221 protein-coding genes (1 of these 221 running past the window's edge) are annotated in these 221,633 nt (G+C 61.6%); 92 read left to right on the top strand and 129 right to left on the bottom strand.

What is annotated here, in order from left to right:
- The 3 genes in view from pstA to phoU are tightly spaced (at most 27 nt apart) and all read left to right on the top strand, a layout consistent with a single transcriptional unit that may run on beyond the window.
- On the top strand, positions 1 to 76 hold the 3' portion of the coding sequence (gene pstA, locus C1949_RS01100; RefSeq protein ID WP_104736829.1) for a phosphate ABC transporter permease PstA. Its footprint begins 1,541 nt before the window's first position; the window shows 76 of its 1,617 coding nt (coding positions 1,542-1,617); its start codon lies off the left edge, out of view; the stop codon is at positions 74 to 76.
- A gap of 27 nt (positions 77 to 103) precedes the next feature.
- Positions 104 to 937 (top strand): phosphate ABC transporter ATP-binding protein PstB, encoded by an 834-nt coding sequence (gene pstB / locus C1949_RS01095; protein WP_104736622.1) that lies wholly within the window; start codon positions 104 to 106, stop codon positions 935 to 937.
- An 18-nt stretch (positions 938 to 955) separates the two neighbouring features.
- The gene (gene phoU, locus C1949_RS01090; protein ID WP_104736621.1) at positions 956 to 1,690 is read left to right on the top strand and encodes a phosphate signaling complex protein PhoU; all 735 of its coding nucleotides are present in this window, start codon (positions 956 to 958) and stop codon (positions 1,688 to 1,690) included.
- Positions 1,691 to 1,751: 61 nt separating this feature from the next.
- Here the strand turns inward: phoU and C1949_RS01085 are convergent, their stop codons facing one another.
- Positions 1,752 to 2,051: a c-type cytochrome gene (locus tag C1949_RS01085; protein ID WP_373289784.1), complete on the bottom strand. Its 300-nt coding sequence runs from the start codon at positions 2,049 to 2,051 to the stop codon at positions 1,752 to 1,754.
- Between the two features lie 284 nt (positions 2,052 to 2,335).
- Here C1949_RS01085 and C1949_RS01080 point away from each other — a divergent pair, with 284 nt between their 5' ends.
- Entirely contained in the window at positions 2,336 to 3,490 is a 1,155-nt protein-coding gene (locus C1949_RS01080; protein WP_104736619.1) for an iron-containing alcohol dehydrogenase, read from the top strand.
- A gap of 190 nt (positions 3,491 to 3,680) precedes the next feature.
- Positions 3,681 to 4,601, top strand: a complete 921-nt coding sequence (locus C1949_RS01075; RefSeq protein ID WP_104736618.1) for a response regulator — start codon at positions 3,681 to 3,683, stop codon at positions 4,599 to 4,601.
- Between the two features lie 5 nt (positions 4,602 to 4,606).
- On the opposite strand, the gene phoR is transcribed toward C1949_RS01075, so the two are convergent.
- The 4 genes from phoR to C1949_RS01055 all read right to left on the bottom strand — a co-directional run bounded on the left by phoR (position 4,607) and on the right by C1949_RS01055 (position 8,196).
- Positions 4,607 to 5,899, bottom strand: a complete 1,293-nt coding sequence (gene phoR, locus C1949_RS01070) for a phosphate regulon sensor histidine kinase PhoR (RefSeq protein ID WP_104736617.1) — start codon at positions 5,897 to 5,899, stop codon at positions 4,607 to 4,609.
- 58 nt (positions 5,900 to 5,957) lie between these two features.
- Positions 5,958 to 6,647: a phosphate regulon transcriptional regulator PhoB gene (gene phoB / locus C1949_RS01065; RefSeq protein WP_104736616.1), complete on the bottom strand. Its 690-nt coding sequence runs from the start codon at positions 6,645 to 6,647 to the stop codon at positions 5,958 to 5,960.
- A 108-nt stretch (positions 6,648 to 6,755) separates the two neighbouring features.
- Entirely contained in the window at positions 6,756 to 7,646 is an 891-nt protein-coding gene (gene ubiA / locus C1949_RS01060; protein ID WP_104736615.1) for a 4-hydroxybenzoate octaprenyltransferase, read from the bottom strand.
- A gap of 28 nt (positions 7,647 to 7,674) precedes the next feature.
- Positions 7,675 to 8,196, bottom strand: coding sequence for a chorismate--pyruvate lyase family protein (locus C1949_RS01055; protein WP_104736614.1), 522 nt, complete (start codon positions 8,194 to 8,196; stop codon positions 7,675 to 7,677).
- Between the two features lie 205 nt (positions 8,197 to 8,401).
- Between C1949_RS01055 and C1949_RS01050 the strand changes: the two genes are divergently transcribed.
- The 3 genes from C1949_RS01050 to C1949_RS01040 all read left to right on the top strand — a co-directional run bounded on the left by C1949_RS01050 (position 8,402) and on the right by C1949_RS01040 (position 10,250).
- Positions 8,402 to 8,569: a rubredoxin gene (locus tag C1949_RS01050; protein ID WP_104736613.1), complete on the top strand. Its 168-nt coding sequence runs from the start codon at positions 8,402 to 8,404 to the stop codon at positions 8,567 to 8,569.
- 41 nt (positions 8,570 to 8,610) lie between these two features.
- Positions 8,611 to 9,765, top strand: a complete 1,155-nt coding sequence (locus C1949_RS01045; protein WP_229744318.1) for an NAD(P)/FAD-dependent oxidoreductase — start codon at positions 8,611 to 8,613, stop codon at positions 9,763 to 9,765.
- Between the two features lie 212 nt (positions 9,766 to 9,977).
- Positions 9,978 to 10,250, top strand: a complete 273-nt coding sequence (locus C1949_RS01040; protein WP_088275784.1) for an HU family DNA-binding protein — start codon at positions 9,978 to 9,980, stop codon at positions 10,248 to 10,250.
- A 49-nt stretch (positions 10,251 to 10,299) separates the two neighbouring features.
- Here the strand turns inward: C1949_RS01040 and C1949_RS01035 are convergent, their stop codons facing one another.
- The 3 genes from C1949_RS01035 to C1949_RS01025 form a co-directional block, all read right to left on the bottom strand.
- Complete coding sequence (locus tag C1949_RS01035; RefSeq protein WP_104736611.1) at positions 10,300 to 11,715, bottom strand: aminoacyl-tRNA deacylase and HDOD domain-containing protein; 1,416 nt, start codon at positions 11,713 to 11,715, stop codon at positions 10,300 to 10,302.
- A 95-nt stretch (positions 11,716 to 11,810) separates the two neighbouring features.
- Positions 11,811 to 13,886 carry an ATP-dependent DNA helicase RecG gene (gene recG / locus C1949_RS01030; RefSeq protein ID WP_104736610.1) on the bottom strand — a complete coding sequence of 692 codons (2,076 nt, stop codon included), beginning with the start codon at positions 13,884 to 13,886 and terminating at the stop codon, positions 11,811 to 11,813.
- An 18-nt stretch (positions 13,887 to 13,904) separates the two neighbouring features.
- Positions 13,905 to 14,819: a hydrogen peroxide-inducible genes activator gene (locus C1949_RS01025; RefSeq protein WP_104736609.1), complete on the bottom strand. Its 915-nt coding sequence runs from the start codon at positions 14,817 to 14,819 to the stop codon at positions 13,905 to 13,907.
- A 164-nt stretch (positions 14,820 to 14,983) separates the two neighbouring features.
- On the opposite strand from C1949_RS01025, the gene C1949_RS01020 reads away from it, so the two are divergent.
- Together C1949_RS01020 and C1949_RS01015 are read left to right on the top strand one after the other, a co-directional pair.
- A complete protein-coding gene (locus tag C1949_RS01020; RefSeq protein WP_104736608.1) occupies positions 14,984 to 15,826 on the top strand; it encodes an NAD(P)H-binding protein in 843 nt (280 codons plus the stop codon).
- Positions 15,827 to 15,912: 86 nt separating this feature from the next.
- On the top strand, positions 15,913 to 16,335 hold the full coding sequence (locus C1949_RS01015) for an OsmC family protein (RefSeq protein WP_104736607.1): 423 nt from the start codon (positions 15,913 to 15,915) through the stop codon (positions 16,333 to 16,335).
- 165 nt (positions 16,336 to 16,500) lie between these two features.
- Here C1949_RS01015 and C1949_RS01010 read toward each other — a convergent pair whose 3' ends face one another.
- The 4 genes from C1949_RS01010 to gmk all read right to left on the bottom strand — a co-directional run bounded on the left by C1949_RS01010 (position 16,501) and on the right by gmk (position 20,079).
- Complete coding sequence (locus tag C1949_RS01010; RefSeq protein WP_104736606.1) at positions 16,501 to 16,881, bottom strand: RidA family protein; 381 nt, start codon at positions 16,879 to 16,881, stop codon at positions 16,501 to 16,503.
- Positions 16,882 to 16,898: 17 nt separating this feature from the next.
- Positions 16,899 to 19,040 carry a bifunctional GTP diphosphokinase/guanosine-3',5'-bis pyrophosphate 3'-pyrophosphohydrolase gene (spoT, locus tag C1949_RS01005; RefSeq protein WP_104736605.1) on the bottom strand — a complete coding sequence of 714 codons (2,142 nt, stop codon included), beginning with the start codon at positions 19,038 to 19,040 and terminating at the stop codon, positions 16,899 to 16,901.
- 64 nt (positions 19,041 to 19,104) lie between these two features.
- Entirely contained in the window at positions 19,105 to 19,365 is a 261-nt protein-coding gene (gene rpoZ, locus C1949_RS01000; protein WP_104736604.1) for a DNA-directed RNA polymerase subunit omega, read from the bottom strand.
- Positions 19,366 to 19,455: 90 nt separating this feature from the next.
- Positions 19,456 to 20,079, bottom strand: a complete 624-nt coding sequence (gene gmk, locus C1949_RS00995) for a guanylate kinase (protein ID WP_104736603.1) — start codon at positions 20,077 to 20,079, stop codon at positions 19,456 to 19,458.
- Between the two features lie 129 nt (positions 20,080 to 20,208).
- Between gmk and C1949_RS00990 the strand changes: the two genes are divergently transcribed.
- The 3 genes from C1949_RS00990 (at position 20,209) to C1949_RS00980 (ending at position 22,811) form a co-directional block, all read left to right on the top strand.
- Positions 20,209 to 21,462: a DUF2254 domain-containing protein gene (locus tag C1949_RS00990; RefSeq protein ID WP_104736602.1), complete on the top strand. Its 1,254-nt coding sequence runs from the start codon at positions 20,209 to 20,211 to the stop codon at positions 21,460 to 21,462.
- 168 nt (positions 21,463 to 21,630) lie between these two features.
- The gene (locus C1949_RS00985) at positions 21,631 to 21,942 is read left to right on the top strand and encodes an EthD family reductase (RefSeq protein WP_170062971.1); all 312 of its coding nucleotides are present in this window, start codon (positions 21,631 to 21,633) and stop codon (positions 21,940 to 21,942) included.
- 113 nt (positions 21,943 to 22,055) lie between these two features.
- Positions 22,056 to 22,811, top strand: coding sequence for a GntR family transcriptional regulator (locus C1949_RS00980; protein ID WP_104736600.1), 756 nt, complete (start codon positions 22,056 to 22,058; stop codon positions 22,809 to 22,811).
- Between the two features lie 39 nt (positions 22,812 to 22,850).
- Here the strand turns inward: C1949_RS00980 and C1949_RS00975 are convergent, their stop codons facing one another.
- Together C1949_RS00975 and C1949_RS00970 are read right to left on the bottom strand one after the other, a co-directional pair.
- Entirely contained in the window at positions 22,851 to 24,209 is a 1,359-nt protein-coding gene (locus tag C1949_RS00975; protein WP_104736599.1) for an NCS1 family transporter, read from the bottom strand.
- Between the two features lie 99 nt (positions 24,210 to 24,308).
- Positions 24,309 to 25,052, bottom strand: a complete 744-nt coding sequence (locus tag C1949_RS00970) for an aspartate/glutamate racemase family protein (RefSeq protein ID WP_104736598.1) — start codon at positions 25,050 to 25,052, stop codon at positions 24,309 to 24,311.
- Between the two features lie 150 nt (positions 25,053 to 25,202).
- On the opposite strand from C1949_RS00970, the gene puuE reads away from it, so the two are divergent.
- From puuE to C1949_RS00955, 3 genes are read left to right on the top strand one after another with little or no spacing between them, the layout of a single operon-like run.
- A complete protein-coding gene (gene puuE, locus C1949_RS00965) occupies positions 25,203 to 26,144 on the top strand; it encodes an allantoinase PuuE (protein WP_104736597.1) in 942 nt (313 codons plus the stop codon).
- A complete protein-coding gene (locus C1949_RS00960) occupies positions 26,141 to 26,986 on the top strand; it encodes a bifunctional allantoicase/(S)-ureidoglycine aminohydrolase (protein WP_104736596.1) in 846 nt (281 codons plus the stop codon). Before puuE ends, C1949_RS00960 begins: the two co-directional genes overlap by 4 nt.
- A gap of 10 nt (positions 26,987 to 26,996) precedes the next feature.
- On the top strand, positions 26,997 to 27,497 hold the full coding sequence (locus tag C1949_RS00955) for an ureidoglycolate lyase (protein ID WP_373289776.1): 501 nt from the start codon (positions 26,997 to 26,999) through the stop codon (positions 27,495 to 27,497).
- Between the two features lie 45 nt (positions 27,498 to 27,542).
- Here C1949_RS00955 and C1949_RS00950 read toward each other — a convergent pair whose 3' ends face one another.
- Positions 27,543 to 28,409: a YicC/YloC family endoribonuclease gene (locus C1949_RS00950; RefSeq protein WP_104736595.1), complete on the bottom strand. Its 867-nt coding sequence runs from the start codon at positions 28,407 to 28,409 to the stop codon at positions 27,543 to 27,545.
- 120 nt (positions 28,410 to 28,529) lie between these two features.
- Between C1949_RS00950 and rph the strand changes: the two genes are divergently transcribed.
- Together rph and C1949_RS00940 are read left to right on the top strand one after the other, a co-directional pair.
- Positions 28,530 to 29,249: a ribonuclease PH gene (gene rph / locus C1949_RS00945; protein ID WP_104736827.1), complete on the top strand. Its 720-nt coding sequence runs from the start codon at positions 28,530 to 28,532 to the stop codon at positions 29,247 to 29,249.
- Between the two features lie 143 nt (positions 29,250 to 29,392).
- Positions 29,393 to 29,779, top strand: a complete 387-nt coding sequence (locus C1949_RS00940; protein WP_104736594.1) for a DUF4870 domain-containing protein — start codon at positions 29,393 to 29,395, stop codon at positions 29,777 to 29,779.
- Between the two features lie 111 nt (positions 29,780 to 29,890).
- Here the strand turns inward: C1949_RS00940 and C1949_RS00935 are convergent, their stop codons facing one another.
- Complete coding sequence (locus C1949_RS00935) at positions 29,891 to 30,670, bottom strand: exodeoxyribonuclease III (RefSeq protein ID WP_104736593.1); 780 nt, start codon at positions 30,668 to 30,670, stop codon at positions 29,891 to 29,893.
- A gap of 202 nt (positions 30,671 to 30,872) precedes the next feature.
- Here C1949_RS00935 and pyrE point away from each other — a divergent pair, with 202 nt between their 5' ends.
- The gene (gene pyrE, locus C1949_RS00930; protein ID WP_104736592.1) at positions 30,873 to 31,517 is read left to right on the top strand and encodes an orotate phosphoribosyltransferase; all 645 of its coding nucleotides are present in this window, start codon (positions 30,873 to 30,875) and stop codon (positions 31,515 to 31,517) included.
- A gap of 133 nt (positions 31,518 to 31,650) precedes the next feature.
- Positions 31,651 to 32,256 (top strand): DUF4124 domain-containing protein, encoded by a 606-nt coding sequence (locus C1949_RS00925; RefSeq protein ID WP_104736591.1) that lies wholly within the window; start codon positions 31,651 to 31,653, stop codon positions 32,254 to 32,256.
- 19 nt (positions 32,257 to 32,275) lie between these two features.
- On the opposite strand, the gene C1949_RS00920 is transcribed toward C1949_RS00925, so the two are convergent.
- The 5 genes from C1949_RS00920 to coaBC are packed head-to-tail and all read right to left on the bottom strand — an operon-like array spanning position 32,276 to position 37,887.
- Entirely contained in the window at positions 32,276 to 32,737 is a 462-nt protein-coding gene (locus C1949_RS00920; protein ID WP_104736590.1) for an acyl-CoA thioesterase, read from the bottom strand.
- Complete coding sequence (gene argB / locus C1949_RS00915) at positions 32,737 to 33,642, bottom strand: acetylglutamate kinase (RefSeq protein WP_104736589.1); 906 nt, start codon at positions 33,640 to 33,642, stop codon at positions 32,737 to 32,739. Before argB ends, C1949_RS00920 begins: the two co-directional genes overlap by 1 nt.
- A gap of 26 nt (positions 33,643 to 33,668) precedes the next feature.
- Entirely contained in the window at positions 33,669 to 36,158 is a 2,490-nt protein-coding gene (locus C1949_RS19720) for a phosphomannomutase/phosphoglucomutase (protein WP_104736588.1), read from the bottom strand.
- 43 nt (positions 36,159 to 36,201) lie between these two features.
- Positions 36,202 to 36,657, bottom strand: a complete 456-nt coding sequence (dut, locus tag C1949_RS00905) for a dUTP diphosphatase (RefSeq protein ID WP_104736587.1) — start codon at positions 36,655 to 36,657, stop codon at positions 36,202 to 36,204.
- A gap of 9 nt (positions 36,658 to 36,666) precedes the next feature.
- Positions 36,667 to 37,887 (bottom strand): bifunctional phosphopantothenoylcysteine decarboxylase/phosphopantothenate--cysteine ligase CoaBC, encoded by a 1,221-nt coding sequence (gene coaBC / locus C1949_RS00900; protein WP_104736586.1) that lies wholly within the window; start codon positions 37,885 to 37,887, stop codon positions 36,667 to 36,669.
- A 144-nt stretch (positions 37,888 to 38,031) separates the two neighbouring features.
- Between coaBC and radC the strand changes: the two genes are divergently transcribed.
- From radC to rpmG, 3 genes are all read left to right on the top strand, one after another.
- On the top strand, positions 38,032 to 38,706 hold the full coding sequence (gene radC / locus C1949_RS00895) for a RadC family protein (protein WP_104736585.1): 675 nt from the start codon (positions 38,032 to 38,034) through the stop codon (positions 38,704 to 38,706).
- Between the two features lie 199 nt (positions 38,707 to 38,905).
- The gene (gene rpmB / locus C1949_RS00890) at positions 38,906 to 39,142 is read left to right on the top strand and encodes a 50S ribosomal protein L28 (RefSeq protein ID WP_088275752.1); all 237 of its coding nucleotides are present in this window, start codon (positions 38,906 to 38,908) and stop codon (positions 39,140 to 39,142) included.
- 11 nt (positions 39,143 to 39,153) lie between these two features.
- Positions 39,154 to 39,309 carry a 50S ribosomal protein L33 gene (gene rpmG, locus C1949_RS00885; RefSeq protein WP_083723973.1) on the top strand — a complete coding sequence of 52 codons (156 nt, stop codon included), beginning with the start codon at positions 39,154 to 39,156 and terminating at the stop codon, positions 39,307 to 39,309.
- Positions 39,310 to 39,388: 79 nt separating this feature from the next.
- On the opposite strand, the gene C1949_RS00880 is transcribed toward rpmG, so the two are convergent.
- Positions 39,389 to 40,279, bottom strand: coding sequence for a peptidoglycan DD-metalloendopeptidase family protein (locus C1949_RS00880; RefSeq protein WP_104736584.1), 891 nt, complete (start codon positions 40,277 to 40,279; stop codon positions 39,389 to 39,391).
- Between the two features lie 88 nt (positions 40,280 to 40,367).
- Positions 40,368 to 41,552, bottom strand: coding sequence for a delta-9 fatty acid desaturase DesA (desA, locus tag C1949_RS00875; protein ID WP_104736583.1), 1,185 nt, complete (start codon positions 41,550 to 41,552; stop codon positions 40,368 to 40,370).
- Positions 41,553 to 41,702: 150 nt separating this feature from the next.
- Between desA and C1949_RS00870 the strand changes: the two genes are divergently transcribed.
- Together C1949_RS00870 and C1949_RS00865 are read left to right on the top strand one after the other, a co-directional pair.
- Complete coding sequence (locus C1949_RS00870) at positions 41,703 to 43,967, top strand: putative bifunctional diguanylate cyclase/phosphodiesterase (protein WP_170062970.1); 2,265 nt, start codon at positions 41,703 to 41,705, stop codon at positions 43,965 to 43,967.
- The gene (locus C1949_RS00865) at positions 43,964 to 44,647 is read left to right on the top strand and encodes a cupin domain-containing protein (RefSeq protein ID WP_229744320.1); all 684 of its coding nucleotides are present in this window, start codon (positions 43,964 to 43,966) and stop codon (positions 44,645 to 44,647) included. Before C1949_RS00870 ends, C1949_RS00865 begins: the two co-directional genes overlap by 4 nt.
- On the opposite strand, the gene C1949_RS00860 is transcribed toward C1949_RS00865, so the two are convergent.
- Positions 44,624 to 45,421, bottom strand: coding sequence for an undecaprenyl-diphosphate phosphatase (locus C1949_RS00860; protein WP_104736581.1), 798 nt, complete (start codon positions 45,419 to 45,421; stop codon positions 44,624 to 44,626). The two genes, C1949_RS00865 and C1949_RS00860, sit on opposite strands and share 24 nt — an antisense overlap.
- Positions 45,422 to 45,667: 246 nt before the next feature.
- Here C1949_RS00860 and C1949_RS00855 point away from each other — a divergent pair, with 246 nt between their 5' ends.
- Positions 45,668 to 46,687 carry a cyclase family protein gene (locus tag C1949_RS00855; protein ID WP_104736580.1) on the top strand — a complete coding sequence of 340 codons (1,020 nt, stop codon included), beginning with the start codon at positions 45,668 to 45,670 and terminating at the stop codon, positions 46,685 to 46,687.
- A gap of 238 nt (positions 46,688 to 46,925) precedes the next feature.
- Positions 46,926 to 49,070, top strand: a complete 2,145-nt coding sequence (locus C1949_RS00850) for a methyl-accepting chemotaxis protein (protein WP_229744321.1) — start codon at positions 46,926 to 46,928, stop codon at positions 49,068 to 49,070.
- A gap of 219 nt (positions 49,071 to 49,289) precedes the next feature.
- Here C1949_RS00850 and C1949_RS00845 read toward each other — a convergent pair whose 3' ends face one another.
- The 6 genes from C1949_RS00845 to C1949_RS00820 form a co-directional block, all read right to left on the bottom strand.
- Entirely contained in the window at positions 49,290 to 50,219 is a 930-nt protein-coding gene (locus tag C1949_RS00845; protein ID WP_104736578.1) for an electron transfer flavoprotein subunit alpha/FixB family protein, read from the bottom strand.
- A gap of 2 nt (positions 50,220 to 50,221) precedes the next feature.
- Entirely contained in the window at positions 50,222 to 50,971 is a 750-nt protein-coding gene (locus C1949_RS00840) for an electron transfer flavoprotein subunit beta/FixA family protein (RefSeq protein WP_104736577.1), read from the bottom strand.
- A 168-nt stretch (positions 50,972 to 51,139) separates the two neighbouring features.
- Positions 51,140 to 52,273, bottom strand: coding sequence for an acyl-CoA dehydrogenase family protein (locus C1949_RS00835; RefSeq protein WP_104736576.1), 1,134 nt, complete (start codon positions 52,271 to 52,273; stop codon positions 51,140 to 51,142).
- Positions 52,274 to 52,284: 11 nt separating this feature from the next.
- Complete coding sequence (locus tag C1949_RS00830; RefSeq protein ID WP_104736575.1) at positions 52,285 to 53,481, bottom strand: acyl-CoA dehydrogenase family protein; 1,197 nt, start codon at positions 53,479 to 53,481, stop codon at positions 52,285 to 52,287.
- A gap of 63 nt (positions 53,482 to 53,544) precedes the next feature.
- Positions 53,545 to 55,638 (bottom strand): 3-hydroxyacyl-CoA dehydrogenase NAD-binding domain-containing protein, encoded by a 2,094-nt coding sequence (locus C1949_RS00825; RefSeq protein WP_104736574.1) that lies wholly within the window; start codon positions 55,636 to 55,638, stop codon positions 53,545 to 53,547.
- Positions 55,639 to 55,958: 320 nt separating this feature from the next.
- Entirely contained in the window at positions 55,959 to 56,753 is a 795-nt protein-coding gene (locus C1949_RS00820) for an IclR family transcriptional regulator (protein WP_104736825.1), read from the bottom strand.
- A gap of 259 nt (positions 56,754 to 57,012) precedes the next feature.
- Here C1949_RS00820 and C1949_RS00815 point away from each other — a divergent pair, with 259 nt between their 5' ends.
- Complete coding sequence (locus C1949_RS00815; protein WP_104736573.1) at positions 57,013 to 58,638, top strand: AMP-binding protein; 1,626 nt, start codon at positions 57,013 to 57,015, stop codon at positions 58,636 to 58,638.
- On the top strand, positions 58,635 to 59,303 hold the full coding sequence (locus C1949_RS00810) for a crotonase/enoyl-CoA hydratase family protein (protein ID WP_104736572.1): 669 nt from the start codon (positions 58,635 to 58,637) through the stop codon (positions 59,301 to 59,303). Before C1949_RS00815 ends, C1949_RS00810 begins: the two co-directional genes overlap by 4 nt.
- 42 nt (positions 59,304 to 59,345) lie before the next feature.
- Here the strand turns inward: C1949_RS00810 and C1949_RS00805 are convergent, their stop codons facing one another.
- The 5 genes from C1949_RS00805 to C1949_RS00785 all read right to left on the bottom strand — a co-directional run bounded on the left by C1949_RS00805 (position 59,346) and on the right by C1949_RS00785 (position 64,087).
- The gene (locus C1949_RS00805) at positions 59,346 to 60,173 is read right to left on the bottom strand and encodes an acyl-CoA thioesterase (protein WP_104736571.1); all 828 of its coding nucleotides are present in this window, start codon (positions 60,171 to 60,173) and stop codon (positions 59,346 to 59,348) included.
- A gap of 192 nt (positions 60,174 to 60,365) precedes the next feature.
- On the bottom strand, positions 60,366 to 60,848 hold the full coding sequence (locus tag C1949_RS00800) for a YbhB/YbcL family Raf kinase inhibitor-like protein (RefSeq protein ID WP_104736570.1): 483 nt from the start codon (positions 60,846 to 60,848) through the stop codon (positions 60,366 to 60,368).
- A gap of 72 nt (positions 60,849 to 60,920) precedes the next feature.
- Positions 60,921 to 61,220: a hypothetical protein gene (locus tag C1949_RS00795; RefSeq protein ID WP_104736569.1), complete on the bottom strand. Its 300-nt coding sequence runs from the start codon at positions 61,218 to 61,220 to the stop codon at positions 60,921 to 60,923.
- A 148-nt stretch (positions 61,221 to 61,368) separates the two neighbouring features.
- On the bottom strand, positions 61,369 to 62,568 hold the full coding sequence (locus C1949_RS00790; RefSeq protein ID WP_104736568.1) for a 3-oxoadipyl-CoA thiolase: 1,200 nt from the start codon (positions 62,566 to 62,568) through the stop codon (positions 61,369 to 61,371).
- A 4-nt stretch (positions 62,569 to 62,572) separates the two neighbouring features.
- Positions 62,573 to 64,087, bottom strand: a complete 1,515-nt coding sequence (locus C1949_RS00785) for a 3-hydroxyacyl-CoA dehydrogenase (protein WP_104736567.1) — start codon at positions 64,085 to 64,087, stop codon at positions 62,573 to 62,575.
- Between the two features lie 237 nt (positions 64,088 to 64,324).
- Here C1949_RS00785 and C1949_RS00780 point away from each other — a divergent pair, with 237 nt between their 5' ends.
- From C1949_RS00780 to C1949_RS00760, 5 genes are all read left to right on the top strand, one after another.
- Positions 64,325 to 64,753, top strand: a complete 429-nt coding sequence (locus C1949_RS00780; RefSeq protein ID WP_104736566.1) for a PaaI family thioesterase — start codon at positions 64,325 to 64,327, stop codon at positions 64,751 to 64,753.
- A complete protein-coding gene (locus C1949_RS00775) occupies positions 64,750 to 66,093 on the top strand; it encodes a hypothetical protein (RefSeq protein WP_104736565.1) in 1,344 nt (447 codons plus the stop codon). Before C1949_RS00780 ends, C1949_RS00775 begins: the two co-directional genes overlap by 4 nt.
- Before the next feature lies 1 nt (position 66,094).
- Positions 66,095 to 66,907, top strand: a complete 813-nt coding sequence (mutM, locus tag C1949_RS00770) for a bifunctional DNA-formamidopyrimidine glycosylase/DNA-(apurinic or apyrimidinic site) lyase (RefSeq protein ID WP_104736564.1) — start codon at positions 66,095 to 66,097, stop codon at positions 66,905 to 66,907.
- 187 nt (positions 66,908 to 67,094) lie between these two features.
- Complete coding sequence (locus C1949_RS00765; protein WP_104736563.1) at positions 67,095 to 67,427, top strand: multidrug transporter; 333 nt, start codon at positions 67,095 to 67,097, stop codon at positions 67,425 to 67,427.
- Positions 67,428 to 67,489: 62 nt separating this feature from the next.
- Positions 67,490 to 69,319, top strand: coding sequence for a Na/Pi cotransporter family protein (locus C1949_RS00760; RefSeq protein ID WP_104736562.1), 1,830 nt, complete (start codon positions 67,490 to 67,492; stop codon positions 69,317 to 69,319).
- Between the two features lie 102 nt (positions 69,320 to 69,421).
- Here C1949_RS00760 and fusA read toward each other — a convergent pair whose 3' ends face one another.
- Positions 69,422 to 71,506 (bottom strand): elongation factor G, encoded by a 2,085-nt coding sequence (gene fusA, locus C1949_RS00755; protein WP_104736561.1) that lies wholly within the window; start codon positions 71,504 to 71,506, stop codon positions 69,422 to 69,424.
- 281 nt (positions 71,507 to 71,787) lie between these two features.
- On the opposite strand from fusA, the gene C1949_RS00750 reads away from it, so the two are divergent.
- Positions 71,788 to 73,233 (top strand): YfcC family protein, encoded by a 1,446-nt coding sequence (locus C1949_RS00750; protein WP_211287028.1) that lies wholly within the window; start codon positions 71,788 to 71,790, stop codon positions 73,231 to 73,233.
- 136 nt (positions 73,234 to 73,369) lie between these two features.
- Here the strand turns inward: C1949_RS00750 and C1949_RS00745 are convergent, their stop codons facing one another.
- From C1949_RS00745 to C1949_RS00715, 7 genes are all read right to left on the bottom strand, one after another.
- Positions 73,370 to 74,155, bottom strand: coding sequence for a DUF817 domain-containing protein (locus C1949_RS00745; protein WP_268236178.1), 786 nt, complete (start codon positions 74,153 to 74,155; stop codon positions 73,370 to 73,372).
- Positions 74,156 to 74,209: 54 nt separating this feature from the next.
- The gene (ggt, locus tag C1949_RS00740) at positions 74,210 to 75,931 is read right to left on the bottom strand and encodes a gamma-glutamyltransferase (protein ID WP_104736559.1); all 1,722 of its coding nucleotides are present in this window, start codon (positions 75,929 to 75,931) and stop codon (positions 74,210 to 74,212) included.
- 2 nt (positions 75,932 to 75,933) lie between these two features.
- Entirely contained in the window at positions 75,934 to 76,185 is a 252-nt protein-coding gene (locus tag C1949_RS00735; protein ID WP_104736558.1) for a YfhL family 4Fe-4S dicluster ferredoxin, read from the bottom strand.
- A gap of 19 nt (positions 76,186 to 76,204) precedes the next feature.
- Positions 76,205 to 76,684, bottom strand: a complete 480-nt coding sequence (gene coaD / locus C1949_RS00730; protein WP_104736557.1) for a pantetheine-phosphate adenylyltransferase — start codon at positions 76,682 to 76,684, stop codon at positions 76,205 to 76,207.
- 110 nt (positions 76,685 to 76,794) lie between these two features.
- Entirely contained in the window at positions 76,795 to 78,384 is a 1,590-nt protein-coding gene (locus C1949_RS00725; RefSeq protein ID WP_104736556.1) for a GMC family oxidoreductase, read from the bottom strand.
- Positions 78,385 to 78,405: 21 nt separating this feature from the next.
- The gene (locus C1949_RS00720; RefSeq protein ID WP_229744322.1) at positions 78,406 to 78,945 is read right to left on the bottom strand and encodes a twin-arginine translocation pathway signal protein; all 540 of its coding nucleotides are present in this window, start codon (positions 78,943 to 78,945) and stop codon (positions 78,406 to 78,408) included.
- A gap of 58 nt (positions 78,946 to 79,003) precedes the next feature.
- Entirely contained in the window at positions 79,004 to 80,446 is a 1,443-nt protein-coding gene (locus C1949_RS00715; protein ID WP_104736555.1) for a coniferyl aldehyde dehydrogenase, read from the bottom strand.
- A 157-nt stretch (positions 80,447 to 80,603) separates the two neighbouring features.
- Between C1949_RS00715 and C1949_RS00710 the strand changes: the two genes are divergently transcribed.
- Complete coding sequence (locus C1949_RS00710) at positions 80,604 to 81,254, top strand: TetR/AcrR family transcriptional regulator (protein ID WP_104736554.1); 651 nt, start codon at positions 80,604 to 80,606, stop codon at positions 81,252 to 81,254.
- On the opposite strand, the gene C1949_RS00705 is transcribed toward C1949_RS00710, so the two are convergent.
- The 4 genes from C1949_RS00705 to C1949_RS00690 are packed head-to-tail and all read right to left on the bottom strand — an operon-like array spanning position 81,230 to position 85,696.
- A complete protein-coding gene (locus tag C1949_RS00705; RefSeq protein ID WP_229744323.1) occupies positions 81,230 to 82,246 on the bottom strand; it encodes a hydrolase in 1,017 nt (338 codons plus the stop codon). The genes C1949_RS00710 and C1949_RS00705 overlap by 25 nt on opposite strands.
- Complete coding sequence (rsmD, locus tag C1949_RS00700; protein ID WP_104736552.1) at positions 82,228 to 82,809, bottom strand: 16S rRNA (guanine(966)-N(2))-methyltransferase RsmD; 582 nt, start codon at positions 82,807 to 82,809, stop codon at positions 82,228 to 82,230. The genes C1949_RS00705 and rsmD overlap by 19 nt, the downstream gene beginning before the upstream one ends.
- Entirely contained in the window at positions 82,806 to 84,350 is a 1,545-nt protein-coding gene (locus C1949_RS00695) for a M16 family metallopeptidase (protein ID WP_104736551.1), read from the bottom strand. Before C1949_RS00695 ends, rsmD begins: the two co-directional genes overlap by 4 nt.
- A complete protein-coding gene (locus C1949_RS00690) occupies positions 84,347 to 85,696 on the bottom strand; it encodes a M16 family metallopeptidase (RefSeq protein WP_104736550.1) in 1,350 nt (449 codons plus the stop codon). The genes C1949_RS00695 and C1949_RS00690 overlap by 4 nt, the downstream gene beginning before the upstream one ends.
- A 160-nt stretch (positions 85,697 to 85,856) precedes the next feature.
- On the opposite strand from C1949_RS00690, the gene ftsY reads away from it, so the two are divergent.
- From ftsY to C1949_RS00665, 5 genes are all read left to right on the top strand, one after another.
- A complete protein-coding gene (gene ftsY, locus C1949_RS00685) occupies positions 85,857 to 87,050 on the top strand; it encodes a signal recognition particle-docking protein FtsY (protein ID WP_104736549.1) in 1,194 nt (397 codons plus the stop codon).
- A complete protein-coding gene (ftsE, locus tag C1949_RS00680; protein WP_104736548.1) occupies positions 87,051 to 87,716 on the top strand; it encodes a cell division ATP-binding protein FtsE in 666 nt (221 codons plus the stop codon). It abuts the gene before it with no gap.
- Positions 87,716 to 88,714, top strand: a complete 999-nt coding sequence (gene ftsX, locus C1949_RS00675) for a permease-like cell division protein FtsX (RefSeq protein WP_104736547.1) — start codon at positions 87,716 to 87,718, stop codon at positions 88,712 to 88,714. The genes ftsE and ftsX overlap by 1 nt, the downstream gene beginning before the upstream one ends.
- 220 nt (positions 88,715 to 88,934) lie before the next feature.
- Positions 88,935 to 89,798 (top strand): RNA polymerase sigma factor RpoH, encoded by an 864-nt coding sequence (rpoH, locus tag C1949_RS00670; protein WP_104736546.1) that lies wholly within the window; start codon positions 88,935 to 88,937, stop codon positions 89,796 to 89,798.
- Between the two features lie 81 nt (positions 89,799 to 89,879).
- Positions 89,880 to 90,485, top strand: coding sequence for a hypothetical protein (locus tag C1949_RS00665; RefSeq protein WP_104736545.1), 606 nt, complete (start codon positions 89,880 to 89,882; stop codon positions 90,483 to 90,485).
- A gap of 101 nt (positions 90,486 to 90,586) precedes the next feature.
- Here C1949_RS00665 and mtgA read toward each other — a convergent pair whose 3' ends face one another.
- A complete protein-coding gene (gene mtgA, locus C1949_RS00660; RefSeq protein WP_104736544.1) occupies positions 90,587 to 91,339 on the bottom strand; it encodes a monofunctional biosynthetic peptidoglycan transglycosylase in 753 nt (250 codons plus the stop codon).
- Positions 91,340 to 91,389: 50 nt separating this feature from the next.
- On the opposite strand from mtgA, the gene C1949_RS00655 reads away from it, so the two are divergent.
- The 4 genes from C1949_RS00655 (at position 91,390) to trmB (ending at position 93,691) form a co-directional block, all read left to right on the top strand.
- Complete coding sequence (locus C1949_RS00655) at positions 91,390 to 91,764, top strand: DUF423 domain-containing protein (protein WP_088276021.1); 375 nt, start codon at positions 91,390 to 91,392, stop codon at positions 91,762 to 91,764.
- Between the two features lie 112 nt (positions 91,765 to 91,876).
- The gene (gene thiS, locus C1949_RS00650) at positions 91,877 to 92,077 is read left to right on the top strand and encodes a sulfur carrier protein ThiS (RefSeq protein ID WP_104736543.1); all 201 of its coding nucleotides are present in this window, start codon (positions 91,877 to 91,879) and stop codon (positions 92,075 to 92,077) included.
- Positions 92,078 to 92,101: 24 nt separating this feature from the next.
- Positions 92,102 to 92,893, top strand: coding sequence for a thiazole synthase (locus C1949_RS00645; RefSeq protein WP_188656492.1), 792 nt, complete (start codon positions 92,102 to 92,104; stop codon positions 92,891 to 92,893).
- A gap of 66 nt (positions 92,894 to 92,959) precedes the next feature.
- Complete coding sequence (gene trmB / locus C1949_RS00640) at positions 92,960 to 93,691, top strand: tRNA (guanosine(46)-N7)-methyltransferase TrmB (RefSeq protein ID WP_104736542.1); 732 nt, start codon at positions 92,960 to 92,962, stop codon at positions 93,689 to 93,691.
- A gap of 258 nt (positions 93,692 to 93,949) precedes the next feature.
- On the opposite strand, the gene C1949_RS00635 is transcribed toward trmB, so the two are convergent.
- Positions 93,950 to 95,269 (bottom strand): substrate-binding domain-containing protein, encoded by a 1,320-nt coding sequence (locus C1949_RS00635; protein ID WP_211287026.1) that lies wholly within the window; start codon positions 95,267 to 95,269, stop codon positions 93,950 to 93,952.
- Positions 95,270 to 95,402: 133 nt separating this feature from the next.
- Positions 95,403 to 97,274, bottom strand: a complete 1,872-nt coding sequence (locus C1949_RS00630; protein ID WP_146040277.1) for a sensor domain-containing diguanylate cyclase — start codon at positions 97,272 to 97,274, stop codon at positions 95,403 to 95,405.
- Between the two features lie 220 nt (positions 97,275 to 97,494).
- Here C1949_RS00630 and C1949_RS00625 point away from each other — a divergent pair, with 220 nt between their 5' ends.
- The gene (locus C1949_RS00625) at positions 97,495 to 98,664 is read left to right on the top strand and encodes a GGDEF domain-containing protein (protein ID WP_104736539.1); all 1,170 of its coding nucleotides are present in this window, start codon (positions 97,495 to 97,497) and stop codon (positions 98,662 to 98,664) included.
- Here C1949_RS00625 and C1949_RS00620 read toward each other — a convergent pair.
- Positions 98,661 to 99,683: a PNPOx family protein gene (locus C1949_RS00620; RefSeq protein ID WP_104736538.1), complete on the bottom strand. Its 1,023-nt coding sequence runs from the start codon at positions 99,681 to 99,683 to the stop codon at positions 98,661 to 98,663. The genes C1949_RS00625 and C1949_RS00620 overlap by 4 nt on opposite strands.
- Before the next feature lie 166 nt (positions 99,684 to 99,849).
- Between C1949_RS00620 and C1949_RS00615 the strand changes: the two genes are divergently transcribed.
- From C1949_RS00615 to gloA, 3 genes are all read left to right on the top strand, one after another.
- Positions 99,850 to 100,893 (top strand): AraC family transcriptional regulator, encoded by a 1,044-nt coding sequence (locus C1949_RS00615; RefSeq protein WP_104736537.1) that lies wholly within the window; start codon positions 99,850 to 99,852, stop codon positions 100,891 to 100,893.
- A 165-nt stretch (positions 100,894 to 101,058) separates the two neighbouring features.
- The gene (locus C1949_RS00610; protein WP_104736536.1) at positions 101,059 to 101,919 is read left to right on the top strand and encodes a crotonase/enoyl-CoA hydratase family protein; all 861 of its coding nucleotides are present in this window, start codon (positions 101,059 to 101,061) and stop codon (positions 101,917 to 101,919) included.
- A 250-nt stretch (positions 101,920 to 102,169) separates the two neighbouring features.
- Positions 102,170 to 102,700: a lactoylglutathione lyase gene (gloA, locus tag C1949_RS00605; RefSeq protein ID WP_104736535.1), complete on the top strand. Its 531-nt coding sequence runs from the start codon at positions 102,170 to 102,172 to the stop codon at positions 102,698 to 102,700.
- Between the two features lie 87 nt (positions 102,701 to 102,787).
- Here the strand turns inward: gloA and C1949_RS00600 are convergent, their stop codons facing one another.
- From C1949_RS00600 to C1949_RS00545, 12 genes are all read right to left on the bottom strand, one after another.
- The gene (locus C1949_RS00600) at positions 102,788 to 103,336 is read right to left on the bottom strand and encodes a DUF922 domain-containing protein (protein ID WP_104736534.1); all 549 of its coding nucleotides are present in this window, start codon (positions 103,334 to 103,336) and stop codon (positions 102,788 to 102,790) included.
- The gene (locus C1949_RS00595; protein WP_104736533.1) at positions 103,336 to 103,773 is read right to left on the bottom strand and encodes an acyl-CoA thioesterase; all 438 of its coding nucleotides are present in this window, start codon (positions 103,771 to 103,773) and stop codon (positions 103,336 to 103,338) included. Before C1949_RS00595 ends, C1949_RS00600 begins: the two co-directional genes overlap by 1 nt.
- Before the next feature lie 18 nt (positions 103,774 to 103,791).
- On the bottom strand, positions 103,792 to 104,955 hold the full coding sequence (locus tag C1949_RS00590) for an iron-containing alcohol dehydrogenase (protein WP_104736532.1): 1,164 nt from the start codon (positions 104,953 to 104,955) through the stop codon (positions 103,792 to 103,794).
- A gap of 229 nt (positions 104,956 to 105,184) precedes the next feature.
- A complete protein-coding gene (hemW, locus tag C1949_RS00585; protein WP_104736531.1) occupies positions 105,185 to 106,387 on the bottom strand; it encodes a radical SAM family heme chaperone HemW in 1,203 nt (400 codons plus the stop codon).
- A 126-nt stretch (positions 106,388 to 106,513) separates the two neighbouring features.
- Complete coding sequence (gene rdgB, locus C1949_RS00580; RefSeq protein WP_170062969.1) at positions 106,514 to 107,131, bottom strand: RdgB/HAM1 family non-canonical purine NTP pyrophosphatase; 618 nt, start codon at positions 107,129 to 107,131, stop codon at positions 106,514 to 106,516.
- Positions 107,121 to 107,552 (bottom strand): DUF4426 domain-containing protein, encoded by a 432-nt coding sequence (locus C1949_RS00575; RefSeq protein WP_104736530.1) that lies wholly within the window; start codon positions 107,550 to 107,552, stop codon positions 107,121 to 107,123. Before C1949_RS00575 ends, rdgB begins: the two co-directional genes overlap by 11 nt.
- Before the next feature lie 22 nt (positions 107,553 to 107,574).
- Positions 107,575 to 108,165, bottom strand: a complete 591-nt coding sequence (metW, locus tag C1949_RS00570; RefSeq protein WP_104736820.1) for a methionine biosynthesis protein MetW — start codon at positions 108,163 to 108,165, stop codon at positions 107,575 to 107,577.
- Positions 108,166 to 108,167: 2 nt separating this feature from the next.
- Positions 108,168 to 109,310, bottom strand: a complete 1,143-nt coding sequence (gene metX, locus C1949_RS00565; RefSeq protein WP_104736529.1) for a homoserine O-succinyltransferase MetX — start codon at positions 109,308 to 109,310, stop codon at positions 108,168 to 108,170.
- A 124-nt stretch (positions 109,311 to 109,434) separates the two neighbouring features.
- The gene (locus C1949_RS00560; protein ID WP_104736528.1) at positions 109,435 to 109,725 is read right to left on the bottom strand and encodes a DUF167 family protein; all 291 of its coding nucleotides are present in this window, start codon (positions 109,723 to 109,725) and stop codon (positions 109,435 to 109,437) included.
- A gap of 8 nt (positions 109,726 to 109,733) precedes the next feature.
- Positions 109,734 to 110,324, bottom strand: coding sequence for a YggT family protein (locus C1949_RS00555; protein WP_104736527.1), 591 nt, complete (start codon positions 110,322 to 110,324; stop codon positions 109,734 to 109,736).
- A 13-nt stretch (positions 110,325 to 110,337) separates the two neighbouring features.
- On the bottom strand, positions 110,338 to 111,156 hold the full coding sequence (gene proC / locus C1949_RS00550; RefSeq protein ID WP_104736526.1) for a pyrroline-5-carboxylate reductase: 819 nt from the start codon (positions 111,154 to 111,156) through the stop codon (positions 110,338 to 110,340).
- 24 nt (positions 111,157 to 111,180) lie between these two features.
- Positions 111,181 to 111,867 carry a YggS family pyridoxal phosphate-dependent enzyme gene (locus tag C1949_RS00545; RefSeq protein ID WP_104736525.1) on the bottom strand — a complete coding sequence of 229 codons (687 nt, stop codon included), beginning with the start codon at positions 111,865 to 111,867 and terminating at the stop codon, positions 111,181 to 111,183.
- A gap of 77 nt (positions 111,868 to 111,944) precedes the next feature.
- Between C1949_RS00545 and C1949_RS00540 the strand changes: the two genes are divergently transcribed.
- Both C1949_RS00540 and C1949_RS00535 read left to right on the top strand, forming a co-directional pair.
- Positions 111,945 to 112,979 (top strand): type IV pilus twitching motility protein PilT, encoded by a 1,035-nt coding sequence (locus C1949_RS00540; RefSeq protein WP_104736524.1) that lies wholly within the window; start codon positions 111,945 to 111,947, stop codon positions 112,977 to 112,979.
- Positions 112,980 to 113,040: 61 nt separating this feature from the next.
- On the top strand, positions 113,041 to 114,195 hold the full coding sequence (locus tag C1949_RS00535) for a PilT/PilU family type 4a pilus ATPase (protein ID WP_104736523.1): 1,155 nt from the start codon (positions 113,041 to 113,043) through the stop codon (positions 114,193 to 114,195).
- 20 nt (positions 114,196 to 114,215) lie between these two features.
- Here the strand turns inward: C1949_RS00535 and siaD are convergent, their stop codons facing one another.
- The 11 genes from siaD to gshB form a co-directional block, all read right to left on the bottom strand.
- Complete coding sequence (gene siaD / locus C1949_RS00530) at positions 114,216 to 115,028, bottom strand: biofilm regulation diguanylate cyclase SiaD (RefSeq protein WP_104736522.1); 813 nt, start codon at positions 115,026 to 115,028, stop codon at positions 114,216 to 114,218.
- A gap of 7 nt (positions 115,029 to 115,035) precedes the next feature.
- Entirely contained in the window at positions 115,036 to 115,413 is a 378-nt protein-coding gene (siaC, locus tag C1949_RS00525) for a biofilm regulation phosphoprotein SiaC (RefSeq protein WP_104736521.1), read from the bottom strand.
- Positions 115,414 to 115,435: 22 nt separating this feature from the next.
- On the bottom strand, positions 115,436 to 115,978 hold the full coding sequence (gene siaB, locus C1949_RS00520; protein ID WP_104736520.1) for a biofilm regulation protein kinase SiaB: 543 nt from the start codon (positions 115,976 to 115,978) through the stop codon (positions 115,436 to 115,438).
- 28 nt (positions 115,979 to 116,006) lie between these two features.
- Positions 116,007 to 117,998, bottom strand: a complete 1,992-nt coding sequence (siaA, locus tag C1949_RS00515; RefSeq protein ID WP_104736519.1) for a biofilm regulation protein phosphatase SiaA — start codon at positions 117,996 to 117,998, stop codon at positions 116,007 to 116,009.
- 59 nt (positions 117,999 to 118,057) lie between these two features.
- Entirely contained in the window at positions 118,058 to 119,332 is a 1,275-nt protein-coding gene (locus C1949_RS00510; RefSeq protein ID WP_104736518.1) for a dihydroorotase, read from the bottom strand.
- A gap of 3 nt (positions 119,333 to 119,335) precedes the next feature.
- The gene (locus tag C1949_RS00505) at positions 119,336 to 120,331 is read right to left on the bottom strand and encodes an aspartate carbamoyltransferase catalytic subunit (protein WP_104736517.1); all 996 of its coding nucleotides are present in this window, start codon (positions 120,329 to 120,331) and stop codon (positions 119,336 to 119,338) included.
- Between the two features lie 7 nt (positions 120,332 to 120,338).
- A complete protein-coding gene (pyrR, locus tag C1949_RS00500) occupies positions 120,339 to 120,851 on the bottom strand; it encodes a bifunctional pyr operon transcriptional regulator/uracil phosphoribosyltransferase PyrR (RefSeq protein ID WP_104736516.1) in 513 nt (170 codons plus the stop codon).
- Positions 120,848 to 121,288: a Holliday junction resolvase RuvX gene (gene ruvX / locus C1949_RS00495; RefSeq protein ID WP_229744326.1), complete on the bottom strand. Its 441-nt coding sequence runs from the start codon at positions 121,286 to 121,288 to the stop codon at positions 120,848 to 120,850. Before ruvX ends, pyrR begins: the two co-directional genes overlap by 4 nt.
- A complete protein-coding gene (locus C1949_RS00490) occupies positions 121,288 to 121,848 on the bottom strand; it encodes a YqgE/AlgH family protein (protein ID WP_104736818.1) in 561 nt (186 codons plus the stop codon). Before C1949_RS00490 ends, ruvX begins: the two co-directional genes overlap by 1 nt.
- A gap of 70 nt (positions 121,849 to 121,918) precedes the next feature.
- Complete coding sequence (locus C1949_RS00485; protein ID WP_104736817.1) at positions 121,919 to 122,815, bottom strand: energy transducer TonB; 897 nt, start codon at positions 122,813 to 122,815, stop codon at positions 121,919 to 121,921.
- A 115-nt stretch (positions 122,816 to 122,930) separates the two neighbouring features.
- The gene (gshB, locus tag C1949_RS00480; protein ID WP_104736515.1) at positions 122,931 to 123,884 is read right to left on the bottom strand and encodes a glutathione synthase; all 954 of its coding nucleotides are present in this window, start codon (positions 123,882 to 123,884) and stop codon (positions 122,931 to 122,933) included.
- A 227-nt stretch (positions 123,885 to 124,111) separates the two neighbouring features.
- On the opposite strand from gshB, the gene C1949_RS00475 reads away from it, so the two are divergent.
- The 8 genes from C1949_RS00475 to C1949_RS00440 all read left to right on the top strand — a co-directional run bounded on the left by C1949_RS00475 (position 124,112) and on the right by C1949_RS00440 (position 136,527).
- A complete protein-coding gene (locus tag C1949_RS00475) occupies positions 124,112 to 124,525 on the top strand; it encodes a response regulator (RefSeq protein WP_104736514.1) in 414 nt (137 codons plus the stop codon).
- 37 nt (positions 124,526 to 124,562) lie between these two features.
- Positions 124,563 to 124,928, top strand: a complete 366-nt coding sequence (gene pilH, locus C1949_RS00470; protein WP_104736513.1) for a twitching motility response regulator PilH — start codon at positions 124,563 to 124,565, stop codon at positions 124,926 to 124,928.
- 45 nt (positions 124,929 to 124,973) lie between these two features.
- Positions 124,974 to 125,510 (top strand): chemotaxis protein CheW, encoded by a 537-nt coding sequence (locus tag C1949_RS00465; protein ID WP_104736512.1) that lies wholly within the window; start codon positions 124,974 to 124,976, stop codon positions 125,508 to 125,510.
- 92 nt (positions 125,511 to 125,602) lie between these two features.
- Positions 125,603 to 127,639, top strand: a complete 2,037-nt coding sequence (locus tag C1949_RS00460; protein ID WP_104736511.1) for a methyl-accepting chemotaxis protein — start codon at positions 125,603 to 125,605, stop codon at positions 127,637 to 127,639.
- A 55-nt stretch (positions 127,640 to 127,694) separates the two neighbouring features.
- Positions 127,695 to 128,579 (top strand): CheR family methyltransferase, encoded by an 885-nt coding sequence (locus C1949_RS00455; protein WP_104736510.1) that lies wholly within the window; start codon positions 127,695 to 127,697, stop codon positions 128,577 to 128,579.
- A 2-nt stretch (positions 128,580 to 128,581) separates the two neighbouring features.
- Positions 128,582 to 135,058, top strand: coding sequence for a hybrid sensor histidine kinase/response regulator (locus C1949_RS00450; protein WP_104736509.1), 6,477 nt, complete (start codon positions 128,582 to 128,584; stop codon positions 135,056 to 135,058).
- The gene (locus C1949_RS00445; protein ID WP_104736816.1) at positions 135,051 to 136,016 is read left to right on the top strand and encodes a chemotaxis protein CheB; all 966 of its coding nucleotides are present in this window, start codon (positions 135,051 to 135,053) and stop codon (positions 136,014 to 136,016) included. Before C1949_RS00450 ends, C1949_RS00445 begins: the two co-directional genes overlap by 8 nt.
- A gap of 34 nt (positions 136,017 to 136,050) precedes the next feature.
- Entirely contained in the window at positions 136,051 to 136,527 is a 477-nt protein-coding gene (locus C1949_RS00440) for a chemotaxis protein CheW (RefSeq protein ID WP_104736508.1), read from the top strand.
- A gap of 13 nt (positions 136,528 to 136,540) precedes the next feature.
- Here C1949_RS00440 and C1949_RS00435 read toward each other — a convergent pair whose 3' ends face one another.
- Together C1949_RS00435 and ompR are read right to left on the bottom strand one after the other, a co-directional pair.
- The gene (locus tag C1949_RS00435) at positions 136,541 to 137,848 is read right to left on the bottom strand and encodes an ATP-binding protein (protein ID WP_229744327.1); all 1,308 of its coding nucleotides are present in this window, start codon (positions 137,846 to 137,848) and stop codon (positions 136,541 to 136,543) included.
- Positions 137,845 to 138,567, bottom strand: coding sequence for an osmolarity response regulator transcription factor OmpR (gene ompR / locus C1949_RS00430; RefSeq protein ID WP_104736507.1), 723 nt, complete (start codon positions 138,565 to 138,567; stop codon positions 137,845 to 137,847). Before ompR ends, C1949_RS00435 begins: the two co-directional genes overlap by 4 nt.
- 194 nt (positions 138,568 to 138,761) lie before the next feature.
- Here ompR and C1949_RS00425 point away from each other — a divergent pair, with 194 nt between their 5' ends.
- The 3 genes from C1949_RS00425 to gshA all read left to right on the top strand — a co-directional run bounded on the left by C1949_RS00425 (position 138,762) and on the right by gshA (position 143,144).
- Complete coding sequence (locus C1949_RS00425) at positions 138,762 to 141,080, top strand: Tex family protein (RefSeq protein ID WP_104736506.1); 2,319 nt, start codon at positions 138,762 to 138,764, stop codon at positions 141,078 to 141,080.
- 4 nt (positions 141,081 to 141,084) lie between these two features.
- The gene (locus C1949_RS00420) at positions 141,085 to 141,489 is read left to right on the top strand and encodes a PaaI family thioesterase (protein ID WP_088276073.1); all 405 of its coding nucleotides are present in this window, start codon (positions 141,085 to 141,087) and stop codon (positions 141,487 to 141,489) included.
- A 77-nt stretch (positions 141,490 to 141,566) separates the two neighbouring features.
- Positions 141,567 to 143,144: a glutamate--cysteine ligase gene (gene gshA / locus C1949_RS00415; protein WP_104736505.1), complete on the top strand. Its 1,578-nt coding sequence runs from the start codon at positions 141,567 to 141,569 to the stop codon at positions 143,142 to 143,144.
- Between the two features lie 29 nt (positions 143,145 to 143,173).
- Here the strand turns inward: gshA and C1949_RS00410 are convergent, their stop codons facing one another.
- The gene (locus C1949_RS00410; protein WP_104736504.1) at positions 143,174 to 143,578 is read right to left on the bottom strand and encodes a flagellar basal body-associated FliL family protein; all 405 of its coding nucleotides are present in this window, start codon (positions 143,576 to 143,578) and stop codon (positions 143,174 to 143,176) included.
- A gap of 173 nt (positions 143,579 to 143,751) precedes the next feature.
- Between C1949_RS00410 and C1949_RS00405 the strand changes: the two genes are divergently transcribed.
- A complete protein-coding gene (locus tag C1949_RS00405) occupies positions 143,752 to 144,729 on the top strand; it encodes an NADPH:quinone oxidoreductase family protein (RefSeq protein WP_104736503.1) in 978 nt (325 codons plus the stop codon).
- Between the two features lie 173 nt (positions 144,730 to 144,902).
- Here the strand turns inward: C1949_RS00405 and trmL are convergent, their stop codons facing one another.
- From trmL to glnA, 5 genes are all read right to left on the bottom strand, one after another.
- Complete coding sequence (gene trmL / locus C1949_RS00400; RefSeq protein ID WP_104736502.1) at positions 144,903 to 145,367, bottom strand: tRNA (uridine(34)/cytosine(34)/5-carboxymethylaminomethyluridine(34)-2'-O)-methyltransferase TrmL; 465 nt, start codon at positions 145,365 to 145,367, stop codon at positions 144,903 to 144,905.
- 247 nt (positions 145,368 to 145,614) lie between these two features.
- Positions 145,615 to 147,057: a nitrogen regulation protein NR(I) gene (gene ntrC, locus C1949_RS00395; protein WP_104736501.1), complete on the bottom strand. Its 1,443-nt coding sequence runs from the start codon at positions 147,055 to 147,057 to the stop codon at positions 145,615 to 145,617.
- A 123-nt stretch (positions 147,058 to 147,180) separates the two neighbouring features.
- Positions 147,181 to 148,260 (bottom strand): nitrogen regulation protein NR(II), encoded by a 1,080-nt coding sequence (gene glnL, locus C1949_RS00390; protein ID WP_104736500.1) that lies wholly within the window; start codon positions 148,258 to 148,260, stop codon positions 147,181 to 147,183.
- Positions 148,261 to 148,564: 304 nt separating this feature from the next.
- On the bottom strand, positions 148,565 to 149,200 hold the full coding sequence (locus C1949_RS00385; RefSeq protein WP_170062968.1) for a DUF4124 domain-containing protein: 636 nt from the start codon (positions 149,198 to 149,200) through the stop codon (positions 148,565 to 148,567).
- A 145-nt stretch (positions 149,201 to 149,345) separates the two neighbouring features.
- A complete protein-coding gene (gene glnA, locus C1949_RS00380; RefSeq protein ID WP_104736498.1) occupies positions 149,346 to 150,749 on the bottom strand; it encodes a glutamate--ammonia ligase in 1,404 nt (467 codons plus the stop codon).
- A 312-nt stretch (positions 150,750 to 151,061) separates the two neighbouring features.
- On the opposite strand from glnA, the gene thiI reads away from it, so the two are divergent.
- The 5 genes from thiI to C1949_RS00355 all read left to right on the top strand — a co-directional run bounded on the left by thiI (position 151,062) and on the right by C1949_RS00355 (position 159,779).
- Positions 151,062 to 152,528, top strand: a complete 1,467-nt coding sequence (gene thiI, locus C1949_RS00375; RefSeq protein WP_104736814.1) for a tRNA uracil 4-sulfurtransferase ThiI — start codon at positions 151,062 to 151,064, stop codon at positions 152,526 to 152,528.
- Positions 152,529 to 152,682: 154 nt separating this feature from the next.
- Positions 152,683 to 154,494, top strand: coding sequence for a translational GTPase TypA (gene typA / locus C1949_RS00370; protein WP_104736497.1), 1,812 nt, complete (start codon positions 152,683 to 152,685; stop codon positions 154,492 to 154,494).
- A 181-nt stretch (positions 154,495 to 154,675) separates the two neighbouring features.
- Positions 154,676 to 157,540, top strand: coding sequence for a hybrid sensor histidine kinase/response regulator (locus tag C1949_RS00365; protein WP_104736496.1), 2,865 nt, complete (start codon positions 154,676 to 154,678; stop codon positions 157,538 to 157,540).
- Positions 157,530 to 158,588 carry an HD domain-containing phosphohydrolase gene (locus tag C1949_RS00360; RefSeq protein WP_104736495.1) on the top strand — a complete coding sequence of 353 codons (1,059 nt, stop codon included), beginning with the start codon at positions 157,530 to 157,532 and terminating at the stop codon, positions 158,586 to 158,588. The genes C1949_RS00365 and C1949_RS00360 overlap by 11 nt, the downstream gene beginning before the upstream one ends.
- Before the next feature lie 279 nt (positions 158,589 to 158,867).
- Positions 158,868 to 159,779, top strand: a complete 912-nt coding sequence (locus C1949_RS00355; protein WP_170062967.1) for an alpha/beta hydrolase family protein — start codon at positions 158,868 to 158,870, stop codon at positions 159,777 to 159,779.
- Between the two features lie 64 nt (positions 159,780 to 159,843).
- Here the strand turns inward: C1949_RS00355 and C1949_RS00350 are convergent, their stop codons facing one another.
- Together C1949_RS00350 and C1949_RS00345 are read right to left on the bottom strand one after the other, a co-directional pair.
- Complete coding sequence (locus C1949_RS00350) at positions 159,844 to 160,239, bottom strand: YkgJ family cysteine cluster protein (protein ID WP_104736493.1); 396 nt, start codon at positions 160,237 to 160,239, stop codon at positions 159,844 to 159,846.
- A 73-nt stretch (positions 160,240 to 160,312) separates the two neighbouring features.
- Positions 160,313 to 161,665, bottom strand: a complete 1,353-nt coding sequence (locus C1949_RS00345) for a KamA family radical SAM protein (RefSeq protein WP_229744328.1) — start codon at positions 161,663 to 161,665, stop codon at positions 160,313 to 160,315.
- Between the two features lie 272 nt (positions 161,666 to 161,937).
- Between C1949_RS00345 and C1949_RS00340 the strand changes: the two genes are divergently transcribed.
- From C1949_RS00340 to C1949_RS00320, 5 genes are all read left to right on the top strand, one after another.
- On the top strand, positions 161,938 to 162,360 hold the full coding sequence (locus tag C1949_RS00340) for a VOC family protein (protein WP_104736812.1): 423 nt from the start codon (positions 161,938 to 161,940) through the stop codon (positions 162,358 to 162,360).
- A gap of 75 nt (positions 162,361 to 162,435) precedes the next feature.
- Positions 162,436 to 163,506: a DUF924 family protein gene (locus C1949_RS19510; protein ID WP_104736492.1), complete on the top strand. Its 1,071-nt coding sequence runs from the start codon at positions 162,436 to 162,438 to the stop codon at positions 163,504 to 163,506.
- 89 nt (positions 163,507 to 163,595) lie between these two features.
- A complete protein-coding gene (locus C1949_RS00330; protein ID WP_229744329.1) occupies positions 163,596 to 164,393 on the top strand; it encodes a PhzF family phenazine biosynthesis protein in 798 nt (265 codons plus the stop codon).
- Positions 164,394 to 164,464: 71 nt separating this feature from the next.
- Entirely contained in the window at positions 164,465 to 165,151 is a 687-nt protein-coding gene (locus tag C1949_RS00325) for an META domain-containing protein (protein ID WP_104736491.1), read from the top strand.
- 62 nt (positions 165,152 to 165,213) lie between these two features.
- A complete protein-coding gene (locus C1949_RS00320; RefSeq protein WP_104736490.1) occupies positions 165,214 to 165,795 on the top strand; it encodes an NnrU family protein in 582 nt (193 codons plus the stop codon).
- Between the two features lie 530 nt (positions 165,796 to 166,325).
- Here C1949_RS00320 and C1949_RS00315 read toward each other — a convergent pair.
- The 3 genes from C1949_RS00315 to C1949_RS00305 form a co-directional block, all read right to left on the bottom strand.
- Positions 166,326 to 167,417, bottom strand: coding sequence for a polyamine ABC transporter substrate-binding protein (locus C1949_RS00315; RefSeq protein ID WP_104736489.1), 1,092 nt, complete (start codon positions 167,415 to 167,417; stop codon positions 166,326 to 166,328).
- On the bottom strand, positions 167,414 to 168,466 hold the full coding sequence (locus C1949_RS00310) for a histone deacetylase family protein (RefSeq protein WP_104736488.1): 1,053 nt from the start codon (positions 168,464 to 168,466) through the stop codon (positions 167,414 to 167,416). The genes C1949_RS00315 and C1949_RS00310 overlap by 4 nt, the downstream gene beginning before the upstream one ends.
- Positions 168,467 to 168,598: 132 nt before the next feature.
- Positions 168,599 to 169,660, bottom strand: a complete 1,062-nt coding sequence (locus tag C1949_RS00305; RefSeq protein WP_104736487.1) for an AraC family transcriptional regulator — start codon at positions 169,658 to 169,660, stop codon at positions 168,599 to 168,601.
- 157 nt (positions 169,661 to 169,817) lie between these two features.
- Here C1949_RS00305 and C1949_RS00300 point away from each other — a divergent pair, with 157 nt between their 5' ends.
- Entirely contained in the window at positions 169,818 to 170,972 is a 1,155-nt protein-coding gene (locus C1949_RS00300) for an SLAC1 family transporter (RefSeq protein WP_104736486.1), read from the top strand.
- A 68-nt stretch (positions 170,973 to 171,040) separates the two neighbouring features.
- Positions 171,041 to 172,687: an FMN-binding glutamate synthase family protein gene (locus tag C1949_RS00295; RefSeq protein ID WP_104736485.1), complete on the top strand. Its 1,647-nt coding sequence runs from the start codon at positions 171,041 to 171,043 to the stop codon at positions 172,685 to 172,687.
- Between the two features lie 9 nt (positions 172,688 to 172,696).
- Here C1949_RS00295 and C1949_RS00290 read toward each other — a convergent pair whose 3' ends face one another.
- Together C1949_RS00290 and C1949_RS00285 are read right to left on the bottom strand one after the other, a co-directional pair.
- Entirely contained in the window at positions 172,697 to 173,689 is a 993-nt protein-coding gene (locus C1949_RS00290) for a DUF2891 domain-containing protein (RefSeq protein ID WP_104736484.1), read from the bottom strand.
- Between the two features lies 1 nt (position 173,690).
- Positions 173,691 to 174,119, bottom strand: a complete 429-nt coding sequence (locus C1949_RS00285) for a hypothetical protein (protein ID WP_104736483.1) — start codon at positions 174,117 to 174,119, stop codon at positions 173,691 to 173,693.
- 85 nt (positions 174,120 to 174,204) lie between these two features.
- Here C1949_RS00285 and pip point away from each other — a divergent pair, with 85 nt between their 5' ends.
- Together pip and dtd are read left to right on the top strand one after the other, a co-directional pair.
- Positions 174,205 to 175,176: a prolyl aminopeptidase gene (gene pip, locus C1949_RS00280; protein ID WP_104736482.1), complete on the top strand. Its 972-nt coding sequence runs from the start codon at positions 174,205 to 174,207 to the stop codon at positions 175,174 to 175,176.
- A gap of 1 nt (position 175,177) precedes the next feature.
- On the top strand, positions 175,178 to 175,615 hold the full coding sequence (gene dtd, locus C1949_RS00275; protein WP_104736481.1) for a D-aminoacyl-tRNA deacylase: 438 nt from the start codon (positions 175,178 to 175,180) through the stop codon (positions 175,613 to 175,615).
- 10 nt (positions 175,616 to 175,625) lie between these two features.
- On the opposite strand, the gene C1949_RS00270 is transcribed toward dtd, so the two are convergent.
- The 3 genes from C1949_RS00270 to C1949_RS00260 all read right to left on the bottom strand — a co-directional run bounded on the left by C1949_RS00270 (position 175,626) and on the right by C1949_RS00260 (position 177,486).
- Entirely contained in the window at positions 175,626 to 175,970 is a 345-nt protein-coding gene (locus tag C1949_RS00270) for a GlpM family protein (RefSeq protein ID WP_211287046.1), read from the bottom strand.
- A 177-nt stretch (positions 175,971 to 176,147) separates the two neighbouring features.
- A complete protein-coding gene (locus tag C1949_RS00265; RefSeq protein ID WP_104736479.1) occupies positions 176,148 to 176,735 on the bottom strand; it encodes a 2-hydroxychromene-2-carboxylate isomerase in 588 nt (195 codons plus the stop codon).
- A gap of 19 nt (positions 176,736 to 176,754) precedes the next feature.
- Positions 176,755 to 177,486, bottom strand: coding sequence for an SDR family oxidoreductase (locus C1949_RS00260; protein ID WP_104736478.1), 732 nt, complete (start codon positions 177,484 to 177,486; stop codon positions 176,755 to 176,757).
- 107 nt (positions 177,487 to 177,593) lie between these two features.
- On the opposite strand from C1949_RS00260, the gene C1949_RS00255 reads away from it, so the two are divergent.
- A complete protein-coding gene (locus tag C1949_RS00255) occupies positions 177,594 to 178,073 on the top strand; it encodes a winged helix-turn-helix transcriptional regulator (RefSeq protein ID WP_104736477.1) in 480 nt (159 codons plus the stop codon).
- 10 nt (positions 178,074 to 178,083) lie between these two features.
- Here C1949_RS00255 and C1949_RS00250 read toward each other — a convergent pair whose 3' ends face one another.
- From C1949_RS00250 to C1949_RS00205, 10 genes are all read right to left on the bottom strand, one after another.
- The gene (locus C1949_RS00250; RefSeq protein WP_104736476.1) at positions 178,084 to 178,416 is read right to left on the bottom strand and encodes a DMT family transporter; all 333 of its coding nucleotides are present in this window, start codon (positions 178,414 to 178,416) and stop codon (positions 178,084 to 178,086) included.
- Between the two features lie 131 nt (positions 178,417 to 178,547).
- Complete coding sequence (locus tag C1949_RS00245) at positions 178,548 to 178,928, bottom strand: VOC family protein (protein WP_104736475.1); 381 nt, start codon at positions 178,926 to 178,928, stop codon at positions 178,548 to 178,550.
- 122 nt (positions 178,929 to 179,050) lie between these two features.
- Positions 179,051 to 179,473: a GFA family protein gene (locus tag C1949_RS00240; protein WP_104736474.1), complete on the bottom strand. Its 423-nt coding sequence runs from the start codon at positions 179,471 to 179,473 to the stop codon at positions 179,051 to 179,053.
- Positions 179,474 to 179,506: 33 nt separating this feature from the next.
- A complete protein-coding gene (locus C1949_RS00235) occupies positions 179,507 to 179,890 on the bottom strand; it encodes a DoxX-like family protein (protein WP_104736473.1) in 384 nt (127 codons plus the stop codon).
- Between the two features lie 4 nt (positions 179,891 to 179,894).
- Positions 179,895 to 180,368 (bottom strand): DUF2269 family protein, encoded by a 474-nt coding sequence (locus C1949_RS00230; RefSeq protein ID WP_104736472.1) that lies wholly within the window; start codon positions 180,366 to 180,368, stop codon positions 179,895 to 179,897.
- Entirely contained in the window at positions 180,361 to 181,491 is a 1,131-nt protein-coding gene (locus tag C1949_RS00225; protein WP_104736471.1) for a saccharopine dehydrogenase family protein, read from the bottom strand. The genes C1949_RS00230 and C1949_RS00225 overlap by 8 nt, the downstream gene beginning before the upstream one ends.
- Positions 181,488 to 181,850 carry a hypothetical protein gene (locus C1949_RS00220; RefSeq protein WP_104736470.1) on the bottom strand — a complete coding sequence of 121 codons (363 nt, stop codon included), beginning with the start codon at positions 181,848 to 181,850 and terminating at the stop codon, positions 181,488 to 181,490. Before C1949_RS00220 ends, C1949_RS00225 begins: the two co-directional genes overlap by 4 nt.
- Positions 181,851 to 182,025: 175 nt before the next feature.
- A complete protein-coding gene (locus C1949_RS00215; RefSeq protein WP_104736469.1) occupies positions 182,026 to 182,655 on the bottom strand; it encodes an SDR family oxidoreductase in 630 nt (209 codons plus the stop codon).
- Between the two features lie 76 nt (positions 182,656 to 182,731).
- On the bottom strand, positions 182,732 to 183,034 hold the full coding sequence (locus C1949_RS00210; RefSeq protein WP_104736468.1) for a DUF2845 domain-containing protein: 303 nt from the start codon (positions 183,032 to 183,034) through the stop codon (positions 182,732 to 182,734).
- A gap of 105 nt (positions 183,035 to 183,139) precedes the next feature.
- Complete coding sequence (locus C1949_RS00205) at positions 183,140 to 184,063, bottom strand: hypothetical protein (protein ID WP_104736467.1); 924 nt, start codon at positions 184,061 to 184,063, stop codon at positions 183,140 to 183,142.
- Positions 184,064 to 184,292: 229 nt separating this feature from the next.
- Between C1949_RS00205 and C1949_RS00200 the strand changes: the two genes are divergently transcribed.
- Genes C1949_RS00200 through C1949_RS00195 form a run of 3 tightly spaced genes read left to right on the top strand, consistent with a single transcriptional unit; the run spans position 184,293 to position 185,472 of the window.
- Complete coding sequence (locus C1949_RS00200; RefSeq protein ID WP_104736810.1) at positions 184,293 to 184,640, top strand: hypothetical protein; 348 nt, start codon at positions 184,293 to 184,295, stop codon at positions 184,638 to 184,640.
- A 38-nt stretch (positions 184,641 to 184,678) separates the two neighbouring features.
- Positions 184,679 to 184,915, top strand: coding sequence for a hypothetical protein (locus C1949_RS19505; RefSeq protein WP_211287024.1), 237 nt, complete (start codon positions 184,679 to 184,681; stop codon positions 184,913 to 184,915).
- Between the two features lie 35 nt (positions 184,916 to 184,950).
- Positions 184,951 to 185,472, top strand: a complete 522-nt coding sequence (locus C1949_RS00195; RefSeq protein WP_211287022.1) for a helix-turn-helix transcriptional regulator — start codon at positions 184,951 to 184,953, stop codon at positions 185,470 to 185,472.
- On the opposite strand, the gene C1949_RS00190 is transcribed toward C1949_RS00195, so the two are convergent.
- The 12 genes from C1949_RS00190 to ubiE form a co-directional block, all read right to left on the bottom strand.
- On the bottom strand, positions 185,469 to 185,924 hold the full coding sequence (locus tag C1949_RS00190) for a hypothetical protein (RefSeq protein ID WP_104736466.1): 456 nt from the start codon (positions 185,922 to 185,924) through the stop codon (positions 185,469 to 185,471). The two genes, C1949_RS00195 and C1949_RS00190, sit on opposite strands and share 4 nt — an antisense overlap.
- A gap of 63 nt (positions 185,925 to 185,987) precedes the next feature.
- Entirely contained in the window at positions 185,988 to 186,548 is a 561-nt protein-coding gene (locus C1949_RS00185) for a hypothetical protein (protein ID WP_104736465.1), read from the bottom strand.
- Positions 186,549 to 186,793: 245 nt separating this feature from the next.
- On the bottom strand, positions 186,794 to 187,138 hold the full coding sequence (locus C1949_RS00180) for a hypothetical protein (protein ID WP_104736464.1): 345 nt from the start codon (positions 187,136 to 187,138) through the stop codon (positions 186,794 to 186,796).
- 212 nt (positions 187,139 to 187,350) lie between these two features.
- Positions 187,351 to 188,058 (bottom strand): 16S rRNA (uracil(1498)-N(3))-methyltransferase, encoded by a 708-nt coding sequence (locus C1949_RS00175; RefSeq protein WP_104736463.1) that lies wholly within the window; start codon positions 188,056 to 188,058, stop codon positions 187,351 to 187,353.
- The gene (gene tatC / locus C1949_RS00170; RefSeq protein WP_195826126.1) at positions 188,055 to 188,831 is read right to left on the bottom strand and encodes a twin-arginine translocase subunit TatC; all 777 of its coding nucleotides are present in this window, start codon (positions 188,829 to 188,831) and stop codon (positions 188,055 to 188,057) included. The genes C1949_RS00175 and tatC overlap by 4 nt, the downstream gene beginning before the upstream one ends.
- The gene (gene tatB, locus C1949_RS00165) at positions 188,818 to 189,192 is read right to left on the bottom strand and encodes a Sec-independent protein translocase protein TatB (protein WP_104736462.1); all 375 of its coding nucleotides are present in this window, start codon (positions 189,190 to 189,192) and stop codon (positions 188,818 to 188,820) included. The genes tatC and tatB overlap by 14 nt, the downstream gene beginning before the upstream one ends.
- A gap of 21 nt (positions 189,193 to 189,213) precedes the next feature.
- Positions 189,214 to 189,444, bottom strand: coding sequence for a Sec-independent protein translocase subunit TatA (tatA, locus tag C1949_RS00160; protein WP_104736461.1), 231 nt, complete (start codon positions 189,442 to 189,444; stop codon positions 189,214 to 189,216).
- Positions 189,445 to 189,471: 27 nt separating this feature from the next.
- Positions 189,472 to 189,801: a phosphoribosyl-ATP diphosphatase gene (locus tag C1949_RS00155; RefSeq protein ID WP_104736460.1), complete on the bottom strand. Its 330-nt coding sequence runs from the start codon at positions 189,799 to 189,801 to the stop codon at positions 189,472 to 189,474.
- Positions 189,794 to 190,210, bottom strand: a complete 417-nt coding sequence (gene hisI / locus C1949_RS00150; RefSeq protein WP_104736459.1) for a phosphoribosyl-AMP cyclohydrolase — start codon at positions 190,208 to 190,210, stop codon at positions 189,794 to 189,796. Before hisI ends, C1949_RS00155 begins: the two co-directional genes overlap by 8 nt.
- 54 nt (positions 190,211 to 190,264) lie before the next feature.
- Complete coding sequence (gene ubiB / locus C1949_RS00145; protein WP_104736458.1) at positions 190,265 to 191,863, bottom strand: ubiquinone biosynthesis regulatory protein kinase UbiB; 1,599 nt, start codon at positions 191,861 to 191,863, stop codon at positions 190,265 to 190,267.
- Complete coding sequence (locus C1949_RS00140) at positions 191,860 to 192,483, bottom strand: ubiquinone biosynthesis accessory factor UbiJ (RefSeq protein WP_104736457.1); 624 nt, start codon at positions 192,481 to 192,483, stop codon at positions 191,860 to 191,862. Before C1949_RS00140 ends, ubiB begins: the two co-directional genes overlap by 4 nt.
- A complete protein-coding gene (gene ubiE / locus C1949_RS00135) occupies positions 192,483 to 193,244 on the bottom strand; it encodes a bifunctional demethylmenaquinone methyltransferase/2-methoxy-6-polyprenyl-1,4-benzoquinol methylase UbiE (RefSeq protein WP_104736456.1) in 762 nt (253 codons plus the stop codon). The genes C1949_RS00140 and ubiE overlap by 1 nt, the downstream gene beginning before the upstream one ends.
- 185 nt (positions 193,245 to 193,429) lie before the next feature.
- Here ubiE and C1949_RS00130 point away from each other — a divergent pair, with 185 nt between their 5' ends.
- From C1949_RS00130 to C1949_RS00120, 3 genes are all read left to right on the top strand, one after another.
- Complete coding sequence (locus C1949_RS00130) at positions 193,430 to 193,705, top strand: polyhydroxyalkanoic acid system family protein (protein ID WP_104736455.1); 276 nt, start codon at positions 193,430 to 193,432, stop codon at positions 193,703 to 193,705.
- Positions 193,706 to 193,900: 195 nt separating this feature from the next.
- Complete coding sequence (locus C1949_RS00125) at positions 193,901 to 194,311, top strand: phasin family protein (protein WP_104736454.1); 411 nt, start codon at positions 193,901 to 193,903, stop codon at positions 194,309 to 194,311.
- Between the two features lie 20 nt (positions 194,312 to 194,331).
- Entirely contained in the window at positions 194,332 to 195,087 is a 756-nt protein-coding gene (locus C1949_RS00120; RefSeq protein ID WP_104736453.1) for a phasin family protein, read from the top strand.
- 341 nt (positions 195,088 to 195,428) lie between these two features.
- On the opposite strand, the gene C1949_RS00115 is transcribed toward C1949_RS00120, so the two are convergent.
- From C1949_RS00115 to C1949_RS00070, 10 genes are all read right to left on the bottom strand, one after another.
- A complete protein-coding gene (locus C1949_RS00115; protein WP_104736452.1) occupies positions 195,429 to 196,043 on the bottom strand; it encodes a TetR/AcrR family transcriptional regulator in 615 nt (204 codons plus the stop codon).
- A 7-nt stretch (positions 196,044 to 196,050) separates the two neighbouring features.
- A complete protein-coding gene (locus C1949_RS00110; protein WP_104736451.1) occupies positions 196,051 to 197,676 on the bottom strand; it encodes a PHA/PHB synthase family protein in 1,626 nt (541 codons plus the stop codon).
- A 70-nt stretch (positions 197,677 to 197,746) separates the two neighbouring features.
- Positions 197,747 to 198,613 carry a poly(3-hydroxyalkanoate) depolymerase gene (phaZ, locus tag C1949_RS00105; RefSeq protein ID WP_104736808.1) on the bottom strand — a complete coding sequence of 289 codons (867 nt, stop codon included), beginning with the start codon at positions 198,611 to 198,613 and terminating at the stop codon, positions 197,747 to 197,749.
- A gap of 24 nt (positions 198,614 to 198,637) precedes the next feature.
- Positions 198,638 to 200,320, bottom strand: a complete 1,683-nt coding sequence (gene phaC / locus C1949_RS00100; RefSeq protein ID WP_104736450.1) for a class II poly(R)-hydroxyalkanoic acid synthase — start codon at positions 200,318 to 200,320, stop codon at positions 198,638 to 198,640.
- 185 nt (positions 200,321 to 200,505) lie between these two features.
- Positions 200,506 to 200,886 carry a gamma-butyrobetaine hydroxylase family protein gene (locus tag C1949_RS00095; protein WP_104736449.1) on the bottom strand — a complete coding sequence of 127 codons (381 nt, stop codon included), beginning with the start codon at positions 200,884 to 200,886 and terminating at the stop codon, positions 200,506 to 200,508.
- A 101-nt stretch (positions 200,887 to 200,987) separates the two neighbouring features.
- Positions 200,988 to 202,328, bottom strand: coding sequence for an ATP-dependent protease ATPase subunit HslU (hslU, locus tag C1949_RS00090; protein ID WP_104736448.1), 1,341 nt, complete (start codon positions 202,326 to 202,328; stop codon positions 200,988 to 200,990).
- A gap of 19 nt (positions 202,329 to 202,347) precedes the next feature.
- Positions 202,348 to 202,878, bottom strand: a complete 531-nt coding sequence (hslV, locus tag C1949_RS00085) for an ATP-dependent protease subunit HslV (RefSeq protein WP_088276135.1) — start codon at positions 202,876 to 202,878, stop codon at positions 202,348 to 202,350.
- 125 nt (positions 202,879 to 203,003) lie between these two features.
- Positions 203,004 to 203,582, bottom strand: coding sequence for an SPOR domain-containing protein (locus tag C1949_RS00080; RefSeq protein ID WP_104736447.1), 579 nt, complete (start codon positions 203,580 to 203,582; stop codon positions 203,004 to 203,006).
- Positions 203,583 to 203,586: 4 nt separating this feature from the next.
- Complete coding sequence (argS, locus tag C1949_RS00075) at positions 203,587 to 205,332, bottom strand: arginine--tRNA ligase (RefSeq protein WP_104736446.1); 1,746 nt, start codon at positions 205,330 to 205,332, stop codon at positions 203,587 to 203,589.
- A 461-nt stretch (positions 205,333 to 205,793) separates the two neighbouring features.
- A complete protein-coding gene (locus tag C1949_RS00070) occupies positions 205,794 to 208,010 on the bottom strand; it encodes a primosomal protein N' (RefSeq protein WP_104736445.1) in 2,217 nt (738 codons plus the stop codon).
- 221 nt (positions 208,011 to 208,231) lie between these two features.
- Between C1949_RS00070 and rpmE the strand changes: the two genes are divergently transcribed.
- From rpmE to C1949_RS00055, 3 genes are all read left to right on the top strand, one after another.
- Positions 208,232 to 208,444 (top strand): 50S ribosomal protein L31, encoded by a 213-nt coding sequence (rpmE, locus tag C1949_RS00065; RefSeq protein ID WP_088276158.1) that lies wholly within the window; start codon positions 208,232 to 208,234, stop codon positions 208,442 to 208,444.
- Between the two features lie 148 nt (positions 208,445 to 208,592).
- Positions 208,593 to 209,270: a thermonuclease family protein gene (locus tag C1949_RS00060; RefSeq protein ID WP_229744330.1), complete on the top strand. Its 678-nt coding sequence runs from the start codon at positions 208,593 to 208,595 to the stop codon at positions 209,268 to 209,270.
- A 130-nt stretch (positions 209,271 to 209,400) separates the two neighbouring features.
- Positions 209,401 to 210,663, top strand: a complete 1,263-nt coding sequence (locus C1949_RS00055; RefSeq protein WP_104736443.1) for a malic enzyme-like NAD(P)-binding protein — start codon at positions 209,401 to 209,403, stop codon at positions 210,661 to 210,663.
- Positions 210,664 to 210,725: 62 nt separating this feature from the next.
- Here the strand turns inward: C1949_RS00055 and C1949_RS00050 are convergent, their stop codons facing one another.
- From C1949_RS00050 to fmdA, 5 genes are all read right to left on the bottom strand, one after another.
- Positions 210,726 to 211,772 (bottom strand): AAA family ATPase, encoded by a 1,047-nt coding sequence (locus C1949_RS00050; protein WP_104736442.1) that lies wholly within the window; start codon positions 211,770 to 211,772, stop codon positions 210,726 to 210,728.
- A 53-nt stretch (positions 211,773 to 211,825) separates the two neighbouring features.
- Positions 211,826 to 212,872: an aliphatic amidase gene (locus tag C1949_RS00045; protein WP_104736441.1), complete on the bottom strand. Its 1,047-nt coding sequence runs from the start codon at positions 212,870 to 212,872 to the stop codon at positions 211,826 to 211,828.
- Between the two features lie 31 nt (positions 212,873 to 212,903).
- Positions 212,904 to 214,499 (bottom strand): sigma-54-dependent Fis family transcriptional regulator, encoded by a 1,596-nt coding sequence (locus C1949_RS00040; RefSeq protein ID WP_104736440.1) that lies wholly within the window; start codon positions 214,497 to 214,499, stop codon positions 212,904 to 212,906.
- 122 nt (positions 214,500 to 214,621) lie between these two features.
- A complete protein-coding gene (locus C1949_RS00035) occupies positions 214,622 to 214,945 on the bottom strand; it encodes an FmdB family zinc ribbon protein (protein ID WP_104736439.1) in 324 nt (107 codons plus the stop codon).
- A 70-nt stretch (positions 214,946 to 215,015) separates the two neighbouring features.
- Entirely contained in the window at positions 215,016 to 216,245 is a 1,230-nt protein-coding gene (gene fmdA / locus C1949_RS00030) for a formamidase (RefSeq protein WP_104736438.1), read from the bottom strand.
- A 533-nt stretch (positions 216,246 to 216,778) separates the two neighbouring features.
- Between fmdA and urtA the strand changes: the two genes are divergently transcribed.
- From urtA to urtE, 5 genes are all read left to right on the top strand, one after another.
- Positions 216,779 to 217,939 (top strand): urea ABC transporter substrate-binding protein, encoded by a 1,161-nt coding sequence (urtA, locus tag C1949_RS00025; RefSeq protein WP_211287044.1) that lies wholly within the window; start codon positions 216,779 to 216,781, stop codon positions 217,937 to 217,939.
- A gap of 66 nt (positions 217,940 to 218,005) precedes the next feature.
- Positions 218,006 to 218,929, top strand: coding sequence for an urea ABC transporter permease subunit UrtB (gene urtB, locus C1949_RS00020; protein WP_104736436.1), 924 nt, complete (start codon positions 218,006 to 218,008; stop codon positions 218,927 to 218,929).
- Between the two features lie 27 nt (positions 218,930 to 218,956).
- On the top strand, positions 218,957 to 220,099 hold the full coding sequence (urtC, locus tag C1949_RS00015; RefSeq protein ID WP_104736435.1) for an urea ABC transporter permease subunit UrtC: 1,143 nt from the start codon (positions 218,957 to 218,959) through the stop codon (positions 220,097 to 220,099).
- Positions 220,096 to 220,836 carry an urea ABC transporter ATP-binding protein UrtD gene (urtD, locus tag C1949_RS00010; protein ID WP_104736434.1) on the top strand — a complete coding sequence of 247 codons (741 nt, stop codon included), beginning with the start codon at positions 220,096 to 220,098 and terminating at the stop codon, positions 220,834 to 220,836. The genes urtC and urtD overlap by 4 nt, the downstream gene beginning before the upstream one ends.
- An 18-nt stretch (positions 220,837 to 220,854) precedes the next feature.
- Complete coding sequence (urtE, locus tag C1949_RS00005; RefSeq protein ID WP_104736433.1) at positions 220,855 to 221,544, top strand: urea ABC transporter ATP-binding subunit UrtE; 690 nt, start codon at positions 220,855 to 220,857, stop codon at positions 221,542 to 221,544.
- The last annotated feature ends 89 nt before the right edge of the window (positions 221,545 to 221,633 follow it).

Raw genomic sequence — 221,633 nt, 5'->3', positions numbered from 1 at the left:
CATTGCCGCGCTCAACTTTGCTGCGGTATCCATTCGCAACCACCTGCGCGAAAAGTACAAGGCGCTGGAAAACTGATCACTCTTTCTAGGCGGACGCAAGATTATGTCTAACACTACCAAGACCCATGCTATGGATATGAGCGCGCTGGGCCGCTCTCAGCAGGAGCTGAACATGGACAATGAGTCCATTGCCCTGGAAGTGCCGGGCCTCTCCCTGTTCTATGACACCAAGCAGGCCCTGCATAACGTCAGCATGCGGATTCCGCGTAACCGGGTAACCGCGTTCATTGGTCCGAGCGGCTGCGGCAAGTCGACTCTGCTGCGTTGCTTCAACCGGATGAATGATCTGGTCGATAGCTGCCGCGTTGACGGTGAGATCCTGCTTGATGGCAAGGATATCTACGGCAAGGACGTCAACGTGACCGAGCTGCGTCGTCGCGTTGGCATGGTGTTTCAGAAGCCGAACCCGTTCCCCAAATCGATCTACGAAAACGTCGCCTACGGCCTGCGCATTCAGGGTGTAAACAACAAGCGCACGTTGGACGAAGTGGTTGAGTGGGCACTCAAGGGGGCGGCCCTGTGGGATGAGGTCAAGGACCGTCTGAACGAGTCGGCTCTGGGCATGTCCGGGGGGCAGCAGCAGCGCTTGTGCATTGCCCGCACGATCGCCGTGGAGCCTGAAGTGCTGCTGCTCGACGAGCCGGCCTCGGCACTCGACCCGATCTCCACCCTGAAGATCGAAGAGCTGATCAACGAGCTGAAGTCCAAGTTCACCATCGTTATCGTTACCCACAACATGCAGCAGGCAGCGCGGGTTTCTGACTACACTGCCTTCATGTACATGGGCGAATTGATCGAGTTCGGTGACACCAACACGTTGTTCACCAATCCGTCGAAGAAACAGACGGAAGACTACATTACCGGTCGGTACGGCTAACCCAGGGAGACATGCACCATGCCGTCAGATAAAGAAGCGTTTAATCAGCATATTTCCCAGCAGTTCAACGATGAACTCGAGGAGATCCGTACCCATTTGCTGGAAATGGGTGGCCTGGTCGAGAAACAGATCAACGACGCCATCGTTGCGCTGGTGGAGGGGGATGCCAAGCTGGCCCAGCAGGTCCGCGAGAAGGACGACACCATCAACCAGATGGAGCTGGATATCGACCAGGATTGCCTGCGCATTCTGGCCCGGCGCCAGCCGGCAGCCAGCGACCTACGCCTGGTGGTCAGCATCAGCAAGATCATCGTCGATCTTGAGCGCATCGGTGACGAATCGTCGAAGATTGCCCGTCGTGCGCTGGATCTGGTGGATGAAGGCCAGGCTCCGCGTGGCTATGTTGAGTGTCGCCATATCGGCCACCACGTACGTCGCATGGTGCAGGAGTCGCTGGATGCCTTTGCCCGAATGGACACCGAGCAGGCGTTTGCCGTTGCCCGCGAGGACAAGGCGGTTGACCAGGAATACAAGACCGCGATGCGTGAGATGGTGACCTTTATGATGGAAGATCCGCGTTCCATCGGCCGGGTTCTGAACATCCTCTGGGTCCTGCGCTCGCTGGAGCGGGTCGGCGACCACGCGCGCAACATCGCCGAGCACGTCATCTATCTGGTCAAGGGCACCGATGTCCGTCATATCGGCCTGAAGCGGATGGAAGCCGAGGTGAAAAAGGACGTGGCTGACGAGTGAGCTGGTGCCTGAGGCAACAAAAAACCCGCCTGATGGCGGGTTTTTTGTTGGAATTTTGTTATTACTGGCTGAGCACCCATTCGGCCAGAATACGGGCTTCCTCGTCGGTCACCTGGTTGGCAGGCATCGGAATCGGCCCCCAGAGGCCAGAGATACCGTTCTTGATATGGCCGGCGACAGTTTCCACTGCGCCCTCCTGCCCGGCATACTTGGCGGCGACATCCTTGTAGGCAGGTCCGACCACCTTGGTATCGATCTGGTGGCAGGCGACGCAGGCCTTGGTCTTGTACAGGGTTTCGCCATCGGTGGCGAACAGGGAGCCGGAGCTGAGCAGCGCGGCTGCACCCAGGGCAGTGATCATCAGACGTTTCATCAGGTGTTCCTCACGGGCTGTAAGTTGCAGGTGACCCTGCTTGTCTCTTGTTAGAGCGTATCGCTACTTTGCTAAAAATGGACGTTGATGCCGGCTTTGACAAGTGCTCATTTGTCGCAGAGTACGTGGACTAAAGTCGCTATTTTGAGTATGTTGCGGGACATTATCGCATTTTGTATCTTGCGCAGCCCGCTTCCGAAGATTGATAAAAGAAGGCGGGCCCCAGAGGCTAACGCCTGCACCCACAAAAACCTGAGAAATTCGGAGATACCATGGAGATCAAGTCTTACAGCATGAACTGGCATTACCCCACCGCCGTGCGCGTGGGTGCAGGGCGTATCAGCGAATTGCCGAAAGCCTGCCGCCAGTTGGGCATGACTTCTCCGCTGTTGGTGACTGACCCGGGCCTGGCAGCATTGCCGATGGTTGAGGCGGCGCTGCAGCTGTGTCGCGATGCGGGCCTGCAAGCAGGTCTGTTCAGCGCCATCAAGGGCAACCCCACTGGTGGCAACGTAGCCGATGGCGTAACTGCCCTCAAGGCCGGCAACCACGACGGGGTCATCGCCTTTGGCGGCGGTTCCGCAATTGACGCAGCCAAAGCGATTGCGCTGATTGCCCATCAGGACTGCAGCCTGTGGGAAGCGGGCCCCGGTTCGATCGATGCGAGCAAGATGCTGCCGGTGGTCGCGGTACCAACCACGGCTGGTACCGGCTCGGAAGTGGGTCAGGCGGTGGTCATCACCGACGACGAAAGCCACGTCAAGCGGGTTATCTTCCATCAGAAAATGGTCCCCGCCATCGTGCTGCTGGACCCCGAGCTGACCGTCGGTCTGCCCGCCAAGCTGACCGCTGCTACCGGTATGGACGCGTTGGCGCACAACCTGGAGGCCTTCTGCGCTCCGGTTTATCACCCGATGGCTGAAGGTATCGCGCTGGAAGGCATGCGCCTGGTCAAGGACTTCCTGCCACGTGCGACCAAACAGGGTGACGACATCCAGGCTCGTTTGCAGATGCAGGTTGCTTCCAGCATGGGTGCGGTAGCTTTCCAGCGCGGTCTGGGTGGTATTCACGCTGTCTCACACAGCCTGGGCGCGGTCTATGACGCTCACCACGGCCTGCTGAACGCGATTGTCATGCCTTACATGCTGCAGGCCAACCGTCCGGTTATCGAAGAGGAAATGGCGCGGGCTGCCCGCTATCTGGGTCTGCAGAAGCAGAACTACGATGGCATGCTGGACTGGGTGTTGGAGCTGCGTGCCGAGCTGGGTATCCCGCATACCCTGGCCGAGATCAACATTGACGATGCCAAGGCTGAAACCATTGGTGCCATGTCCGCCAAGGATGTTGCCGGCAGCACCAACCCTCAGCGCTACAACGCCGAGCAATACCAGGCGATCTTCCTCAAGGCCGTGCGCGGCGAGTTGTGATCGTGCTGTGCTGAGCAAAGCCGGGCTTGTGCCCGGCTTTTTTCTCTGCGGGGCCCGGGGGCAGCCAGCGGTGGTGGTGAGTGGCGCAGGGGCGTCCTGCGAACGCCGCACCGGCACTTTGCGCAATACGAAGTGCAGCTTTTTCCTCAGTCTGCGTTAAGCTAGACGCAGAGCTTCAGGAAAATTCACTATGTCGAAAGTATCGGTCCTGGTCGTTGATGATGCGCCTTTCATCCGCGACTTGGTCAAGAAAGCACTGCGTAGCTACTTTCCCGGACTGCAGATTGAGGAGGCGACCAACGGTCGTAAGGCCCAGCAGATGCTCGGGCGTACGCGTTTCGATCTCATTCTGTGTGATTGGGAAATGCCGGAGATGAGCGGCCTTGAGCTACTGCAGTGGTTCCGTGCGCAGCCCGAGGGAGCTGGTGTGCCATTCGTCATGGTGACCAGCCGTGGTGACAAGGCCAACGTTGTGGAGGCCATCCAGGCCGGCGTCAGTGACTACGTCGGCAAGCCGTTCAGCAACGAGCAGTTGATCACCAAGGTCAAGAAAGCGCTGCACCGAGCCGGCAAGTTGGCGCAGTTGCAGGTCGGCGGTGCGCCGCGCCCGAGCGCCGGTACTGCTGTCGGTTCGGTCGCCAATCTGACAGCCGGGCGCCCTGCGGAAGCCTCTGCCCGCCCGGCGCCCGCGCCGGTCAGTTCGCCATTGCTCAATTCTGCCCGCCCGGCTGAACCGCCGGCTCCGCCAGCAGCCTCGACCGGCAGCGCACAATCGGTACGTGGTCAGGGTCAGCTGCGGCTGGCGGGCGAGCAGTTTGCCTGTGTAATCAAGACGCTTAGTCTGCGCGATGCGCTGATCGTGGTGCGTCGTGGCGAGCGGCTGCCGCAGGTATTCGAAAGCGGCGTGCTGGATCTGGAGCAGGACGCCGATCGCTCGGTCGCGCGTATCAACGGCTACGTCCATGCCGTAGCGGCACTGGAAGCGAAAGTGGACTGCGAGTGGATCAAGGTAACGATCAAGTTTGTCGATCAGGACCCGGAGAAGCTTGATTACCTGTCCCGTCTGATTGCTTCCGGTACCGCCCAATCACACTATTCGCCAAGCGCCTGAGCGCTTCAGGCTGCGCGGTTGGGCGGAAAGTGGCAGCTGAAGGTACTGCCGCGTTCGGGCACGCTGGTAATCTGCAGACGGCCCTGGTGGCGCAGCAGCACATGCTTGACGATCGCCAGGCCCAGGCCGGTGCCGCCGGTAGTGCTGGCGCGGCTGGTGTCGACCCGGTAGAAGCGCTCGGTAAGTCGGTTGATGTGCTGCGGTGCGATACCGACGCCGTTGTCGATCACGCTCAAGTGCTGACCCTTGTCATCGCTCCACCAGTGCAGGGTTACCTCGCCCTGATCCGGGGTGTACTTCACGGCATTGAAGGCCAGATTGGAGAAGGCACTGCGTAGTTCGCCTTCGATCCCGTGCAACCGGGTGTTGCCTTCAATTTTCAGCGTGATGTGATGACCGCGCTCGCCGGAGAGCGCTTCGGCGTCCTTGCGGATATGCTCCAGCAGCGGACGCACATCGACCAGCTCCTCTTCACTGGGGTTGTCCGACGTTTCCAGCCGTGCCAGCAACAACAGGTCCTGCAGCAGGGCCTGCATTCGGCTGGCCTGCTGCTGCATCTGCTGCAGCGGACGTTTCCAGCGCGGGTTGAGCTCGTCGTCCATATCGAGCAGCGTCTCCAGGTAGCCAACCACCACCGTCAGCGGTGTTCGCAGCTCATGGGAGACATTGGCGACGAAGTCCTTGCGCATCTGCTCCAGGTTGTGCACCCGGGTAACGTCGCGCACGACCATCAGCCGGTCACCGGGTCCGTAGCGGGTAATGGCGTATTGCAGCTGGACGTTGAGGTCGATCGGCGCCGGGATTTCCAGCGGGTCGCGGAAGTCACCGCGCTCGAAGTACTCGATGAAGCGCGGATCGCGGATCAGGTTGGCAACATGCTGGCCGCTGTCGTCCGGGGTGCGCAGACCAAGCAGGCGCTCGGCAGCGTGGTTCCACCACTCCAGGTGGCCTTCGCTGTCGATCATCACCACGGCGTCGCGCAGGGCGGAGGTGGAGCTTTGAATGCGGTCGATCACTGCCTGCAGGCGAGAGCGCATTTTGCTGTCGCGGCGCTGCAGGTGATAAATGCTGTCGAAAATCTCGCCCCAGACGCCACGGGCTTCCGGCGGCGGTTCGTTGGGGTGGGTACTGAGCCAGTCGTAGAAGCGCGACATGTGGCGCAGGGTCCAGGCCAGATAACAGCCGAGGCCGATCACCAGCACCCAGGCAGTCTGCTCCAGAACCCAGCCCAGCAGCAGGCAGAAAAGCACCAGCAGCAGGACATGGCCGAGTACTCGGCTGAAGCTATTCTTGGCCACTGAAGGTCCTCTTCAAAACGACGGCGTCCTGTTTCAGAGTATCGCGGTGCGCAGCTTGTCAGGCTTTGGTAGAGAATCGGTAGCCGGTGCCGCGTACGGTCTGGACCAGATGTTCGTACTTCTCGCCAAGTGCCTTGCGCAGCCGGCGGATGTGCACGTCCACAGTACGCTCTTCAACGTAAACATTGCCACCCCAGACCTGGTCCAGCAACTGGCCACGGGTATACGCGCGTTCCTGATGCGTCATGAAGAACTGCAGCAAGCGGTACTCGGTCGGTCCCATTTCGGCAGCCTCGTCGTCGATGGTTACGCGATGGCTGATCGGGTCGAGTACCAGGCCTGCGACCTCAATGGGCGCTTCGCTGTCGACCGGGCCGGCACGGCGCAGCACGGCTTTCAGGCGGGCAACCAGCTCGCGGGGGGAAAACGGCTTGGTGATGTAGTCATCGGCGCCGACTTCCAGCCCCTGGATCTTGTTGTCTTCTTCACCCTTGGCGGTGAGCATGATGATTGGCACGTCAGCGGTCAGCTCGTCGCGTTTGAGGCGCCGGGCCAGCTCGATCCCGGTGGTGCCAGGTAGCATCCAGTCGAGCAGAATCAGGTCAGGCTTGCTGTCGACGATGCAGGCGTGCGCCTGCTGTGTGTTTTCTGCTTCCAGGCAGTTGTAGCCCGCCATTTCCAGTGCGACCGCGATCATTTCGCGGATCGGGGCTTCGTCATCGACGATCAGAATACTTTTGCCAGACATGGTTTACCGTCTCGTTGCAGCTATAAGTCATGCGCCGATTAGATAACATTTTTATTTCATTTGTGTGACGTCGCGACGGCGACGTGACATCTATGCGGCCGCTCTGGATCAGGCCAGCCAGTAGTTCAGTGCAATCCCGATGAAGACCAGCATGCCAGCCCAGTGATTGGCCAGAAAGGCGTTCAGGCAGGCGTTGCGGTCACGGTCGCGGATCAGCCATTGCTGCCAGGCAAATCCCAGCGTCATGCCCAGTAGCCCGAGGTAGTAGTACAGACCCAGCTCAAAGCGTAGACCGACCAACAGCAGACATACCAGGGTAAGCCCCTGCAGCAGGCCGATAATCAACTTGTCTGCGTCGCCGAACAGGATTGCGGTCGACTTGATGCCGATGCGCAGGTCATCCTCTCGGTCGCACATGGCGTACTCGGTGTCGTAGGCCACCGTCCACAGCAGATTGGCGAGAAACACCAGCCACAAGGGTATCGGCAGGGCCTCGGCCTGGGCGGCAAAAGCCATTGGGATGGCCCAGGAGAAGGCCGCACCGAGAATGACCTGCGGGTAGAAGGTGAAGCGCTTGCAGAACGGGTAGATGGCGGCCAGAGCCACGCCGACGAAGGCCAGCTTGATGGTCAGTGCGTTGGTAAACAGCACCAGCAGGCCACTCAGGCCAACCAGAATGGCGAAGGTCAACAGGGCCTGGCGCTCAGTGATGCGGCCTGTGGCCAGCGGGCGCTCGCGGGTACGTTGGACGTGGCCATCAAAATCGCGGTCGGCATAGTCGTTGATCACGCAACCGGCTGCGCGCATCAGAATCACTCCCAGCACGAAGATCACCAGAGTGCTGATGTCCGGGACGCCCTCGGCGGCCAGCCATAGCGCCCACAGGGTTGGCCATAGCAACAGGTAGGTGCCGATTGGGCGGTCCAGTCGCATCAGCTGGATGTAGTCGTTGGCCCTGGGATTGAGCCGGGCGATGGGTTTGATCAGCAGACCGAGCAAGGTGATTCTCCAGTCAGAAGACAGATACTCAGGTGCCGGCGACCGGCCAGCCCTGCAAGAATACTTCACACACCAGCAGCTGCAACTCGCCATCCGAGAAGTGAGAACGGCGTGCCCACAGTCCGTCGCTACGCCAGTCGGCGGGCAGCCATTCGGCAGGGTAACGGCTGATCTCGATCGGACCGCGGCTGATCTGCGGGTTGCGGAACAGCAGGTGGCCAAGGCTGGTCGTGCCAAGCGCGTCGAGTTCGACCGCCGAGCTGCCAAGTGCGCTGGGCGGTGCGACCGAGCGTGCATAGACGCGAGGTGCACCAGCGGTGTGCAGCAGCACCTCTCTGGCCCATACGGTAGCGCCCTGCGGCACCCCCAGTGCGGCCGCCTCGTCGGCACGCGCGGCCTGCGGCTCCTGCCGCAGCAGTTCGACACGGAAGTCGTGGTTGCCGGCGTCGGTCAGACGCTGGGTCAGCGAGCCTTCATGGCAGAGCCAGCTGAACAGCGGGTTTGCCGGCGGTGCGGGATGGTGGTCGGTGGGATACCAGTGAGGCAGCATGTCAGGTATTTACGGGGTGCAGGCAGGTTGGATGTGGCCCCAAGGGTATCACGAAACCCCGTCTGCGGCGGGCGCTGTGAGCTGGTCTTGGACTTGCAGGGTAATTGCGGTAGTGTCGCGAGCAGGTGTTGAAAACCGGGCTGTTTCGGCAGCGCTTTTCAAGCACCTCCCAGATAGCAAATTCAGAACTCCGTGAGAAGCAAGCATGAAGAAGTGGCAGTGTATTGTCTGTGGTTTCATTTATGACGAAGCTGAGGGTTGGCCCGACGAAGGTATTGCCCCCGGTACCCGCTGGGAAGACGTCCCGGCGGACTGGATGTGCCCCGACTGTGGCGTGGGCAAGGAAGATTTCGAGATGATTGAAATCGGCTGATTCTGTCACTCCCTTAATACACGCCCCGCAGGAGAATCCAAGTGGCTGATAACGCACCTTTGGTCATCATTGGCACAGGCCTGGCTGGCTACAATCTGGCGAAGGAATTCCGCAAACTCGATAGCGAGCGCCCGTTGTTGATGATCAGCGCTGATGATGGCCGCTTCTACTCTAAGCCATTGCTCTCGACCGGTTTTGCCAAGGGCAAGGAAGCCGACGAACTGGGCATGCAGGACGCGGCAACCATGGCCGCGCAGCTCAATGCCGACGTGCTGACAGGCGCCAGGGTGACCGCCATTGATCCGGCCAGTCGAACGCTGACGGTGGACGGGCGCAGCCAGCCCTACAGTGATCTGGTGCTGGCTACCGGCGCTGAAGTGCGTTCACTGCCGTGGCGCGACGCGTTGGGCGAGCGGCTGCTGTCGATCAACGATCTGACCGACTACGGTCAATTCCGTGCGGCGCTGCAGGGGCGTCGCAAGGTGGTGATTGTTGGCGCCGGTCTGATCGGTTGCGAGTTTGCCAATGACCTGCGCCTCGGCGGTTTTGAGGTCACCGTGGTGGCGACGGACCCCTGGCTCATGCCGCAACTGCTGCCGGAGCAGGCCGCCGCTGCGGTGCAGGCCGGGCTGGAGGAGCTGGGCGTCAGCTTCCACCTTGGTTGCGGCATTGAGAGCATGCGGCTGGAGGGTGAGGGGCTGCGTGTGCGGCTGGATTCGGGTGTCGAACTGGTTGCCGATCAGGCGCTCTCGGCCATCGGCCTGGCGCCGCGGGCGGCACTGGCCGAGGCGGCCGAACTGGCGGTGGGGCGTGGCGTGCAGGTGGACCGCCAACTGCGCACCCGTGATCCACATATCTATGCCCTGGGTGACTGCGCCGAGGTCGCTGGTCTTAATCTGATGTACGTGATGCCGCTGATGACCTCTGCGCGGGCGCTGGCGAAAACCCTCAGTGGCACACCGACCGAGTTGAGTTATCCGGCGATGCCGATCATGGTGAAAACGCCAGCCTGCCCGCTGGTGGTCGCGCCACCGTTGACCGCGCAGTGCGGCAGTTGGCAATGCACGGGTGAGGGCAGTGACATGCGCGCACTCTATCTCGATGACAGTGGGCAGATGCATGGCTTTGCGCTGACCGGCACTGCGGTGGCAGAAAAACTGCAGTTGACCCGTGAACTCCCTGCCTGGCTAGGGTGATCCGGTCGACAATGTGGGACAGTTTGGCCTTTTGTCGGGAAAAACCGTGATTTTGCGCGCTCTGAGGGCTGAGACGACTGGCGAAACGGATTCAGTCGTGCCATGCTGATCGGGCCTTGCCAGAGCGCTTCGAGCGGGCTCGCAGGTGTCTGCCAGGGCCCGCCGCGAGGAATCGGCGGCAACAACAAAAACAACAGACAATGAGGCTTTATATGCGCAAACCAGATCTCGCAGCGGCGATTGCCGAAAAGGCAGACCTGAGCAAGGATCAGGCGAACCGAGTGCTCAACGCCGTACTGGACGAAATTACCCAGGCACTGAGTAACAAGGACTCCGTTACACTCGTCGGTTTCGGCACATTCCTGCAGCGTCATCGTGGCGCCCGCACCGGCAAAAACCCCCAGACCGGCGCTCCGGTCAAGATCAAGGCAAGCAACACCGTATCCTTCAAGCCGGGCAAAAGCCTGCGCGACGCGGTCAACTGAGCCTGACTCCCGCGACAGGGGCTCGCTCGGGCCCCTGCCTCTCTGTGCTCTACTCTGGACGTGTCGTCCCCTGATACTTGCTCACCAGCGAACGCAGTGCATCACGCGCATCCAGCACCTTGCCGACGACCTTGTCAGCGGACTCCCGCTCCAGACCAAGGCGCTCGAGCAGCGCGTCGGGAATGCTGAGTCGCGGCCCGCTGCCGATACCCTGCTCGCTGAGCAGCGCCAGTGACAGATAGATCAGGTTCGGATAGATGTGGTCGGTGCCCTGATAGTTCGCATTATGCTGCTGGCGCAGAGCGGTACAGACCTCGTCGGGCATGTCCCAGTAGCGCATCAGCCAGCTGCCGATCTGGTCACGGGTAACGCCGATCAGGTGTTGCTCGATCTGGTGTGGCTGCACATGCGGGTTGGCTTCAATGTGGCGGCAGATCAGTTTGAAGTAGGGCGGAAAGATATACGCCAACACCAGATAGCCGAAGTTGTGCAGCAGGCCGCCGAGGTAGTTCAGGCCCATTTCCGGGCGACGCTCGCGCGGCATGGCCTTGGCCAGACCTTCGATCACGGCGGCGGTGTAAATGGCCTGCTCCCAGTAGGGAGTGGCGCGATCCGGCGCGTCGTTGGGGAGCTTGAAGGTTTTACCCAAAGCAAGACCCACCGCCAGGTTGATCACCAGGTCAAAGCCCAGTACCCGCCCGATGGCGTCCTCGACCGAGCGAATCTTGCCGGGCGCAGCGTAGTAGGGGGAAGCGGCCCAACTGACGACCTGAGCCGCCAGGCTCGGATCGGTTTCGACTACATCAGCCAGATCGTCGACGTCCGCATCCGGGTTGACCCGCAGTTTCATCACCTTTTGTGCGGTTTCCGGCAGCGGTGGGATCTCAATCGTTTCTTCCAGCCGTTGCTTCATGCGCAGGGCGGTGAAATTCTGAACCGCGTCACTCAGGTCCTGATCGTCCTGGGCGGCGCTGACCGCCGACTTTTCCAGGCTACTCAGCGGGACTGAGAACTGGGCCAGGCTGACCTTGGCCATCAGGGTGCGGGCATCCGCCTGGTTCAGTACCAGCGACCAGCCATCCAGGCCGCTGTCGAGTACCAGCTCGGGCTGATCAAGCAGGCTGCGCTCGCAGACACAGGGCGAGTTGAACAGGATAGGCAAGCCCGGCAGCTGGTTTAGCTGGTGTTTGCTCAGGATGCGCTGCAGCTCGCGGTTGCGAACCGGTTCAAGTTCGCGGCCGAGCAGCGAGCCGAGGGTCTTCAGATCCAACAGGTGGTCCTTGGGGATCAGGATCAGGACGGTGCCGACATTGTCACAAAGCAGGCTGGCCTGAATCTGTTGAGACGCTGGCCACCCTCCACTGGCGGGGCGCAACTGGTAGGCAATCCCTTGTTGTTGCAGGAGCTTTTCAATCAGGTCGGGCAGGCTGGCGCCAAATTGCTCGGAAGCGGCCGGGTTGCTCATTGTCTGTTCCTTGCTCGGTCAGGCGGGCTGGTGCCCCGATATTGCGGGATTCTTGTTCGATTCTAGCGTTTGGTCTATCTGCAGCATAGCTGCAGTCAGACCTGTGCAAAATGCTGGCCCTCAGCTATCCAGCGATCAAGCAGCGGCTGAACATGGCTGGGGTGGCGGCTGGCGAGTTGCTGGGCGGCTTGCTGAACGGCCGGCAGCAGATCGGCGTCACGCACCAGGTCGGCTACCCGAAACTGTACCAGACCTGTCTGTCGGGTACCCAGTACCTCACCTGGGCCGCGCAGGGCCAGGTCCTTTTCGGCGATGACGAAGCCGTCGGTACTTTCACGCATGATGCCCAGCCGCTCGCGGCCGAGCGCTGACAGCGGTGCGTGGTAGAGCAGCACACAATGGCTGGCGGCACTGCCACGACCGACCCGGCCACGCAGCTGGTGCAGCTGAGCAAGACCCAGCCGCTCCGGGTTCTCGATGATCATCAGACTGGCGTTGGGCACATCCACGCCGACCTCGATCACCGTGGTTGCCACCAGCAGGTGCAAGTCACCTTCCTTGAAGGCGGCCATGATTTCGGCTTTTTCTGCCGGTTTCATACGCCCGTGAATCAGGCCGATGGAGAGTTCCGGCAGGGCTTCGCAGAGTGACTCCCAGGTCGCCTCTGCAGCTTGTGCCTGCAGTTGCTCGGATTCCTCGATCAGGGTACAGACCCAGTAGGCCTGACGGCCTTCGGCGCAGCCGGCACGGACCCGCTCGATGACCTCGACGCGGCGGCTGTCGGAAATCAGCACGGTATTGACTGGGGTACGTCCGGGCGGCAGCTCATCGAGGATTGATGTATCCAGGTCGGCGTAGGCGCTCATCGCCAGGGTGCGCGGGATCGGCGTGGCGGTCATGATCAGCTGGTGCGGCGATACGCCGCCGGCAGCACCTTTGTCACGCAGGGCGAGGCGCTGCTGGACGCCGAAGCGGTGCTGCTCGTCGATGATCGCCAGGCCCAGATTGCGGAACTGCACGTCGTCTTGGAACAGCGCGTGGGTGCCGACAATCATCACCGCTTCGCCGCTGGCGATCAGTTGCAGCTGGTTGCTGCGCGCCTTGCCCTTCAGTTTGCCGGCGACCCAGGCCACTGACAGGCCGAGTGCAGCAAACCAGCGCTGGAAGTTGTTGAAGTGCTGCTCGGCCAGAATCTCGGTGGGTGCCATCAGCGCCACCTGCCAGCCTGCTTCGATGGCCTGCAGCGCAGCCAGCGCCGCGACGACGGTCTTGCCGGCACCGACATCACCCTGCACCAGACGTAACATCGGTCTTGGTTGCGCCAGATCGAGCAGAATTTCATCAGCTACCCGGCGCTGGGCGCCGGTTAGCGGGAAGCCGAGCTGAGTGACAAAGCGGTCAGCCAGCTCACCGGCTGCGCGCATCGGCGGCGCCTTGTGCGCCCGCATCTGGGCGCGCAGCCGTAACATGGCCAGCTGATGCGCCATCAACTCCTCAAACGCGAGTCGGTGCTGTGCCCAGTGACGGCCATCCTGCAGGGCCTCGAGGTCGATGTCCGGCGGTGGCCGGTGCAGCAACTGGACGGCTTCGCGCAGTGGCGGCAGTTGGTATGCCTCGGCCAGCTCCGGCGGCAGCCACTCGGTCAGATGGTTGCCCTTGGCAAGCCAGGCCAGCGCCGCGTCACTGAGGCTGCGCAGGCGCTGTTGCGATAGCCCTTCGGTGGCGGGGTAGATGGGCGTCAGGGTGTCACTGACGGGCAGCGCCTCGGCGCCGTCAAGGTTGTGCAGCTCGGGATGGTAGATCTCCAGCCCGGAAGCGCCGGGCCGCACTTCGCCATAGCAGCGCCAGTGGCTGCCGCGGCTGAGATTGGCTTTGAGCGCGGCGGAAAAATAGTAGAAGCGCAGGCTCAGGGTGCCGCTGCCGTCCTGAATTCGGCACAGCAGGCTGCGGCGCCGGCCCATGACCACCTCGGCACCAAGCACCGTGCCCTCGATCACCGCATCCAGCCCGGGCCGCAGCGCGCCGATCGGGGTGACGCGGGTACGGTCCTGATAGCGCATCGGCAGGTGAAACAGCAGATCCTGTACCGACGACAGGCCGAGCCGGTCCAGCTTGTCCGCGAGGGCTGGGCCGATACCTTTGAGAACGGTCAGCGATGTCTGTTCACTCACCCTCTGTCCTGCCTTGAATCAGCGTGATGGCTGGCCGACCGAGCACAGGCGAATCGAGTCGCTGAGTAGCTCAATCGCCTTCGGACGCGGGAAGCTGGCGCGCCAGGCGACGGCGACAGTGCGGTAGGGAGCCGGTGCCTTGAACGGTTTGGTCACCAGCAGATCGGAGCTGTAATAACGGTCATCGGCGGCAGACATGGGCAAGACGGTCATGCCAATACCGGAGGCGACCATGTGGCGGATGGTCTCCAGCGAGCTGGATTCGACCGTGGTGTGCTTGTGCTGCTCCTCTCCTTTGCGCAGGGTGGGGCAGGCCTCGAGCACCTGATCGCGGAAGCAGTGGCCTTCACCCAGCAGCAGCAGCTTGTTGTCGTCCAGCTCGTCCAGCGTCACGGAGTCGCGCGCCGCCCAGGGGTGGCTGGCTGGCATCAGCAGACTGAACGGCTCGTCGTAGAGAGTCTTGGTCAGCACATCCGGCTCTTGGAATGGCAGCGCGATGATGATGGCGTCGAGTTCACCGTTGCGCAGCTTGTCGCGCAGCACATGGGTGAAGTTTTCTTCGATGTACAGCGGCATCTCCGGTGCCACCTTGTGCAGCTGCGGCACCAGATGCGGGAACAGGTAGGGGCCGATGGTGTAAATGGCGCCGACTTTGAGCGGTGCGGCCAGCTGGTTCTTGCCAGCGGTCGCCAGCTCACGGATGGACAGCGCCTCCTCCAGTACCTTCTGGGCCTGAGCGACAATGCGTTCGCCAATCGGCGTGACCCGAACGGCGCTTTTGCTGCGCTCGAAAATCATCACGCCCAGCTCTTCCTCCAGCTTCTTGACGCCTACGCTGAGGGTCGGCTGGGAGACATGGCAGCGCTCGGCGGCGTGGCCGAAGTGTTGCTCCTGGGCAAGGGTGACGATATAGCGGAGTTCGGTCAGGGTCATTGGCTGGCAATCTATCTGGCAACGGGAACGTAGGTTGAACGACTGGCTCTAGCATAGCCGTTTGGTTAATAGAGTAAAACAATCGAAGCGTGGCCGAGGATACTGCAGATCCCGTGTGGTGGCTGATACAGTGTCGGCCTTGAGTTGACGGACAGGAGAGACAAATGCCGCGGGTAGTGATCGCCGGATGTGGGGATGTGGGGTCGGCGCTGGCCAGTTGTCTGGTCGCGCGTGGGTGGCAGGTCTACGGTCTGCGCCGTGATGTTGCCAGACTGCCGGAGGGCGTGCTGCCCATTGCGGCAGATCTGTGTGCTGCCGAACGGCCTGCGGACTGGCCGGAGAAGGTCGATTACCTGGTGTTTTGCCCTGCGGCTGGTAAGCGTGACGCCGAGCTGTATCAGCGTCTGTATGTGCAGGGGCTGGAGAACGTGATCGGCTGGCTGGGTCAGGACAAAAAGAATCTCCGTCATCTGCTGCAGGTTTCCAGCACCGGCGTCTACGCCCAGCAGGATGGTGAGTGGGTCAGTGAGAACAGCCGCGCTGAGGCTGCCAGTGAAACCGGCAAGGCGTTGCTCGCCGCTGAGGATGTTGCACTGCGCAGTGGCGTGCCGGCGTCGGTGGTGAGGCTGGCGGGTATTTACGGGCCGGGTCGAAACCGGCTGATTGAACAGGCTCGGGCCGGGATGACGGTGCCAGCCGAGCCGCCGCAGTACACCAATCGGATTCATCGTGACGATGCGGTCGGCTTGCTAGAGCACCTGCTGCTGCAGGCCGAGGCACGGGAACTGCTGGCGCCCTGTTATCTGGGTGTTGACGACGAGCCGGCTGCACTGCATGAGGTTGTTCAGTGGTTGCGCGAGCAGGTCGGAGCAGAGGCTCGAGCTGATGGTCCGGGTAGCACCCGGGTCGGCAGCAAGCGCTGCAGCAATGCACTGGCACGCGAGACTGGCTGGGCACCGCAGTATCCGACCTATCGCGAGGGGTATGCGGCGCTGCTGGGGCAGTAGAGAAAAGATCGCAGGGAATTATCTGGCCACTTAGCGTGTCGCAAGGGGAGTAGGACAATCCGCTAACCGCTCAAGAGGAGGCGCAGATGAAAAAATCAGCATCGGCTCACTGGGAAGGCTCGCTGAAGGAAGGCAAAGGTACCATTTCGACTGAAAGTGGCGCCCTTCAAGCCAACCCCTACGGCTTTAACACCCGCTTTGAGGACCAGCCAGGCACCAATCCTGAGGAGTTGATCGGCGCAGCGCACGCGGGGTGCTTCTCGATGGCCTTTTCCAACCTGCTGGGAGAGGCCGGGTACACAGCCAGCAGCATCGACACTCAGGCCGAGGTGACCCTGAGCAAGCAGGATGATGGCTTTGCCATTACCGCCGTGGCACTGACCATGAATGCCGTGATTCCCGGTATCGACCAGCAGGCCTTCGATGAAATTGCCGGCAAGGCAAAAGAGGGTTGCCCGGTCTCCAAGCTGCTGAATGCCGAGATCAGCCTCAAAGCTTCGCTCGGCTAGCCGAGCGAAGCCAGCGGCAAGCCACAAGCTGCAAGAAAAAACCCGCGCGGTGTTTAATCGCGCGGGTTCTTTATGAGCTGCTGGCGGCCCGGAAACCGTAAAAACAGTTGACGGTGTCGCCGTCGAACAGACACTGACTAAGCTTGCAGCTCAGGGGGATGGGCGTTAGCCCACCACCATAATCCCGTCCATCTCGACCGGTACGCCCTTGGGCAGCGCGGCAACGCCAATGGCGGCGCGTGCCGGGTAGGGCTTTTCGAAGTAGCGCTCCATGATTTCGTTGACCTTGGCAAAGTTGCCCAGGTCAGTGAGGAAGATATTCAGTTTGACGATGTCCTGCAGCGTACCGCCAGCGGCTTCGGCAACGGCGCTCAAATTGTCGAATACACGGCAGACCTGTGCTTCGAAGCCTTCAACGACTTCCATGGTGGCCGGGTCCAGTGGAATCTGGCCGGACAGATAAACCGTGTTACCAACCTTGATAGCCTGGGAATACGGGCCGATGGCGGAAGGGGCCTGCTCGCTGGTGATGACTTGTTTGTTCATGTGTTCTCCGACGAAATTCAGTTTTTGAGACGGGTAATGCGCATCACGCCCTTGAGGTTGCGGATGCGCTTGATCAGTTGTGACAGGTGCAGGCGGTCACGTACCCGAACCACCAGTTGCACGACGCTGACGCGTCCGTCGCGTTCGTCGACGCTGATCTTGTCGATACTGGCGTCGGCGACGGTGATGCCGGTGGCGAGCTGGGCAATAATGCCGCGCTGGTGTTCCAGCTCGACGCGCAGCTCGACGGTAAATTCGCCGCTCACATCCTTGTCCCAGGCCAGGTTCAGGATCTTTTCGCTGTTGTGGCGGTTGTCTGCCAGATTTCGGCAGTTCTCCTGGTGAATGACCATGCCCTTGCCGGAGGACAGATAGCCAACAATCGGGTCACCCGGAATCGGGTTACAGCAGCGCGCGAAGCTGACGACCAGGCCTTCGGTGCCGCGAATCGCCAGCGGTTTTTCGTCGCTATCGCTGTCGTTGTCGGGGCTGACCTTCTGTGCCTCTTCTTCACTGCCGCCTTCGCTCGCCAGCAGGCGTCGGGCGACCACGTAGGCCATCCGGTTGCCGAGGCCGATGTCGGCCAGCAGGTCCTCCATTAGCTCCATGCCACAGTCGGTCAGCACGGCCTGGACGCGTGCCTCCGGGATCTCGCTGAGCTGGGTGCCGAAGCTGGCCAGTACCTTGTCCAGCAGTCGCTCGCCCAAGGCGATGGACTCGGAATGGCGCTGGTGCTTGAGGAAGTGGCGGATGTTGCTGCGGGCCTTGCCGGTAATCACGAAGCTGAGCCAGGCCGGATTCGGGCGGGCGCCCGGTGCGGTAATGATCTCGACGGTTTCGCCGCTTTCCAGCGGCTCGGACAGTGGCGCCAAGCGTCGGTTGACGCGACAGGCGATGCAACTGTTGCCGATGTCGGTGTGCACCGCGTAGGCAAAGTCGACCGGGGTCGAACCCTTGGGCAGCTCCATGATGCGGCCCTTGGGGGTGAAAATGTAGACCTCGTCCGGGAACAGGTCGATCTTGACGTTCTCGATGAACTCCAGCGAGTTGCCGGCGTTTTGCTGCAGCTCCAGCACGCTCTTGAGCCACTGCCGGGTGCGGGCGTGGTTGCCGTTGATCACCTCGTCCTTCGACTTGTAGACCCAGTGCGCGGCAATGCCGTTGTTGGCCAGCTCTTCCATCTCGTCGGTACGGATCTGAATCTCGATCGGTACCCCATGCATGCCGAACAGCGTGGTGTGCAGGGACTGATAGCCGTTGGCCTTGGGGATCGCGATGTAGTCCTTGAAGCGACCGGGAAACGGCTTGTAAAGACTGTGTACCGCACCGAGCACGCGGTAGCAGGTATCCGGCTTGTCGACGATGATGCGGAACGCGTAGACGTCCATGATTTCATTGAACGACTTCTTCTTGCCGCGCATCTTTTGGTAGATGCCGTACAGGTGCTTCTCGCGGCCCATCACCTTGCCCTGCAGGCCCTCGCGTTCCAGACAGGCCTGCAGCGACTCAAGAATGCGGTTCAGCAGCTCCTTGCGGTTGCCGCGGGCGTTGCGTACGGCGCGGTCAATCAGCATCGAGCGCATCGGATACATGGCCTTGAAGCCGAGGTCTTCGAACTCGGTGCTCAGGCTGTGCATACCCAGACGGTTGGCGATGGGCGCGTAAATCTCAAGGGTTTCCTTGGCGATGCGGCGGCGCTTTTCCGGCGCCAGTGCGCCCAGGGTGCGCATGTTGTGCAGGCGGTCGGCGAGCTTGACCAGTATCACCCGGATATCCCGGGCCATGGCCAACGCCATCTTCTGGAAGTTCTCGGCCTGGGCCTCGGCCTTGCTCTCGAAGGTCATCTGGGTCAGCTTGCTGACCCCGTCTACCAGCTCGGCAACGGTGTCGCCAAACTGTTCGACCAGTGCATCCTTGGGAATGCCGGTGTCTTCGATAACATCGTGCAGCATGGCTGCCATCAGGCTCTGATGGTCCATGTGCATGTCGGCGAGGATGTTGGCTACTGCCAGCGGATGAGTAACGTAGGGCTCGCCGCTGCGACGGGTCTGGCCGTCGTGGGCTTGCTCGGCGTAGAAATAGGCGCGCCGGACCAGATTGACCTGTTCCGGCTCAAGGTAATTGCCAAGATTGTCGGCAAAAACTTCTATCGCAGACATGCAGCTCTCCCGCACCCGTGCTGACGGGTGATGACCTCAGGGATGCCCGGCCTGCGCAATCCTTTTACTCGGCCAGTTCGGTAGTTTCCAGCGAGTACAGCGGCTCCTGCTGATCCTGCAGGGCTTCTTCGGCGAGGATTTCATTGGTAACTAGGCCTTCGGCGACTTCACGCAGCGCAACGACGGTGGGCTTGTCGTTCTCCCATGCTACCTTGGCGTCCTTGCCGCCGGTGGCCAGCTGACGGGCGCGCTTGGAGGCCAGCATGACCAGTTCGAAACGGTTATCTACATTTTCCAGGCAGTCTTCAACGGTGACGCGAGCCATGGGGGTACTCCGGAAAGGTAACTAATTGACAGATCGGCGCGCCCGGCATTTGTTCCGGACGCAGGACCTGACAGTGTACTGGCTGATGCTTCAGTCTGACAAGAGCGCTTGCAGCAAGGAGGTGTGGCGCGCCTGCTGGGCGACGGTCTGCAGACGGTAGCTGCGGACGATGGCCTTGAGATCATCGAGGGCGTGGTCGAAGGTGTCGTTAATCACCAGGCTATCGAACTCGACGTAGTGGCTCATTTCCGCTACGGCCTCGGCCATGCGGCGGTCGATCACCTCGTCGTGGTCCTGGCCGCGCGAGTTCAGACGGTGGCGCAGGGCTTCGCGTGACGGCGGCAGGATAAAGATCGAGTGCGCCTGTGGCAGCTTGCGGCGTACCTGCTCCGCCCCTTGCCAGTCGATTTCGAGGATAATGTCGTGGCCGCGTGCCAAGGCCTGCTCGACTGCAGTCTGCGAGGTGCCATAGAGATTGCCGAAGACCTCGGCGTGCTCCAGGAAGTCGCCAGCTTCAACCAGGCGAATAAAGGCGTCGCGATCAGTGAAGTGATAGTTCACGCCATCTGTTTCGCCGGGGCGCATCGGGCGAGTGGTGTGCGAGACCGATACGTGCAGGTTGGGCGTCTGTTCGATCAGTGCCTTGACCAGGCTGGTTTTGCCTGCGCCGGACGGGGCGGAGATGATGTACAGAGTGCCGGTGGCGTGGGTCATCGGACAGGGTTCCTGCGGTGCGTAGTGGATAAGCGCGCAATTATAGGGTTTCCGCGCGGTGGCGTCATGGTTACCTGTCGCTTCCGCTAAGCTGTCTGCTCAGACAGAATTCCGAGCACAGGAGCAGGGATGATTTCGAAATGGCAATGGCTTTTGACGCAGCTGACGCGGACGCTCTGGGTTCGCGCCTCCCTGTACGCGGTATTTGCGGTCGCCGCGGCGCTGCTTTCGGTGCTGGCACAGCAGTTGTTGCCCACCACGTTGCCGATCACCATTGGAGCAGATGCGGTTGACCGCATTCTCGATATCCTTGCCTCCAGTATGCTGGCGGTAACGACCTTCTCGCTGAGTGTCATGGTAGCGGCATACAGCGCTGCGACGGCCAATGTGACACCAAGGGCGACGCGCCTGCTGATGCAGGACACCACCACGCAGAATGTACTGGGTACCTTTATCGGTGCGTTTCTGTTCAGTCTGGTGGGGCTGGTGGCGCTCAGCACCAAGGCGTATGACGAGAATGGGCGGGTGTTGCTGTTTGCCGTGACCCTGGTGGTTATTGTGCTGATTGTGGTGACGATTCTGCGCTGGATTGATCATCTGTCGCGGTTTGGCCGGGTTGGTGAAACGACAGCGAGGGTCGAGGCCGTGACCAGCAGCGCTCTGGTGGACCGGATCGCCAATCCGTGTCTCGGTGCAAGGCAACTGGACCCGAACGGAATTCCACGGCAAGCGACGCCGCTGTATCCGCAGCACAGTCTGTATCTGCAGCACTTGGATGTGGGCGCTCTGGCTGACTGTGCCGAAGCACATTCGCTGCGCCTGTATGTGGTGGTGCTGCCCGGCAACTTTGTTCATCCGGCGTCACCGTTACTCTGGTTTGAAGGCGACGCCGACGAGGCCGCTCAGGCGCGCTTGCGCGAGTGCTTCACGCTGGGTGACCTGCGCTCGTTTGATCAGGACCCGCGTTTCGGCCTTGCGGTGCTGTCCGAGATCGCCTCGCGGGCGCTGTCCCCTGCGGTCAATGATCCGGGTACGGCGATCGACATTCTCAGCCGCGGCGTGCGGCTGCTGTCGGCTTGGGTGGACTATCACGAGCCTGAGCCGGATACGGTCTGTTACCCGCAAATCTGGGTTCCTGCACTTACGCTGGACGACCTGTTCGATGACCTGTTTGGGCCGATTGTGCGGGATGGGGCGGGCCGCGTTGACGTGCAGATGCGGCTGGCCAAGGCGCTGCAGGCGCTGGCCGCGCGCGACGAACGGTTTCTGCAGCCAGCACAGCGCCTGGGTGCCGCGGTGCGCGCGCTGGCCGAGCACGCGATGGTGCTCGAGGCAGACCGTCAGCGGGTGCTGGCGGCAGTGGATCGAATAGGTCAGCACTAGCGCGATCTGCTGAGCACCCTTGCTTGCGTTTATGGGGGCGTATTTGAAGCACGTGGTAGCCGCCAACAGGAGCAGTAGTGGTGATATGGTGTAGGGCTGAGCAGTGTCTGATGTGCTGCTCGCAGGCGCCCCCGCCGGCCCTTTCGAACAATAATGGAGTTCTGCAGCATGATTCGAATTACCGTTTCCTACCCCGCGCAGGACAATGCGCGCTTTGACCACAGCTATTACCAGCAACAGCACGCTCAACTGATCCATCAGCAGCTGGATGCGCACGGGTTGCTGAAGCTGGAAGTGGATCAGTGTCTGGCCGATGGTGCAGGGCAGGCGCCGCAGTTTGTGGCCTCTGCGCATCTGTTCTTTGCCGATATGGCGCAGTTTCAGGCGGCCTTCGCCGCTGGCGGCCAGGCGCTGAATGAGGACATGGCGAATTACACCGATATCACGCCGGTTGTCACCATCAGTCAGGTTGTTGCCTGATTATCCCGGCCCGCGCCTGATTATCGGGTGTGGGCCACTCGGCCGCACCCGTTGCGCCGAAACCGCTACAATAGCGCCGCTTTGTCCTTTCATCCCGTCGAGGAATTACCCTGATGACCGCACGTCGGATTTCATCAGCGTTGCGCGCTGCTGATCACAGAACTGCTGCCACGGCGCCGGCTTCCGGTGCCGGCGCATTGCGTCAGGATCGAATCTATCAGGCCATCAGCGACGCCATCATCGAGCACCGGCTGCAGCCGGGGGCGCGTTTGCGTGAGGATGCGCTGGCTGAGGTGTTCGGGGTCAGCAGAACCGGTATTCGCAAGGTGCTGCAGCGCCTCGCCATGGATCAGCTGGTCACCCTGACACCGGGCAAGGGCGCCAGTGTCACCCGGCCGTCCGCCGAGGAGGCACGGGAAGTCTTTGATGCGCGGCGGATGGTGGAATGTGGCCTGATGCGGCAACTGGCGCGGCAGATTGATGAGGCGGCGCTGGCGGCGTTGCGCGCGCTGGCCGAGCAGGAGCAGCAGGCATTGGCGGCGCGCGATCAGAGTGCAGCGATCAAGTGCTCGGCGGAGTTTCACAGTCGGCTGGCGGTGCTGGCCGGTAATCAGACGCTGGCGAGTTTTGTCGTCCAGCTGTGTTCGCGCTCATCGTTGATTCTGGCGGTGTACGGCAACGCCGGGAATCTGGGCTGCGATTGTACCGATCACAGCCGCCTGATCACGCTGCTGGAAGCTCGGGATGGTGAGGCGGCTGCCGCTTTCATGGCGCAGCATCTGGATGCCATTGAGGGCTCGCTGGCGATTGCCGACTCGCCGCAGACCACGCCGGATTTGCAGGATATCTTCGCCGCCTATCGCGGCTGATGACGCCGACGGTGCAGGCACCGTCGGCGGCCTCGGGGTTCAGCGGCGGAAGCGCTGGCAGGGACCCCAGTATTGCATCAGCAGGTAGTAGCTGACCCCGGCCGGGATCAGGCTGGCATACCAGGACACACTGGATACGTTCAGTGCGACCACGGCACCAATGGCGGTAGCGATCAGCGCGGCGTAGTTGACCCCCTGATACGGGCCGTTGGCGTCGTACAGGTGCTCCAGATTCAGCGTACGCTTGCGGATCAGATAGTAGTCCACCACCAGAATCGCGAAGATCGGGCCGAGGAAGGCCGAGTAGGTCTGCACGAACACCTGCAGGCCGGCGGCTGAATCTTCGCTGACCAGTTTCCACGGGAAGGTCGCGAAGGCCAGCAGGCCGACGATCACGGTAGCCGGTCGGAACTTCAGCTTGAATACATCCATTAGCACGTAGGTTGGTGGCACCACGTTGTTCAGTACGTTGGTGGTGACCTGAGCGAAGGCGATGAACAGCAGGGTGGTCATCAGCAGCGGGGTGTTGTCGACCGCGTTGGCAAACACCTGAATCGGGTCGGCGACGCCGGTGGCCTCGGAGACCATGTACCCGATCAGGCCCATGAACAAGGTGCAGGGCAGAATCGACATCGAGTAAATGGTGGTCAGCAGGCCGGGGCCGGTGCCGTGTTTGTGCTCACGGGCGTAGTCGCTGACGTTGAGGATCATGGTGCTGTAGATGCCGAGGAACAGCATGGTCGCACTCCAGAACGGCAGGCCCCATGAGCCCTGCATGGTCAGCAGACTGCCCGACAGTTCGTCACCGTAGCGCTGCACGGTGCTGTAGAACATGTAGACCAGTGAGGCGAGGATAAAGGCGCTGCCGACATTCTCCAGCCACTTGATGCCCTGAAAGCCCATGACCGAAAGACCAATCTGCAGGAACTGGAAGGCGACAAAGAAGAACACCAGATTGTCGAAGCCGAACAGGGTGGCGGACACCATGTTCAGGGCGCCGGCGCCAATCCAGCTCTGGAAGCCGTACCAGACGATCGCGGGAACCGCGCGCACCAGGCCGGGTAGTCGGGTGCCGGCGAAGCCGAAGGCGCTGCGCGCCTGCACCATGAACGGGATGCCGTATTTGTAACCGGCGGCGCCGTTCAAGACCAGGGCAACGCCAATGACGAAGCAGCCAATGGCAATCGCCAGGGTGGCCTGGATCAGGTTCAGGCTGCCGACCACGCTGGAGCCCATGGTAAAGGTGCCGATTGAAACGCAACCACCAAACCAGGCCAGCAGATAGGACAAGCGCCCCATAATGCGAACCTTCTGGGGCGCGAGGGACTCCTCGCCGGCGGCCTTGGTTTCGTTGCTCGGCTGGCTGCCGGCGGTGAGCGTGCTGGCGTCAGTGTTCATGAGACTCCCCCGTGGGCTGTGTTGTGCATTGTTGTCTCCCCGGATCATCCGATCCTGCGGTTTTTTTGTGTTTGCCCCGCGGGGCGCGCTGTCACCTGATCAGCCGTGGGCCAGATCAGAATACTCGGCAAAGCGTCCGGTGAAGCGCTTGCTGCCCGGAAACGCCAAATCGCCAAATTTGCTGGTACCCAGCCCCAGCCCAACCACGGCTTCGGCCAGCTTCACTGCGGCGGTTACGCCTTCCACCACGGGCAGACCGACCGCGTCGCTGATCTGCGGGGTCAGGTCGGCCATGCCACCGCAACCAAGCACGATGGCGCCGATGTTGTCTTCGCGCTTGGCCTTCAGACACTCGTCGATGATGCGCTCGAGTGCGATATCCGGGTTCTCTTCCAGATCCAGCACCGGAATGTCGGCGGCGCGCAGGCGTCGGCAGCTGTGGCGGAAGCCGTAATTGTCGAGCAGATGCTCGGCGATGATCAGGGTGCGCGGCAGGGTGGTAACCACCGAGAAGCGGGTGCTGATCAGACTGGCGACATGGAATGCGGCTTCGGCGATGCCGATCACCGGGGCGCGGGTCAGCTCGCGAGCGGCATACAAGCCGGGGTCGCCAAAGCAGGCAATGATGTAGGCATCGGTGCCTTCGCGCTCACCGGCGCGCACTTCCTCAACGACGCCCAGGGCACTTACCGCCTCGTCGAAATGGCTTTCGATCGACACCGGGCCGCTGTCTGGCTGGCTGGCAGTGATCCGCGTGCCGGGTGCGGCAACCGCTTTGGCCGCCTCGCCGATGGTCTCGGTCATGGCGTGGGTGGTGTTCGGGTTGATGACGCGAATATGCATGAATCTGGCCTGCCCATGTATGTACACAAAAGAGTAGATTAATTGTATACAATCGTCTGAGTCAAAAAATCAAAATGCCTTGCAGTTATCGCGCGTAATAAGCACTACGTACTCGAACTGCAGGCTTTCTTCAGCGAAAGAGGTGTCTTAATGATCGATAGCGCTGTGTATCCACGCGATCTGATCGGCTACGGCCGCACCCCGCCGGAAGCCCGTTGGCCCGGCCGTGCGCGGATCGCCGTTCAATTTGTGCTCAACTACGAAGAGGGCGGTGAGAACTGTGTGCTGCACGGCGACAGCCACTCCGAGCAGTTCCTGTCGGAAATCATTGGTGCGGCGGCGTTCGATGATCGCCATATGAGCATGGAGTCGATCTACGAGTACGGCTCGCGGGTGGGTGTCTGGCGCCTGCTCAACGAATTCGAGAGGCGCGGTTTGCCGTTGACCGTGTTTGGCGTGGCGATGGCACTTGAGCGGCATCCGGAAGTAGCCCAGGCGTTCCATGAGTTGGGCCACGAAATCGCCTGCCACGGCTGGCGCTGGATTCACTACCAGAACATCCCCGAAGCGGTTGAGCGCGAGCACCTGCAGCGTGCACTGGACATCTTCCAGCGCCTCTACGGCAGTCAACCGGAGGGCTGGTACACCGGGCGGGACAGCCCCAACACCCGGCGTCTGCTGCTGGATCAGGGCGGTTTCCTCTATGACAGCGACTACTACGGTGATGATCTGCCGTTCTGGACCCGTGAGGCGGACAGCGCCGGCGCGCTGCACAATCACCTGATCGTGCCTTACACTCTCGATACTAACGACATGCGCTTTGCCTCACCGCAGGGCTTCAACACCGGCGACCACTTCTTTCAGTATCTGAAAGACGCTTTCGACGTGCTCTACGCTGAGGGTGAAGACCTGCCGAAGATGCTGTCGATCGGTCTGCACTGCCGGTTGATCGGCCGCCCCGGCCGCTTCCGCGCGCTGCAGCGTTTTCTTGATTACATCGAATCCCATGATCGGGTCTGGGTGACACGCCGTGTCGATATCGCCCGCCATTGGGCCGAGCATCATCCCGCACAGAACCAGGAGTCAGCATGAGCAAGCAATCCGAACCCCGCAGCTACTACGCGCCAACCGGCGGGCACCCGCCGCAGACGCAGCTGACCACCGACCGTGCGGTCTTCACCGAGGCCTACGCGGTGATTCCCAAGGGCGTGATGCGCGATATCGTTACCAGCCACCTGCCGTTCTGGACCGGTACCCGTCTGTGGGTGCTGTCGCGCCCGCTCAGCGGCTTTGCCGAAACCTTTTCGCAGTACATCATGGAAGTGCAACCGGGTGGCGGCAGTGACAAGCCGGAAACCGACGCCTCCGCCGAAGGCGTGCTGTTCGTGGTGGAAGGCGAAATGACGCTGACCCTGAACGGTCAGCAGCATCTGATGAAAGAGGGCGGCTACGCCTTTATTCCGCCAAGCAGCGACTGGCAACTGCACAACAACAGCGGCGCTGTGGTGCGCTTCCACTGGGTTCGCAAGGCCTACCAGAAAGTCGAGGGTATCGACGCGCCGGAAGCTTTCGTCACCAACGAAAATGACATCGAGCCGCTGGTGATGCCCGGCACCGACGGGGCCTGGAGCACCACTCGCTTTGTCGACATGAGCGACATGCGCCACGACATGCACGTGAATATCGTCAACTTCCAGCCGGGCGGTGCGATTCCCTTTGCCGAGACCCACGTCATGGAGCACGGCCTCTATGTGCTGGAAGGCAAGGCGGTGTATCTGCTGAACAAGGACTGGGTTGAGGTCGAAGCCGGCGACTACATGTGGCTGCGCGCCTTCTGCCCGCAAGCATGCTATGCCGGCGGCCCCGGCCCGTTCCGCTACCTGCTGTACAAGGATGTCAACCGCCACATGAAACTGCCGGCGCTTGACCGTTGAGGAGCAGGAGATGAGTGCTGACGTGTTGCAGCTGACGGCCCAGCCCCTGACACCGGAGGCCTTCGCGGCATTCGGTGAGGTGATCGATGTGCGCAGCTCCGCGCATTTCATGATCAACGCGGGCCGTACCCGTCGCCATCATGATCTGGCTAAGGTTGAGGTGGCCGGTGAATCACCGCGGGTGCTGATCAGCATCTTTGTCAGCCAGCCGGTCACCGTGCCGCTGGAGCTGACCTTTCTGGAGCGCCATCCGCTCGGCAGTCAGGCGTTTATGCCGCTGCACGAGGAGCAGTTTCTGATCGTGGTGGCGCCGCCGGGCGATGCGATTGATCCGGCCGAGGTGCGCGCCTTCATCACCGACGGCCGCCAGGGCGTCAACTACCGCATCGGCACCTGGCATGCCATCCAGTCGGTGCTGGAGCGTGAAGGGGAGTTTCTGGTGGTTGATCGCGGTGGTGCCGGCCACAACTGCGACGAGCATCCGATCAACATCCGGGTCACGCTGGAGTGACCCTGCGCTGACATTGATACCGCTCCGCAACGGAGCGGTATGGGCTTACTCGATATTCTGGATCTGCTCGCGCATCTGCTCGATAAACACCTTCAGATCCACCGCCGCCTGGGTGCTGCGCGTATCGATGGCCTTGGAGCCGAGGGTGTTGGCTTCGCGGTTGAACTCCTGCATGAGGAAGTCCAGGCGGCGGCCGATGGCGTCTTTGCTGTCCAGCACGCGGCGGGTTTCGGCGACGTGGGTATCGAGGCGGTCGAGCTCTTCGGCGACGTCGATCTTCTGTGCCAGCAACACAATTTCCTGTTCGACGCGGGTGCTGTCCAGCTCCAGTTTGGCGTCGTTGAAGCGGTCGATCAGCTTCTGCCGGTGGGCGGTAAGCAGGGTCGGCATCATTTCGCGGATTACGGCGGTGCGCTCGCTGATGCTGCTCAGGCGGTCCTCGATCAGTTGCTTCAGCTCGGCACCTTCGCGCGCGCGGTGTTCCTTCAGTTCCTTGAGGGCCTGATCGAACAGCTGTCGGGCCTGCTTGACCAAGTCACCCTGATCAGTCTTCTCGCCAATCACCACGCCCGGCCAGGCTAGCAGCTCGAGTGGGTTGACCGGACCGGCGTTCTGCAGGCGGGCGCTGAGCTGCTCGGTGGTGCGGATCAGCTGATCGAGTAATGGCTGGTTCAGGCTGAGCTCGCTGGACTGCTGCTCGGCCGGATTGAAGCGCAGGGTGCACTCGACCTTGCCGCGGGCCAGCTGCTTGCGCAGCAGTTCGCGCAGCGGACCCTCCAGTTCGCGGAAGGCTTCGGGCAGGCGCAGGGTGACTTCCAGATAGCGGTGGTTCACCGACCGCAGTTCCCAGGCCAGGTTGCCCTGATCGGTGCTGAGTTCGCTGCGGGCGAAGGCGGTCATGCTGTAAACCATGCGGATCCTCTGTCTGGTCGGTGAGCGGATGGGCATTGTAGCGCCTTGCTGCGGTCCGGGGGTATCGTCGGGGTGCTATACTCCGCGGTCTTCCCACCTGCAGTACAAGGATTCCAGATGATGAAACGCCCCAGCGAACGCGCCGCCGACCAGATGCGCCAGGTTACCCTGACCCGTCATTACACCAAGCATGCCGAAGGTTCCGTGCTGGTCGAGTTTGGCGACACCAAAGTCATCTGTACCGTGAGTGTTGAGGCCGGGGTGCCGCGCTTCCTGCGTGGCAGCGGCCAGGGCTGGATCACCGCTGAATACGGCATGCTGCCGCGCTCGACTGGCTCGCGCATGCAGCGTGAGTCGAGCCGTGGCAAGCAGGGTGGTCGCACGCTGGAAATCCAGCGGCTGATTGGTCGCTCGCTGCGCGCCGCGGTTGACCTGAAGACGTTGGGCGAAAACACCCTGTACATCGACTGCGATGTGATCCAGGCCGATGGCGGTACCCGTACCGCGTCGATCACCGGCGCCTGCGTGGCGTTGGTCGATGCGCTGCGTGCCATGAAGCAGCGTGGCGCGATCAAGAAGGTGCCTGAGGTGCAGATGATTGCCGCGATCTCGGTCGGTATCTATCAAGGTGTGCCGGTGCTGGATCTGGATTATCCGGAAGACTCGGCTGCCGATACTGACCTGAATGTGGTGATGACCGACAAGGGCGGCTTTATCGAAGTGCAGGGCACCGCTGAGGCGGCGCCGTTCAGTGCCGAGGACCTGAATGCCATGCTGGCGCTGGCACGCAAGGGCACCGAGGAGCTGTTTGTGTTGCAGCGCGCTGCGCTGGAGGACTGACTCGCGTCTCTGCGCTGAAAAGCCCGCCTTTGGGCTGCCTTTTTTGTGCGGCGGTCGCGCTGGCGCGGGCACTGGCGTAGGCAGGGAGCGGAAACTCTGTTAAAACTCGCGTAAACCTGTTTTTACGCCAAGGAGTGCCTGCGATGACTGATCCAGTAACCCAGACTGACAATACGCCGCCGCCCGCGACGCCCGGCCCGGAAGCGCGCCAGTGGGCGCTGTTTGTGCACCTGTCCGCATTGCTGGGGTTCATTTTTCCGTTCGGCAACCTGGTCGGCCCGTTGATCATCTGGCAGCTGAAGAAAGACATGGACCCCTTTGTCGATGATCAAGGCAAGGAAGCGCTCAATTTCCAGATCACCGTTGCCTTGCTGATGCTGGTTTGCCTGTTGTTGGCACTGGTGCTGATTGGCCTGCTGCTGATGTGGGTGGTGGGGGTAGGCGCGCTGGTGCTGACCATCATTGCCGCGATCAAGGCCAACGAAGGTCAGGCCTACCGCTATCCGTTCTGCTGGCGCCTGATTAAATAGGCGAAGCAAAAAAACACCCCCGCAGCCATCGGCTCCGGGGGTGTTTTTCGTTTGTGAGGCTGATTCTGTTGCGACAAGGGTGGGTATCCCCAGATCATCGCTTGCAGTATCTCAGATGCTCAGGGTCCAGTCGTAGTCGATAATCACCGGTGCGTGCTGAGAGAAGCGCGCATTGCGCGGGATTTTGGCCTGTTTGACGAAGCGGCGCAGGCCAGGAGTCAGGAACTGGTAGTCGAAGCGCAGGCCGAGGTTGAGATTCTCCGCCTGTTCGCTGTTGGGCCACCAGCTGTAGAGCTCGGACTCGCGGGTGACTTCGCGTAGCGCATCGACGTAGCCCATGTTGCCGAAGATCTCGTCCATCCAGGCTCGCTCGGGCGCCATGAAGCCGGGTTCGTTCTGGCAGTCGCGCCAGTTTTTTACGTCCAGCTTGAGGTGGGCGACATACAGGGAGCCACAGTAGATGAATTCGCGGCGCTTGCGGCGCTGCTTGTTCAGGTAGTTGGCGAAGTCTTCCATGAACTTGAACTTCTGGTTCAGGTCGGCGTCGCCGTCACGGCCGGAGGGCAGCAGCAGTGAGCCGATGCTGAGCTTGTCGAAGTCGGCCTGCATGAAGCGGCCGTAACGGTCGGCGGACTCGAAGCCCAGACCCATGATGATCGCTTTGGGGGCGACCCGGGTGTAGATCGCGACACCGCCCTGGGACGGGGTTTCGGCTTCGAAGCAATATTGCCAGTAGCCGTCCAGCCAGTACGGGTCCTGCTCCAGTTCGGGGGCGGTGACGCGGATGTCCTGCAGACAGATGACATCAGCATCCTGAGTGCGCAGCCAGTCAAACAGGCCACGCTCGGCGGCGGCCTTCACTCCATTGACGTTAAGACTGATGATTCGCATGCATGGTCCCCCAAAAAACCAGCGTGTATGATACCCGAGCTTGAGGGTCTGTTGTAGTTTCGTTAACCCGGCGGTTGCAGCCGGTAAAGCTGTCGGGCAAGAAACGAGGCGCGTGGTTTGGTCATTCTGGATAAGCGACGAGCGTCGCCGGATGGCCTCGGCGTCAGCAGCCCCGGTCCTTTTGTTAATGATGAGGGTGTAGATGCACGAATATCAGCGGGAGTTCATTCGTTTTGCGCTGGATCGCAATGTCTTGCGATTTGGCGAGTTCACTCTCAAGTCAGGGCGCAAGAGTCCGTATTTCTTCAATGCGGGTCTGTTCAACGACGGCGCCTCACTCAGTCGGCTGGGTCGTTTCTACGCCCAGGCACTGGTGCACAGCGGTCTGCCGGGCGTCGACGTGATTTTTGGACCGGCCTATAAGGGGATCCCTCTGGCGGCTGTCACGGCAGTGGCACTGGCGGACAGCTTTGACCGCAACCTGCCCTACTGCTTCAATCGCAAGGAAGCCAAGGATCACGGCGAGGGTGGTTCGCTGGTGGGCGCACCGCTTGAAGGTCGCGTGCTGATCGTTGACGATGTGATCACTGCCGGTACCGCTGTGCGCGAGGTCATGCAGATCATTCAGCAGGCTGGCGCGACACCGGCTGCCGTGATGATTGCCCTGGATCGTCAGGAGCGCGGACAGAGCGAGCTGTCGGCAATCCAAGAGGTCGAGCGTGACTTCGCAATTCCGGTCATCAGCATTGTCAGCCTGAATCAGGTCATGGATTTCATCAAGGATGACCCGGAGCTGCAGCAACACTTGCCGGCAGTGCAGGCCTATCGCGCCGAATTCGGCGTCTGATCACGGTTCGGCCGGTGCCGCTTAACATGGGCTAACGGTTTGATTGCGGCGGCCGATATACTGCCAATTGGCCAGCAAGCCTGGCTTCGAAGTTACGCAAAGGAAGGCTGGAACGGACGAGGAACCGCCTGCGATGAATCGGATCTTGAGCTGTGCTGCACTGACCCTGATGATGGTTTCGTCGCTGAGCGTTGCTGGCGATCTGTACCGCTATGTCGATGACCACGGTGTTGTGGTGCTTGGTCGGCAGGTGCCACCGCAGTTTGTTGCTCGTGGTTATGAAGTGCTCGACAGCAATGGTCGGGTCAAGCAAGTCGTCCCGGCTGCACCGTCGGCCGAGGAGCGAGAGGCCCGTCGGCTGGCGCTGGAAGCCCAGAAAAAACAGGATGCCGAGGATGCCACCCTGCTGCGGCTATACAGCAGTCTTGCCGATCTGGACCGGGCCCAGGCCCGTCAGCTCCAGCAGTTGGATAACCAGATTGCGGTGGCGCGCGCCAACATTGCCGAGCTGCAGACTGAACGCGAGGAGTTGCGCGCGCAGGCGGCCGATCAGGAGCGGGCTGGGCGCAAGGTGGATAAAGCCATTCTTGATCAGTTGCAGGCCGTCGATTCCGAAACACGGCTTCAGCAGCAGCGAATCGAGCGCACTGAGGGCGAGATTGCTGCGGTGAAGGCAGATTACGCCGCCCAGCGCTCGCGGCTGTCGCTTCTGCTTGGCGACGAGCCGCCGCCGCAGTAGTTCGGATTCTTTCCCCAGGTCAGCCCTGTACAGCGGCGCCGGCCTCTTCGGGGGGCCGAGTTTCGAAGCGGCGAACAGCTGCCTTGAATGACTCCGGGATAGGTTCCGGTCGACGGGTCTGCTGATTGGCATGCACGTAGACGATCTCGCCGCTGACCAGCAGCGTGTCCCCGCGATAGATTCCCACCACAAAGCTCATGCTGGAGTTGCCGAAGCGGGCAATCCGCAGACGGATGTCCAGCAGATCATCAAACAGCGCTGACGCCTTGTAGTCGAGCAGGGTTCTGGCGGCGAAAAACTCGCTGCCATCGAGGCCCTCTCCGGGCTGCACGCCGGCGTCGGCGCGCAGCTCCCGGTAGTACTCGGTGACGCCGACATCCGCGTAGTTCAGATAGTGGCCGTTGAAGACGATGCCCTGGGGGTCCGCCTCGGACCAGCGCACGCGCAGCGGCGTGCTGAAGCGAAAGTCGGTCTTGTTCATTACTCGTCTCGTGCCTGATTGGTGATCAGGGTGCCGACGCCGGTGTCGGTGAACAGTTCCAGCAGCACGGCGTTGGGCACGCGGCCATCGACAATGATGGCGCTGCCGACACCGCCCTGTACCGCGTCCAGCGCGCAGCGAATCTTCGGCAGCATGCCGCCGTAGATGGTGCCATCGGCGATCAGTGCGTCAACCTGCGTGGTGCTCAGGCCGGTCAGCACCTTGCCTTCCTTGTCCATCAGGCCGGCGATGTTGGTCAGCAGCATCAGTTTCTCGGCGCTCAGCGCCTCGGCGACTTTACCGGCAACCAGGTCAGCGTTGATGTTGTAGGAGGCGCCGTCGCTGCCAACGCCGATCGGAGCGATGACCGGAATGTAGTCATCGGAGACCAAGCGATTGATCAGGTTGGCGTTGACGCTGGAGACCTCGCCCACATGGCCAATGTCGATGATCTCGGGTTTGTCCATGCCCGGAGTGTGACGGCTGACTCTGAGCTTGCGCGCCTTGATCAGGCCGGCGTCCTTGCCGGTCAGCCCGATGGCGCTGCCGCCATGCTGGTTGATCAGGTTGACAATGTCCTTGTTGACCTGGCCGCCGAGGACCATTTCCACCACATCCATGGTCTGGCTGTCGGTCACCCGCATGCCTTCGATGAACTGGCTTTCGATGTTCAGTCGCTTGAGTAGATCACCGATCTGCGGACCGCCGCCATGGACCACCACCGGATTGATGCCGACCGTTTTCATCAGCACGATGTCGCGGGCAAAGCTGTTTTTCAGCTCATCGTTTTCCATGGCGTTTCCGCCGTACTTGATGACGATGGTCTTGCCGGTGAAGCGCTGGATATAGGGCAGGGCTTCGGTAAGAACGCGTGAAACCTGGGCGGCGGCGTCGCGACTCAACATGGTGGTCTGGTGTCTCCTGTGGTGATTCAGAATGTGGGTTGCAGGTCGGGTGCGATGGCCTGCAGCTGCTGACGGAACAGGTCCTGCACGCGGGTCAGCTCCGCGTCGCTGTCAGCCTCGAAGCGCAGTACCAGCACCGGCGTGGTGTTGGAGGCGCGGATCAGGCCCCAGCTGTTGGCAAAGTCTACACGGATGCCGTCGATGCTGGTGACCTCGCCGTCGCCCCAGTTACCCTCTGCTGTCAGCGCCTCGATGATCTGGAACTTGCGCTCCTCGCCGACCGTGAGGTTGATTTCCGGGGTGCTGATACTGGCCGGATAGCGGGCCATCACCTGATCGGCGCTGTCGGGCTGCAGCGACAGCAGCTCGAGCAGGCGGCAGGCGCTGTAGAGGCCGTCGTCGAAGCCGAACCAGCGCTCCTTGAAGAACAGGTGCCCGCTCATCTCGCCACCGAGCAGGGCGCCGGTTTCCTTCATCTTGGCCTTGACCAGCGAGTGGCCGGACTTCCACATGATCGGCCGGCCGCCAGCTCGGCTGATGACCTGGGGCAGCTGGCGTGAGCATTTGACGTCAAAGACGATGTCGGCGCCGGGGTTGCGGGTGACGATGTCCTCGGCAAACAGCATCATCAGCCGGTCCGGATAGATCATCTCGCCGCTGTTGGTGACAAAGCCGAGGCGGTCGGCATCGCCGTCAAAGGCAACGCCGAGATCGGCACCTTCGCGCTGTACGGTCTCGATCAGCGTGATCAGGTTCTCCGGCTTGCCCGGATCCGGGTGATGGTTGGGGAACAGGCCGTCCACATCGCAGAACAGCGGAATCACCTCGCAGCCGATGCCCTCAAGCAGGCGTTCGGCAATCACGCCGCCAACCCCGTTACCGCAGTCGACCACGACCTTCAGTGGACGTGCGATGAGGACGTCTTCAACGATGTGGTTCAGATAGCTGTCGAGAATCTCGAGTCGATCACTGGCACCGTTGCCAGTACGCAGCTGGTTCTGTTGCAGGCGCTGGTGCAGGGCGGTGATCTGCTCACCGGACAGGGTTTGCCCGGCGATGACAATTTTCAGGCCGTTGTAGGCCGGCGGGTTGTGGCTACCGGTAATCATCACGCCGGAGCTGGCGTCAGTGGTGTTGGTGGCAAAGTACACCACCGGCGTTGGCACCATGCCCAGGTCGGCGACCTGACAGCCGCTGTCGACCAGGCCCTGGATCAGTTGCTCGCTCAGTGCCGGGCCGGACAGGCGGCCGTCGCGACCGACCACAACCTTGGGCTCACCGGCGTCGAGCGAGGCGCTGCCAATGGCGCGGCCGAGCCAGTAAACGCCTTCTTCGGTCAGACTTTTGCCTACCACGCCGCGGATATCGTAGGCGCGGAAGATTTCGGCGGGCAGCTCTGGAATGTCAGCGTGTTGGCTACTGCTGTCGGTGTCGGGTGTCTGCATGTTGAATGGGTCGTCGTCGAGGATGTCGATATCAAGTATGTCGTTGTCGTGCTGGTACGGACTGACAGGGGGCTTGGGCTTGGGCTCGGTACTCGGGCTGCTGTTGGCTGGTGCGCTGTCGGCTTCGGGCGCTCGCTTGAGCAGTTGCTGGATGTTCTGCGCCAGTGGCTCAAGTGGCCCCAGTTTGATGCCTTGCGCTTTGTGGCCAAGGGTCAGTTGGGTCAGGGTGTTGGCGTCGGCGCGCAAAGCGCGACTCCAACTGCGTTGCAGGAGCAGCATGCCGAGCAGGGTGCCAATCAGGGCCATCAGGCCGGCGATGGTCAGCAGCAGGATGCTGGGCTTGACGCTGGAGATCGCAGGGCCACGCTGGAACTCAATACGCCAGGCCGGATTACTGGTCTGCAGCGATACTGTCGCGCCGTTTCCTTCGCCGCGCTCGAACAGTACCTGCTCGGGCGCGTTGGGAAACTGCTGGATCAGCTTTATCTGACCAACCTGCGCGGGCAGGTCAGGTAAGGTCGCGGTGATGCGCGCCATCTGCATCACGGCGGTCAGGGTGCCGCCGATTGGTGCGTTTTCCGAGGCGCGCAGTGGCTTGACGCCATAAATCAGCCAGCGATTGCCAATCTTGTGGGCTTCAATCGGCACCGGGAGGTCGTGTTCTGCCCGGCGAATCATGTCCAGCGCGGCGAAATTCAGCGGCGCCTGGTCATCTTCGATCCGTTCGGCACCGCCCCTAGCGTGCGTGTAGACCGCCAGTGTGTCGGCACCGTGATAGCGCAGCAATCGCTCCAGCGGGGTGCTTTGCTGTTGATCTAGCGTCACCTGCAGTTGCGGGTTGGCGGCGATGCGAGTGAGGTCGCGGTCCAGCTGGGCCAGGGCTTGGTTGAGTGCGCTGACCTGCTGGTGAGCGTAGCTGGCTTCCAGTTCGCTGGTGCGCTTGGTCGCGTAGCTGCCAAGGGCAATCCAGAGCACGGCCGCTGCGGCCGCTATGCCTACCACGGACAGCGCTATTGGCAGAGCCGTTGCAGGCAAGCCCGTTGTACCGCTGGTTTTTCGGGTCAGTTTCATCGTTATTCTTGAGCCTCCCTGCACTGACGCCGCGCTCGTGCGGTCAGTGGGTTCCTGTGTGACCGAATCCGCCAGCACCGCGCTGGCTGTCGTCAAAACTGTCAACGATCTGCAGTTCTGCCTGCAAGACCGGGACCAGCACCAGCTGTGCGATACGCTCCCCCGGGTTGATGGTAAAGGCGCTGTTGCCGCGGTTCCAGCACGAGACCATCAGCTGGCCCTGATAATCTGAGTCGATCAGGCCGACCAGATTACCGAGCACGATACCGTGTTTGTGGCCCATGCCTGAGCGCGGCAGGATCATCGCCGCTAGCCCCGGGTCGGCGATGTGAATGGCCAGTCCGGTGGGCAGCAGCTCGGTCTGTCCCGGCTCCAGGACTAACGGGGCATCCAGCATGGCTCGCAGGTCGAGACCGGCCGAGCCACCGGTGGCATAGGCTGGCAGCGGCCACTCGGTGCCGAGGCGGGGGTCCATTACTTTGGCTTGCAGCGCGTGCATCGGGGCTCCTCAGTTACTGTCCTGCTGGTCCAGCAGGGCGGCCAGACGGCTGATGATGTCGCGGGCCAGCTTCTGCTTGCTGGCCTGCGGCAGGGTAGTCGTGGTCAGTTGTTGATCGATCAGGGTGACCGCGTTGTCGTCACTATTAAACCCGATCCCACTCTGGCTGACATCATTGGCGATGATCAGGTCGAGGTTCTTGCGTTGCAGCTTGTCGCGGGCGTAGCCCAGTACGTCCTGGGTTTCGGCGGCAAAGCCGACGCAGCAGCGCGGACGCTGCGCGCCGGTCGCTAGGGTCGCCAGAATGTCGGGGTTGCGGATCAGCCTCAGGGTCATGCCGTCGTCGCTGCCCGGGGTTTTTTTCAGCTTCTGTTCAGCGCAGGTATCGGGCCGGTAATCGGCAACCGCTGCCGAGGCAATAAAAAGATCAGCGGGCAGCGCCGCCTGACAGGCTTCGAGCATGTCCTGGGCGCTGACCACGTCCACCCGCTGCACCCGCGTCGGGGTCGGCAGGTTGACCGGGCCGGCAATCAGAGTGACCCGTGCGCCGGCTTCAGCGGCTGCCTCGGCCAGGGCAAAGCCCATCTTGCCGGAGCTGTGGTTGGAGATATAGCGCACTGGGTCGATTGCTTCGCGGGTTGGCCCGGCGTTGATCAGTACGTGACGGCCGCTGAGCAGGCCGCGCTGGAAGCAGTCGGCAGCGCGGGCGGCAATGTCGGTCGGCTCGAGCATGCGGCCGGGGCCAACGTCGCCACAGGCCTGGCCGCCGTCACCGGGGCCAAAAACGTGCACGCCGCGCTCGAGCAGCATGCTCAGGTTGTGCTGGGTGGCCGCGTCGCGCCACATCGCCTGGTTCATCGCCGGGGCAATGGCTATGGGCGCGTCTGTGGCCAACACCAGGGTGGTCAGCAGGTCGTCGCCACGGCCCTGTGCCAGTCGGGCCATCAGATCAGCCGTGGCCGGCGCGATCAGTACCAGATCGGCCCAGCGCGCCAGCTCGATATGACCCATGGCGGCTTCTGCGGCCGGGTCAAGCAGGTCACCGTGTACCGGGTGGCCGGACAACGCTTGCAGGGTCAGCGGGGTAATAAACTCGCGGGCGGCATGGGTCATTACCACGCGTACTTCAGCACCGGCGTCGCGCAGGCGGCGGATCAGTTCGGCGCTCTTGTAGGCAGCAATGCCGCCACTGACGCCGAGTACCACCTGCTTGTTGGATAACGACTGCATTGTGAACTTCCCCTCATGCTGCGAGCGGGCCTTTGGAGAGCCTGCGAAATGCCCGCTACGATAGCACAGCACTGGCCGCCGCGCGCCTGTGGGCGGGGCGGCCGGCGGGTGTTTGTGAGTGATCCGACAGCACAGGGAGCGTGCATGGCAATTACCGACTGGCCAGCGGCGGAACGGCCGCGGGAAAAATTATTGGCGCAGGGGGCTGAGGCGCTGTCTGACGCTGAGCTGCTGGCGATTTTTTTGCGCACCGGGCTGCCCGGCTGCAGTGCGGTGGATCTGGCGCGGCGGCTGTTGGTGGCGTTCGGCAGCTTGCGTGCCCTGTTGCAGGCCGATCTGACCGAGTTCTCGGCCCACGCCGGGCTCGGGCCTGCCAAATTTGCTCAGCTGCAGGCGGTGCTGGAAATGGGGCGCCGGCATCTGTTTGAGGACCTGAAGCGTGGTGACGCGCTAACCTCGCCCGGCGCGGTGCGGCAGTTCTTGCGCAGTCGCCTGGCCGCACTGCCGCACGAGGTATTTGCCTGCCTGTTTCTGGACAACCAGCATCGGGTGATCGCCTTCGAGGAACTGTTTCGCGGCACCATCGACAGCGCCAGTGTCTATCCCCGTGAAGTGCTCAAGCGTGCGTTGGCGCTCAATGCGGCAGCGTTGATCCTGACCCACAACCATCCGTCGGGTATTGCTGAGCCGAGTCAGGCGGACCTTCAGCTCACACGCCGCTTGCGCGATAGTCTTGCAATGCTCGATATACGGGTGCTGGACCACCTTGTCATAGGGGATGGAGATCCCGTCTCGATGGCGGAAAGGGGCTTGTTGTAAGTGCCTTGCCTGGAATGCCTGATGTAGAAAAAGCGTTGCTTGGTGTTGGGCTTTTTGGTATAAAGCTCCGCTCTTCTCGGGGCTGCGCCTGCAAATGTGTATTTCAGGCGGGTTAAATCCACTCGCCCCGGCTGGACAACAGATTCTTTTATGGCTTCCAACCAGTTCGGGTTGGGCAAGTGGTTGGAGAGGGTTAACCATGTCTCGAGTATGTCAAGTGACCGGCAAGGGTCCGGTTACTGGGAACAACGTTTCCCACGCTAACAACAAAACCAAGCGTCGTTTTCTGCCTAACCTGCAGTACCATCGTTTCTGGGTTGAGTCGGAAAAGCGTTTCGTCCGTCTGCGCACTACTGCCAAGGGCATGCGCATCATCGACAAGCGCGGTATCGATGCGGTTCTGGCTGAAATCCGCGCCCGCGGCGAAAAAGTCTAAGGAGTATCATCATGCGTGAATTGATTCGTTTGGTGTCCTCTGCCGGTACTGGTCACTTCTACACTACCGACAAGAACAAGCGCACCACTCCCGACAAGATCGAAATCAAGAAATTCGATCCGGTCGTACGTAAGCACGTGACTTACAAGGAAGCCAAGATCAAATAAGGTCTTTGCTTGCTGACAAAAAACCCGCTCTCGAGCGGGTTTTTTGTTGTCTGTGATATAGGGTCAACAGACCCTAAGCTCAGGGTTCGCCGCCGATAGCGAAATTCGGCAGGCTGTCGACCGGTTGGGCGAACTCGAAGGGGATGGAGACGGTCTGCAGGCCAACATTTTTCTGCACCACAAAGTGCAGGTGCGGGCCGGTGCTGTTGCCGGTATTGCCTGACAGAGCGAGCAGTTGACCTGGATTGACCCGCTGGCCTTCACTGACCTGGACCGAGCCGCGCTTGAGGTGCAGGTAGACGCCCATGGTGCCGTCGTCATGCAGCAGCCGAACGAAGTTGCCGGACGGGTTGCTGCCACGGCCAGTCTGGTTGTTCTCGATCTTCACGACCAGGCCGGCGCGGGCGGCGACGATGGGTGTGCCGACCGGCATGGCAATGTCGAAGGCGTACCGGCCCTTGGGGCTGGAGTGGCTGTAGCGTCCGCCCGGGCCCTGGGTCATGCGGAACGGGCCGCCCCGCCAAGGCAGTGGATAGTGGGTCAGGGTTTGCTGAGCCCGCGGGTCGCCAAGTGCGTGCTCAAGTCGATAGTCGTAGTGCGGTTCGCCGTTGCCGGTAGGCTGTAGCGTGACCAGTCGGATTTGTTGGCGCGGTGGCAACACCCAGTTGATCGGGCTGGCCGGCGCGCCGCTGATGTTGCGCGCGTTGTTGATGCTCAGGCGAATTTCGACTGGCGCATACAGGTCGTTGTGAACGATCAGGGTTTCGCCACCCGCGTGGCGTTGCTTGGTGACGTATACCTCACGGTCGACGTTCTCGACCATGGCGTCACGGAAGACGATGACCTGGGCACCCTCGACTCGCCTGTCGGTATAGGTGGTCACACCGTTTTCATCGGTGTACTTGTAGATGTTGCCGGCCAGCAACAGAGGGCTGGCCAGCAGCAGGGGCAATGACAGTAAGGCGCGCATCCGCTGCTACCTGTGTTATTCGTGCTGGCAGAAGCCGAGTCTAGCGCTGAATGCGGGCCGTTGCGACCCGCACCGAGAGCGTTGTGACTCAGGCCATGTTCGGCCGTAGCGAGTAGCTGCGCAGGTGGCTGGCGAAATCCTGCAGTGCCTTGATACCGCTTTCCTCGGCCTGATGGCACCAGTCCTTCAGGGCCTGCAGCATTTCGTGGCTGTTGGCGCTGGTGCGCCCCCAGATCTGCTGCAGCGCCAGGCGCTTCTCGTAGATCACCTTGAGCGCCTGGCTGTGGTCCAGCATGGTCTGGATGCGTGCCTGATGCTGGTCGTCCAGCAGGCTGGTTTCCCGGCTAAGCAGGCGCTTGGCACGGCGGAACAGGTGGTGCATTGAGGCGTCGAGGCGCGCGAGCTCGCTGCGCACCAGCGGTTTGATTACGTGCTTGCGGTACTGCGCCATGATCTGAAAGCGATTGTTGAGGATCGCCATGGCGGTATCCATGTCCAGTGTCTGCTTGCCGGCGATCTTGTGGGCAATTGGCGCAGTGCGGCGCACATCGGCCAGGCCGAACAGGCTGAACAGCCGAATCCACATCCAGCCCAGATCAAATTCCCACTTCTTGACTGACAGCTTGGCCGAGTTGGGATAGGTGTGATGGTTGTTGTGCAGCTCTTCACCACCGATCAGAATGCCCCACGGAACCAGGTTGGTAGCCGCATCGCGACACTCAAAGTTGCGATAGCCAAGCGCGTGACCAAGACCGTTGATGACGCCAGCTGCCAGCACTGGGATCCACAGCATTTGCACCGCCCAGACGGTCAAGCCGAGCACGCCGAACAGGGCAAGATCGATCAGTGCCATCAGGGTAACGCCGGCCAGCGGGAAGCGCTGGTAGAGGTTGCGTTCGATCCAGTCATCCGGGCAGTTTTTGCCGTAGATACGCAGGGTCTCTTCGTTTTTTGCCTCTTCCATGTATAGTTCGGCGCCTTTGCGCAGTACCGTCATCAAGCCTTTGTGAACCGGGCTGTGCGGGTCGTCCGGTGTTTCGCATTTGGCGTGGTGCTTGCGATGAATGGCGGTCCATTCACGGGTGTTCATGCTGGTTGTGAGCCACAACCAGAAGCGGAAGAAGTGTTTGAGCGCCGGGTGCAGCTCTAGGGAGCGGTGCGCGGAATAGCGGTGCAGGTAGACGGTGACGCTGACGATGGTGATATGGGTCAGAACCAGCGTTACCGCCAGCAGCTGCCAACCAGACCAATTGAGTATGCCGTTGTACCACATAAATCTGCTTTACCTCGTTAGAATACGCGGGCAAAAAGCCCGTATCAGGTTGATTATGGATCAACCGATGAGTGATGAACATGACCACAGGTCGCCGAGCCATGGCTGCTATAGTTTCCAAATGTTGATGAAATGCACCGGTGCCCCGGTATGAATTCGAACTCCAGCGCCTGGATGGTCACGTTATCTTACGTGGTCGTCGCCATCGGCTGGGTCCTGTTCAGCGACTCGCTGCTTATGATGGCTGACGCCGAGTCGCAGCAGCGCCTGCAGAGTATCAAGGGCGTTGCCTTTGTCCTGGCCACCGGCGGGCTACTGTTCTTCTCGGTCCGTTACCACCTGCGCCGACGCCGACAGCAGGAAGAGGCACTCAAGCGCAGTCAGGAGCGTTTCAATCTGGCGCTGATTGGTGGTAACGACGGACTCTGGGACTGGGATGTCAGCAGTGGTGAAATGTATCTGTCGCTGCGCGGTCGGCAAATCCTCGGGCTGAATCAGCAGGGGCCGCTGCCCAACGACTGGCTGGCATTGTTGCACCCGGAAGATCGCGAGCCAGCCAGACTTGCGTTGGTGCGGCACTTACGTGGTGACACCGAGCGACTGGACCTCAGCTATCGGGTACGTCAGCCGGATGGCCGCACGGCCTGGATTGAGGCGGCTGGCCGGGCGGTTCGCAACAATGACGGGCGTGCCACGCGGATGGTTGGCATGCTGCGCGACGTCAGCGAGCAGATTGAGCGTGAGCAACGTTTGCGCCAGGCCGGGGTGATGTTTGATTGCACCAGCGAAGGGATGCTGATCTGTGATGTGGACCAGACCATCCTCGACGTCAACAACGCCTTCTGCAAGATTACCGGCTATGAGCCCGGTGAGGTGATCGGCCGGCAGCCGCGCATACTGGCGTCAGGCCGTCACGATCGCACGTTTTATCGCCAGCTCTGGCAGCAGCTGCACGCCACCGGGCGCTGGTCCGGCGAAGTCTGGAATCGACGCAAGAACGGCGAAGTGTACCCCCAGTGGCAGAACATCATCAGCGTTAAGGATCACCGTGGAGAGCTGAGTCATTACGTTGCCGTGTTTGCCGATATGAGTGTGATCAAGCGCAACCAGCAGGAGATTGACTACCTTGCGCACCATGACCCACTAACCAAGCTGCCCAACCGGCTGCTGCTTAATGAACGCCTGAGTACGGCCATTGCTCGCGCTCGCCGCCAGCAGAGTGGATTGGGTCTGCTGTTCATTGATCTGGACCGTTTCAAGGGGGTCAACGACAGCCTTGGGCACAGTGCCGGAGATCACCTGCTGCAACTGGTGACCCAGCGGGTGCAGCAGCTGTGTGAGGACGGTGACACCCTCGCGCGCCTGAGCAGCGACGAGTTTGCATTGCTGGTCGAGCGGCGTGCAGCGGTTGCAGACATGGGCAAGCTCGCCGAGCGTATTTTGCACCTGCTACAGGCGCCGTTCGAACTGTCCGGGCAGTTGCTGCACATGAGCGCGAGCATCGGTCTGGCCCTGTTTCCGGATGATGGCGTAGATGGCGCCGAGTTGCTGAAAAACGCGGATTCGGCGATGTCGCTGGCCAAGCAGCGTGGGCGTAACGGTTATGCCTTCTATACCCAGGAGCTGACCGAGCAGGCGCGGCGGCGATTGAATCTGGAAACCGACCTGCACGAAGCCATCGCGCTCAATCAGCTGCGCGTCTATTACCAACTGCAGATGGATCTGGGCACCGGTCGACCGGTTGGTCTGGAGGCGCTGGTGCGCTGGCAGCATCCGACTCAGGGGATTATTGCACCTGACGAGTTCCTGCCGGTGGCACGCAACGCCGGCATGATGAGTGATATCGATGAGTTCGTGCTGGATGAGGCCTGCCTCCAACTGAGGCACTGGCTGGATGCGGGTTATCCACTGCAGTCGATGGCGGTGAACATGTCCGGTTACTGGATGGAGCGCGGCGACGTGTTTGGGAACGTTGCGGCCGCGCTGCGCCGTTACGGACTGGATCCCGGTTGTCTTGAGCTGGAAGTGACCGAAGACGAAGTCATGCACTTCAACGATGACGGAGTGTTGCTGCTGGACCGGCTGGCAATCCTTGGCGTGGGTCTGGCGATTGATGATTTCGGTACCGGGTATTCGTCGCTGTTGCGGCTCAAGCGTATGCCGGTCAACAAGTTGAAAATTGACCGAGGCTTTGTCACTGACCTGCCCGGCAGCGACAGTGACAGTGCCATGGCGCGGGCGATTATTGCGCTGGGCAAGAGCTTGCAGCTGAAGGTCATTGCTGAAGGTATCGAGAGCGAGGAGCAGCAACGGGTGCTGCATCAGTTCGGTTGCGACCTGGGGCAGGGCTATCTCTACAATCGCCCGCTGCCGGCCAGTGAGATCGAGAAGTTGCTCGGCGAGCCTGCCCCATGACTGAGTTCCAGCCGCTGCGCATGGATCGATGCCAGCCCTGTCGCGTGGGGCCGCAGGACCAGCACTGGCAGGCTGCACCACAAGCACCGATCAGGCGCTGGCAACTTGAGCGCGAGGCGCCGGAGAGTGGACAGGTGACCAGCCTGGTGGAATACCTGCCTGGGGCACGCTTCCCGGTCCATCGGCATCCTGCCGGAGAAGAGATTCTGGTGCTGGAAGGCGTTTTCAGCGATGACTCTGGTAACTATGCCGCCGGCAGCTATCTGCGCAGCCCGGCGGGTTCAGAGCACGCTCCGTTTTCCGAGCCGGGTTGCCTGATTTTCGTCAAGCTCAACCAGTTTGCCGGGGACGATCAGGCAACCGTACGGCTAGCCGCTGGCAGCGCGAACTCGGTGACGTTTTGTACCGGTGTCAGCGGCACGTTGCTGCATCGGCACGGCTGCGAGCAGACCTGGTTGCTGGATTGCGAGACCGGAGCCGAGCTGCGCTGGCAGGGGGCCTCCGCTGGTGAGCTGCTGTTGCTCAGCGGCCGTCTCACCGAGGCGGGGCAGACTCACTGTGCGCACAGCTGGCTGCGCGATACCCGGCTGGGTGAGCTGGGGCTGCGCGCCGCCGAACCAAGCCGACTGTTGCTCAAGTTCGGCGCGCTTCGTGGGTTACAGGAAGACCCAGAGCAGTAGTACGCCGAGCAAAATGCGGTAGATCACAAAGGGCTGCATGCCGATCCGCTTGATGAACGCCAGGAAGTAGTGAATGCACAAGTAGGCGCTAACACCAGACAGCACTACACCGGCCGCCATGTGCAGCCAGTCGACGGCCACCTTGCTTTCGATCAGTTCGATGGTTTCCAGCCCGCAGGCCAGTACGATGACCGGAATCGACAGCAGGAACGAAAAGCGTGCTGAGGCCTCGCGGCTGAGGCCCAGCATCAGCGCGGCGGTCATGGTGATGCCGGAGCGCGAGGTGCCGGGAAACAGTGCCAACGCTTGCGCACAGCCGATAAGCAACACATCTTTCCAGGTCATCTGGTGCTCGCTGCGGCTGCCGCGGTGGCGCCAATCAGCCCAGCCCAGTACTAGGCCGAAGGCGATTAGCCCGATTGATAAATAGACAGGTGAGCGCAGCACGGTCTCGACAGTGTCTTTCAGCAGCAGGCCGGCCAGCCCCACGGGAATGGTGCCGAGGATGACCGCCCAGGCCAGGCGGGCGTCGTCATCCAGCTGGCGGGTGGCCAGTGAACGGCCCCAACTGACGGTCATGCCGAGAATGTCACGACGGAAGTAGATCAGCACGGCAGACAGGCTGCCCAGATGCAGGGCAACGTCGAAGGCCAGCCCTTGATCGGGCCAGTCGGTCAGCACCGGTACCAGAATCAGGTGGGCCGAGCTGGATACCGGCAGAAACTCGGTAATGCCTTGAACAATCGCGAGAATGAAAACCTGCAGCCAATCCATGTTGACGCTGTGCTCCGTGAGTTGAAGGTGGCCGGGCGCGCTGGAGCCACGGCTGGAAAAAAGACGCGCAAGTAAAGCACGCGTTAGGTCCGGACGCGACCCCTATGGAATAGCGTTCGCTGTCTCTCTTGCTGATTATGCGTACATAACACGCTCATTGATCGACCGCCAACGCGATGGTTCCATGTTCCCATTGCGTGGCATTGTCGAACAATTAGAACAACAGACAAGAAACAGGAGAGACGCATGCGCTGGACACACCGGCCTGAGGGCTCGAACTGGGGTGACTTTGGTGTTGATGACGAACTGGGGCGGCTTAATCTGCTGACCGGCGAAAAGGTGCTGCAAGGTGTCGCAGAAGTGCGCGAGGGCCGCAGCTTCTGCCTCAGCCTGCCGCTGGACTATCCTGGAGGCAATGCGCTCAACCGCCTGCGTCATCCGCCCCGGCGCTTTACCGCCGGGCGCGCCGACAAGCTCAACTACAACTTTGAGCTGCACCGCCTGAATCCGAGCTTTACCGACGTGGTCAGTGACGACGCGGTGCTGCTGTTTACCCAGTACTCGACCCAATGGGATGCGCTCTCGCACGTTGGCGGACTGTTTGACGCCGACGGTGACGGAGTAGCCGAGCCGCTGTATTACAACGGCTGGAAGGCCGGTGAGGATATTCGCGGCCCAGAGGGGCACGAGGACGCGCTGGAAGGGGTCAACGCGACGCGCCTAGGCATTGAAAAGATGGCCGAGACGGCTGTCAGCGGCCGTTCGGTACTGGTCGACCTGGAGCGCCATTGCGGACGTGAGCGGGTGCTGGTCGACTACGCGCGGTTGCAGCAGATCATGCAGGCAGACGGTGTGGTCATCGAGCCGGGCGACATGGTCTGTCTCTATACCGGTTTCGCCGACGTGATTCTGGAGATGGGGCGTGAACCTGATGCGGCGCGATTGGAATCCAGCTGCGCGGTGCTGGACGGCCGTGATCCGGCGCTGCTGCGGTGGATTACCGACAGTGGTCTGAGCGTGCTGATTGCTGACAATTACGCGGTCGAAGCCTACCCGGCGCGGGAGGGGCAGGGCTGTTGTGCTGCCTTGCCGCTGCATGAGCATTGTCTGTTCAAGCTGGGTGTCCATCTGGGCGAACTCTGGTACCTGACCGAGCTGGCGCAGCATCTGCGCACCTGCGGTCGGAATCGCTTTCTGCTGACCGCGCCGCCGCTGCGGTTGCCGGGCGCAGTCGGTTCGCCGGTGTCGCCGGTTGCACTGGTCTAGTGCTGGTGGGCGACATCAATATTTGGAATTGCGACCTAAAACCTGACCGGACGGACAGGGTGCGCTGCTTTTTGGTGCTATCGCTCTGATTTTGTGCGTTTTAAGCACCTATATGGTGCTATGCGGCTGCCGCTCAGGACTGCGGATTTTCTGATCGTTCCATGATGGCGCTGCGCTATCTCTTGTGGTGCGAATATTGCTTTGGTCTCAACTCGTTCCAAATAGCGAGGTTGTCACCGTGAGCCTGAATAGCGATCAAATGAATCTGACCCAGTCCGAGCGCCGCTGGCTGCCGTGGTTCGGACCGACCGGCAAGCTCGCTATGGGCTGGGCCTGCCGGGTCAATCGCAACCGTTACGGGCAGCTTGAGTCCATCTTCGATAGCTTGGCGGCAACGCGGGTGCGGTTGTTGCAGCAGTGGTGTGAAAACCAGTGGGCGGGCCTGCAGGGCATTGGTCAGCAGTTGAGTGATGGCACCGCAGAAGCCGGCGAGGCGCTGCTGGCCAAGTTGCGCAGCAAACTGCCGGATGCCTCCGAGTTGTTTCTGCTCGGTGCCGACGGGACGGTACTGGCGAGCAGCGCGGGCCAGCTCAGCGGGTTGCAACTGGATGCCCAGGCGGTTCGGGCTGGTCTGCAGCATCGCTTTCTGCACGGTCCCTATGTCGATCAGCGTACTCGTGAGCTGGGACCGTCGACCTCTAGCTTCCATGATGCCGTTACCCTGATGTTCTACCAGCCATTGCACGGCCCGAACGGCGAAGCGCTTGGCTGCGTCTGTGCGCGGGTGCCGAATGACGTCGTTGGTGACCTGATTCAGCGTGAGGCCGGACACATCTATCAGGAGTCCGGTGACAACTACATCTTTATGGTTGAATCGCGCTTCAATCCGTCCATCGAGCCGGGTCGCGCGCTGTCGCGCTCACGCTTTGAAGACAGCACCTTCAGCCACGGCGATAACCTCAAAAGCGGGATCAAGACCGCCTGGGGTACGGTCAGTGTGCGCGAACACACCGAGTTTGAGGTGCGCTTTACCGATCCGGCCACCGGCGAGCTGCATCCGGGGGTGCGCGAGACCATGCGCAAGGGCGAGAACACCTACGTCAAATACCCCGGTTATTCCGACTACCGCCATATTCCGGTGATCGGCAAGGGTGTGACCTTCAGCCTGCCGGGCTCGCCCGACCGCTGGGGCATGATGTGCGAGGCGGACCTGGAAGAGGTCTACCGCTATCGTTCGCTCAGCTACAGCCTGATGAAGGACTTCTGGGTGCTGGCCGCATTGGTTTTTGTTGCTCAGCTGGGCTTTGATCAACTGGGGCTGACCGGTTGGCTGGAGCATGTTGCCCATGTCGGCGTGCTCGGTTTGGCGGGGCTGTGGTTCTGGCAGAGTGCGACGCGCAAGTTGGCGCGTCGGCTGGGTCGCATGACCGAAATTATCCGCAATATTGCCGAGGGTGAGGGCAATCTCAGTCAGCGGATGGATACCAGCCGCCTGGTGCCGGATGAGACGGGCGAGCTGGGTCGCTGGATCAACAGCTTTATCGACAACCTCGACACCATTGTCGGCCGGGTCAAGCAGGCCAGCCGGCACGCGCTGCAGAACAGCGAGCAGATGCTGGGGCGCAATCAGCAGGCCAGCGACACCGCGGAGGAAGTCACCAGCAATATTCAGCAGATGCTTGGCATGATCGAGGCGCAATTGCAGACAGTCAACGCGGCATCGGAAACCGCCGCGCAGATGAAGGCCAACATGGCTTCCGTGGTCGAAGCGGCGCGAGCCCGGCTCGACACGGTGACCAGCGGCACCCGCAAGATTCGCGATATCGTCGAGAGCTCGGCCGCCAGCGTGCAGGTGCTGGACAACCGCACCGGCGATATCGTCGGCATGGTCTCGCTGATCACCGACATTACCAGCCAGACCAATCTGCTCGCGCTCAACGCCGCCATCGAGGCCGCTCGTGCGGGTGAACATGGTCGCGGCTTTGCGGTGGTCGCCGACGAGGTCAGGGCGCTAGCTGCCCGAACCGCCAAGGCTGCTGACGAGATCAGCCAGGGGATTACCAGCATCCGTGATGCGACCCGGGAAACCGTGGTAGTGATGGAACGCGGTGTCGCTGATGTGGACCTGCAGCTGCAGCAGGCGGCCAGCGCGTCGGATGACAACGACTTGCTGTACCAGACCGTCGAAGAGTTGTTCGAGGTGATCTCGGTGATGGACACCAACAGCAAGGAGCACGGCCGGCAGGCTGGCCATGTAGCCGAGGCAACCCACTCGATGAGCCAGGTGATCACCGCGCTGCGGGCCAGCTCGGGGCAGGTCAAGGAAACCGCGTCGCGGCTGCACCAGCTGTCGGATACCTTTCAGGTCAGTGCCGACCGCTAGGGGCACGGCACGCCGTGCCCGGGGTCCAGATTGCGCGGAACGAGATACCGATACCCCCACGAAATACCCCTCGGGCCATCCCGGGCACAGCGTGCTGTACCCCTACGCCAAAATGCCCCACACACAACGAGCAGACAATAAAAAACCCCGGCTCTCGCGAGTCCGGGGTTTTCTTGCAGCTTGCGGCTTGAAGCTTGCCGCTGCCTCTAAGCCGTCGGCTTAGAGCTTACCTTCCAGCTCTGGTACCGCCTCGAACAGGTCGGCAACCAGGCCGTAGTCGGCCACCTGGAAGATCGGCGCTTCTTCGTCCTTGTTGATCGCAACGATCACCTTGGAGTCTTTCATACCAGCCAGGTGCTGGATCGCGCCGGAGATACCGACCGCAACGTACAGCTGCGGTGCAACGATCTTGCCGGTCTGACCAACCTGCATGTCGTTCGGTACGAAGCCAGCGTCAACCGCGGCGCGCGAGGCACCCACGGCGGCGCCCAGCTTGTCGGCAACCTTGTACAGCATTTCGAAGTTGTCGCCGTTCTGCATGCCGCGACCACCGGAAATGACGATCTTGGCGCCTGCCAGCTCCGGACGGTCGGACTTGGCCAGTTCTTCGCCGACAAAGCTGGAGATACCAGCGTCGTGGGCAGAAGCAACCGCTTCAACCGCAGCGCTGCCGCCTTCGGCTGCAACGGCGTCGAAACCGGTGGCACGAACGGTGATGACCTTGATCGCAGCGCTGGATTGTACGGTGGCAATCGCGTTACCCGCGTAGATCGGACGCTTGAAGGTGTCAGCGCTCTCAACGGCAATGATCTCGGAGATCTGATCAACGTCCAGCAGCGCAGCAACACGCGGCAGGTAGTTTTTACCGTTGGTGCTGGCCGGAGCCAGAATGTGGCTGTAACCCTTGCCCAGCTCAGCGATCAGCAGGGAAACGTTTTCCGGCAGCAAGTTGGCGTAGGCAGCGTTGTCAGCCAGCAGGACCTTGTTGACGCCAGCGACTTTGGCAGCAGCGTCGGCAACAGCAGCACAGCCTGCGCCGGCAACCAGAACGTCGATGTCGCCACCGATGGCCTGAGCGGCTGCAACGGTGTTCAGGGTAGCTGCGTTCAGCTCAGCGTTGTTGTGTTCAGCAATAACCAGAATGCTCATATTCAGATCACCTTGGCTTCGTTCTTCAGTTTGTCGACCAACTCGTCAACGCTCTTGACCTTGATGCCAGCGCTGCGGGCAGCCGGGGCTTCAACCTTCAGGGTGGTCACGGTCGATGCGGTGCTAACGCCCAGATCTTCCGGCTTGACGACTTCCAGCGGCTTCTTCTTGGCCTTCATGATGTTCGGCAGCGACGCGTAGCGCGGCTCGTTCAGACGCAGGTCAGTGGTAACGATGGCCGGCAGCTTCAGCGCAACGGTCTGCAGACCGCCGTCGATTTCGCGGGTGACCTTGACGCTGTCGCCGTCAACAGCCACTTCAGAGGCGAAAGTACCCTGAGCGTAGCCAGACAGTGCAGCCAGCATCTGGCCAGTCTGGTTGTTGTCGGAGTCGATGGCCTGCTTGCCGAGGATGACCAGCTGCGGCTGCTCTTTATCGACAACGGCTTTCAGCGCCTTGGCGATGGCCAGCGAGTTCAGCTCGTCGGCGGACTCGACCAGAACAGCGCGGTCAGCACCCAGTGCCAAGGCGGTACGCAGTTGTTCCTGGGCGGCGGTTGGGCCGACAGTGACAGCGACGATCTCGGTAGCAACGCCTTTTTCTTTCAGACGTACTGCTTCTTCCACGGCGATTTCGCAGAAGGGGTTCATCGACATCTTGACGTTGGCCAGGTCAACACCGGAGTTATCGGCCTTGACGCGAACCTTGACGTTGTAATCGACCACGCGCTTAACGGCAACGAGGATTTTCATGGACGTTAGTCCTCCACAAGTCTTGAGACGCCCGCGGGCGCATGACATTAAAAGGGCTGCATAGGATACCGGGCAGAGTGAGCGCCCGAAAGTACAAATTGTCGCTTTGTTGGACAAAAATGCCGGGTTGGCGACCGATTGTCGCCGACCCGGCTGTCCGGAAGGAACTTACGCTGCGCTCAGTTGAGCGGCGTAGGCTTCCAGGTGGTGGTCGTCATCACCGAACTGGTGGCTGATCATGACCAAGCGCTTGGCGTAGTGGGCACCGTTGTACTCCCAGGTCATGGCGATACCGCCATGCAGCTGGATGCACTGCTCGGCCACGTAGCGGCCAGCGCGGTTGATGACAAACTTGGCGGCGGCCAGCTTGGCGCTGCGCTCGGCGCTGTCTTCGTCATCAGCCAGGCAGGCTGCCAGGATCGCCATGGAGGTGGCGCGCTCCAGTTCGCTGATCATGTCGACCATGCGGTGCTGCAGAACCTGGAACTTACCGATCGGCACGCCGAACTGCTTGCGGGTCTTCAGGTATTCCAGGGTCAGGTCGCAGGCGGTGCGCATGGCACCGACAGCTTCGGCACACAGGGCGGCGATGGCGCGACCGCTCTGGTAGCGGATGGCGTCATAGGCCTTACCGGCTTCGCCCAGCAGCTCGCCCTTGGCGTTGTCGAGGAACAGTTCACAGGCCTTGCGACCGTCAACGGTGGCGTAGACCCGGCGGCTGACACCGGCGGCAGCCGGATCAATCAGGAACAGGCTGATGCCTTGCTCGTCACGGCTGTCACCAGCGGTGCGGGCAGAGACCAGAATCTTGCCGGCAGTCTGACCACCGATGACGACGCCCTTGCGACCATTCAGAACCCACTCGCCGCCCTGCTCGGTGGCAGTGGTGGTGACGTTGGCCAGGTCGTAGTGGCTGTTCAGCTCGTCCAGGGCAACGGCAGCTTGCAGTTCACCGGTAGCGATACCACCCAGCAGTTCTTCCTTCTGGGTATCGTTGCCCAGCTGGCCGATCAGGCCGCCAGCGAGAACAACTGACTCCATGTAGGGTTCCAGGCAGATGCCCTTGCCCAGTTGTTCCATGATCAGCATGGTCTCAACGCCGGTGCCACCGAAGCCACCCAGCTCTTCAGAGAAGGGGATGGCGGTCAGACCCAGCTCACCCAGCTGTGCCCAGAAGTCGGTGCTGAAACCGGCTTCGCTGGCGCTGAATTTGTTGCGGCTTTCGAAATCGTAAACGTCGCGAACCAGGCGTTCAGCGGTTTCTTTGAGCATTTGCTGCTCTTCAGTCAGTTTGAAATCCACGGTCAGCCTCCTCAGAGTTCAAGAATCATTTTCGAGACGATGTTCTTCTGGATCTCGTTGGATCCGCCGAAGATCGACAGTTTGCGCATGTTGAAGTACTGCGATGCCGGGGAGGCAGCGTAGTCGTCGACCAGCATTTCGCCGTCGAAGTCCAGCTCCAGCTCTTCCGGCAGGAAGGGCAGCGCGTACGGGCCCAGTGCCTTGCGCATCAGGTGGGTGATGGCCTGGCGGATTTCGGTGCCCTGTACTTTCAGGATGGAGCTTTCCGAGCCCGGTACGCCACCTTCGGAGGCGGCTGCGACGATGCGCAGGGTGCTCATTTCAGCCGCCATCAGCGACATTTCAACTTCGGCGATCTGGCTGCGGAACAGTGCATCTTCGATCAGCGGCTTGCCGTTCTTCTGCTGCTTGGAAGCAATACGCTTGAGGTTGGTCAGCGCGGCCTTGGACGCACCGATACCAGCCAGGCCGGTACGCTCGTGGGTCAGCAGGTACTTGGCGCAGGTCCAGCCCTTGTTCTCTTCACCGACCAGGTTGCCAACCGGCACCTTGACGTCGTCGAAGAAGACTTCGTTGACTTCGTGGTCGCCGTCCAGGGTGATGATCGGGCGCACGGTGATGCCGGGGGTGGCCATGTCGATCAGCAGGAAGGAGATACCGCGTTGTTGCTGGGCTTCCGGATCGGTACGCACCAGACAGAAGATCCAGTTGGCGTGTTGGCCGAGGGTGGTCCAGGTCTTCTGACCGTTGACGATGTAGTAGTCACCGTCGCGTACGGCACGGGTCTTCAGCGAGGCCAGGTCGGAACCGGCGCCCGGCTCGGAGTAGCCCTGACACCACCAGTCGGTGCCGTCGAGGATGCGCGGCAGGTAGGTGGCTTTCTGTTCTTCAGTACCGAACTTGATGATCACCGGGGCAACCATGTTGACGCCGAACGGCACCAGACGCGGTGCGCCGAAGGCGGCGGACTCTTCGTCAAAGATGTGCTTTTCGATCGGGCCCCAGGTGGTGCCGCCATGCTCTACCGGCCAGCCCGGCGCGTACCAGCCGCGCTTGGACAGGATTTTCTGCCAACGCTCGTGGTCGGCCTTGTGCAGGTGCTTGCCCAGTTTGACCTTGGCAGCGATGTCGGCAGGCAGTTCCTGCTTGAGGAATTCACGCACTTCGTCGCGGAAGGCGAGCTGCTCGGGGGAGTAATGGATTTCCATTGTATGTCCTCGTTGTAATACGGGTATCTGGCGGCCGGCGCTAGTGCCGGCCGCTTTGATTCATCACAGGTCGGCGAACTTGCGTCCTTCCTTGGCCAGTTTTTCCAGCAGGGCGGCTGGTTTCCACCAAGCGCCGTGTTGCTCGTGGAATTCGCAGATGCGGGCGTACACGCGATCCAGACCGACCGCGTCAGCATAGAACATCGGGCCACCCTGGTGGGCCGGGAAACCATAGCCGTTCAGATAGATGACGTCGATGTCGCTGGCACGCTGGGCGATCCCTTCTTCCAGGATCTTGGCACCTTCGTTGATCAGGGCGTAGATGCAGCGCTCGATGATGTACTCATCGCTCAGCTCGCGGCGTTCGACGCCTTGCTCCTTCGAAGCGGCTTCCATGATGGCCGGCAGTTCCGGGTTGGGCAACGGGGTGCGCGAGCCCTTCTCGTAAACGTAGAAGCCCTTGCCGGTCTTCTGTCCGAGCAGGCCGGCTTCGGCCATCTTGTCGAGTACCACTGGCAGTTTGAACTCGGCCGGCAGGGTTTGACGCTGACGGGTGCGGATAGCCAGGCCGATGTCCAGGCCGGACAGGTCGCGCATGGCGAACGGGCCCATGGCCAGACCAAACTTGCGCAGGGCGCCGTCGATCTGTTCCGGGGTGCCGCCTTCTTCCAGCAGGAACTCGGACTCGCGGCCGTACTGGAACACCATGCGGTTGCCGACGAAGCCGTCGCAGACGCCCACTGGTACAGAGACTTTCTTCAGTTTCTTGCCGATCGCCATGGCAGTGGCCAGCACGTCGTTGGCGGTCTTCTCGCCACGCACCACTTCCAGCAGGCGCATGACGTTGGCCGGGCTGAAGAAGTGCAGGCCAACCACGTCTTGCGGACGCTTGGTGAACTGGGCGATGGCGTTCAGGTCCAGCGAGCTGGTGTTGGAGGCCAGAATGGCGCCCGGCTTGCAGTTGGCGTCCAGTGCTTCGAAGACCTTCTGCTTGACGCCCATGTCTTCAAATACCGCTTCGACCACGACGTCGACGTCGGACAGGTCAGCATAGTCAGTCACGCCGCTGATCAGGCTCATGCGTTTTTCCAGCGCGTCCTGGGTCAGGCTACCGCGCTTGACGCTCATGCCATAGGTGTCGCGGGCGCGTTCGAGCGCCTTATCGCGGGCTTCCGAGCTGATCTCGAGGATCTTGACCGGGATGCCAGCGTTGGCAAAGCAGATGGCGATGCCGACACCCATGGTGCCGCCGCCAATCACCGCGGCGGACTTGATGTCGCGTACCGGGGTGTCTTTCGGCAGGTCGTTGATCTTGGAGGCCTGACGCTCGGAGAAAAAGGCGTGAACCAGGGCGGCGCGCTGCGGCGACACCAGGCACTCAGCAAACAGCTCGCGCTCGCGCTTCAGACCGTCGACCAGCGGCAGAGCGAAGGCTGCTTCAACGGCAGAGACGCAGCGCTGGGGCGAGAACAGGCCAGGCATCTTCTTCTCGATTTCGGCGCGCTTGGCAGCGACTGCTGCGGCGTTGTCGACACCTTCCAGTTTGTCGGTGCGCTCGCCGGTGCGGCGAGGGCCCTTGCCCTCGGCCAGCAGCTTCTCGGCGAAAGCGATACCGGCGGCGGTCAGGTCACCTTCAACCAGTTCGTCGATCACGCCCAGGTCGTGGGCTTCAACGGCACCGATTGGGTTGCCGCTGACGATCATGTCCAGTGCTTTGGCGACGCCAACCAGACGCGGCAGGCGCTGGGTGCCACCGGCGCCCGGCAGCAGGCCGAGTTTGACTTCCGGCAGACCGACCTTGGCGCTCTTGACGGCGATGCGATAGTGGCAGCTGACGGCAACTTCCAGACCGCCGCCCAAGGCGGTGCCGTGGATGACAGCAACGCTCGGCTTACTGCCGGCTTCGATGCCGTTGACGACTTCAGGCAGGCTCGGTTCCTTCGGCGGCTTGCCGAATTCCTTGATGTCCGCGCCAGCCATGAACGTCATGCCTTCACAGACCAGTACGATCGCCTTAACGTCAGGATCGGCTTCGGCAGCGTTGAAGCTTTGCTGCAGACCTTCACGCACGGCAATACCCAGCGCATTGACCGGTGGGTTGTTCACGGTGACGACCGCGATGGCGCCTTTGCGCTCCAGAGTGACCACGTCCGACATGCTTGACCTCCGTCAGGATTGGGGATGGCGTTTCACTATGCGAAATAGTGAAACCGCGTTTCGCTAGGCAAAATACAAAAAATAAAACCGCTTGTCGATGCCCCGAGTGGGGGAAATGGCGGTTTATTAGTTAAGGTGATGAATCCAGCGGTCGCTAGCGACCGCTGGATTCATCACAGCTGCAAGCCGCAAGCTTCAAGCTTCAAGCTTCAAGCGAACCCCGAACCCCGAACCGAAGGAGAGGCTGTTTCAGGTGGGCACAAAAAACCCGGCTAACACAGGGCCGGGTTTTTCTTGCAGCTTGCAGCTTGCCGCTGGGTCTACACCCCGAGCCGCTCGATATCCCGCGCCAGCATGGCGAGCTGGTGGGCGAGCTGGTTTTTGACCCGCTCTTCGGATACCAGGTACGACGGTGCACCACAGGTCAGGACCATCAGGCTGCCGTCCTGCAGATGCAGTGGCACGCCGGCGGCGTTGACGTTGCGGTCCCAGTCGCCGAGCGACAGGCAAAAGCCGTGTTGCTGATACTCATCGAAGCTGCGTTGCAGGGAGGCTTGCAGTTCGGGCCAGGTATCCGGGTTGCGCGCCTTGATGGCGTCGAGCAGATGGCTGCGCTCGTCTTCCTTCATGGCAGCGAGGTAGGCACGGCCGGCGGCGGTGGTGGCCAGCGGCAAACGCTCACCCACATCCATGCGCAGTGAGGTGGATTCAGACGGGCGGCAGTTTTCGACGTAGATCATCGACAGACGGTCGCGACAGGTCAGGCCAACCGAGGTATTGGTGTTGCGTGCGAACTCGTCGAGGTAGGGCTTGGCCAGCTGGCGTACGCGCAGGTTGGATACATAGGCGTAACCGAGGGCCAGCACACCGGAGTCGAGCTGATACTTTTCCAGTTGGGTGGAATAGCTCAGATAACCTAGCTTGGTCAGTGTGTAGGTCATGCGCGAGACAGTGGGCTTGGGCAGGCCGGTAATGCGGGCGATATCCTGGTTACCCATGACCACAGAACCCTGACTGAATGCGCGTAAAACGTCCAACCCACGAGAGAGTGCTTCGACGAACTTGCGGTCCTTGGCAGGGGATTCCTTTACTGCTGCTTCCAACTCATCTTTCATTGGGTTGTATACCTTGTGGCCCATCGGTGGGTGCGGCCGAACGTGATTTGATGCTGTCTTTTATTGTTATGGTCAGAGCGCGGAACGATAGCACGATCAGGAGTTCTGCACAGTGACACGCAGACACTCTGTTGCTGTTTTGTTACCGGGGCGCACGCTAACTGTCTCGATCATTGCACAGCTAACCTCGAATAGAATAGCATCTTTTTGGTATTCTGTTTCGCAGTGCAAAACAATAGTTCAAAAACAAGAGGATGAGATGTCTACTCCTGAGCACTACGCCGTCAGCGCACAGCTGGCCGAGCTGGGTCACACCACGCTTTTCGATATCCTGGACCAGTCCTGCAGTCGCTATGGCGACCAGCCGGCGTTCTCCTGCGGTGCCGACACTCTGTCCTTTAACCAGCTGCGCGGGCGTGCCGACGCCTTTGCCCGCTATCTGCGTCAGCACGCCGGGCTGCAGCCGGGTGACCGGCTGGCGATCCAGCTGCCGAACCTGCTGCAATACACCGTCGCCATTTTTGGCGCGCTGCGTGCCGGTCTGGTGATCGTCAACACCAACCCCCAATACACCCCCTATGAAACCCGCCACCAGTTTGCCGACTCCGGTGCCCGCGCCGTCGTCGTACTCGACAAGCTGGTTCCGCTGGTGCGCAAGATTCAGGACGAGACCGAGATCGAAACACTGATCGTCACCAGCATGGACGATTACAGCAACCCGCAATTCGATAGCAGCGAGTCGGACGAGGTGCGCTTTATGCAGGCGTTGCGGCTGGGTGATGAATTGCCCCCGGTTGCCATTGAGCGCGGGCTGGACGACCTGGCGTTGCTGCAATACACCGGCGGTACCACTGGCGTGTCGAAGGGCGCGATGCTGACCCACCGCAATATCCTCTGCAACGTGCTGCAGGCGGTGAGCGTCTTCAAGGAAGGGGACGTGACCTACGGCGGTGAAGTGCGGGTCTCGCCGCTGCCGCTGTACCATATCTTCGCCTTCACCGCGAACTGCATTGCCTCGGTGTTTACCGGTTTCCATACCATCCTGATCACCAATCCACGGGATCTTGATGGCTTGATCGCCGACCTCAAGCGTCACCCCATAACCCTGCTGACCGGGATCAACTCATTGTTTGTATCGCTGATGAACCACCCGGAGTTCGACAGCGTCGATTTCAGCCGCCTGAAATGGGTGAACTCTGGCGGTGCGCCGCTGAACACCGAGATCGCCCGCCGCTGGCAGGAGCGTACCGGCAGTGTGGTTCGCGAAGGCTACGGCCTGACCGAAACCTCACCGGTGGTGGTGGCCTCGACCTCGAAGACCCCCTACAAGGAAGGTTTCATCGGTCAGCCGGTGATCGACACCTGGGTCAAGACCGTGGATGACGAAGGCAACGAGACCCCGCGCGGTGAGCCGGGCGAAGTGCTGATCAAGGGGCCGCAGGTAATGCAGGGCTACTGGCATCGCCCGGATGAGACCGCAGCTACCTTTACCGACGATGGCTGGCTGAAGACCGGTGACGTTGGTCTGCTGGACGAAGAGGGCTTCCTCAAACTGGTCGACCGCAAGAAGGACATGATTCTGGTGTCTGGTTTCAACGTCTATCCGAACGATGTTGAAGACGCGGTCATGCGTCATGCCGGCGTGCGCGAGTGCGTCGCAGTGGGTGTGCCGGATGAGCGTACTGGCGAGGCGATCAAGATTTTCGTCAGCCTCAACGACGCAGGTCTGGACGACGCGGCCATCATTGCCCACTGCCGCGAAAACCTGACCGGTTATAAGATTCCCAAGCACGTCGAGATTCGCGACGAACTGCCCAAATCCACCGTTGGCAAGCTGCTGCGCCGGGTGCTGCGTGATGAAGCGAACGGCGAGGCGAAGGCGTGAACGCCTCTCTGCAGTTCAGTCTGCAGGATGGCATCGCTGAAATACGGCTGGACGATGGCAAGGTTAACGCGCTGTCGGAGAGCATGCTGGAGCAGTTGCTGGCCGCTATCGCTACGGCGGCAGAGGCGGACGCAGCGCTGCTGATCAGCGGCCGCCCTGGTATTTTCAGTGGTGGTTATGACCGCAAGCTGATTGATGCCGGCGGGCCGGCCTGTGACGCGATGCGCGCGGCCGGTGACCGGTTGACGCTGGCGTTGCTGGACTATCCGGCACCGCTGGTGGTTGCCGCTAACGGGCACGCGATGGCCAAGGCGGCGTTCATGCTACTGCTGGCCGACTACCGGCTGGGCACCGAGGGTGATTATCGGGTGTCGCTGAATGAAGTCGCTATCGGCATGACCATGCCAGAGGGCGCCATGCTCCAGGCCCGGGCGCGGCTGTCGCCGCAGTGGCTCAGCCGCTGTGTGTTGCAGGCCGAGGTGTTTGCCTCGGCTGGCGCGTTGGAAGCCGGTTTCTTTGATGAGTTGCAGCCGGCCGAGCAACTGCTTGAGCGTGCCCGTGCCAAAATCCGACAGCTGGCCGGGCTGGACCGTCGCGCCTACCGTGAGACCCGGGCGCTGTTGAATGCGCCGTTGCGTGAGGCGTTTGTTGCTCTGCAGGGCTGATCGCCGGGGCACAGCATGCTGTGCCCCGGCGATCTTCCGGTCTTACTCCTTGAAATACGCGACCTGAGTGGTGGTCAGCAGCAGCTGACCGTCATCGCTCCACAGATGGGCGACCTGATCCGAATAATTGTTGTGCATGCGCGTGGCGTGGGCCTGACCGAGCAGATGACGGTCGCCGGCGCGTGCCAGTTGTTCGGTGTCGGCGTGAAAATAGTGGGTCAGCGACACCGTGCCGGCGGGAGTAAAGCGCTGGCGGCGGTGGAAGATGCGTGGTGCAAACACGTCGCCCAACGCGGTCAGTGACGCGAAGTCCAGCGGCCTGGGTGGATTGTCGCGGGTCCACAGCAGGGTTTCGCTATGGGCATCCTCGGGGTTGCCGTCGCCACGGCTGGGGTCAAACAAGCCCGAAACGTAACGGAAATCGTAGTTGCGGAACCAATTGCGCTCGCCGCGTACCAGTCGCGGCAGGCTGTCGGCCGGCGGCGCTGTCGGCATGTCGTGTTGCTGCTCGGACCAGGTCTCGCGGCGGGTGGCGAAGAACGCGGTACCGCTGGTAACCACCTCGCCGTCCTGGCGCTGCAGCAGCAGCCAGTGTTGGGTTGAGCGGTTGGTGCGCAGCGGGATGGCTTCCAGCTCGAAGGCACCGAGCTGTACCGGGCCGGCGAAGTTGATGGTCAGCGAGATCGGTTCGCCAATCCGCTCCGGGTGCTGCAGGGCACCGTTGAGCAGGGTTGCAGCGGTTACGCCGCCAAATGGCCCGACCATGTTCTGAAAACTGTCGTCGACGTTGCCCTTGAACAGGTTGGCACCTGCCGCGGTTAATGCGATGGCACGGTCAAAGGCGTGGCTGGCGGGAGTAGATGCGGTCATCTGCGGGATTCCGTTACGGCGGGAATGAGTCAATATGATGGTCATAATAGGCAGCGCCTGAGTGGTTTGGCCATCAAGCTTGACGCTGTGAATCCGCTGCTATCGACCGGGGAGAAGTGGGCGTTGCGGTGGTTTTCAGGTTGGGCTTCCGAGAGGGCGCGGGCACCCGTTGCGGGTGCCGCGCAAGGACGCTCAACCGCGCTGATAGGTACCAATCAGCCGGTTCATTGCTTTGGCGTGCGGTTCGATCTTCTCCAGCAATTGCCACAGCGTCAGACCGGCTGGCAGATTGAGCTCGGTGTCCAGCGCGATGACCCAGAAATAGTATTTGTGCTGACCGTGGCCTTCCGGAGGCAGCGGACCGTTGTAGCCGCTGTTGCCGAAGTTGTTTACGCCTTGAGTGTAGTCGCCGCAGGCTTCCGGCAACTCGCTGACGTTGGCCGGAATGTTGTACAGCACCCAATGCACGAAGCCATAGGTGCCGTTGGCGGAAATCAGCGGAGCGTCTGGGTCGTGGCAGATGACGGCGTAGGACTGGGTGTCCGCCGGTGCGTTCTTCCAGCTCAGGGCAGGAGAGACGTCAGCGTCGTCGCCGGTGTGTTTGGCAGCGATGGCGCCGTTGTTGGCAAAGGCGCTGCTGGTCAGTTCCAGTTCGTTGGAAAATGCGAATCCCATGGTGTTCTCCTTAAATTTTTAGCCGAAAACTACCGAAATACTAGTATGCGTCTGTGATGACACAAGCGCGTTTCACCTGATCAGGGCGCTCAGCAGCCAGAGCCCGAGCAGCACCCAGATGATGCCTAGCACGATCTTGCGGCGAATAAAGGCCCGCACGCCGGTGTAGATCAGAAACAGCCCAAGAATGACTGCAGCGATGCTCAGCAGGTTGCTGTTGACGCCGAGGGCACTGGCAAAGCCGTTGATAAAGTCCGAGCTGGCATTGCTCAGCATGGTGAACAGCCAAATCAGGCTGTCGATGACAACGCGGACGACGCTACCGATGGCGGAACCGAGCCATTCAAAGGGGCTGCTGGAGTTGAGCTGCATGCAAGGGGTCGCTGACAGGGAATGAGGGGATAGAAGCTATCAGCTTCAAGCCGCAAGCTTCAAGCCGCAAGCTAAAACCCAAACCAGGGCGAGGCAGGGGTTCTCAGCTTGTAGCTTGTAGCTTGTAGCTTGTAGCTCCGCGAGCGCGTTAAACGCGCTCGATCACCGCCGCTACACCCTGGCCCAGGCCGATGCACAGGCTGACCAGCGCATAACGCTTGCCGGTGCGTTCCAGTTGGCGCAGGGCGGTCAGGGTCAGGCGAGCGCCGGAGGCACCCAGCGGGTGACCGACAGCGATGGCGCCGCCGTTCGGGTTCAGGCGCGGGTCGTCAAAGGCGATACCCAACTGCTTGGCGCAACCGAGGACCTGGGAGGCGAAGGCTTCGTTGATCTCGATAACATCCATCTGGTCCAGCGTCAGGCCAGCGCGGCTCAGTGCCTTTTTGCAGGCTTCGACCGGGCCCAGACCCATTACGCGGGGAGCGACACCGGAAACCGCGCCGGCGAGGATGCGGGCGCGGGGTTTGACGCCGTATTTCTGGCCGACGGCCTCGCTGCCGATGATCAGCGCAGCGGCGCCGTCGTTGACCCCGGAGGCGTTGCCGGCGGTGACGACGCCGCCTTCAAACAGTGCCCGCAGACCGGACAGGGCGGCCATGTCACTGCTCGGACGCGGATGTTCATCCTGATCGACGATCTTGGCCGGCTTCTTGCGACCCTGAGAGACCTCGATGGGGTGGATTTCTTCAGCGAAGAAGCCTTCAGCGCGGGCCTTCTCATACAGCGCCTGACTGCGGGCGGCATAAGTGTCGGCTTCTTCACGGCTGATGCCCAGATCGGCAGCGACGTTGTCGGCGGTCTGCGGCATGGTGTCGTCACCGTACTGCTTCTCGACCTTGGGATTCGGGAAGCGCGCGCCGATGGTGCTGTCGAAGGCGCGGAAATCACGGCTGTAGGCGCTCTCGCTCTTAGCGATAACAAAGGGCGCGCGGCTCATGCTTTCCACACCACCAGCGACGAACAGTTCGCCTTCACCGGTTTTTACCGCTCGGGCGGCGTCGAGAATGGCTGCCAGACCAGAGCCGCACAGGCGGTTGATGGTGACACCGGCCACTTCCTGCGGTAGACCCGCCAGCAGCCCGGCGTGACGGGCGACGTTGCGCGCATCTTCGCCCGCCTGGTTGGTATTGCCCATGACCACGTCTTCGTAGTCCTGACCTTCGAACGGGTTGCGGGTGACCACGGCACGAATCACTTCCGCTAGCAGGTCATCGGGACGCACGCTGGCCAGGGCGCCGGCGTGGCGGCCGAACGGGGTACGCAAACCATCATAGATATAGGCAGTCATGCTCTTACTCCTGGAAATCGGGTGTGGTCAAAGGCAGTTCCAGCTGTACGCGACGACGCAGCCAGGGGCTGGGACGGTAGCGTGGCTCGCCGTAAACGGCCTGAATGTTGTTGAGGACGGCAAGAATGTTGGCTTCGCCATAATGCTCACCGAAGGCCAGCGGGCCTTTGGGGTAGCCCAGCGCCAGTTGAATGGCGCGGTCCAGCGTTTGTGGCGCGGTGATGCCTTTCTGCACAATTTCGCAGCCCAGATTGACCACGCTGGCGATCAGGCGCTGGATGACAAAGCCAGCCGAATCGTTGATCACCTCGACGGGGACGCCATCGGCGCCGAGGGCCTGACGGGCCTGGGCAACGATCTCGGCTTTGGCGGCGGGCTGACGCATCAACGTGCGGCGCTTGTCCCAGCTGGCGAAGCTGTCGAGTGCCAGGGTGCGCTCAGCAGGCAGGCCCAGTTGGGTCAGCGCGGTGCTGCAGTCATCGCCCAGCGGGGTGATCAGGCAGATGGCATCGTCCGATGGCTTGGTGCCAGTTTCCAGTGTGGCGCCAGCCTTGTTCAATACCTCGCTGACCTGGTTACGCAGTGCGTCGTCGTCAGTTTCCAGCCAGAACGGGCGAGTGATCAGCACGGTCTCGGGCTGCTGCTCAGCCGGCTCGATCTTCTGGCCGTCTTCGTAGCGGTAGAAGCCTTGGCCGGTCTTGCGGCCCAGCAGGCCGGCGGCGACGCGCTGGGCGGCGATGAACGACGGGGTGTAGCGCGGGTCGTGGTAGAACTGCTCGTAGACCGACTCCATCACCGCGTGGGACACGTCCAGCCCGGTCAGATCAAACAGCTCAAAGGGCCCCATGCGAAAGCCGGGGCCATCACGCAGAATGCGGTCGATCTGCGAAGGCGTCGCGACCCCTTCGCTGAGCATGCGCAGCGCTTCGGTGCCGAAGGCGCGACCGGCGTGGTTGACCAGGAAGCCGGGGGTGTCCGGGGTGATTGCCGGGAAGTGACCGGCCTGATCGGCCAGGGCGACCAGTGCCTGAATGTGGCGCTCGTCGGTGCGTTCACCGCGGACGACCTCGACGATTTTCATCAGCGGCACCGGGTTGAAGAAGTGGAAACCGGCAACGCGCTCGGGGTGTTTGGCGGTGCTGGCGATGCGGGTGACCGACAGCGATGAGGTGTTGGTAGCCAGTACGCAGTCTGCGCTGACGATGGCTTCCAGATCGGCAAACAGCTTCTGTTTGACCTCCAGCAGCTCGACGATGGCCTCGATCACCAGGTCGCAGTCGGCCAGGTCGGTCAGGTTGGCGGCTGGTTGCATGCGCGCGACGGTTGCCTCCAGCTCCGCTTCGGTCATCTTGCCCTTGGCCTGTGCCCGCTGCAGCAGGTTACGGTTGAAGGCCAGTGCATCGTCGATGGCCTCTGCACGGGTATCGAACAGCAGAACCTGCTGACCACTGCTGGCGAACAGCTGGGCGATACCGCGCCCCATGGCTCCGGCGCCGATGACGCCAATCCGCTTGAACATGCTTTGCCTCCTGGAGTACGCTCGTTGTTCCGCATGGCGAAACGGTATTTCGTTTAAGTGGTGCGAGATTAAATCCTGCGTTGTAGGAGTGCAAGTTTGGCGACAGTCTGCGCATGCTTGTGCGTGGCATACTCGCCCCCTTCAAACTGGCCGTTACTGCGTGCCGGGCAGGCCTGCCCGCCGTGACTGTCGTGTGGCCAGCCAGATCGAGTGTAGTGAATAAAAGGTGTCGCACCCGTGAATCAAGATGAACGTCAGGCCATTGCCCGTACCGTTACCGGCTTCTTTCAGGAGCTTGGTGCCCAGTTGGAAGAGTACTCGGAGGGGCGAGCTGTTGTCGGCCTGACTCTGACCGAAAAGCACATGAACAACGCCAGCTCATTGCATGGTGGGGTCACCGCCAGTCTGCTAGACATTGCTATGGGGCTCTGTGGTACCTGGGCGGCATCGGCAGAAGATCGCCGGGTTGCCATTACCCTGTCACTCAACACCAACTTCACCGCGACCGCGCCGGTTGGTACGCACGTGCGTGCGGTCGCTACCTGCCGCAACGCCGGTCACAAGGTATTCATGGCCAGTTGTGACCTGCTTGATCAGAACGACAAGCTGATCGGTTTTGGTGAGGGTGTATTCAAGAAGGGCGCCTATCGCAAGGACCTGCCGTGAGTGCTGCGCTGCTGCCGCTCGGTGTTGCGCTAGAGCTGGCAGGGCTGCTCAGTCACCAGCACTGGTTGAGCTGGCTCGCGGCTGGCGCCTTTGCAGTTTATTTCCTGCGCTTCTTCACCCGCCTGAACCCCTATCCACGTTGGCTCGGAATCTGCACGCTGGCAGTGCTGGCGGCGGCCATCGTGATAGCGCGTCCAGGTGCCGAGCTTTGGCCAAAGTTGGCCAGTTCGGTGGCCTACTACACCAGCTTTCTGGGTGCGCTGGGGTTGATGCAGTTACTGGCGCAGCGCTTGCCGCAGCTGCGCGAGCTGCACAAGGCGCTGCTATCCGGGTCCAAGGTCGTGCTGTATCCGCGTTATGTGCTGGCCGCCGGCAGTATCGGCTCGATTCTCAACTTCGGCATGATGAACCTGCTCTGTGGGACCCTGAGCGAGCATCTCAAGCGCTATTCGCTGACCGATGAGCAGCGCCGGGCCGGTCTGCGCAGCGTCATGGTGACGACGCTGCGGGGGTTTGCTCTGGTGCCGCTGCTGGCGCCAACCAGCGTGACCATTGCCATCATATCGCGGGAAATGCCCGAGCAGTCCTGGAGCACCATGGTGCCCTACGGCGCGGTTGCTGCGGTGATGATGATTGTGGTCGGCTGGCGCCGGGAAACCCGCGGGCTGCTGGCGCTGCGCGACAATATTGGTGACAGCAGCAAGGCCGATGGCATGCCGCAGCTGTTGATTGGTAGTCTGCTGGGCCTTGGTGCCATCGGCCTGCTGGCGTCCCTGACAACATTGAGCGCGTCGCAGGCGGCGATGGTGTTGGTGCCTGCCGGGGTTATCAGCTACCTGCTGTGGCGCGAACGCAAACCTGCGCAGGTGCTGCAGGAAGTGACCGACAATATGGTCAGCATGCACAACGAAATGTTTATCTTTGGCTGCGCCGCGTTGCTGGGTGGTGTGTTGGGCGCGGTGGCGCCGCTGGAGCAGATCGCTGCCTGGCTGGCGCAGGAGCCCAAGTACAATGTGCTGCTGGCGATTGGCAGCCTGTTTAGCACCATTACCTTGGCAGTGCTGGGGCTGGCACCGATTGTGTCGCTATCACTGACCGCGGGACTGCTGGCCCAGCTGTCACTGCTCGGGGTGCCGATCATGACGCCGGCGGTAGGGCTGATGTGCGGGTTTTCGCTGGCGATGATCTTCTCGCCCTTCGGTCCTTCGACGCTTATCCTGTCGCGCTACAGCGGCGAGTCACCGTATCAGGTGGCCTTTGGCTGGAACGGGCGCTTTGTTGCCAGCGTCATGCCGTTGCTGTTGTTGCTGATCTTCATTACCTACTGGTTGCAGAGCTGACATGCCTGAATTGCCTGAAGTCGAAACAACCCGCCGCGGGATTGCGCCGCACCTTGAGGGGCGCCGGGTTACCCGCCTGATCGTCCGCGATCGTCGCCTGCGCTGGCCGATTCCGGAGGATCTGGCGATCCAGATCGAAGGGCAGCTGTTCGAGCGTATTGACCGCCGTGCCAAGTACCTGCTGATGCGGATCGGCGGCGGCACGTTGATTGGTCACCTGGGAATGTCGGGCAGTTTGCGGCTGGTGCCGGCAGGCTCGCCGGCGGCCAAGCACGATCACGTCGATATCGAATTGGATTCGGGCATGGCGCTGCGCTACACCGATCCCAGGCGCTTCGGCGCGCTGCTTTGGGCGCGGGCGGACGAGCCGCATGCACTGCTCGGCAAGCTTGGGCCGGAACCGCTGTCCGATGCTTTCGATGGCGAGCGACTCTACCAGTTGTCGCGCAGTAAGAGCACCGCGATTAAACCCTTCATCATGGATAACGCCGTGGTGGTCGGGGTCGGTAACATTTATGCGACTGAAGCCCTGTTTGCCGCGGGCATTGATCCGCGCCGGGAGGCGGGGCGGGTCAGCCGTCAGCGCTATCAACGGCTGGCCGAAGAGATCAAGCGCATCCTGGCCAGGGCAATCGAGCAAGGCGGGACCACGCTGCGTGACTTCGTTGGCGGCGATGGTCAACCTGGTTACTTCAAGCAGGAGCTGTTTGTTTACGGACGCGGCGGGGAGCTGTGCAAGCAGTGCGGTACCACGCTTTCAGAGTGCCGGCTGGGCCAGCGTAGCACCGTGTTCTGCCGACAGTGTCAACGCTAGACGGATGAATTACCGACTTGCCCTGCGCATGCTGACGCCCGCTCAAGCTGCGCTGTGTCGCAATTTTCATCAGGTGCGTTCCGTAACGCCGGGTTTGTGCCTACAATGAAGGCGATGCCGTGGGCCCACAGGAGTTTGGGACACGCAACCAGATCATTGCCTTTCGGGCCACAACCAGGGATTAACTATGCGCCTGTTACGTCATTCCACCGCACTTGTCGCCGGCCTGCTGATGAGCGCCAGCGTCATGGCTGCCGATTCCTACAACAACTACCAGCAAGACGAGCCGGGCTACTTTGCCATGATCGGTGATCTGGTTATCGCGCGTCCGTTGCTGCTGGGTGCCACCGTGCTGGGTACCGGCGCCTTTCTGGTCAGCCTGCCGTTCAGTGCGTTGGGCGGAAACGTGCCCGAGGCCGGGCGCGAGCTGGTCATTCGTCCTGCCGAGGAAACCTTCGTGCGCTGCCTGGGCTGTACCCGCGCGGGCTATGGTCGTCAGCAGCAGGACGAGCTTCGCTGAGATTGACGCAGCAGGGTTGTTGTTGGCGTCGGCGCTGATGTTGCCACCCTGGAGAGTGAGGGGTGGCTGATGCATTGAACACCAGTCGCCTGATTCGTTCGCGACTGGCGAAGCTACGCCCGATCGGCATGGCCTTCGGGCTGGCTCTGGTGCTGTTGTTGTTCCTCAAGCACCAGTCGCTGGCCCAGCTGTTTGCCGGTGTTGCTCTGTTTCTGCTTGGCATGCGCTATTTGGAGGACGGCTTCCGTGCCTTCTCCGGCGGTGCACTGGAGCGTTGGTTGGCGATCAGCACCGACCGGCTCTGGAAGAGTCTTACCTTTGGTACGGTCAGTACCGCGCTGGTGCAATCCAGCTCGCTTGTCACCCTTCTTAGTATCGCTTTTCTCAGCGCCGGCCTGATCAGTCTGACGGCGGGGATCGGTATTGTCTTTGGTGCCAATCTGGGCACCACTACCGGCGCCTGGCTGATTGCGCTGATTGGCCTCAAGGTTGATCTAGCGCAGGTGGGTATGCCCTTGCTGGTGCTCGGTGTGTTGTTCGAGCGTAACAGCGCGGCGCGCTGGCGAGGTACAGGTCAGGTGCTGCTGGGTATTGGTTTGCTGTTTCTTGGTATCGACCTGATGAAGCTTGGCTTCGATGGTATGCAGCAAATCTTCGACCTGTCCGCCTACAGCGTCGGCGGCTGGCAGGGCATGCTGCTCTACGCGCTGCTCGGTATTCTGGCGACGGTACTGATGCAGTCCAGCCATGCCACCCTGATGATCACCTTGGCGGCGCTTGCCAGCGGCCAGCTTGAATATACCAATGCACTGGCGATGGCGGTGGGTGCCAACCTGGGAACCACGGTGACTGCTGTGCTTGCTGCTCTGGGTGCCAATAATGCCGGTCGCCAGTTGGCCGTCGCGCATATTTTGTTCAACCTGGTGACCGGCGTTGTTGCGCTGTCGGTGCTGCCGGTGTTGGCACAGGTGGTCGATACCCTGGCCGGCTGGCTTGGTATTGCGGCCGAGTCCTACACCCTCAAGCTGGCTTTGTTCCATACGCTGTTCAATCTCCTCGGGCTGGCGCTGATGCTGCCGTTGATACCGGTGCTGGTGCGCCTGCTGACCCGGCTGCTGCCACCTCCGAGTGAGCCGGTTAACGAGGAGCTGGCGGATCGTCCGCGTTCCCATGCGCTCTACCTCGACGGTGCCGCACAACTGCACGCAGGGTCGGCGGTCAGGGTGTTGCAGCAGGAGCTAGCTCATCTCGCCGCAACCAGTCGACAGGTTATTGCGTCGGCGTTGTATCTGCCGAGCAGTTTCCGTCAGGACATGACTCGAGAACGGGATCCGGGTGAGGCATTGGCGGTGCCGCCGCTGGCCGAACGGGAGGACGCGGATGCGCTCTATCATCAGCACATCAAGGGTATTTACGCCGACATCGTCGACTTTATCGGGCATCTTGACTGCGAACTGCTGCCGGAACAGCAGCAGGCGCTGATGGATGTAAACCTGGCCGCACGGGACCTTGTGGAGTCGGTGAAGGCAGCCAAGCACCTGCAAACCAACCTGCGCAAGCATCTTGAGAGCCCGCGTCAGGCCATGCGTGACGGTTATCGCCAGCTGCGCGAGCAGGGCATGCTGCTGTTGAGTGATCAGGCCCGGCGGGAGGCCGAGTCATTGTCCGGCGCCGCCGATCGGCAGCAGTCGGCTGACTATCTGGATCAGGAGCAGCTGTTTCGTAGTCAGTTCGAGCAGCGTCTGCAACAGCAGCTGCGCGCTGGCGAGCTGGACGGCTGGCAGGCAACCAGTCTGATCAACGATCTGCATTACCTGCTGGAGATCAGCAGCAACCTGCGCGCCGCGCATGACATGATCTATACCCGTGCGGCGCTGACGGAGGCAGCCTGAACAGCTGCGGTGTGGCGCATTGTTCGCGGTAAATCACAGACATAAAAAAACGCCTGATGCAGCGCATCAGGCGTTTTTTGTTACTGCCGAGTAACGCGAGCCTTATTTGGCTGCGCGCTTCTCTTTTTCCTTCGCGATCACGGCTTCGGCAACGTTGGCCGGGCACGCGGAGTAGTGCGAGAACTCCATGGAGAACTGACCGCGACCGGAAGTCATGGTACGCAGGGTGCTGATGTAGCCGAACATTTCTGCCAGCGGTACATCGGCCTTGATGCGGACGCCAGTTACACCGGCTTCCTGGCCTGCGATCATGCCGCGACGACGGTTCAGGTCACCGATAACGTCACCAACGTGGTCTTCAGGAGTGAACACGTCAACCTTCATGATCGGCTCCAGCATCTGCGGGCCGGCCTTCGGCATGGACTGACGGAACGCACCCTTGGCCGCGATTTCGAACGCGATGGCCGAGGAGTCAACGGCGTGGTAGCCACCGTCAGTCAGTTCGAAGGAAACATCCAGAACCGGGAAGCCAGCCAGCGGGCCAGTGTCCATCAAAGAGGCGAAGCCCTTCTCGATGGCCGGGAAGTATTCCTTCGGAACGTTACCGCCAACAACGCTGGACTTGAAGGTGAAGCCGGAGTTCGGCTCGCCGGGACGGATGACGTAGTCGATCTTACCGTACTGGCCGGAACCACCAGACTGCTTCTTGTGGGTGTAGCTGTCGGCGATCTCGCGAGTAATGGTCTCGCGGTAGGCCACCTGCGGCTGACCAACAACCAGTTCAACGCCATAGGTACGCTTGAGGATGTCGACCTTGATGTCCAGGTGCAGCTCGCCCATGCCCTTGAGGATGGTTTCGCCGGAATCCGGATCAGTCTCAACGCGGAAGGTCGGATCTTCTGCAACCATCTTGCCGATCGCGATACCCATTTTCTCGGTGGAGCCTTTGTCCTTCGGCTCAACGGAGATGGAGATTACCGGCTCGGGGAAGACCATCGCTTCCAGGGTGCAGGGGTCCTTCGGATCACACAGGGTGTGACCGGTCTGAACGTTTTTCATGCCAACGATGGCGATGATGTCACCGGCCTGGGCGCTGGTCAGTTCATTCCGCTCGTCTGCCTGCATCTCCACCATACGGCCGACGCGCTCGGTCTTGCCGGTGAAGGAGTTCAGGATGGTGTCACCCTTGGCCAGCTTGCCGGAGTAGATGCGGCAGAAGGTCAGGGCGCCGAAACGGTCGTCCATGATCTTGAATGCCAGGGCGCGGAAGGGTTCGTCGGCAGACACGATGGCGAACTTGCCGGTCGGGTTGCCTTCTTCGTCGGTCAGCGGCTGCGGGTTAACCTCAGTCGGGGACGGCAGGTAGTCAACAACGGCGTCGAGCAGCAGTTGCATGCCCTTGTTCTTGAACGCAGAACCGCAGTAGGTCGGGAAGAATGCCAGTTCCAGAGTGCCCTTGCGGATGCAGCGCTTGATGTCGTCGATGGCCGGCTCTTCGCCGTCCATGTACGCCATCATCAGGTCGTCGTCCATTTCGACAGCCATTTCGATCAGCTGTTCGCGGTACATTTCGACGTCGTCGGCCATGTCGGCCGGTACGTCTTCAACCTTGTAGTTTTCCGGTTGTCCGGTTTCGTCCCAGATGTAGGCTTTGCGGGTCAGCAGGTCAACCACACCGGAGAAGGTGTCTTCGCGGCCAATCGGCAGGGTCATGATCAGCGGCTTGGCGCCCAGCACGTTCTTGACCTGCTCGGTCACGCGGATGAAGTCTGCGCCGATACGGTCCAGCTTGTTGACGAAGATCAGACGGGAAACTTTGGAGTCGTTCGCGTAGCGCCAGTTGGTTTCGGACTGGGGCTCAACGCCGCCGGAACCACAGAATACGCCGATACCGCCGTCGAGTACTTTCAGCGAACGATACACTTCTACGGTGAAGTCAACGTGGCCGGGGGTGTCGATGACGTTGAAACGGTGGCCTTTCCAGAAGCAGCTGACAGCAGCGGACTGAATGGTAATACCGCGCTCGGCTTCCTGTTCCATGAAGTCTGTGGTGGACTCACCCTCGTGTACTTCACCCAGCTTGTGGATCTTGCCGGTGAGTTTGAGGATACGTTCGGTAGTAGTTGTCTTACCGGCATCAACGTGGGCGAAGATACCAATATTACGGTAGAGGGATAGATCAGTCATGGCACTCTCTGATAGCCGGGTGAAAAAACAGGCGGTCAATATACAGGAATCGAAAAAGAAACTCTCGGCTTTTACGATGAAATAGTGTTAAGGCCCCTGCCGTCTGTCTGGCGATGGCACTATGCGGGCGTTGATTGTTTATAGCTGTGCGCAATCAAGCGGCATCAGCTCGGTTTATCTGAGCGCGTGCGCGCGGCACGGCTGTTAAGGTGTCGCCTTTTTTCCTGCAACTGCAGTGTTGTAAATCACCTTGACATCAAACTACCCAGCGGAGAACAGCCGTGGCCGATAACAACAGCAATATGAGCGACGAGGCGGTCGTAGAAGAGCGTGTCGGTTTTCAGATGCCGCACATCTACGTCATTCTTTTTGTATTTACCGCTATCGCAGCGGTGCTGACGCACTTTATCCCTGCGGGGCTTTACGATCGCGTGACCTTGGAGAATGGCCGGGTCGCAATCAACCCCGAGAGTTACCGCCAGGTCGAGGCAACCCCGGTCAGCCTCGAACAGTTCATGCTGGCGATTCCGCAGGGCCTGGTCGATGCTTCCATGGTGGTATTTTTCACCTTCATTATCGGCGGCATGTTCATGGTCATCCGCACCACTGGCGTGATCGACATCGCCGTGGATAAGCTGACCCGCCGCTTTGCCAACCGCTCCGTGCTTATTCTGCCGGTGCTGATGCTGACCTTTTCGGTGGTGGCAACACTGATTGGCACCCAGGAACTGGCGTTGGTCTATGTGCCGGTTATCCTGCCGCTGATGATCGCACTGCGTTTTGACAGTATTACTGCAGTGGGCGTCGCGCTGCTGGCGACGACCGCCGGGTTCTCCGCTGGGGTGCTCAACCCGATCAACACCGGCCTGGGTCAGATGATCGCCGAGGTGCCGATCTACTCTGGTGCCGGTTTGCGCTCGCTGCTGTTCCTGCTGCTGGTCGGGTCAGGTGTACTCTATATCACTCGCTATGCCTTGAAGGTGCGCGCCAACCCCGAATTGAGCCTGATGGCCGGTGACAGCAAGGAAGCCGAGAAGCGTCGCCATTATCAGAACGAGGAAATCGGTGAGCCGATGCACTTCAGTCCCCGTCAGTTCTGGGCAGGCATGGCGGCGCTGGGTTTCTTCGCGGTGATGGTCTGGGGCGTGCTGACGCGTGGCTGGTTCATGATGGAGATGGCGGGTCTGTTCGTCATCATGGGTGTGGCTGTGGGTATGATCGCTGGCCTGTCGTTGGGCAATATCTGCGAAGCGTTCAACCGTGGATTTCGCGAGGTCTTGGTTGGCGCCATGATTTGTGGCCTCGCCCGTGCCGTTGCGGTGATGCTCGAGCAGGGGCAGGTAATGGATACCTTGGTATTTGGCCTGGGCAATCTGGTTGGTTCTTTCCCCGAGACGCTGGCCGCAGTGGGCATGTTTATCTCCCAAGTGGCTTTCAACTTTGTCATTCCGTCCGGAAGCGGACAGGCACTGGTGACCATGCCGATCATGGCGCCGTTGTCTGATCTGATTGGTGTAACTCGGCAAACGGCGGTGTTGGCGTATCAGTTGGGTGACGGTCTGTCGAACATCCTGTATCCGACCTCGGGCTACTTTATGGCCACACTGGCGCTGGGCGGTGTCACCTGGGATCGCTGGGTACGTTTTTTCCTGCCGCTGTTCGGCATCTGGATCGGCATTTCCCTGTGCTTTGTTATCTATGCCCAAGTGGTAGGCTGGACGGGCTGAGTCTCCTTCGCGTTCAGATGCGTATGAAAAGCCGGACCAGCGATATCGTGGTCCGGCTTTTTTCTGCCTGGTGACAACAGCAGCCGTGCTGCGCTCGCTTGGGCGATTGGCCGATATAGGGTGGTGAACTCGAGTTCTATCGCCCTTGGACTGGGTTGCTTGGCACGCGCGTGACCGGGTTGTTGATCAGCGACACCAGGACAAAGCTCAGCAGCATCAATAGATACCAAGAGCTCAGTTTGGCCAGAGAGACCATGTGCCACTGTTCTTTCTGGTTGGGGTAGACCCAGATGTTGGCGTAGGTGGCGATGTTTTCGGCAATCCAGATGAACAGCGCCACCAGAAACCAGCCTAGCAGCAAGGGCATCCAGCGATGGGTCTTGCTGATCTTGAAATGAATTTGCGTCCGCCAGAAGAGGTAGGCCGTGGTCGCCAGTAATACCCAGCGCAAATCCCAGACAAAGTGATGGGTAAAGAAGTTGAGGTAGATCAGGATGACCAGTACCACGGTCTGCCAGTGCACCGGGTAGTGGGTGTATTGAAAGTCAAAAAGGCGCCAGACGCGGGCGATATAGCTACCCACCGCGCTGTACATGAAACCGGTAAACAAAGGCACGTTACCGATACCAAACAGGTACGCCTCCGGGTACTGCCAGGAGCCGATGGCATCCGAGGTCTTGAACAGCTCCATGATCGTGGCGGTGACATGAAACACCACAATCACCATGGACTCGCGCAGGGTTTCCAAACGCGCGGCCAGCATAAATAGCTGAAAGCCGATCGCGGCGAGGAAGATGAAGTCGTAACGGTGCAGCCCTTCAATCGGGTACCAGTAGCGGGTCACCACCATCACCAGCAACAAAAAACCGCCGAACAGGCAGGCATAGGCCTGTTTGAGACCGAAACGCCAGAACTCGTAGATAAAGGTTTTTATACGAATACCTTTGCGTCGTGATGCGGTTGGTTTGTTGCCGGGTTATTCGCTTGGTACCGGTGCCGCCTGCGCCTGCACGCTGGCGGCGCCGATACCGCGAGGATCACTGGCTGCGGAGACGCGGTTGGTTGCCTTGTCCCAGGACACCGCGTGCATGTTGCCGTAGTCACGGCCCACTGGTTCGATCCGATGCCCCATTGCTTCCAGCGCCTGACGCTGCTGCTCGGTGAAGGCGGCGTCTTCGACCTGAATGTAGTCCGGCAGGTACTGATGGTGAAAGCGCGGGCGGCTGACCCAGCGCTCGACCGGCTCACCGTGCATGGCTTCCAGTGCGCCCAACAGCACCATGGTGATGATGCGGCTGCCGCCAGGGGTGCCGAGCAGCGCGAGTTGGCGGTCGTTTTCCAGCATGGTCGGGGTCATGCTCGACAACGGACGCTTGCCGGGTGCAATCGCGTTGGCCTCACTGCCGGCCAGACCATACGCGTTGCTGCCGCTCGGGTCGGCAGCGAAATCGTCCATCTCGTTGTTGAGTAGTACGCCGGTGCCGGGCGGGGTGAAGGCCGCGCCGAACGGCAGGTTGATGCTCAGGGTGGCGGCGACGGCATTGCCATCGGCATCGATCAGCGAGAAGTGGGTGGTGTTGGTGCCTTCATGGAAGTCGCGCAGTGGGCCGAGTTCACTGCTGCGGGTGGCGCGCTCGGGGTCGATATCCCGGGCCATTGCCACGGCGTAGGCCTTGGAGGTCAGCTCGGCCACCGGCACGGGCACAAAGTCGTTGTCGCCTAGCAGCATGGCACGGTCGCGGTAGACACGGCGCATCAGCTCGACCAGTTGGTGAGTCTGCGCAATCGAGCGATTGGGGCTGGCAGGTAGTGCGGGCAGCGCCTGCAGAATACCGGCCAGGGCGATGCCGCCAGCGGACGGCAGTGGCGCGCTGATGACCTGATAGCCACCACTGACAAAGCGGATCGGACTGCGCTCAATGACCCGATAGTTATCCAGATCCTGCTGCTGCCAGACGCCGCCGGCGGCCTGAACGCCGCTCAGCAGCCGTTCAGCAACGGGGCCACGATAGAAGCCGTCGCGTCCTTCGCTGGCAATGGCGCGCAGGGTCTCAGCCAGCTCCGGCTGGGTGATCAGCGTGCCGACCTCGGGTGCCTGGTTATTGCGCAGAAACAGCCGAGTGGTCTCGGCGTCACGCTGCATGGCTTCCAGTCGGTAGCCGACCAGGGTGCGATAGTGCTCACTGCTGGTGAAGCCGTTTTCGGCGGCATCGATGGCTGGCGCCAGGGACTGAGCCAGCGGCAGGCGGCCATAATGGGTGGCGAGGTGGACCAGTGCGGCAGGTATGCCGGGGATGCCAGCGGCAAGCGGACCATTGATCGCCGGATCGCGCTGCACCTTGCCGCTGGCGTCGCGGTAAAGGTCGCGGCCTGCTCGGCCCGGCGCGGTCTCGCGGGCATCGATGAACCGGTAAGGTTGTTCGCTGTTGGCGGGCTGGCGCAGCAGGAAGAAGCCGCCGCCGCCAATGCCGGAACTGTATGGCTCGACGACCGCCAGCGTGGCGGCGACGGCGACAGCCGCATCAAAGGCGTTGCCGCCGTCGGCCATGATTTGCAGACCCGCTTTGGTCGCTACCGGGTGGGCGCTGGCTACGGCGTTGCGGCCGGGGCCGTCGGCTGCCTGCAGCGGCGCGGCGAGCGCCAGCAGGGCGGTGAGGCCGAGCAGGCGGGTGAGCGTGCGCACGCTGAGACTGATCATGGTCAGGCCTTACCGGTGAGGATCCGATACTTGTCCATCAACTCCTCCTGACTCTCGACGTTGTCCGGGTCGAGCGGGATGCAGTCGACCGGGCAGACCTGCTGGCACTGGGGCTCGTCGAAGTGACCGACGCACTCGGTGCACAGGTTGGGGTCAATGACGTAGATTTCCTCGCCCTGTGAGATGGCGCCGTTGGGGCACTCGGGCTCGCAGACATCGCAGTTGATGCAGTCATCGGTGATGATCAGAGACATGCGCGCGCTCTCCGCAGGATCAGGCGTGATAGCGCTGGATCAGCGCTTCATTCACGGCTGGATGAACAAACTTGGTAACGTCGCCACCCAGTGCGGCGATTTCGCGTACCAGGGTAGAGGAAATGTAGGAGTACTTCTCCGACGGCGTCAGGAACAGGCTTTCGACATCCGGGGCGAGTACGCGGTTCATGTTGGCCAGCTGGAATTCGTACTCAAAGTCGGATACCGCGCGCAGGCCGCGCAGCAGAACGTTGGCGTCCACTTCCTTGACGAAATGCGCGAGCAGCGAGGAGAAGCCGACCACCTCGACGTTGGGCAGGTGGCCCAGCACGGTGTTGGCTAGTTCGACGCGCTGCTCCAGGGTAAACGCTGGGTTTTTCTTCGGGCTGGCTGCCACGGCAACGACGACCCGATCAAACAGCCGTGATGCGCGTTCGACCAGATCGGTATGACCTTTGGTAATGGGGTCGAAGGTGCCGGGGTAGAGTACGGTATTCATGCGTGATCGAGTCCTGCGGCTGTGTTGTCGAGAGGCAGATGGTAGCTCAACACTCGGCGAAAACCCAGATGCAGAGCGGCGGCGACACCGCTAAGGTGTCGCCGCCGTAGTCAGCTGAGGTCGCTGGCCAGCTGACTGGCCAGCCGCGCGGCAAGGCCGTAGATCGACAGCTGCGGGTTGGCGCCGATACTGGTCGGGAACAGCGAACCGTCGATGATCGACAGGTTTTCCAGTTGGTGATGGCGCCCGGCGCTGTCCACCACCGCCCGAGTAGGGTCCTCGCCCATGGCACAGCCGCCCATGACGTGGGCGCTCGCCAGCCGGACGTCGTGCAGACGGTAGCTCAGGCTGGCGACCTGTTCCTGATAGTCGGCCCAGCTGGTACTCAGATGGCCGTGGGCGTGGCTCGGCATCACCGCTCTGGCACCGGCGGCGAACTGGATTTCACCCATGCTGAGGAAGGCGCGGCGCAGACCGTCCCAGAGATAGTCTGTGATCGGATAGTCGAGCACCGGGTCGCCGTTGTCGCGCAGTGCCACGGTGCCGCCCTGGCTCTGTTCGTGGAAACCGTCGCGCAGCAGCGCCAGCAGGATGTTGCTCTGTGGCAGCGACGCCATGCGGTGCAAATGCTGCATGCCAAAGCCGCCCATCAGGGTGGAGGTCAGGCTCGGCTGCATCGGCGGCACTTCCAGCTTGTAGCCGACCGGGCCGGTGGTGCCTTGATCCCACTGAAAGTGGTCTGAGTAAATTGACTGTGGCGCACCATAGTAGCCGTGGATGTCGCGGTCGTACTGGGCCAGGGTCAGGTTGACCGGATGCAGGAAGGTGCGTTTGCCGACCCGGTCGTGCGGATCCGGCGCCTTCGAGCGCAGCAGCAGCGCTGGATTGTTAATGCCGCCACCGGACAGCACGATGTGGCGGCCGCGCAGGCGCAGACGCTGACCTGCGGGCTTGCTCAGGGTGGCGTCCATTGCCCGGCATTCCACCTCGCTGATGCGGTCGCCATCAAACACCAGGCGCTCGGCGCGAGCGCTGTGTACCAGCACCGCACCTTTCTCCAGGGCCGCGGGCAGGGTGGTGACCAGCATCGACTGCTTGGCGTTGGTCGGACAGCCGGTGCCGCAGTAGCCGAGGTTCCAGCAGCCACGAACGTTGCGCGGAATCACTTTCCAGTGGTAGCCGAGCTTTTCGCAACCCAGGCGGATCACGTCGTTGTTTGCATTCGGCGGGACTGCCCAGGGTGCAACGCCGAGGCGTTCTTCCATGCGGGCAAACCAGGGCGCCATGCTGGCGCTGTCCAGCCCCTTGACGTCGTGCGCCTCGGCCCAGTGGGCCAGGGTCTGGTCCGGGGTGCGGAAGCTGCTGGTCCAGTTGACGGTGGTGGTGCCACCGACGGTGCGGCCCTGCAGGATGCCAATACCGGCATCGGCGGTCGCTCGGGCGGCACCTTCCTGATACAGCTCGGCGTAGGCCTTGCCTTCGTCATTTTTGAAGTCGCTGGAGGTTTTCAGCGAGCCTTCTTCCACCAGCAGCACACGCAGGCCGGCGTTGGCCAGAATTTCCGCGCTGGTGCCGCCACCGGCGCCGGTGCCGATGATCACGACGTCGGCTTCAAGGGTCGTTTCCTGGTCGAGGGCGCTGGCGTCTATGACCTGCCAGCCGCGCTCAATTCCCTGCAAAAATAGATCGGGTACGGGCATGGTAATTCCCTGCAATCGAAATCAGATGATGGGCGGACCGGGGTAGCCAACGGCGGCCCAGGACTGAGGCGTGGCGTACCAGGCCATGTGCAGCAGTTGCAGCAGGCTCTTGTGGCCTTTGCGCAGCATATCGAAGCGGCTGTCGCGCCAGCGCAGCAGGAAGGCCTCAAGCTGGGCCGGACTGGCCTTGGCCAGATCGCCCCAAATGCCGGTCAGCGGGCCGCGAGTCAGTGGCATCGAGAGCATGCCCAACAGGTTCAAGACCTCGCTCTGAACGAAGGGCGAGCTGTAATGCAGGGAATGGTCAAGCTGGGCGATGGCCAGTTCGATGGCGTTGCTGTTTTCGCTAAAGGCCGGGTGCGGGCCGACTGCGGCTGGAAACAACGCCGCGAGCAGGGGCAAGTCGGATTCGCGCAGTACGGCCAGGTTGCTGGCCGGTCCGGCAGAGCTGCAGCCGCTCAGGGTGGCGGTCAGGCCAGCGGTGCTGAGCATCACACTGGCACCGAGGCCGAGCTTGAGCAGGCTGCGCCGGTCGAGGTCGGGTGAATTGTTGTCTGACATGATCAGTCTTCTTCCTGTTGCCGGCAGGGTGGGCCTGCCGGGTGGCATCGGCGCACGTTTAGCGCAGGAACAGCTTGTACACCAGCTTCAGCAGCTTGCCGCCGTAGGGCGGGTAGATCGGCTTGGCGCCGTTGTAACGCTGCTTGATGTACACGCCCTTGGCTTTGCTCATGGTGAGAAAACCTTCGTGGCCGTGGTAGTGGCCCATGCCGGAATCTCCGACACCGCCAAACGGCAGGTCATCCTGGGCAACGTGGAACACGGCATCGTTGACGCACATGCCGCCAGCGTGGGTCTGCTCCATCAGGCGCTGCTGCTCGGCTTTGTCATAACCGAAATAGTACAGGGCGAGCGGGCGCGGGCGGTCGGCGATGTAGTCGAGCGCGGCGTCCAGTTGGTCGTAGGGCAGAATCGGCAGCAGCGGCCCGAAGATCTCCTCCTGCATCACCTTCATCTCGTCACTGACATCGAGCAGTACCGTGGGCGCAATGATGCGGGTGCCGGTCAGATCCTCGTTGGCCGGGTTGACCGGCAGAACGCGGGCGCCTTTTTCCTGCGCGTCGCTGAGGTAGCTCTGCAGGCGCTGGTACTGACGCGGATTGACCACCTGGGTGTAGTCGGCATTGTTGAGCAGGCTCGGATACATCGCGGTGAACTGATGATGCAGTGCCTCGGCCAAGGCCTCGACCCGGTCGCGTGGACAGAGAATGTAGTCGGGGGCGACGCAGGTCTGGCCAGCATTCATCGCCTTGCCGAAGGCAATGCGTTCGGCGGCGTCGGCGAGCGGTACATCCGCTGAGATGATCGCCGGTGATTTGCCACCCAGCTCCAGGGTGATCGGGGTCAGGTTGTCGGCGGCTGCACGCATCACGTGGCGCCCGATGCTGGTGGCACCAGTGAACAGCAGATGATCGAATGGCAGTTTCGAGAAGGCGACCCCAACATCGGCTTCGCCCGTGACGACGGCGACCTGCTCTTCGGGGAAGATCTCGCTCAGCATTTGCTCCAGCACCTCGGCCGTGCGCGGTGTGGATTCGCTCATCTTGATCATCGCCCGGTTACCGGCAGACAGCGCTGTGACCAGCGGGCCAATGGCGAGAAACAGTGGGTAGTTCCAGGGCACTATGATGCCGATGACGCCGAGCGGCTGATAGACCACTTGGGCCTTGGCTGGCTGGAAGGCCAGGCCAACCTTGCGCTTTGATGGTTTCATCCAGCGGCGTACGCGCTTGCTGGCGTAGTGAATGCCTTCCAGTGAGGGCATGATTTCCGCCAGGCGGGTTTCGTCTGCAGAGCGGCGGCCGAAGTCCTCGTTGATGGCGGTGATGAGGGCCTCCTGATGTTTCAGGATGGCCTGCTTGAGCGCTTTCAGGTGCTCAATGCGGTCGTCAGCCGAGGGTATGGGCGCCTTGCGAAAAGCGGCGCGTTGCGCCTCGAACAGCTTCTGCATGCTGCTGATGGACTGCTGTTGCTCTTGCAGATAAGCAATATCGGCTACCATGGGGCCTCCGTGGACTGACCGGTGGTTTTCACCACTGTTGTTGTTTTCTGACTGCCGGTGGAGTGGTGACTCCCGCCAGCAAGTGGTCTGGGATGTAATTTTTAGAGTAATTGCTCTAAAGTGTCAAATATTCAGCAAACGAAGCCGATCTATTGCCATGAAAACCCGCGACCGTATTCTTGAAGCCAGCCTGCAGCTGTTTAACGAGCAGGGCGAGCGCGCTGTTACTACCAATCACATCGCCGCTCATCTGGGGATGTCGCCGGGCAACCTCTATTACCACTTCCGCAACAAGCAGCAGATCATTGCCGAGCTGTTTGATCACTACGAGCGCGAGCTGGAAGACAGTCTGGCGCTGCCGGCCGACCGCGGGCTCGATCTGGATGACAAGGCGCGCTACGTCGAGAGTCTGAGTGAGTCGCTGTGGCGTTACCGCTTCCTGCAGCGCGACCTTGAGCATCTGCTGGCCAGCGACGCGCAGGTGGCCGAGCGTTACCGCCTGTTCTCGCGGCGGGCACTGCAGGCGGTTGAGGGGATATTTCAGGGCACCATCGACGCCGGCATTCTCGACGCCCGCTACGCCAACGCCGAGGTGCTGGCGCTGAATAGCTGGCTGCTGATGAACAGCTGGACCAATTTCCTCTGCACCACGGTGTTGACCGATCCGCAAGTTCAGCTGACTCCGCAGATGCAGCGTCGGGCGGTCTATCAGGTGCTGGCGCAGGAACTGGGTCTGTTGAGCGATGCGGCCCGCCCGCGGGTTGAGGCGATGCTGCGGGACTACTACACCGAGTTGCCGGACGCCTGAAGCTGTTGCTGCAGCCAGTCGGGAATGCGCCGCTCGAGGTAGTAGCGCGGTAGCCACGGCGAGCCTTCGATAAAGCCGACGTGACCACCGCCCTGATGCAGTTCAAATTCGGTGCGCGACCCCAGCTCGCTCAGCTGCGGCAAGCTGCGCGGATAGACGAAGGGGTCGTTGGCCGCCTGAATCAGCAGGCAAGGCACCTGAATGGCACCGAGGAAGTAGCGACTGCTGCAACGCCGGTAGTAGTCGTCGGCGCTGGCAAAGCCATGCAGCGGTGCGGTGACCCGGCCGTCGAAGTCCCAGAAGGTATCCATCCCGTCCAGTGAGCCCAGCGCATCCAGTCGGGCGTGTTCGCTGTGCCAGCCCTGATGGCTGAACAGCCGCTTCTTGTTGCTGACGTAGGCCAGCATGTCGCGCATGAAGCGGCTCTGGTAGACGCGGGAAAAGCCGACGCTGATGCGGTCGGCGCATTCATCCAGCCGAAACGGCACCGACACCGCGACCGCAGCCTGCAGCGGGCAGGCGTCCGCGCACTCGCCCAAATACTTCAGCAGCACGTTGCCACCGAGGGAGAAGCCGGCGGCAGCGAGCGTGCGGCCGGGGTAGCGCAACAACACATGATTGACCACCTCGGCCAGGTCGTCGCTGGCGCCTGAATGGTAGGCACGGGCGCTGTGGTTGGGCTCACCCGAGCAGCCGCGCCAGTTGACCGCGACGCTACGCCAGCCGAGTTTGGCCAGCTGTTGTTGCTGGCCGAGGATGTACAGCGAGCTGGAGCTGCCGGTCAGCCCGTGCAGCAGAATCACGCAGGGTTGCTCGTAATGGTCCGGGCCAAACCAGTCGAGATCGAGAAAGTCGCCGTCGGCCAGCGTCAGCCGTTCGCGCTCACGCTCGAGCTGCGGTGGGCGCCGCAGCAGCGGGCTGAACAGGGTCTGCAGATGACCGCCGGGCAGCCAGCGCGAGGGCCGGAAGCTGCTCAATCCTGCCGATGCCACAGGCTGTACCAGACCTGACCGGCGCGCTTCTCGCGGTGCAGCTGCCAGTTGTCGGGCAGTGCCAGCTGACTTGGCGGTTGTTCGCTTTCGATGTAGATCTGCGCTTCGTCGGCCAGCCACTGGTTGGCTTCCAGTGCCGCGCAGGCCGGTTCCAGCAAGCCCTGATGGAACGGCGGGTCGAGAAACACCAGATCAAAGCGCCGTGGCGGCGTGCTGGCCAGCAGTGACAGGCCGTCCTGCTGGACTACCTCGGCACGGTCGCAGTTCAGCGTTTGCAGATGGCCGCGCAGGGTATGCACGACGTCACGACTGAGGTCGCCGGCCAGTGCACTGGCGGCCCCGCGCGACAGCGCTTCCAGGGTCAGCGCGCCGCTGCCGGTGAAGGGGTCCAGGCAATGCGCGCCGGGCACGTCGCTGCTCAGCCAGTTGAACAGGGTTTCGCGCACTCGGTCCGGGGTCGGACGCAGGCCCGGCTGTTCGGTAAAGGTGAAGCGGCGGCTGCGCCACTCGCCAGCGATGATACGCAGCTGGCTGACTCTGGCCTTGGCCTGGTTGGACTTCATGCGCTGGGCTCCTGCTCTGCCGCCGCGCTCGGCTGGTCGGCATCGTCGTCTGATTCTGCGGGTGGTTGCGGTGGCCCTACGGTGATCACCACGCGCTCGCTGTCGGGCAGGTGGCGGGCAAAGGCGTCGCGGATGTCATCCACCGTCAATGCCTGCACGCGGTCGAGGAACAGCTGCATGTAATTAAGCGGCAGATGATAGAAGCCAATCGCTGCCAGTTGCGCAACGATGGCCGAATTGCTTGCGGTGCTGAGTGGGAACTCGCCGAGCAACTGCTGCTTGGCACGGCTCAGTTCGGCCTCGGTCGGGCCCTCGCTGATGAAGCGGTCGAGGGTCTGGTTGACCACCATCAGTGCCTGCTCGGCCTGATCGCTGCGGGTCTGCAGTGAGATCACGAACGGGCCGGGCGCCTGCATCGCGCTGAAGTGGCTGCTGACGCTGTAGGACAGGCCGCGCTTCTCGCGCACCTCTTCAACCAGGCGTGAGCCAAAGCCACTGCCACCGAGGATCTGGTTGCCGAGGTAGAGCGCGGCGTAGTCCGGGTCATCCTTGCTCATGCCCTGCTGGGCGACCAGTACGTGGGTCTGGCTGCTGGCAAAGTCGATATGCTGGCTGCTAGCGGTGATTTTTTCCGCTGGCGGCGTTGGCTCGGCAGCAGGTCCTTGCGGCATTGCATCGGCCAGATGCTGGGCCAACTGCTCGGCGCGGGCACGGTCGATGTCGCCGACCAATGCGATCACTGCGTTGCCGGCGCTGTAGTAGGTCTGCTGGAAGCGCTGCAGATCGTCACGGCTGATGGCCTTGAGGCTGTCTTCGGTACCATCCGGCGGGATGCCGTAGGGGTGGTCGGGATAGAGTGTACTCCACAGCGCCTCGCTGGCCTGCGCACCGGGACGCTGACGGGCGTAGCGCAGGCCAGCGAGCAGTTGCTCGCGGATGCGCTCCAATGAGTTGGCCGGGAAGCTCGGCTTGGCCAGAATCTGCGCAAACAGCGACAGTGCCGGCTCCAGCTTGTCGGCAGCGGTCAGGGTGCGCAGGCTGATCAGGCCCATATCACGGTGCGAGCTGTTGCTGAATTGGGCACCGAGACGCTCGAAGCCCGAGGCGATGTCTCCGGCATCCAGGCTGCCGGTGCCTTCGTTGAGCATGGCGTTGGTGAACATGGCCAGCCCGGGCAGCTCACCGTCGCGGCTGGCGCCAGCGGCGTAGAGCAGTTGAATGTCGAGCATCGGCAGCTCGCCGGCGTGCATGAAGTACACCGGTGTGCCTTGTCGGGTCTGCCAGTGCTGCAGATCCAGCCCGCGGCGCGCCGGCGGTGTATCCAGATCCAGTTCCTCCAGTGAGCTGAGTGCCGGCAAAGGTGAGCCGAAGACCTCACTGGCGGTGTCAGCCGCTGTTGCAGTCGTCGCTTGGGCAACGGCAGGCGCGTCAACGGCTTGCGGGTTGTCAGGGGTGCGCTCCACTAGCAGGAACAGCATCACGCCGAGGGCAGCCAGTGCGATCAGCCAGCGCAGGACGGAAAAGGGTTTGCTCTGGCTCATGGCTGCTGCTCCTCGCGGGCATTGGGCAGGTTGTAGCTACGGGTCATGCGCTCGCGTACCAGATAGCGACGGGCAACCTCGCTGATCTGTTCCGGGGTAACCGCTTGCAGCGCATCGATATCGTTGTCGACCAGCTCCCAGGGCAGGCCGACGGTCACCAGTTCGCCGATGCGGTTGGCCTGCTGCATGATGTTGTCCTGGGCATAGACCAGCCCGGCCACCACCTGTGCCTGCACGCGGGCCAGCTCTTCTGCGCTTGGCGGCGTCTGTTTGATCGCGTCAATCTCTTTCCAGATGGCGGCTTCCAGTTTCGGCAGGTCGGTATTGCGTGCCTCATTGGGGATGCCGCTGAAGACGAACAGGCTGTCGCCGCGGGTAAAGGCGTCGTAACTGGTGCCGACCGAGGTGGCGATGGCGTCGCCGCGCTCCAGGTGGCTTGGCAGGCGGGCGCTGTAGCCGCCGTCCAGCACGGCATCGAGCAGGCGCAGGGCGTGGGCTTCCCACGGCTCGCTGACGGTATTGAGTGACGGTACGTTGAAGCCGAGCAGCAGGCTCGGCAGCTGCAGGTCCAGATGCTGGGTCAGGCTGCGCTCCCCGGGTGCCGCCAGCTCCAGCGGCTTGCGTACCACCGGCAGGGTGCCGGCCGGGACGGCGCCGAAGTAGCGCTCGACCAGTGGCTTGACTGTTTCCGGGTAGACGTCGCCAACAATCACCAGGGTGGCGTTGCCCGGCACGTAGTGGGCCTTGTACCAGGCGCGCAGGTCTTCGATCTGCATGCGGTTGAGGTCGTGCATCCAGCCGATCACTGGCTGGGCGGAGGGGCTGGCGGTGTAGGCCTGGGCCAGAAAGCGTTCGTAGGCAAGCCCGTTCGGGTTGTCGTCTACCCGCATGCGGCGCTCTTCCTTGATGACCTCGATTTCCTTCAGGAATTCGTCCTTGGGCAGGGTCAGCAGGTGCATGCGCTCGGCTTCCATCTCCAGCGCTACCGGTAGCTGATCGCGGCTGAGCATCTGGTAATAGGCGGTGTAGTCGCGGTTGGTCATGGCGTTTTCGCTGGCGCCAAGACTGCTCAGCAGACGCGAGGCCTGGCCGGGTTCAAGGTGTTCGCTGCCCTTGAACATCATGTGTTCCAGTGCATGCGACAGGCCGGTCTGCCCCGGTGGCTCGTCGACTCCGCCGACCTTGTACCAGACCTGCGAGACCACCACCGGCGCGCGGTGATCCTCGCGGATAATGACGTTCAGCCCATTGTCGAGGGTGTAACTGTGGGTAGGTTGCCGACTTTCGGCCATGGCCGTCGGCGCGAGCAGTGGAAGCAACAGCAGGAGAGTACGCAAGCGCAACATGCAGGTGTCCTGTTATACAGCGCGGTAATCGTGTGACCCTGCATGCAGACTGGTGTACTGCCTGCCGCTGAGTCATACCGCCGTTGGCGGAAGTGGGGTAGGATAACCCAACCTTCAATACGGCGAAGCATTCGCCGTCGAACTCAGATAGTGACTCTTCATGTTTGGTTCCAAAGACAAACCGCAAAACCCCGATGCCCAGAATACTACCAAGCCGGAAAAGAAAGGCTTGTTCGGTTGGGCACGGCGCCGGGAAGAGCCGGCACCGAGTGAGCCGCAGGCCGATGCTCCAGCCCCGCTCAGTGGTGACCTGAATACCGTCGAGGGCCGTGAAGCAGCGGCCCGTGAGGCGGCTGCCTCGCTGTTTTCCGAACTGGGCCAGAAGGCGCCGGTCGAGGAAACCCCGGAACCGGTCGCCGAGCCGGAGGCCAAGGGCTTCTTCGCGCGCATGCGCCAGGGCCTGTCCAAGACCAGCGTCAACCTCGGCGAGGGTATGGCCAACCTGTTCCTCGGCGAAAAGGAAATCGACGACGAACTGCTCGAAGACATGGAAACCCGGCTGCTGATGGCCGACGTCGGCATTGAAGCCACCACCATGATCATGGAAACCCTGCAGCAACGGGTCACCCGCCGTCAGGTGTCCAGCCGCAAGGCGCTTTACCGTGCCCTGCAGGATGAGCTGGAAGCGCTGCTGGCGCATGTGGCCAAGCCGCTGGAAATCGACAGCAGCAAGAAGCCCTATGTGATTCTGGTGGTCGGCGTAAATGGCGTCGGCAAGACCACCACCATCGGCAAGCTGGCCAAGCGGCTGCAGAGCGAAGGCAAGCAGGTGATGCTGGCCGCCGGCGATACCTTCCGCGCTGCCGCGGTTGAGCAACTGCAGGTTTGGGGCGAGCGCAACCAGATCGGCGTGATTGCCCAGCACACCGGTGCTGACTCCGCCTCGGTGATCTTTGACGGCCTGCAGGCCGCCAAGGCCCGTGGCGCCGACGTGCTGATCGCCGACACCGCCGGCCGTCTGCACAACAAGGACCACCTGATGGACGAGCTGGCCAAGGTCAAGCGCGTCATGGCCAAGCTGGATGCCGATGCGCCCCATGAAGTGATGCTGGTGCTCGACGCCGGCACCGGCCAGAACGCCATTTCCCAGACCAAGCTGTTCGATCAGGCGGTTGGCCTGACCGGTCTGACCCTGACCAAGCTGGACGGCACCGCCAAGGGCGGGGTGATCTTTGCCCTGGCCAAGCAGTTTGGTCTGCCGATTCGCTTCATCGGTGTGGGCGAGCAGATCGACGACTTGCGCCCCTTCACCGCACCCGACTTCGTTGCCGCGTTGTTTGGACAGAAGCCATAAATGATTCGCTTCGAGCAGGTCAGCAAACGCTACCCTAACGGACATCAGGGGCTGGACAAGCTCAGCTTCCACATCCGGACCGGCGAGATGGTGTTTATTACCGGCCACTCTGGCGCCGGCAAGAGCACCCTGCTCAAGCTGATCATGTGCATGGAGCGCCCCAGCAGCGGCGCCGTGCACGTCGGTGGTCAGAACCTGCGTGATCTGGGCAGTGACGACATTCCCTACCTGCGCCGCCAGATCGGCGTGGTGTTTCAGAACCACCAGTTGCTGTTCGACCGTACGGTATTCGACAACGTCGCTCTGCCGTTGATCATCAACGGCACCCCGGCCGACGAAGTAGGGCGCCGGGTGCGCGCCGCGCTCGACAAGGTTGGCCTGCTGAGCAAGGAAAACAGCTACCCGATCGCGCTGTCCGGCGGTGAGCAGCAGCGGGTCGGTATCGCCCGTGCGGTGGTGCACAAGCCGGCGCTGCTGCTGGCGGACGAGCCGACCGGTAACCTTGACCCGGAACTGTCGGCGGAAATCATGGCGCTGTTTGAAGACTTCAATCGGGTCGGCGTGACCGTGATCATCGCCAGCCATGACCTGCCGCTGATTGCCCGCCTGCATCACCGCACCCTGACGCTGGATCAAGGCCATCTGCTGGCCGATGGAGAGTCCTGATGAGCAGCGCCAAGCAACCCCAGCCCGGCCGCCGCAAGACACCCAGTGGGGCGGCGCGCTCCCAGCGCGACTGGCGTCACCCGCTGCGCAGCTGGTTCGGCAGCCACCGTGACAGCGCCCGTCAGGCGCTGGTGCGGGTGCGTCACTATCCGTTCAGCAGCGCCATGACGGTGCTGGTAATGACCATCGCCCTGGCGTTGCCGATGGGCCTTTCGGTGCTGATTGGTCAGGTTAAGCAGCTGGGGGTGAACTGGCAGGAAGCAGCGCAGATCTCCGTGTATCTGGCGGATGACGTCAGCGCCGAGAAACAGCAGAGCCTGACCGAGCAGATCGGTCAGTTGGCGGGTGTGGCGCAGGCGCAACTGCTCGACAAGGATCTGGCGCTGGCCGAATTCCAGCAGCACGCGGGCATGGGCGATGCGCTGCTGCAGCTTGACTACAACCCGTTGCCCAGCGTGATTGTGGTCACTCCGTTGAGTATTGACGGCGGCGCCGCGGCGCTGGAGCCACTGCGTGACCGCCTTGCCGCCATTGACGGCGTTGAACAGGTGCAGATTGATCTGCTCTGGGTTGAGCGGCTGGCCGCGATTCTGGCGATGTTTGAGCGTTTTGCCGGTGGCCTTGGCGTCTTGCTGATCATCGCCCTGCTGCTGGTTATGGCCAACACCATCCGGCTGGCTATCGAAAGCCGCCGTGAAGAGATTCTGGTGATCAAGCTGGTGGGCGGCACCGATGCCTTCGTGCGTCGCCCGTTCCTCTATATTGGCGTGCTTTATGGCCTACTCGCCGGAGTGCTGGCCTGGGTGCTGCTGGCGCTTGGCCTAGCCTGGCTGAATGTTACCGTCGAACGCGTGGCATCGCTTTATCAGAGCGATTTCGCCCTGTTCGGCATGCCCTGGAGTGACGGCCTGGCGCTGGTGTTCGGCTCTATGGTGCTGGGGCTGGCCGGCGCCTGGCTGGCGGTTGGGCAGCATGTAAGGGCTATTGAGCCGCAATAAGGCGGCGACAAGCCGCAAGCCTCAAGCGAAAACCGCGAGGCGTTTAATGGCGAGTTTGTCCGTCGAGCGCGGTGTGGCAGTAAACGCCGGGATAACCCGTTTACAGGCCGCCCGCCGGAAGCATCCTGGTTACGCTTGCCGCCACGCTGAACTTTAGGTTACGTTCACAGTCTTATTTTGCGGTGATACACTCAGCCGTTCTTATTTGGGGAGTTCGAACATGAGCACTGCATTGCAGCCTGTTCATACCTTGGCTCCGGGAGCCAATCTCGAAGCCTACATTCAAAGCGTCAGCGCCATTCCGATTCTCAGTGTAGATGAGGAGCGGGTGCTGACCGATCGCCTGTACTATCACGAAGATCTGGAAGCTGCACGTCAGCTGGTCATGTCTCACCTGCGTTTTGTCGTGCACATCGCTCGCAGCTACTCCGGTTACGGTCTGGCTCAGTCTGATCTGGTGCAGGAAGGCAACGTTGGGTTGATGAAGGCGGTCAAACGTTTCAATCCGGAGATGGGCGTGCGCCTGGTCTCCTTTGCCGTGCACTGGATTCGCGCCGAGATCCACGAGTTCATCCTGCGCAACTGGCGTATCGTCAAGGTGGCGACCACCAAGGCCCAGCGCAAGTTGTTCTTCAACCTGCGCAGCGCCAAGAAGAAGCTGTCTTGGCTGTCACAGGATGAAGTGGAGGCAGTAGCGGCTGATCTGGGCGTTGCCGAGCGCGAAGTCCGTGAGATGGAGAGCCGTCTGTACGGCCAGGATCTGGGCTTTGATGGCGCGCAGGACGATGACGACGATGCGGCCTACGCCCCGGTGCATTATCTGGAAGACAAGCGCTACGACCCGGCTACCCAGCTGGAGTCGGCTGACTGGTCTGATAGTGCCAGCACCAGTTTGCTGACCGGTCTGGAGGCGCTGGACGAGCGCAGCCGCGATATTCTTTACCAGCGCTGGTTGGCCGAAGAGAAGGCCACGCTGCACGAGCTGGCAGCGAAGTATCAGGTGTCGGCCGAGCGTATCCGTCAGCTGGAAAAGAACGCCATGAACAAGCTGAAGAAGAACCTTGAAACCGAGGTTGAAGTCTGACGCTTGCTGCATTGAACAAGGGGCATCCGCAGGATGCCCTTTTTGTTTGTCCGGAATAAACATAAAACCAAGGAGTAACGCATGACGCGCCGTCAGGGTGTGCGATTGGCCACACTGTTCACCGTGGTGATTCTCGCCTTCTATGCATTTGGCTATTGGCAGTCTCGGCCCGAGGCTCCCGAACCGATGCAATGGCAGGAGCGTTATCAGGCCAATCTGCTGACGCCGCTGCACGAGCAGCAGCTGACCCTTGGTGATGCGGGAGCGGTGCTGGGGCATGGCACCCTCTGGATGATCAGCTCTGAAGGTGAGCCGTTGCTGGTCAGCCGCTATACGATGGAAAGCGATGACTTGAGCTGGCGCGTGCAGGCGGTGATCAGCCTGACACCCGAGCAGACCGAGAGTCTGGTCCAGGCCCAGGCCTGGCAACCGGAGCTGCCGGATCAGCCGATCAACTCGGCAGTCGGTGATGCCCTGAAAGACCGCAAGATCGTGCGCCTGAGCCTGATCCCCAACGAGCCGATGTCGCTGGCGCAGGTGCAGGGCACCTTCGGCAACCCGGATCTGCGTTTGCCAGTCAGCGAAGGGGAAGCCTGGGTTTATCCGAAGGTGGGCGCGGTGGTTGCTGTTGGTGAAGAGCAGGCGCATTCGATCATGTTTGGTCTGCGCGACGACCTTGAGCAGTAGTGTGGGTGCTTAAGCGTCCATCTGCGGCGTTGCGCTTCTGCTTGCCAGATCGTTCGCGGAAGGTGTGAGGCAGGCTCGGCGAGCGGTCTCAACGAGTCGTCTCAAATATCCAGTCGATTGCGCCAGTAGCGCACGGTCAGCCAGTTCGGCAACGGCTTGCCTGCTTCCAGCCGATCCAGATAGTGGCGCCCGCCCAACTGTCTGCTCTGGCGCTGAATCCAGTTGGCGCGGCGCAGGGCGTGGGGCGGCGGGCTGGCCGCGTCCCAGTTGAGCGGGCTGGGCAGCACCGCAGCCAGTTGCGCGGCCTGCTGGCTGGACAGATAGCTGGCGCCGATTCCAAAGTGGTGGCGTGACGCGGCTTCTACGCCGTAGACGCCCTTGTCCCACTCGGCGATATTCAGGTACATCTCCAGAATCCGCTGTTTGGGCCAGAGCAGTTCAATGCCGGCGGTAAACCAGACCTCCAGCCCCTTGCGCAGATAGCTGCGGCCTGACCAGAGGAACAGGTTCTTCGCTACCTGCTGGCTGATGGTGCTGGCGCCGCGCAGATTGCCGCCCTGCATGTTATGTTCGACGGCGGCGCGAATGGCCTTGAGGTCAAAGCCGTAGTGGTCGGCAAAGCGCTGGTCTTCTGCGGCGATCACCGCCATTTTCATGCTGTCGGGGATCTGCTCGTACGGTCGCCATTGATACTGGCGGCGGTAGTCGGCGTCGTCACGCTGGCTGATCCAGCGTTCGACCATCAGCATCGAGCCTGGCGCAGGCACCCAGCGTAACACCAGCACGGGCAGCAGGCTGAGCAGGGCGACAATCAGGAGCCACTTGGCGGTCTTGCGCAATATGAGTTTGAACATGGGAGTCCGGCCAGTGATTTGGTCCGGAGTATAAACCGAGGGGGCAAAGCATGGCCAAATGGCTGCTGTTACTGGCATCACTGAGTGGTTTCACCGGCGTAGCACTGGGCGCGTTTGCTGCCCACGGGCTGCGCGGCAAACTGTCCGAGAACATGCTGAATGTATTTCAGACCGGCGTGAGCTATCAGCTGTGGCACACCATGGCGCTGATTGGGGTGGCGCTGCTGCTGCTTCGCAGCCCGGACAGCACTTTGCTCAAAGCCACTGGTGTGCTCTTTGCGCTGGGTATCGTGCTGTTTTCCGGCAGTCTCTATCTGCTGACGCTCAGCGGCATCGGCAAGCTGGGCATGATTACTCCGCTCGGCGGCGTGCTCTGGCTGGTGGCCTGGCTGTGTCTGGGGCTAGCGGTCTGGCGCACGCTCTGATCCGCCGTGGTCAGCGGGTGGCAAAGGGCGTTATCATAGCGCCCTTGTCGCCGGTCAACATTGACCGCGCTGAGCTGCCCTATTATCTCCATCCGTCGTTGCCGAGCCGCCCATGCATATTCATTTGAACGGTGAGCCCTATCACCTCGACCAGCCGCTTACCCTGACTGAGCTGATCGCCCGTCTGGGGCTGACCGGCAAGCGTCTGGCGGTTGAGCTGAACCTCGATATCGTGCCGCGTAGTCAGCACGCCGAAACCCGTCTGGCCGAAGGGGATCGGGTGGAGATCGTGCATGCCATCGGTGGCGGCTAACCCAACCCTTCGCTGGAGAACCTGATGACTGATATGACCCAGGATGCGCTGGAAATCGCTGGCGTTCGCTACCGTTCACGTCTGCTGGTCGGCACTGGCAAGTACAAGGACCTGGACGAGACCGGCCGCGCGATCGAAGCCTCGGGCGCCGAGATCGTGACCGTTGCCATTCGCCGCACCAACATCGGCCAGAATCCGGACGAGCCCAACCTGCTGGATGTTGTACCGCCGGATCGCTACACCATCCTGCCGAACACCGCTGGTTGCTATACCGCTGAAGAGGCGGTGCGCACCTGCCGGCTGGCCCGTGAGCTGCTTGATGGCCACAAGCTGGTCAAGTTGGAAGTGCTGGCCGACCAGAAGACCCTGTTCCCGAACGTGGTGGAAACCCTCAAGGCGGCCGAGGTGCTGATCAAGGACGGCTTCGACGTCATGGTCTACACCAGCGATGACCCGATCATCGCCCGCGAGCTGGCGGCCATGGGCTGCGTTGCGGTCATGCCGCTGGCCGGCCTGATCGGCTCCGGCATGGGCATCTGCAACCCCTGGAACCTGCGCATCATTCTGGAAGAAGCCACCGTGCCGGTGCTGGTGGATGCTGGGGTTGGTACCGCCTCCGACGCGACCATCGCGATGGAGCTGGGCTGCGCCGGTGTGCTGATGAACAGTGCGATTGCCCACGCCGATCAGCCGGTGCTGATGGCTCAGGCCATGCACCACGCTGTGGTGGCCGGTCGCGCTGCCTATCTGGCTGGTCGCATGCCGCGCAAGCTGTACGCCTCGGCCTCATCGCCGCTGGACGGCACCCTGCGCTGAGCAGGCTATCCTTCTGTCAGGCGCCCCGCGGGGCGCCGTCTCATTCGAATCATTACCGAGCTGCCCATGTCTGATACTCCTGAACTGCCCGAAAGCGCAGACACCCCGAACCCCGATAGCCCTCCGCGTCGTGCCATTCGCAGTTTCGTCATGCGTGCCGGCCGCATGACCGAAGGTCAGCAGAAGGGGATTGATCAGGGCTGGCCGCGTTTCGGCCTGACACTGGACCAGGGCATGCTCGATCTGGATGCCCTGTTTGGTCGCAGTGCGCCGCGCACGCTGGAGATCGGCTTTGGCATGGGCCACTCGCTGCTGGAAATGGCAGCGGCCGCGCCCGAGCAGGATTTTATTGGTATTGAGGTGCACCGCCCTGGCGTCGGAGCGCTGCTCAACGGTCTGCTGACCAGCGGCCTGAGCAACGTGCGGGTATTTGATTGCGATGCGATCGAAGTGCTCAACCGCTGCATTCCGGACGGCAGCCTGGATCGTCTGTTGCTGTTCTTCCCGGACCCCTGGCACAAGAAGAAGCACAACAAGCGCCGCATTGTGCAGCCGGCCTTTGCCGAGCAGGTGCGTCGCAAGCTGAAAGTTGGGGGCGTGTTCCACATGGCCACCGACTGGGAGCACTACGCCGAGCACATGCTTGAAGTGATGAGTGCCGCCCCCGGTTATCGTAACCAGGCCGGTGATGCCGGTTACGTACCGCGCCCGGAAGAGCGCCCGGTGACCAAGTTCGAGCGGCGCGGAGAGCGTCTGGGCCACGGCGTCTGGGATCTCAAGTTCGAGCGGGTCGACTGAGCCCACGGTTGCCCGCGACCTTCGCCTGACTGGGTCCCCGCCTGCGCGGGGATGACGAGGAGTGGGCAGGCCTGGTGCTATAACGGCAGCCTTATGCGTTGCCCGGGATGGCCCGCTCGACCTTCCCGGTGGAGGCGATGTATACGCACGTTTGGCGACGCTTCCGCATCAAGCGGTTTCGTGGCACCTATGTCAGGCGCCCCAGCCGTCATTCCCGCGCCGGCGGGAATCCAGCTGCACCGGGCAGGGGGCAGCGTCTTACCGCCGCACCCACAGCTCAACCCGCCCATTGCGTCGCGCACCACTTTCCCCGCCTGCCGAGCCCACCGGCATGTAGTGCCCATACCCCACATAGCCTTGCACTTGCACATCCATTTCCCGCAGGGCCTTGGCCGCAGACAGGGCTCGCAACTCAGAGATCATTTGCGCGCGCAGCTCGTGGTTCTGCTGGTCAGCAAAACCGATCAGCATCAGGTCTCGGCCGGTTCTGCCGGTGTCGGCGAGGTATTGCTGGACGCGCTGCAGGTCGCGCAGGGCCTTGTTATCCAGCTGGGTGTGTCCCTCGGCAAAGCGCAGGTTCACCGACAGGCGCTGGTAGTGCTGGGTCAGCCGCTTGAAGGTATCGGGCACACTGGCATCCGGCGGCAGATCGACTGCAAAGGGCGTCTGCGAGAAGAATCCGGACTCGGCCACAATCGCCTGCCCGGCCTGGCTCTGAACATATTCGATGAACTGCTGGGCCAGCGGCTTGCCGGTGTCTGCGGCGGTATACAGGTATAGCCGACGGGCCAGCGGATAGTCTTCGGTGGCGACCGACAGCTTGCTTGGCTTGAGCGCCGGTGCAGTGCCGTCGGCAATCGCCACCAGCTTGCTGTTACCGGCCGAGGCAAAACCGGCAAAGCCGATGCCGGAGGGATCGCTGCTCACATCGCTCGACAAGGCATCGTTTGACTCGTAACGGCGTGCGCTCGAGGTCAGGCTGTAGCGGCCGGCCAGTACCAGCTCCTTGAAGGTATCCCAGGTGCCCGACTGTTCGTCGCGGGCATAGATATGAATCGGTCGATCCGGGCCACCAACGGCTGCCCAGTTGCTAATTTCGCCAGCAAAAATGCGCGCTAGGGTATCGATGTCCAGCCGCTCAACCGGGTTGGACGGGTGTACCAGAATCGCCAGTCCGTCAATCGCAATCACGTGTTCACTGGCGGGGCTAGTCATGTCGGCGCGCGCCGACATGGCGGCGCTTTCGCTGTCCTTGACCCGTCGTGAAGCGGCCCAGATGTCCGCCTGGTTGGCTGCCAGTGCGGTAAACCCGGTGCTGGAGCCGTGCGCTGCGACCAGCACCGTCAGTGGCTTGCCGTCATGGGTGGTGGACAGAATCGTCTCGTTGGCTACCCCGGTCGGCTGGGCGCTGACGGTATTGCCGGTCAACTGCTGCAGAAAACCGGTCATCAGCATCGGCGCCAGAGCCGCGCCGATGGTATTGGAGCCGTGAATCTCCAGTGCGTGGGCGCTGACCAGACCGGGCAGCAGGGCAAGCGAGAGCCACAGGTGGTGAAGACGGCGACGAACCGAGTGCATGATGGACCTCATTCATCTGACAGCGGGGTGCAGGGCTGCCAGAGTGCGACAGACAGATGACACTCAGGTTACGATCAACCAGTTGCCGGCTCGACCTGTCGAATACGTCACAGCGCACGGCTGGGTTGGTTGCTCAGTCCATGTCCAGCACGGACCGGTTACGGCCGTCATTTTTGGCGCGATAGAGCGCCTGGTCCGCGCGTTTGAGCAGGCTTTGCTCGGTATCAGTCGAGCTGAGCATGGCAACGCCAATGCTGACGGTGACCAAGATAGTGTGGCCTGCGTGCTGAATTGGAGTGGCAGCTACGCTGAGGCGTAGGCGCTCAGCGAGAACCATAGCGCCTTCTGCCTCACAGTCTGGTAGCAATACCACGAACTCCTCGCCGCCGTAGCGGCAGATACGGTCCGAACTGCGTACGCTATTTCGCGCCCGTTCCACAAACTCACGCAGGACTGCATCTCCGGCGTCGTGGCCGTAGTTGTCGTTGACGCGTTTGAAGTGGTCCAGGTCGATCAGCAGTACTGAGATGGCTGCCGCGCTACGCCGGGCTCTGGCGTATTCTGCGCTCAGTAGCTCAAACAGGTAGCGGCGGTTATAGGCGCCGGTAAGCGGGTCGGTGCTGGCCTGCGCGGTTAGCTGCTTGTTGGCGACCATCAGTTCCTGTGTGCGCTGGGCAACCTTGAGCTCCAGCTCAGCGTTGGCCTGCGCCAGGTCGTTGAACAGCCGCCGACGTTCGACAAAGGCTTGCACCATGCCTGCAACCCACGGGCGCCAGAGCGGCGGCACCTCGGGAGGATCGGGCGGAGTATTATCCGCGGTTTTGGCTACGTATTCGGCCACACTGATGGTTGGCGCTACAAACCTGCGCCAAAGGACGATGTTGGCCAGTGCGCCGCCAATCACCAGGATTAGCGCTAGCAGCAGCTGTGGCATGAACGACGCGACTACCCTTTCGGTGATCGCGTTGCGTGGCAGGAGAAAAAGCACAGTCCAGTGGGGGTTATTCAACTGGTCCACCAGCATCAGATTGTCATGCTGGACTGAGCCGCCGAGCTGCTTTACCCCGTCTGGCGTGTCCGACAACATGGGCAGCAGCGTGCTCAGTGACGTGATCTCGGAATGGCTTTGGATGGTTTGGTCGCGCCTCGCCAGCACCTGGTCGTAGGCGTTGGCGACCAGCAGCGTGCCATCCTGATCGGGGAAGTTGCGTAGTTCCTCATGTAGGAAGTTGAGCAGTACATCGACTGCGACGACCCCAACGAAATCATCACCCCAGTAGACCGGCTGCGCATGGGAGACCATCAGGCCAGCACCGACCTGATCCAGGTAGGCGGGAGTCCAGAACGCCTGGCGCTGTGGGTTGTTGGCAGGCAGGGCCATTCTGGTAAGGTCGTAATTCTGCCATGAGCTGTGCAGAAAGGTCGGGATATCGGGCGATTCGCCCAGCATCTCAGCACTGGATGCCCACGGAGTCAGCGCTAGTAAGTCCTCACTGGCGGAAAAGAAATAGGTCCAGCGCAGAAAGGGCGAGGTGGCCTGGCTACTGCCCATGCGGTCGAGCAACGATATCGCCAGGTCCAGATGCGACACACCGTGAGAGGCGTCTACCTGCTGCACTGAATTCAAGCCAATTAGCTGCCCCAAGCGCTCCTGCGCCGGCAGATTGCCACGCTGATCTAGGGTGAACGTGCCCTGCTCGGACTGCCGGATGGCCTGCTCCACCGAACGGCGCAATCCGGCACTGCCCGGATAGGGTGCGTGCTGGGGGAACGTGTTTGCCCAGCTCACAGCCTGCGAGACGGTGTCGTTGGCGGCCTTGATCATGGCCTGCAGGCGTATGGCCGTTTCGTCTACCCGCTGTTGGGCGATGGCTATTTCGACGGCTTCCTCCTGCTTCCAGCCGACCCAGACTGTCAGGCCAACGATGCTCAGAAATATGAACGACCCCAGCAGCATCAGGGTTCGGTAGTAACGAGAGAGGCGGTGTATCGGGGAGCGTGCCAAGCGTGTTCTTATCCTTTTCGGGGGGGCGCACCTTATGGATAGAGTAGTCCAGCCCGCTCGCTTCGGTGAACGTGAGGTCTCGTAGCCAGTGCTGCCCGATCTACTGACAGCATCTGCGGCGCACGCGATCTGGTCATCATTGGCAAAACTTGTGGCGCCAGCAGCCTGCCTATAACGTTCATAATGAAGAGATGCATTTGACGACGCAGAACCGATCGACGTGACACCCGCCTACGACCCCAAAACCCTGCTTATGCTGGCCTGCCTGCTGACCGGCGTGATAGGCATCATGCTTCTGTTGCTGGGTCGCGCGAGCACACCACGTATTCCAGGCGTTCGCTACTGGGCGACGGGGTCGCTGCTGATGGCACTGTCGGGCATGCTGATTGTCCTGCGTGGTGTGGGGCCGCAATGGCTCACATATACTGTCGAGAACACCGCAGCGATGCTGGCCTACACCCTCTACTGGATTGGCAGCGCCAGGTATTTCGGTCGGCAGCCGCAGCTCAAGGGCTGGGTCGTGCTGTTTTTAGTGGCCTGGATCGGGCAGGCCTACTTTACCCATGTCGAAGAAAGCGTGCGGGGACGTTACCTTAGCTTAACCGGCTACGTGTTCGCTGCCAGCCTTATGCATACCATCGTGTTTGCGCAAGAGCTACGCTGCGGCAGAGGCGCCTGGAGGCAACGCGGGCTGGGTTTGCCCTTCACCGGTTTCTGGGTCGCCTTCTCGACACTGGTGTTTGGTGCCCGCTGGCTGCACGCCATCTTCCAGCCGCAGGATGGGCAGGGCTTGCTCGATGTGTCCTGGTTGCAGGCGCTCTACCTTGGCACCTTCGCCTTCGGCCTGGTGATCGTTAACATCGGTTTCCTGTTGCTCATGTCCGAATGCATCCGAAGCCGCTTTGAAGACCTGGCCATGACCGATACGCTTACCGGCGTGCGCAGTCGTCGAGCGGTGGTGGGAGCCGCCAGCGACCTGCTCCAGCGCAGCAGACGGAGCGGCAAGCCCTATTCGGTGCTGTCGCTCGACTTGGATCATTTCAAAGCGATCAACGACCAGTTCGGTCATCAGTGCGGTGACCGCGTGTTGGAGGCATTCTGTCGGCACATGGAGGATGCCATGCGACAGGCTGATGTGCTCGGCAGGGTAGGTGGCGAGGAATTTATCGTATTGCTGCCGGCAACTACCGTGGCTCAGGCCGGTGAGCTGGCTGAGCGGTTGCTGCTGGCCGCGAGGACCAGCGAGCCGGGCTTGCCCGACATCACGGTCAGCATCGGCTTCACCGAGTGGCGGCCGGATGACCCGTCCATCGAAGCGTTGCTCAGCCGCGCAGACCGCGCGCTGTATGCCGCCAAGGCCGCTGGCCGCAATCGGGCCATGCCCGGTTAATACAGGTTGCGCAGGTCGTGCTTGACCACTGCATCCACCACCAGTGTGGTGGCCTTGCCGAGCAGGCCGCGGCCGTTCATGTGCTCGGACAGCATTTTCGAGAATGCCGGTATCGCCTTCTCGGGAAGGTGGGTCGCCGCATCCCATAGCCCGGCACTGACCAATTCGGGGCAGTGCTGAAAGCGATAGCGCTCTACCTCCAGCACGGTCGCTACCTTGGGCGCTTTGTTGTTCACCGCCAATGGCTTCAGTGTCTCTGGGTTGCTGGTGACCCAGGCCTGACCTGCGATCGACAGCACCGTGCTGTTGCCGGGCTGGATCAGCGACAGTCGCAGTGCACCGTCGGCAATGATATTGGTCAGAGTGCAGGCCACCTTGTTGCCGGGGCGTTCGGGGATCAGCAGGGTGCCGGGGCCAAGGGACTGCACAAAGCCCTCAGGGTCGCCGCGTGGGGACAGCTCGGTATGCTCGCCCTGCTGGGTCAGCATCAACAGATACGGCGCCTTTGCGACAAAGGCCAGGGCGCGCTCGCTCAGGGCGTCGCCTTCCTCCGCGACGAAGGGCTGGTCAGGGCCGCGCACCCGCCAGAAATCCGCCCGTACCTTGGCGCGCGAGCAATGCAGAAACAGCGCGTCAGCCTGAAACGTCAGCACGTCACCGGTCGTATTCGGCTGCAGCACGCAGCGGCCATTGGCGCGCAGACTGAAGCCCACGCCGGGCAGGAAGAAATACAGGCTGCAGGCCAGCCCCGCCGGTGGCAGGGTCGGCTGCGGTTTGCCCGCAGGCCAGGGCAAGACAATGGTGTGTCCTTCAGCCTGCAGCACCGGATGGTTGCGCAGGTTCAGATAGGTCACATCCAGCGCGTCCTCGATAAAGCCGACCGCACAGACCGAGGCGTGGCGGATGATGGTCAGGCAATAGTCGTCCAGTTCGCGTTGCAGGCGCTTGTGCATCATTGCCGGTGGCGAGGGGATCAGCTCCCGCAGCTTGCTCAGCGAATCAACCTGGTGTTCGTGCATCGCATGTTCCTCGTTAGATCGGGTCAGTCGATGCTAGGCAGCGGGCGCTGGGCAGACCATTGCAGCGGCGCTCAAATAGTCTGGCTTTTGGTTGCACGTTGGTGCTGGTACGGCAGCGGGTGGACCGGTAGAGTTGTGGCAGGAGAGTCCTCAGGAGCGAGGCAAGATGGGCAATCACACCAGCGTATCGGCCGTGGCGGTACTCGATCTGCACGACCTGCTGCTGGAGTTGAACGTGGTCAGCGCGCAGCAATTGCGCGCCGCCGGAATCTACCGTGAAAAGCTGCTCAATCAGCGCGCCAACGCCGCGCCGCTGCAGGAGCAGCGGGCCAGCGAGACCCTGCTGCTTATACTCTGGCAACTGGCCGAGCGTCACGGCACACGGCCCGAGCTTGGACTGATCATCGGACAGCACTACAACCCGGCTGCCCATGGCGTGCTCGCCAGCTGGTTGCGGCACTGCCGCCGTGCCGGCGATGCGCTTGCGGTATTCCAGCGCAACATCGCGCTGATGAACCCCACGGAACGCTGGACGCTGACCGAAGGCAAACGCGCGCTGACGCTGACCGTCGAATTCGCCCCCGACCGCGCCTACCCCCAGATCGCGGTAGAGCGTAGCCTCAGTGCCCTGCTGCGCTGGTCAGCCGAAATGACCGGCACCACCGTGACTCCGCTCAGCTGCGAACTGATGCGCCCGCGTCCGCAGCAGATTGAGCCCTTCGAGCAACTGTTCGGGCGCAACCTGCGTTTCAACGCCAGCTGCAACAGTCTGCAACTGCCGCGCAGTTTCCTGGATACGCCGATCACCGGCGCCAATGACTATCTGCGGCAGATGCTCCAGGCTCGCGCGCTGGATACCCTGCAGCAGGTCGAGCAAGGCAACAGCCTGAGTCGCACCGTCAGTCAGTTGATCCGTCAGAGCTTGCCCGACAACCTCAGCCTCGACCACATCTGCGCCCAACTGCACCTAAGCCGCCAGACCCTCTACCGGCACCTGAAACAGGAAGGCACCAGCTACACCGAACTGGTCAACCAGATACGTAGGGAGCTAGCCCAGGCTCTGATAGAGCAGGGCCTGACCATGGAGCGGGTGAGTGAGCAGTTGGGGTTCAAGGACCCGAGTACGTTTTATCGGGCGTGCAGGCGCTGGTATCGGGCAGAGCCGACAGCGCGCACAGCAAAGATTAATCTGCACGATCGTGCAGATTAATGTTGAGATTGATCGGCGGAGTGCTGAATCCTCACGCTCATGAGGTTTTCTGCTATCTGCCATCCACCCCACCAATACCCTCACATACGCCACGGTAACTCAACTGGTTACCGTGACTGGCCGGTTCTACACTGGGCGGCATTTGAACAAACAGGAAGAGCCCCAATGACGTACGAGACCCTCGACTATCAGGTGGAGGACGGTGTCCTCACGCTGACGCTGAACCGTCCTGACCGCATGAATGCCTTTAACGGCCTGATGCGGCGTGAGCTGATTGCGGCCTTTGATGCGGCCGATGCCGATGATGCGGTGCGTGTGGTGATCATGACCGGTGCGGGCCGTGCGTTCTGTGCCGGTGCGGATCTGGAGAAGGGCGGTGATACCTTCAACCGTCACAAGCGTCAGGATCAGCCCGAGGGTGATGACCTGCGTGATGGCGGCGGTACTGTCTCGCTGCGTATCTACGAGTGCCTCAAGCCGGTCATCGTTGCCTTTAACGGCGCGGCTGTCGGCGTGGGCGTGACCATGAGTCTGCCTGCTGACATTCGTATGGCCTCGACCAACGCCAAGTTCGGTTTCGTGTTTGCCCGTCGTGGCATCACCATGGAAGCCTGCTCCAGCTGGTTCCTGCCGCGCCTCGTCGGCCCTATGCAGGCGGCCGAATGGGTCTACACCGGCCGTGTCTTCAGCGCCGAAGAAGCGCTCAAGGGCGGTCTGCTGCGCAGCGTCCACGAGCCTGATGAACTGCTGCCCGCGGCGCGCGAGCTGGCCCGTGAGATTGCCGACAACACTTCTGCCATGTCCGCCGCGCTGAACCGTCAGCTGCTGTGGCGCATGATGGCGGCGGATCATCCGATGGAAGCGCATATCATCGATTCCCGCGCGATTGCCTTTATGGGTGAGTCCGAAGATGCGAAAGAGGGAGTCGGTTCGTTCCTGGAGAAGCGTGCGCCGCAGTTCAAGTTGCGTCCGAGCACGGACAAGCCTGCGTTTTTCCCATGGTGGGAAGAGCGCAAGTTCCGATAAAAGCTACCTGCGTTGGCATTGCTGCGTTGAAGCAAAGGCCAAAAATGCTCACTTACTCTTTGTAAGGTCGGGCGCGACTCCGATCGCTTTTTGGTCTTCACTTCGCCTTGCACTGCCTGCCTCTGTGACGCTTTTATTGTTTGCCGGCAGCACGGCGCACTGCTGACCGGATACGACGCCCGCGCACGTTCTGTGTGCGGGCGTTTCAGTGTTAGGCTTTGGCCTTTTCTACCCAATGGGAGCTGTTGCCATGAGTCGTCACTTTGAATCTGCCCCGGGCCTGTGCGAGAACCGTGATCCGGCTACCGAGGGGTTTGTCTTCAACCAGACTATGCTGCGCATCAAGGACCCTGAGCCGACGCTGGATTTCTATACCCGCGTGATGGGCATGACGCTGGTGAAGAAGCTGGATTTTCCGGCGGCCAAGTTCAGCCTGTATTTTCTGGCCGCGGTCGACAGTAACGCGCTCGACACCTGGTCTGACGATCCGGTCGAGCGCACCCACCAGACCTTCGGTCGTCCGGCCGTGCTGGAGCTGACCCACAATTGGGGCACCGAAGGCGATCCGGAATTCAGTTATCACAACGGCAACGAAGATCCACGCGGCTTTGGCCATATCGGCTTTGCTGTGCCGGATCTGGAGGCGGCCTGCGCGCGCTTTGAAGAGCTGGGTGTGTCCTTCGTTAAGCGCCCGCAGGACGGCAAGATGCACAACATCGCTTTTATCCGTGACCCGGATGGCTACTGGATCGAGATCTTTGCGCCGGGTGGGATGGCGTAATCGGTATCGTTGGGGGCACTGCATGCCGTGCCCAGTCTGCCGGGGGGCTTGGCGGGAAGAGGAATCGTGCAGACGTGAAGACGGTATCTACGGGAAGTGCGCACCCTCCAGCGCCCCCTGCTGGGTGCGTTTGTCGTATTCGCGGTCGTCGATAGCGAGCTGTTCCAGCAGGCGGCGGCCGGTGGCGTTGGCGGCTTGTTGCAGTTGCTCGCAGGAGGCCGCGGGCGGCAGGTTTTGAATTGCCTGTTCGATCTGTCTGGCGGCGTTCATTGCCAACTCTACATGACCATCATGATGCAGCTGCAGGGCAAGCAGGTAGCTGTCCCATTGCGCCTGTACGCTGGCGGTGCGCTGCGGGTCGGGCTGCAGTTGCGGTATGTAGGCGGTGATGCTGACGTCTGTGGTCGCTTCGGTGATGCGGCACTGACCGGGCGTGGACTCCCAGCGGAAGTTCCAGTTGACCCGGTTGGCGCTGTGCTGGCGGTTGCGGTTCAGGCTGGCGCGGATGGTGTCGACGGTGGCGCCACTGACATCAAAACTCTCCACCCGGCTCTGCAGACGGGGCTCGGCGCTGCTCGGGCCTGCCGCCAGCAGCAGCGGACCAAGCAGCAGCGGCAACAGCCACCGGCGGCGCATCAGATCGGGTCCATCAGCCGCTCAAGGGCGGCGCGGCAGCGGTTGGGGATCGGGAAGGCGGTGTTGCTGGCGCGGTCGACGAATACGTGGACGAAGCGGCCCGCCGCGCAGGCTTCTTCACGGCCCTGTTTGAACACGGCCAGTTCGTAATGCACCGAGCTGCTGCCCAGGCGCGCGACCTTGACGCCAATCTCGATGGCGTCAGGAAAGGCGATGGGCGCGAAGTAGTCGCAGTTGGAGCTGACCACAAAGGCGACCTGGTCGCCGGTATGGATGTCCAGCCCGCCTTCGGCGATCAGCCAGCTGTTTACCGCGCTGTCGAAGTAGCTGTAGTAGGTCACGTTGTTGACGTGACCGTAGATGTCGTTGTCGTGCCAGCGGGTGGTGATGGCGTGCAGGTAGGGGTAATCGCTGCGGGTGGGCTTGCTTGTACTCATGATTGCTCCGCTTGCGGCTCAGTAGGCCAGGTTGTAGATGGCGAGCGCGTCCGCTTCGGTGACCTCGCGCGGGTTGTTGACCAGCAGACGCTGCTGCAGCATGGCGTCCTTGGCCAGCATCTCCAGCTTGTCCTTAGGCACACCGGCATCGCGCAGACGGCTCGGCAGACCGCAGCGTGGGCTGAGCTCGCTCAGGGCGCGCACCAGTTGTTCGGTCAGGCTGTCGGCGTCACCGGGTACCAGGCCACGGCCGACGATCAGCGGGGCCAGCTCGGCGTACAGTGGCGCGGCGGCCGGCGCGTTGAATTCGATAACGGTTGGCAGCACCAGTGCGTTCGACAGGCCGTGCGGAATATGGAAGTGACCACCCAGCGGGTAGGCCAGTGCGTGGACCGCAGCGACCGGGGCATTGGCGAAGGCCTGGCCGGCGAGCAGCGCGCCGAGCAGCATGGCCTGGCGGGCTTCGCGGTTCTGACCGTCCTGCACCACCGCATCCAGGTTGCCGGCCAGCAGGCGCAGGGCCTCGCGGGCGAGCATGTCGGACAGCGGGTTCTTCTTCAGTTTGCTGGTGTAGGCCTCGATGGCGTGCACCATCGCGTCGATGCCGGTGGCGGCGGTGACGTGGGCGGGCAGCCCGAGGGTCAGGTCGGCATCCAGCAGGGCCAGATCCGGCAGCAGAATCGGTGACACCACGCCCATCTTGGTGGTGGCGCCGGTGGTGATGATCGCAATCTGGGTGACTTCCGAGCCGGTGCCGGCGGTGGTCGGCACCTGAATCAGCGGCAGGCGCTGGCCGCGGGCATTGCCGACGCCGTAGATGTCCTGCAGGGTTTGGCTGCAGCTCGGGTGTGCGAGCAGGGCGACCAGCTTGGCCACGTCCATCGAGCTGCCGCCGCCGAAGCCGATGATCAGCTCGGCCTGCATGGCCTTGGCCTGCTCAACGGCCGCCAGGACCACGGACTCCGGCGGATCGGCCTCGACCTGATCGAATACCTCAACGGCAATGCCAGCGCTGCTCAGGGTCGGCACTACGCCGCTGAGCAGGCCGATCTTGGTGATGCCGGGGTCGGTGACAATCAGCACGCGGTGGGCGTCGCGGACCTTGCACAGCTCGCCGAGCTGGCTGGCGGAACCGGATTCGCAGAGGATCTGCGCGGTGGTGGCAAAGCTGAAGGGATTCATCGGGCCTCCGGGTTGGGTGCGGGTTCGATCTGCTGCGTGCCCGTGGGCCGCGGTTGTTGTGTGGTCATCGCCGGGTAGTCACCGGCTGGCGAGATCGAAATCAGTTTCCAGACTGAGTCAATTCTGCTGACTGTACGTTCATGCGGCAAGGGCTATTGATGTTACCGATGGTAATTTACAGCGCGGCAGGGTGGGAGAGGCGAATTTCAACTCGGCCTTGCCAAGCGGCCTAGAGGAACATCTCCAGCAAGTCGTTGAGGAACAGTCGGCCGCGTTCGGTCGGGCGTAGCTGCTGGCGCCAGGGCTCGAGCAGGCCCTTGGCTTCGGCCTGGTTCAGGGTGTCGGCGATCTGCTCCAGCGACTGGCCGGTGCGCTCGGCGTACCAGGCGCTGGGCACACCATCGACCAGCCGCAGGGCGTTCATCAGAAAGTCGAACGGCAGCTCGTCGGTGTCCAGCGTCTTGCTGCCCGCCAGATAGGCCTTGTCCGGGTTCAGGTAGTCCTTGGGCAGGCGGGTTTTCCAGTAGCGCTGTACCTGGCCGCTGGCGTTGGTCAGCTTGCCGTGGGCGCCGGCGCCCAGGCCGAGAAAGTCGCCGTACTGCCAGTAGTTCAGGTTATGGCGGGCACGGCGGCCGTCACGAGCATAGGCAGAAATCTCGTACTGGGCGTAGCCGCCGGCGGCCAGGCGCTGCAACCCGGCTTCCTGAATCGACCAGAGAATGTCTTCCTCGGGCAGCGTGGGCGGGCGCGAGTAAAACACGGTGTTCGGCTCCAGCGTCAGCTGATACCAGGACAGGTGCTCAGGCGCGAGCGCCATAGCCTGATCCAGATCGGCCATCGCCTGGGCGTGCTCCTGATTCGGCAGGCCATGCATCAGGTCGAGATTGAGGTTGTCGAAGCCGGCGCGGCGCGCCATGTCGACGGCGCCGAGGGCTTCGCGGTCATCATGGATGCGGCCAAGGGCCTTGAGATGTTCGGCATTGAAGCTCTGGATGCCGATCGACAGGCGGTTGATGCCGGCCAGCCGGTAGTCGCGAAACTTGGCCTGCTCAAAGGTGCCGGGGTTGGCTTCGAGGGTGATTTCGATGTCGTCTGCGAACGGCACGCGCTGATTCAGCGCCTGCAGGAAGCGATCCAGCGCGGCGGCCGAGAACAGGCTCGGCGTGCCGCCACCGAAGAAGATCGAGGTCAGCGGCCGGATGGGCAAGTCGTCGAGTAAGCGCAGATCCTGCTCCAGATCCTCGATCAGGGCGTCGACGTACTCGGTTTCGGGCAGGGCATCGCGACTGGTGTGCGAATTGAAGTCGCAGTAGGGACACTTCTTTACGCACCAGGGGATGTGGATGTACGCCGCCAGGGGCGGCAGAGGGCTGAGCGTCGGTTGCGCCTGCTCGGGCTGGAGGCTGGAGGCTAGAGGCTGGAAGGTCGGCATAGTGTGCTGGTTCTGTTGTGTGGAAAGGGCAGGGTGTTGGCACCGCTTGATGTCGCGGCCTTCCTGCCTTCCTTGGATAAGGAGCAGCCCAGTTGATTCAAGGCTTCCAGCCTACAGCCTTCAGCTTCAAGCGGGCTGCAAGCCCAGCTTGGCGCGTAGCAGCGCCATTGCCCGCGCCCGGTGACTCAACTGATTTTTTTCCTGCGGGCTGAGTTCGGCGCTGGAGCAGTCGCGCTCCGGCACCCAGAACAGCGGGTCATAGCCAAAACCGTGCTCGCCGCTGGCGGCGTGCAGGATGCGCCCTTCCCAGGCACCTTCGCAGATCAGCGGGATCGGGTCTTCGGCGTGGCGCAGCAGTGCCAGTGCGCAGATAAATTGGGCGCCGCGCTCGGTGTCCGGTACGTCCTTCAGCGCTTCAAGCAGCTTGGCGTTGTTGGCGGCGTCGCCGCCACCGCCTGCGTAGCGGGCAGAGTAGATGCCGGGTGCGCCGCCAAGCGCATCGACTGCGAGACCGGAGTCGTCGGCCAGCGCCGGCAGGCCTGAGACGCGGGCGGCGTGACGGGCCTTTATCAGGGCGTTTTCGACGAAGGTCAGCCCGGTTTCCTCGGCTTCGATATCGGTGAAGTCGCTTTGCGGGCGGACAGTGATGCTGTCACCCAGCATGGCCTGGAGTTCCGCGAGCTTGCCCTTGTTGTTGCTGGCGAGCACTAACTCACTGAAGGGCAGGGCAGTTTTATTGGTCATCGGGGAAGAATTCCTGCTGGAAGTTCAGGCTGTGCACCATGGCCCCTTCTTCGGCTTGAATATCGACCTTGAATAGCAAGATGCCGCGCTGGGTGGCGGTGTAGTTGGCGACGAAGTAGATGGCGTCGCCTTCCTGAATGCGCTTGAAGTCGAGGGTTGTTGGCTGGCCGATCAGGCTGCGTACTTCGCCCCTGAGGATGGCGTCGACCGCGCTGCCGTCGGCGCGCTGCACGGCGATGTTGAGCACGCCGTGGGTCGGGCCACGCTTGAGGCCAGCGTTGGCGGCGATGTCGGGTTGCAGCAGGCTGCTGTTGAATACGTTGTGGTAGACCACCAGATCACCGAAGCGGGTGGGCTCGGGACCGGCGAAGACGTTGAGGCTGAGTAGCATCAGGCTCAGCAGGCAGAGACGACGAAACATGGCAGTTCTCCTCAAAAGTGGACTAGCGACTGACCCGGTAGATCGCGACTTCACCCAGCAGGTTGGGCCACAGACCACTAAACCAGCTGCTCTGGTGGGTCTGGTCGACCACCAGACGGTCCAGCACCTTGATGTTGCGCTCACGGCACAGCTGCTCGAAGTCCTTGAAGGTACAAAAATGGATGTTTGGAGTGTTGTACCAAGTGTAGGGCATGAACTCGGACACCGGCATGCGGCCCTTGGTGCCCAGATACCAGCGGCAGCGCCAGTGAGCAAAGTTGGGGAAGGTCAGGATGCCTTCGTGACCGATGCGCAGCATGTCTTCCAGCACCCGGTCGGGGTAATGCATGGCCTGCAGCGACTGGGTCATGACCACGGTGTCGAAGCTGTTGTCCTCGAAGTTGTCGAGGCTTTCGTCGAGGTTCTGCTCCATCACGTTGACGCCGTGGCGGATACAGCTGCTGATCTTGTCCGGGTCAATTTCCAGACCGTAGCCCTGCACCTGCTTATGGTCGCGCAGGTGGCGCAGCAACTGGCCCTCGCCGCAGCCCAGGTCGAGTACCCGGCTGCCCGGGCGAATCCATTGCTGGATGATCTCAAGGTCGGCGCGCAGGTTCATTGGCTCACCTCGATGCGGTTCATGTAGCCACTCAGGGCCTCGATGTAGCGGGGAATCGGTAGCAGGAAGGCGTCGTGGCCCTGGGCTGCTTCGATCTCCAGATAGGAGACGTCCTTGCGGGCGGCCAGCAGGCCGTCAACCAGCTCGCGCGAGCGCGCCGGCGAAAAGCGCCAGTCGGTGGTAAAGGACATCACCAGGCAGCGCGCCTTGAGGCCTGCCAGGGTGCGTGCCAGGTCACCGCCGTTGGCTGCCGCCGGGTCAAAGTAGTCCAGCGCCTTGGTCATCAGCAGATAGGTGTTGGCGTCAAAGCGGCCGGAGAATTCCTGACCCTGGTAACGCAGGTAGCTCTCCACCTCGAACTCGACGCTGGTGAGGTCGTAGTTGAGCTGATCGGAGCGCAGGTCGCGGCCGAATTTGGCGCCCATCGAGTCATCCGACAGGTAGGTAATGTGGCCGACCATGCGCGCCAGCATCAGGCCGCGCTTGGGGATCACGCCAAAGGCGGCGTAGTCGCCGTTGTGGAAGTCCGGGTCAGTGATGATCGCCTGCCGGGCCACTTCGTTGAAGGCGATGTTCTGCGCCGACAGCTTGGGCGCGGTGGCAATGGCCACGCAGTGGCGGACGCGCTCCGGGTAGCTGATTGCCCACTGCAGCGCCTGCATACCGCCAAGGCTGCCGCCGACTACCGCAGCCCACTGCTGAATGCCCAGCACGTCGGCCAGCCGAGCCTGACTGTGGACCCAGTCTTCAACGGTCAGTACCGGGAAGCTGGCGCCGTAGCTCTTGCCGGTTTCCGGGTTGATGCTGGAGGGGCCGGTGGAGCCATGGCAGCCGCCGAGGTTGTTCAGGCTGACGACGAAGAAGCGATTGGTGTCGATGGCCTTGCCGGGGCCAATGCAGTTGTCCCACCAGCCTGGCTTGCGGTCATCGACGCTGTGGTAGCCGGCGGCGTGGTGATGGCCGGACAGGGCGTGGCAGACCAGCACCGCGTTGCTGGCGCTGGCGTTGAGTTCACCGTAGGTCTCGTAGACCAGCTCGTAGCTGTTCAGCGGCTTGCCGCAGGCCAGGGGCAGAGGGTCGGTGAAGGTCTGGCGCTGGGGGGTGACCAGGCCGACGGAGTCAGCAGGTAGTCTGGACATCGGTAACCTGTTCCTGTGTCGCTTGGCCGGACTTCGCAGGAGGGTTGCTCCGGGGTGCTGCAGGCAGGCGAAGGGCCAATAATAGAGGCGCCAGTCTAAAGAGGGCGTTGGTCCGGTGCAACATTCAGCCGCGGCTGATAGCCAGATCCTCGGGCAGTTGCTGCGGTTGTTTGATCAACATACGTTTCTGCCGGCTGGTCTGACCGCTGAGCAGGCTGACCTGCTGGCGGCTGACCGCAAAGGCATCGGCGAGAAAACGGATCAGCGCGTCGTTGGCCTTGCCGTCGACGGGCGGTGCGCTGATGCGGATTTTCAACCGTTCGCCATGCTGGCCGGCAAACTCGGCGCGCTTGGCGCCGGGCTGCAGATGACAGTCGAGGACCAGGTCCTCGCCCTGCCAGTAGTAGAAGGCCACGATCCGGCTTACAACGCCAGCGTCAGGCCGCGTGGCATGCTGGCCACGGCCGCCAGATTGGCGATCACCAACATGTCGAACAGCCGAATGGCGATAAAGGCAAAGATCGGTGACAGGTCCAGCCCGCCAAGCGCCGGCAGAATTCTGCGGATCGGTGCCAGCAGCGGCTCGCACAGCTGGTTGATCAGTAACACTGCCGGGTTGTAGCTGCCCTGGGCAACCCATGACAGGATCACACTGATGATCAGCACAAAGAAGAAGATCTTGGCGAACAGCGCGAGGATGCCAATGGCCGACCAGGCGACCAGCAGGACAATGTTCGGCAGCGCGTAGCCCATCAGTACGATGATCAGCACCATCAGCACCAGTTGAATCACCAGCGCAAGGACCAGCGAAGCGAAGTCCAGCCCGCCGTAACCGGGAATGATCCGGCGCAGCGGCATCAACAGCGGCTTGGTGGCGCGGACGATGAACTGCGAGATCGGGTTATAGAAATCGGCGCGGACCAGCTGGAGCAGAAAGCGCAGCAGCACCACTAGTAGGTAGAGATTGCCGAGGGTTTGCAGCAGGTAGATGGCGGCCGTATTCAGGCTGTTCATGGGCAGTCAATCCTCAGGCGAGCTCGCGGGACATTTCGGCTGCGCGGTCGGCGCAGGCCTGCATGGCGTCTTCGACCATCTTCGGCAGCCCCTGGCTGCGGAAGGTCTCGATGGCGCGTTCGGTGGTGCCGTTCGGCGAGCAAACGCGGCGGCGCAGCTCGGCCACGTCGACGTCGCTGTGCACCGCCATATCGGCGGCACCCAGGCCGGTGAACAGGGCCAGGCGCTCGGCGGTGTCACGCGGCAGGCCGAGTTTTTCGCCCGCGTCGATCATCGCTTCCATCAGATAGAAGAAATAGGCCGGACCGCTACCGGACACCGCAGTGACGGCGTCGATCAGCTTTTCTTCCTCTAGCCAGACACTGATACCGACCGCGTTGAGGATGCTTTCGGCCTGCTCGCGCTGCTCGTCGCTGACCGCGGCGTTGGCATACAGGCCGCTGACGCCCTGGCCACGCAGTGACGGTGTATTGGGCATGCAGCGGACGATGGCGGTACCGGCGCCAAGCCAGTTTTCCAGGCTGCCGCAGGTGATGCCGGCGGCAATTGATATGATCAGTTGGCCCGGCTTGCGGCTGCGCGGCAGTGCGCGGCAGACGTCCTGCATGACCTGCGGCTTGACTGCCAGCAGGAGGATGTCGCACTCGGCGGCGAGCACTGCGTTGTCGGTCGCGGTGCGAATGTGGAACTGACGTTCCAGAGCGGCGCACTGCTCGGCCTTGGTGTCGCTGGCGATCAGGTTTGCCGGCTTGACGTTCTTCTGCAGCATGCCGCCGATCAGGCTGGTAGCCATGTTGCCAGCGCCGATAAAGCCGATTACGGGTGCAGTCATGTGGGAAACCTCGTTCTGCATGCGTTAGGAGTGGGGGTACTGGCGCTGCCCGAACAGGGCGGTGCCGATACGCACAATGGTGGCACCTTCCTGTACCGCTTCGGTCAGGTCATCGCTCATGCCCATCGACAGCGTGTCCAGTTCCAGCGGCAGGCTTTGTGCTGCCTGGCGCAGTGCCGCCAGCGGCGCGCGGCGCGCTTCGCTGGTCTCGGCCGGGGCCGGAATCGCCATCAGCCCGCGTAGCCGAATGCGTGGCAGCTCAGCGACCGCCGCAGCAAGCTCCGGCAGCTCGGCCAGCGAGACGCCGGATTTGCTGTCCTCGGCGCTGATGTTCACCTGCAGGCAGACATTCAACGGCGGCAGATGTTCCGGGCGCTGGTCAGAGAGGCGCTGGGCGATCTTCAGGCGATCGACGCTGTGCACCCAGTCGAAGTGTTCGGCGATGGGGCGGGTCTTGTTGGATTGAATGGGGCCGATGAAGTGCCAGCACAAGGGCAGATCACCCAGCTCGGCCATCTTGTCCAGGGCTTCCTGCAGGTAGTTCTCGCCGATATCCTTCAGCCCTGCGGCCCAGGCGTCGCGAATGGCGCTGGCTGGGCGAGTCTTGCTGACTGCCAGCAGGGTAACCGCCTCGGCTGGGCGCCCGGCTGCCTCGGCAGCCCGCCGGATGCGCTCACGAACGTTTGCAATATTCTCTGCTATCGTGGACATTACGGACGTTAATACCTTGCCAATGGAATAGACACTGCGGGCATTCTACATGCATGCAGGTTGTTATGGGGAACCCTATGGATATTACCGAGCTGTTAGCCTTCAGCGCTAAACAGGGCGCGTCGGACTTGCACCTGTCGGCAGGACTGCCGCCCATGATCCGTGTTGACGGCGACGTGCGCCGGATCAACGTACCGGCGATGGAGCACAAGCAGGTTCATGCGCTGATCTACGACATCATGAATGACAAGCAGCGCAAGGACTATGAGGAGTTTCTGGAAACCGACTTCTCGTTCGAGGTTCCCGGTGTGGCCCGCTTCCGGGTCAATGCGTTCAACCAGAATCGTGGCGCAGGCGCCGTATTCCGGACCATTCCTTCCAAGGTACTGACCATGGAAGATCTGGGCATGGGCGATGTGTTCAAGAAAATTTCCGATGTGCCGCGCGGTCTGGTGCTGGTCACCGGCCCGACCGGTTCGGGCAAGTCGACCAGTCTCGCGGCCATGCTCGACTATCTCAACTCCACCAAGTATCACCACATCCTGACCATCGAAGACCCGATCGAATTTGTTCACGAGTCGAAGAAGTGTCTGGTCAACCAGCGTGAAGTACACCGTGACACACTTGGCTTTGCCGAAGCGTTGCGCTCGGCACTGCGGGAAGACCCGGATATTATCCTGGTTGGTGAGATGCGTGACTTGGAAACCATCCGTTTGGCGCTGACTGCGGCAGAAACCGGTCACCTGGTGTTCGGCACCCTGCACACCACGTCGGCCGCGAAGACCATCGACCGTATCGTCGACGTGTTCCCCGGTGAAGAAAAAGCGATGGTGCGCTCGATGCTGTCCGAGTCACTACAGGCGGTTGTCTCTCAGACCCTGCTGAAGAAGATCGGCGGCGGTCGGGTGGCTGCCCACGAAATCATGATCGGTACCCCGGCGATCCGTAACCTGATCCGTGAAGACAAGATCGCGCAGATGTACTCGGCGATCCAGACCGGTGGCAACCTCGGCATGCAGACCCTCGACATGTGTCTGAAGTCGTTGGTCGCCAAGGGGCTGGTCAGCAAGGAAAGCGCGCGTGAAAAGGCCAAGGTCGCTGACGGGTTCTGAGTTCAACAATAGTGCCGGCGGCGGTGTGCCTGTCGCCATGAAGGAAAGGTAGAGGCAACGCATGGAGTTCGAGAAGCTGTTGCGGTTGATGGTCGAGAAGGGCGCGTCCGACCTTTTTATTACCGCCGGTGTACCGCCGAGCATGAAGGTCAACGGCAAGATTCTGCCGGTTACCAAAACCCCGCTTTCACCGGAACAGACCCGCGAAACCGTGCTGGGCGTGATGACCGAAGCACAGCGCCGCGAGTTTGCCGAGAAGCGTGAGTGCAACTTCGCCATCAGCGCACGTGGTATTGGTCGTTTCCGGGTCAGCTCGTTCTACCAGCGCAATCTGGTGGGTATGGTGCTGCGTCGGATCGAGATCAACATCCCGACCATGGAAGATCTACGCTTGCCCGAGGTGCTCAAGCAGCTGGCGATGACCAAGCGTGGTCTGGTCATCTTCGTTGGTGCCACCGGGACCGGTAAGTCGACCTCGCTGGCGTCGATGATTGGCTATCGCAACAAGAATTCCAGCGGCCATATTATTACCATCGAAGACCCGATCGAATTCATTCATCAGCACCAGAACTGCATCGTGACCCAGCGCGAGGTTGGTATCGATACCGACTCGTTTGAGGTCGCGCTGAAGAACACCCTGCGGCAGGCGCCGGACGTGATTCTGATTGGTGAGGTGCGGACCAAGGAGACCATGGACCACGCGGTTGCCTTCGCCGAAACCGGTCACCTGTGTCTGGCAACGCTGCACGCCAACAATGCCAACCAGGCGCTGGACCGGATCATTCACTTTTTCCCGAATGAGATGCACGATCAGGTCTGGATGGACCTGTCGCTAAACCTCAAGGCCATCGTTGCCCAGCAATTGATCCCGACACCAGACGGCAAGGGGCGTCGTGCGGCGATTGAGGTGATGCTCAATACCCCGCTGGCAGCCGACCTGATCCGCAAGGGCGAGGTGCACGAGCTCAAGCCACTGATGGCGCGCTCGAACGAGCTGGGCATGCAGACCTTCGATCAGGCGTTGTACAAGCTCTACAGCGCAGGGGAGATCACCTATGAAGATGCGCTGCTGCACGCTGACTCGGCAAACGACCTGCGTCTGATGATCAAGCTGGGGTCCGAGACCGACGGCCAGCACCTGATGGAAGATCAGCTCAGCAACGGGCTATCGCTGGAGGAAGAGGAAGAGGTCGCCTCACGCACGCGCCGCTTCTGAGGCATGGCCTGTTACCGCCGTCACTCGCTGACGGCGGGTGCGTTATTGGTTGCTGTGCTCAGACGGTTGCGGCCACCGCGTTTGGCTTCAAGCAGGGCGTGATCGGCCTGGCTAATGGTATCGGAATAGCTGCTGTTCTTACCGTGCTGGGCGATGCCGATACTGACGGTCATGCCGACCAGCTCGTCCTGTACTCGAATGCCCAAACGCTCCACCGCGGTGCGGACCCGCTCCATCACCAGCGTCGCTTCGTCGCTGCCGGTTTCCGGCAGCAGGATCAGAAACTCCTCACCACCCCAACGGCCGCACAGGTCGCTGTCGCGGATTTCCGCATCCAGAACGCGGGCCAGCTCGACCAGTGCCCCGTCACCGACTTCGTGACCGTAACGGTCATTGATGCTCTTGAAGTGGTCCACATCCAGCATGGCGAGACTGAACGGGCGCTGATAGCGGATATAGCGCTCTGCTTCCTTCTTCAGGCGGTCTACCAGCAGGCGACGGTTACCCAGGCCGGTCAGCGCGTCGTGGGTTGACGCTTCGCGCAGGGCCTCGTTCAGGTCGCGCATCATGTTCTGGTAGCGATCCGAGATGCGGGCGACCTTCTCCAGTTGACGCAGTTGCTTGTTGAGGCGCTCGGTCAGTGATTGCTCTCGCTGCCTGGCCATGCTCTGGTAGCCGTCAGAGATGTGGCTGATCCGGTCGATGCGCCGTGCCAGGTCCTGATGGGCTGTCCACAGTTCGCGCAGCGGCGCGTAGAGAGGACTGTCCTGGTAGGCAGTTTGCTCCAGCAACTGGCTGATCTGCGTTTCAAGGTCCCCTTTTGACTCTTTCATGGCGTGCTCAGGAGTGACTGATGATGTTGAAGGTGAACGTACAGTCTTCCTTGAACTCCTCAGCCAGTTCCGCGACGCGTTCATTTTGTGGGTCGTAGTACCAGTTGACCTGAACCGGCTTACCGTCCTGGTGAGCCGCTTCGAGCAAGTCAAAGACATCCATCATGGCTTTGACGCTACTGGTATTCAGGTATAGCAGACGCAACTCGAGGCTCAGCTCGGCGTTGGCCTGCTCAAGGTAGGATTCGATCCAGTCGAATACTTGCTGAAACATGTCGAACGAGTTTTCCGGGTAGGAATCGCCGGCCATGTGCAGTTGGCCTGCGGCCCAGTCGCTGCGGACTTCCGGGGTGGATTGCGAGCTTGGGATGCTGAAATCATTCATGGTTACTTGGCTCTTGGTTCGGTCAGATCACGGCGCGCAGGCTGAAGAAGCTGCGGCCGTTGGCGGCGGGCTGCAGGGAAGCCTGCAGCGGAGCGCTGGATTTGCGAGCAATATCGATCAGGCCCAGGCCGGCGCCGGAGGGGCGCTCGCCGTCACGCGGGCGTCGAAGCTGCTCCTTGTAGGCTGCCTTCAGGCCGGCCTTGTCGAGCTTTGCCAGGTCGTCGATGGCTTTGACCAGACTGTCGCCATCCGCGCTTTCGATCAGGTTGCCCGCCGATACCACATAGCGCCCTTCCTGGTTGCGTGAGACGACCACAGTGGCGCCAGCTTCCGGCTCGCTCCAGCCTTTGCCGCGGGTGTAGTGGCTGATGTTCTGGGTCATTTCGATATAGACCGCGAATACATCCATGGCCGCGGAGGTGGGTGCGCTGTCGGCCGCCAGGTAATTGCGCAACGCATTGCCGATCTCTTCAATCAGGCTGCGCGAAATCGGGCCGTTGAAACACAGCAAGATCTGCTGGCTGTTGAAGCTCTCGCGCATCGAGAATAGGTCGATATTGTCCATTACAACTCCTGTGCGGTCGGGCGGTTGCTCAGTCAAAACGGAAACACAGCATGGTGATGTCGTCGCGCTGCGGGTAATTGCCCTGGTATGCGGCCAGTGTATCGCTGAATGCGGCGCTTTGCTCGCTCAGTGGCAAGCTGGCGTGGCTGCGCAGCATTTCGGCAAAGCGGCTGTTGCCGAAGCCGAAGCCGCGGTCGCCACCGGCCTGATCGAGGAAACCATCGGTACACAGGTAGAAGGTGCGACCGGTCTGTAGTGCTATCTGCGCGTTCTGGTACTCGCCCTGGCGCTTGTCGCCCAGTGCCCGGCGCGCGCCCGGGAGATGCTCCACGACTTCGCCGTCGCTGTGATACAGGGAGATCTTGGCGCCGGCAAAGGTAACCTGCTGGGCCGTGAGGTCGACGTAAGCAAGGCCGACGTCCATGTTGGTCGCCACCGACTTGGTTTCCTCCGAATCACTGAGCATGTGCCGGACGATCTGGTCGGTGCGGCGCAGGACGGCAGCCGGATCGTGCATGCCGCAATCGCTGATGGCCTGGTCCAGCGCGGCGTGGGCCAGCATGGTCATCAGAGCGCCGGGAACGCCGTGGCCGGCGCAGTCGACGACGCCGAACAGGCAGTGATCCTGTTCGTTGCGGAAAATGTAGAAGTCGCCGCCGACCACGTCGCGCGGGCGCCAGAGCACGGCGTGATGCTCGCCGAGGGCATTAACCAGCTCCCGGTTGGGCAGGATCGAGCGCTGGATCAGACTGGCGTAGTCGATCGAGTCTTCAATCTTCTTGCGCGCTGCGTGCATCTGCTGGTTGACCTGTTCCAGATCCTGAGTGCGTTCCTGCACTCGTTGTTCCAGCTCCTGGGTATGGCTGCGCACTTTCTCGGCCATGATGCCGAAGGCGTCGCTGAGTTCGCCAATCTCATCGTCGCGGGCGGCGGGCATGGTCACGTCATAGTTGCCGGCGGCCATCGCCTGGGCGCCACTTTTGAGCTGGCGCAGCGGGCCAAGCAGCAGGCGCTCGATGGCAACCGCAAAAATCAGCACCATGAGCAGCAGCAGGGCGGCCAGGCCGATCAGCAACGGGGTCAGCCAGGTGCTGTCGATGACCTCGGCGGTGGTCAGGTCGATGGCGTTGACCACATACCAGTTCAGTTCCGGGATAAAGGTCAGGGCCAGTAGCTCGGAGGTGCCTTGCAGCTGCACCGGTAATGTACGCACAGCGCCCGGTTCGGCTGTGACTGCGGTAATGGCGGCGACTACCGCTGCGCGATCCTTGTCGCTGACCAGGTTGAGCAGGTTGGCGCCGGTGCCCTTGTTGGCGTCGGCACCGGAATTGAGCGCGATCAGGCTGCGGTCGCTGTGCGCCTGGATGGCTCCATCGGCGTCGATGATCATGGGAGTCACGCCCGGATCATCGCTGGTGATGAAGTCGCGAATGAAGTCGGACAGATCCAGCCCGGAACCCGCGAGGGCCAGTACGCTGCCGTCGTGATCCTTGACCACCATGTTGAGCCAGACCTTGGTGGTATCCAGCTCAGGGTTGGTGTCGACGTTGATGTTGTAGTTTTCGGTACTGCGCAGGGTACTGAAGAACCAACTGTCGGCGTCAGAGTCGGGATTGAGAATATAGCGCGGCTCGGTACTGGGGGGCTGGTCGCCGCCGTTAAAGTAGTAGCTGAGGTTGTCCAGGCGGCCGATGAAGTAGGCGTGATCACGGAAGTCGCCGCGGTACAGCTCTGCCTCCCGGAAGAACAGAGCGGCCTTGGCCGGATCGTTCGGGTCAAGCAGCCACTGGCGGGTTACTTCGGAATTGGCAAAACGTAAGGACAGCGCCAGCTCGCGGCTGATTGGCGCGCTGATTTTCTCGCGGCTAAGCAGCGTTGCGTTGCGGGCGTAAGCCTCGCCAAAGTGCTCGTGAATACCGCTTAGCACCGACCAGCCGATCAGGCCGGCGGGTACCAGTGCCAACAGACAGGCCAGCACCAGGGCCAGCAGTGATTTGCCACGCAAGCCGAATGCGGCCATGCCCGGACTCCTTCCAATCGGTCAGTGTGTGCCTCGCCGGGCGGTCCTCCGCTCCAGCGTCAGGGTGTCTGGTATACCAGCTTTCCGCCGTACAGTGTGTGGGTGACCGCCACTGGCGCGCCTTTGCCGATGAACGGGCAGTTCGCTCCCCTGGACAGCCAGTTGCGGCCGATTTCGCAGGCCTGGGCCGGGTCGAACAGGGTGATGTCGGCGACGCCGCCTTGGTTCAACTGCCCGGCTGACAGCCCTAGAGCCGCTGCCGGCCCGGTGGTGACCCGCGACAGCGCCGCAGGCATTTCCAGCAGGCCATCGGCGACCAGTGTCATGGTCAGCGGCAGCAGAATTTCGACGCTGCTGATGCCCGGTGCCGAGGCAGCGAAGGGCACTCGCTTGGCTTCGGCTTCGTGCGGCTGGTGATGCGAGGCGATAGCCTGCACCACGCCGCTCTGCACGGCCTGGCGCAGGGCACGCCGGTCGTCGGCGGAGCGCAGCGGGGGCATGACGTGCAGCTGGCTGGAGAAACCGGTCAGGTCCTCGTCGCACAGCAGCAGTTGGTAGGCGGCAACGTCGGCGGTCACCGGCAGGCCGCGGGCCTGCGCATCAGCCAGCATGTCCATCGCGCGGGCGCTGGTCAGGCCGCTGAAGTGGGCGCGTACGCCGGTCTGCTCGATCAGCAGCAGGTCGCGGGCCAAAGCGACGGTTTCGGCGCTTTCCGGGATGCCGACCAGGCCCAGGCGGGAGGCGGTTGGCCCTTCATGGGCCATGCCGCCTTCGGCCAGGTCAGCATCCTGCGGAGTGAAAATGATGGTCAGGCCGAAGGTCGCTGCGTATTCCAGCGAGCGACGCAGGATGCGATTGCTGCCCATCGGCGCCAGCCCTTGGGTAAAGGCAACGCAGCCGGCGTCGCGCAGGGCGACCAGTTCGCTCAGTTGCTCGCCTTCCAGCCCTTTGGTCAGGGCACCGATGGGCAGCACGCGGGCGTTGCCGGCAGCCTGGCTGCGATCCAGGATCAGCTCGGCCACCGCCGGGGTGTCCAGTACCGGGCGGCTGTCCGGCGGGCAGCACAGGGTGGTCACGCCGCCGGCGGCCGCGGCCCGGGTTTCGCTGGCGATGCTGCCCTTGCGGCTGTAGCCGGGCTCGCGCAGGGAAACGTTGAGGTCCACCAGGCCGGGGCAGGCAATCAGGCCGCGGGCGTCGATGCGCTGGTTGGGGCTGAAGCCCTCGGGTGCGGCGCCGATGGCCAGAATGTGGCCGGCGGCGATATGCAGATCGGTAATTTCATCAAACTGGCTGGCGGGGTCGATGACCCGGGCGCCTTCAATCGTCAGTCGCATGGTTCAGTTCGCTTCCTGGTTGAGCTGGCGCTGGGTGGTCTGTCCGGTCATGGCCATCGACATGACGGCCATGCGCACGGCGATGCCGTAGGTCACCTGCTTGAGGATCACCGATTGCGGGCCGTCGGCGACCTCCGATTCGATTTCGACGCCACGGTTGATCGGGCCGGGGTGCATGACCAGTGCATCGGGCTTGGCCAGCGCGAGGGTCTCGCGGGTCAGGCCGTAGAGCTTGTAGAACTCGCTCTCGCTTGGCAGCAGGCCGCTCTGCATGCGTTCTTTCTGCAAGCGCAGCATGATGACCACGTCGACGTCACGCAGGCCAACGCGCAGATCGTTGAAGACCCGTACGCCGTACTGGTCAATGCCTTCGGGCAGCAGGGTGCGCGGGGCGATCACGCGAATGTCCGGGCAGCCGAGGGTTTTCAGGGCGAGCATATTGGAGCGTGCAACCCGTGAATGCAGGATGTCGCCGACGATGGCGACCGAAAGGTTCTCGAAGTCGCCGCGGTGCCGACGGATGGTCAGCATGTCGAGCATGGCCTGGGTCGGGTGCGCGTGGTTGCCGTCGCCGGCGTTGATCACGGCCACGTCCGGGCAGACCCGCTCGGCGATGAAGTGCGCGGCGCCGGAATCGCCGTGGCGCACGACGAACATGTCGGCGGCCATCGCCTCGAGATTCTGCAGGGTGTCGTACAGGGTTTCGCCCTTGCTGGTCGACGAGGTCGAGATGTTCAGGTTGAGCACGTCGGCCGACAGCCGCTTGGCCGCCAGCTCGAAGGTGGTACGGGTCCGGGTCGAGTTCTCGAAGAACACGTTGCAGACCGTCTTGCCGCGCAGCAGCGGTACTTTTTTGACCGCGCGCTCACCGACTTCGAGGAAGGAGTCGGCGGTATCGAGCAGTTCGGTCAGCAGGTCGCGTGACAGCCCTTCGATGGTCAGGAAGTGGCGCAGCTGGCCCTGTTGGTTGAGTTGCAGGTGATGCGGCGTCAGGCTCATGGCGATCTCAGTTGGTAGCGGCGTCGGTCAGGGTCAGTTGCAGCGGGGCGGGTCCGGTCAATTTTACCCGTTGGCCTTCCTCCAGGGCCAGACTGGCGCCAAGAATGTCAGCGCGAATCGGCAACTGGCGGGCGTCGACGTCAATCAGGGTAACCAGGGTGACGGAGGCTGGGCGGCCGTAATCGAACAGCTCGTTCAGCGCGGCGCGGATGGTACGGCCGGTCATCAGTACGTCGTCGACCAGAATGATGTGACGATCGTCGACGCTGAACGGCAGTTCCGACGGACGAACCCGTTGCGGCAGGCCGTGCTGCTCGAAGTCATCACGGTAGAAGGCGATGTCCAGCGTGCCCATCGGCGCCTCAGGGGCGACGGCAGCGTGCAGAGCGTCGGCAACCCAGACACCACCGGTATGAATGCCGACAAAGGCCGGGTCGCTGATCTGTCGCGCGCTGAGGTGGGCGCGCAACTGGTCGGCCATGCTGCTCAGCAGGCTGTCGACCGCGGGAAGTGTGCTCATGGTGTCTCCTTGCTCTGGCTGCTCAGCCAGGTCTGCAGCAGCAGAGCCGCGGCGAGGCTGTCGACCGGGTCGTCCCGGTAGCTGCTCGGTGTGCGTCCCTGCGACTTGAGGTGTTGTTTGGCTTCAAAGGTACTCAGACGCTCGTCGACCGTCTCGACCGGCAGCTGAAAGCGGCCGTTCAGGCGGCGGGCAAAGCGGGCGGCGCGTTCGCTCATGTCACTGGCGCTGCCGTCCATGTTCAACGGCAGGCCAACCACCAACACGTTCGGCTCCCATTCGCGGATCAGTTTGCCGACTTGATCCCAGTCCGGCACGCCGTCACGGGCCCGCAGGTTAGTCAGCGGCTCGGCGCTACCGGTCAGGGTCTGGCCAACGGCGACGCCGATCTGCCGGGTGCCGTAGTCGAACGCCATGGCGCGGCGGTGGGTGGTTGGCATCAGGCGTGGCCTGCCTGGCTGGTCAGCAGACTCCAGTCCACGCCAAGTGAGCGCGCCGCGGCGGCCAGTCGCTCGTCACAGGGCAGCGTGAACAGAATGCCGTGATCGGCCGGGCAGCTCAGCCAAACGTTGTCGGCCAGCTCCTGTTCCAGTTGGCCGGCACCCCAGCCGGCATAGCCGAGGGTGATCAGGACGTTGTCCGGCCCTGCACCCTTGGCCATGTCGCAGAGGATGTCACGCGAGGTGGTCAGCGTCAGTGGGCCGAGATCGACGCTGGACTCCCATTTGCGCTCGCCGCCATGCAGCACGAAGCCGCGCTCTGGCTCGACCGGGCCACCGTTGAGTACGGCGACGTCGATGCCGGTAGTGATGTCGGGGGCCAACTGGTCGAGCAGATCGCTCAGGTTGAGATCGCTGGGCTGGTTGATAATCAAGCCCATCGCACCTTCAGTGCTGTGTTCACAGAGGTAGATCAGGCTGTGATCAAAATGCGGATCAGCCATATGCGGCATGGCGATCAGAAAGTGATGGGTGAGGTTGCTGGGGGTTGTTTGCATCATGGCCATAGTATTGAGCCGAAGGCCGGGCAGGGCAAGGCCCGAATTGCCGCGCAGGCCGCTCGCTTGTGGGTCAGAAGCTGGATACCCGGTCGCCCGGTTCGAAGCGCCAGGTGCGGATGATCTCCAGTACGTCGATGTCCATCAGGTCGCCGGTGAAAGGCATGAAAGGCGCTGCCAGGCGGACGATGCGCATGGCGGCCTGATCCAGCACCCGCTCGCCTGAGGACTCAAGGATCTGCACATCGCGCAGGGTGCCGTCGCGGTTGATCTGAACCAGCAGGCGCAGACTGCCGTAAATGCGGTTGGCGCGGGCTTCGGCTGGGTAGTTGAGGTTGCCGACCTGCTCGACCTTGCGGCGCCAGGCATCTTTGTAGAAGGCGCCTTTGTCCTGCATGGTCGAGGCGGCGTTCAGGCGCAGGATACGCGGACGGCGGGCATAGGCCTGGCGGTCTTCGGCCAGTTGGGCTTCCAGGCTGGCGATCTCGCGCGACAGGTCATTCATGTCGAAACGCAACTGGGCTGCAGGCGCGGGTACCGGTTTGGGCGTCGGCGGTGCGGTATCAACGCGTTGCGGGCTGGGTGCGGTGGTGGTTACGGTTTTCTGCTGCACGGGCTCGGGCGGCGGCGCGCTGACCTGGGGTGGCGGACTGATCTGATTGATCTCGCTGTCCTGGAAAGGCGCTTCTTCCGTGGTGCTGGGCGCAGCCTTTTCATCCAGTGTCCCGCTGCCCTGCTGATTCATCTGGGCAAGATAGTCGGCGTCTTCCGGTGGTGCTTCACTGTGCTGGGTGGCGAGGGTGATTTCTAGGCTCTTCGACAGCTCGTTCGGGGTCGGTATGTCGAAAGTGATGCCAAGAATGACCAGGGCATGCAGCACCGCGGCCAGAAACAGGGTAAAGCCGAGGCGATCACGTGGGGTGACGGTCGGTGGTGTGCTGGCGGCAATGGGGGGTGCTGCGTTGTTCATGCGATCCGTGTGCTGGGTGCTGTCACTATCTGCAGCAGTCTGCCCGCGGCGACTGGAAAAGTCCATGTGCTGCGTCACGCCGCCGAACATCTGCGCCCGGCGGCGTGCTGCCAACTCAGCGAGCCTGCAGCAGCTCCTCGATGGCGTCCATCAGGCGACCGCCGATGTCGGTGTCGTAGGCTGCGTCGATTTCGCGGATGCAGGTCGGGCTGGTGACGTTGATTTCGGTGAGATAGTCGCCGATCACATCCAGGCCGACGAACAGCAGGCCGCGCTCACGCAGCGCCGGGCCAACCTGCGCTGCGATCCAGCGGTCGCGCTCGGTCAGCGGTCGCGCTTCGCCGCGGCCGCCGGCGGCCAGATTGCCGCGGGTTTCGCCCTGCTGCGGGATGCGGGCCAGGCAGTAGGGCACCGGTTCACCCTTGATCATCAGGATCCGCTTGTCGCCATCCTTGATCTCCGGCAGGTAGCGCTGGGCCATGATCTGCTGCGTACCGTGCTGGGTCAGTGTCTCGATGATCACGCTGAGATTGGGATCGTCTTCTCTTATGCGAAAAATCATTGAACCGCCCATTCCGTCGAGCGGTTTGAGAATAACGTCACGGTGCCGGGTGGCGAATTCGCGGAGAATGTCCGCGCGGCGAGTCACTACGTGATCCGGTGCACATTGCGGGAATTGGGTGGCGAACAGCTTTTCATTGCAGTCGCGCAGGCTGGCGGGGCGGTTGACGATCAGTACGCCGTCACGCTCTGCCGCTTCCAGAATGTGGGTGGCATAGAGAAACTCGTTATCGAACGGCGGGTCCTTGCGCATCAGGATCACGTCCAGCGAATCGAGCGGCGCCTGCTGTTGTGCACCCAGGTCATACCAGTGATCCGGGTTAGCGTGAACCTGCAGCGGACGTAGGCAGCCCATGGCTTTGCCATTGGCCAGATAGAGGTCCTGGGGCTCCAGATAGAAGAGTTCCCAGTCGCGGGTGCTGGCGGCCAGCAGCATGGCCAGAGAACTGTCCTTCTTGTAGTGGATCGCGTTGATTGGATCCATGACTATACCGAGGCGGATTCGCATAGGATGTGTGCTTTCCTGGCTGTTTCGGAAGGGGAATCGAGTGTAGCGCCAGAGTGTCTGCACAGCCAGTGCGGACAGGTAGGCAGTGTTGCCTCGGAGCCGCTCCGGCTTTATAGATTGACTGCGGAATCTATGCTAAAAGTACGCGGAAAGGGATTTGGCTGGTCGAGGGGTGCCACACAGCAGCCTTCTGAAACGACCCTCCATCAATAACAAAGGCTGGTCTTATGGAAGAAAATTTCGAGAGCCTCAAGGTCATGGTGATTGATGACAGCAAGACGATCCGACGCACGGCTGAGACCCTGCTGAAGAAAGTTGGCTGTAATGTGATCACGGCGGTTGACGGCTTTGACGCACTGGCCAAGATTGCCGACAACCACCCGGATATCATCTTTGTCGACATCATGATGCCGCGCCTGGACGGCTATCAGACCTGTGCCCTGATCAAGAACAACAGCGCCTTTCGGGCTACCCCGGTCATCATGCTGTCGAGCAAGGACGGTCTGTTTGACAAGGCCAAGGGTCGGATCGTCGGGTCTGACCAATATCTGACCAAACCGTTCAGCAAGGAAGAACTGCTGGGCGCCATTCGTGCCCATGTTCCGCAGAGCGGTAGCGTCGCGGGCGCCGCTGGTGCCTGAGCACTAACTCATTCGAAGAACAACCCGGGGGAGTCTGATGGCTCGCATTTTGGTAGTAGATGATTCGCCGACCGAGCTGTACAAGCTGACCGGCATGCTGGAAAAACACGGTTACGAAGTCCTCAAGGCCGAAAATGGCGCTGACGGTGTGGCGCTGGCCCGGCAGGAGAAACCGGATGCGGTGCTGATGGATATCGTTATGCCTGGCCTGAACGGCTTTCAGGCAACCCGTCAGCTGACCAAGGACCCGGAAACTAATCATATCCCGGTCATCATCGTGACCACCAAGGATCAGGAAACCGACAAGGTATGGGGTACCCGTCAGGGCGCCAAGGACTATCTGACCAAACCGGTCGATGAGTCCATCCTGATCAAGACGCTGAAAACCGTGCTCGGTAGCTAGGTGCCGGCACCTTCGATGCCGGATAAGAAAGAGAACAGGGACGGCATGTCAGACACTCAACATCCCTTTGAACTGCTGCAGCAACTCGCTGGCCAATGTCGCCAACAGGCGGCGGGTCTTCCGTCGCAGGACGAAGTCAGCGAAACCTGGAGCGGTGTCGGTTTTCGCCTTGCGGGCCATGTCATGCTGGTCGCCATGGGTGAAATCACGGAAATTCTCCACGAGCCTCGCTACACCGCACTTCCTCGGGTCAAGGCCTGGGTTCGCGGTGTGGCGAACGTGCGCGGGCGTCTGCTGCCGATTGTTGATATGAGTCGCTTTTTCGGTGTGGCCACCAGTGGCGGGCGTAAGCAGCGTCGGGTGCTGGTGCTGGATCGTGACGACCTGTTTGTCGGCCTGTTGGTCGATGAAGTACTGGGGATGCAGCATTTGCCGGTCAGTACCTTCAGTACCGAATTGCCAGAGCTGGAGCCGCGGGTGCGGCCGTATGTGATCGGTGGATACCAGGGGGAGCGTGAGGCGCTGGTGTTCAATTTTCGCGCCCTGGCACGTGATCAGGACTTTCTTGACGTAGCTATCTGATCAGAATTGGTGTGACGTGCGGTTAGCGCCGCACTTGCGCCGGAGCATGTTAGCCAGAAAAAACAGCCGTAGGCCAGGTAGGGGCCAGTAATATGAAGATACTTGATACACAGACGCTGTCTTCCTTGCGAAGCAACCGTACGGTACTTGGCCTAGGCGCCATTCTGTTGCTGTCGCTGGTGTTGCTGATCGCCAACTTCCTGTATCTGAACACGCAGAGCTCGCGTGATACCGAGTACATCGGTCACGCCGGTGAGCTGCGGGTTCTGTCCCAGCAGATCTCCAAGTCGGCAACCGAAGCGGCCACCGGTACGCCGGAGGCCTTTGGTCTGCTGTTGAGCGCACGTAATGACTTCCAGCAACGCTGGGACTTCCTGGTCCAGGGCGACGCCGCTTCCGGTCTGCCGCCGATGCCGGCGAGCATGGCCGACCAGCAGGCACAGCTGCAGAGTGACTGGGACAAGGTACGTCGCAACGCTGATGCGATCCTGGCCAGCCAGACCACAGTACTTTCGCTGCATGAGGTTGCCGCTACCTTGTCTGACACGGTGCCGCAGTTGCAGGTCGAGTATGAAGACGTGGTAGACGTGCTGATCGCCAGCAATGCGCCAGCCGATCAAGTCGCTATCGCCCAGCGCCAGTCTCTGCTGGCTGAACGTATCCTTGGTTCGGTAAACCGGGTACTGGAAGGTGACGAAGACGCGGTTATGGCGGCCGACAGCTTCGGCCGTGATGCCAGCCTGTTCGGGCGGGTACTGCAGGGCATGATCGAAGGTAACGCCAGTATCGGCATTACCAAGGTAGCTGACGCAGAGGCAGCCAGCCGACTGCAGGAAATTCAGTCGCTGTTCCGTTATGTATCCGACTCGGTTGACCAGATTCTGCTGACCTCCCCGGAGCTGTATCAGGTACGGACTGCTGCCAACGACATCTTCACCGACTCGCAGTCGCTGCTGGAGAACGCATCCCGCCTGGCAAAAGCATTTGAAGACAACGCCGATGCCCGTGTTGTCAACACCATTTTGGGCTACGTGCTGGCGGCCATCGCGCTGACCTGTCTGCTGCTGATTGGTATCCAGTTGACCCGTGATACCCGTCTGCGTCTGGACGAGACGCTGGAAAAAACCCAGCGTGACCAGGCGGCAATTCTGCGGCTGCTCGACGAAATCGGCGACCTGGCCGACGGTGACCTGACGGCCCAGGCAACGGTAACCGAGGACTTCACCGGCGCGATCGCCGACTCCATCAACGAGTCCATCGACCAACTGCGTGCGCTGGTAGGTACCATTAACGATACCGCTCAGGAAGTGGAGCGCGCAGCCCAGGAAACACAGGGCACCGCGATGCATCTGGCCGAAGCCTCCGAGCACCAGGCGCAGGAGATTGCCGGCGCCTCGGCGGCGGTAAACGAGATGGCGGTTTCCATTGACCAGGTATCTGCCAACGCCTCCGAATCGGCGGCGGTAGCGGAGCGCTCGGTAGCCATCGCCAACAAGGGTAACGAGGTGGTACAGAACACCATCGTTGGCATGGACACCATTCGTGAGCAGATCCAGGACACCTCCAAGCGGATCAAGCGTCTGGGTGAGTCGTCCCAGGAGATCGGTGACATCGTAAGCCTGATTAACGACATTGCCGACCAGACCAACATTCTGGCTCTTAACGCGGCGATCCAGGCTTCCATGGCTGGCGACGCCGGTCGAGGCTTCGCGGTGGTTGCGGACGAGGTACAGCGCCTCGCAGAACGCTCCTCCGGTGCAACCAAGCAGATCGAGGCCCTGGTTAAAACCATTCAGACCGATACCAACGAAGCGGTAATCTCGATGGAACAGACCACTTCCGAGGTGGTACGGGGTGCTCGCCTGGCGCAGGACGCTGGTGTCGCTCTGGAAGAGATTGAAAAAGTATCGACTAGCCTGGCAGCGTTGATTCAGAACATCTCCAACGCGGCACGCCAACAGGCCTCTTCGGCCGGCCACATCTCCAACACCATGAACGTCATTCAGGAAATTACCTCGCAGACCTCTGCAGGTACTACCACGACGGCGCGCAGCATTGGTGAACTGGCGAAACTGGCCGAGGCGATGCGTCAGTCGGTTGATGGTTTCACACTGCCGCAGGGCGACTAAGCTGAAACGGGCGGCGTCAGACGTCGCCCGAAGACGCTGAGTGCGAGGGTCATACGTGCAGACAACGCAAAACTGGTCGTTGCAACAGCTGCCGGAAATGGACGTGCAGCAGTTTCGTCAGTGGCAAACGCTGCTGGAGGCGCGCACGGGCGTGTGCGTCAGCGATCAACGCAAGACCTTTCTGCAGACCAGCCTGAGCGCGCGGATGCGCGAACTCGATATGGCTGATTATCAGGCGTATTTCGAGCACGTGACCAACGGTGCGGCCGGCGCGGTCGAATGGTCTGCACTGATTGAGCGTCTGACGGTGCGCGAAACCAGTTTCATGCGCCACCGCCCTTCCTTTGATGTGGTTGGTCGTCACCTCGATCAACTGCTGCAGGCGCAGGCCAAGGAGCGTCCTCTGCAGCTATGGAGCGTCGGCTGCGCCAGTGGCGAGGAAGCCTACTCCATGGCGATCATGGTCGAGCAGAGCATTCGACGGGCTGGTGGTCATCCTCCGGGCTACGGCATCTGGGCGACTGACATCAGCCACAAGGCGCTGGAGCAGGGTCGTACCGCGATCTATCCGGGCGGCCGCCTCGGCGGGCTGAACGAACGGGAGCGCCGTGAATGGCTGCAGCCGTTGCCCAATGATCGCCATGAAGTGGCGTATGCCCTGCGTGACCGGGTCTGTTTTGCCCGCTTGAACATTCTTGAACTGGCCCAGGCTCCGATTCAGGACCTGGACATCATCTTCTGCCAGAACCTGCTCATCTATTTCCGCCGCTGGCGTCGTCGCGACCTGTTGAACCTGCTTGCCAGACGGCTGGCTCCAGGTGGCCTGCTGGTGATCGGACTGGGTGAAATCGTGGACTGGAACAACCCGTTGCTCGAACGCCTACCTGATGATCAGGTGCAGGCATACGTGCGCCGGGACAGCAATGGACGTCTGGAGTGAATATGGGTGATCGGCATGATTATGTCGCGCTTGACTGGGTCAAGGGCGAGATATCCGAAACGCTGAATCAAGCGCGACAAGCTTTGGAAGCCTTTGTCGAAAACCCCGAGGACTCGACCCGACTGCGTTTTTGCCTGACCTATATCCATCAGGTTCACGGCACGCTGCAGATGGTCGAGTTCTACGGTGCGGCCTTGCTTGCCGAGGAAATGGAGCAATTGGCCCAGGCGTTGATGAACGGCTCGGCCAGTCGCGAAGGGGAAGCGCTGGAAGTCCTGATGCAGGCGATCCTGCAGATGCCAGCCTACCTTGATCGGGTGCAGACCGGTCGCCGAGACCTGCCTATGGTGTTGCTGCCGCTGCTCAACGACATGCGCACCGCTCGCGGTGACAAGCTACTGTCCGAGAACGCGGTGTTCAGCCCGGCGCTGGATGGTGGCGAGGCCCAGCCGCGGAGTGACGCCGTCGCCGACCTCAGCGACGAGGCCAGCGTACGGCAGCTGCGCAAGCTGCGTCAGGCGCTGCAGATGGCCCAGGCCAGTGTAATCCGTGGTCAGGAGCTGGCCCAGAACAGCCGTCATCTGCGCAATGTGTTTGCTCGCTTGGAGTCGTTGTGTGCCGGGGCACCCTATGCCCAGCTCTGGTCGATTTTTGCCGGCGTGGCCGAAGGGCTCGAGATCGGCAGCATTGAAAACAGCGCCGCTGTACGTCAGCTGCTGCGTCAGGCCGATCAGGAATTGCGTCAGTTGATGGCGCGTGGCGCAACCGCTTTGGAGAGCGCGCCGCCGCGTGAGCTGCTGCGAAACCTGCTGTTTTATGTTGCCAAGAGTGCCGATGGCAGTCCCCGCCTGGATGCCCTGAAAGAGCGTTACCAGCTCAAGGGCACCTGGAGCGAGGAGCAGCGCGCAGTGGGCGACCGCTTGGTTGGCCCGGATCGCGAAGCCATGCACTCGGTCGCATTGGCACTTGGCGAAGAGCTGATGCAGGTGAAGGATCAGTTCGATCTGTTCGTACGCAGCGACCGCCTTCAGCTTGACGGGCTGGAGAACATCCTGCCGGTGATGAAACGCATTGCCGATACGTTGGCGATGCTGGGCCTTGGTCAGCCACGCCGGGTATTGACTGAACAGATCGAGCAGGTCGCCCGACTGGCGTCTGGCGAGTCGGCCATCACCGATGCGGCGTTGATGGATGTGGCTGGCGGCATGCTCTACGTCGAGGCCAGTCTGCAGGGCATTCTGGGCGTCGAGCGTAGCGAACAGGACGGTGGCGGCGACAGCGAAATGCAGGGCCTGGCCGCGGCACAGGACATTGCTCTGGTGCACCAGTTAGTGGTGCAGGAAGCGCGTAACGCGCTCGAGGCAACCCGTGAAGCGATCAACGCGTTCATCGCCAATCAGTGGGATCACGCCCAACTGGCGCCCATCGACGCCCTGTTGACCAGTGTGCGCGGTGGCCTTGCCATGGTACCGCTGGAGCGTGCGGCAGCAGCGGTTTCGGCTTGCCGGCGTTATATCAACGAGCAACTGGTAGGTCGGGAGCTGGTACCGGACTGGACCGCTCTGGACGCGCTGGCTGACGTTATCACCAGTATCGATTACTACCTGGAGCGCCTGGCTGAAGACGACAGCGGCCGTGGCGACAGCATTCTTGATGTGGCGGAAGAGCGTCTCGGACTGCTTGGCTACCATCCGCAGACATTGCCAGAAGAAGAGCCTGCCGATGAGTCAGCGACCCTGTCGCCGGTTCAGGACTCGGCTGCGCCGGAGTTGCCGGTGGAGCCTGAGCCGCTTGCCGACGCCGCCGGCGCACCGCAGGCTGTAGAGCCAGAGCCAGAGCCAGAGCCAGAGCCAGAGCCAGAGCCAGAGCCAGAGGTTCAGTCAGCGGTAGCGGCCGACGAGCCGGAAGATGACGAGCTTGATGACGAACTGATAGAGATTTTTGTCGAAGAGGCCGGGGAAGTGCTGGAAACCCTGGCCGAGTTTACTCCGCAATGGCAGGCCGACCTTGCAGACAACAAGGCGCTCGCTGAGGTTCGGCGCGGTTTCCATACGCTCAAGGGTAGCGGTCGGATGGTGCGCGCCGGGGTGCTGGCCGAGTTGGCCTGGGCCGTCGAGAACATGCTGAATCGGGTTCTGGATCGCAGCATCGAAGCGGATACACCGCTGTTCCAGGTGGTCAACGCCGTACGCGGGTTGATGCCCCGGCTGGTTGAGGATTTTGCTGCAGGCCAGCAGCAGCCGCTGCCAGAGGTTGCCCAGTTGACTGCGCAAGCGGAAGCACTGGCCCGCGGAGAAGCGTTGCCGGAGGCCGGCGAGTCTGCTGCCGAGGTCAGCGCTACAGGCGCGGATACGCCGGAAACGCTGGATCTGGAGCCAGAAGCAGACACACTGAATACCGAAGCCGAAGCCGAAGCCGAAGCCGAAGCCGAAGCCGAAGCCGAAGCCGAAGCCGAAGCCGAAGCCGAAGCCGAAGCCGAAGCCGAAGCCGAAGCCGAAGCCGAAGCCATCGAACTGGTCGATCTGAGCGAGTTTGAACTGCCGGAGCTCGACGAAGTGGCCGTGGCGGATGACGAAACCTTGCCGTTGGCAACGCTCGACGATGACCTGAGCTTTGATGCGGGGGTTGATTCCCCGGCGGTTGACGAGGCTCAGTCGGGCTCTTCCGGGTTGGATGAGCAGGGCGCGCCCGCAGACGAGGTGCCGCCGTTTGAAGATATGCCGGTATTGCCGGACGAGGCTGGTGACGAGATGTCGGCCTCGACGGAGGATGCTCTGCCCGTTGAGTTTGACTCCGCGCCTGCCGACGATGCTGAGGGCGCCGCCGAGCCGGAGCCCGAACTGGATACGGCCGCTGGAATGGACCCGGTGTTGCTGGAGATTTTCCGCAACGAAACCCGTAACCATATCGACCAGATCAACGCCTATCTGCGCGACTGCCGTGACTACGGTACGCCGCGTGCCCTGAGCGATTCGCTGCAGCGCGCCTTGCACACCCTCAAGGGCAGTGCTCATATGGCCGGCATTCAGCCGATTGCTCTGTTGGCCACGCCGTTGGAAAAACTCACCAAGGATTTCAAGGCTAATCTCATCCCGGCCGATCAGGCGTTGGTTGAGCTGCTGGGTGATGCGGTCGGCCTGTTCGAGTCCGGCCTGGAGCAACTGGTCGCTTCGCCGCAGGCGCCGCTCGCCGGATCGGACGAATTTCTGCAGCGTATCGAACAGCTGCGTGATTTGGGACTGAGTGCTCGGGAAAGTGGTCGGGCTGACCTGGAAGGGGCCGCTGGCGCCGACCTGATGTCGATTTTCCTGACTGAGGGCATTGATCAACTGCTGGACGTCAGTGACGAGCTGAACATGCGCACCCCGGGCGTTACGCCCGAGTTCGACAGTCACGAGCTGGCGGCGAGTTTGCGCGCTCTGGCCGAGGTCGCGGCAGAAGTTGAATTGGCGCCGCTGGAGCGACTGGCCGATACCCTTGAGCAGGTGCACGAGCGCCTGCAGGCCGGCCTGCTGAGCCCGGATGAAACGGTCGTCGATGCGCTGGCGGCTGGCCATGAGCGCTTGATCAGCATGATGGATCAGGTTGCGGCCCACCAACACCTGCTGCCCGCCGATGCGGAATTGCAGGCGTTGCAAGCGCTGATCCCCGGTAGCCTGGCTATCGAGCCGGCACCGACAGCGGCCGCCCCGGTTGCGCCGACAGGCGGCAGCTGGAGCCTGAGCGAGGCGGGTACCGATGCCGAACTGGTCGATATCTTCCTGGAAGAAGCGCAGGAAATCATAGATAGCGCCGCAGGCAGCCTGCAGCAATGGATCGCTGACACTGGTAACACGCTGGCGGTAGAAGCATTGCAGCGTGACCTGCACACCCTCAAGGGGGGCGCACGGATGGCCGAGATTCGCCCGATTGGCGATCTTGCCCACGAGATGGAGTTCGTCTACGAAGGCTTGTGTGATCAGCGGTATGAGCCCAGTGAAGGGCTGATTGCACTGCTGCATGCCTGCCACGATGCGCTGGCAGAGATGGTCGAAGGGGTTGTCGCCTCCAGACCCATCAGTGATGGTGCTGCGCTGATCGCCGCTATCAATGGCTTCCGCAAGAATCCCGGGGATGTCCCGGCATTGCCCGGCAGTGAGGCGAGTGTCAGCCCGCAGCAGGAGCACAGACCGGCCGAGCCGGTCCTTGCGCCGCCGATGCAGGGCATGCTGGCGATGTTCGTCGAAGAAGCCCAGGAGCTGCTGGGGCCCTGCGAGTGGTTGTTCGCAGCCAAGGAGAATGATGCCGCCGCTGCGGCAGACCTGCTGCACAGGGTACAGACGCTCAAGGGAAGTGCCCGTCTGGCTGGTCAACACGGTCTGGCCGAGCAAGCCAAGCAGCTCGAAGGGGCCCTTGTTGCCGGTACCGCGCAGGAGTCCGAGCTCACCGCGTTGCAGGATGCGGTTGCGCAACTCGCCGCTGGTAGCGAAGCTCTCGGGCCGGAGCCGGCAACACCGTTCTCGATACCGCCCGCCGCGGTTGCTGTCGCCGATGAGCCGCCGGTCGCCGACGGCATGTCGCTGGCCGACGTCAACGCCGTACTGAAGCAGGCGATGGAGGCTGATGCGCCGGCTGCCGGTGAGGGCAATAAGCGGGCGGCTGCACAGGAAAGCGTTAAGGTCTCCGCCGCGTTGCTGGAAGAGCTGGTCAACCTGGCGGGTGAAACGTCCATTTTTCGTGGTCGCATCGAGCAGCAGGTCACCGACGTTGCGCAGATTCTGGAAGACGTGGAAAGCACCATCGACCGGGTGCGTGATCAGTTGCGTCGTCTCGATATGGAAACCCAGGCGCAGATCCTGTCGCGCCACCAGGACCAGATGGGGCCGGGATACGAAGACTTCGATCCGCTGGAAATGGACCAGTACTCACAATTGCAACAGCTGTCGCGCTCGCTGTTCGAGTCGGCGTCTGACTTGCTCGACCTGAAGGAAACTTTGGCTACCCGCAGCCGTGACGCTGAAACCCTGTTGTTGCAACAGGCACGGGTCAACACCGAGCTGCAGGAAGGCTTGATGCGCACCCGCATGGTGCCGTTCGAGCGTCTGGTGCCGCGCTTGCGCCGGGTGGTTCGCCAGGTCGCCAGCGAGCTTGGCAAGCAGGTCGATATCGCCATCGGCAACGCTGAAGGGGAAATGGACCGTAGCGTGCTGGAGCGCATGATCGGGCCGCTGGAGCACATGTTGCGCAACGCGGTGGATCACGGTATCGAGCTGCCCGAACAGCGTGCCGCCAGTGGCAAGCCGCGTGAAGGACGAATCAGTCTGGATCTGCAGCGTGAGGGTGGTGAAATCGTGCTGACCCTGCAGGATGACGGCGCCGGCATCAACCTTGAGGCGGTGCGGCGCAAGGCGGTCGAACGCGGCCTGATGGACGCCGATACTGATCTCACCGACCAGGAAGTACTGCAGTACATTCTCGAAGCGGGTTTCTCTACCGCCGAGAAGGTGACCCAGATTTCTGGCCGCGGGGTCGGCATGGATGTGGTAAACGCCGAGGTCAAGCAGCTCGGTGGCAGCATGACGCTGACGACCGAGCCCGGCAACGGCTCGACGTTCATCATCCGCCTGCCGTTTACCGTGTCGGTAAACCGCGCGCTAATGGTGTATTCGGGCGAGGACCTTTACGCCATCCCGCTAAACACCATCGAGGGTATCGTACGGGTTTCCGGTTACGAGCTGGAAGCCTATTACGCGCCGGATGCGCCGCCATTCGAGTACGCTGGCAAGACCTATGATCTGCGCTATCTCGGCGATTTGCTGGTAACCGGTCAGCAGCCCAAGCTGTCTGGCCACAGCTTGCCGTTGCCGGTGATTCTGGTGCGGGGCGCCGAACACAGCGTCGCCGTTCAGGTCGATGCACTGGCGGGTTCGCGCGAAATCGTGGTGAAGAGCCTCGGCAAGCAGTTTGCGGTGGTGCCGGGGATTTCCGGTGCGACCATCCTGGGCGACGGTCGGGTGGTGGTGATTCTCGATCTGCTTGCGGTCATCCGCGCCCAGCAGGCACAGCAGGCTCTGCAGCAGCTGGCCGCCGAGCGTGCAGCGCTGGTTGGTGAATACGAAGAGGAGCGACCGACACTGGTGATGGTGGTCGACGACTCAATCACCGTGCGCAAGGTTACCAGCCGCCTGCTTGAGCGTAACGGCATGGAAGTGGTCACCGCCAAGGACGGGGTCGAAGCTATCGCCAAGCTGCAGGACATCACGCCGGATATCATGTTGCTGGACATCGAGATGCCGCGCATGGACGGCTTCGAGGTCGCCACGCTGGTTCGTCACGATCCGCGGCTGGAGAAGCTGCCAATCGTGATGATTACCTCGCGTACCGGCGAAAAGCACCGGGAGCGCGCGCTTGGTATTGGCGTCAACGTCTATCTGGGTAAGCCCTATCAGGAAGCCCAGCTGCTGGAGGTGATTGATCAACTGGTAGAGAGTGGTGGCTGAGCCGGCACCCGGTATTGCATTGCTGGCCTGCCACGCGGGCCAGCGTCAACAGCTGGCGCAGGTGTTGAGCACCTTCGGCTACCGTGTCGTATCCGCCGAGGACCCGTTGTCGTTGCAGCCAGCGCAATTGGCGCTCGTTCAGGCCGATGCCTGGTTGCTGGAGCTGGCAGAGGAATCACCTCTGACCGAGTGGCTGCTTGAGCACAGCGAGGTCCCGGTGCTATTGGGGGCGGGGGAAATTCCTGCCATCGACAGCGAAGATTATCCGCGTTGGCAGTGCCGGCTGTATGCCAAGCTGCAGCCGATGCTGGGCACCCCGGCGCAGGGCCAGGCTCCGAGTCTGGCTGCAACACCGCTGCCCAATCCGGCTGAGCGTGCTCCCTGTATCTGGGTGTTGGGTGCGTCCCTCGGCGGGCCAGCCGCGGTCAAACGCTTTCTCGATACACTGCCGCCGAACCTGCCGGTTGCCTTTGTTTATGCTCAGCATATCGATCCCGGGTTTGAACAGCAGTTGCCCCAGATCATTGGCCGGCAGAACGACTGGCAGATACTCAACTGCCGCCCCGGCAGTCGCCTGCAGGCGGGTGAGGTGTTGGTGGTGCCGATTGCCCAGCGCCTGGGCTTCAGTCGCGACGGCGTGCTGAGTCTCAGTGATGAACCCTGGCCCGGCCCTTATCAGCCGTCAATTGAGACGGTGCTGGACATGGTCTGTCAGCAGTTTGGCCCGGCCTGCGGTGCAATTATCTTCAGTGGCATGGGCGAAGACGGTGTTGCCGCCTGCGGGCGGATGCGTCAGCAGGGTATTGAAGTCTGGACCCAGGACACGCAGAGTGCGGCCTGTGCGACCATGCCCGATGCGGTACGCGATGCCGGCTTCAGCCACCGGCAGGGTTCACCCGAGGAGCTGGCAGCCGCGCTGCAACGCTGGCTGGCGCAGGAATGGTCTGCGGCCAGTTGAGCAACAACATTGATCATCATGAGGGAATGGGGACATGGCGTCTGATGCGCTGGAGACACTGAACAGCTTGATCGTACCGCTGCGTGAGCAGTCGTTGCTGCTGCCGAACGTGGCAGTGGCCGAGCTGGTGGGCTTCCGTCTGAGCGAGGCGGCCAGCCATGGGCCGGACTGGTTCCTCGGCTGGACCCTGTGGCGTGAACAGCAGGTGCCGATGGTGGATCTCGACCTGTTGATGGGCGACACCGCAGACGCCCCGGAAGTATCGCCGCGGACGCTGATTCTCAACGCCATTGGTGGTACGCCCGGGGTGCATTTCATTGCGCTGCGGGTCTGGGGCATTCCCCGTTCCCGCAAGCTGCAGCGTGGTGATCTGACGACAACGGCCAGCGCAACCGAGTGGACACTGCAGCAGGTCAGCCTGAGCGATGAGCCGCAGGATCTACTGATCCCCGATCTGCAGGCGCTGGAACAGGCTCTGGATCAGGCGGGGCTGTTGCGCCGGGCCAGCTGAGCAGCACCGCCGCTCAGTCGCTCAACGGAAAGCTCAGTCGCGCCTCGGTACCGCCGCCGACCCGATTGAGTAGCTGCACCTGTGCGCCGTGGCTATCGGCAATTCGCTTGACGATGGCCAGCCCCAGTCCGGTTCCCTTGGTCGACCGGGCCTGGTCACCTCGAATGAAGGGGCTGAACAGGGCATCGTTTTCGAGAATCTCTACCCCGGGGCCGCGGTCCAGCACGCTGACGGTCAGCAGGCGCTCGGCGCCAACGCGGGTGACGTAGGTGCAGACTTCAACGCCGGTGCCGCCATGCACCAGCGCATTATCGATCAGGTTGATCAGTACGCGCTTGAGCGACAGTCGACGGAAGGTGAGGTGGGGTACCTCGGCCAGACACAGCCTGACCACCTCGCCATTGCTGTTCAGCGGGGCGACTACCTCGCGAATCAGCTCGTTGATGTCTCCTTCCTCGGTTGGCTCGGCGCTGCCGTCACGAATGTAGCTCATGAACTGCTCGAGGATGGCGTCCATGTCCTCGATGTCGCGAATCATGCCGTCAGTCAGTTCGGGCTCGGCGTCTGACAGCAACTCGGACGACAGCCGCATGCGGGTCAGCGGGGTGCGCAGATCGTGGGAAACGCCGGCCAGCAGCATGGTACGGTCGCGGTTGGCCTGCTCGACGTCTTGTGACATCTGATTGAACGCCCGATACACCTCGGAAATCTCCGACGGCCCGCTGGTGTCGAGCAGTCGTACGCTCTGGCCACGGCCGATACGCTGGGCGGCGCGTTCCAGCATCTTCAGTGGATGGTTGAGTTGACGCACCAGTAGCCAGGCGGCGGCAGTCGAGAGCATGCCGATAAGCGCCAGCCAGGTGACCACCAGCCAGACCCGCTGACCGCGCAGTGGATGGGCGTACAGCGGCACCTTGAGCCAGTAGTTGCCGTAGATCGGCTGGTGAATCCAGACCGCCGGTTGCGCCTGGGTTTGCACCCGAACCTCGGTCTGATCGCCCAGCTCGTCACGCAACTGATGGGTGAAGATGCCGGAGTAAGGCCAGTGCACCTCACCCTGCGGCACCTGCTCGGGCACCATGATACGGATACCGGTCATTTCCTCGATGTCGCGGCGCGCATCCGGTCCACTGGCCCAGTAGGCGCGCACCAGCATCGCGGTGCCGTGGCTGTACTGGCGGTCAACCAGCAGGTCCTCGTTGCTCAATAGGTAGATCAGCGTCAGCACCTGGGAAAACAGGGTGACAATCAGCACCAGCAGGATGGTGCGGCCGAAGAAACTACGTGGCAACAATGGGTGCCAGCCGGGTCCGCCCTTCACGTATTCTGACCGTCCGGCACGAAGACGTAGCCAACACCCCAGACAGTCTGGATGTAACGCGGCTTGGACGGATCGGGTTCAAGCATGCGGCGCAGGCGGGAGATCTGTACGTCGATCGAACGTTCCAGTGCATCCCACTCGCGACCACGGGCCAGCTGCATCAGCTTGTCACGGGTCAGCGGCTCGCGCGGGTGACGTACCAGCGCTTTGAGCACGGCGAACTCGCCGGTGGTCAGCATGTTCACCTCGTCGCCGCGCTTGAGTTCACGGGTTGCGAGGTTGAGAGTGAACTCGCCGAAGGTGACCTGATCGTCGTCAGTGCTCGGCGCACCCGGCACCTGCGGTGCCTGGCGACGCAGTACAGCCTTCATGCGGGCAACCAGCTCGCGGGGGTTGAACGGCTTGGGCAGATAGTCGTCGGCACCGATCTCCAGCCCCTGGATGCGGCTGGTCTCATCGCCCTTGGCCGTCAGCATGATGATCGGCGTGGTGTTGCCCTCGGCCCGCAGGCGTGCGCAGGCGCTCATGCCATCTTCCCCGGGCAGCATCAGGTCGAGCACGATCAGCGAATAGATTTCACGGGCCAGCAGACGGTCCATCTGAGCCACATCTTCCACGGCGCGAACGCGGTAACCCTGTTCGCCGAGAAAGCGCTCGAGCAGCCGTCGCAACCGCACATCGTCATCGACAATCAGAATTTTTTCGCCTTCGTCAGCCATGTATCACCTATCGGAGTGAGTGAGCCTGCATTGTGACCCAGCCCCCGTAGCTTGCGGGCTGGCCATTGTTACAAGAGGTTTCTTTTTACCCTGTTATGACGCCATCATCCAGCCGCTTTATGAAGGCCGACCACGGGCGCATCTGTCGGTTATACTGCCCGGCCTGTCATAGCCAAGAGTGGAAGTGTCTCCCCATGCAGAGTATTGCCTCGCGCATCGCCAGCGAACTGTCGGTTCGCCCCGAGCAGGTTGCCGCTACCGTCACCCTGCTGGACGAGGGCGCCAGCGTCCCGTTTATTGCCCGTTACCGCAAGGAAGTAACCGGTAGTCTGGACGACACCCAGTTGCGCTATCTCGAAGAGCGCCTGCGCTATCTGCGTGAACTGGAAGACCGGCGTACCGCGGTGCTCTCGAGCATTGCCGAGCAGGGCAAGCTGAGCCCGGAGCTGGAACGCGATATTCGCGAGGCCGACACCAAGACCCGGCTGGAAGACCTCTACCTGCCCTACAAGCCCAAGCGCCGCACCAAGGGCCAGATCGCCATTGAGGCGGGCCTGGAGCCGCTGGCTGATGCGTTGTTTGCTGATCCGATGCTGGATCCGGAGAGCACCGCTGCCGGTTATGTTGATGCCGATAAGGGCGTAGCGGACGCCAAGGCCGCTCTGGATGGGGCCAAGTACATCTTGATGGAGCGCTTTGCCGAGAATGCCAGCCTGCTGGAGCGCCTGCGCGGTGCGCTGCGTGATGACGGTCGTGTCGTGTCCCGGGTGGTTGTCGGCAAGGAGCAGGAAGGCGCCAAGTTTGCCGACTATTTCGAATACGATGAGCCGCTGAAGAAGGTGCCGTCGCACCGCGCGCTGGCGATTCTGCGCGGCCGCAACGAGGGCGTGCTGAGCATCGCCCTGGAATTGGGCGACGCCGAACCGGCGCCGGGTACCATGCATCCCTGTGAGGCACTGGTGGCTGAGACCGTTGGCATCGTCAATCAGGGCCGCGCGGCTGATCGCTGGCTCAACGAGGTTGTGCGCTGGACCTGGCGGGTCAAGCTGCTTGGCCATCTGGAAACCGAACTGCTCGGCGAGCTGCGCGAAGCCGCCGAAGACGAGGCGATCCGCGTATTCGCCAGCAACCTGAAAGACCTGCTGCTGTCGGCCCCGGCCGGCCCGCGCGTTACGCTGGGCCTCGACCCGGGGTTGCGTACCGGGGTCAAGGTGGTGGTGGTTGATGCCACCGGCAAGCTGCTCGACACCGCCACTATCTTCCCCCATGCGCCGCGCAATGACTGGGACCGCTCGCTGGCGACCCTGGCGGCGTTGTGCAGCAAGCATCAGGTTGACCTGATTGCCGTCGGCAACGGCACCGCCTCGCGTGAAACCGACAAGCTGGCTGCCGACCTGATCAAGCTGTGCAGCGGGCAGAAAATGCAGAAGGTGATGGTCTCCGAGGCGGGCGCGTCGGTGTACTCGGCCTCCGAGCTGGCGGCCCGTGAGTTTCCGGATCTGGACGTGACCTACCGTGGCGCGGTGTCCATCGCCCGCCGTCTGCAGGACCCGCTGGCCGAACTGGTGAAGATTGAGCCCAAGGCAATCGGCGTCGGCCAGTATCAGCACGATGTTTCTCAGGTGAAGCTGGCACGCGGGCTGGACGCGGTGGTTGAGGACTGTGTGAACGCGGTCGGCGTCGATCTGAATACCGCGTCCGCGGCGCTGCTGACCCGGGTCTCCGGCCTGAACCCGAGCATCGCCCAGAACATCGTCGATTACCGCGATAGTAACGGTGCCTTCCGCAACCGTCGCGAGTTGCTCAAGGTTAGCCGCCTCGGTGAAAAGACCTTTGAGCAGGCCGCGGGCTTCCTGCGGGTGATGAACGGCGACAACCCGCTGGATGCCTCGGCGGTGCACCCGGAGGCCTATCCGCTGGTCGAGCGGATTGCCGAACAGACCGGCCGTGATGTCCGCGGTCTGATCGGTGACTCGACCTTCCTACGCAAGCTGGAACCGGCGCGTTACACCGACGAACACTTTGGTATCCCGACTATTACCGACATCCTGCGCGAGTTGGACAAGCCCGGTCGCGATCCGCGCCCCGAGTTCAAGGCGGCCGAATTCCAGGAAGGGGTCGAGAGCCTGAAGGACCTCAAGCCGGGCATGACGCTGGAAGGGGTGGTTACCAACGTGGCCAACTTCGGTGCCTTTGTCGATATCGGCGTGCATCAGGATGGTCTGGTGCATATTTCCATGCTTTCGCACCAGTTCGTCAAGGACCCGCGTGACGTGGTCAAGGCCGGTGACATCGTCAAGGTTAAAGTACTTGAGGTGGATATCCCGCGTCAGCGCATCAGCCTGACCATGCGCCTGGACGACAAGCCTCAGCCCGCCGGCGAACGCCAGCAGCCGGGTGAGCGCAATCGTGGTCGGCAGGGCGCACCGCGCGGCAACAGTGCGCGCCCGGCCGACGCGGGCGGCACCTTCGCCAACCTGTTTGCCAATGCCAAAAATCTGAAGAAGAAATGATCCCATGAGCGAATTGCATCCGGCATTGGCCGCCTTTGCTGCCGAGCGCAGCAGCGCCTTCACCGCCCTGGTGGGCATCGAGTTTGCCGCGATTGAGCGTGGGTTATGTACCCTGCGCCTGCCGATTGACGATAAGCACTTCAACTCCACCGGCCGGGTGCATGGCGGGGTGGTGTTTACCCTGCTGGACTCGGCGATGGGCGCTTCCGCGTTCAGTGTGCTGGAACCGCACGAAAGCACCGCCACCATCGAGTGCAAGATCAACTACACCCGGGCGGTTACCGGCGGTGTGCTGGAATGCACCGGCAAGGTGATGCACGCCGGTACGCGCACCATCGTCGTGGACGGTGAGGTGTGGCAGGATGGCGTGCTGGTAGCCAAGTGTTTGGGGACCTTCGCTCGTATCTGAGCGGCGCCTTGCGGTCTTTCTATACTGATTAAACGGGTCGACGACGTACGTCGATCCATTGCCTAAGGAGTGACGCTTTGTCACCACTGCTCCGTGAACGCCTCGCCCTGCTGGCGACACCCGCGAACCGCTCGTTGCTGAGCGACTGTCAGCACGGTATCGAGAAGGAAAGTCTGCGTATCTCCGCCGACGGGACGCTGGCGCAGACGCCGCACCCGCAGGCGCTGGGTTCAGCGCTGACCCATCCACGGATCACCACCGACTACTCCGAAGCGCTGCTGGAGCTGATTACGCCGGTCAGCAAGGGGATCGAGGAGCTATTCGGCCAGTTGGACGAAATTCATCGCTTTACTTATGGCGAACTGGGCGATGAGCGGCTGTGGACTGAGTCTATGCCCTGTCGTCTGCCGGCCACCGATGAGGCGATTCCGATTGCCTGGTATGGCACCTCCAACGTAGGCACTCTGAAATACGTTTACCGGCGCGGGCTGGCGGTGCGTTACGGCAAGGCGATGCAGTGCATTGCCGGCATTCACTACAACTTCTCGCTGCCGCCACAGCTGTGGCAGGTCATGCAGGCTAAAGAGGGCGATACCCGCAGCGCGCAGGACTATCAGTCCGAGCGTTATTTCGCACTGATTCGCAATTTCCGCCGCTATGCCTGGTTGTTGATGTATCTGTTCGGTGCCTCTCCCGCAGTATGTGCCAGCTTCCTGCAAGGTCGAGATCACCGGCTGCAGCCGCTGGGTGAGCACAGTCTGTACCTGCCGTGGGCGACTAGCCTGCGGATGAGCGACCTGGGCTACAACAACAACGCCCAGTCCGGTCTGAACGTCTGCTACAACAGTCTCGACAACTACATCAACAGCATGCTGGATGCGATCAGCCTGCCTTACGCCCCGTATGAGGCGCTGGGTACCCATGACGCCAACGGCGAATGGCAGCAGCTCAATACCAACCTGTTGCAGATCGAAAACGAGTTCTACAGCCCGATCCGCCCCAAGCGGGTCGCCAACAGTGGTGAGAAGCCAGTGCATGCCCTGCGTGAGCGCGGAGTCGAGTACATCGAGGTTCGCTGCCTGGATATCGATCCCTTCGTGCCGCTCGGAATCGAGCCGGCGACAGCCCGTTTCCTCGACAGTTTCCTGCTGTTCTGCGCGATCAACGACAGCCCCGAGCTGAGCGACAGCGAGTGTGAGCAGGCGGCGGGTAACTTCAGTCTGGCGGTCAAGCGCGGCCGCGAGCCCGGCCTGATGTTGAGCGACAATGGCAGCGAACGCAGCCTGGTCAGCTGGGGCGAGTCTTTGCTGGACGGAATTTCCGCCTGCGCAGAACTGCTCGACCAGTCACAGGGCGGTTCGGCGTTTCTGGAGTCCGTTGCCGTTCAGCGCGCCAAGCTCAAGGATGCGTCGCTGACGCCGTCGGCCAAGGTGCTGGCGGCGATTGCCGAGCACGGCGACAGCTTCTTCCGCTTTGCCCTGGCGCAATCCGAGGAGCACAGCCAGAATTTTCGTGCCCGCCCGCTGGATAGCGATGCGCAGGAGCGAATGGCCACTGAGGCGACCGCATCACTGGCGGAGCAGGCAGCGATTGAAGCGGCAGATGACGTCGACTTCGATACCTTTGTGGATCGTTATCTGAGTCAGCAGGCCTGATATACCGGGGGCCTAAGCCCCCGCAGTTGTCACTGCACGATCAGGTTGGTGAACAGCAGGTCATCGACCAACGGGTCACCTTCTTCCTCTTCCAGTACCTTCTGTACGGCGGCCAGCGCGCTGGCCCGCAGTGCTTCCTTGCCTTCCAGCGTGCTCAGGTTCTCTGGCAGCTGTTCGCTGAACAGGAAGACCAGCGCGTTGCGGATCAGCGCGTCATGGTAGTGGATACGCTCGACCGCAGCCGGGTCGTCAGTGCGCAGTGCGACATCGGCCTTCAGATACTGAATCCGCGGGCCGGCGCCCAGGGTGCCAACGAAGGCGGGCTTAAGTTCGACGTATTGGGCTGTGGGGGCTGCGGCTTCCTCTTCCGCCAGAACCGGGGTAGCAATTAACGTCAGGGCCAGCAGCAGGGTAGTGAGGGGGTTGCGATGCATCGGACTGAAACTCCATTAAAGTGCGCACAGGATAGCCGAGGTGCGGTTCAGCGCCAAATAGCCGTGCCTTTGACCTTATGCGAACCTATCACTTCAGGGCATGGTGATTGACCCTGTAGCCGGGTTCACGTCTAGACTGTCGCCATTGCTCAGCTTAAGCCAAGGAGACAACAATGAAAGCGGTACTGTGCAAAGCCTACGGCCCTGCCAGCAGTCTGGTGCTGGAAGAGACTGCTGATCCGGTTGCCAAGAAAAACGAAGTCGTCATCGACATCCACGCTGCCGGCGTCAACTTCCCCGACACCCTGATCATCGAAGGCAAGTATCAGGTCAAGCCGCCTTTCCCGTTCTCCCCGGGTGGTGAAGCGGCTGGCGTGGTTGCCAGTGTTGGCGAGAACGTCAAACACCTGAAAGTCGGTGATCGGGTAATGGGTCTGACCGGTTTCGGCAGTTTTGCCGAGAAGGTCGCTACCGACGCGATGCGCGTGCTGCCAATGCCGGCCGACATGGATTATGTTACCGCCGCCGGTTTCAGCATGACCTACGGTACTTCCATGCACGCGCTGAAGCAGCGTGGCGAACTCAAGCCGGGTGAAACCCTGCTGGTGCTGGGCGCTTCTGGCGGCGTTGGTCTGGCTGCGGTTGAACTGGGTAAAGCCATGGGCGCGCGCGTCATTGCTGCTGCCTCCAGCGCTGAAAAGCTGGAAGTCGCCAAGGCCGCTGGTGCTGACGAGTTGATCAACTACAGCGAAGTCAGCCTGAAGGATGCGGTCAAGGAACTGACCAACGGCCAGGGCGCTGACGTGATCTATGATCCGGTCGGTGGCGACCTGTTCGACGAAGCCGTGCGCTGCATCAACTGGAAAGGCCGTCTGCTGGTTGTTGGCTTCGCCAGCGGCCGTATCCCGGAATTCCCGGTCAACCTGGCGCTGCTGAAAGGCTCGTCCATCGTGGGTGTGTTCTGGGGTGCCTTTGCTGCCCGTGAGCCGCAGGTCAATCTGGAGAACTTCCAGGAAATGTTCCGCTGGTACAGCGAAGGCAAGCTCAAGCCGCTGGTCTCCAAGACCTTCGAGCTGAACGAGTACGAAGCTGCGCTGAACATCCTCAGCACCCGTCAGGCGGTGGGCAAAGTGGTCGTCAAGACCCGCTAACGCCAGCCGCAGGCTGGCCCTGGTGGGAAGCCACAAGCGGCAAGCTACAAGAAAAACCCGCGCGGTGTTGAATCGCGCGGGTTTTTTCATGGGCGCGACGACACTCTAATTCCTAAATACCATGTGGCAGCATCAATGCCAGGGACAGACTGAGCGGCTTGCGGCTGGGCGCGCTAAAGCGCGCCCCCATACCCCTGCTGGCGCCAGGCCTCGTAGATCAGTATTGCTGCACTGTTGGACAGGTTCAGGCTACGGCTGTTGGCCTGCATCGGAATACGCAGTACCTGATCGGTTGGCAGTGATTCACGTACATCAGCTGGCAGGCCGCGGCTCTCCGGCCCGAACAGGAACAGGTCGCCCGGTTGATATTCAGGCTCGCTGAACCAGCGGGTGCCTTTGGTGCTCAGTGCGAACACTCGGTTCGGTTGCACCTGTTCCAGACAACTGGTCAGATCCGGGTAACTGCGTACGGCGGCAAACTCGTGGTAATCCAGCCCAGCGCGGCGCAGGCGCTTGTCATCCAGTTCAAAACCCAGCGGTTCTATCAAGTGCAGCTGGCAGCCGGTATTGGCGCACAGGCGGATGATGTTGCCGGTGTTCGGCGGGATTTCGGGTTCGAGCAGGGCGATATGAAACATGGCTGGCGGCTACGCAAGGGCGGAGCGGTAGGCTACCCGGTTGGAGCGGCAAGCTTCAAGTAGTCCGTGGTGCTGCGAGCGTTGGTGTTAGTCCGAAGGCTGGAAGGGTTTGGGTTTTCTTGTGGCTTGTAGCTTGAGGCTTGCAGCTCAAAAAAAAGGCGACCCCAGCCTGCCTGAACCGAGGTCACCCCAAATACACCCATTAGTCATTTAGCATCAAGCGTGCCAGTTTTCTTGCAGGTGTACTTTATTCGCTTTCATCGTCGTCGGAACCGTCGACATTCATGCCCAGTTCCTTGATTTTGCGGGTCAGGGTATTTCGGCCCCAGCCCAGTAACTGCGCGGCATCCCGGCGTCTGCCGGCGGTGTGCTTGAGGGCCGTTTCGATCATGATGCGTTCAAATGCGGGTACCGCGATATCCAGCAGGTTGGTGACGCCGCGAGCCAGTTCCTGATCGGCCCAGGTGCGCAATCCGTGCTCCCAGTGCCCATCCGGCGCACTGTCCTGGTGCTGGGTGAGCAGTTCCGGGGGCAGGTCCTCGATCAATACCTCGCGGCTGGACGCCATGACGGTGATCCAGCGGCAGGTGTTCTCCAGCTGGCGCACGTTGCCGGGCCACGGCAGGTTGCGCAGGTAGTCCTGGGTTTGCGGCTTCAGGGTCTTCGGCTCGACGGCCAGTTCCTGCGCGGCGCGTGCGAGGAAGTGCTGGGCCAGGGCCGGGATGTCTTCGCGGCGTTCGGCCAGTTTGGGAATATGGATGCGGATGACGTTGAGGCGGTGGAACAAATCCTCGCGGAACTTGCCAGCTTGCACCAGCCCTTCCAGATTCTGGTGGGTGGCGGCGATGATGCGCACGTCGACTTTGATCGGTGTGTGGCCGCCTACCCGGTAGAATTCGCCATCGGCCAGTACCCGCAGCAGCCGGGTCTGGGTTTCGGCGGGCATGTCGCCGATCTCGTCGAGGAACAGCGTGCCGCCGTCGGCTTGCTCAAAGCGGCCACGGCGCTGTACGGCGGCGCCGGTAAAAGCGCCTTTCTCGTGACCGAACAGCTCGGACTCCATCAGGTCCTTGGGAATCGCCGCCATGTTCAGGGCGATGAAGGGATTGTGCGAGCGCGGGCTGTGGCGGTGCAGAGCGTGGGCGACCAGCTCCTTGCCGGTACCGGATTCACCGTTGATCAGCACGGTAATATTGGAGTGCGACAGACGGCCAATGGCGCGGAAGACTTCCTGCATGGCCGGCGCTTCACCAATGATCTCCGGGGTACGGGTCTGCAGGGTTTCTTCTTCCTGCGCCTCCTGCTCGTGGGTATGGGCCAGAGCACGGCGTACCAGAGCAACGGCTTCGTCTACGTCGAATGGCTTGGGCAGGTATTCGAACGCACCACCCTGATAGGAGGCGACGGCGCTGTCCAGGTCGGAATGGGCAGTCATGATGATGACCGGCAGTTTCGGATAGCGTTCGCGCACGGTCGCCAGCAGGTCCAGACCGCTGGTGCCAGGCATGCGAATGTCGCTGATCAGAACATCCGGGTGCTGACGCTGCAGGCGTGCCAGTGCGGCGTCTGCGCTATCGAAGGCGACCGGCTCCATGCCTTCCTGTTGCAAGGCCTTCTCCAGTACCCAGCGGATGGAACGATCGTCATCAACGATCCAGACGTTCTCGGCACGATTCTGTGAGCGGGTCATAAAACAGTTCTCCAGTTCCGGTTTCACCGGCAGGCAGTTGAGGCATTGCGCAGAGGCAAGAATGCGTAAGGTCGCGCTGCCGTCGGGGCAGCACTGGTGTTGTCATGGGGGCGTGGCTGCATCTCAGTCGGCCCCCTCCTGTTCCAGTGGTAGGAACAGGGTAAAAGTGGTTTCTCCCGGCACGCTGTCACATTCGATCAGGCCCTGATGCTGGCTGATGATGTTCTGGGTAATCGACAGGCCAAGCCCGGTTCCTTCGGCCCGGCCACTGACCATGGGGTAGAAGATACTCTCGGCGATGTCGGCCGGAATGCCAGGGCCGTTGTCGATCACCTCAACCCGGCAAACCAGTCGGTAGCGGGTCTGGCCGATCGTGAACTGGCGCAGCGTGCGGGTGCGCAGGGTGATCTGGCCCTGCTCAAGCGGACCATTGGCAGCGAGTGCCTGCATGGCGTTGCGGACAATGTTCAGCAGCGCCTGGATCAGTTGCTCACGGTCGGCCTGGACATCCGGGATGCTCGGGTCGTAGTCGCGCTTGATGTGCAGCGCGCCCTGGGTTTCGGCCTCGATCAGGCTGCAGACCCGCTCGGTGATCTCGTGAATGTTGATCGGTCGCAGCGCGGGTGGCCGGTACGGGCCAAGCATGCTGTCGACCAGATTGCGCAGCCGGTCGGCCTCTTCAATGATCACGTCGGTATAGTCTTTCAGACTCTCTTCCGGCAGTTCTCGGGCCAGCAGCTGAGCCGCGCCGCGAATGCCTCCGAGCGGATTCTTAATCTCATGGGCCAGGCCGCGCACCAGTACCTTGGTCACTTCCTGTTTGGACAGCTGGGCCTCTTCCTTGGTGATACGCAGCAGGCGATCACGTGGATACAGTTCCATCAGCAGCCAGTTGCGGTTGGCGGCAATGATCGGTGTGACCGAATAATCAGCCATCATGCTCTGGCCGTTGCCAAGGGTTAGCTGGGCTTCGCGCTTGGTAAAAGGGTGGCCGTTCTCAACCGCGTTGTGCAGCGAATCGAGGGCTGCCGCGCTATCAGTGAACAGCCCTTGCAAGGGCTGTTGATATACCCGTTGTCCGCTGACTGCCAGCAGCATTTCCGCCGCGGGATTCATGAAGCTCAGGCGCAGGTCGCTGTCCAGCAGCAGCACGGCAGTGGTCAGGTTATCGAGAATCTGGCGTAGAAATCGGTCTGGCAGCATGGCTATATCCGTCGTTTGGGCAAGGAAATGCAAGAAGCGAACCAATTCGGGGCGTATTCCGGGAGAGATGGATAATCCGTTGCCCGTTTCTGTGACGAGTGGCCCCCGGAATGCTCAGGCGCGTGCGCAGGCCCTGTTTTTGCTGGTGTTCTCGCTGCCGACGAGGGCCTTGAGCGGACGTTTCAGTAGGTTGTCGGGCTAGTGGATATCGGCTGGGCGCATTGGAACGGTGCGCGAATTGGAGTCGCGAGTGACGAGTATGCACCGATTTGGTGCGCTCGTCACTCGCGCTGGAAGGGGTGGGTCAGGGGGTGCTGGCGGGTGGCTTGGGCACGTTCGGCGCTGTCGGTGCGGCTGGCGCCCGCGGTGCCTGGTTGGGTGAGTTGATTCGGCCGGGCTGGTTTAAAGAGGTGCGCTGCACGTGGACGGTGATCGGGCTGCTGGCGATCAATTCCTGGCCGCTGGCGTCAGTGATCACCGCTTCAATCTGGTGCGACCCCCGATCCAGGTTGGGCAGGGTCAGGCTGGCCTCGTTCTGGCCATCGCCCGGCAGTGCCTGGGTGGAGAGGGTGCCATCGACTCGGGCCCGAAGCAGCGCTCCGCTTCGCAGCGGCGGGTCAATGGCAATGCCGAGCACCAGATTGCCGTCGTTGGCCCGTACCCCGCTGTCGTCGGCAGGGCTGGTGATTTCCAGGCGGCGGTAGCGTCCTTGGCTTGTTGCCGCATTGCCGGTGGTGCTGCTGCTCTGGTTATAGGTCGGAGCAGGGCGCGGTGCATCCATGGCGTTGGGCGTGGAAATCTCAATGCGCTTGGCATTGGGGGATGGCTGGTCCGAGTAGACGGTGTTGCCTTCGGCATCGGTCCAGGTATAGATCTCGGCAGTGGCGCTCTGGCTGAAGATCAGCGCGCTGCACAGGGCAAAGATAAGCTTGCGCGGCATTGTCGTACTCTCCTTGAGACATCTGCTCATGCTGGCACCGTCCGGGAAAGCTGGCAACTGCCTTGGTCTGCCTTGGCGACAGACGTAAAAAAGGGGCGCCCGACCGGGCACCCCTTTTTTTGGGTGACAGTTGCCTGTCTCTGGATTAGACGCTGTAGTACAGGTCGTATTCCAGCGGGTGAACGAAGGTGCGAACCTTGATCTCTTCGGCGCTCTTCAGCTCCATGTAAGCGTCGATGAACTCGTTGGTGAACACGTCGCCCTTGGTCAGGAAGTCGCGGTCTGCGTCCAATGCTTCCAGTGCCTCTTTCAGGCTGCCGCACACCTGCGGGATCAGCGCGGACTCTTCCGGCGGCAGATCGTACAGGTTCTTGTCGGCTGCATCGCCGGGGTGGATCTTGTTCTGGATGCCGTCCAGGCCAGCCATCAGCAGCGCTGCGAAGGCCAGGTAGGGGTTGGCAGCCGGATCCGGGAAGCGTGCTTCGATGCGACGGGCTTTCGGGCTGGAAACGTACGGGATACGGATGGAAGCGGAACGGTTGCGGGCGGAGTAGGCCAGCATGACCGGAGCTTCGAAGCCCGGGACCAGACGCTTGTAGGAGTTGGTGGACGGGTTGGTGAACGCGTTCAGTGCCTTACCGTGCTTGATGATACCGCCGATGAAGTACAGGGCGGTGTCAGACAGGCCGGAGTAACCTTCGCCAGCAAAGGTGTTGTTGCCGTCTTTGGCGATGGACATGTGAACGTGCATACCGGAACCGTTGTCGCCGTACAGCGGCTTCGGCATGAAGGTAGCGGTCTTGCCGAACGCGTCAGCAACGTTGTGTACGCAGTACTTCAGGGTTTGTACTTCGTCGGCTTTCTTCACCAGGGTGTTGAACAGTACGCCGATTTCGTTCTGGCCAGCAGTTGCCACTTCGTGGTGGTGAACTTCGATGGTCAGGCCCATTTCTTCCATGGCGTTACACATGGCAGTACGGATTTCGTGGTCGTGATCGACCGGCGGCACCGGGAAGTAACCACCTTTGACGCCCGGACGGTGGCCTTTGTTGCCAGTCTCGAAGTCGCCGTCAGTGTTCCAGGAAGCCTGCTCGGAGAAGATCTTGAACATGGAACCGGAGATGTCGGACTTGAATTTCACTTCGTCGAAGACGAAGAATTCCGGTTCCGGACCAACGAATACGGTGTCACCGATACCGGTGGACTTCATGTATTCTTCGGCGCGCTTGGCGATGCCGCGCGGGTCACGCTCGTAGCCCTGCATGGTGGAGGGCTCGATGATGTCGCAGACGATGATCAGGGTCGGCTCTTCGGTGAACGGGTCCAGAACGGCGGTGCTGTCATCGGGCATGAGGATCATGTCGGACGCTTCGATACCTTTCCAGCCGGCAATCGAGGAGCCGTCGAACATCTTGCCGTCTTCGAAGAAGTCTTCGTTGACATCACGGGCCGGCATGGTGACGTGCTGCTGTTTGCCCTTGGTGTCGGTGAAGCGCAGGTCTACCCACTTCACGTCATGCTCGTTGATCAGTTGCATCGCTTTCGACATGGTTTCCTCCAAAAGGAATCGTTTGCCAGACAGCCGGTCTGGCACCTTATATAACGTCCAGCGGACAGGCCGCTGCTCGGTTGCATTACAAGTGAGCAAAAGGTGTGCCATTTCGGAGCATCGCCTGTGAGCCCCGTATTTGGCGCTTCTTGCTCTGAAACTTGGTGATGCGCACCATTCTGGAGCACCTTGTTGGTGCATTCAGCGGTGGGTGTGCGCCAAGTTGGTGCGTTGTCTGCACGGCAGTTAGCCGAGCGCTGAGCGCCTGCTGCGCGTATAATGCAGCGCTTTGCGCACGATATGCCAGCCCCCATGAAACTGATCATCAAATTTTTCCCGGAAATCACCATCAAGAGCCGTCAGGTTCGCAAGCGTTTCATTGCCCAATTGAAGGGCAACTTAAAAAAGGTGCTGTCGGCGGTTGATCCGCAAGCCCGGGTCAACGGGAACTGGGACAGTCTCGAAGTCAATCTGGGGCCTGATCCGGCGCTGCAGCAGCGCTGTATCGAACGGTTGCGCAACACGCCGGGCATTTCGCATTGCTTCGAGGTGCACGAGTATCCGCTCGGCACCATCGATGAGTTAATCGAGCTCTGTGTGGCCAATGTCGGCGATCAATTGCGCGGCAAGACCTTTGCGGTGCGCTGCAAGCGGGTGGGTACCCATCCGTTCAGCTCGCAGGATGTCGCGATCAAGGTGGGCAGCGCGCTCAATACCCGGTGCGGCGCAGCCGGTGTGTCCTTGAAAGATCCTGAAGTGGAAGTGCATGTCGAGATTCGTGATCAGAAAATTTATCTGATCCAGGCGCGTCACGAAGGTATGGGCGGCTTCCCGCTGGGAACCATGGAGCCGGTGCTTAGCCTGCTGTCAGGCGGCTTCGACTCCACGGTGGCGAGCTATCAGATGCTGCAGCGAGGCCTGCTGCCGCATTTCGTCTTCTTCAATCTGGGTGGCCGAGCCCACGAGCTGGGTGTGCGTCAGGTTGCGCATTACCTGTGGGAGCGTTATGCGACCAGTCACCGCCTGCGCTTTGTCAGCGTTCCCTTTGAAGGGGTGGTGGCCGAGATTCTGCAGAACGTTGAAAACAGCCAGATGGGTGTGGTGCTCAAGCGCATGATGCTGCGTGCCGCAGACCGGGTAGCCTACCGCCTGGGCATCGATGCGCTGGTCACCGGCGAGGCCATTGCCCAGGTGGCCAGTCAGACGCTGCCGAACCTGAGTGTGATCGACAAGGTGGCAGAGCGGTTGGTCATTCGTCCGCTGATTACTACCAGTAAGCTGGACATTATCGATGTGGCCCGGCGTATCGGCACGCTGGAATTTTCCAGCAGCATGCCCGAGTACTGCGGGGTGATCTCCGTCAGTCCGGCTATTCGCACCACAGTGGCGCGGGTTGAGGCGGCTGAAGCCGGATTCAACTTTGAGTTGCTGTCGCAGGCGGTGGAGAATGCCGCTTACAGCGAGTGCAGCGAGCTGGGCGAGATGATGGAAGGCGGCTCGCCGGTCGAAATTGTCGAGCAGGCACTGACCGGCCAGATCGTTATCGACATCCGCCACCCCGATGAGCAGGAACTAAGGCCGCTGCAGCTGGACGGGGTGGAAGTGCAGTCGATTCCTTTCTATACCCTCAATAGTCGTTTTGCCGAACTCGACCCTTCTCGCGCCTATCTGTTGTATTGCGAGAAAGGGGTCATGAGTCAGTTGCATGCCCAATATCTGCTGGATGAAGGTCACGGCAATGTACGTGTGCTGCGGCCGGGCGGCAGCAGCAAGCGCTGAATAGCATCACCGGGCAGCTGTTCTGCTCGGCGCAATTGAAGTAATGGCAGGGTGTTTTGAACAAAAAACACCCATTGTCACCTTTGGGTCTGTATAATGCCCCCCTCTTTTTTTCAGTATGCCGGCTGTCGCCGCATCACCCAGGACGCTCACAGTGATCGAGAATCTCCGCAATATCGCCATCATCGCGCACGTTGACCACGGCAAAACCACGCTGGTCGACGCTTTGCTGCGTCAGTCCGGTACCCTGGATCGCAAGGAACTGGATTCCGAGCGGATCATGGATTCCAACGACCAGGAAAAGGAACGCGGCATTACCATTCTGGCGAAGAACACCGCCATCAAGTGGAACGGCTACAACATCAACATCGTCGACACCCCCGGCCACGCCGACTTCGGTGGCGAGGTTGAGCGCGTGATGTCCATGGTTGATTCGGTACTGCTGCTGGTTGATGCGGTTGACGGTCCGATGCCGCAGACCCGCTTTGTAACCCAGAAGGCCTTCCAGGCCGGCCTGCGTCCGATCGTTGTCGTGAACAAGATTGACCGCCCGGGTGCCCGCCCTGACTGGGTTATCGACCAGGTCTTCGACCTGTTCGATAGCCTCGGCGCTACCGACGAGCAGCTGGACTTCCCGTTCGTTTACGCCTCCGCAATCAACGGTATTGCAGGTATGGACCCGGAAGAAATGGCTGAGGATCTGACCCCGCTGTTCCAGACCATCGTTGATCGCGTGCCGTCTCCGGACGTTGACCTCGACGGCCCGTTCCAGATGCAGATCTCGGCACTGGACTACAACAGCTTCCTGGGTGTTATCGGCATCGGTCGTATCCGCCGCGGCAAGGTCAAGACCAACACGCCGGTGACCTCTATCGATGCGCAGGGCAAGAAGCGCAACGGCCGTATCCTGAAGATCATGGGTCACCACGGTCTGCAGCGCGTTGAAGTTGAAGAAGCTCAGGCTGGCGACATCATCTGCATCAGCGGCTTTGACCCGCTGTTCATCTCCGACACCCTGTGCGATCAGCAAAACGTTGAAGCCATGCCGGCGCTGACCGTCGACGAGCCGACCGTAAGCATGACCTTCCAGGTCAATGACTCGCCGTTCGCCGGTAAAGAAGGCAAGTTCGTCACCAGCCGCAACATCAAAGAGCGTCTGGAAAAAGAACTGCTGCACAACGTGGCTCTGCGCGTTGAAGAAGGCGACAGCGCTGACAAGTTCAAAGTATCTGGTCGTGGCGAGCTGCACCTGTCGGTGCTGATCGAAACCATGCGTCGCGAAGGCTTCGAGCTGGGTATTTCCCGTCCTGAGGTAGTGATCAAGGAAATCGACGGTGAGAAGCAGGAGCCGTACGAGAACGTCACCATCGACATCGAAGAGCAGCACCAGGGGCCGATCATGGAGCAGATGGGTCTGCGCAAGGGCGACCTGGGCAACATGGTTCCGGACGGCAAGGGCCGCATTCGACTGGAGTACGTGGTGCCGGCACGTGGCCTGATCGGCTTCCGTAACAGCTTCCTGACCATGACCTCGGGTACCGGCATCATCACCAGCACCTTCAGCCATTACGGGCCGATCAAGCAGGGTGAAGTGGGCCACCGTCAGAACGGCGTGCTGGTCTCCATGGCGACCGGTAAGGCGCTGACCTACTCGCTGGAAACCCTGCAGGATCGCGGCAAGCTGTTCCTGGAGCCGGGTCAGGAGATCTATGAAGGTCAGCTGGCCGGTATCCACAGCCGTGACAACGACCTGGTCATCAACCCGACCAAGGGCAAGAAGCTCGACAACATGCGGGCTTCCGGCAAGGATGAGACCATTCAGCTGGTTCCGCCGGTCAAGTTCACTCTGGAGCAGGCGCTGGAGTTTATCGATGACGACGAGCTGGTCGAAGTGACGCCGAAGTCGATTCGCCTGCGCAAGAAGCTGCTGAGCGAGACCGACCGCAAGCGTGCCAGCAAGAGCTGAGCCTCGCTGTGACTGAAAAACCCGCCCCGGATTCCGGTGCGGGTTTTTTCATGTCTGCGGGTCCGAGTTGGCGGGATGTGCGACCAATGGCTACTGTTTGAGGGGGAGCTCTGAACCGTCTGCGTGATATTATATTGACATCAAAAAGCCTTCTCGCATCGTTTGCTCGGGGATAACAATAATGGGTGGAAATCGGCACATCGGACTGCAGCAGTGGATCTGGCGCGCCTTTATTCGCAGTGCGCTGGTACCGCTGGTGCTGGTGGAAGCGGCGCTGATTGCCATCTACCTGTTCAGTAACTCCGAAATTCGTGACGAGCAGACTGCCTATCTGCGGCAGACTGCGCTGACAGAGCTGAGCGGCGCAGCCCGGCTGGAGGCGCGGGTGATCAATGCTCGTCTTGAGCAGGTAGCGTCGCTGGCCAATGGCTATCGCAATCTGGTGGCGGAGACATTGACGGCGCCTATGGCTGCCCCGCCGGTATCCGCCAAAACCATTGATAGTGGCGTGACCTACAGCCCGGCCGACAACGGTGGCAGCGCGTTTTTTTACTCGGGCGCAACGCCGCCGGCCCGGCAGGACAGGAACAAGATCCATCGCATGGCGACGCTTGATCCGGTCATGCGTGAGTTGCAGCGGAGCAACCCGCTGATTGCCAGTGTTTACTTCAATAGCTGGGATAACTACAACCACATCTATCCTTGGTTTGCCACCGCGGATCAGTATCCGCACGACATGGTGATCCCGGACTACAACTTCTACTATCTAGCCGACGCCGAGCATAACCCGAGCAGGGGGGTGGTCTGGACGGATGTCTATCTGGACCCGGCCGGTCAGGGCTGGATGATGTCGGCGATCGCTCCGGTTTACCGTGGCGACTTTCTTGAGGGTGTGGTGGGTGTCGACATCACCGTCGACGGTATTCTGACCGAGATCAACAGCCTGCCGGTGTCCTGGGACGGCTATGCCATGCTGGTCAGTCAGGACCTCAACATCATGGCAATGCCTGCGCCCGCCGAGCGGGATTTTGGCTTGCGTGAGCTGACCACGCACTCCTATCAGGATGCGATTCGCCGGGAAATATTCAAGCCGGATGACTTCAACTTGGCTCAGCGCGCGGAAACAGTTGATCTGGCCGCGGTGCTGAAGGGGCGTAGCAACGGTGTGCAGCAGTTGATGCTCAATGACAAGGCGCTACTGGTGGGTTGGACCGAAGTCGAGCAAACCGGCTGGCAATTGTTGACGGTGGTGGATGAAGATTTGCTGTTTGCTCAGACCAACCAGATGGCGAGCCACTATCGACAGATAGGCATGCTGCTGATCGCCGGTTTGATCGCCTTCTATGTGGTGTTCTTTGCGTTTCTCTGGATTCGGGCCCGAGGGTTGACGGAGCGGTTGCTGGTTCCGATTGAAGGGATATCTCGAATGATGACAGACATCGGTGCCGAGCGCTGGCGCTCGGAGCCGGTGCACTCGGAAATCGCCGAACTCGACGGCATGGCGCGCCACACCCATGAAATTGGACTGCAGCTGGAGCGCAGCCAGGAACTCAATCGTACCGCCCAACAGCGTATTGAGCTGGTGCTCGACAGTACCACCGAGAGCATCTGGGAGTGGCACGTCGGTGACCGGGAAATAGAGCTGCGCGGGCGCTTTGGCGAGCGCTTCGGGCTGCCAGTCGGGCGTGTGCCGCTGGACATGTTCCGCGCCCGGATTCACCCCGATGATCGAGCCCGAGTCTTGAGCGCGGAGGAGTCGGCTTTGAGCAGCCGCGCACAGTATGCTGCGGAATTCCGGTTTGCTGATGCTCAGGGGGTGTATCACTGGTTGCTCAGCCGTGGCCGTGTCCTTGAGCAGGATCCGGCTACCGGCGAGGTACTGCTGCTGGCCGGTACTCATGTAGACATCGATGATCTCAAGCACATTGAAAGTGACTTGCGCTCGGCGACCCACGAAGCAGAAGCAGCGAACCTGGCGAAGGCGCGATTCATCTCCAGCATGAGTCATGAGCTGCGTACGCCGTTGAACGCGATTCTCGGTTTTGCCCAATTGATGGAGCTCGACAGTCAGGAAAGTGGGCAACCCTCGGAATACGTTCAGGAAATCTTGCTGGCAAGCCGGCACCTCAATACGCTGCTGAGTGACATCCTCGATTGGTCAGCCATTCAGGTAGATGCCCGGCGCGTGCAGCTGATGCCGACCGATGTTGCCCAGATCATGAATGAAAGTGCCGAAATGGTGCGGCTCGCGATCAGCCAGGAGGGCTTATCCCTTGAGGTTGTGCCGCCGCCCGAGGGGGTGACCGTGATGGCGGATCCTCGGCGGCTGCGTCAGGTAATGATCAACCTGCTATCGAATGCCAAGAAATACAACACCGTCGGGGGCAGTGTGCGGCTGTACTCTGACGTGTTTGGCGCTCGCCTGCGTCTGGTGGTCGAGGACACGGGCATGGGTATCGAGCCCGAGGATCAGGCGCTGTTGTTTGAGCCGTTCCAGCGACTGGGGCGGGAAAACACCGCTATTCAGGGAACCGGAATCGGCTTGTCCATCTGTCGTGAGTACGCCCGCGCGATGGGAGGAGACATTGGCCTGCACAGCGAGCCTGGGGTCGGCAGCCGGTTTTGGGTTGAATTGCCGCTGAGCGCGGCGCCAGCCCTGCCTCGGTCTGGTGGGCCGCTGGTCTATTGCCTCAGCGATGATGAGGTGTTGATTGAGCAGGTGCGTGAGGTGCTCGGGGAGCGGGCGCGGCTTAGGGTCGGCAACGCCGGTAAGTTGCTTGAGCAGGCCGCGGAGAGTCCTCCTTCCCTGGTGCTGATCGATGAGGCAGTGGTGGATTCCTCTTCTGTATCGATGCTGCAGCGGTTGCGTCAGCTGCAGGCGGGCCTGGCGTTGCCAGTGCTGCTGCTGGCCGATGCACCGAATTTGGCGTCGGTCCATGAACTGGTAAGTGAGTGTCAGGGGCTGGTGCGCAAGCCCCTGGACAGTGACGAGTTTGACGCGCTGGTGAACGTGTTGCTGGAACGGGAGGCTGGTCATGCTGAGTAACGTCTTGCGTCGTGCGACCGTGGTGGTGATTGACGATGTTCCGGCCAACCTGCGCTTGCTCCAATCCAGCCTGCACACTATGGGTCTTGGTCAGGTAAAGGGCTTTAGCAATTCTGCCGAGGGTCTGACCTGGTTGCAGCAGAACAGTTGGGATCTGTTGCTGCTGGACCTGGACATGCCGGCGCCGGACGGATTTGCCATTCTGGAGGCGCTGCGCGACCGCGATCGAAGTGCGCAGCAGGTAATACTGGTAACGGCGTTGGGTGACGCCGTGAGTCGTCGACGCGGCCTGGACCTGGGTGGCAACGACTACCTGACCAAGCCGGTTGATTTGCCTGAGCTGCTGTTGCGCGTGCGCAACTGTCTGGACTTGAGTTTCGCCCATCGCCTGCTGCAGCAGGAGCGGGAGACCCTGGAAATGCGCGTCGAGGAGCGCACTGCGCGGCTGCGTGACAGTTACCAGGCAGTGATTCGGGCGCTGGCCCGGGCGGCAGATTACAAGGACAACGAGACCGGCAACCACATTATGCGGATAGGTGAAACTGCCGCCTTGCTAGGACGGGCGATTGGCGCACCGGCGACCTGGGTAGAGTTGTTGCGGCTCGCCGCGCCCATGCATGATGTTGGCAAGATTGGCATACCTGATCATATTCTGCTCAAGCCGGGCAAGCTGACTGAGGACGAGTTCGACATCATGAAGCGGCACGCGCGTATCGGGCACGACATTCTTGCCGATAGCGGTCGATCCTCCTTGCTGGAGCTGGCTGCGGAAATTGCGCTCAATCACCATGAGAAGTGGGATGGCAGCGGCTATCCTGGCGGGCTCAAGGGGGAAGAAATACCCATTTCGGCGCGCATCGTTGCGCTGTGCGATGTCTATGATGCGCTGCGCAGTTCGCGACCCTATAAACAAGGCTGGAGCGCAGAGAAGGCACAGGCCTACATTCTTTCCCAGTCGGGTAAGCATTTTGACCCAGCAGGGGTAGAAATCATGGCTGGACTATTTGACGAGATCGAGTTCATCAGGGCATCGCTGAGCGACCCCTGATCGGCGTTGGCTCGGTGCTGGGACTGTAGGCGGCAACCTGAGGTCCGAGCGGCGGGCAACGGGATTCGCTTATTGCAGACAGGATACTAGTTGGCCGCTGCCGGAGCGGCCATCGCCCGAAAGGGTGGATTTGCCGGTAAGTCACCTGAATGGGTGCTGGTGTTGGTCGGGAGCGGCGCTAGAGTAGCGCTCAGGCAACCCGAGGTCCGAAACGGCGCAGGCCGGATCGTGATGTACCCAACAACAAAAACCACGCACGATTCATGGAGGCTACACCTCATGCCATTCAGCAAAAAAGGCATCCTTGCCATTTGTGGCGCTGGCGCGCTGCTGTTTTCGATGTCTGCCCTGGCCAACAATCCACCGCCGACCGATCCTGGTGACGGCGGTGGTTCCAGCTACCAGCGCGGCCCGGATCCATCCGTCAGCTTCCTCGAAGCCGATCGCGGCCAGTACAGCGTGCGCTCCAGCCGCGTATCCGGCCTGGTCAGCGGCTTTGGCGGCGGCACCATTTACTACCCCACCGGTACTACCGGCACCATGGCAGCGGTGGTGGTGATTCCCGGGTTTGTTTCTGCCGAGTCGTCGATTGACTGGTGGGGGCCGAAACTGGCGTCCTACGGCTTTGTGGTCATGACCATTGACACCAACACCGGCTTTGATCAGCCGCCGAGCCGTGCACGTCAGATCAATAACGCACTGGATTACCTGATCAGCCAGAACAGCCGGAGCACAAGCCCCGTGCGCGGAATGATTGATACCAATCGCCTCGGTGTAGTCGGCTGGTCGATGGGCGGTGGCGGTACCCTGCGGGTGGCCAGCGAAGGTCGTATCAAGGCTGCCATTCCGCTGGCACCCTGGGATACTTCCAGCTACTACGCCAGCCGCGCTCAGGCGCCGACCTTGATCTTTGCCTGTCAGGCGGATGTGATCGCGCCGGTCTTCCAGCACGCATCGCCGTTCTACAATTCGCTGCCGTCGAACATCGACAAGGCCTTTGTGGAAATTAACGGTGGCAGCCACTTCTGTGCCAATGGTGGCAGCATTTACAACGATGTATTGGGCCGCTTGGGCGTGTCTTGGATGAAACTGCATCTGGATGAAGACAACCGCTACAAGCAGTTCCTCTGTGGTCCGAACCATACTTCGGATTTCCAGATCTCCGGTTATCGCGGCAACTGCCCGTACTAAGTTCCGGGTTCAAGGAGCAGGCGTCGGCCCCTCGTCGGGTCGGCGCCTTTTTTGTGGCTGATGGTCAGGGTTTTGGTCGGTAGGCGCAGAAACCGGGGCGCGGCCCGACTTGCGGGTGGTTGCGGCAGGTCGCAGGGCGCTTGTCGTAGACAGTGCAGCGCCGGCTGCGGGCATCGAGAAACAGGCAGTCATCGTTGCTCATGCGGCTAAGGGTGAAAACGCCGCTCTTCTGGTGAAAACGCTCGACGACACCTTCTCTCTGCAGGCGTTTGGCGATCTGCTTTAGTGGCTCGCCACGTTCGAATTCATCTACCCGTTCCAAGCGAATCAGGTCGTCCAGCCGAACCTCTACCGGCAGCGTGCAGCAACTGGCGTTGCAGCTATCGCACAGGCCCTTGCGGTACTTCTGCCAGGTGTCTAGCCGGTCGATGTCGGCGGCGGGAATCAGTTGCGGTTTCATGCAGCGCCCCAAGGGATGAGGCGCGCATTATAAAAGAGCCGGGCGGCGTGCTAAACCACCGGGCGTCGTCGGGTTACTCGTCGAAAAAGAAGCGTTCTTCGCCGAATGCTGGCTTCAAGTGGTTGAGCCAGGTGGCCTGCTCATCATATTTGGCAAAGAACGGGCGCTGTACCCAGTCGGGGTTGCGGCCCTGAATCATACGCAAGGCGATGACTTTCTCTCCATTGATCTCGGTGACGCCCTGGATTTCCACCTTGCCCGGGTGCGAGCTCATGGAGGGGCCGCGGGCGGTGCGGGCGATACCCGAGACCTGCTGCATGGCGTCGCGGTAGATCTGCCAGGCTTTGACCAGCGGCACCTCAAAGTAGTGGCGTGCCCCGGTATCGCGTTCAACGAACATATAGTAGGGGATGATGCCGAGCTCGATCTGGGTCTGCCAGAGCCTTGCCCAGACGCTGGCGTCGTCATTGATATGTGCCAGCAGCGGGCCCTGGGCGCGAATCTGCGCGCCGGTTTCGCGGACACGACGGATTGCTTCGCGGGCCACCTCCGGTTCCAGCTCCTTCCAGTGGTTGTAGTGCGCCATCAGCGCCAGGTGTTTACCGGCGGCCTGGATTTCAGCAAACAGGGCCAGCAGGTCCTCTGCATCGTCATCGCTGACAAAACGCTGGGGCCAGAAGGTCAGTGCCTTGGTGCCGATGCGGATGGTACGGACGTGGGCAAATTCATCGCTGAGCAGTGGTTCGAGGTAGGCGCGCAGGTTGCGGGTTTTCATCACCATCGGGTCGCCGCCGGTGACCAGTACGTCGGTCACTTCGGGATGAGCGCGCAGGTAGTCCTGCAGCTGGTTGGATTCACGGGCAGCAATCTTCAGGTCCTTGTCACCGACAAACTGGGCCCAACGGAAGCAGAAGGTGCAGTAGCTGTGGCAGACCTGGCCGGAGCTGGGGAAGAACAGCACGGTCTCGCGATACTTGTGCTGCAAACCTTCTACCACCTCGCCATCCAGTTTGGGGATGTTGTGTTCCAGCTGGCCAGCCGGGTGGGGGTTCAGCTCAGCGCGGACTTCGCTGATCAGCGCCTTCAACTCGGCGGCCCCGACCTCATCACGCATGGCATTGGCAACCCGGTCGTAGTGTTCTGGCTTGAGCATGCCGCGTTGCGGGAAGGTTAGCTGAAAAATCGGGTCGGCCGGCACCTGCTGCCAGTCGATCAGCTCGTCAATGACGTACTGATTGACCCGGAACGGCAGGACGCTGGCGACAACCTGCATTTCAAAGCGCTGCTCTGCACTCAATTGCTGCAGCTGCGGAATCTGGTCGAGCTGCTTGGCGGTGTAAACCTTGAAGCGCTGGTGGCGCAGCTGGTTGACGTTGAACTGATCAGGTGTGATGGAGGTAACGGCTAAAAGATTGGATTTTGGCATAGAGGATCGTCTGTATCTTTCTTGTAAAAAACAATAGGTCGCATCGGGCAGGCTGCTGAGAAGCAGTGCGCGTGCATGAAAGTAAGCCGACAAACTGGAGTGAACGGCGAAAAAAAGCGTCGATCATTGGCTAATTTGCAATGATCATAGTGATGGGCTGAATGTTCAGCAGTCGAGCATGATAGCGAAATGATCCATTGATGTCTAAAAAACGACCTGGTACCCCGCAATTGGTTATGCTGAAGCCCCGGTTTTTGCTTGGAGAGTTCGCCATGTTTACCTATATCACCCTGGGCACCAACAACCTGCCGCGAGCGGTGCGCTTTTATGACGCGGTGATGGCGACGCTCGGTATTGCCCGGGTGTCTACGCCGGATGAGGAAAACTGGGACGGTTGGGTCGGCTGGGGGCGTTACGAGAATTGCGGAGCCCGGGAGCTGGCGCTCTGGCTGTGCAAGCCCTTTGATGGCCAGCCCGCATCGGTCGGTAATGGGGTGATGGTCGCCTTTACGGCGCCCGACTGGAAATCAGTACGAGCCTTTCATGCTGCGGCACTGGCTAACGGCGGACGCAGCGAAGGCGAGCCTGCGCTGCGCGAGCACTATAATCCGGACTTTTACAGTACCTATGTACGCGACCCGGATGGCAACAAGCTGGCGGTGGTGTGTCGAGGCTTCCTGCATGACCCTGACTGACGACAGGCAAAAGGGTCTGGACAGACGGCTCTTAGCCGTGTCGACTGCAGGGAGCATCGTGATCAAGGAGAGCCCATGCATTACGCCCAGCTAATAGCCCTCGCGCGCTATAACCAGTGGATGAATCAGCGGCTTTATGCGTTGTGTGAGACGCTTGAGGAGGCTGACCGGCGGGCTCCCCGGGGGGCATTTTTCGGCTCCATTCATGGCACGCTGAACCACATCCTGCTAGCCGACAACCTGTGGATGGGACGCTTTACCGGTCAGCCTTTCTCTGCTCCGGCGCTCGATACCGAACTGTATGCCGGGTTTGCCGAGCTGCGTCGTGCGCGCGAGATGATGGATGAGCGGATCATTGAATGGGTCGGCACCCTGTCGCCGGCGCGGCTGGCGGGTGAGCTGCGGTACACGAGCCTGGTCAACCCGGAGCCGCGTTGCTATCCGCTGTGGCTGGCGCTGACTCACTTCTTCAATCATCAGACCCATCACCGTGGGCAACTCACTACACTGTTGTCCCAATTGGGAACCGATCCGGGTGTGACTGATCTGATCCAGATGCCGGGAATTGCCTCGGCCTCTGAAGTGATTGACCAGGAGACGGTGATGTCGGCGGCGGATGAAGTACTGGCGTTCTGGTTTGCTGAGCTGCGCCCGGCTCAGTGGTGGCAAAAGGATCCGGCGCTGGATGAATTGATCCGTAGCCGTTTTGGCGATCTGCACGAACGTGCGGTGCGCGGTGAATTGATGAACTGGCGTGGTACTGCACTGGGGCGGCTGGCCGAGATCATTGTGCTGGACCAATTTTCACGCAACATCTGGCGCGATACGCCACGTGCCTTTGCCGCCGATGGGATGGCGCTGGTCCTGGCGCAGGAGGCTGTGGCTGAAGGCGCGGACCAGCCGTTGCCGGTAAAATGGCGCGCTTTCCTGTACATGCCGTTCATGCATAGCGAGTCGTTGCGTATGCATGAACAGGCAACGAAGCTGTTCAGCACGCCAGGGTTGGAAGACAACTTGCGTTTTGAGCAGCGGCACCGGGAGATTATCGAGCGTTTTGGCCGCTACCCGCATCGCAACGCGATTCTTGGCCGGCCAAGCACAGCGGAGGAGGTGGCGTTTCTGCGTACCAAGGGCAGCGCTTTCTAGCAAAACTGTACCCCGGAACGCTGAGCAAACTGTGTTGCGACGCCCCGTATGTGATGGCGTAGGCTTGAGTCTTTTGCCGGAGATGTTTCATGCAATTGTCGATCTTTCAGGTTGATGCTTTCACCGACACCCTGTTTGGTGGCAATTACGCCGCCGTTGTGCCGCTGGCCGACTGGCTGTCGGCAGAGCTGATGCAGGCGATTGCGGCTGAGAACAATGTGTCTGAAACCGCCTTTGTGGTTAAACAGGCTGACGGTGGCTACGCCATTCGCTGGTTTTCGCCGCTGGCCGAGATCGACTTCTGCGGCCATGCCACGCTGGCTGCCGCGTTTGTCCTGTTCCGGCTGAACCCGGATACCCAAGTGTTGCGTTTTCGGGCGGCAGCGGTGGGGGAGCTGAGCCTCAGCCGTGAAACCGATGGGCTGATCCACATGGATGCGCCGCGGCTGGCACCGGTACCGGTAGAGGAGGCTCCTGCATTGTTGCTCGACGGTCTGTCGATCAGGCCGGATTCGGTGTTGGTCAGCCGTCAGGCGTGGTTTGCTGTTTATGCTGATGAGGGGCAGGTGCGCGCGGTCGAGCAGGATCCGGAGCTGATCCGCCAGCTGGCACCGCGCGATGTAGTGGTTACTGCACCCGGACACGACGTGGACTTTGTGTCGCGTTATTTTTGGCCGGCCAATGGCGGGCTGGAAGATATGGTGACCGGCTCGATTCATGCCGGGCTGGCACCGTACTGGGCCGAGCGACTGGGACGTGACCGGTTGGTTGCCGTACAGGCATCCGCGCGTTGCGGCCGTCTGTATTGTCAGGTCGAGGCTGAGCGAGTTCGCATCAGCGGCTACGCGGTGCTCTATCTTGAAGGCTGCATTCATTTGCCGGATTGAGATCCAGGCATCCCGATAGGGAGGGCCAACCGGCTATGCTTGCAGCATTGAATTAAACAGGGAGAGGCAGAATGAATTTACGGCAGGCAGTGTTGGCAGCCGGGATGATCAGTGCAGCAATGCTGGCGGGGTGCAGTGGCCTCGACAGCCAACCCGCGGAGGTTGTTGCCCCTGAGCAGCAGATTCCGCAGCGCGGTGTGATGATCCTGCAGTGTGGCCGGACACCGGTGCGAGTTACTCTGACGGGCGATCAGGCGCTGGTTGAGGCAATGCAGGGCCGGTTTTTGCTGGAGCGAGTGGTTACCGCCTCAGGTGCCCGCTACGAGGCGCCTGATGACAGCTCGACCAGTTTCTGGAATAAGGGCGATCAGGGCCTGCTGACCATTCGGGGCGAAAGCCTGCCCGAGTGTGAGCCGGCCGGGGCGCTGGTGCTGCAAGCCGGTGAGTGGGTGGTTGAGGACATCAACCGTGGCGGCATCATTGATCGCTCACGGGTGACGCTCAACTTCGGCAACGACGGTCGCGTCTCCGGCCGCGCCAGCTGCAACAACTACGTCGGCGCCTATCAGGTCGATGGCCGCAGCCTGCAGCTGACGCAACTGGCGACCACCCGGCGTGCCTGTGCGCCAGCGCTGAACGAGCAGGAGACCCGTTTTGTGCAGACGCTGGAGCAGATCAGTCGTTTCCATCTTGATGAAACCGGTGCCCTGATCCTTGAGGGTGATGAGGGCGGTTCCCTGAAGGCTCGGCTGGAGTAAGATGGCAGCGTCCGGCCCGGTATCGGGCCGGTGAACCAAAACCATAACAACGGAGTACCGTGATGCTGCTGCTGATTCTGGGCCTGATACTGTTTTTGGGCATGCACTCCGCCCGCCTGTTCGCCGCGGAAAAACGCGCGTCCTTCATTGCCGCCAAGGGGCCATTGGCCTGGAAGGGTATCTACGCGCTGGTGTCGATTGTCGGTTTTGTATTGATCATCTACGGCTACGGCCAGGCCCGCATGAGCCCCACCTGGCTGTGGATATCGCCGGTCTGGACACGCCATGTGGCTGCGCTGCTGACTATTCCTGCATTCATTCTCATCGCTGCGACCTATATTCCCGGCTCCTGTATCAAGGCGCGCGTTGGTCACCCTATGCTGCTGGGCGTGAAGTTCTGGGCGCTGGCCCACCTGATTGCCAACGGTTCGCTGGCTGACCTGCTGCTGTTCGGCGGCTTCCTGGCCTGGGCCACCGCGCTGTTTGTGGTCTCGCGCAAGCGCGATCGCGCGGCGGGTGTCGGCTACGGCAAGGGCAAGCCGGTGATGGATGCGGTGGTTGTGGTGGTCGGTCTGGTCGCCTGGGCGGCCTTTGCCTTCTACCTGCATGGCGCCTGGATTGGGGTTAAGCCGATGGGAGTGTGATCCCGGCAGGCATGAAAAACCCGCAGTGATGCGGGTTTTTTGTTGTCTGATCGGGAGTCTTTGGCGTCAAGATAAGGCCCTGTCAGACCCACCGCACGCAGGCGTCGGAACGATCAGGGTGTTGCAGGATGTGAAGACTGCACGGACCCACTCCCCGTTTACGCGGGCGAGTAGCACAGGATTGGCAGGGAAAAGGACGGCAGCCTGTTTGAGGCTCGCAGAGCCGAGTTCTGCCGGCCCCTGCCAAGCCGAGCAACGCAGCGAACCCGCAGGGCCGCGTAGCCGGGTGCCCGGGGGGATCGCCAAGGGGGGCTGGGCAAGCACCCCCCCTTGGCTCGCCGTGAAGGCGAAATGGAGACTTGCCGATGGCGCAACGCTGATCCAGTCGCCATTAGCCCTATATCTCACGTTAGTGTCGCACCCTTGAGCTGTCGCGAGCAGCGGCTGCGATGGTGTGTCCCTGACATTTTGCGGAAGACAAAAAACCCGCATCGCTGCGGGTTTTTTTATTGGCTCAAATCAGACTGGAATTATTGTCCGGTCTTGATCCGGTTCCAGGCACGGGTACGCACACGCTCAGCGGCCAGGGGCAGCGGCTTGAGGGTAAACAGGCGGGCCTGTACATCGGCCGGCGGATAGGCACCGGGGTTGTTGCGCAGGCTTTCATTGACCAGCTCGGTCGCGGCTGCGTTGGGGTTGGCGTAGCCCACCACGTTACTGATCTCGGCTACTACCTCGGGCTTGAGCAGATAGTTGATGAAGGCGTGGGCTGCAGCGGGATTGGGTGCATCCTGCGGAATCGCCATCAGGTCAAACCAGACCTGTGCCCCTTCCTTCGGAATGCGATACTCAAGGTGGACGCCATTGTCGGCTTCCTGTGCGCGTGAATTGGCCTGCAGGATGCTGCCGGACCAGGCGACCGCAACGCAGATTTCGCCATTGGCGATATCGTTGAGAAAGCGCGAGGAGTTGAAGTAGCGCACATAGGGCTGGATTTTGCTCATCATCGCGACGGCAGCGTCGTAGTCTTCACTGCGGGTGCTGTTCGGGTCCAGGCCCAGGTAGTGCAGGGCACCGGGCAGAATCTCCGACGGCGAGTCGAGGAATGCAACGCCGCACTCGGACAGTTTCTTCATGTTTTCCGGATCGAAGACCAGCGCCCAGGAGTCGACCGGGGCATCGTCACCCAACACGGCACGGACTTTTTCCGGGTTGTAGCCGATGCCGTTGGTGCCCCACATGTAGGGCACGGCGTACTGATTGCCGGGGTCGCTGCCCTCCAGCACCTTCATCAGGTCCGGGTTGAGGTTGCCTAGGTTCGGCAGCAGGCTTTTGTCCAGTGGTTGAAAGGCGCCAGCCTGGCGCTGCTTGGCGAGAAAGCTGTCGCTTGGCACCACCACGTCGTAGCCCGACCGACCGGACAGCAGCTTGGCTTCCAGCACTTCATTGGAGTCAAAGGTGTCCAGGGTCGGAACAATACCGGTTTCTGCCTGGAAGCCGTCCAGCGTGGCTTGCGGGGTGTAGTCGAACCAGTTGTAGATCTTTACCTGATCGGCGGCCAGCGCACTGAATGACAGCGCGGCCAGCGGGGCAATCAGCCCGAGTTTGCTTGCCAGTTTCATTGTGCTTCTCCTTGAGTCGTGACGGTTGCGTCAAAAGCAGTAAGGACGTTGACGGCGTTGATGCCGATTTCTTCCACGGCGTAGCCGCCTTCCATGACAAAGAGCGTCGGCAGCCCGAGACTAGCGATGAGTTCGCCCATCTTCAGGTAGTCGGGGCTGTCGAGTTTGAAGCTGGAGATCGGATCGGCCAGGTAGGTATCCACGCCGAGCGAGACGATCAGATAATCCGCACCGAATCCCGCGATCTGCCGCAGTGCGTCGCGCAGGGCCTGCGACCAGACATTCCAGTCGCTGCCGGCGGGCAGCGGGTAGTTGTAGTTGTAGCCAAGGCCGGTGCCTTCGCCGCGTTCATCGGCGTAGCCGGCGAAGCAGGGATATTCGTTGCGCGGGTCGCCGTGGATCGAGGTGAACAGCACGTCCGGGCGCTGGTAGAAGATGTCCTGGGTGCCGTTGCCGTGATGGAAGTCGACGTCGAGGATAGCGACCTTGCGGGCGCCCTGATCGAGCATCGCCTGGGCGGCGATGGCGGCGTTGTTGAAGTAGCAGTAGCCGCCCATGTAGTCGATGCCGGCATGGTGCCCCGGCGGACGACACAGGGCGAAGACACTGCGTGCACCGGCACACAGCTGGGCTTGAGCGCTGAGCGCTACCTGGGCGCTGCTGTAGATCGCTTGCCAGCTGCCGGCGGTCAGTGGCGCTCCAACGTCAAAACTGTAATAGCCGAGCTGACCGTCGATGTCATCCGGGCAGCGCGGCGGCATGCGCCGCAGCGGCCAGGCCAGCGGCAGCATGTCGTGGCTGCGGCCCAATGCGCTCCAGCGTTGCCAGGCGCTTTGGATAAAGTCGACAAAATCCGGGCTGTGTACCCGCTTGATCGGCGCCAGTCCAAAGTCCTGCGGTTCGCTGATTGGCCCCAAACCGGTTCGTTTCACCTGTTCCAGCACCATATCGGCGCGCGAAGGCTTCTCGAAGCAGGGCATGAGCTGACCCTCGTTGAGTTCGGCGTTGGCGTGGTGCAGGCGGTGATCGTCGCTGTAGAACGTCTGCATGGTAAATCCTGTGGCGAGTGGCTGGGTTGCCATTGATCATGGCGCTCAGCAGGGCCGCGGGAAATGCTGCAGAGGGACAGAAAAGGGACCGAAACGGACAGTGCTTTGACCGGGAAAGACCGCTTCTTCGGGTCAGAATGCGCTGTGCGGTGGCTGCTGGCTCTGCCGCCAGGCGCGTGGCGTGGTGCCGGACCAGCGCTGGAATGCGTGACGGAAGCTGGCCGTCTCGCTGAAGCCGAGCTGTTCGGCGATGGCGTAGATCGGCAGTTGCTCGCGATTAAGCAGCAGCTTGGCCCGCTGGAAGCGCAGCCGATCGAGTAGTTGCTGATAGCCACAGCCGGCACGTTGCAGGTGGCGCCGCAGGGTGCGTGTGGTGCAGTGCAGCTGGTTGGCCAGTTGCTCAAGGGTGGGTGGCGCTTCCAGCTGTTGCTCCAGCTGCGCGCGCAGCTGGCTGACCAGCGGCGACGGCTCGGGGCAGAAGCTGTCCTGTACCGTCTGACAGTGGCGCTTGGCCTCGAAGTGGGTGACCGGTTCAGCCAGCGGCAACGGAGCATTTAGCGTGCCTGCTGCGAACACCAGGCGCTCGGCGTCCTGGTCGCAAAGCAGAGGACAGTCGCCCATGTAGTCCCGGTACTGGTCACTGTGGTCGGGTGGACTGCCGCTCAGGTGTACCGCGCTGATCATAAGTTGGCCGCCCAGCGCATCATCCAGCATCGCCTTGATGGAGGACAGGCAGAGTTCGACGTTGAACAGCCGCAGCGCCGGCGACTCGTGATAGTGGTCGGCGCGCAGCGCCAGCTGACCATCCGGGAGGGTCTCCAGTTGCAGCCGGAAGTAACTGCCGAGTAACACCGGAAAGGCCAGCATGACCTGCAAGGCATCGAGCAGCGTTGGTGCCGACAGCATCGCATAGCCCAGTTGGCCATAGGCCGATACCCGCATGCGCTGACCGAGCTTGAGGCCGATCAGCGGGTCGCCGGTCAGCGCTACCGTGTTGGCGAATACCTGCTGCTCCTGCTCTGGGGTGATCAGCAGAGCCGGGGTTTGCAGGTCCGCTGAGCTAAGTCCGGAACCCGCCAGGACCGGTTCAACAGGCAGATTGTGCTCCTCCAGCCAGTTGGCGATCAGGCAGGTGCTCTGCAGACTGATCAATCTGCGGTCGGGTGCCTGGCAGGCGGTATCGGATCGAATCATGTGACTGCGCTCGTGTGGTGCCTGTTGCCAGTGAAGCACAAAGAGTGCCAGTCATTCTTGGTGTTCGGTAAAACCGATAAGCGAAACAGGAATTATGCGCTTATATCGATATTTAAGGTCGGTAGAATGAAATGGAATTTACCGCTGGAGTGCCGCCATGCCCCGTATGCCATTCAACACTGCCTGCTGCCGCCCGCTAGGGCAGTTGAGCCACCCACGGGAGGTCGTTCGGCAGTTCACCCCTAACTGGTTCGCCGTCACCATGGGCACTGGCATTCTGTCGGCTGCGCTGCCGCACCTTGCGTTGCCGGGCGCGGCATTGCTGGGGCAGGCGCTGTGGCTGCTGAACCTGCTGCTTTTTACGCTGTTCATCGGGCTGTATGCCGCCCGTTGGCTGCTGTTTTTCAATGAGGCGCGACGCATCTTCGGCCACGCTACCGTATCGATGTTTATTGGTACCATTCCGATGGGGCTGGCCACCCTGATCAATGGCCTGCCGAGTCATGGGGTCGCCCTCTGGGGCGAGGCCGCGATGACGCTGGCATTGCCTCTGTGGTGGCTGGATGTGGCGTTGGCGCTGGCCTGCGGTGTCGGCATCCCCTATCTGATGTTCACCCGTCAGGAGCACAGTATCGACCAGATGACCGCGGTATGGCTGCTGCCAGTGGTGGCCGCTGAGGTCGCTGCTGCGAGTGGTGGGGTACTGATTCCCTGGCTGGCAGCGGAGCAGGCCTATGCCGTGCTGGTGACCAGCTATGTGCTCTGGGCCTGCTCGGTACCGGTCGCGCTGAGCATTCTGGTGATCCTGTTGCTGCGCATGGCGGTCCACAAGTTGCCGCACCGCAATATGGCGGCGTCCAGCTTGCTGGCACTGGGGCCCTTGGGGACTGGTGCGCTCGGGCTGTTGCTGCTGGGTCAGGCAGCAACAGAGGTCTTTGCCGCCCAAGGCCTTTCCAGCGTCGGTGTGGTCGCGCACGGCCTTGGGGTAGTCGGCGGGTTGTTGCTCTGGGGGCTGGGTTTATGGTGGCTGCTGCTGGCGCTGCTGATCATTTGCCGTTATCTGCGTGAGGGCATGCCGTTTAACCTGGGTTGGTGGGCCTTTACCTTTCCGCTCGGGGTGTATGCCCTGGCGACGCTGACTCTGGGGCAAACGCTGCAACTGGCCTTTTTCTCGCACCTTGGAACCGGGTTGGTCTGCCTGTTGGCGCTGCTCTGGCTAGTAGTGATGGCTGCGACCCTGCGCGGTGCCTGGCGTGGCGAGCTGTTTGTCTCGCCCTGTATTGCTGATCAGGTGGCCGTGTCGGCGCGCTGACCGTGCAGTGCCGGAGCGGATATGTTATCAATCCTCTGGCTTGATGCCCCGCTGACAAGGACCACTGAATGCAACCGACCGCGATTCCCACCCGTTATCTGACCTGGCTGCTGTGCGTGCTGGGCGCGTTGATCAGCCTGGCGCTGACTGCGTTATCGCCACTCTGGTGGGTGCTCGCTGTGCCCTTGCTGGCGCTGGCGCTGCTGGGGCTCTGGGACGTGACTCAACGGCGCCGGACGATCAGCCGCAACTATCCGGTATTGGCGCACCTGCGCTATCTGCTGGAGTCGATCGGGCCAGAGCTGCGGCAGTATTTCATTCAATCCGACACCGATGAGCTGCCGTTTTCGCGCGAGCAGCGCAACGTGATCTACCAGCGCGCTAAGAACGTACTCGACAAGAAACCGTTTGGTTCGCTGATGCCAATGAACGAAGAGGGCTATGAGTGGCTGAACCACTCGTTGGCGCCGGTGCACATCGCGGACAGCAACTTTCGGGTGCGGGTTGGCAGCCATCCGAAAACTACCCAGCCCTATGATGTCAGCGTATTCAACATCTCGGCGATGAGCTTTGGCTCGTTGTCGGCCAACGCGATTCTGGCGCTCAATACCGGAGCCAAGAAGGGCGGTTTCTACCACGACACCGGCGAGGGTTCGATCTCGCGCTACCACCTGCGCCCCGGCGGTGATCTGGTCTGGGAAATCGCCTCGGGCTACTTCGGCTGTCGCACGCCGGATGGCGGCTTTGATGCCGAGCTGTTCGAGCGCAACGCCCGGCTGCCACAGGTGAAAATGATCGAGATCAAGCTGTCACAGGGCGCCAAGCCGGGGCACGGCGGTATTCTGCCGGGGGCCAAGGTCTCCGCCGAGATTGCTGAAGCCCGCGGCGTGCCGGAGGGGCAGGATGTGGTGTCGCCTGCGGCTCACTCGGCGTTTCATACCCCACTGGAACTGATGGCGTTTATTGCCAGACTGCGTGAACTGTCGGGCGGCAAGCCCGTTGGCTTCAAGCTGGCAATCGGGCATCCGTGGGAGTGGTTCGGCATCGTCAAGGCGATGCTGGAGACGGGTGAGCATCCCGACTTCATCGTGGTGGATGGCGGTGAGGGTGGCACTGGTGCTGCGCCGCTGGAGTTCATCAACCGCCTCGGAACGCCGATGACCGACGGCCTGTTGCTGGTACATAACACGCTGGTGGGCGCCAATCTGCGGGAAAAGATCCACCTCGGCGCGGCGGGCAAGATCACCTCGGCCTTCAACATTGCCCGTACCCTGGCGATCGGTGCCGACTGGTGCAATGCCGCTCGTGGCTACATGTTTGCCCTGGGCTGCATCCAGAGCCTGAGCTGCCACAGCGGCAAGTGTCCCAGCGGTGTTGCCACCCAGGACCCGAGCCGCAGCGCCCGGCTGGACGTGGCGGACAAGAGCGAACGGGTATACCACTTCCACCGCAATACCGTGCTGGCGCTGGCGCATATGCTGGAGGCGGCCGGGCTGAAACATCCGAGCGAGTTAGGCCCTGAACATGTGATTCGGCGGGTGTCGCGGTACGAGGTGCGGTCGTACAGCGAGTTGTTCGAGTTTCTTGAACCGGGCGTGCTGTTGGATGGCCGTGCAGAACTGCACCTGTTCAAAAAGTACTGGGCCCAGGCGCGCGCCGACAGCTTTGCGCCGCCGGACTACATGCTCAAGCTGCGGGAGACCAAGCTGCGCTGAGCGTTTGCGTCACGCGTGTTCACTGGCCGCCTGCTGCGCCAGCAGGGCGAAGGTAGCGAGCCAGTGGCTGCCCATGTAGTCGTCCTCAAGGTGGCCGAGCGCTGCGGTGAGATGGGCTTTGGCCACGGCCAGCAGTGCGGGCCGTGTGGCTGATAGCCGAAACCAGCACCAGGCGCGGCTGAGGTTGAGGCCGTCGAGATGGGCGAGCTTGCCGTCGCTGCGTTCACTGACGTTAACCGGCCGGAACAGGGTGGCCGGCTGCTGTGCGGCCAGCTCTGGCAGAAAGGCATCCAGCCAGGTGGCAAAAGCGCTTCCGCCCATTACCTGTTGCATCAGTACTGCCTGCTGCAGTGTGGGTGAGAGAAAGTCCTCGCCACTCGGCTCGCCCCAGGCCGGGCAGTCGCTGTCGTTGGCAAACCACGCCAGGCTGCGCTCGCGCAGCAGGCGCTCCAGTTGCTGGTCCTGCGCCGTTCTGGCGTATTCGAGACAGAGCAGCAGGGCGAAGGCGGTGTTGTTGTGCTGGCCACTGCGGATTGGATAGGGCAGGCGTGGCAGGTAATCCTGCAAGCGTTCAGCTAGCAGGGCTGCCAGCGGCTGCAGTGTTACTGCGGCACGCCTTGCCAGCGGCTCGCTGCTGCGCAGCAGTTCGGCCTGCAGCATCAGCAGCCAAGCCCAGCCGTAGGGACGCTCAAAGCTCGCACCCTGACGCTCGAAGGTGGCTATTTCGGCGGTGACTGCGTCGTCAGTGATCTGTTCAAGACGCTGGCGAATGGCGGCGGCTTCGGGTAGCTCGGGAGCACAGTTCAGCACCCTCACCAACAGCCAGTGGCTGTGTACGCAGGAATGCCAGTCGTAGCTGCCGCAGAACAGCGGATGGGCCTGCTCGGGCGGTTGCCAGTCGGCTGCACGGTTCAGCCACTGTGGGCCGCTGTGCGGATAGACCCGGGTGATATGACCAAGGGCGATACGTGCCAGAGCAGCGTGGTCCGGCCCGGCTGACATCTCAGCGTACCGGTTGCCAGTTGATGTCGCGCAGTAGCCAGCGGCCGTCGACATCCTCCCAGAGCAGACGAATATCGTACTGGCCGGCACTGTTGGGGATCAGCCGCTCAGCCCCGGTCAGGGTGACGCGGGCCTCGCTTTCGGCACGTTGTTCGTAGCCCGGGTCGATCTCGGTGCGCTGCTGGGTGACCAGCACGTTGATGCGCTGATTGCGCAAGAACATCAGCCGCAAGGTGCGGTCGGCCCAGTCCTGGTCGTACTGACTCTGGGCGATGAACTCGGGGTGCAGCAGGTCAAGGACGGCACCGCGGTCACGCTCTTCGATCCCACTCTGTAGCTGGTCGATGGCCTGGTTCAGGCGTTCGTCAGGGCTGGAGGCACCGCAGCCGAGGAGGCTCAGCGCAAGGAGGGCGGCAAGCAGAAAACGCATAGGTGACAGCAGCCTCGCGGGTCAGTAATGTTGGGGCTTCCAACGTAAGGAGCACGGCGCATTCGCGCCGGTTCAGGGAGCCATCATGCAGCTGTTGTATCCGGAGATCAAACCCTACGCCCGCCACGAACTGGCGGTCACTCCTCCCCATGTACTTTATGCCGATGAAAGCGGGCAGCCTGATGGCCTGCCGGTGGTATTCATCCATGGCGGCCCAGGGGCCGGATGTGATGCGTTAAGCCGCCGCTTCTTCGACCCGTCCGTCTATCGCATCGTTACCTTTGACCAACGTGGCTGTGGCCGCTCCACGCCGCACGGTAGTCTCGACAACAATACCACCGCCGATCTGATCGCCGACATGGAAACCCTGCGCGAGCACCTGGGCATCGACAAGTGGGTGCTGTTCGGTGGCTCCTGGGGCTCGACGCTGGCGCTGGCCTACGCCCAGGCGCACCCTGACCGGGTCATGGGCATGGTGTTGCGCGGCATCTTCTTGTGCCGCGAGCAGGATATCCACTGGTTCTATCAGGAGGGCGCCAGCCATGTGTTCCCCGATTACTGGGAAGACTATCTGAGCCTGATTCCTGAGGAAGAGCGCGCCGATATGGTGGCCGCCTACTACCGTCGGCTGACGGGTGACGACGAGATCTGTCGCATGCACGCGGCCAAGGCGTGGTCGGTGTGGGAGGGGCGCTGCGCCACGCTCAGGCCCAGCCCGCAGGTGATCGAGCGCTTCAGCGACGCCCGTCGCGCCTATGCGATTGCCCGTATCGAGTGTCACTACTTCGCCAACAAAACCTTCCTTGCCCCCAACCAACTGCTCGACAACATGGACCGGGTTGCCCATATCCCGGGCATCATCGTGCATGGCCGCTACGACATGGTCTGCCCGCTGGATAACGCCCACGCGCTGCATCAGCGCTGGCCGGGCAGTGAGCTGAACATCATTCGCGATGCCGGCCACGCCGCCTCCGAGCCGGGCATAGCCGACGCGCTGGTGCGTGCTACCGGTGATATGGCCCGTCGCCTGCTCGACCTGACGCCGCAGGCCGAGTGATATGAAGGGATTGCTGCAACGGGTGCGTCAGGCCCGGGTCGAGGTAGACGGCGAGATTGTCGGGGCGATTGATCAGGGGCTGCTGGTGCTGGTTGGCATCGAACCGCAGGACGATGAGGCCAGCGCCGACAAACTGCTCAAGCGACTGCTCGAATACCGGGTATTCACCGATGCCGACGGTCGCATGAATGACTCGCTGACCGACGTGCAGGGCGGGCTGCTGCTGGTATCACAGTTCACCCTGGCCGCCGACACCCGCAAGGGTCGCCGCCCCGGCTTCTCCACCGCTGCGCCGCCTGACCGTGCTGAAGCGCTGTTCAACTATCTGGTTGCTCAGGCGCAGGCACGGCACCCGCAGGTTGCGACCGGCCGCTTTGGTGCCGACATGCAGGTTCACCTAGTCAACGACGGGCCGGTAACCTTCATGCTGGAGGTTTGAGCGCCGGTATTCAGGCAATCGGGTAAACCCGTGTCCAGACGGTCAATAGCATGGCTGCCGTCAGTGTCCAGGCCAGTGCACCCAGAGTCAGGGTGGCAGCCAGCGTGAAGCGCTCGCTCAGCACGACAATCGAAAGCAGGTACGCCGCATAGGGCAGCAGCGACCACAGGCCGAAAATCGCGGTGCTGCGCAGGTCGCTGGCCAGCCGCTCGCTGCCGACGATGTAGTGGGCAATGATCGCAAAGGTCGGAAACAGCGGCACCAGGCCGGCAATGTAGAAACTCTTTGTCTTCGCCAGCAGCGCAATCAGCAGCACTGCGAGCGCACCCAGGACGCACTTGAGGGCAAGGGACAGCATGTGGATAGATCCGCAAAGGTAGGGACAGGGAATCCCTGAGCAGGGGCAGGACGCCAGAACGCTGCTCATCGGCGCGAATGTATGCCGCGCCGAGATGGCCGTCAATTGGCTGCAAAGCGGGTTTTGACGGCAGCCGACCAACGGCACCGGCGAAGGTGCCGCTGGTCAGCCGGATCAGCTGCGCGCGGCTGCTTCGATCCAGTCCAGGCGGTCCTGGCCAAAGAACATCTCGCCATCGACAAAGCAGGTCGGTGCGCCGAATATGCCGCGGCCGATGGCTTCTTCGGTTGCGCGCTTGAGCTGCTCCTTGACCGCCGGGTCACTGGCTTTGGCCATCACCTCTTCCGGGTCAAACCCGGCCTCGACCAGCACCTTGCCGATGACCGCGGGTTCGCCCATGTTCAGCTCGCTGATCCACATGGCATTGAAGATCGCCGTCAGCAGAGGCTCGAACTTCGGTGTGTCCTGATAAGCGGTAACCGCGCGCATCAGCTGCAGGGTGTTGATCGGGAAGAAGGGGTTCTGGTTCAGGGTGACGCCATAGCGGTTGGCATAGCGCTGCATGTCGATCCGCGAATAGGCGCCCTTGGCCGGCACCGTCGCCGGGGAGCTGTTGCCGGTGGCCATGAACACGCCGCCCAGCAGCATCGGTTTGTAGACCAGGCTAGCGCCGGTGCGCTCGGCAATCGCCGGTAGTTGGCTCCAGGCCAGATAGCTGGCCGGGCTGCCGACGTCAAAATAGAACTCGATGGTCTTGCTCATGCGTCTCTCCAGAGCTGAATTAAAAGGTTTCCATCCAGGGGCGCAGGTCCAGCTCATGGGTCCAGCTGTCGCGCGGCTGGGTATGAATGGCCCAGTATTGGTCGGCAATATGTTCGGGGTTAAGGATGCCGTCTCGATCTTTCAGCGCATAGCGCTCGGGGAAGTTGTCGCGAATAAAGGCCGTATCAATGGCACCGTCGATGATCGGGTGGGCGACATGAATGCCCTGCGGGCCCAGTTCGCGGGCCATGCTTTGGGCCAGTGCACGCAGCGCAAACTTGGCGCCGGCAAAGGCTGAGAAGCCCGAACCGCCACGCAGCGAGGCCGTGGCCCCGGTGAAAATAATGGTGCCCTTGCCGCGCGGCAACATCACCTTGGCGGCTTCCCGGCCGGTGAGGAAGCCGGCGAAGCCGGCCATTTCCCAGACCTTGCGGTAGACCCGGGCAGTGGTCTCGGTAATACCGAAACGCACGTTGGCGCCGATGTTGAAAACTGCCACTTCAACCGGGCCGATCTCGCGCTCGATGTGCTCGAACAGACCGACCATCTCGTCTTCATTGCGCGCATCACAGCCGAAGGCGTGGGCCTTGCCGCCGTCAGCCTCGATCCGAGTAACCAGCTCGCTCAAGCTGTCAGCATTGCGGCGGGTCACGCAGAGGGTAAAACCTTCACGGGCGAAGCGGCGAGCGATAGCGCCACCGGTGGCGTCACCGGCGCCGATCACCACGGCTACGGGTGCAGTTGCTGTCATGGCATGGTCCTTGTTATCTATGGTTCTTTTTTGGAACTAACTTGATGGTGGGTTTCATTATGGAACTTGTCAAGCTACTCTGAGCACATCAACTGGAGGGTTAATACATGCGCTGGGAAGAACTGGGTGAGCAGCCCTGCTCCATGTCTCGCACGCTGGCGGTGGTGGGCGACCGCTGGACGTTGCTGATTCTGCGCGACTGCTTTCTCGGCGTACGCCGCTTCGATGCCTTCGAGCGGCGCATCGGCCTGACCCGCCACCTGCTGGCTGATCGTCTGAAGAAGCTGGTTGAACACGGGGTGCTGGTCAAGGTGCCGTATCAGCAAAAACCCCTGCGTGAGGAGTACCGGCTGACCGACAAGGGGCTGGCGCTGCATCCGGTGATTCTGTCGCTGGTCAGCTGGGGCGATACCTGGATGGCGGATGAGCGTGGTGCGCCCATCGAGCACTATCACAAGGGCTGCGGTCAGCGCATGAAACCGGTGATGGTCTGTTCGGAATGTGCTGAGCCGGTTGGGCCTCGGGACATCGATGCGCGCCCGGGTGCCGCGTTTGGCGAAGAGGTGGAGAAGTTGTTGGCGGGCTGAGTGAGTGGCTTCAGTGCCCGGCGGTTTTGGAAAACAGATTGATGACCATGACGCCGCTGATGATCAGCCCCATGCCGATTAGCGCAGGCAGGTCGAGCTTCTGGCCGTACAGTAGCCAGGCCACGACCGATATGAGCACCACGCCCACTCCGGACCAGATGGCATAGGCAATGCCCACAGGAATGGTCTTGAGTGTCAGCGAAAGAAAGTAAAAAGAGACCAAATAGCCAATTACCACAACCACCGATGGCAGCGGTTTGGTGAAGCCAGTGCTGGCTTTCAGGGCGGAAGTGGCAATCACTTCGGACACAATGGCTGTGATCAGGTAGACCCAATGGTTCATGCGTATCGCCTCGGTTGGTTAGGCGATGTTACGCAGGCTGCTGGCGCAGGAACAAACTGTTTTTTTGCGGCGGGTTGTGCGCAATCCGGCGGCTGCGAAAGCCGCCGAACTGCTCGAGGGAAGGACTTGCCTTAGGGCATGCGGTACATGGCGCACAGCTTGTTGCCAGCCGGGTCACGCAGGTAGGCCAGATACAGTTTCATGCCGTTGCCTTCACGAACACCGGGCGGATCCTCGCACTCGGTGCCGCCAGCCGCCAGGCCGGCGGCGTGCCAGGCATCGGCCTGTTCCGGGCTTTCCATGGCAAAACCAATGGTGCTGCCGTTACCGCAGGAGGCAGGCTCGCCATTGATCGGCTTGGTGAGCGCGAACACGCCGCTTGGGGTCATGTAGAAGATGCGACCCTTGGGGTCGGCAAAGCCGGGCTTGCAACCGACAACGCCGAGGGTGGCGTCGTAGAACGCCTTGGATTTTTCCAGATCATTTGCGCCAAGCATGATGTGACTGAACATCGGGTGATCCCTTCTGGTTGGTGTTGTTTTGGTGTTACGTCGCTTCAAGCGTCTGCCCAAGCCGTGACAACGTCAATGCCTCCGTCGGGGGAGATTGATGGGTCATAAGGAGGGGTTATCGGTTAGTCGTCGGCATGCAGTGCGAACAGTTCTTCGCCGGTCAGTTGCTCGGTGCGCTGGGCGAAACAGTAGAACCCGGGTTTTTGGTCGATGAACACTTCCCGGTTCAGCTGCCAGTCCCGCTGATCATCAAACAATCCGACCGGAATGGCGTAGAACGGTTGTTCGCGCAGGCGGTAAAACAGGTGGGTGCCGCACTCTATGCAGAAGCCGCGCTCGGCCCAGTCCGACGAGGCGTATACGCCAATGTGCTGCTCGCCGCTGCATTCCACGGGCTGATCGCTTTCGACGGCGAGCAGCGGGCCGCCACCCCAGCGTCGACAGGTCGTGCAGTGGCAGGCGCCCACCTGGTCGTGGTTGACGGCGGCCCGAAGGGTTACGGCGCCACACAGACAGTGGCCTTCGAGTGTTTTGATCGGCAACATGAGCTGGCTCCCGGTAGTGACTCTGAAGATACCTTAGGTCAGCTCGGTGCGCTTGTCATGGTCGCGTAGTAGCAGCCAGATCAGTACCAGAATCGGCAGGTTCTTGCTCAGGGGACCGAATGGGTGCAACCAGAACGCGGGAGCAAGCAGGCTGAGCAGTATCGAGTAGCTGATCACCACCCCTAGCTGCAGCGCGCAACACAGCCGCAGCGCCCAGCCGCTCAGCAACCACAGGCCAAGCGCCAGATCCAGCAGGCTGCCAGCCCAGATCAAGGGGACGATCAAGGTGCGGTCAACCCCGGCAGCGGTTAGCACCTCAACGCCAATCGACTGGCCCGCGGTCAGAGAGACCACACCGGTTAGCAGCCAGAGCAGAGCCAGACTGAGGCGCGCAAACAGGTGTTCGACTCGGCTCATCGGCTCACACCAGCGGCAGCGGCTTGAAGACCATCAGCCAGAACAGCAGCAGAATGGCGGCAAAGGCGGGAATGCCCAGCGCTGTCCACCAACGCATCTGGTGGTGAAAATCCGCAGAGAGCTCACCGGTATCCAGCGCCTCATTCGCCAGTTGGCGCAGTCGGTACTGGATCGCCACCACCGGTAGCCAGCACAGGCCGATGAACACGAACAGACCAAGCACGCTGAGGAACCAGGGCGAGGTCAGGCTGAACCCCAGTCGGCGGGTAAGCAGTAGGCCGGTCCCGAGCTGCAACACCACCGCCGGTGCGGTAAACAGCCAGTCGGCCAGCACCACATGGCGAGTGGTTACCGCCAGCGCCTGGACATTGCCGCTGCGGTGAGCCATGAACATGAAAAAGGCAATGCCGCTGCCGGTACCGGCCAGTACGGTAGCGCCGAGAATGTGCAGCAGCTTGAGCAGCAGGTAGTTATCCACGGTGGACTTCCAGCCGGTGATAGATTGCCAGCCCCTGCGCTTCCTGTTCGAATGCCTCGAAGGGGAACAGGTTCATGCAGGGTTTGGCACCGCACTCGCCTAGTTCACCGCTGATCAGCTGACGAGTAAGGATAAGCGCCGACAGGGTCGGGATATACGGGCCGATTCCGTCCGTGGCGCCTAGTAGCCATTTCAGGTGCAGCGGTTGTTGCTGGTGGTCCAGTCCGCGCAGATTGATCTGCATGCCGCCGATATCGGTGCCCCAGCGGATAAACCACTCGCTGGCGCGGACAATCGGTTTGCTCCAGCGTGCCCAGTTGCGAACCAAGCCGATACGCGCAACCGTGGCCATCAACCCCATGCCGTAATGCAGCAGGCCAAGCTCGAGTCCCGCCTGAAAGCGTACGCTGCGTACCTCGGGATAGGCCGCCGGCAGCAGTTCTAGATCGGGGATATCGACGTTGGCCAACGGTCGGCGGCCGATGATGTCGTCAAACCACAGACGCCGCAGTGACATCCAGCCGTAGACCTGCTGCCAGCGACTGTCCTGCCAGACTGTGATTGGGTGTCCGGTATAGGACAGGATGGCGCGTACGGTCGCTTCGCCACGCTCAGCCTGATTGCCCGGGGCAATCGCAAAGTCGATGTCGTCGAGCCGGCTGAATTGCTCGGCATGGTGGGCGATAACGCAGGATGACAGCCCCGGCACCGAGCTGGCGCCGCTGACGATCAGGACCCCGGTAGCGCGTGCCTCGGCGTCCAGCTGGCTGATGTCGCAGACAAAACGGCGGTCGTCGGCCAGATCGATGTAGTGACAGCCGACGGCGATGCAGGCCCTGGGTACGCGGTAGTCCTGGCCCTGAAACGGCCCGCCGGTATGTATCAGCAGGTCCGGCTTGAGGGCGCTGAGTCGCGCTTCAAAGTCGGCAGCGTGAAGATCCAGTTCCGCGGTTTCCAGCTGAGCGCTTGCAGTCGCCTGCAACTGGGCCTGCAGCTGTCGCGCTGGCGCGTTGCGGCGCCCGGCGATGATCAGGGTAATACCGGCGGTGGCCGCCAGACCTTCGGTGATGCGCTTGCCAAAGTTGCCGTAGCCGCCAAGAACCAGAATACGCTGGCAGCTCATGGGGCGTCACGAAACAGCGCTCGGCTGCGAACGAAGGACACAACAGCAAAAATGATGAAGGCCAGCCCCATTAGGAATGGCAGATCGGTGATGCCGCCTGCGCTGAAGTAACCGAAGCCGGCAAACAGCAGGCCCAGCAGCAGGAAAAAGACCGGGCCGATCAGAATGTTTTTGGGTGCTGCCGCGTAGATGCGGGCGTTCTTCTCGATGATCATGTTCATCGCCTCGACCTGCGCCTCGTGTCGGTCGCGGCAGGCCAGGCCGTGCCCGAGATCTTTGGCGCATTCAGCGCACAGGCCACGGCTGCAACACTTGCACACTCCGATGGCGGCCTGTTGTTGATGGTTGAAACACTGCATGCTGATCCTCCCCTGATTGACGACGCAGGTTGGGCAGAAAGTCAGGAAGGATGGGGAGGGGCGCAAATGTCCGGCAAGCTGGCTGAACTCCCTCTCCACCGTGACTTTCGCTTGCGTGCTGCCGAGTATGCCAGAGCCTCGCCGCACGGTCGCGTGCGGCACGCTGTCACGCAGCTCAGGCGATCAGGTCAGTGAAGGGAGTGTCGCCCTGATACAACTCGTAGATGGTGTTGCGGCTTTGCCCGGTCTTAACCACGTGAGCAATGATACGCGCGGTATCGGCGCGAGTGATGTGCTGGCGTTCTGCCTCTTCCGGGCGGCGGGTGGTGATGCAGCCGGTGGCGGCAGCATCGGTCAGACGGCCTGGCCGGAGGATGGTGTAGGGCACGCCTGAGCGTTGCAGGTACTCGTCGGCAAAACACTTGGCGACCAAGTAGGGTTTGATCGGCGAGTTGCCGCGGTCGGGATTGTCAGCGCCCCGCGAGCTGACCATGACAAAGTGCTTGAGATGGTGCTTGAGGGCGTAGTCAACGGCCTTGCGGGCGGCCCACAGGTCGACCAGCAGGGTTTTGTCTGCCCCGGTACTGGCTCCTGAGCCGGCGGTAAAGATGACCCGCTCACAGCCGACGAAAGCCTGCTCGAAGTCACTCTCCAGGTCGCCCTCGATAATCTCCAGTCCGTCGATGCCGGCCAGCTTGCCGGGGTTGCGGGTCAGGGCGACCACGTTCAGACCTGCCTGCTGCAGCAGCGGCATTAGTTGCAGTCCGATTTGACCGGTACTGCCGATAACCAGAGTCTTGCTCATGAACAGACATCCTCAACGGCATGTCGCACCCTCTGCGGGAGTGCGTTTGTTGTTTTTGCAGCGGCGCTGACGCGGGTCAGCGGACGCGGGTAATGCGTACCAACTGGTTGCCCTCAAATTCCAGGCTCTGGTAGTTGCCGTTAATCTGGTAGATCAGTTCTTCAATCTTCATGACCCGAATACGGTCGTTCACCCGGACGCTGTCTATGTAGCCGATGACCTCGCGGGAGATCGGCTCACCGCAGGCTTGCAACACCTCGATCTTGAGGTCTCCTTCCTCGACAATGCTGGTTCCGCAACGTAGCGCGTGTGCTGGCATGCTGAACAGCATGGCCACCAGCGCAGCCAGCAGTGCCCGTTGGCGTGGTCGAATCAACATCTCTAACCTCCTGTCAGTGAGAATTCTTACTGCTGATACTCCCACCGGCTCCGGCCCAACGCAAGGACCGGAGCATATTCAGATGGTTTTTAGAGGGCGCCTGTTTCAGAGCGCGGCGGCTTCCGCTTCGTAGTTGGCGTAGGAGTGTTTGAGGGTGGCATGGTTGAGCAGCATTTCGGCCTTCAGCACCTCGCCGCTGGCATCATAGATGCGCGATAGTACCCAGTAGGACTCGGTGCGCTTGCTCTCGGACAGGGCGACAATCTCGCGGCGGATCAGGTAGTCCTCGCCGACCAGCAACGGGCCGTCGATCATGCGGATTTCCTGGTCGGCAAACAGGCCGATGACCGGCTGCTTGACCGGAAATTCGGCATCCTTGTTGGTGTATTCGGCCAGCACGCTGACCATTTCGGTCGGAATCACCGCGTGGCCCCAGGGCGTGCTGCTGCCATCGGAGTACCAGCTGGAGTTTTCAGTGATGCCGGCCAGCTTCTGGTTCAGCGAGAATGGATAGAGTTTGCCCATGTACTGGTCCGGGTCCATGCGCACCTTCTCGTCGACGGCGCCTTTCATGCCAACTCGCAGGTCAGACAGGATGACCAGCTTCTCCGGTGCACGCAGCTTGGCCATGCGTTCGTACAACAGACTCTCGCCTGGGGCAGCGCCAATGCTGGCGCTGGCTTCCAGGACCGGCGTGCCGTCAGCCTTTTCCGCCCAGCAACGGACACGGGTCTGGCCCGGAGCCGGGCGCTCGACGAAGGCGCGTACCTGTTCGCCCTCGACCACCATGTTCTGGAAGTGCGAGGAGAAGCAGCCGCGCTCAAACCAGGCCTGGCCCCAGAGTTCGACCAGCAGCGGAGTGAACTGGCTGAAGTGGGTCGGGCCTTCGATCGGGCCGGCACGGAAGCCCAGCTTCTCGGCCATGTCATCGTCGTGAATCGAAGAGTGACCGCTGTATTCCTGGTCAGCCAGCATCTGCTTGGGCTCGCGCAGCGGGCCGCAGAGGTAGAGGGGGGTATCGAAACTCATGGGGGCTGTCTTCCTGCAAGGGGTTTATGGCTGCACGGCGCCGGGCACGTGCCTTGATCAACGACCGAGTTTAGGCGGCGGCTCCGGACCCCGGCAAATGCTCTGTGGCGCGCTATTCATCGGGGTTATAGGGGCGGCCCGAGAAGGACCGTGCGGGTATGGGGCGCTGTCCTGTCAGGTTATGATGGTCAACTCGCCGCCGCTGCGGTTTTTGCACAAGGAACATTCCATGAAATGGTTCAAATACAGTGCCCTGCTGGTTGCAGTCGCGCTGCTCAGCGCCTGCGGCGGTCACGACTTCGAGGGTGTCTACGAAAGCCGCGCGGGATCCAGCAATGACGTGCTCAACGCGTTTGCTGAGATGGCCGGCGCCGACCGCATCGTTATCGGCGATGACTACATCGAATCCGAAGGCAAGCGCACGCGTTTTGACGATATCTTCGAGCGCGAGTCGGCAGGCAAGCGCTATCTGGTTTTCAAGAGCGGTGAGAACGAAGAGGTCTGGACCATCGTTGATGACAACACGCTGATGCAGGGCAACGATCTGGTCAACATTAAACTGGTACGGGTGGAGTAGCCCGCTCGTACCGCAACGTAAGGCGGATTGGTCGAAATATGCCAAATCAGAGCGTCGACCTGTCAGCTCCCGTGCTCAGAGAGGAGGGATTGCAGGCCTATAACAATCTGGTCAGCATTCTCTACCGTTGTCTGCACGACAGCGGGGGCTTCGCCCCTTTCTTTGTTGCATTTCGCGAGCACTTCAAGGCCCTGCAGGGCGGTATTCTCGGGGTTTCTCAGGCACCGCAGCGGTTGATTTACGGCTGGACCTTCGGCTACCCGGAGGGGGGTTGAAGACTGGTACATGAACAGCGACCTGCCCGAGCGCGATGAGGCGATCAGTTGTTACGTGCAGCTGCCGCGCTCAGGCCAACGCCGCCGCAGAGACGCTACTGGCGCGCAGCGGCGTACTTTACATGGATGGTGACCAGCGCCTGCAAAACCGTGACCGTGCGCTGGCGCGCAAGTTGAGCGCGGCAATAAGCACCTGCATCGTTCACTCCCATCAGAGCAAACTGGCTACCCGAACGCTGTTCGTCAACGCTGGTGATGAACGCATTGCGCTTTGTCTCACACCGCTGATCGCGGAGCGCGCTGAGAACAACGGTGTGCTGGTTGAGCTGTTCAGCTTTGGCAGTCATCAGCCGCGACTGCAACAGCTATTTGATTGCACGCCGGCCGAAGCGGCGGTGGCGGGCGACCCGATTCAGGGGCTGAGTGCCAACGATATCGCCAAAAAGCGCTTTATCTCGATACATACTGCCCGTCAGCACATCAAGAACCTGCTCGGCAAGAACGGTTACCGCAAGCAGACTGAGCTGGTATCGATGCTGGTTCGGGCGCTGGGCTAGTTGTAGTCGAGCAGAGCCCGGCTGTCCTGCAGGTCGTGCGCTGACGCCGACGGCTGCAGCGACGGATTGAGTGGGTAGCCTTCGGCCGTGGCTCGGAGCACCACTTGCCCCTGCCCCCTGGCGTGCACTATCAGGTCGTTCCAGCCCGCGCTTCTCTGCGCAGACACCACCAGCGGTAATTGCACCACCGTACTTCTCGATAGCAGTGAGAAACCCTTGGCTCCACCCTTGTAGACGAATAGCGTGCAGCCTGCCGAGCCGCACCAGTCAGGCCCCTGGGCATAGATCAACGCATCGTTAAAACCGTCACCGTTGAGGTCGATGAGCACGCGTTGATGTTCTGGAATATCTTCACCGAACTGAGCGACAAGCGCCGTTTCAAGGGGTGTTTGGGTGACGCCAGTGGCGCAGGCGGACAGCAGCAGGGCCATCCCCGCGGCGACGTGTTTCATATTTGCTCCTCGGGCACGGAGTGTGGACAGTGCACACGTGAGGTTCTGCCCACACGTCTGGACTCAGTTGCTCAGCAGACCGTCATTTTTCATTCGGGCGACCAGGGTGCGGTAAGTATTCTGAGTGACCTCCTGCTCAATGTTGAGCGGGTTGTCGCGAAATGGCATCACCAGCAGCATTGGTAGCCATATCACCAGAGTAGCTGAGTCTGACAGGGTATATCTGTGCTGTTGCTCGGATTCGGTAGCGGTTACCCGCAGACTAAGATCCTGGGTGGCCCACGCGGGTATGACTCCGAAGGTAAAGCCCGAGATCATCCCCAAGATGCCTGCGCCAGGAGTGCCTTCGACAACCACCACGCCGTTGACGATAACATCGGCCTGCTCAGCGCTATCCACGATTTCGCAGCAGCCTGAGCTACGGATGGCAGAGTCAAAGTGGCCCTTGGGAACGTTACTTCCCGCGCGGGCTTGCCAGGTGCTGAATACTTTTACGGGTTTCTCGTTTTGAACCGAGTAGCTGGCGTTGCTCACGGTAGGGAGGTCGTTGGCCTTAAAGCCCGCGCAGCCGGAGGTCAGGAGGATCGACGCGGCGATGGTCAGTGCAGGTAATTTCATCTTCATTATTCTTCTTGGTTTTTATTGGACAGGTACCGATCGGTTTGCCTGGGCACAGGCGCAAGCGTGCACCGGCCTGACGCGCTTAGCGCGGCTCGACTGATGTCATGGGGAAGTCAGCGAAGATAACGCGAAGGTGAAGCAGCTGGCAGTCCCTTGCCCGGCCAACAGAATAATGCAGCGCAGTGCCTCGGCCAAGGCTTGAGGCTAAATCTGCAGCGCAACGCGCTGTTGAGTATGCCGCGCTGCGACTACTCCGGTTTGGTGTCGGCCTCGGAGGAGGCTCTCAGCTCGTGCAGATTGAGTCGGATATAGAGCGCAAGCAAGACGTTGAGTACGCCCGCGCCGACCGCAACCAAGTCATTGTTTCTCAGGCAGATGATGATGGCGATGAAGGAGCTGACCATGACCGCCGCGTAGGCGAATGGATGTTTGAACCAGAGGCCCGCTGTGATTGCCGCGCTTATAACCAGGGCGATAGCGGCGAGGGGGTAGACGAATATGGCGGTCAGCGCGATCAGGGTGCAGGTGCCCTGGAAAAAAATCAGGATGTTGTTGAGCAGTCGGGCAGCAGGTGGCAGTGCGAATCTGTCCATTCGGGGGACTCCTTGTCAGGCCCAGACTTGTCTCGGCTTAGGGGCATGGGCTCTTGTTGTTGTCGGTCGGGATAGAGCGGTCAGAATGATCGGCCTGGCCCTGCTGTGAGGATAAGCTCGCGCGGGGTAACGTAAAAGCCCCCAGTCATATAACGCCCAATGCTCCTAGACGGTTCCGGCCGATTGTCGTTATGGCCTGGCGAAACCAGGTGTCAGAACAATCGGGCGAGCAATGCTGTCACAGCGGTTTCAACCCGCAGGATACGTTCACCCAGCTGCACCGGCTGCATGCCGGCCTCGATCAGTTTGTCGACTTCGTAGGGAATCCAACCGCCTTCAGGCCCGATAGCCAGGGTCAGTGGCTGGTCGATACCGCGTGGGCAGGCGGGGTAGTCTCCGGGGTGGGCGACCAGCGCGAGTCGGTCGTCGATGATGCCGGGCAGGCTGTCTTCAACGAAGGGTTTGAAGCGCTTTTCGATACGCACCGTCGGTAGCACAGTGTCGCGTGCCTGCTCCAGGCCCAGCAGCAGGTTCTCGCGCACCACTTCTGGCTGCAGAAACGGCGTCTGCCAGAAGCTCTTTTCCACGCGCACGCTGTTGAGCAGGATGATCTCGGGTACGCCGAGGGTGGCGCAGTGCTGCAGAATACGGCGGAACATCTTCGGACGGGGCATGGCCAGCAGCAGGGTAAGCGGCAACTTGGCTGGTGGCGACTCGCTTAAGTCGACGGCCAGCAGCGCGCTGCCGTTGTCCAGCTCCAGAACGGTGCCTCGACCCATCAGACCGCCGATGCGGCCAACACGCAAGGTGTCGCCAACGCTGACCTGCTGGATGTCCAGCATGTGGGCCAGGCGGCGACCGCTCAGGCGAACATGGTCCGCGTCGATGAAATCAGTCTCTTCAAGCAGCAGCAGGTTCATCCCTGCGGGTTGTCCTGCTGCTCTTCCGGTGTACGCGGGCGGACTAGGCGGCTGAACAGAATGCCGACTTCATACAGCAGCCACATCGGCAGCGCCAACAGGGTCTGGGAGATCACGTCCGGCGGGGTCAGCACCATGCCGACGGTAAAGCAACCGACCACCACGTAGGGGCGGGCCTTGCTCAGGCTCTGCACGTCGACGATGCCCACCAGTACCAGCAGCACGGTGGCGACCGGAATCTCGAACGACAGGCCGAAAGCCATGAACAGGGTCAGCACGAAGTCCAGATAGCTGTTGATATCGGTCATCACCGCCACACCATCCGGCGCAGCGCTGGTGAAGAAGCCGAACACCAGTGGGAACACCACAAAGTAGGCAAACGCCATGCCGCTGTAGAACAGCAAGATGCTCGATACCAGCAGCGGGATGGCAATGCGCTTTTCGTGCTTGTACAGCCCGGGAGCGATAAAGCCCCAGATCTGATGCAGGACGAACGGCATGGCGACGAACAGCGCGCTAATCAGGGTCAGCTTGAACGGGGTCAGAAACGGTGAGGCGACGTCGGTTGCGATCATGCTGGTGCCGGGCGGCATCAGCGCACGCAGCGGCTCGGAAATGAACGCGTAGATGTCGTTGGCGAAGTAGAACAGGCCGGCAAAGATCAGCAGCCAGATCAAGACGATACGCAGCAGACGCGAGCGCAGCTCGGTCAGGTGCGCGACCAGCGGCATGTCACCGGCCGGCTTCGCGGGTGGCAGTTCAGGGTTGCTCATGGCGGGTGTCTTGCTGCTCATTGACGGGCTCGGCGCTGGGTTCATCGGCGGTCGGGCCAGTTTGCGACGGCTGTGTGACGGGCTTGTTACCGCTGGCGGTCGGGGTTTGATTGCTTGGGCTGCCAGCGTTCAGGCCCTGTTTTTCCAGCTCGGCGAGGATGCGTTCGTTGTGCAGTTGCTGACGAATCTCGTCCGCGCCGATCTCACGCTCGACCTGGCTGCGCACTTCTGAGAAGCCACGCTTGATCCGGCCTACGGTCAGGCTGACGGTGCGGATGGCGCCGGGCAGCCGCTCGGGGCCGAGTACCAGCAGGGCGATGACCGCCACCACCAGCATTTCCATGAAGCCGATGTCGAACATGAGACGGGACCTGTCGGCGGATTACGGCTTGGACTGGGAGTCCTGCTTGTGCTCTTCGGACTTGGCGTCGAGCGTTTCTCCCGGCTTGCTTTCGACCGAGGGCTTGTCCTCATCGTTCATCGCCTTGCGGAAGCCCTTGATCGCGCCACCGAGATCGCCGCCGATGTTTTTCAGACGCTTGGTACCAAACAGCAGTACCACGATGACCAGTACGATCAGCAGTTGCCACAGACTAATGCCACCAAAACCCATTTTTGCCTCCGGGGCCTATTGCCCAGTTTATTTGCCGCGGGACGCCTTTTCTTCCAGACCGGACAGGTCGAAGCGGCGTGCCAATTCGTTCAGGATGTCGTCCGGACCGAGACCGAGATGACTGAGCATGACCAGCGAATGGAACCACAGGTCAGCGGTCTCGTAGATCAGGTCGGACTTGTCCTCGCTATGCTGACAATCCTTGGCGGCTAGCAGTGTCTCAGTGCACTCTTCACCAACCTTTTCGAGAATCTTGTTCAGGCCCTTGGCGTGCAGGCTGGCAACGTAGGAGGTGTCGGCAGACGCCTGCTTGCGTTGCTCCAGTACGGCGGCCAGTTGGCTCAGGGTGTCAGACATGTTTTGGGTGCTCGTATAACGTTTTCGGATCCTTGATGACGGCGTCGACGGTCTGCCACTGGCCGTCCTTCAGAACCCGGTAGAAACAACTCTCGCGGCCGGTGTGACAGGCGATCCCGCCGATCTGTTCGACCTGCAGAATGATCACATCGGCATCGCAGTCCAGCCGCAGTTCGTGCAGCTTCTGCACGTTGCCGGACTCCTCGCCCTTGCGCCACAGGCGCTGACGCGAACGCGACCAGTAAATGCCCCGGCCTTCCTGTACGGTCAACTCGAGTGCTTCGCGGTTCATCCAGGCCATCATCAGAATGCGCTGGGTGTGCACGTCCTGGGCGATGGCGGGAATTAGTCCGTCTGCATCCCAGTGGATGCTGTCGAGCCAGTTGCTGGCGGAGGTCGAGTCGGTCATGGCGGGTCGTCTTTCGTTGAATGTCGCAAGTGTGCCAGTTATGACGGGGGCTGACTATCCGCGGCGCAGAATAAGCCAGCCGCCGAGTGCAATCAGGCCCCATTGGGCCGGCGCGGCGTTGATCCAGAGCGCCGGGTCGCTGCCACCCAGGGCGCTGGCACCAAACACCAGCAGGGCGATACCGGCCAGCTGCAATGGCCAGCGTGGACGCCGCTCCGCTCGGGCCTGCAATGGTGCCTTGGCCAGATTATCCAGCGCCTGATGGGCGGTGTCGATCAGTGCGGGTACGCGTTCGAGGTGTTGCTGCCAGTTCTTCATCTGGTTCTGCGGCAGCATGCGCTCACGCATCCAGCGTTCCAGATACGGCTGGCCGGTGTTCCACAGGTCCAGCTCGGGATAGAGCTGACGCCCCAGGCCTTCGATGTTGAGCAGGGTTTTTTGCAGCAGCACCAGCTGCGGCTGGACTTCCATGTTGAAGCGGCGCGCGGTCTGGAACAGGCGTAGCAGCAGCTGGCCGAAGGAGATGTCTTTCAGCGGGCGCTCGAAGATCGGTTCGCAGACACTGCGAATGGCTGCTTCGAACTCGTTGACCCGGGTGTCGGCTGGCACCCAGCCCGAATCGATATGCAGCTGGGCGACGCGGCGGTAGTCACGCTTGAAGAAGGCCATCAGGTTGCGCGCCAGATAGCTCTGGTCTTCGGGCGTCAGGCTGCCGACGATGCCGAAGTCGATGGCGATGTACTGCGGCTCCCACGGGTGCTTGCGGGAGATAAAAATGTTGCCCGGGTGCATGTCTGCATGGAAAAAACTGTCGCGGAACACCTGGGTGAAAAAGATCTCGACGCCGCGCTCGGCCAGCTTCTTCATGTCTGTGCGCTGGTCTGCGAGGGTGGCCAGGTCGGTGACCGGGATGCCGTCGATACGCTCCATCACCAGCACCTTGTGGCGGCACCAGTCCCAGTAGATGCGCGGAATGTAGAGCAGGTCCGAGCCTTCGAAGTTGCGGCGTAGCTGGGAGGCATTGGCGGCTTCACGGTACAGGTCCAGCTCGTCGAAGATGGTGCGCTCATAGTCTTCGACGACCTCGACCGGGCGCAGGCGACGGCCTTCGGTAGATAGCCGTTCTAGCGTGCGGGCGGCAAGAAACAACCATTGGATGTCCTGGTCGATGGTTTCGCCGATACCGGGACGAATCACCTTGACCACCACTTCGGTACCGTCCTTCAGGCGTGCGGCGTGGACCTGGGCGACCGAGGCGGAGGCCAGCGGCTGATCACTGAACTCGGCGAAGACATCCTCAATGCGCTCGCCCAGCTGCTCCTCAATTCGCGCTCTGGCCTTGGGACCCGGGAATGGCGGCACCTTGTCCTGCAGATGCGCCAGCTCCAGGGCAATGTCGTCGGGTAACAGGTCACGGCGGGTAGACAGGATCTGGCCGAACTTGATGAACACCGGGCCGAGGTCTTCACAGGCCTTGCGCAGCCGTGCGCCGCGGCTCAGGTCGCGCGGGGCGGGGCGCAGTCGCCACGGGCCGAGTTGTAGGGCCAGGCGCGCCAGCCAGGGTAGCGGTAACGCCAGCAGGATCTGATCGAGGCGGTAGCGGGCGAAGATATGCAGAATGCGCAACAGGCGCGAAAAGGCGGTCAGTCTCATGCGTCGGGCGAGTCCGGTGCAGTAGGGGTGAGCAGCGCGACCCGGGCTTCCAGTCGGTCGAGTTGCAGGCGCAGTGCGTGCAGCTGTTCGGCGCGGGCGCGGGCCTCGGCCTGGCCAACCAGCTGGCGGCTTTCTTCAGTCAGGTACTCGGCCAGGGTTTGACGCAGGCTGTCACGGCTTTCGCGGCCCCATTGGTGGCTGCGACGCAGCGCGCTGCCAATGGCGTGACCGGCAACCGGGCCGAACCAGCGAGCCAGCTCGGCCTCGCCGTCGAGCTGCAAGTCGGCCATGATGTTCTGCAGCGTGACCAGGACCTGGCTGTCACCGACCAGCTCGACGTCCGGATCCTGCAGCACCGCTTTGCGGTCGCTGCTGATCAGCAGGCGTGCAAGCAGGCTGCTGGGAGCGTGTAGTTCGCAGTCGGCGGGCAGTTCGCTGGCGGTGCGCAGGGCAATCTCACCCTCGGCGGGTAGCAGCCAGAGTTGCCATTCCGGGTCGCGGGCCGAGATCAGCACACATTTGCCCTGCAGCGCACCGAGCCGTCTGGCGGTGACACTGTCACGGGCCAGCGCTGCAGCAATGCTGCGCTCTGCGGCCTTGAGCAGTGCGGCCGGCAACATCAGGGTTTGACGCCCCGGTGCAGGGCGACGATGCCACCGGTCATGTTGTGATAGGTCACCCGGGCAAAACCTGCTTCTTCCATCATCGCCTTGAGCGTTTCCTGATCCGGGTGCATGCGAATCGACTCGGCCAGATAGCGGTAGCTTTCGGCATCGTTGGCCACCAGCTTGCCCATCAGGGGAAGGAACTTGAAGCTGTACTGATCGTAGACCTTGGACAGCAGCTCGCTCTTGGGTTTGGAGAACTCCAGCACCAGCAGACGTCCGCCCGGCTTGAGCACGCGCAGCATCGAGGCGATGGCGGTGTCCTTGTGGGTAACGTTGCGCAGCCCGAAGGCGATGGTGATGCAGTCGAAGTAGTTGTCGGGGAACGGCAGTGCTTCGGCGTCGGCCTGGACGAAGCGCACGTTGCCGGCGACGCCCAGGTCGAGCAGACGGTCGCGGCCGACCTTGAGCATGGAGGCATTGATATCGGCCAGTACGACTTCACCGGTCGGGCCGACGCGCTTGGCGAAGCGGCGGGTCAGGTCGCCGGTGCCGCCGGCAATGTCGAGTACCCGGTTGCCGGTGCGCACGCCGGACAGTTCGATGGTAAACCGCTTCCAGATGCGGTGAATGCCACCGGACATCAGGTCGTTCATGATGTCGTATTTGGCTGCTACCGAGTGAAAGACCTCGGCGACGCGCTGGGCTTTCTCGGACTCGGCTACGGTCTGGTAACCGAAGTGGGTAGTTTTTTCGCTGTCGTGTCGGTCGCTCATGGATTCCGTCTGCGCTGGCAAATTCGCTCCCATTCTAACCACTTTTTGTCCTCGGAAGCGCTGCTCAATTGCCGCGGACAGCTGTTGGCGGATGTTGAGCGACGGCTGGCGGCAGGGGTGATGACGTGTAGCTGCATTTACGGCATTCTGACGGGCCCTGATAACAACACTGGATGGAACAGCCGATGCCGACAGTAGACATTACCCGCGAACACAGCCTGGGCAAGGAAGAAGCGCGTCAGCGCGCGCAACAACTGGCCGACAAGCTGGTTCAGAAGCTGGATGTAAAGTGCAGCTGGCAGGGTGATCAATTGACCTTCAAGCGCAGCGGTGCCGACGGGTGCATCACCGTTTCCGACGCCGACGTGCGGGTCCAGGTCAATCTGGGCATGATGCTCACCCCGATGGCCGGCATGGTGAAGAGCGAAGTGCAGAAGGCGCTGGACAAATACCTGGGCTAAGCGCTGCGCCATCGTGTCGCAGGCTCGGGCGGTAACCGCCAGTCCAGAGCCTGCGCACCTCCCTTTGCGGACTGGCTGTTCTGCCCGGTCCCGGTTTTTAGTATGTGTTTTCTAATTTTGCTGCGTAATGTCGTCTCCAAGGATCGGTAACCGGTCCATTGCAGTATCCCAATCTACTGAACTGGAGTTACGAACATGGCCAAGAACACCGCAAAGAAAATTGAAGAAAGCACCGCTGGTTTTGCTGCTGACGTGAAGAAGTACGCCCATCAGATCTGGCTGGCCGGCCTGGGTGCCTACGCCAAGGCGGGTAAAGAAGGTGCGGACTACTTCAAGACCCTGGTAAGCGAAGGTGAAGCAGTAGAAAAGCAGGGCAAGGAGCTGGTTGCCGGCCAGGTTGAAGCCGCCAACAGCCGCATCGAGAGCTTCAAAGAGAAGGTGCAGGAAAAGACCGGCGGTCGTTTCAGCAAGGTCGAAGAAGTATTCGACGAGCGCGTTGCCTCGACCCTGGGTCGCATGGGTATTCCGAGCAAGAAAGATATTGATCAGCTGTCTGCTAAGCTGGATGATCTGAGTGCTGCACTCAAGTCGCTGCAAAGCAAGTAAGGTCACAGAGGAGTTGCTCCATGGCGGGTAAGAAGAAGGACAAGGATCCAAGTTGGGTTGCGGATATCGAAAGCTATTCGCGACAGATCTGGCTGGCAGGTCTGGGTGCCTACGCCAAGGTCGGGAAGGAGGGCGTGAAGCTCTTTGAAACCCTGATCAAGGACGGTGAGGCGGCCGAGAAGAAAGCCAAGGCTGAGATCGACAAGCAGGTCGATACCCTTAAGGGTAAGGCGAAAGCCAGCAAGAATCCGCTTGATGACGCGAAGTCCAAGGCCGAGAAGGCCCGGGGTAAGCTGACTGGCAAGTGGAACGAGCTGGAAGAAGCCTTCGACAAGCGTCTCAACAGTGCTGTTTCCCGCCTTGGGGTGCCCTCACGTGATGAAGTGAAGGTGCTGAATGACAAGGTCGATGAGTTGACCAAGCTGATTCAGGGCATGGCCTCTGGCAAGGCTCCGGCTACCAAGGTTGCGCCCAAGGCCAGCCCGGCCGCGGCCAAAGCCACTGCCAAACCGGCAGCAAAACCGGCTGCCAAGCCCAAGGCTGCTTCTGCAGCCAAGCCCGCAGCTAAAACGGCGGCGAAACCGGCTGCTGCCAAGCCTGCAGCGAAACCGGCCGCCAAGCCGGCTGCGAAGCCTGCTGCAGCCAAGCCCAGGGCGCCGGCGAAGCCGAAAGCCCCGGCCAAGCCGAAGGCAACTCCGGCTGTGAAGGCGCCTGCTTCGGCGGCACCTGCTCCGGCTCCTGCAGCATCTGCTGCGGACAAGCCGACCGACGCCTGATCGCACTCAGTCGTACCCGACCCCGCACTGCTTCTTCACTGCGGGGTTTTTTATTGGTTCTTCACTCAATTCCCGGATGACGCTACTGCTTACTAAGCCGGGACGATTTACCGAATGCTCAGATCGTTGAGTGGGCACCGGGGTTCTTCCCGTTTACGCGGGCGAGTAGCGCAGGATTGGCGGGAGATCGCTAAGGGGGGGCAGGGCAAGCAGCCACCCTTGGCTCACAGAAAAAGGCGAAAGGCTGACTCGGCAACCGTGCTGGATGAAATGGTAAACCGAAGGAGGCTGTTTACGCGCCTAATCCGCGATGAACCGTTTTACCGCCTGGGTAAAGGCGATCAGTCGTAGCGTTCAATCAGTAGCTGCATCCACTCGGCAGTTTCCTCGTCGAGGCAGGGGCGCAGCAAACCAAGCATTTGTTGCACGCCGCTGGCGGCATCAAGCTCGCCATTACCCGCTACGCGCTGGTAGTCGAGCCAGAACAGGGTGGTCTGGCACAGCGCGTCGAGCAGCCGTTGTTCGGCATCGGCATCGCAGATCAGGTGCCCGCTGTCACGCAGGGCCTGCAGTACCTGATCCAGCCGGGCGCGCAGTGCTGCCAGCCAGGGGGACATGGCCTGGCGGAGGTAGGGGTAGCGGCCCATCAGGTTGGACAGGTCCTGAAACAGGAAACGGTGCGTGGCGATCGCTTCGAACAGCAGATGCAGCAGCAGCCAGAGGTCCTCTGGAGTTGCCTCGTCGGGTTCCTCGGCACTGACCAGCAGAGCGCGGGTGGTCAGCAGAAAGTCATCGACCAGCGACTCCAGTAAGGCTTCCTTACCCTTGAAGTGGTAGTACAGATTGCCTGGGCTGATCTCCAGCTCGTTGGCGATGTCCAGTGTGGTGACGTTCGGCTCACCGTGGGTGTTGTACAGCTCCAGCGTGCAGAGCAGGATTCGGTCGCGGGTTTTCATCGGTTGCTCATTGCTGTTGGACGTAAAGGCCGGGCGCAGGGCCGTGGCCACCATCGGTATGAACCGGTGCATCAACCAGCTCGCCGCTGTGTTGCTTCAGCCAGGTGCTCCATGCAGGCCACCAACTGCCCTGCACGGTGCTGGCTGAGGCTAACCAATCATCCGTCGAGACGGCGTTTGCGTTGCCATGCTGAAAGTGGGCTCGTGGGTGACCGGGTGGGCACAGCAGCCCCTGAATATGGCCACTGTGGCACAGATTGAAGACTTTCTCGCCCCCCAGACGGGTGCCGGGGTAGGTGTTTTGCCACGGCACGATGTGGTCACGGCGCGCGGCCAGATGCCAGCTGGGCAGAGTGACGGCGCCCAGATCGATGGGCTCGCCGTTCAGCTGCAGGTTGCCCGGCAGGCCAAGCGGGTCGCGATCCAGCAGGTCAAACAGGTCTTCTACCAGTTGCGCCGGCAGGCGGGTGTGATCGTGCCCCCAGGTGGTGACGGGGTTTTGCTTAAGCTCCTGACCTAACGCGTAGCGGGTAACGGCGGGCGTCCAAACCAGTTGCTCGGGACGCATCCAGCCGAAGGCGGCACCGCTGCTGCGGGCGTCCAGGTAGCCGTCGCGCCAGACCCGTTGGCGTAGACGCTGTCGGGTTGCCGGTCCGCTGAGCCGCATGACGTCAGTCTGCAGGCGGGTGTCGAGTGGCGTCACCAGTAGGCTGAACGCGCTGAGTTGGCGGGTATGGTCGCTCGCTGCCTGCCAGGCGCAGAGCAGGGCGGCAATCAGGCCGCCGCTGCAGATCCCGGTGAGTGTCGCCTGCGCGCTGGCGCTATGCAGCAGACATTCGTTGAGTGCGCGCTGGCTGGCGCTGACGTAGCGAGCTAGTCCCCAATTGCAGTGGCTGGGGTTGGGGTTGCGCCAACTGATCAGATACACCTGCAGACCCTGTTGCAGGGCGTAGCGGATCAGGCTGGTGTCCGGGGTCAGGTCGAGCAGGTAGAAGCGATTTATCGGCGGCGGCACGATCAGCAGCGGTTTATCGTGTACCTGATCGGTCAACGGCTGATAGCAGATTAGTTCGAACTCGGCGTGGCGAGCGATAACCCGGCCCGGACTGCAGGCAATGTCTCGTCCCAGCAGATGGCTGGTATCCAGATTGGGCTGGGCGAAGGGGCGGCCGCTGGCCAGGTCGCTCCACAGGTTGTGTCCTCCCCGGCACAGGCTCTGGCCGCGGCTTTGGCGGGCCGCTTCGGCAACCTCGGGGTTGAGCAGGCTGTTGCTGGGTGATGCTGCTGCAGCCAGTTGCACCAACAGCCAGCGAAGTTGCGCGCGTTCGTGCTCGGCAACTTCAAGTCCGTCGAGCCAGTCGGCCAGCGGCAGCTGCCAGGCCTGCCATAGCTGCAGTGCCCGCTGAGGCAAGGCTGCCTGCCAGCCGGGATGGGTAAAACGCGGGTCGTCGTTCAGCGTGCTGAGATCGAGCCGCCCCTGCAGGGCCTGAAGCACCTTGCTCAAACTGCGGCGCAGGTAGTCGGCGTGGTGACACGGCTGGCGTATCAGGCTGCGTAGCAGCGCCAGCAGGCTGCTCGAAACATCAGCCCCAATGGTGGTGGTGGGTAATCGTCCATGGGGGTGTTCGGGCATCCAGCTTTCCTGATCCAGATACGTATCTTGGGGTCTAGCCTACGGCTTCCGTGCCCGTGTTGCCAGACGATCAGCCATGGTGTGGCGTTTGCTTGCCCGGGATTGTGTGGCGAATCACGGCGGGCTGCTTCTCTTCGGAAAGGAAGGCCATGATCATCGGTGCAACACTCTGCGCTCGAGTCACCAGAAACAGGTGGCCGTCGTCGATTACGTGCAGCTCCGAGTTGGGAATGCGCCAGGCCAGCAACTTCATGTTGATCAACGGAATGATGGGGTCGTCGTCACCGGCCAGAATCAGCGTTGGCTGCCGGATCTTGTGCAGCCAGTGCACGCTGGTCCAGCCAAGCCCGGCGAACAGTTGCCAGTAGTAGCCCAGCTTGCCTGAGGACCGGACCTTGGAAGCGTGCTTTTCTGCCAGATGCGGGTCGCGGCGGAATGCCCCGCCGTAGATATCGGGGGCGATGCTGACCCCATGCGATGGCTGAATGTAGCGCCGTGGGCTGGCCATCTTCATCAGTACCGCCGGCCGACCAGGGACCATTACAGCGCCAGCCGAGGTGGCCGCGAGAATCAGCTTCTTGCAGCGCTCGGGGTGACTGTAGGCAAACTGCTGTGCCAGCGCCCCGCCCCAGGACACGCCAATGACGTTGACCTGCGAGTAGTCGAGGTAATCCAGCATCCGTGCGGCCAGCTTGGCCAGGCCCGGAAACCGGAACGGCGTCATGGGTGTCGACGAGCCGCCGACACCGGGCACATCGAAGGCGATGACCTCCAGATCAGGGTCCAGCGCTTCGATAAACGGAAAGACCAGCTCCAGGTTTGCGCCGATGCCATTGAAGATCAGCAGCGGTGGCAGGGAGCTGGAGCCGGGGCGGACGGCAGTACGCAGGTACTGACCGTCCAGCTCAATGGTGCGAAAGACAATGGACTGCGGCATGGACAGCTCTCTGTTGGGCGCCACTCAGCGCTCGTGAACGTAGGTACCCGGTGCTGGTTCCAGCGCCGGATAGTTCTCATTGCCAAGGACCGTCGGAGCCGGTTTGCGTTTGCCGCCGCGGGTATGCAGCCAATCGCGCCAGTATTGCCACCAGGAGTCAGACTGTTTGGTTGCGGTTTCCAGCCACTGCTTGGCGTCGCCGCTGAGATCGCCGCCGGTAAAGAAGCGGGCTTTCGGATTGCCCGGCGGGTTCAGGATACTCTGGATATGACCGCTTGAGGACAGCACGAACTCGCACTTGCCGCCCATCAGCATGGCCGACTTGTAACAGGCTTCCCAGGGGGTAATGTGATCGTTCAGGCCGGCGATGACGAATAGGTCACTCTTCACCTGCTTGAGATCAATCGGGGTGCCGCTGACCTCCAGCGCGCCAGGGCGGGTGAGCGGGTTGGTCTTGAACATTTCCAAGAACTCGCCATGCAGCGCAGCGGGCAGGCGGGTGGTGTCGTTATTCCAGAACAGGATGTCGAACACCGGCGGCTCGTTGCCCAGCAGGTAGTTGTTAACCCAGTAGTTCCAGATCAGGTCGTTGGGCCGCATCCAGGCAAAGATCCTTGCCATATCGCGGCCTTCGAGCACACCGCTTTGATACGACATGCGCCGTGCTGCTTCGATCGAGCGTTCGTCCGCAAACAGCGCAACCTGGGTCTTGAGTTCGGTATCGAGCACGCTGACCAGCAGGGTGTAGGAGTGGACCTTCTTCTCTTTCAGGGCGGCATAGTGGCCAAGCAGGGAGACGGTGGTGATGCCGCCCGAGCAGGCACCGAGCATGCTCAGGTCTTTGCTGCCGGTCACGTCCAGCACCACGTCGACCGCTTCCTTGAGCGCGTCGATATAAGTGCTAAGCCCCCACTCGCGGTGGCTCTTGGTCGGGTTGCGCCAGCTGACGACGAAGCCCTGCATGTGGTTGCTGACCAGGTAGCGCGCCAGGCTCTTGTCCGGCGACAGGTCGAAGACGTAGAACTTGTTGATCTGCGGCGGTACTACCAGCACCGGACGCTCGTAGACCTCCTCGGTCAGCGGCTTGTACTGGATCAGTTCCAGCACCTCATTGCGGAAGATGACCGAGCCGCGAGTGGTGGCCAGGTTGCCGCCGACCTCAAAGGCATTCATGTTCACCTGGCTTGGCATGCCGCCGTTGTGGGCGATGTCCTTGGCCATGTGGGTGAGGCCATCCATGATGCTCTTGCCACCGGTTTCAAAGAAACGTTTGAGGGCGGCCGGGTTGAGTGCGGTATTGGTCGGTGACATGGCCTCGGTCATCAGGGCGATGACAAACTGCGCACGGCTGATGTCCTGTGCTGACAGGTCCGAGCTGGTAATCCAGCTGTTGAGCTCCTTGCGCCAGGCGAGGTAGGTCTGCATATAGCGACGGTAGAGCGGATTCTGGCTCCAGGTCGGATCGACGAAGCGGCGGTCGTCGGCGCTGGGGGCAAGTTGTGAGCGGCCCAGCATCACGTCGGTAAATGCCAGGCCCAGGCGGCCGATATGACGCAGGCTGTGGACGGGTTGTTTGACCGTTTGCCGTAACACCATCCGGGCAGTGCTGATAAGGTCGCGCGCTGGTACACCAACCACCGGGTTGGGACCGAGAATATGTTCGCTGGCCTTGTTGGCCAGATTTTCGTTATTGGTTTTGTCGCCCATTTTCAACGCTCCAATCTGAGGCAGGGAAGCCGCTCTGAATGCAGTCCAGCAAGAATTGAACCAGCTTCCTGGTGTCGCACTCCTGAGACACGTTAGCACGCAGCTTGTGTGCTGTTAACGCCTTTTTTTGACTGGGTCGACTTAACCAGATCTATGTGTCAGACAGGTGTTGAGGAGGGAATTTGTCAGGGGATGAAGCGGATAGCGCTGACGTCGGGGTCGCGCGATGCGCCATTTTGGTGCAGCTCGTCGAGGTACGACTGCCAGCGCTGTACCTGCTCGGTGGCGAGGTGGTAGAGGTAGTCCCAGCTGTAGAGGCCGCTGTCGTGTCCGTCGTCAAAAACCAGCTTGAGCGCGTAGCGGCCAGCGGGCTCGATGCCGGTTAACGCAACGTTGATCTTGCCGGTCTGGAGGATGGGGCTGCCATGGCCGCGCACCTCAGCCGAGGGCGACATGACCCGCAGGTATTCAGCAGGTAGGTGATAGCTGCTGCCGTCGGCATACCCCAGCTCCAGCGTGCGCGAGGCCTTGTGCAACTTGATGCGGGTCGGGATAGGTGCGGGCATGGCAGAGTCCTGAGCTTCAAGCTTCAAGCTTCAAGCTTCAAGCAGATCGCATGGCGCGCACGATCTGCTGTTCGCTTGCCGCTTGAAGCTTGCGGCTTGGGTTAAAGGATGTAACGCGACAGATCTTCGTTGACGGCCAGCTCACCGAGGTGACTGTCGACATAGGCTGCGTCGATAACCAGCGGTTGCTCATCGTGCTTGGCGGCCAGATCGGCGGCGCTGAACGAGACTTCTTCCAGCAGGCGCTCAAGCACTGTGTGCAGACGGCGGGCACCGATGTTCTCGGTCTTCTCGTTGACCTGCCAGGCGATTTCCGCGAGGCGGCTGACGGCGTCGGGGGCGAACTCGATCTTCAGGTTTTCGGTTGCCATCAGAGCACGATACTGCTCGGTCAGCGACGCATCCGGCTCGGTCAGGATGCGCTCGAAGTCGCTCGGCGTCAGTGATTGCAGCTCAACGCGAATCGGCAGGCGGCCTTGCAGCTCCGGAATCAGGTCTGACGGTTTGGTCAGGTGGAAGGCACCGGACGCGATGAACAGGATGTGGTCGGTCTTGACCATGCCGAACTTGGTGTTCACCGTGCAGCCCTCGATCAATGGCAGCAGGTCGCGCTGTACCCCTTCGCGGGAAACGTCAGCACCGCCGCCGCTGTCGGCGCGCTTGCTGACCTTGTCGATCTCATCAAGGAAGACAATGCCGTTCTGCTCGACGGCGCTGATCGCGCGGGTCTTCAGGTCGTCTTCATTGACTAGGCGTGCTGCCTCTTCGTCGCGCACCAGCTTGAGCGCGTCGCGGACCTTGAGGGTGCGGGTTTTCTTCTTGCCCTTGCCCAGGTTGGAGAACATGTCGCGCAACTGGTTGGTCATCTCTTCCATGCCCGGCGGGGTCATGATTTCGATGCCGGCAGGTGCGTCTGCAACCTCGATATCGATGTCCTTGTCGTCCAGTTCGCCTTCGCGCAGGCGCTTGCGGAACAGCTGTCGGGTGCTGCTGTCGCTGCGCTCCGGCTGGTCGCCAGTGGCAGGGCGGGCGCCTGGCAGCAGGGCGTCGAGGATGCGCTCCTCGGCAGCGTCTTCGGCGCGGTAGCGAACCTTGGTCATCTCCTGTTCGCGCAGCAGCTTGATGGCGGCATCGACCAGATCACGGATGATGGATTCGACGTCGCGACCGACGTAACCCACCTCGGTGAACTTAGTGGCTTCGACCTTGATGAACGGTGCCTGGGCCAATTTGGCCAGACGACGAGCGATCTCGGTCTTGCCGACACCGGTCGGGCCGATCATCAGGATGTTCTTCGGGGTGACTTCGTTGCGCAGTGCCTCGGGCAACTGCTGGCGGCGCCAGCGGTTGCGCAGGGCGATGGCGACGGCGCGCTTGGCATCCTGCTGACCGATGATGTGTCGGTCCAGCTCGTGCACGATCTCACGGGGTGTCATGGACATGGGGTTGAATCCGGTCGCCTCAGGTATTGGCGTCCAGCTCCTCGATGGTCAGGTTGCGGTTGGTATAGATGCAGATGTCGCCGGCAATGTTGAGGCTGGTTTCGACGATCTCACGAGCAGACAGCTCGGTGTGCATCAGCAGGGCGCGCGCGGCGGATTGCGCGTAGGGGCCACCGGAACCGATGGCGATCAACCCTTCTTCAGGCTCAATGACATCGCCGTTGCCGGTGATGATCAGCGAGGCGTCCTTGTTGGCGACGGCAAGCAGGGCTTCCAGCTTGCGCAGGGCGCGGTCGGTGCGCCAGTCCTTGGCCAGCTCGACGGCGGCGCGGACGAGGTTGCCCTGGTGTTTTTCCAGTTGGGCTTCAAAGCGTTCGAACAGGGTAAAGGCATCGGCGGTGCCACCGGCAAACCCGGCAATGACCTGATCCTTGTAGAGGCGGCGTACCTTGCGGGCATTGCCCTTCATGACGGTGTTGCCGAGGGATACCTGGCCGTCACCACCGATCACGACCTTGCCGTGGCGGCGTACGGATACGATTGTAGTCACGCGCAACTCCTGGTTGGCTGTGGGGGGAAAAGCGGCAGGATCGCTGCCTTGCTTCCTGATCTGGGGGCGCTGATCAGGATTTCAAGGCAAAGGAAGAGCGCGCCCGAGAAACGGGCGCGCAAGGCTCAACGCTGCTGTGGCAGGAGGTTGCTGAAGCCGTTACCACCGAGAGTACGCTGGGCTTGGGTCATGCTGTCTTTGTTGCTGAATGGGCCAACTTGAACGCGGTACCACTGATTTCCGTTGATGGTGGCGTTCTCCAGCTTGACGTCCAGGCCAAGCAGCAGGATCTGCGCCCTCAGTTGATCCGCGTCGGAGCGCTGACGAAAGGAACCGGCCTGCAGATAGTAGGACGGGCCATTGGCGGCCGGCTTGCTGGCCTCGGGCGCAGGTACAGGTGTCGGCGCCGGAGCAGGCTGGGCAGGCTGCTGGGGGACATTGACGTCCGACTCTGGCAGCAGGGTGTAAAAATCGTATTGCGGCTTCGGCGTGCTGGGCTGTGCCGCTGGGGTGTTGGCGGGCTTGGGCGGCTCGGGGGCGCGCCGGACCTCCTCACGCCCTGGCTCGAGTTGCAGCAGGAAAGTAACGAACACACCAATAACCAGTCCGCTGACCAGCCACAACCAGCCGGGAATGCCTTTGCGCTTTGGCGCAGATTGCGCGCGGCTGGCGCCGCGGCGGGGGGCTTTGCGTCCTTTTGCCATGCCCTTACATACGCTCCAGAGTGTTGATGCCCAGCAGGTTCAGACCCTGCTTGAGAGTGCGGCCGGTCAGTGCTGCCAGGCGCAGACGGCTGTCGCGCTGGGTCTCAGTGTCCGCTGCGAGGATCGGACACTGTTCATAGAAGCTGGAGAAGCGACCGGCCAGCTCGTACAGATAGGTGCAGAGTACGTGTGGGGTACCTTCGCGAGCAACGTAATTCAGCGTGGCGTTGAACTGCGCCAGATGCGCACCCAGTTCGGTTTCGGCCGGCTCGATCAGCGCCAGCGGTGCCAGATCGGCGACCGCGTCCATGCTGCGCTCCAGTCTACGGAATACGCTGGCAACACGGGTGTAGGCATACATCATGTAGGGCGCGGTGTTGCCCTCGAAGCTCAGCATCAGGTCGAAGTTGAAGCTGTAGTCGCTGCTGCGGTGCTTGGAGAGGTCGGCGTACTTGACCGCGCCAATCCCCACGGCGGCGCCGATGGCGCGCAGCTCGTCGGCCGGCAGCTCCGGGTTTTTCTCTTTAACCAGGCGCAGAGCACGCTGCTCTGCCTCGTCGAGTAGATCGACCAGCTTGACGGTGCCGCCGTCGCGGGTCTTGAACGGCTTGCCGTCGGCGCCATTCATGGTGCCGAAGCCCATGTGTTCAAGTTGCATGTCGGCGGGAACAAAGCCTGCTGCCCGGGCCACGGCAAATACCTGCTGGAAGTGCAGCGCCTGACGCTGGTCAACAAAGTACAGCACGCGATTGGCGTGCAGCTCGGCATGGCGGTAGCGCATGGCGGCCAGGTCGGTGGTGGCATACAGGTAGCCGCCGCCGGCCTTTTGTACGATCACCGGCAGCGGGTTGCCGTCGGCGTTCTTGAACTGCTCGAGAAAAACACACTGGGCACCTTCGCTTTCGGTCAGCAGGCCGGCGCTGCGCAAATCGGCAACGATGCCCGGCAGATCGGCGTTGTAGGCGCTTTCGCCGCGTACGTCAGCCGGCGTCAGGCTGACGCCAAGGCGGTCGTAGACGGCCTGGCAGTGACCGAGGGAAATGCTGTTGAAGCGTTCCCACAGGGCCAGGCAGGACGGTTCGCCAGCCTGCAGGTCGACCACGCGCTGGCGGGCGCGGGCGGCGAAGTCTTCGCTTTCGTCGAAGCGCTTCTTGGCCTGGCGGTAGAAATTCTCCAGATCGCCCAGCTTGGCTTCGGCGTCGACGCTGTGTTCTTCCATGTAGGCCAGCAGCATGCCGAACTGGGTGCCCCAGTCGCCCACGTGGTTCTGGCGGATCACGGTGTGGCCGAGGAATTCGAGGATGCGGGCAACCGCGTCACCGATGATCGAGGAGCGCAGGTGGCCAACGTGCATTTCCTTGGCCAGGTTCGGCGAGGAGTAATCGACCACCACGCGCTGGGCTGGAATCTCGGCGCGTACGCTCAGCTGCGGGTCGGTCAGTGCGGTTTCAAGCTGACCGGCCAGCCAGCCGGCATCCTGGAAGAAGTTGATGAAACCGGGGCCGGCGATGTTGACCGACGCAACGGCCTGGTGGGCGGGCAGGGCGGCAATCAGCTTCTCGGCCAGATCGCGCGGCTTCATGCCGGCCGGCTTGGCCAGCATCATCGCCAGGTTGCTGGCGAAGTCGCCGTGCGCCTTGTCGCGGGCATTCTCGACCTGAATGGAGGGCGAAAGGTCGGTCGGCAGCACGCCGTCGGCCTTGAGGCGGTCTACAGCGTCGGCAAGCAGTTGGCTGATCAGGTTCTTCATTTAATGGAGTATCCGGCAGGTGCCCAGTGAAAACCTGACATTATCCGTTTTATGGGGCGGCTTGCCAAACCCTGTGGTCGGGTGGGGTGGGTTGTTGTGGTTTGCGCGGGCTTTATTCAGTGCTGCGCTGGGCTGGTTGCTCTCTGTGCTGTCTCTTAGTCAGCCTTTCGCCTTTTACGGCGAGCCAAGGGGAGCTGCTTGCCCAGCCCCCCTTAGCGATCCCCCGGGGCACCCGGCTACGCGGCCCTGCGGGTTTGCTGCGTTGCTCGGGCTAACGGGGGCCGGCAGAACTCGTCGCTGCGCTCCTCAAACATGCTGCCGTCCTCTTTCCCGCTAGCCCTGCGCTACTCGCCCGCGTAAACGGGGAGTTGGTCCGTGCAGTCTTCACGCCTTGCAACACCCCTGATCGTTCCCATGCTCTGCGTTCGGTCTGGCGGAGCGTGGAAGTCATCACTCCACTGCTAAAACATATCCAGTGGATCAATATCAATCGACCAGCGCACCTTGCGCGCCTGCGGGTGCTGTTCCAGCAAAGGCAGCAGCATGTGCACCAGCTGATGCAGGGCCGAGCGCTGGGCGGCTTGCAGCAGCAGTTGGGCGCGGTGGCGGCCGGCGCGACGTTCCATTGGTGAGGGTACCGGGCCGAGCAGGTCGATGTCCGCCAGGTTGTGCTGACCGATCAGTACCTCGGCCTGCTCCAGCGCGGCTTCGAGAAAGTCCTCGGCGGCGCTGGCCTGATTGGCTTCGGCGCGTAGCAGCGCCATGAAACGATAGGGCGGCAGTTGGGCCATTTCACGTTCGGCCAGCTCGCGCTCGGCAATCGCTGGGTAGCCGCGCTCGGTCAGTTCGATCAGTAACGGGTGCTCGGCCATGTGGGTCTGAATGATGACCTGCCCTGGTTTTTCGGCGCGTCCGGCGCGTCCGGCGACCTGGGTAATCATCTGTGCCATGCGCTCGGGGCCGCGGAAGTCGGCGGAGAACAGCCCGCCGTCGGCATCCAGAATGGCGACCAGGGTGACGTTGGGGAAGTGATGCCCCTTGGCGAGCATCTGGGTGCCGACCAGAATGCACGGCTTGGCGCTCTGGATGGTGTCCATCATGTCCTGCATGGCGCGCTTGCGGCTCATGCTCTCGCGGTCGATGCGCAGTACGTCGGTGTGCGGAAAGCGTTCCTTGAGAAACTCCTCGGTGCGCTCGGTGCCGGCACCCAGCGGGCGCAGGTCTTCGCTCTGGCATTTGGGGCAGTGGCGATCGAGCGGGCGCTGGCTGTTGCAGTGATGGCAATGCAGGTGCGGCGGCGACTGGTGCACGGTCATGCGCGCGTCGCAGCGTCGGCACTCGGCAATCCAGCCGCAGTCGTGGCACATCAGGGTCGGGGCAAAGCCGCGGCGGTTGATGAATACCAGTACCTGATTGCCACGCTTGAGGTGCTCGCCGACCAGCTCGGTCAACGGGCGGGAGAGTCCACCTTCCAGTGGACGGCTACGAATATCCAGGCACTGGAAGGTCGGTGCCTTGGCGTTGCCGGCGCGAAGGGTCAGGCGCAGGTGCCGGTAGCGGCCCTGTTGCACGTTGTGCAGGCTCTCGAACGACGGCGTCGCCGAGCCGAGGATCACCGGCACCTGTTCCAGGTGGCCACGGTAGACCGCCAGATCGCGCGCGTTGTAGCGCAGACCGTCCTGCTGTTTATAGGAGAGGTCGTGCTCCTCATCGACGATGATCAGGCCGGGCCGTGCCAGCGGGGTGAAGATCGCCGAGCGGGTACCAATAACAATGGATGCGTCGCCGTCGCGGGCAGCGATCCAGGCATCCAGTCGCTCGCGATCATTCAGACCGGAATGGAGAATCACCACCGGTGCGCTGAAGCGCTGTTGAAAGCGGCTCAGGGTTTGGGGGGTCAGGCCAATCTCCGGTATCAGTACCAGCGCCTGGTGGCCGCTGAGTAGGCAGCGCTCAATCGCTTGCAGGTAAACCTCGGTTTTGCCGCTGCCGGTTACCCCTTCCAGTAGCCAGGTATGAAAACCCTCGGCTCCGAGAATCGCGTCCAGTGCCGCCTGCTGTTCGGCGTTGGCGGTGAGGTGCGCCTCCCTTAATAAAGGCAGCGGTTCGGCGACATGGTGCGGTGAGCGCTCGATGCGCTGGACCAGGCCCTTGCCCTCAAGGGTGACCAGCGTGTCGCGGCTCAGCCCCCATTGGCCGATCAGCGCGTGGGACAGGCCATGCGGATGCTGGGCGAGGATTTGTACCGCCTGTTTTTGCTTTGGCGCACGTTGCACCGCCGGGTGCTCGGGGTAGGCGCCGGGCTGCAGCTGCCAGAGCTGGTCCTGGCGGGCCAGCGCCGGTTCGCCCTGGCGCAGCAGGACCGGCAGGGCGACGCTGAGAGTATCGCCGAGGCCGTGCTGATAGTAACGTGCGGTCCACAGACACAGGCGCCAGAGGCTGTCGGGCAGCACTGGCGTCAGATCGAGCAGCGCCTCGGCGGGCTTGAGTCGATTGGCCGGCACCTCGGTGTGGTCACTGATGCCGGCAATCATGCCAACCATGGCGCGATTGCCGAACGGCACCCGCACCCGCTGGCCCACCTGCAGATCGGCTGCACTGACTCCCCGCGGCGCGCGGTAGTCGAACAGGCGTCTCAGCGGTGAGGGCAGGGCAACTTGCAAGATGGGTCCGGTCACGCAGATCACTCCATAGGGCGTGCAGCAGATGGTACCACCGACGGGCGGAAAACAATGGTGCTTGCGTCGGGGACGGATTCTGTTATCATCGCCGGCCTATTTTCCGGTCACTCTGTATGCGCCGCTTGTGGCATGCAGTCACTTGGCTGGTAGAACAGATTCAGAGTGCGGTGCCCGATCAGGTTGATCCGGTGGCGGCACAAACCAACCGAGGACATACCATGAAAGCTGATTTGCATCCGAAGTATGAAGAAATCGAAGCGACCTGCAGCTGCGGCGCGGTGATCAAGACCCGTTCCACCCTGTGCGCTCCGATCCACCTGGACGTCTGCTCCGAGTGCCACCCGTTCTACACCGGTAAGCAGAAAGTTCTGGACACCGGCGGCCGTATCGAGCGCTTCAAGGCTCGCTTTGGCGCGGTCAGCAGCAAGTAAGTTCGTCATGCAGGCCCTTGTGGCTCTGGCGAACGAAAAGAAGGCGTCCCTCGTGGGCGCCTTTTTTCTTGTCTGCAGTTTACTGGCTAGCTGCGTTCAGGCTGAGCCACCGGCAGCATCCTGTGCAGTGCCTGCAGGGGGTGAAACGGTGTACAGCCGAAGTGTCACCGACGGCGATACCCTGCGTCTGGCAGACGGCCGCCGGCTGCGGCTGGCGGGTATCAATACCCCCGAGATTGGGCGTGACGGCAAGGCGTCGGAGCCCTGGGCGCAGGCGGCTCGGCGGGAGCTGCTGGCGCTGGTCGACGATGAGCCGTTACAGCTCAAGGTCGGGGCTGGTCCGCGCGATCATTACGGCCGTACGCTGGGCTATCTGTTCGACAGCCACGGCCGCAGCGTTGAGGCACAGTTGCTGCAGGCCGGTCTCGGTTATGCGATCGTCATTCCGCCCAATGATGCGCTGGCCGAGTGCTATCTGGCAGCTGAGGCCGACGCGCGTCAGTCCCGGCGAGGGCTCTGGCAGTCTGATCCGGTGCAGTCGGTGGGGCGGCTCGAGAACGGCGGTTTTCAACTGCTGCGCGGCCGGGTGGTTGCTGTTACCCAGACGCGTCCGGCGCTCTGGATTGATCTGGACGGCCCGCTGACGCTCAGGCTGGAGCGCCGGGATCAGGCCCACTTTACGGCGCTACCGGATAGCAGCTGGGCCGGCCGTGAGCTGGAAGTGCGCGGCTGGGTAGTTGATCGCGGCGAGCAGCAGAATGGCTTTCGGCGCTTTATGATCAACCTGCGTCACCCGGCCCAGATACACCCGGTCAGTACTCACTGACAACGTCAAGATGACTCAAAGTTGTAAGAGAATGTCCTTGACATTGATCTCGTGAATAACCTTGCGAGGGTGTGTCGTTTTATGTACTCTCCGTCGTCCGCATGAGCAACCTGACCGGAAAATAGTGACCATGTCTGATTTGAGAACTGATGCACTCGCCTATCACGCCGAACCGCGTCCAGGCAAACTGAGCGTTGAACTGACCAAGCCGACCGCGACTGCCCGCGATCTGGCTCTGGCGTACAGCCCGGGTGTAGCAGAGCCGGTGCGTGAAATCGCCAAGGATCTGGAAAACGCCTACAAATACACCGGTAAGGGTAACCTGGTTGCCGTTATCTCTGACGGCACCGCCATTCTGGGCCTGGGTAACCTCGGCCCGCTGGCGAGCAAGCCGGTCATGGAAGGCAAGGGTGTTCTGTTCAAGCGCTTCGCTGGCGTTGATGTTTTCGACATCGAAGTTGAAGCCGAGAGCCCGCAGGCCTTCATCGATACCGTCAAGCGTATCTCCTGCACCTTTGGTGGTATCAACCTGGAAGACATCAAAGCCCCTGAGTGCTTTGAGATCGAGCGCGCTCTGATCGAGCAGTGCGACATCCCGGTATTCCACGATGATCAACACGGCACCGCTATCGTTACCGCTGCGGCGATGATCAACGCGCTGGAACTGGCCGACAAGACCATCGAAAACGCCAAAATCGTCTGCCTGGGTGCCGGTGCGGCTGCCATCGCCTGCATGAAGCTGCTGGTCAGCCTGGGCGCCAAGACCGAAAACATCTACATGCTCGACCGCAAGGGCGTGATCCACGCTGGCCGCGATGACCTGAACGAATACAAGGCCATCTTCGCCACCGAGACCGACAAGCGCACCCTGGCTGATGCCATGAAAGGTGCTGACGTGTTCGTTGGTCTGTCCGGTCCGAACCTGCTGCAACCGGCTGAGCTGAAACTGATGGCCGAGAACCCGATTGTGTTCGCCTGCTCGAACCCGGATCCGGAAATCGACCCCGCGCTGGCCCACGCTTCGCGTCCTGATGTGATCATGGCTACCGGTCGTTCCGACTACCCGAACCAGGTCAACAACGTTCTGGGCTTCCCCTTCATCTTCCGTGGTGCGCTGGACGTTCGTGCGACCCGCATCAACGAAGAAATGAAGATCGCTGCGGTTCACGCCATCCGCGAACTGGCCAAGGAGCCGGTACCGGAATACGTTTCCCAGGCCTACGGTGGGATCGATCTGGAATTCGGCCGTGAGTACATCATTCCGAAGCCGATGGACGTCCGTCTGATCGAGAAGGTGCCGGCCGCTGTTGCCCAGGCAGCCATCGATTCTGGCGTTGCCACGCTGCCCTATCCGGCGCACTACCCGCTCAAGTCGGTTGAAGACTGCATCTGAACGGCATTGCGTTGAACGAAAAAACCCGCTTCGGCGGGTTTTTTTGTGCCTGTTGTTTGCTGTCAGACTGGTGGTGGTTCAATCCGGATCTGCACCTCCCCCGCGTTCAGGCTGGCGCGCAGCAGGCTGCCCGCAGGGGGGGGCTCGGCGTCAAGCAAGGCTCTGGCGACCGCGGGCTCAAGGTGATGGCGAAAGCTGCGCGCGATGGCGCGCGCGCCGAAGCGGTGGTCGTGGCCGCGGGCTGCAAGCCAGTCACGCAGCTCGGCATCCAGCGCCAGCTGAACCTGATGCCGGGCCAGTCGTTGATTGAGCTGCGCCAACGCCAGTTCGACCAGATGCTGCAACTGGCTGCTGTGCAGTGAGCGGTAGCGAATGCGGTGATCCAGTCGGTTGAGAAACTCGGGATCAAAACGCTGTTGCAGTGCACGCCGCTGTACCCGTTGCTGTAGGCTGCTGCGCCAGCGGGGTGGCAACAGTCGCGCCCAGCCCTGCTCCAGTTGTTGCACGCTGCTGGCGCCGAGGTTGCTGGTCAAAAAGATCAGGCTGTTGCGAAAGTCCAATGTGCTGTTGCCGGCGCTGAGGCGCAGTTGGCCGTTGTCGAAGATATTCATCAGCGCGCGAATGACCGGGTCGCTAGCTTTCTCCAGCTCGTCAAACAGCACGAGGCCGGGTCTGCCGAAGCTGCCTTCGATGGCCTCGCGGTCGAACAGGGTGGTGCCTTCCTTGCTGCCGACGTAGCCGGGTGGTGCGCCAGTCAGGGAGGCTGCGTAGTGCTCCTGTGCCAGGGTGTTCATGTCGATCCGGCACAGGGCATCGGCCCGACCGTGAATCGCCTCGGCCAGCAGTCGCACGGTTTCGGTTTTGCCGACGCCGGTAGGGCCGAGCAAGAGGAACACGCCGAGTGGTTTGCGTGGATCGCCCAGCTCGGCCTTGACCACCGCCAGGCTGTCGCTGATTTCTGCGAGGGCATCGTCCTGACCGATGATGCGCTGCTGCAGCAACTGCATGACGCGCAACGGCTCAAACAGGAAACGGCTGGTGTGGGCGCGCGGCGCTTGCTGCTCGTTGTGTTGCTGGTTCTCGGCCAGCAGGTCATTGATAAAGGGCATGGTGTTGGGCCGTATCGCTCCGGGCGGGGCGCCGTGCGGGCGCCCCGGTGTGGTCAGAGTCCGGCTTCGCGTTCCTTGCCGGAGTGGGGCAGCTCGCCGACCGGGCAGTCGGCGACGCCGATGGTTTTGCGGGTTATGGCCTCGACATTGTCGCGCGCCTTCTCCGCGTCCATGACCCAGGTGCGATAAAACTCGAATGGGCAGTCTGCCACGCCTCGGTCACCGTCGCCGGAGTTGTACATGCCGGTGTAGCCACGGTGCAGCAGCTTGAACAGGTGGTTCTGCGACTGGTCGTTGGCACGCGCATCACGAATCTGCGACACCGACAGTTGCGCGTACTGCACGCCCATGTCCTCTTCGCCACATTCGCCCAGCGTACGGCCGTCGAAGCCGATGATCGCGGAATGACCGAAGTAGCTGTAGACGCCGTCAAAGCCGGTGGCGTTGGCGACGGCAACGTAGCAGTTGTTGGCCCAGGCCATGGTCTTGGCCATCATCACCTGCTGGTCCTTGGCCGGGTACATGTAACCCTGGCAGCGGACGATCAGCTCGGCGCCCTTCATCGCGCAATCGCGCCAGATTTCGGGGTAGTTACCGTCGTCGCAGATGATCAGGCTGATCTTCATGCCCTTGGGGCCTTCGGATACGTAGGTGCGATCGCCCGGGTACCAGCCTTCGATGGGGCACCAGGGAATGCACTTGCGGTACTTCTGTACGATCTCGCCCTGATCGTTGATCAGTACCAGAGTGTTGTAGGGCGCCTTGTGCGGGTGTTCTTCGTGACGCTCGCCGGTGAGCGAGAAGATGCCCCAGGTGCTGGCCTGCTTGCAGGCCTCGCTGAAGATCCGGGTTTCGTCGCCGGGTACCGTGGTGGCGGTCGCCATCATCTCGTCGCCGTCGTACATGATGCCCATGGTGCTGTATTCCGGAAACACCACCAGGTCCATGCCCGGCAGACCTTGTTTCATGCCGATGATCATATCGGCGATCTTGCGCGCGTTGTCGAGTACCTCTTCGCGGGTGTGCAGGCGCGGCATCTTGTAGTTGACGACAGCCACGCCAACGGTATCGGGACTGCTGGAAATATCTCCGTGACGCATGGGTAACTCCTTTGTTGCGGTTGAGTTGCAGTCAGTTGCGCCCGATGCCGAGTTTGTCGACCCGATAGCGCAGTTGCCGCAGGCTGATGTTCAGGCGGCGTGCGGCTTCAGACTGGTTGTTATTGGTTTGCGATAGCATCGCGCGGATACGGTCGGCCTCGTCTTCCTGTACCCAGTTGTAGGAGCGCCCGTACTGGCGGGGCGCGTTGTCGCTGGGTCCAGGGGCGGCGACCTCGGCGGTGGCCTGTGGCTGGCGGTTGCCGGGGATTGCTATCGAGCTTTCCGAGGCCAGTGCCTGACGCAGCTTGTCGGCATCAATCAGCTCCTGATCGCTGGTCAGTGAGGCCCGCTCCAGTACGTTCTGCAACTGCCGGATATTGCCGGGCCAGTCGAAGCCTTCGAGTACCGCAAAGGCGTCGGCTGCCAGGCTCCAGTTGCGTTCGTAGTGGTGGTTGAGTTCGTTGAGAAAGTGCAGGGCCAACTGACGGATGTCTTCCTGGCGCTCGCGCAGCGGCGGCAGGTGTACCGGCACCACGTGCAGGCGATAGAACAGGTCAAGGCGGAAGGCGCCCTGGTTGACCGAGGCCTGCAGGTTGACGTGGGTAGCGGTAATCACCCGAAAGTCCACGGCGACGGAGTCGTGACTACCGATCGGGTCGACCTTCTTCTCCTGCAGTACGCGCAGCAGCTTGGCCTGCAGTGACAGCGGCATGTCGCCGATTTCGTCGAGAAACAGCGTGCCGCCGTCGGCCTGGACGATCTTGCCTTGCTTGTTCTGTGACGCGCCGGTGAAGGCGCCCTTGGTGTGGCCGAACAGTTCGGATTCAAGCAGGTCTGCCGGAATCGCCGCACAGTTGATGCAGATGAACGGCTTCTCGCGGCGGTCGCTCTGCTGGTGGATCATCCGCGCAAATTTTTCCTTGCCGGTGCCGGACTCGCCGAGCAGCATCACCGGGGCATCGCTGTGGGCGACCTGAATGGTCGAGCGCACCGCGTCCATCAAGGCCGGGCTGCTGCCGAGGATGCCGTGGGCGAGGCTCTGCTTGAGCATGCCTTCGACCGCGATGCTGTGGCGCAGGCTCTGGTTTTCCTTGACCAGATGCTCGGTCTGGTCCACCACAAACTGGTGGATGCGCAGCACCTGTCCGATCATCGCGGCGGCCACGCGCAGCAGGCTGATGTCTTCGTCGAAGGGGCGTTCGTGCATGCCTTCGCGCTGCACCGAGAGCACGCCAATCGGGGTGCCGGATTCGAGAATCGGCACAGCGATAAAAGCCATGCGGCCGCCGCTGTGGTGCGACAGTTCGGTAATGCGGCGCACAAACAGTGGCTCGTCGTTGACGTCGGGCACCAGACCGATCGATCCGGTGCGCATCACATAGCCGGTCACGCCCTGATTGATGTCGACGTTGAAGCGGCCGGCCTTGAGATCATCAACTGACAAGCCGTAGGAGTACTTCACCTGTAGCGACTGGGAGTTCGCTTCCGGCAGGCTGACGCGTCCACAGTTCAGTCCATAGAGCTGAGACAGCAAACGCAGGATGCCCTGAATGGTGCGTGGGGCATCCAGTGGTTTCTCGAGGAGCTTGGCCATCTCCAGAATGACGACGAGTTCGCGCTTCATCATCTGTTGGGCTGTCCGTTTCTGTATGGCATTCAAGATGAACAGATCCTCCGCGTTGGCTGATATCCACGCGACCTGTCATCCCTGCACTGCTGACTGGGTAAGCGGTCTGCACCGCCTCTGATCTAGTGACTGATCATCCAGGGTCGTCGTGGTCCAGACTGTTGTTTGAGGGCAGGAGGTTCTCCCTCCTTGCGCTTGGTGTGCTGGCAACTACCGGAGCTGCAACAACTGTGCCCGTGGCTGACCTTGGGGGCGTGAGCGCTGCGCTCGTTGGTCTCGTGTGCCTTGCGCTGATGGGCGCTGAGGGTCTGCAGGCGAGGTGCGCTGATGCGGCGCTGCATGGGCTGCGAGCAGATTGGGCAGGCCCGTGGCAGGTTCCGCTCACTGCTCGGCAGCAGCGCTTCGAAGGGGCCGCAGTCGGTACATTCAAAATCGTATAAAGGCATTATCTGCTCCGCAAACGTGCGACTTGGAAGATGTGGCCCGCCCATGCTGGTGCGGGCCACTGCTGTGCTATCAGCCTTTCCAGAGGGCTGTTGGCACTTCCGGACTGCTTACCGCGATGGTCGGGCCTTCGGCGTTCGGCATGATGTCGAAGTCGAATATCTCGGTCGGAATCCAGATGGTGGCGCAGACGTTCGGCACGTCGACGATACCGCTGATGTGACCCTGCACCGGTGCTGTGCCGAGCAGCGAGTACGCCTGGGCGCCGCTGTAACCGAATTTCTTCAGGTATTCGATGGCATTCAGGCAGGCCTGACGGTAGGCAACGTGCGCATCCAGATAGTGCTGCTTGCCGCTCTCGTCGACCGAGATGCCTTCGAAGATCAGGTGTTTCTTGTAGCTTGGCGCCATGTCGCTGGGCTGGAAGATCGGGTTCTTCACGCCGTACTTCTTGCAGCCATCCTTGATGACGTTGACGCGGATATGAATCCAGCCAGCCATCTCGATGGCGCCGCAGAAGGTAATTTCGCCGTCGCCCTGGGAGAAGTGCAGGTCGCCCATCGACAGGCCGCCGCCCTTCACATATACCGGGAAGAACACCCGTGAGCCTTTGGTCAGATCCTTGATGTCACAGTTACCACCGTGTTCGCGCGGCGGTACGGTGCGCGCACCTTCAGCAGCGACCTTGGCGGCAGCGTCACCGGTGGCACGGCCGACATGCGCGGTCGGGGCGTACGGCGGGTTGGCCAGAGCTGGAACGCGATCCGGGTCGGTATCAATCAGCGCCTGCTCGCGGCTGTTCCATTCATCCAGTAGGTCCTGCGACGGCAGGCAACCGATCAGGCCGGGGTGCATCAGGCCGATGAACTCCACGCCCGGAATATGGCGAGACTTGGTATAGATGCCGTTAAAGTCCCAGATGGTCTTGCGCGCTTCCGGGTAGTGTTCGGTCAGGAAGCCGCCGCCGTTCTCTTTGGCGAACACGCCGTTGAACCCCCACATCTGATCGGCAAAGGCACCGATGTCGAGAATGTCGACGACCAGCAGGTCGCCCGGCTCGGCGCCCTCGACTGCAATCGGGCCGCTGAGGTAGTGCACCTTGCTCAGGTCGACGTCGCGCACGTCTTCGGCACTGTCGTTGTTGCCGATCTGGCCGCCGGTCCAATCCATGCATTCGACGATGAAGTCAGAGCCGGGCTTGACCGTGGCGACCATCGGGACGTCCGGGTGCCAGCGGTTGTGAATGTTGTCGTGCTCCTGAGGGCTCTTGCTCAGATCGATCTTGATCAGTGTTTCTGCCATGACAGCGAATCCTCTGCTTGGGTGATGAGTCGGGCCCGTGTATGGACCGTACTTTTCCCTGAGCAGAAGCCGTGCCAGCTTTGTTTTGTTTTTATTATTTCTTATATATCAGTGCCTTAAATGAATTGTTCAGCGCATTGTCAGGCGCTGAGACGGGCGGGTTTAACAATGTCACTAAGCGATGTTGGACATTGTCATGACAATGTCAGGTGCAGATTGTCATTTCCCCTGGCCGTTGCTTGACATTGGCCGCAGTCGAGCGCCTGGAAGATTTTGATACAGCTATGCAGTCAATTGATCTGCAAAGGATTTTTGGCCGTCATGGTGGTTTGACAGTGCGCACTCTGGCGCGCTGGCACAGTGGTTGCTGTAGGCCTTGATGACAGGCAAGGCAGGCCGGGGAGAGAGGTCTGCCAGCCGGTTCTACCCACATCAAGGAGATTCACCCTATGCAAGACTCAAAACGCAGCAAGCCAGCCTGGAAGCGTGGCCTGATCGGTCTGGCGCTGGGCACAGGTCTGGGCCTGGCCAGCATGGCGGGTGCGGCAGATATGCCGACGGCTGAGGTCAATACCACTGGGCTGGCCGTGACCGACGACACCGTCAAAGTCGGTATTCTCCACTCCATTACCGGCACCATGGCGATCAGCGAAACCGGTTCGGTTGAGGCAGAAATGCTGGCCATCGAGCAGATCAACGCCATGGGCGGTGTGCTGGGTCGCCAGATCGAAATCATCCAGGAAGACGGCGCCAGTGACTGGCCGACCTTTGCCGAGAAGGCCCGCAAGCTGCTGGTTCAGGACCGCGTTGCCTCGGTTTTCGGCTGCTGGACCTCCGCCTCTCGTAAGGCGGTATTACCGGTCTTCGAGAACGAGAACGGCATGCTCTACTACCCGACCTTCTATGAGGGGCTGGAGCAATCCAAGAACGTGATTTACACCGGCCAGGAAGCCACCCAGCAGATCATCGCCGGTCTTGACTGGATCGCCGAAGAAAAGGACGCCAAGACCTTCTACCTGGTCGGCTCCGACTACATCTGGCCGCGCACCTCCAACAAGATTGCCCGCAAGCACATCGAAGACGTGCTGGGTGGCGAAGTTGTCGGCGAGGAGTATTACCCGCTGGGCAATACCAACTTCGGCTCGCTGATCAACAAGATCCGCCTGAAGAAACCTGATGTTGTTTATTCCAGCATCGTTGGCGGTTCCAACGTCGCCTGGTGGAAGCAGCTCAAGGCCGCCGGTATCACGGCTGACCGTCAAACCATCATGACCATTTCGGTAACCGAGGATGAAGTACTGGGTATCGGTGGTGAGAACATGGAAGGTTTCTACTCCGCGATGAAGTACTTCCAGTCGCTGGACAACGAAAACAACCAGGCCTTCGTCGACGCGTTCAAGGCACGCTGGGGTGAAGACAGCGTGATCGGCGACGTAACCCAAGCCGCCTACCTCGGCCCTTGGCTGTGGAAAGCCGCGGTTGAGAAGGCTGGCAGCTTTGACGTTGATGCTGTGGCTGCAGCCTCCGCTGATATTGAGCTGACTACCGCGCCTGAAGGCTACGTCCGCGTTCATCCGAACCACCACCTGTGGAGCAAGCTGCGGGTTGGTCAATGGGGTGCTGACGGCCAGGCCACTGTGGTTTACGAGTCCGACCTGATCGAACCGAATCCCTTCCCGGAAGGCTACCAGTAAGACGTCCGTTTGAAGTGATGCAACAGGGTGCGGTCCAGGTGGCCGCACCCGTCTAGGAGAGTAATTATGGGCGGATATTCAAGTCAGGAGCTCGTGGCCATTTTTGTGATGCAAGGATTCAGTGGCCTGAGTCTGTTCTGCGTCTTTCTGCTGATGGCCCTCGGGCTGGCGATCATCTTCGGGCAGATGGGCGTCATCAACATGGCCCATGGTGAATTTCTTACGCTGGGCGCCTACATCACCTGGATGGTATCCAAGCTGGCCACCGAAACCTGGCCCTGGATGCAGCAGTTTTACTTCCCGCTGGCCGTTGTGCTGGCATTTCTCGGTACCTTCATACTTGGCTACCTGGTCGAAATGCTATTGATCCGGCGGCTGTATGCCCGTCCGCTCGATACGCTGCTGGCGACCTGGGGGCTGGGGCTGATCCTGCAGCAGATTTACCGTTCGACCTTTGGTCCGCGTGAAGTCAGCGTCGTTATGCCGGACTGGCTGATGGGCTCCTGGGCGCCGACCGACATTATCGATATCCCGCTTAACGGCCTGTTCGTCATGGGTATCACCGCGCTGATGACGGTGCTGGTGGTGATTCTGCTGTACCGCTCGCGCTGGGGCATCAAGGTGCGTGCGACGACCCAGAATCGGATGATGGCCAACGCTGCGGGTATCAATACCCAACGGGTAGACCGCTTTACCTTTGCGCTCGGCTGCGGTATCGCCGGGGTTGCCGGTGCCGCCTTTACCACTATCGCCTCGACCGGTCCGACTACCGGCTCTCTGTATATCGTCGACACCTTCCTGGTAGTGGTGTTCGGTGGTGCTGCCAGCCTGTTCGGCACCGTGGTGTCGGCCTTCGGCATCGCCCAGTCGCAGTCGATTCTCGAATTCTTCCTCAGTGGCTCCATGGCCAAGGTGATCACCTTGCTGACTGTGGTCGCGATTCTGATGTTCCGTCCCCAGGGGCTCTTTGCAAGCAAGGTGCGTCGCTAAGCGACGCCTGCGCTGGAGGTTATTGAAATGGATAAATGGATAGCAGCATTCGGGGGGCGGCAACGCTTGCTGCAGTTGCTCGCGCTGGCCGTCCTGCTGATGGTGATCCTGCCGCTGACGCTGGACATCTTCCGTCTGAATCTGGTCGGTAAGTACCTGACCTATGCGTTTGTCGCCGTAGGGCTGGTGCTCTGCTGGGGGTACGGCGGGATTCTCAGTCTCGGGCAGGGGGTGTTCTTCGGTATTGGCGGTTATTGCATGGCGATGTTCCTCAAGCTGGAAGCATCCAGCCCGGAGAACACCGCGATTCAAAGTACCCCGGGTATTCCGGACTTTATGGACTGGAACCAGATCACCGAGCTGCCGTTGGGGTGGATGCCCTTTCACAGCCTGACGCTGACTGTGCTGCTGATCCTGACGGTGCCGGCGCTGGTTGCCTTTCTGATTGGTGCGGCCATGTTCAAGCGCCGGGTCGGCGGGGTGTACTTCGCGATCATTACCCAGGCGATTGCCTCCATCGCCACCATTCTGATCATCGGTCAGCAGGGCTATACCGGCGGCATCAACGGCATTACCGACCTGCGCACCATGCTGGGGTGGGACATCCGCCCAGACAGTGCCAAGTATCTGCTCTATTTCCTCTGCTGCATTCTGTTGATCGCCTGCTTGCTGGTTGGCCAGTTTGTACTCAACAGTCGTTACGGCAAATTGCTGATCGCCATGCGCGACCAGGAAGACCGGGTGCGTTTCTCCGGGTACGACGTCGCCAACATCAAGATCTTCGTGTTTGCCCTGGCCGGCGTGTTCTCGGCGTTGGGTGGGGCGATGTTCGCACTGCAGGTTGGCTTTATGTCGCCGTCGTTCGTCGGCACCGTGGCCTCGATTGAAATGGTGATCTTCTGCGCGGTTGGCGGTCGGCTGTCGCTGATTGGTGCGGTGTATGGGGCGCTGCTGGTGAATCTGGCCAAGACTCTGCTGTCGGAGAGCTTTCCGCAACTGTGGATCGTGTTCATGGGTGCGCTGTTCATCGGAGTCGTGCTGCTGTTCCCGCAGGGGCTGGCCGGTATCTATGAAGACTACGTGCGTCCGCAGGTCGCCAAGCTGTTCTCGCGCAAGCGGGCGGCGGTGAGTGAAGAAGGCAAGTCGGTTGCTCAGGAGGCGCGCTCATGAGTTCTCCCATTCTGCTGGCCATCGAAGATCTGACTGTGTCCTTTGATGGCTTCAAGGCGGTCGACGGTCTGAACCTATACGTTGAGCGCAACGAAGTGCGGGTGGTGATCGGGCCGAACGGCGCCGGCAAGACCACGCTGCTGGATTTGATCTGCGGCAAGACCAAAGCCTCGGCGGGCTCGATCAAATTCAAAGACACCGAGCTGACCAAACTGGTCGAACACGACATTGTCAAGGCCGGGGTAGGGCGCAAGTTTCAGACTCCGTCGATCTACGAAAACCTCACGGTGCGGGAAAATCTGGAGTTGTCGTACCCGAAGGGGCGCAACGTGTTCGGCAGCTTGTTTTTCAAAGTCACCGAACAGGTCAATGCACGGGTTATGGACGTCGCCGGAGAGATCTTTCTCAGCGACCGCCTGGATACCAGCGCCGGTCTGCTCAGCCACGGCCAAAAGCAGTGGCTGGAGATTGGCATGCTGCTGATTCAGGACCCGGAGCTGTTGATGCTGGATGAGCCGGTGGCGGGGATGAGTGTGTCCGAGCGCGAGGCGACCGCCGAACTGCTCGGGCGGATCAGCAAAAACCGCTCGGTGATTGTGATTGAGCACGACATGGACTTCGTCAAGGACATCGCCCACCGGGTGACCGTTCTCCATCAGGGCAAGTTGCTGGCTGAAGGCAAGATGGACGAAGTACAGGCAAACGAAAAGGTCATCGAGGTTTACCTCGGCCACTAACTGCAAAGGAGCATGAGCATGCTGAACGTACGTGATCTGCGGGTCAGTTATGGCATGAGTGAGGTCATCCACGGTATTGACCTGGACGTGGGTGAGAATGAGACGGTAGCGATCATGGGCCGCAACGGCATGGGCAAGACCACGCTGTTCAAGTCGCTGATCGGCATGATTCCCTGCAGCGGCGGGGAGATCACTTTTAATAGCAAGGAGCTGTCCAGGCTGCAGTCTTACCAGCGGGTGGCCAATGGCGTTGCTTATGTGCCGCAAGGGCGGATGGTGTTTCCGACCCTGACAGTAGAGGAAAACATCATGGCCGGGCTGGAAGTCACCGGGCGGCGCAAGGTGCCGGATGACATCTATGAGTTGTTTCCGGTATTGCTGGAAATGCGCCATCGCAAGGCCGGCAACTTGTCAGGTGGTCAGCAGCAGCAGCTGGCGATCGGTCGAGCACTGGCGGCCGACCCCAAGATTCTGCTGCTGGATGAGCCAACCGAGGGGATTCAGCCATCGATCATCAAGCAATTGGCAACCACGCTTAACGAGATCAAGCAGCTGCGCAAGATCAGCATCGTCGTGTCGGAGCAGGTGCTGAGCTTCGCGCTGGCAGTAGCAGACCGGATGCTGGTGATCGACAAGGGCAAGATTGTCCATGAGGCGGTAGGTGAGCAAATCGACAAGGACCATATCAGTCGTTATCTGTCGGTCTGAACACCTGCGTCTCGCAGGGCAAAACCCGGCTATCCGTAAGGAAGCCGGGTTTTTTCATGCCGGCACGAAAATAGGGCTTGACGGAAAAT

The sequence above is a fragment of the Halopseudomonas oceani genome (assembly GCF_002903165.1).
Taxonomy (GTDB): Bacteria; Pseudomonadota; Gammaproteobacteria; order Pseudomonadales; family Pseudomonadaceae; genus Halopseudomonas; species Halopseudomonas oceani.
Note: the sequence above shows the minus strand (reverse complement) of the source record. Positions and strands in the feature narration are given on the sequence as shown.

What these genes read in the sequence shown, in the direction of transcription:
- pstB (WP_104736622.1), top strand. Translation starts at nt 104, where the DNA reads ATGTCTAACACTACCAAGACCCATGCTATGGATATGAGCGCGCTGGGC.
- phoU (WP_104736621.1), top strand. Translation starts at nt 956, where the DNA reads ATGCCGTCAGATAAAGAAGCGTTTAATCAGCATATTTCCCAGCAGTTC.
- C1949_RS01085 (WP_373289784.1), bottom strand. Translation starts at nt 2,051, where the DNA reads ATGATCACTGCCCTGGGTGCAGCCGCGCTGCTCAGCTCCGGCTCCCTG.
- C1949_RS01080 (WP_104736619.1), top strand. Translation starts at nt 2,336, where the DNA reads ATGGAGATCAAGTCTTACAGCATGAACTGGCATTACCCCACCGCCGTG.
- C1949_RS01075 (WP_104736618.1), top strand. Translation starts at nt 3,681, where the DNA reads ATGTCGAAAGTATCGGTCCTGGTCGTTGATGATGCGCCTTTCATCCGC.
- phoB (WP_104736616.1), bottom strand. Translation starts at nt 6,647, where the DNA reads ATGTCTGGCAAAAGTATTCTGATCGTCGATGACGAAGCCCCGATCCGC.
- C1949_RS01055 (WP_104736614.1), bottom strand. Translation starts at nt 8,196, where the DNA reads ATGCTGCCTCACTGGTATCCCACCGACCACCATCCCGCACCGCCGGCA.
- C1949_RS01050 (WP_104736613.1), top strand. Translation starts at nt 8,402, where the DNA reads ATGAAGAAGTGGCAGTGTATTGTCTGTGGTTTCATTTATGACGAAGCT.
- C1949_RS01040 (WP_088275784.1), top strand. Translation starts at nt 9,978, where the DNA reads ATGCGCAAACCAGATCTCGCAGCGGCGATTGCCGAAAAGGCAGACCTG.
- C1949_RS01035 (WP_104736611.1), bottom strand. Translation starts at nt 11,715, where the DNA reads ATGAGCAACCCGGCCGCTTCCGAGCAATTTGGCGCCAGCCTGCCCGAC.
- C1949_RS01025 (WP_104736609.1), bottom strand. Translation starts at nt 14,819, where the DNA reads ATGACCCTGACCGAACTCCGCTATATCGTCACCCTTGCCCAGGAGCAA.
- C1949_RS01020 (WP_104736608.1), top strand. Translation starts at nt 14,984, where the DNA reads ATGCCGCGGGTAGTGATCGCCGGATGTGGGGATGTGGGGTCGGCGCTG.
- C1949_RS01015 (WP_104736607.1), top strand. Translation starts at nt 15,913, where the DNA reads ATGAAAAAATCAGCATCGGCTCACTGGGAAGGCTCGCTGAAGGAAGGC.
- C1949_RS01010 (WP_104736606.1), bottom strand. Translation starts at nt 16,881, where the DNA reads ATGAACAAACAAGTCATCACCAGCGAGCAGGCCCCTTCCGCCATCGGC.
- spoT (WP_104736605.1), bottom strand. Translation starts at nt 19,040, where the DNA reads ATGTCTGCGATAGAAGTTTTTGCCGACAATCTTGGCAATTACCTTGAG.
- rpoZ (WP_104736604.1), bottom strand. Translation starts at nt 19,365, where the DNA reads ATGGCTCGCGTCACCGTTGAAGACTGCCTGGAAAATGTAGATAACCGT.
- gmk (WP_104736603.1), bottom strand. Translation starts at nt 20,079, where the DNA reads ATGACCCACGCCACCGGCACTCTGTACATCATCTCCGCCCCGTCCGGC.
- C1949_RS00990 (WP_104736602.1), top strand. Translation starts at nt 20,209, where the DNA reads ATGATTTCGAAATGGCAATGGCTTTTGACGCAGCTGACGCGGACGCTC.
- C1949_RS00985 (WP_170062971.1), top strand. Translation starts at nt 21,631, where the DNA reads ATGATTCGAATTACCGTTTCCTACCCCGCGCAGGACAATGCGCGCTTT.
- C1949_RS00980 (WP_104736600.1), top strand. Translation starts at nt 22,056, where the DNA reads ATGACCGCACGTCGGATTTCATCAGCGTTGCGCGCTGCTGATCACAGA.
- C1949_RS00975 (WP_104736599.1), bottom strand. Translation starts at nt 24,209, where the DNA reads ATGAACACTGACGCCAGCACGCTCACCGCCGGCAGCCAGCCGAGCAAC.
- C1949_RS00970 (WP_104736598.1), bottom strand. Translation starts at nt 25,052, where the DNA reads ATGCATATTCGCGTCATCAACCCGAACACCACCCACGCCATGACCGAG.
- puuE (WP_104736597.1), top strand. Translation starts at nt 25,203, where the DNA reads ATGATCGATAGCGCTGTGTATCCACGCGATCTGATCGGCTACGGCCGC.
- C1949_RS00960 (WP_104736596.1), top strand. Translation starts at nt 26,141, where the DNA reads ATGAGCAAGCAATCCGAACCCCGCAGCTACTACGCGCCAACCGGCGGG.
- C1949_RS00955 (WP_373289776.1), top strand. Translation starts at nt 26,997, where the DNA reads ATGAGTGCTGACGTGTTGCAGCTGACGGCCCAGCCCCTGACACCGGAG.
- C1949_RS00950 (WP_104736595.1), bottom strand. Translation starts at nt 28,409, where the DNA reads ATGGTTTACAGCATGACCGCCTTCGCCCGCAGCGAACTCAGCACCGAT.
- rph (WP_104736827.1), top strand. Translation starts at nt 28,530, where the DNA reads ATGAAACGCCCCAGCGAACGCGCCGCCGACCAGATGCGCCAGGTTACC.
- C1949_RS00940 (WP_104736594.1), top strand. Translation starts at nt 29,393, where the DNA reads ATGACTGATCCAGTAACCCAGACTGACAATACGCCGCCGCCCGCGACG.
- C1949_RS00935 (WP_104736593.1), bottom strand. Translation starts at nt 30,670, where the DNA reads ATGCGAATCATCAGTCTTAACGTCAATGGAGTGAAGGCCGCCGCCGAG.
- pyrE (WP_104736592.1), top strand. Translation starts at nt 30,873, where the DNA reads ATGCACGAATATCAGCGGGAGTTCATTCGTTTTGCGCTGGATCGCAAT.
- C1949_RS00925 (WP_104736591.1), top strand. Translation starts at nt 31,651, where the DNA reads ATGAATCGGATCTTGAGCTGTGCTGCACTGACCCTGATGATGGTTTCG.
- C1949_RS00920 (WP_104736590.1), bottom strand. Translation starts at nt 32,737, where the DNA reads ATGAACAAGACCGACTTTCGCTTCAGCACGCCGCTGCGCGTGCGCTGG.
- argB (WP_104736589.1), bottom strand. Translation starts at nt 33,642, where the DNA reads ATGTTGAGTCGCGACGCCGCCGCCCAGGTTTCACGCGTTCTTACCGAA.
- C1949_RS19720 (WP_104736588.1), bottom strand. Translation starts at nt 36,158, where the DNA reads ATGAAACTGACCCGAAAAACCAGCGGTACAACGGGCTTGCCTGCAACG.
- dut (WP_104736587.1), bottom strand. Translation starts at nt 36,657, where the DNA reads ATGCACGCGCTGCAAGCCAAAGTAATGGACCCCCGCCTCGGCACCGAG.
- coaBC (WP_104736586.1), bottom strand. Translation starts at nt 37,887, where the DNA reads ATGCAGTCGTTATCCAACAAGCAGGTGGTACTCGGCGTCAGTGGCGGC.
- radC (WP_104736585.1), top strand. Translation starts at nt 38,032, where the DNA reads ATGGCAATTACCGACTGGCCAGCGGCGGAACGGCCGCGGGAAAAATTA.
- rpmB (WP_088275752.1), top strand. Translation starts at nt 38,906, where the DNA reads ATGTCTCGAGTATGTCAAGTGACCGGCAAGGGTCCGGTTACTGGGAAC.
- rpmG (WP_083723973.1), top strand. Translation starts at nt 39,154, where the DNA reads ATGCGTGAATTGATTCGTTTGGTGTCCTCTGCCGGTACTGGTCACTTC.
- C1949_RS00880 (WP_104736584.1), bottom strand. Translation starts at nt 40,279, where the DNA reads ATGCGCGCCTTACTGTCATTGCCCCTGCTGCTGGCCAGCCCTCTGTTG.
- desA (WP_104736583.1), bottom strand. Translation starts at nt 41,552, where the DNA reads ATGTGGTACAACGGCATACTCAATTGGTCTGGTTGGCAGCTGCTGGCG.
- C1949_RS00870 (WP_170062970.1), top strand. Translation starts at nt 41,703, where the DNA reads ATGAATTCGAACTCCAGCGCCTGGATGGTCACGTTATCTTACGTGGTC.
- C1949_RS00865 (WP_229744320.1), top strand. Translation starts at nt 43,964, where the DNA reads ATGACTGAGTTCCAGCCGCTGCGCATGGATCGATGCCAGCCCTGTCGC.
- C1949_RS00860 (WP_104736581.1), bottom strand. Translation starts at nt 45,421, where the DNA reads ATGGATTGGCTGCAGGTTTTCATTCTCGCGATTGTTCAAGGCATTACC.
- C1949_RS00855 (WP_104736580.1), top strand. Translation starts at nt 45,668, where the DNA reads ATGCGCTGGACACACCGGCCTGAGGGCTCGAACTGGGGTGACTTTGGT.
- C1949_RS00845 (WP_104736578.1), bottom strand. Translation starts at nt 50,219, where the DNA reads ATGAGCATTCTGGTTATTGCTGAACACAACAACGCTGAGCTGAACGCA.
- C1949_RS00840 (WP_104736577.1), bottom strand. Translation starts at nt 50,971, where the DNA reads ATGAAAATCCTCGTTGCCGTTAAGCGCGTGGTCGATTACAACGTCAAG.
- C1949_RS00830 (WP_104736575.1), bottom strand. Translation starts at nt 53,481, where the DNA reads ATGGAAATCCATTACTCCCCCGAGCAGCTCGCCTTCCGCGACGAAGTG.
- C1949_RS00825 (WP_104736574.1), bottom strand. Translation starts at nt 55,638, where the DNA reads ATGTCGGACGTGGTCACTCTGGAGCGCAAAGGCGCCATCGCGGTCGTC.
- C1949_RS00820 (WP_104736825.1), bottom strand. Translation starts at nt 56,753, where the DNA reads ATGAAAGATGAGTTGGAAGCAGCAGTAAAGGAATCCCCTGCCAAGGAC.
- C1949_RS00815 (WP_104736573.1), top strand. Translation starts at nt 57,013, where the DNA reads ATGTCTACTCCTGAGCACTACGCCGTCAGCGCACAGCTGGCCGAGCTG.
- C1949_RS00805 (WP_104736571.1), bottom strand. Translation starts at nt 60,173, where the DNA reads ATGACCGCATCTACTCCCGCCAGCCACGCCTTTGACCGTGCCATCGCA.
- C1949_RS00800 (WP_104736570.1), bottom strand. Translation starts at nt 60,848, where the DNA reads ATGGGATTCGCATTTTCCAACGAACTGGAACTGACCAGCAGCGCCTTT.
- C1949_RS00795 (WP_104736569.1), bottom strand. Translation starts at nt 61,220, where the DNA reads ATGCAGCTCAACTCCAGCAGCCCCTTTGAATGGCTCGGTTCCGCCATC.
- C1949_RS00790 (WP_104736568.1), bottom strand. Translation starts at nt 62,568, where the DNA reads ATGACTGCCTATATCTATGATGGTTTGCGTACCCCGTTCGGCCGCCAC.
- C1949_RS00785 (WP_104736567.1), bottom strand. Translation starts at nt 64,087, where the DNA reads ATGTTCAAGCGGATTGGCGTCATCGGCGCCGGAGCCATGGGGCGCGGT.
- mutM (WP_104736564.1), top strand. Translation starts at nt 66,095, where the DNA reads ATGCCTGAATTGCCTGAAGTCGAAACAACCCGCCGCGGGATTGCGCCG.
- C1949_RS00765 (WP_104736563.1), top strand. Translation starts at nt 67,095, where the DNA reads ATGCGCCTGTTACGTCATTCCACCGCACTTGTCGCCGGCCTGCTGATG.
- fusA (WP_104736561.1), bottom strand. Translation starts at nt 71,506, where the DNA reads ATGACTGATCTATCCCTCTACCGTAATATTGGTATCTTCGCCCACGTT.
- ggt (WP_104736559.1), bottom strand. Translation starts at nt 75,931, where the DNA reads ATGATCAGTCTCAGCGTGCGCACGCTCACCCGCCTGCTCGGCCTCACC.
- C1949_RS00735 (WP_104736558.1), bottom strand. Translation starts at nt 76,185, where the DNA reads ATGTCTCTGATCATCACCGATGACTGCATCAACTGCGATGTCTGCGAG.
- coaD (WP_104736557.1), bottom strand. Translation starts at nt 76,684, where the DNA reads ATGAATACCGTACTCTACCCCGGCACCTTCGACCCCATTACCAAAGGT.
- C1949_RS00725 (WP_104736556.1), bottom strand. Translation starts at nt 78,384, where the DNA reads ATGCCCGTACCCGATCTATTTTTGCAGGGAATTGAGCGCGGCTGGCAG.
- C1949_RS00720 (WP_229744322.1), bottom strand. Translation starts at nt 78,945, where the DNA reads ATGTCAGACAACAATTCACCCGACCTCGACCGGCGCAGCCTGCTCAAG.
- C1949_RS00715 (WP_104736555.1), bottom strand. Translation starts at nt 80,446, where the DNA reads ATGGTAGCCGATATTGCTTATCTGCAAGAGCAACAGCAGTCCATCAGC.
- C1949_RS00710 (WP_104736554.1), top strand. Translation starts at nt 80,604, where the DNA reads ATGAAAACCCGCGACCGTATTCTTGAAGCCAGCCTGCAGCTGTTTAAC.
- rsmD (WP_104736552.1), bottom strand. Translation starts at nt 82,809, where the DNA reads ATGAAGTCCAACCAGGCCAAGGCCAGAGTCAGCCAGCTGCGTATCATC.
- C1949_RS00695 (WP_104736551.1), bottom strand. Translation starts at nt 84,350, where the DNA reads ATGAGCCAGAGCAAACCCTTTTCCGTCCTGCGCTGGCTGATCGCACTG.
- C1949_RS00690 (WP_104736550.1), bottom strand. Translation starts at nt 85,696, where the DNA reads ATGTTGCGCTTGCGTACTCTCCTGCTGTTGCTTCCACTGCTCGCGCCG.
- ftsY (WP_104736549.1), top strand. Translation starts at nt 85,857, where the DNA reads ATGTTTGGTTCCAAAGACAAACCGCAAAACCCCGATGCCCAGAATACT.
- ftsE (WP_104736548.1), top strand. Translation starts at nt 87,051, where the DNA reads ATGATTCGCTTCGAGCAGGTCAGCAAACGCTACCCTAACGGACATCAG.
- ftsX (WP_104736547.1), top strand. Translation starts at nt 87,716, where the DNA reads ATGAGCAGCGCCAAGCAACCCCAGCCCGGCCGCCGCAAGACACCCAGT.
- rpoH (WP_104736546.1), top strand. Translation starts at nt 88,935, where the DNA reads ATGAGCACTGCATTGCAGCCTGTTCATACCTTGGCTCCGGGAGCCAAT.
- C1949_RS00665 (WP_104736545.1), top strand. Translation starts at nt 89,880, where the DNA reads ATGACGCGCCGTCAGGGTGTGCGATTGGCCACACTGTTCACCGTGGTG.
- mtgA (WP_104736544.1), bottom strand. Translation starts at nt 91,339, where the DNA reads ATGTTCAAACTCATATTGCGCAAGACCGCCAAGTGGCTCCTGATTGTC.
- C1949_RS00655 (WP_088276021.1), top strand. Translation starts at nt 91,390, where the DNA reads ATGGCCAAATGGCTGCTGTTACTGGCATCACTGAGTGGTTTCACCGGC.
- thiS (WP_104736543.1), top strand. Translation starts at nt 91,877, where the DNA reads ATGCATATTCATTTGAACGGTGAGCCCTATCACCTCGACCAGCCGCTT.
- C1949_RS00645 (WP_188656492.1), top strand. Translation starts at nt 92,102, where the DNA reads ATGACTGATATGACCCAGGATGCGCTGGAAATCGCTGGCGTTCGCTAC.
- trmB (WP_104736542.1), top strand. Translation starts at nt 92,960, where the DNA reads ATGTCTGATACTCCTGAACTGCCCGAAAGCGCAGACACCCCGAACCCC.
- C1949_RS00635 (WP_211287026.1), bottom strand. Translation starts at nt 95,269, where the DNA reads ATGCACTCGGTTCGTCGCCGTCTTCACCACCTGTGGCTCTCGCTTGCC.
- C1949_RS00620 (WP_104736538.1), bottom strand. Translation starts at nt 99,683, where the DNA reads ATGCACGAACACCAGGTTGATTCGCTGAGCAAGCTGCGGGAGCTGATC.
- C1949_RS00615 (WP_104736537.1), top strand. Translation starts at nt 99,850, where the DNA reads ATGGGCAATCACACCAGCGTATCGGCCGTGGCGGTACTCGATCTGCAC.
- C1949_RS00610 (WP_104736536.1), top strand. Translation starts at nt 101,059, where the DNA reads ATGACGTACGAGACCCTCGACTATCAGGTGGAGGACGGTGTCCTCACG.
- gloA (WP_104736535.1), top strand. Translation starts at nt 102,170, where the DNA reads ATGAGTCGTCACTTTGAATCTGCCCCGGGCCTGTGCGAGAACCGTGAT.
- C1949_RS00600 (WP_104736534.1), bottom strand. Translation starts at nt 103,336, where the DNA reads ATGCGCCGCCGGTGGCTGTTGCCGCTGCTGCTTGGTCCGCTGCTGCTG.
- C1949_RS00595 (WP_104736533.1), bottom strand. Translation starts at nt 103,773, where the DNA reads ATGAGTACAAGCAAGCCCACCCGCAGCGATTACCCCTACCTGCACGCC.
- C1949_RS00590 (WP_104736532.1), bottom strand. Translation starts at nt 104,955, where the DNA reads ATGAATCCCTTCAGCTTTGCCACCACCGCGCAGATCCTCTGCGAATCC.
- hemW (WP_104736531.1), bottom strand. Translation starts at nt 106,387, where the DNA reads ATGCCGACCTTCCAGCCTCTAGCCTCCAGCCTCCAGCCCGAGCAGGCG.
- rdgB (WP_170062969.1), bottom strand. Translation starts at nt 107,131, where the DNA reads ATGACCAATAAAACTGCCCTGCCCTTCAGTGAGTTAGTGCTCGCCAGC.
- C1949_RS00575 (WP_104736530.1), bottom strand. Translation starts at nt 107,552, where the DNA reads ATGTTTCGTCGTCTCTGCCTGCTGAGCCTGATGCTACTCAGCCTCAAC.
- metX (WP_104736529.1), bottom strand. Translation starts at nt 109,310, where the DNA reads ATGTCCAGACTACCTGCTGACTCCGTCGGCCTGGTCACCCCCCAGCGC.
- C1949_RS00555 (WP_104736527.1), bottom strand. Translation starts at nt 110,324, where the DNA reads ATGAACAGCCTGAATACGGCCGCCATCTACCTGCTGCAAACCCTCGGC.
- proC (WP_104736526.1), bottom strand. Translation starts at nt 111,156, where the DNA reads ATGACTGCACCCGTAATCGGCTTTATCGGCGCTGGCAACATGGCTACC.
- C1949_RS00545 (WP_104736525.1), bottom strand. Translation starts at nt 111,867, where the DNA reads ATGTCCACGATAGCAGAGAATATTGCAAACGTTCGTGAGCGCATCCGG.
- C1949_RS00540 (WP_104736524.1), top strand. Translation starts at nt 111,945, where the DNA reads ATGGATATTACCGAGCTGTTAGCCTTCAGCGCTAAACAGGGCGCGTCG.
- C1949_RS00535 (WP_104736523.1), top strand. Translation starts at nt 113,041, where the DNA reads ATGGAGTTCGAGAAGCTGTTGCGGTTGATGGTCGAGAAGGGCGCGTCC.
- siaD (WP_104736522.1), bottom strand. Translation starts at nt 115,028, where the DNA reads ATGAAAGAGTCAAAAGGGGACCTTGAAACGCAGATCAGCCAGTTGCTG.
- siaC (WP_104736521.1), bottom strand. Translation starts at nt 115,413, where the DNA reads ATGAATGATTTCAGCATCCCAAGCTCGCAATCCACCCCGGAAGTCCGC.
- siaB (WP_104736520.1), bottom strand. Translation starts at nt 115,978, where the DNA reads ATGGACAATATCGACCTATTCTCGATGCGCGAGAGCTTCAACAGCCAG.
- siaA (WP_104736519.1), bottom strand. Translation starts at nt 117,998, where the DNA reads ATGGCCGCATTCGGCTTGCGTGGCAAATCACTGCTGGCCCTGGTGCTG.
- C1949_RS00510 (WP_104736518.1), bottom strand. Translation starts at nt 119,332, where the DNA reads ATGCGACTGACGATTGAAGGCGCCCGGGTCATCGACCCCGCCAGCCAG.
- C1949_RS00505 (WP_104736517.1), bottom strand. Translation starts at nt 120,331, where the DNA reads ATGAGCCTGACGCCGCATCACCTGCAACTCAACCAACAGGGCCAGCTG.
- pyrR (WP_104736516.1), bottom strand. Translation starts at nt 120,851, where the DNA reads ATGAGCACACTTCCCGCGGTCGACAGCCTGCTGAGCAGCATGGCCGAC.
- ruvX (WP_229744326.1), bottom strand. Translation starts at nt 121,288, where the DNA reads ATGCCAACCACCCACCGCCGCGCCATGGCGTTCGACTACGGCACCCGG.
- C1949_RS00490 (WP_104736818.1), bottom strand. Translation starts at nt 121,848, where the DNA reads ATGATGCAAACAACCCCCAGCAACCTCACCCATCACTTTCTGATCGCC.
- C1949_RS00485 (WP_104736817.1), bottom strand. Translation starts at nt 122,815, where the DNA reads ATGAACAACGCAGCACCCCCCATTGCCGCCAGCACACCACCGACCGTC.
- gshB (WP_104736515.1), bottom strand. Translation starts at nt 123,884, where the DNA reads ATGCGAATCCGCCTCGGTATAGTCATGGATCCAATCAACGCGATCCAC.
- C1949_RS00475 (WP_104736514.1), top strand. Translation starts at nt 124,112, where the DNA reads ATGGAAGAAAATTTCGAGAGCCTCAAGGTCATGGTGATTGATGACAGC.
- pilH (WP_104736513.1), top strand. Translation starts at nt 124,563, where the DNA reads ATGGCTCGCATTTTGGTAGTAGATGATTCGCCGACCGAGCTGTACAAG.
- C1949_RS00465 (WP_104736512.1), top strand. Translation starts at nt 124,974, where the DNA reads ATGTCAGACACTCAACATCCCTTTGAACTGCTGCAGCAACTCGCTGGC.
- C1949_RS00460 (WP_104736511.1), top strand. Translation starts at nt 125,603, where the DNA reads ATGAAGATACTTGATACACAGACGCTGTCTTCCTTGCGAAGCAACCGT.
- C1949_RS00450 (WP_104736509.1), top strand. Translation starts at nt 128,582, where the DNA reads ATGGGTGATCGGCATGATTATGTCGCGCTTGACTGGGTCAAGGGCGAG.
- C1949_RS00440 (WP_104736508.1), top strand. Translation starts at nt 136,051, where the DNA reads ATGGCGTCTGATGCGCTGGAGACACTGAACAGCTTGATCGTACCGCTG.
- ompR (WP_104736507.1), bottom strand. Translation starts at nt 138,567, where the DNA reads ATGGCTGACGAAGGCGAAAAAATTCTGATTGTCGATGACGATGTGCGG.
- C1949_RS00425 (WP_104736506.1), top strand. Translation starts at nt 138,762, where the DNA reads ATGCAGAGTATTGCCTCGCGCATCGCCAGCGAACTGTCGGTTCGCCCC.
- C1949_RS00420 (WP_088276073.1), top strand. Translation starts at nt 141,085, where the DNA reads ATGAGCGAATTGCATCCGGCATTGGCCGCCTTTGCTGCCGAGCGCAGC.
- C1949_RS00410 (WP_104736504.1), bottom strand. Translation starts at nt 143,578, where the DNA reads ATGCATCGCAACCCCCTCACTACCCTGCTGCTGGCCCTGACGTTAATT.
- C1949_RS00405 (WP_104736503.1), top strand. Translation starts at nt 143,752, where the DNA reads ATGAAAGCGGTACTGTGCAAAGCCTACGGCCCTGCCAGCAGTCTGGTG.
- trmL (WP_104736502.1), bottom strand. Translation starts at nt 145,367, where the DNA reads ATGTTTCATATCGCCCTGCTCGAACCCGAAATCCCGCCGAACACCGGC.
- ntrC (WP_104736501.1), bottom strand. Translation starts at nt 147,057, where the DNA reads ATGACCCGCTCACAGAATCGTGCCGAGAACGTCTGGATCGTTGATGAC.
- glnL (WP_104736500.1), bottom strand. Translation starts at nt 148,260, where the DNA reads ATGCTGCCAGACCGATTTCTACGCCAGATTCTCGATAACCTGACCACT.
- C1949_RS00385 (WP_170062968.1), bottom strand. Translation starts at nt 149,200, where the DNA reads ATGCCGCGCAAGCTTATCTTTGCCCTGTGCAGCGCGCTGATCTTCAGC.
- glnA (WP_104736498.1), bottom strand. Translation starts at nt 150,749, where the DNA reads ATGTCGAAAGCGATGCAACTGATCAACGAGCATGACGTGAAGTGGGTA.
- thiI (WP_104736814.1), top strand. Translation starts at nt 151,062, where the DNA reads ATGAAACTGATCATCAAATTTTTCCCGGAAATCACCATCAAGAGCCGT.
- C1949_RS00365 (WP_104736496.1), top strand. Translation starts at nt 154,676, where the DNA reads ATGGGTGGAAATCGGCACATCGGACTGCAGCAGTGGATCTGGCGCGCC.
- C1949_RS00360 (WP_104736495.1), top strand. Translation starts at nt 157,530, where the DNA reads ATGCTGAGTAACGTCTTGCGTCGTGCGACCGTGGTGGTGATTGACGAT.
- C1949_RS00355 (WP_170062967.1), top strand. Translation starts at nt 158,868, where the DNA reads ATGCCATTCAGCAAAAAAGGCATCCTTGCCATTTGTGGCGCTGGCGCG.
- C1949_RS00350 (WP_104736493.1), bottom strand. Translation starts at nt 160,239, where the DNA reads ATGAAACCGCAACTGATTCCCGCCGCCGACATCGACCGGCTAGACACC.
- C1949_RS00345 (WP_229744328.1), bottom strand. Translation starts at nt 161,665, where the DNA reads ATGCCAAAATCCAATCTTTTAGCCGTTACCTCCATCACACCTGATCAG.
- C1949_RS00340 (WP_104736812.1), top strand. Translation starts at nt 161,938, where the DNA reads ATGTTTACCTATATCACCCTGGGCACCAACAACCTGCCGCGAGCGGTG.
- C1949_RS19510 (WP_104736492.1), top strand. Translation starts at nt 162,436, where the DNA reads ATGCATTACGCCCAGCTAATAGCCCTCGCGCGCTATAACCAGTGGATG.
- C1949_RS00330 (WP_229744329.1), top strand. Translation starts at nt 163,596, where the DNA reads ATGCAATTGTCGATCTTTCAGGTTGATGCTTTCACCGACACCCTGTTT.
- C1949_RS00325 (WP_104736491.1), top strand. Translation starts at nt 164,465, where the DNA reads ATGAATTTACGGCAGGCAGTGTTGGCAGCCGGGATGATCAGTGCAGCA.
- C1949_RS00320 (WP_104736490.1), top strand. Translation starts at nt 165,214, where the DNA reads ATGCTGCTGCTGATTCTGGGCCTGATACTGTTTTTGGGCATGCACTCC.
- C1949_RS00315 (WP_104736489.1), bottom strand. Translation starts at nt 167,417, where the DNA reads ATGAAACTGGCAAGCAAACTCGGGCTGATTGCCCCGCTGGCCGCGCTG.
- C1949_RS00310 (WP_104736488.1), bottom strand. Translation starts at nt 168,466, where the DNA reads ATGCAGACGTTCTACAGCGACGATCACCGCCTGCACCACGCCAACGCC.
- C1949_RS00305 (WP_104736487.1), bottom strand. Translation starts at nt 169,660, where the DNA reads ATGATTCGATCCGATACCGCCTGCCAGGCACCCGACCGCAGATTGATC.
- C1949_RS00300 (WP_104736486.1), top strand. Translation starts at nt 169,818, where the DNA reads ATGCCCCGTATGCCATTCAACACTGCCTGCTGCCGCCCGCTAGGGCAG.
- C1949_RS00295 (WP_104736485.1), top strand. Translation starts at nt 171,041, where the DNA reads ATGCAACCGACCGCGATTCCCACCCGTTATCTGACCTGGCTGCTGTGC.
- C1949_RS00290 (WP_104736484.1), bottom strand. Translation starts at nt 173,689, where the DNA reads ATGTCAGCCGGGCCGGACCACGCTGCTCTGGCACGTATCGCCCTTGGT.
- C1949_RS00285 (WP_104736483.1), bottom strand. Translation starts at nt 174,119, where the DNA reads ATGCGTTTTCTGCTTGCCGCCCTCCTTGCGCTGAGCCTCCTCGGCTGC.
- pip (WP_104736482.1), top strand. Translation starts at nt 174,205, where the DNA reads ATGCAGCTGTTGTATCCGGAGATCAAACCCTACGCCCGCCACGAACTG.
- dtd (WP_104736481.1), top strand. Translation starts at nt 175,178, where the DNA reads ATGAAGGGATTGCTGCAACGGGTGCGTCAGGCCCGGGTCGAGGTAGAC.
- C1949_RS00265 (WP_104736479.1), bottom strand. Translation starts at nt 176,735, where the DNA reads ATGAGCAAGACCATCGAGTTCTATTTTGACGTCGGCAGCCCGGCCAGC.
- C1949_RS00260 (WP_104736478.1), bottom strand. Translation starts at nt 177,486, where the DNA reads ATGACAGCAACTGCACCCGTAGCCGTGGTGATCGGCGCCGGTGACGCC.
- C1949_RS00255 (WP_104736477.1), top strand. Translation starts at nt 177,594, where the DNA reads ATGCGCTGGGAAGAACTGGGTGAGCAGCCCTGCTCCATGTCTCGCACG.
- C1949_RS00250 (WP_104736476.1), bottom strand. Translation starts at nt 178,416, where the DNA reads ATGAACCATTGGGTCTACCTGATCACAGCCATTGTGTCCGAAGTGATT.
- C1949_RS00245 (WP_104736475.1), bottom strand. Translation starts at nt 178,928, where the DNA reads ATGTTCAGTCACATCATGCTTGGCGCAAATGATCTGGAAAAATCCAAG.
- C1949_RS00240 (WP_104736474.1), bottom strand. Translation starts at nt 179,473, where the DNA reads ATGTTGCCGATCAAAACACTCGAAGGCCACTGTCTGTGTGGCGCCGTA.
- C1949_RS00235 (WP_104736473.1), bottom strand. Translation starts at nt 179,890, where the DNA reads ATGAGCCGAGTCGAACACCTGTTTGCGCGCCTCAGTCTGGCTCTGCTC.
- C1949_RS00225 (WP_104736471.1), bottom strand. Translation starts at nt 181,491, where the DNA reads ATGAGCTGCCAGCGTATTCTGGTTCTTGGCGGCTACGGCAACTTTGGC.
- C1949_RS00220 (WP_104736470.1), bottom strand. Translation starts at nt 181,850, where the DNA reads ATGCAGTGTTTCAACCATCAACAACAGGCCGCCATCGGAGTGTGCAAG.
- C1949_RS00215 (WP_104736469.1), bottom strand. Translation starts at nt 182,655, where the DNA reads ATGAGCAAGACTCTGGTTATCGGCAGTACCGGTCAAATCGGACTGCAA.
- C1949_RS00210 (WP_104736468.1), bottom strand. Translation starts at nt 183,034, where the DNA reads ATGTTGATTCGACCACGCCAACGGGCACTGCTGGCTGCGCTGGTGGCC.
- C1949_RS00205 (WP_104736467.1), bottom strand. Translation starts at nt 184,063, where the DNA reads ATGAGTTTCGATACCCCCCTCTACCTCTGCGGCCCGCTGCGCGAGCCC.
- C1949_RS00200 (WP_104736810.1), top strand. Translation starts at nt 184,293, where the DNA reads ATGAAATGGTTCAAATACAGTGCCCTGCTGGTTGCAGTCGCGCTGCTC.
- C1949_RS19505 (WP_211287024.1), top strand. Translation starts at nt 184,679, where the DNA reads ATGCCAAATCAGAGCGTCGACCTGTCAGCTCCCGTGCTCAGAGAGGAG.
- C1949_RS00195 (WP_211287022.1), top strand. Translation starts at nt 184,951, where the DNA reads ATGAGGCGATCAGTTGTTACGTGCAGCTGCCGCGCTCAGGCCAACGCC.
- C1949_RS00190 (WP_104736466.1), bottom strand. Translation starts at nt 185,924, where the DNA reads ATGAAACACGTCGCCGCGGGGATGGCCCTGCTGCTGTCCGCCTGCGCC.
- C1949_RS00185 (WP_104736465.1), bottom strand. Translation starts at nt 186,548, where the DNA reads ATGAAGATGAAATTACCTGCACTGACCATCGCCGCGTCGATCCTCCTG.
- C1949_RS00180 (WP_104736464.1), bottom strand. Translation starts at nt 187,138, where the DNA reads ATGGACAGATTCGCACTGCCACCTGCTGCCCGACTGCTCAACAACATC.
- C1949_RS00175 (WP_104736463.1), bottom strand. Translation starts at nt 188,058, where the DNA reads ATGAACCTGCTGCTGCTTGAAGAGACTGATTTCATCGACGCGGACCAT.
- tatC (WP_195826126.1), bottom strand. Translation starts at nt 188,831, where the DNA reads ATGAGCAACCCTGAACTGCCACCCGCGAAGCCGGCCGGTGACATGCCG.
- tatB (WP_104736462.1), bottom strand. Translation starts at nt 189,192, where the DNA reads ATGTTCGACATCGGCTTCATGGAAATGCTGGTGGTGGCGGTCATCGCC.
- tatA (WP_104736461.1), bottom strand. Translation starts at nt 189,444, where the DNA reads ATGGGTTTTGGTGGCATTAGTCTGTGGCAACTGCTGATCGTACTGGTC.
- C1949_RS00155 (WP_104736460.1), bottom strand. Translation starts at nt 189,801, where the DNA reads ATGTCTGACACCCTGAGCCAACTGGCCGCCGTACTGGAGCAACGCAAG.
- hisI (WP_104736459.1), bottom strand. Translation starts at nt 190,210, where the DNA reads ATGACCGACTCGACCTCCGCCAGCAACTGGCTCGACAGCATCCACTGG.
- ubiB (WP_104736458.1), bottom strand. Translation starts at nt 191,863, where the DNA reads ATGAGACTGACCGCCTTTTCGCGCCTGTTGCGCATTCTGCATATCTTC.
- C1949_RS00140 (WP_104736457.1), bottom strand. Translation starts at nt 192,483, where the DNA reads ATGTTGCCGGCCGCACTGCTCAAGGCCGCAGAGCGCAGCATTGCTGCA.
- ubiE (WP_104736456.1), bottom strand. Translation starts at nt 193,244, where the DNA reads ATGAGCGACCGACACGACAGCGAAAAAACTACCCACTTCGGTTACCAG.
- C1949_RS00130 (WP_104736455.1), top strand. Translation starts at nt 193,430, where the DNA reads ATGCCGACAGTAGACATTACCCGCGAACACAGCCTGGGCAAGGAAGAA.
- C1949_RS00125 (WP_104736454.1), top strand. Translation starts at nt 193,901, where the DNA reads ATGGCCAAGAACACCGCAAAGAAAATTGAAGAAAGCACCGCTGGTTTT.
- C1949_RS00120 (WP_104736453.1), top strand. Translation starts at nt 194,332, where the DNA reads ATGGCGGGTAAGAAGAAGGACAAGGATCCAAGTTGGGTTGCGGATATC.
- C1949_RS00115 (WP_104736452.1), bottom strand. Translation starts at nt 196,043, where the DNA reads ATGAAAACCCGCGACCGAATCCTGCTCTGCACGCTGGAGCTGTACAAC.
- C1949_RS00110 (WP_104736451.1), bottom strand. Translation starts at nt 197,676, where the DNA reads ATGCCCGAACACCCCCATGGACGATTACCCACCACCACCATTGGGGCT.
- phaZ (WP_104736808.1), bottom strand. Translation starts at nt 198,613, where the DNA reads ATGCCGCAGTCCATTGTCTTTCGCACCATTGAGCTGGACGGTCAGTAC.
- phaC (WP_104736450.1), bottom strand. Translation starts at nt 200,320, where the DNA reads ATGGGCGACAAAACCAATAACGAAAATCTGGCCAACAAGGCCAGCGAA.
- C1949_RS00095 (WP_104736449.1), bottom strand. Translation starts at nt 200,886, where the DNA reads ATGCCCGCACCTATCCCGACCCGCATCAAGTTGCACAAGGCCTCGCGC.
- hslU (WP_104736448.1), bottom strand. Translation starts at nt 202,328, where the DNA reads ATGTCCATGACACCCCGTGAGATCGTGCACGAGCTGGACCGACACATC.
- C1949_RS00080 (WP_104736447.1), bottom strand. Translation starts at nt 203,582, where the DNA reads ATGGCAAAAGGACGCAAAGCCCCCCGCCGCGGCGCCAGCCGCGCGCAA.
- argS (WP_104736446.1), bottom strand. Translation starts at nt 205,332, where the DNA reads ATGAAGAACCTGATCAGCCAACTGCTTGCCGACGCTGTAGACCGCCTC.
- rpmE (WP_088276158.1), top strand. Translation starts at nt 208,232, where the DNA reads ATGAAAGCTGATTTGCATCCGAAGTATGAAGAAATCGAAGCGACCTGC.
- C1949_RS00055 (WP_104736443.1), top strand. Translation starts at nt 209,401, where the DNA reads ATGTCTGATTTGAGAACTGATGCACTCGCCTATCACGCCGAACCGCGT.
- C1949_RS00050 (WP_104736442.1), bottom strand. Translation starts at nt 211,772, where the DNA reads ATGCCCTTTATCAATGACCTGCTGGCCGAGAACCAGCAACACAACGAG.
- C1949_RS00045 (WP_104736441.1), bottom strand. Translation starts at nt 212,872, where the DNA reads ATGCGTCACGGAGATATTTCCAGCAGTCCCGATACCGTTGGCGTGGCT.
- C1949_RS00040 (WP_104736440.1), bottom strand. Translation starts at nt 214,499, where the DNA reads ATGATGAAGCGCGAACTCGTCGTCATTCTGGAGATGGCCAAGCTCCTC.
- C1949_RS00035 (WP_104736439.1), bottom strand. Translation starts at nt 214,945, where the DNA reads ATGCCTTTATACGATTTTGAATGTACCGACTGCGGCCCCTTCGAAGCG.
- fmdA (WP_104736438.1), bottom strand. Translation starts at nt 216,245, where the DNA reads ATGGCAGAAACACTGATCAAGATCGATCTGAGCAAGAGCCCTCAGGAG.
- urtA (WP_211287044.1), top strand. Translation starts at nt 216,779, where the DNA reads ATGGCGGGTGCGGCAGATATGCCGACGGCTGAGGTCAATACCACTGGG.
- urtB (WP_104736436.1), top strand. Translation starts at nt 218,006, where the DNA reads ATGGGCGGATATTCAAGTCAGGAGCTCGTGGCCATTTTTGTGATGCAA.
- urtC (WP_104736435.1), top strand. Translation starts at nt 218,957, where the DNA reads ATGGATAAATGGATAGCAGCATTCGGGGGGCGGCAACGCTTGCTGCAG.
- urtD (WP_104736434.1), top strand. Translation starts at nt 220,096, where the DNA reads ATGAGTTCTCCCATTCTGCTGGCCATCGAAGATCTGACTGTGTCCTTT.
- urtE (WP_104736433.1), top strand. Translation starts at nt 220,855, where the DNA reads ATGCTGAACGTACGTGATCTGCGGGTCAGTTATGGCATGAGTGAGGTC.